Raw genomic sequence first — 230686 nt, 5'->3', positions numbered from 1 at the left:
TGTCCTGGATGTCGGAGGCGGCGACGGCACGATGGCCTGCGCGTTCGTGACAGCCTACCCCCATTTAAAAGCCACGGTCTATAACCTGCCCAAACCTGCGGAAATGGCAAGAAGAAATATTGAAGCCAGGGAATTACATCATAAAGTCCGCGTACTGGAAGCTGATTTTATTAAAGAGGATGCCTTTCCGACAGGTTTTGATCTCATTGTGTTTACACGGGTTCTGTTTGACTGGGACGAGTCTGTGGACAGAAAATTGTTGCGAATGGCCTATCAGGCTTTGCCCAGAAATGGCCTGGTTGCCATTTGTGAATTTTACAAGGAAGAAAACAATGACCGCTGTCTCTCGGCGGAGTATCGCTATATTTTTCATGATGACTTCACCCCGCACGTGATGAAAACCGCGGCAACCTATCGCGCCATGCTGGAAAAAATCGGTTTCACTATCGTGCGCCCCAACACGGAAGGCAAGCAGGCTTTTACCTATTGCTCCGTGATACTGGCCCGGAAATGACTGTCTTGCGGATCTACGTCGTTGATTGCACATACCGGCTATTTTCTATATTCTCATTTTTATCACGCTCCATCAAAGCCATAGGATATGAGTCAGAAACACTCCGGGAAACAACATACTCCATATTATGGAGAAGATCGCGATCATTCAGACACGTCCCGGCACATAAAATATAACGCCAGATTCTATGACAATTATTTTTCCCTCATTGCGGATGGTGCACGTCTGAAACTTGTGGAACCTATGTTCAAGCTCAATGTATTTGCTTTATTTGAAAACAAAAAATACGTCCTGGAAAGTGATATCATAGAACAACTGGATCTGATGCCCATACCAGCTAAAAAATGGCTGCACCTTCTCAGCGCCGAGCAATTTTTAATTAAAGTGACCACTGCAAATTATCAACCGGCCTATCAGTTACCGGACGAATTTATCCGTCTTATGCGCAACAAGGAAGGCTGGAAATGGATGCAGTTCTTTTTTGCGAACTGGATGACGGCGGCGGATGAAAACTTGAAATCCGCATTGCAATTCGGCCAGGTTAAAAAAAGATTTTCCTGGCCTCCCAAAACGGATGAGGAAATCGCGTGGCTGGAAGACTGGATGGCGAAAACAGCCGTTCAGCCAACGCACTGCCTGCTGGAATACATCCATTTTAACGACGTGGCAAACGTTCTGGATGTCGGAGGCGGCGATGGCACGATGGCCTGCGCGTTTGTGACAGCCTACCCCCATTTAAAAGCCACGGTCTATAATCTGCCCAAAGCTTCGGAACTAGCAAGAAAAAATATTGCAGCCAGGGAGTTAAGTCATAAAGTTAGCGTCGTTGGAGCCGATTTTATTAAAGAGGATACCTTTCCGGCAGGTTTTGATCTCATTATGTTTACAAGGGTTCTGTTTGACTGGGACGAGTCTGTGGACAGAAAATTGTTGCGAATGGCCTATCAGGCTTTACCCGAAAATGGTCAGGTTGCCATTTGTGAATTTTACAAGGAAGAAAATGACGACAGTTGCCTTGTCGCGGAATACCGTTATCTTTTTTATGATGATTTTCCGGTGAGAATGGTAAAACCTGCGGCGGAATATCGGGCGATGCTCGAAGAAACCGGTTTTGTTATTGAGATACCGAATACGGTAAAAAAACAACCGCTATACGACTGCACGTTAATACTGGCTCGAAAACCGATCCAGAAGTAAATTCAATCTTGGCGAGGCACTAGGCTCCGTGAACAAAAATTTTCACAGCTGCAAATACGGCTAATTGGCGCCATTTTTTTGCGAAAAGGCCGTAGCCCGTAAGGAGGCCTGCGGCCGTATTGCGGGTTTGATGTGCCACTTATGAACGTTATCCCGCATTACGGCTTCGCCTTCATGACGGGCTACAAGAAATTATTAGTTGTTGCGCAACTATAGTTGTCTTGTTTTCGAGCGGAAAAAATTGGTTCACGGAGCCTAGGCATGCGTCATGCAGGAATACAACAATCTTCGTCCTTCGTGGGGTTGCTTGCCATGTATAAAAGTAAAGTTATCCACGATCATAAAATCCCCTTTTTCCCAGAATAAAACGCTCGTATGCTGCCGGATAACCTGCTGAATTGTCGTAATTTCATCCGCAGTAAAAGGTTGTCCGTTGCCATAGTGGCATACCATAGGCAGCATGTCATTTGTTATTAAATACCGGGTGGCCAGGTATTTCCAGGAACGCAGCGCGTTTATATCACCATAAAGCGCATTGGCGTAAAAATTCAGATAGTCCGATGAATTAAACCATACCATTTGCTCGGTAACGGGATGCTTGCGGGCGCCGGGTAAATGATTTAATACCACCAGATCCTTACCATGGTTGACCCAATCCCAACGGACTTTTTCCCCGGTTAAGCGCTCTTCTATTGTTATTTTGTCATCGCTGCCAAAATACTCCGGCCAGCTTCGCACGCTTTTGTCATTCAACAATTTTTTAAGCACGTACCGCTTCATTGATTGCCCGTGAAAAAATTGCCGGTAGAGAACACCATGCGACATGATTTTCTCTTGCACCGGTTTGGGCATATCCTGCCAAACGGCTTGTGCGTTCGCAAAGATTGTGCCACCTCCTTTTTCAGCCGGGGTAACACAGCAAAAATAAATATGATTTGGCGGATTTTCCGATCGTGGTTTTTCATGATGCAGCGGCAAGGGAATGTCGGGAGGCAGATCGCTTGAGGTATAAATATTGTTGGGCAGCAACGTTCTTGCCAAATCGTAATCTTTCGTGCTGCCTCTTTTGCCCAGCCCGCATAATTCTATCGCTTGCGAGAAATAGTCCGCGTCGCGACAGGCAAAACCCCGAAATAAAACCGCGCCATATTGATGAAGGGATCCAATAATGTCATCGTGATGATCGGCTATCACATCCAGCAAGGGCGTTTCATCGTTTGTTGCATGCTGAAAAGAGGCCGTGATCACTGGTATGTTCATACCCGGGACAACAATCGTATCCACAATCATTTTTTCTCTGGTTTTTATCATTACTTCATAGCCTCTAAAACAATGGGCTGGGTTTCGTAATACAACTTGCCATCGTATTTACGATCGCAAATCGTTTGAAAAATATGTAGCAAATCGTCAACAAGATCAGGTACGGTTTCTTCCGGCATGGCTTTTATAAATGGCAAGGTGAGCACCAGAGATTTAAAGTAATTCAGATCCGGAAAATACACCGCGGTGGTTTTTAATTCCACTTTGGCTTTTTTAAAAGGAATTTGATTAAGATTATTCAGTACATAATAAAAATAGGCATTGTTTTCATTATTGATAGCCTTGTAACGCTTTGTGAGTGCCGGATAACGATTCTGTTTCGCCAACTCCGAACACGTTTGAAAAACGCTGTTATCCGAAAACGAGGAAAAAATAGCATAAAACCTTCCGCCATTTTTTAACGCATGGAAAATATTAGGGAACGTTCTGGAGAGATCCGTCCAATGAAGACACCAGAAAGAAAGAACAAAATCATAGTCCATGGCAGGCTGGAACGTTTCGATATTATCAACCTCAAAGGATAAATTGTCTCGCGCCCAACGTGTTCTGGCATGACTAATCATCTCTTCGGAATTGTCAATACCTAGAATACGACCATGCGTCACCTCTTCTGCCAGCAGGGCGCTGTATTGCCCATCTCCGCAGCCTGCGTCAAGAATATTGCCAAACGGCTTTATTTTAAAATCCTTGCGAAAGGCGTTACTGGTCTCAATTTGAAAATAATTTCCCTGAATATATTTTTCAGGTTCCCACCCCATAGTTAACCTCCAACACCCATCATTCACTTCGCGGGAATCCGTTCCTTCTTCTGTCACCCGTCATTACGGCAAACAAACCTGCTTGCCCACAACCGTAAAATAATTTACCCCGCGGATATCAGGCGTATATGCCCTCTCTATTTAATATAGGTCAATATTTGAACCTTATTGCACTAGGCTCCGTGCATGGAACCTGGAATAAAAAATAACAATAATATATTATCCGCCTTTCAATAACAGGATGACATGTCAATCAAGACACATGAATTAAGTCATTATGAGAAGTAAATTTTTTGTAGAAAATAAAACAACCCGCAAAGAAAAATCGCTTGAGGAACAATCACCTTACCGAAAATTTCGGACTAACTTGTTAAAAAATACTGTTTTGGCCATTACCACCGTTCCCGCAGAAGGAATGGCTTTGCGTCGGATTTTTTATGTTCTTGAACATCCCAAAGCCGTTCCTGTGCCTTACCTTGCTACTTTAAAAACTATTGGTCCAAAAGGCCTTTTTTCCGGCCCTCTAAGTAGAAGTGCCTATTGTCTGACCGGCAATTTTGCGACTCTTCAAGGGATACATTATTTTGGTTCGGACTATAAAGGAATGTTTTTAACAACCCTGTTTAAAAATAGCATTATACCTGTTTTTCTGATAAGCAATGCGCGTCAAACCGGCCTTAATTTTTCACAAACACTTTCCTATGTAAATACCAATATCAAATATCCTGTCGTACATGCCTCGTTTTTTTTCAGAAACCTGGTTGCCAATTCCTGTCTGCCTCCAGGTTTTTTTGTCAGAAACTATAGTTATCAAGCGTTAGGTGAATCCAATACAACCATCCCGACGCTGCTTGGTTTTGGTACTTCGGTCTTTGCCTCAACAATAATAAATGCCTTTTTGAAACCTTTTTTTACAGGGGCTTATCCTCTGTCAAATCGCTATATGGCAGCCTGGCAATTTCCCGGCATAATACCGCTCTTATTTCGCGAAAGCGCCTCCCTGGGACTGATATTTGGCAATACATCTCCTCAAAAAAAAGGGGCTGCACTAGACAGGGAAGTAGATGCTGATTGTGAAGAAAATTCCCCGCCAGCACCTGTAATCAAATAACCATCTTCCGCCAGAGGCTGGTTGGCATGTCACGTGGATAATTGGGTGTAAACACGCCTTTTTTGGCAGCCCTATTAATCGCCCAACTTTGCATTGATATTCTTGCCTTCGCGCCAAATACCATCCCAGTCAACCGGTGATTTTCGGGCTAGCACCTGGCAGCGTTCAATATATACCGCAGCTAGTTTATCGCCCGGATAGGCGGGAGTAAGCGTGGTGAACATCCGGATACTTTTTTCCCAAAGCCCCTTTTGATACAGCATAAAGGCTTTTTCAAACTCGTTCTTGTGTTGCTCAAGATTTACAAGATTTTTAGCGGTAATCAATTCATAAATAGCGATACTTTCCTGCTTGCCTCGCACGGCAACCTCATCCAGAAAACGAAAAGGAAATTGTCCGGATACCTGATTGAATGTGGCGTGACTGACGATGATTTGCGCGTGATAATTTTTATTAATCGCCTCCAGACGGCTCGCCAGATTGACCGAATCCCCCAAGGCCGTATAACTCAATCGATCCTCAGAGCCTACGTTACCGACAACCGCTTCTCCCGTGTGAATACCGATTCTGATAGTAAACTCCGGAAATCCCTGCCGCCTGTTTTTTTGATTTAATTTTTTTAGCTTATCCAGCATGATTATTGCTGTTTCACAAGCATGCAAAGCGTGATTTGTATCTTTTTCGGGCGCATTCCATATTGCCATCACCGCATCACCAATGTACTTATCAAGCGTACCTTCATACTGTATCACCGCTTCCGTCATGGCTTGAAAATAATCGGATAAATAGGTCATGAGTTTTTGAGGCGAGGTTGATTCTGAAATGGCGGTAAAATTTTTAATGTCGGAAAATAAAATGGTAATCGTCTGATTTTGCCCGCCTACCTGCGCGATTTTTCCGCTGCGCATTAATTTTCTTACCAGAGCGTTGGGCACATAACGCTGAAAAGACGTTAAACTGGAGCGTAATGTCGATAATGCTTTATCCATAAAACTGATTTCCTTGATCATGGTTTTGAGCAAGGGTCTTGGCTTCAGATCAAGCATTGTCAGTTCTTCTGCTTCCTTCGTGAGTTGCATAATCGGGTGCGAGATTCTTTGTGACACGATACGAACCAGCAATGTACCCAACAACAAAACCATAACGGTTAAAAAGATATAGCGCTTGCTTAAATTTCTTAACGGTTCTATCACATCATTCTCGGGAACGATGATAATAATGTGCCAGGGATATTTACCTTTCATATTTAATAAAGGCTGATAGGCCAGAAAATATTTTTGATCCTTGTGAGTATACGATTTGATTAGAGGATACAAACTCTTGATATCCAGCTTTTCAAGCGGAATATTCAGCTTTTTTATCCACTCGGGGGTTAATGTCTTGCCACGGATGTCTTCGTGTTGATGAGGACTACGAAAAGCAATGACATTTGCCTCGTTATTGACGACATATATCATTGTATTTTTAGTCAATTCCAATTCCCTGATAAAATGCTGTAACCCATCCACGGTCAGATCAAGCGCAATCACACCATTAAGATCGTTATGGTTATTGTAAATCGGCGCCGCGGCAGTAACACCCGGCACGAGAAAATCACTTTTATCAAAGACGTAAAAGGTGTACACGTTTGTCCATATGGGCTTTCCACTCTCGGCAGCCTCCCGGTACCAGGGGCGGACTCTGGGATCATAATGGCGGGTAAGTAATTTTTTTTGAATAATTTTTCCCTGTTTATCCATGGTGTAGCGAACATTGACCGGAGGCGATGATGAATTGACCACCTGCGTTAACCCGATGTTTCCTTTTTCCTCCCGATCTACCCCTATAAAATCACCCTTTGCTGTCCCATAGTAAACCATGAAGATCTCCGGGTTGTATCTTATTGAATCAAAAAGGAATTTTTTAAATTGCTCCGTATTGTCAGGGCTGACAATACCCGTGTTAATGGCGTTTTTTATTTTAATTAAATCCTTGTTTAAAGGGTTCAGGTAAACCTGAAACCGTTCCTTGACCAACATGGACGTTTGGGTAATTAACTCCCTGGCACTGCTGCTTAACACCTTATTGAACGCAAAGTAATTAATTCCAATGATAGTAAATCCCACCAGGCTTAACAAAAGCACAAACAAGGTGATAATGCTGAGACGTATGCTGATCTTAAAACTATTCATCATAATTTTTTCTTTTATTGAAAGATACAAACCTTGTACGTTTATCAAACAGAATGTTTGTTTCCTTGAATAAGCATAGTTCATAATAACAACAGAACCTGGGGAGTCATGGTGTTAAATAGTCTTTTATGGCAGAGTTATAGGAGTCAACGACAACCTTCAATAAAAATGCACAAGCGGCTGGCCCTATTACTATTAGCATTATTATGCCTGACAAGCTGCGGCCTCGGGAGTGAAAAAAGCGTGCCGCGGATTACCGCGCCCAAACGCTTTCCCTCGATGGACAAGCAATACCAGCTTCACCGTAACGAGCCTGAATATGCCTGGTGGCAACCATTCCGAAACAGCGAATTAAATCGACTGATCGCATGCGGACTTCGGCATAACCCTGATATCCATATCGCCCTGGCCAATCTGGAGCAGGCTCGCGGCGAACTCAAACAGGTGAAACTAAACTGGATCCCCTTGCTCAATGTCTACGGCGGCTATTCAACCAATCCGGCTCTTGGCGTTCCCGGTGGTTTTTATGGTGTCTGGCCGTACTATGCCCTTAACATAATGGAATTGTTCACCAGACAAAAAAAATTACAATATAATCTTGCTTATCAGGCTGCCCAGGTGGATGGTGTACGCCTGGTGCTGATTGGACAAATTGCCTCGGCGTATTTCACCTTGCTGGCTGAAAGGGAACAACTTCGTTTATTAAATCAGTTAACAGGGGATGTGCGGAAATTAATTACCCTTAGCCGTAAAAATATTACGATTGGTTTAAGCAACGACATTGATTTGGACAAGCTACTGGTCACGGAAAAACTCGTTGAGGCGCAACGCAAACCCGTAGAACATAATATTGTCGTCAGTCAAAACGCGTTGCGTTTCCTGGTAAACTTAAATCCCGGACAGATAAAAACAGCCCATTCATTCCCGGAAATCGAATTTAGCCGTTTTAAACCGGGCAGCCTGCCGGCAACGGTTTTAAATAATCGACCGGACGTCAAAATGGCGTATTTTGCGGTCAAGCGCGATCATGCCGGCATTGCCGTAGCCTACAGCAATTTTTTTCCTGCCTTGCAACTTGACGATTTCATTGGCGAGGCGCATTTGCCAAACAGCACGTTTGAACAGGCAACCGACGCCTATCTGCAGAGCACCCTGGTGCCCGGCACGCTTGGCCTGATACAAGCCAAAAAAGGCGTTTATCGCGCGAGTGCGGCGGAATATGTCAAAACCGTACGGCGCGTTTTACGCGACGTAGACAATGATTTTTCCGCCAATAAACGAGCCAATGAACAATACCAGGCAACCCTGGATGCCGAAAAATCCTACCGCCACGAATATCAATTACAAAAGGGGTTATACCATACCGGTTTGATTTCCTATAAGGAATTGTTAGATAGTAAGATTTATCTGGACGAATTGGCGCTGACCCGCAATCAGGCCAAGTTACAACTGGCGATGTCGCTAATCATGCTGTATCAGGATTTAGGCGGGGGATACGCCGCACAAGGATGAAAACAAGGGACAATCACTAATGGATCTGAAATGACTTTTATTGCAACATGGTATCAACGCACAAAAAAGCATGTTACCCCTCTGAGGAGATTGGTCACGCTCCCTAATTTCATTATTTTCATCGGAGTACTGACTGCCCTGATTTATCTTTTTTCCTATCTGTTTCCTTTTACCGACAATGCCTTTGTAGTCAACAATGTACGTCCCGTTGCCGCGCAGGTAAACGGCTATATCACCCATCTTTATGTGAAAAACGGAGACTATGTCCATGAGGGGCAAAAGCTGTTTACCGTGTTCAAGCCACCCTATGAATACAACGTGGCACGTTTGCAAGCGGAGCTGGCCTCGGCACGCGCCAATTTTCTGGTATTACAAACCACCTTCGAGCGCGATCAGAAAATCAGTGAAAACAAACATAAAATTTTCATCAAGCTGGATCAGGATGATAAAAAATATCACAAGGGATACGCCAATCGATCTATCTCCCTTATACAGTTACAAAACTCCGAGCAGGAAACCAAAGCGGCGAAAGATACCTGGCAGGCCGCGTTAAAACAACTGGAGATTGATCAATATCGAATGGAAGCGCAAAAAAAAGATATCGATTCACTTATCGCCCAATTACGCATCGCCGAAGTGGATTTACAGCTTACGGAAGTCATCGCCCATCAAAATGGCGTGGTACAAAATTTATTTTTTACCAAAGGTACGCCCATTAACAGGAATCAACCGTTATTTTCTCTGGTCAATACCGATGAATTGTATATTCAGGCCAATTTTAACGAAACGGATTTGCGGGATGTGCAAAATGGCTCCAGGGCTTTGATTTTTCCAAGAATGTATCTGGGGCGGAAAATGTTTCACGGTGTTGTGGATTCCAATTACTGGGCAGCTAATCGGCAACAGGTTGATCTTCGTTCGCAGTTGCAGAATGTGACTAATGAAAATCAGTGGATTTTACTGCCGCAGCGATTACCCGTGATCATCAGGATCACCGATCCCGATCCCAAATACCCTTTGTCCGTTGGGAGCAGTGCATATGTCTACATCAGAACCGGTTAACTGGCTGGATAGGATAGACCCTTACGCCATTCAGCGGATAGTGCTGGGTAAAGCCCTGTTTACAGCCACCGTTCTGACGTACGTCTATTGGTTCTTTAAACCGGATAATTTTATGACGTTTGCCGCCCCCATGCTGGTGGTGTCGTTTTATGAAGTACCTACCGTGGCAAGCCGGCGAAAAAAAGATCTTCTGACAGGGTTTATCTTTGCCGCGACGCTTACAGGCATTGCCACGTTTTATTTAATGTATCCCTTTCGCATCCTGTTCTTTTTTTATGCCGCATTATTCCTGAGTGGATTGTATTTTTTTGTTGCCGCTTTTTTTGGCGAATTAAAAAACATTACCATGATTATCCTGGCGACAGCGACGGTGGTGTTAAGTTACCAGCCGCCGGCCAATTTACAGGTTCTCTATAGCATGTGCACCTCCGCCATGCTGTCCATGATGACGATGTTTGTTTGTTTACATCTGTATCCCAATCAATCGCTCATCATATGGCGTCGGGCCATGCAAAAATACATTGCGTGCATGGAGGCGGATATCGAAGCGGCCATTCAACGACAGGACAGGCGCTATCTTTCAGAGGAAATCCATCATTTAAGTACTGTCCGCGCCGTACGGCAACTGGTTCCCAAACAAGACTTGATGAACACCTTTAGAATTGCCGTGTATATCCGCAATATCCAGTTTGCGTTTGATAATATTTATTATGAAACAAAAAACGATGATTTATGGCGTGCCGTGCAACAAAGTTTTGCCCAACTGCGCGACAGCATGCGTCACTTAACACCCTGCCCTGTTACAGAAATAGTTGTCGTATCAGAAACCCCTTTGCAAAAATACGTGATCCGCTGTTTACATAAGGCAATCCGTCGCTGGAATCAATTATGCAACACGCCCGGACATTAAAGAAAAAACTGGAATACGCCCGGTTTATCCATTTGCTGATTATCTATCTGACGGCCCTTGTCATTTTCTTATTTTCCACCGTTCCCCACCGGCAATGGATATTATTAACCGTCCTTGTGGTAAGCGCCGGCATTGAACCGGGATTAATTCTGAAACGCTCCATCCACCGCATCCTGGGAACCTTAAGCGCGTTGATTGTATTATTGCCGTTACTGTATATCATGCAGTTAAATTATCGCCTGATTCCCATTGTCTTTGCCATTGCCCTTATCGGTATGGTGGTCTCGTCACTGAATCCCGCGAGATACGATATCAGCGTATTTTTTATCACCGTCACCGTGTTTCTGTTACTTGCCCAAACCATGCAGGACAATACTCCGGAAGGCCCGTTTGAAATGGTTATCAATCGCGGCATTTGCACATTAATTGGCATAATCATAGTCATGACCAGTGATTATTTTTTATTTGGCACCTACCAATATTCACAAAAACTGTATTTATATCATCAAATTATGATTTATGATCTGCTTAAAAATACCGGCAGGGAAATTAAACAGGCACGGGATAATGAGGTAAACTCCGTGTTATTTATTGAGCGCCTGCGCAATAATTTCATTCATAAATTTTCACTCATCGAGACAAGCTCGGAAAATTTAATGCTCGACTTGAAAGCCAGTGAGCCGATCAAACAGCGCGTCCAGTCCTTTCATAAACTCATCTGGGAGATCCGGAGGCTGATATTCGCACTCAACTTTTCAGAACTCCTGGTTCCTTCACCCGAAGCAAGCCGTACCCATTGGCTACGCTACACCACCCTGATGGCGAAGGCGCGGCAGGAATTTATCAATATTGAAAAACGAAAATAACTTGTATCATGGGAGGTTCCTATCCGAATATTCATGGTAAATCTCGTTTAGTTCAATCAAATGTAATTATTAATATGAAAGGGATCCGATCAAAGACATGAATTACTCACAGCAAACCTTAACCCATTTGACAGGGATTTATGATGCAACTAACACGACCCGCCTGGAGGCTCTGGATTTGCAACGTGGATTCATTATGATTTTGATGGCTTTCTCACATTGTCGCGAATATACAGGGATCAACAATTATTCCAATATTCAATCCACCGGCTCTCCTGTCTGGAAAGGGCAATATTGGCTGGATTTGTGGCAACAAATGTTCGTGTCAACGGTGGCCGCCGGTGGTTTTTTTATGATGATGGGGCTGGGTGTTTTTATCCTTTTTCAAGCTCGCCTGAAAGAAGGCTGGTCATCAACAGCCATCGTGCATTACCTGACACTTCGTGGGATATTGTTGATATTGCTGCAATTAACGCTACTACACCTGTTCGAATGGTTTGCCATGGGCGAAATTTATTTCTATGCAGGGGTACTGTTGAGTCTTGGTTTGTGTATGATAGCTGCCGGGCTTTGCTTGCAATGGATCCACAGACACAACCAGCAAACCTGGGGGTATTTTCTACCACTAGCTCTCACCTTTGCCATTCCTCTCCTGCTGCAATGGTGGTGGACTCAAAATCCAACCTCTTCCTCTCTCTGGCGAATTCTGCTGATCACCGGTGGAGCATCTCATCAACCGTTTCCCATGGACATTAATTTTACACCAATACCCTGGTTTCCAGCGGTGGCTTTTGGTCTTTTTTTGGGAAAACTCTGGCAGGCATCCGGCGAGAAGGTTTTTAAGCGTTTTGGTCAGTTGGCATTACTTTTATTCATAACCTGGTTTGCATTGCGTACTCTGAATTTAATCGGCTGGTGCGCTTTTGGTGATTACAAGTCACCGACAGCCGGTGAAACCGTCCATTGGGCGAGTTATTTTAGCATGAGCAAATTTCCACCCAGCATCGACTATTTTTTATGGTCGTTTGCCATCAATCTCATAGGACTTTGTCTATGGCAACAAAGTCTAAGACGTTGGCCCCAGTTAGTTTTGTACGTTTCTCCATTAAAAACTTTTGGCCAAAGTGCTTTATTCTTCTTTATCCTGCACTGGTTTGTTTATTACGGTATATCTCTGTTGATAACCACTCGCGCAAACACTGCATTAACAATGGCCGGATTCTGGATGTTAGGCCTTGCTATCCTTTATCCACTATGCAAGCAATATCGTATTTTCAAACGAACCAAAAGCAGGCACTCTATTTGGCGTATGTTTTAGCCAACCTGATCTTGCTCCGGTGGTGATATACAAATGGTTCTGAAATTGTCTACGTGCCGCGACTTGTTCGCGGGACGTAGACGTTTTTTAAGAATTAAAACCATGCCAAACGACATGGAAACAGTAATAGTTGATTAATTATCCAGCTTTGTTCCATAAATCCGATCACCGGCGTCTCCCAGGCCGGGCAGAATATAAGACTTGTCATTGAGTTTTTCATCAACGTTCGCGGTATAAATGGTGACATCGGGATGCACGTCCTGGAATGCCCGGATCCCCTCCGGAGCCGCCAGCAGACAAAGAAACTTGATAGACTTCGGCTCAACCTCTTTAATACGGTTAACGGCGGCAATAGCCGTATGGCCGGTAGCCAGCATCGGATCGACCACAATAATATCGCGCTGTTGAATGTGCTCCGGCAATTTACAATAATACTCCACCACCATCAGCGTTTTTTCATCCCGGTATAACCCTATATGTCCTACACGTGCCGAAGGCATAAGCTCCAGCATACCATCCAGCAAACCATTGCCCGCTCGTAATATGGAGACAAAAACCGGTTTCTTGCCTTTGAGTACCGGCGAACGCATAGGCGCTACGGGCGTTTCAATATCTTCGTATTCAATTTCCAAATCCCTTGTCACTTCGTACGCCAGCAAAATACTGATTTCATGCATTAACGCCCTGAATTTACTTGAACTGGTTTCTTTCTTTCGCATAATGGTCAATTTATGCCGGATGAGAGGATGATGTACTTCAACAACATTATTATTCATGATTCTTTCCTTGATTAGGGGCGATAACTTTAAAAACACGCCCTAAAATATTGTCCCATCGCTTATGATCGTAATTGGCGGGGTTCCCTGACGTAATTTTGCAGCCGTTTTTCGGCCTGCATCCCAGGATCCCCCTTGAAGTATCCTTGCCAGTGGCAATACCTGTTCATCACACTGTAACTGATCTCTGATACGATAAGCCAGTTCATCCAGCAAGGAAACGGTTAAAGCCCGCCATTCCACAACCACTTCCGATCCCGGATCCTGCGCCTCGATCAGGATATCTTCATGCCTGGGCTGCAAGACCCCCATATCAATAAATAACCCGCCGTTACGATATTCCGGCAACCCCGTCAACGCATCAAGATGAGTGACAACCACACCGGACCACTCCAGCGGCTCTATCAGGGAATAAGTTAACCATTGCGACAATTTATGAAAGGGAATATATTCCGAACCCACCCTATCCGACTTTAATTGAGAATGAGTCCAGACATCTCCCAACGGTACGCCCTGATAGTGCAGACGTTTCGGCCATACGTCGGTAAATGCCAGCAAAACCGATGTAAAAAGAGCGTGGGCGGGAATCCGTTGTTCAACAAGTTGTGTTGTAATATGCTGATAAAAATGACCTAAACGCGCTTCTATACCGAAAAATTGCGGCGATTTGACTAAAACATCCCCCAGTTGGTTCAAAAGCTGTAATCGCCCTTCCAGCCCTTCCAAAGGGTTGTCTTTTGAAACCTGAAAAGCCTCTTTTAAATCCACCAGCCGCAAAGACTGTAGTCGCTCATAATCGACACGATAAGGTTGTTGAGGCGTACAACTGAATCCTCCACTCATGTACCATTCAAAACTGGCTATGGCCAGTCCTTCCGAACGACTGAAATTCCGGCCGGTTTTCTGATCAAAAAATTTCCATTGATGGCCTGCTCCCGCATCGAGCAACACGCTGATGATCGCCAGTTCAAAAAAAATGTTTCCCATGTCCTCATCAGCAGATCCGGAAAGCTGTGTACGTAACTGCTGAACACGGTGGTGGCCGCCCGCTTCAAAATGACGCCAGCGCGAATGATAGGGAATATCCAGATCAGGGTAATTTTCCAGCATTACTTCTGTCACAAACTGTGCCGTATCCGCCAATCGTGATTCATCCAGGGAAAAATGATTGAGTTGCTTGGCACGCCCCAGTTCCAGCAAACGTCCGGCCTGTTCCCGAATCGTGCGCAAATCCCGTAAACGCGTGATTACCTGATTGTCATAATTACTCATCAAGCGCCCGTCCCTTGGGAATGGCCAGTTCATTAATATCTATAATACGATCGGGAGAATAATAACCGGCGGCACGTTTCGCATCCATCTCAACATGCGCATCTTTGGGAATCAGTTCATCCGGTATTTTGACGCGTTCCACAATCTCTACGCCCGATTTTAAAATGGCGTCGTATTTCATATTGGACATTGAAACAAAGCGATGTATTTTATTGATACCCAACCAATGCAAAACATCAGACATCAATTCCTGGAAGCGCATATCCTGCACGCCCGCGACGCACTCCGTTCTTTCAAAATACTTCGCCGCGGTATCGCCTCCCCGCTGCCGTTTTCTGGCATTGTACACAAGAAATTTGGTCACCTCGCCGAGAGCACGGCCTTCCTTGCGATTGTAAATAATCAAGCCGGCTCCGCCACGCTGCGCCGATTCAATACAAAGCTCCACACCATGTGCCAGGTAAGGGCGACAGGTACAAATATCCGAGCCGAAAACATCAGAACCATTGCATTCGTCATGAATTCGACAGGACAATTCCTTTTCAGGATCATGAATGCAAGCCACGTCGCCAAATAGATAGGCGGTTAAACCACCTATCGGCGGCAGAAAAACGTCCAGATCGCTACGGGTCACCAATTCAGGAAACATGCCGCCGGTTTGTTCGAACAGCGTTCGACGCAACTCCGCTTCTTTCACATGAAAGCGATCCGCAATACCGGGTAAAAACCAGACCGGTTCAATGGCGGCTTTTGTGACAACCACATCACCGTTTTCAAGCAATATCCTGCCGTCGGCCTTAAGGCGTCCCTTTTGCATCGCCGTTCGCAATTCAGGCATGTTAATATGGGCTTGGGTAATCGCTATCGTCGGCCGGATGTCATAACCTGCTGCAATCTCCTCGGCAAAAACATCCGCGACAAGATGTCCCCAGGGATCCATCGAAACAATTTTGTCAGGCTCACTCCACTGCCAATGCGGCCCAATGGAAACAGGCGGTGTGGTATCCGTCAGATCCGGTTTATGTTCCGGATCCAGAATACCTGCCGCCACGGCCAGCGCACGATACACGGAATAGGCTCCTGAATGTGTGCCGACGGCGTTACGGTTTTTAATATTGGTTAATGACGCAATCACCGGACCACGCGCCACCGGATCTTTGGCTGCCCATTTAATATTTAATGGCGCCGTAGTATAACTTGCCGGATGAGACGTCAATACAATGTGTTTTTTTGAACCAGAACCTTTCTCAAATGTCGCCATAAAAATCCCTTTAAATGATTAGGATCCGTTGACCTTTCGTTTTGCGAAGTGACATGTCAACAGACCTCATTATAGACCTGAAAAGCCATCACTGTGCTATCTAAAATTCTCCACGATGACATTATTTTTAAAACAGTTCCAAATGCGTTTTTTTCTCAAGAGAGAAAAATTTCTTATTCTAAAAAGAATAACCAATTGATTTTTAGAATTATTTTTTTAATTCCCGGTTTGTTTGAAAAACAATGTTTTATTAATTAATAATTTCTTAATGCTGGATTGTTAAACTTTTCAACGTCTAACGAACAAGCTTTCAGGAAAAACCATGCTGGATTTTGAAAAACACACCACGATGCAAAATAAGTTGAAACAAGAGCTTTTAAAATTTCAAGATGATTCGAATACAAGTGACTTGTTGCTATTGATTGAGACGCAGCAGGAACGATTATCTTATTTAACAGCAAGCGTTCTTCACTTTCCATCACAACCACTTGATACGGATTCAACATTTACCACATATTATAATGATTATGTAACTGATTACGCCACTCAAAGATTCATGGTTAGGATTTTTCATAATGAATTACTTGCATTGATGCCGGAACTGTCTGGTTCTGATTTTCATCTTTCAGAACACTCTTATTTGAGCAACGTTGAAGAATCTCTATTCCCGGGCATTTACGATATTTGGCCAGAGGATATTCTACCTGCCCCTGATTGTTCTATTGTGTCGAGCCCTTATAAAAATCCAGCCCCGACTTTTTTCTCAACCCCATCAGCTCAACCATCAAAAAGAAAAAGAGGCTGCGAGAGTGACAATACTACGACAGATCACAAACTCTCCAGTCAATATGATGGAACTCATGAGCCGGAAAGAAAACGGCTTGAACAATTAAAATCGAAAGGGAATAATGCTACTCAGGAGGAAAAGGAAGAGAAGCGCCGCCTTTCTAATAAGCTTAATGCGCGTAAATCCCGCGAAAAGCAGAAAAATTACACAATAAGCCTTGAAAGAGAAGTGGCAACCCTGAAACAGGAAAATGAACAATTGCGCGCCGAAAATGCCCGCTTGAAACAAATGAATCAAAGCAATCACGATGGGGGCGCCGCTACAAGCCCGGCACACTTTACCATGTGATCAAAGGCAGCCTGCTGCAATACACCGAATTATTGCGTATAATTAAATGATCCTGGGTAAGGGAACGTTGAAATGTCAAAATGGATTATGGTTGCCCTGACGCTTAACCTGTTTTCAGCGGCTTATGCCGCTGATACAGACGCAACGTGCCGGAAATTAGGTATAGATGATATCCAGGAGTGTGTTTTATCCTCTTCCCAGGGCAATACCGACAAAGTTTATGGTATTACCAACATGCCTTACGCTTTATGTTCAAAAGCGGCATGCAAACCCATGAAACATGTAAAATTTGCCGAGTGCGAATGCGAGGTGGCAAATTATAAAAAGGGATGGAAATCTTTTTCAGTATCTCCCGGCCGCTATGTTTCAGCGAAACCAACCTATAGCGACGATGGCGGTTTACAAACCGTACAATCAAATTATTCAATGGCAAATATATCAGATTTTTCCGAAAGACCAGCCCAATTGTGCCAATATGGCGCCCCACATCACTGGGCCAACTGTTATGGGGTTCGTTGTCAGGTAAAAAATCAAATAGCAGACGGCAAGGTGCGGCAAATTGCCGTCTGTGTTTGCCCGGTAAACGCCAATAAGATGTTTCTTATCGGGGCTACAGAAAAATCAGCCTGTGCTCGACCCGATATCATCTGGTCAGCAACCATTGGCGACGGTTCACATGTGTACGGCAATAAGCCTGTGTTTATTTTCTACAATAAAATTTATCCCCAATCGCCGCCGGCAAAAAAAATAAAATGAAGGAATCACTTTTTAATAACGGTAATTTTGATTCGCGTTTCGCAAATTACGAACTTATGGATAAACTATAATTAAGATACTTATTTAGGCCGTATCGTCATGACAAGACATGGGTTTTTCACTTTATATATTTCCTAAAGAACAGGTCTCACATTATCTTCCTGATCGGTATTTACTTCCTCCTTGCCTTCACGACCAAAAAACACATTGCTGTGATTGTGACCGAGGCCTATCCTGTTTTCTGTTTTTTTATTTTTCAGAAGAGTTCTCGCTTTAGTTACAACGTCTTCTGCATGTAAAATATTTGGAGATTCGGGATTTTTGGAAAGGCCAGGATGTAAAAAAGATAAAATGGTAATAATTATCTCAACGGGCAGCCCTGATCCTGATCTATCTTGCTGAAATTGCAGGGCAAATGAGGTCATGGCGCATATCGCCCTTGCAAAATCAGATTCACCATTATTTTTTAATTTAAAGCGCTGCCGATTTTCCGGTGGGCCCAGGATTTGCAGTAATTTGTCACGTGCTTTAATTTTTTGACGTTTCTTAAAAAGGCCATTGTTTTCAAGGTTAATTTCTTCCACTGTGAAAGGGATGCTATTAATAATTAGTTCCATTTCAGTGGTGGAGAGTTCGGAAAGTGAATTATTACTCAGATTTAAGACCCGCAAACTGGAAGGAAGATGCTTCAGAATAGCAGCAAAAGTCTCCACCAGCATTGCTCCACGATGAATGTTGCTTAAATCCAGTGATACCACATTAGCGGGAAGTGCTTGTAAAATTTTAATCAATATACCGGGGTCTCTATTATAAAATTTATACATGCTTTCATTTTTATCATATACACGCACCGATCCCAGAAAGTTTGAAAGACGGTTTCCAGCCAAACTAAGGTGATGCAATGTCTTAGGCAAGGATTCTATTACTGGAAGTACAAAATCATCCACCATAGTAGAATAATAATCCAGATGATAGAGTTGAAGTGAGTCTATGTTTTCAGGCAGCAGGGGAATAATACTTTTTACCGCATGAAGAAGCGTACTGGCCGTTTCATAAGGTCTTGAGCGATAACCAACAGGGAGAAACAAACGAAAATAGTTAGAGTTTTCAGGAAGTCTTTTAATATCTTTTGAAATCCGTTCGCTGTACTCATCAACATCAAAACTCATTATTGCTCTCTTTTTCATAACGGCGTTTGGAAAGTAATAAAATGGCATGCCATTGTCAATTCATGCCACACTTTCTCGCAAGTAACTATTTTGACAATATTTTTCAAGTTGTGCGACGATGAAGGACATCGTTATTGTAGCCTGTGTGACTTCATCGATGATGACACATCACCGCCTGGTATTTCTTGACCATACACAACGTTTCATTTCAGTGCGGCTGAATGATATTTGAAAATAATTTTTTTCTGTAAGGAGTGCTTTTGTGGAAGATCGACTTTACGAGGGTCGATATATAGGCTCTATAGAGAAAATGTTATCCCTCACTTCCACAACTCCAACCGGTAAAAAAACACTGGATTTACACCAGTATCATTTGTTTGAAAATACCAGTTGGCTACAAAAACTCCTTGCCGCGTTACCAAAAGATTTATCTGAGCTTAATTTAAATGGTAATGCTGATAGTACTTCTCCAAATTGGTATGGCACTTTCGATTTAGCACAGTCACTCAGCGTTCTTCCTGAAAACCTTGTTGCGCTCGATTTATCCGGGAACCATCTATCTTCATTACGCGTATTTAAACTCGTTAAAATGCTTAAGGTACTTCCAGAAAATCTTGTTACACTTTCATTAAATGATAATAATCTGTATCGTATTTCTGCGGATGATTTGGTTATGATTTTCAAAGCATTGCCAAAAAACCTTGTATTTCTTGATATAGGAAATAATTATTTTAGTCAATTTTGCGTCGAAGATCTCATTAAAATTGTTCAATGTCTAATAGAAAAAAATATATCGCCTCTTAATTTAAGCAAGGATGATTTACGCCCATTAACGGCAGCATCCCTGGCTGAATTGTTAAAAAATCTTCCTGAAAAGATAACATCTGTTAACTTAAGCGGCTACCATCTTTATCGATATACGTCCCAAGAATTGGCAAAAATCCTATCTGCGCTTCCACCCCATGTGACTTTTATTGATTTAAGTAATAATTATCTTGGTTATCAATCCATTGATAAATTACAAGAGATTCTGGCAGCAATTCCCGCTACGGTTAAAATCGTTAACCTTGAAAAAAATCATCTTTTCACTAAAAAAACCATTAGCGAGCGTAACGAGTTATTGCAGTCTCTCCCGGGCGACATAAAAGACAGGCAACGCTTTATTATAAAAAACAATGGAGAATCTGATTTTGCCAGAACTTTACTGCCAATGGTCCTTCTGGCTCGCCAGTTTCACGAAACTGGCGCAGGATTACCTTTTGATATCATTAAAATTATTCTCTCTTTTTTGTACGAAGGGCCAACAGCCCGGAAAACAGAACAGATTGACCAGATGATAACGGATAGACCCGAAAAGGAAAGATTGCAAAATGCTGTTGTTGAAGCCGTTGACAGATATTTAAATCAAAACAGAATCAAGCGAGGCGTCAACAGTTTTTTTAACTGGTGCTGGAATGGTTATTTTGAGATAGAACAGGATGCACGCTCCTTTCGCGATAAAATTATAAAAACCCCTACCTATGAGCAAGTCCATAATGAAATCAATCGTTTTTTAAGCAATCAAATGACCTGTCGCTGTTACCCGACACTTCTATCCTTTCTACGCGAAGCGCTCAATAAAAAAGACGAAGATGAGCCATGTGATTATTTGACCCTAAAATAGGAACGCCTGCTATCGTACGATGTAATGACAGACAAGCCAATGCGACAGAACCGTTCAAATTCATTGAAATAGCAACTTAATGATTTCTTTTGTATTGTTTATCTGAAATTTTTTTCTAACATTGGCGAAAATATTATCAGCCGTTTTTTTTGATATGCCAAGAAAATCACCAATATTTTTAGCGGTAAATCCCTGTGAGGCAAGTAAAAGCAACTGCCATTCGCGATGAGTGACTTTTTTATGTAACTGATTGTATTTCTCATCAAGGTGAAATTTATTATGATTAAAATTCTCTCGTTTATTTTGTTTGGGTAAAATCGTGGAAGGGATAGGTTTTGCTATCCTCGGTGAGACGTGTTTAAACCTGTTGGCAAAATAATGGTTGAAATTTTCTATATGATAAAAATTATTTAAATAATATTGATTTACCGTTTCAGTTTCTTTATTTGCAGCAAACGTAAAAACTCGCACACTGTTGCCAGACTCGCTGGATTTGTCAATCACCCTGAAATAATGATCATATTTATTAGCACTGTGGTGCTGGAACAATTGATTATTTAAATCATAAAAATTAAATTTATTATTTTTATGGTCAGCATGTATCATCCTGTTAAGGTAGCTTTCGATTAAATTCTCCTGAATGGAGCAAGTAAAACTGCATGCGTCACTGCTTAAAAGTGTGAACGTATGGTCTTCAAAAATTTCCAAATAACTAAAATACTTGATGGGGCTTACAGCAAAAGCGTCACCAACAATTTCATTTACAAGATTGGATTGCTGAATCATCGTTTCAAAAAAATGGGTAGAAAACATTTCTGTAATATCAAATACAAATTGCACATATATTACACAATATTTTACTGAAAATCAATGGCAAGCCCGGGTTTCGTGAACAAAATATAAGCCTGTTAATAATTCCTTGTCGCTCGTCATGAAAGCCAACATGATGTTTGGACATGAAACCCGCAATACGCTCGAAAATCTCTTTAAGGGCGTTCCTAAAGCCTTTTAGATCCTGAAATACCTATGTTTATCCAAAGATTCATATTTTTTTTAAATGTCTCTTAATGCTTGTTTGCTATCCTTTTAACCCGTACATTTTTTTTATTAGTTATGAGCAATACATTACTTGATTATGAACTTCATTTTGTAGCCGTTACTGATCGGCAGAAACGAGCATACCAAAATATATTAGATTTCATTAAAAACAATCTTGATTTGTTACCTGGTAGTTTAGAACGAATTGCTGAGAAGGAGTTCACTTTTTTACAATTAACAGGTGTATTAAAACATATTAATCAAGAACAACAAGACCTGTTAACGATAAAAGCAGACACAAAAAATAGCATCGAAAAATCAAATAAAATTATTAAAAATCTAGACCTCGAATCTAAAAAAATAAATTTGGAATTAAACAACATTAAAAAAGAGAATGAAAAAAATATTAATTTTATTAGTTCAAACCAAAATAATATATCCAAACCAACCACTTACGATGAATTTATAACGGATAAAAATCCCGGCTTGCTTAAGTCGCTGTTTCTTTTATTTGTTTCCAGCAAATCTATTGAACAAGCACAACAAAAGATTTCTGATTACGAACAATTACAAACCGCACTGAAAAATAACGATGACTTTATAAAAAAGAAAAAAGAATACACAACGAGGCTAAATGATTTACTGGAAAAAGTAAGCGCGATAAAACGTGATATTACGACGGCGAAGAGCGCTATTGCAGAATCTGACATGCTTCAGATCAAGCTCTCGGGATTATCGGGTCATTTAATGCGCAATATTAATATTTTAGTAATGGAAGAAAGTGATTTAAAAAAAGAGGTTTATAGTTCATTAAACAATACGGGAAAAGAGATCGAAGAAAACCACGATGAAGACCTTATTTTTGGAATGGATCTTTTAAACACATTCCGATGAAACTGGTAGTGTTTAAATAACGGCGTTATCTCTCTTGCAATAACGTACTTGCAGGAGCTCTATGGGATATCTATTACGTCTGTTGGAAAATTCGGGTATTTTTTCAGTCTGCCAAGGGAACTGCAACTTAAAATTTTTATTGATGCCGCTTTTTTTTAAAAAACCCGTTCACCAGGTCTCACTTTTAGAAAAAAAATTCCCCGGCGGACTGAATGGTTCCTTCTTTTACAGTTTCTGGGTGCTGTAAAAGATATTGCACGAGAAATGGATGTTGATTTGGGACGTTATAAACGTGTTGCTAACGGACTTTGATGAGCATTTATCAGGCAATCATCGCCCAAGACGCAACGTGTTATTTTCGTTTTGGCAGCGCCACAAATAATGAGCCGGTGTGATTTAACCTGTTTGCTTCCACACCAGCCTGGTCTCCCTCACCCTTATAGACATCAACATGAGCCCCTATAATGGCGCCGCCAGCGTCCTGGGCCACACACCATGACGTCGTTTTTTTGCAATGATAGATGAAATTCATTCCAACAGGAATGACCTGGTGATCGGTTGCGCATGAAACATGTGGCGTTAGGGAAATTTTTTCTGAACCATACGGTCCGCCATCTTCCTTGGCAAAAAATACATAGCTTTGATCGCGATTTCGCAAGTCGGCGGCTTTATCGCGGTTACGTGGGTTATCCAGATATTGGCGGATCTGCTTTTCCGATGCAGCGCTTTGTTTAATTTCTTTCGATACGTTACAGCGTAACTTCGCTTCATCATGACATTTGGGATCTTTAGCACAACGTTCCATTGCATCAAGGTTGCCGCCACAGGTTGGATCTTGTGCGCATTGAACTATACGGCCAAGCATGGTGCGCGGTCTACCGTTGGCGCCATCGTAATTGATATGAAATAATTTTCCATCAATCATTAATGAACCAGACCCTTCAACCATTAAAAAAGGCGGGTCATTTGGATCTTTAACATAGCCAATTATATATTTTGGATGTAAAGCCCCATGATTAATTTCTTCACGATCGGGCACTACAGAGTAGGTCCCATTGGCATTTTTAAGACAATATTTACGCACCATTTTGGTCAGCGGATCAACCCCGCAAAGAGGGGTTTTCAAATGAAACTTTTTACTTTCCAACGTGACATTGACCACACCAGGGTTGCTATAGATTGGATATAAGAATTTCCCACCACGTTTGGTGCGAGCTTCAATAGCGGCAGGCGCGTAATAGGCCGTAAATTGAAAGGAACCCTTTTTAAATCCTGCGTGATTTTCAGGCCAGCCATCGCTTTTATACCAGTCAAACCCGGTTTTGATAGTTGATAAATATTTTTGAAAATCACCATGGGCAGCTTTTGCAAGAGCGAGCATTTTTTTGTTGGTATCAAGGCACCATTCCTGGCGCTTGAATGGATGGCCGGCAATAGTTACCGTCTGCAATTCACCCTGGTTTTTTTTGCAGTTTTCAATCTGATTGTTTAATGCTTTGATAATTTCATCCATATTGCCCACAGGGTTTTCTAACGGGAGTTCCGAGGGTGAAACTTTATGGAATTTAAAGCGCAACACACCGGGCTCTTTGGCAGCCATTTTCTGTCTTGAGGTAAAGTCCGCGAGCCTTCTAATATCTAAACAGCGCTGGATTGGATCCGCAGGCAGAGCGGCCTGAGTGACGATGCTAAATGTCATTAGTGCAACTATTAAAGCGGATTGAAACATTAGTATCCTTTCGCCTGGCTATGGATGAGGTTTCCCCAACCATTGATTTTGAATTTGTAAATAAGAATTATACAGGTTATTAATAAACCATCACAGGGATGCTTTTAAATAACCTGGCTGAATTACCGAATCAGCCTGCCTTTAACCAACTAAATACCAATTTAAAAACGCACCAATATAATAAGCAAGTGCCGCCGTTGCAACACCTGTAACGAGTGTCTCGAATCCGGAAAAATACCAGGCTCGGGCCGACCAACGACCTTTGATAGAACCGATAATAAAAAAAGCGGCTCCCGTGCAAAGGCAAGATATCCCGAAAGCATTGGAAAAACCAAGTATGTAAGGGATCAATGGAATCATTCCAAAGAGTAAAAATGATAAAAAAGTGCATAAGGACGATTTAAACGGTGAGCGAATAGCCCCGGGCAATCCATACTCTTCTTGTAACATCGTTTTGATCCACAACGATTTATTTTCGGTAATTACCTGGACAATCTTTTCTAAATCAGCTTGTTTTACCCCTTTGTTCCTGAAAATTTGTCTAATTTCATTTCTTTCGCCTTCCGGTATCGTTTCGATGTGCTTTTCTTCGATTGCTTCATAATGACGAAATTGATCTATCTCTGACTTTGTACCCAAATAATTACTGGCTGCCATTGAAAAACCATCGGCTAATAAATTAGCAAATCCCAGGATTAAAATGACCAGTGAAGATAACTTCCCTCCAACGACACCTGATACGATTGCAAACGTGGTAACAGCACCATCAATCCCTCCATAAATCCAATCGCGCAGATAACTTTGCGATGGCGGCCTGGAAAAGCGCTTTGCGATCGCATCTTCCGTGTGGCTGTGTTCTAAATCCACCATAAAATCAAGCGTCCCTTCTTAATTTGAGCATTTATCATTTTCAACTATATAGTATTTATGAAATTGACACTTGATAGAAGCCTTAAATTCACCTGGCCTGCAACCCCCCTCGCCTGGACTGGAGGGTTACAGGGGGAGAGAGACTTACTGCTTTTGACCTCTTGGTGTCAGAAGCCCTAAAACAATAGCTACAATAAAGAGCGCTGGAACATCACCATATAAGTGACCGGTGTGTTCAGGATAGTACAAAGCCTGAATAGCCATAATACCACCATGAACAATACTTGACCAAACAGTAAACCATATCAAACTTAGGTTATTAAGGGGATTGCGAGCAGCCATTATGAGAAACAGACCTAAAGTCGCATAAATACCTAATATCATTTGCAGATACATTGATATGCCTGTTACATGCCATGCCCACCCGGCAGGCCAAACAATAGTCAATGGGTAAATACCAAAAATAAATATCAGGCCAATAATAACTAAAGCAATTTTTAAATATTTTATTCTTTGCGGCGAATCCATGCCTTTCTCCTGTAGAAGACGTCAACCAAAATAAAAAACTACCACACCGGGTCGCTAATAAATCATCATTCATGATAGGAGATATCAGAGAAAAATAAAAGCGAGCTATTTCTGACATTTATCAAATCAAAAAAACTTGAGGGTCGAGTGTAAAATAATCTAATATCATCAAGTTATTCAACAATGCCCTGTTGCAGAATCTGTCAGTTAAAGAGCGTTATGATTGTTATCTTCCTACATGGCTGGAGTGTCACGCATACCAATACTTATGGGGCACTTCCCCTATGGCTTGAAAGCCTGGGCAAAGACGGAAAGCTTGATATTCAAGTCGGCAATATTTATCTCGGGCGATACATCAGCTTTGACGATACCGTAATGGTTGACGATATAGCACGTGCGTTTGATCATGCAGTACGGGATGACATTGCTGATAAGCTACAAGATGGGGAGCGTTTTGCCTGCATTACTCATTCGACCGGTGGACCCATAGTTCGAAAATGGATGGATTTATACTTCGGGAATAATCTTGCCAAATGTCCTTTGAGCCATCTTATCATGCTGGCCCCCGCCAACCACGGTTCTGCTCTTGCCCAACTTGGTAAATCCCGGCTAGGCCGTATAAAGAGTTTTTTTGAAGGTGTTGAACCGGGAGAGCATGTACTTGATTGGCTTGAGCTCGGCAGCGATATGAGCTGGCAACTTAATGAAAGTTGGCTGGATTACGATTGCCCTGCTAATGGCATCTATACTTTTGTACTTACGGGCCAGAAAATCGATCGCCAGCTTTATGATGCCGTAAACTCCTACACGGGAGAAGCCGGATCGGATGGCGTGGTACGTGTAGCTGCTGCAAATATGAATTATAGTTTGTTGAAATTACATCAGGAGGGGACTAACGGTGACAGTCTTGTTGTCGCGAAAATGAAACGGGCACAGCCAACGGCATTTGGGGTTCTGCCCGGGCTTTCGCATTCCGGTAAAAATATCGGAATTATCCGTAGCGTTACTATGGCCAACGCGGCCACCCACCCTACGGCAATATGGGTTCTGCGATGCCTGCAAGTAAAAAATCGTGACGCCTATAATACACTGGCAAAAGAACTGGATAAGATAACTAAAGAAACTCAGAAAAATGAGCATACAGAATCAGTAAAGACACTTATCTATAAGCGTGAGTATATCACCAACCGCTACTCCATGATTATTTTCCGGCTTATTGATGACCGGGGCAATCATCTTGTCGATTATGATCTTTATCTAACGGCCGGACCCGAATATAGCGAGCAGGCGCTTCCTGCAGGTTTCTTTGTAGATCGCCAGCGAAACCTGAATAATCGAGGAAAACTGACTTATTTTCTTGACTACGATATTATGGAAGCCGGGATTAATACGCCAAAAATGCAAGGTAATCTGGGGTTCCGTATTAAGGCATACCCTCAGTCAAGTGGCCAAGCCCTTGCCTATTACAGGTTGCTTGATTTTCATTCCTCGCTTGCTGACATTAACAAAATTCTTCATCCAAATGAAACAGTAATGATTGAAATCATGCTTCAGCGACGGGTAGATAGAACGGTCTCCCGTATTACTAACAACCTTACCCCAGCAAAAATCAGTGTGAAACCGACTGGAAAAACGGTAGATTGACATCACTTCTGTGTAATGTGTTTGCCCATTAAAATATGATAAACATCATCTTTAAGAACAGAACTTTTAAAGATTTGTAATTTTACTTTCTTTATAAATATCTGAAATTTTTTCACCATCCCAAATATACCTTAAATGACATCCCTGTATTGGTATAGTGAGTGCGGGAGGTCTTAATACAGCCACACACAAGCCATTTAAATTTCTTACACTTGGATAAAGCAAACCCCATTCTTTTTTTTCAAAAATTTTTTTGCCAAACTCCTGGCTTTTACTATAAAAAGATGGATCGGGATTAAATAATTCTTTATATTTTTTTCCTGTAATATCTATTAATGGTTTTTTTATACTAGCCGCATATTCTCTCATTGAGATCGAGCAAGGTTTTTCATTTGACGCCCTATAAAATCTTTCTCGATGAAAGCTGGTTTCCTTTATTGCTGTTTCAAGTGATGAAGCAGCATAATATACACCAAAACTACCATCACTAAATCTTGACTCAAATCCAATATGTGTAAAAGCAGCCATAATCGGAGTGGAGCCGGGGCCACCGTTCCAATCCTCTTTATCTATCAAATTTATTTTACCGAACTCTGCAAGAATTCTTTCATTGGTTAATCCTTCAAGCAGAGCTATTTGTTCGAGTTCTTCCGCAGAATCTGCCCAATCAAATAACGTTACGGGTGGAAATTTAGAGGGTATTAGTCGATGCACTTTTTTACTATAATCCATATAAGAATACATCCTAATAACCTCTCCAGAAATCCAGGAATTTTCTCACGTCTGCAAGACGAACCATTCCTCCTTCCAACATATATTCTTTTGGCGTTAACCCATGAAAGGGAGGCAAGTCATTTTTACGATTAATCCACGTCCTGGCTTGTTCTCCATCTTCAAACAAGATACGTAACGATTTATAAATCCCTAAAAGATAAGAGACCCGTTCTTTTTGATCTCTATTTAATTTTGCTTTGCGGGAAGTATAGGTGGAGCGAGGCATATCCCCCATTAAAATGCGGGCTTCATTTTCTTTTAAATCAAAACGCTCTACAAGATTGGTTAAAGATTTCCACACCACGTTATCTGGTATGCTTTGTAAAGAGTTTGTATTGGTTTGCATAGTAAACTCCCGGGTACTTTCTACTACATTATAGTACCCGCAGGGACAATTGTCTATGTAGGGACATTCTGGCAAGTAAATAAATGGCACGGGCTTTTGAAAAAAATACCCGACATCTCGCTATAACAGCGATAATATCGGTCACTTCCGGACAAACATGCCAATCCTGTTTTTATCGAATATAGTATGGTGTCATTGTTTTATGATTTATAACCGTAAAAAAGACAGTAAATCAATTTAGTTTGGCTTGGCACTAAAAAAGTGAGGGTTTACAGTATGAGAATAACGACCCTCAACATATAATTGCCAAATTACAACCTTACGAGAATTACCCCATCCGGGGTAAATGGCCAGATCAATTTGATCCAGAGATGATAGAAATGGCAGCCCGGATAACACAAAACTGGTGTTTATCAGTAGAGTTGCCTTTTGATAGGAGATGGATATGATTTATGATGTTTATCAAGAGCAATGTCCTTCAAGAATCGTTTTAGAGATTATTAGCGACAAGTGGGTCATTTTAATCATCCAATTGCTTGCAGAAAAAAGCCATCGCTTTGGGGAGTTAAGACGATCAATTGGTGGCATTACAGCCAAGGTACTGAGCTCACTGCTTAAAAAGTTAGAATCCTATGGATTAGTCATCCGTGAAGACAAGTCAGGTTTGATATTACATGTGGAATATTCCTTAACGCTATTGGGTATAAGTTTGAACAAGGTTTGTCAATCTATTACACAATGGGCGGAGAGTCATATCGATGAACTTTCACTAGTGCGAGCTGACGATAAATTTTAAAGCGTCGCCCTTTATAAACATTGTCCAAACCACTTTATCAGGGTGTATTCGCCTAGATTATCATAGATATAGGATAAATATAGGGTCAGCTCTTGTTCATAATTTCCATTGAGGAAGGAATCATTTGTATTGATTATTGGTTCATGATGAAAAAAATTGCCATCAAGATATTCATTACAGAAGTCATGATAATCTTTGGTGAACAAAAGAAATGTATGCCACATATTATCAATATCAACCATTTCTGGATGAATCACGCAATAAAAATTCAGTGATTCATTATGGAGATTATTGTTTTTTTCTGACTTATGCTTAAAACAGAGCCAAACAAATTTCATTAATTCAGTTAAAGCGTCTTCTGCCTGCATTTTGGCATTAGGGTAATCCTGAGAATATCTAGAAATGATCTTATTATTTTTATAATACAATAATGTATTTAAATTAGGTAAGTACATTATTTAGCCTCCAAAAATGCGGATGCATCATACTTCTCGTATGATGCATCATTGATTACCCAATACATGTTCCTGGGCCACACCATCCTTTACGTTTCTTTAGTACTTTTTCTTTAACAATTTTTTTGATAATTTTGTCCTTCATAATAACTCTCCTCTGTTGAGTAATAAAAATCATTATCGAGAATATGAAGAAATTATTTATCAGTCAATTAGTTACCAATTAGTAACTAGTACAACGTTTCACTGATTCTGTCCTGTTGCCAAGGAGACAGGAGAGGTAGGTCGGGCGCCTGGCCCGACCTACGACTTGACCCGCTGTCGCAGCAATAACAAACTAGCAAGACAACTTCAGTGAAACGTTGTACTAGGGCGTGTCCTCATTCTGTTTCGCGAGCTAAAAGTTGGGATAATTTAGCGCAAATTGCAGATTGAATGAGGAGAATAGCCAGCCCTATTTGACGAATTCAAACTGTAATTTGAGCAAATTAGTACAGGTTTTAGTCGTGAAACAGAATGAGGACACGCCCTAGTCAAGGAAAATTTATGAATGACAGAAATTGGGAACACTATTATAAAATTACGAAGCAGATCACCTCGCCACGAAAAACGCTACTAAAAGCAATCGAAATTTTTAGTAATGGGAATAAAGCAAGTCCTGCTAAACTAGCAATAGATCTTGGGTGTGGTTCGGGCACTGACGCCATTGAACTTTTAAAACATGGCTGGTCAGTACTCGCCATTGATTATCAGCCTGAAGCAATATCTACTTTATTATCTTTATGCCCTCCATCACTTGAAAATAGATTAGAGACAAAGGTAATGCCATTTGAATTGCTAACTTCTCTACCAAGATCACAATTAATCAATGCGAGTTATAGTCTTCCATTTTTAAAAGCAGATAAATTTTATCTAATTTGGAATATGATTTTAAACGCACTGCATCAAGGTGATATCTTTTCAGGGACTTTTTTTGGAATAAATGACGGTTGGAATGGCTCTAAAAACTCAGATATGACGTTCTTTAATCATAAAGATTTATCGAATTTTCTTATGCCATTTGAAGTAGCATTTCTTGAGGAAGAAGAAAATGATAAGGCTGATGCGATGGGCAATATTAAGCATTGGCATAAATATTTTGTTGTAGCCAAAAAACGTTAGAATTTTTATTTAATAAAGATTGGGGGAAATTAATATATAAATCAATGAGTCTGTAAAATTTTCTGTGTAACTAGCCATTCCATTATTCAGTAACTCTATCACCGAATTCGATCATAAACCGATTCATAGCTGGCTTCCAGTTGTGGATCGGCATTGTCCATTTCCGAGCAATTCGTTCAATCGCAAGATAGAGCAATTTAAAAACTGATTCGTCAGATGGGAACATTCTTTTATTTTTAATTACCTTTCGCAAAGTCATATTCAACGATTCGATGGCATTTGTCGTATATATGGCTCGACGGATGTCAGCTGGATAATCAAAAAATGGGGTAATACGTATCCAGTCTCTGCGCCATGAGGAGCTTATGGATGGGTATTGGTCGTCCCATTTCTCAGAAAATGCTTCCAGCGCCATTTCAGCCTCAATGAGTGTTTTGGCACTGTAGATTGTTTTTAAATCAGCAGCAAGGATTTTACGGTCTTTCCAGCTGACATAAGCCAATGAATTTCGAATTTTGTGTACAATGCAAAGCTGAACTTTAGCGTGTGGATATACTGTTTCAATGGCTTCTGGAAAGCCAGTAAGTCCATCAACACACGCAATAAATATTTCATCCAGGCCACGATTTTTTATATCTGTCAGTACGTTTAGCCAAAATTTTGCGCCTTCATTTTGGCTAATCCACATGCCCAGAAGTTCTTTGTAGCCATCTGTATTAACACCCAATGCCAAATAGACGGATTTGTTAATAATACCTTTGTCAGTCTTTACTTTAACGACAATACAATCCAAATAAACAATGGGGAAGCAACTATCCAGAGGCCTTGCCTGCCAGGCACGTACATCTGATAAAACCGCGTCTGTCACGCTTGAAATCAATGTGGGTGATATGGTTGTACCATAGATTTCTTCAAGCTCGCTTTGGATGTCGCGTGTACTTAAACCTCGGGCATAAAATGAAATGATTTTTTCATCAAGACCATCAAAGCGGGTAGCGTATTTAGGGATAATATGAGGTTCAAATGTGCCTGTTCGGTCACGTGGCACCGCAATTTCCATTTCGCCTTCATTAACCTGAATAGTCTTCTTGCTGTACCCATTACGACTGTTGCTCTTGCGTTCAACAGCCTTGGCATGCTTGTCATAGCCTAAATGATGCGTAAGTTCTCCGGATAGCGCAGCCTCTAAGCCTCGACGCTTTAGCTGTTTAAAAAACTCAGTGAAGTCTTCTTGCGTTTTACACGTCTTGGCTATTTCCTGAGCCAATTCATCTATATCATGAGTCATAGTTTGTCTCTTCTTTAATGCCTGTCTGAAAATAGGCAGATTATATACTATGACCAATTACACAAAATTATTTACAGACCCCTACTAAAGGCTTTTATTCTATCTTCTTATTTTTTGGGCACGTTTTGGGCTGTTTTTCACATCGCTTTTGATCCCCTGTTGCGTCTGTTAGGCTTCTAATCTCTGGATGAATACGAACATCAGACTCTTTAAATAACCTAAAGTCATGTCGCTTGCCATTGGAAAAATTGGTGCAAATAATCTCTTTTTTCTTCTTATCTACGACAATTTGAGTCTTTATCGTATGTCTTTTCTTTTTGCCTGAATAAAAGTGTTTTTGTTTTTTTTAGGTCTCTCAATGGGAATTTCAGTGGCATCAATTAACACAACATCATATTCAACATCACTTTTTAGTAGCGCTTTACGCCCAGGCAGTGAAAACGTCCATTCTTTAATGAGCGTGTCTTCCACCCATCGTATATTTCGATAACACGAACTTTCACTAAGTCCATAACTTCGTGAAATATGGAAATAAGTTCTGTATTCACGCAAGTACTCCAGTGTCATTAGCAACCGTTCTTCCACTGCTAATTTATTTGGCTTTCAACCTTTCGCTTTTAATTCTTCTTCTGCCTTACTCAATATGGTTATCATCACATCAAATGTTGTGCGTTTAAGCCCGGTTAATCTGCGAAATCCTTCCTCTGACTCTTCTTTAATTTGTTCGAACTTCATCAACATCCTTGCAAAATGCCAAAAAGATTAATCTAATCTAGCGGTTATGCAAGAGCTCTAGTGAAAGCAATGGTAAAAGGTCGATTAGTCAAATTGATTAACACAAGCAGACCACTAGGAATGCTAAGCTACAAAAAATAAATCCGCATCCACTAGTTGAGTTCAATCCGTATGCTTTAGCATGGATGTTACAATTTTTTTCACCGTCCTCCATTATAGTGCCACTAAATCACAAAATTTGTAACGTAATTTATGGCGTCCATCTACTCATTTATAACGATGAACATTTCAAAAGATTAAAGAGGTTTTGGCTGTGTTTTGATAGCATGAGGGAAAACAGATTCTGCATCCACTTTAGATAAATTTTCAAAAAGTTGGCCATGCTCAACCACAGCTTGTCGAACCCTTTCAAATTCTTCTCTATCTTCGGTTTTCTCAGCGGATTTGGCACTTGCCCAAAATTGCATTAATTGTCCATGTGAATCTTTATCAAAGATTTTATCTTTGAGTAACTCGATAGGTGTGGATAAAAACTTTGCTGAATAATTCATTGCTGGTTGGAAATCATGATACGCACCTATGTATGCTAATTGATGTCCCACTAACTCTGGATTATTTCGAGCCAAACTAAGGCTTAACTTTGGAATTATAGGACTGGTATTTTGGATAAAAATAATTTTTTTGCCAGAATCCAGCATAGTTTGTATTGTCCGTTCGATATGCTCGCTTTGATCTCCTTCGGCTAGTTGACTTTCATTACCATTAATTGGGAACACAGATGATACATATAGATGTTTGAGTACGTTATTTTGATTGGTATTCGGCTTTTCACGTTTGATTTCTTCGAAGAATTTATACCCGGGGTCAATATTGATTACCGTAACTGCGGCTTGAATAGATAACCCCTCGGCCAATGGGGGCGTTTGTTGGATTTTTGAACCGCCACTACCGATAGAAATCACCACGATATCGACAGACTCATCCTCTATTACTGAATGTAAACTTTTATTAATTTGATCAAAAGCCATTGGTTTGGACCTAGCTGCTATGTGAGCGCTTTGAATAACCGATATTTCATCTTCGGTAAAATCCATCTCTTGAGAAATGATTTTACCAACTAATATTTCAGCGGTGTCTGTTGGATAATTATAACTAGCGGCAACTTTATCAGTGTATTCTTCCAGACTTTCTCCTTGCATGCCTTGTAATATAAATGTCAATTGATCCATTAATTTTTCATGGTCAGGAACATCCACGGTCAGATCGTATTGTAACTCAACGGCTTCTTCCTCACGACGTTTTGCCAACGCTTCTTGCTGAATCCTGGCATTATCACTCAATTGCATGGCTCTTTCTAGGTCAGTATCAGTTGTTACCCTTCTTTCGGCCTTTGGTTTAGAAAAAAAACCATATTTTTCTAACTGATCTGACTTGGCTAATTTTGATGGTTCATCATCATGTTTATTGGGCACGGTAATACCTTAAAATTTATTCGCAACTCATGATTATAATTATAGCATTATGGTCTTAAAAACTCTTTTCTGACTTATATGACCTGCCCCGGGATTTTCAGACCAACTTAAATTAGAGATAATGCCCCGTCAACTCGGGGGAAAGCAGATGAAAAAGAAACGTTATTCAGCAGAGCAAATTGTTCGTATTTTACGAGAAACGGATCGTGATACCGTACCTGAGGTTGCCAAGCGTCATGGTGTATCAGAAGCATCGATTTATGTCTGGCGTAAACGTTTTGGTGCGATGGGTAATGAAGAGGTTAAAAAGCTAAAATCTCTTGAGTCTGAAAATGGTAGATTGAAGAAGCTACTGGCAGAGCGAGATCTTGAAATCGAAATCATGAAGGAGATTGCCGTAAAAAAATGGTAAGCGTACAGGTTCGCAAGGAACAAGCCATTTATGCAATTAACCGTGGTTTGAACCAATGCAGGGCTTGTAAAAAACCGGGCAGGTCAATCGCATGGGCTTCGAACCAAATACTTTGTTTACAAATTACGTTTTTTCTTCAGGACTTACTTTCAATAAATTTCTTAATATCCTCAACTCTCCAAACGGTGATTCTTGGTCCGAGCTTAACTGGGTGTGGAAAACGACCAGATTTAACCCACCATGTAGATTTGCCTACTGGAATTATTGCAGGAATGGGAGGGTTAGCTTTTTTGTCACCAATAATTTGCTTCAATCTTAAAAAACCTGTTTCTGAGAGTTTGATCATAAAGATTTAAAATTTGTGAAATTGGCGAATATTTTATCTAGTTAAAAATATAAATCTACCTTTCTATAAAGTATCTGCCCAAAATATTTTGGGCAGATATTGGGTACTTTTCCAAAAATTTTGGGCATATTTTGGGTGATTTTTGAGCCAACGAGAAACCACAAAAGACAACCTCAATCATGGAAAATTATGGTTTATCTCGTTGATTTACAAGGGTTTACGATGGTCTTTAGTGGTCTTTGATGGCTTGAATAATTGGTGGAGGCGGCGGGAATCGAACCCGCGACAATTTCTCATAACTTATTGATTTATATAGCCCTAATTTTCGACTTACCAATTTTGGGGCGTAAATGGGGCATTTTTGACGCTTTTTCTCTAATCCCTAAAATCGCAACCCATGATCTCATGTTTAAGCCTATTAACTTTAAACAGTTTCTCGATTTTATGCAATTTACTCTCTGAACTTAACAAAAAGTGTTGAGTTCATAAAGTGAATTGCATTGAGATCATTATAAGCGCAACCAATTATTCAAATCAGTTGGCCACCAGAGGCAACACGACTTTATGCAAGGAATTTTTAATGAACAACTTAACGTATCTTATTATTTACGTTAAGTTGTTTAATGATAAGTATAATATACATTAAACCATTAACAACTTGATAATTACATTAATGTATCCTATTATATACATAATAAGGCGTAAGGTATAATATAGAATACATTAAGAGTTAAAATATGAGTAAAAAAATACATTCACCCATTCCTGTGCAGAAAGCTTTAAGAAGGTTGGGTAAGAACATTAGTGATGCACGTCGTCGCCGTCGTATACCAATGGAGCTTATGTCAGAGCGCTCTGGGTTTTCTCGCATCACCTTATCTAAGATTGAAAAAGGCGATCCAAGCGTATCCATGGGTGCGTATGCTTCCGCTCTTTTTGTTTTAGGGATGCCTGAGCAATTGGCACGTGTTGCTGATGTCTCTCAAGATATTGTCGGACGTGAACTTGAAGAAGAAAGTCTCCCGAAAAGAATTAGAATGCCACAAAGCGATAAAGAGGAAGCAAATGAGTAGCCAAGAAATATATGTTTCAATTGACCTTGGCGAAAATACGCACAAGGTCGGCAAGCTCTGGTTTCATCAGCGTGGTGCAAGGCAAAGTGCGTCCTTTGAATATGATCCTGAATGGCTGAAACATTCAGAAAAGTTTGCTCTTGATCCAGCGCTTCAATTAACCGCTGGCGCATTTCATACCACACCAGACCAGATATTATTCGGTGCTATTGGTGATTCTGCGCCTGATCGCTGGGGTCGTGTGCTGATGCGCCGAGCAGAAAGTATGCGGGCTAAATCAAAGGCAGAGACAGCAAGAACACTGTCAGAAGTAGATTATCTGTTAGGCGTTAATGATGAAGCTCGTCAGGGCGCATTACGTTTCTCACTACAAGATGGCGGGCCATACTTAACCCCAAAAGATAAAGAGAGCATACCTCCTTTAATTGATCTTCCTCGATTACTTTCTGCAACGGAGCATTATCTTAATGACGAGGAATCAGCTGAAGATTTAAAAATATTATTGGCACCTGGGTCATCTCTTGGTGGCGCACGGCCAAAAGCATCTGTCAGAGATAAAGACGGCCATCTTGCAATTGCTAAATTTCCAAAAAAAGATGATGAATTTAACGTGGTTGTCTGGGAAGCTGTTGCCCTGAGCCTTGCAGAAAAAGCAGGTATTGAAACAACCGATTGGCGTTTGGAAACAATCATGGACAAACCAGTGTTGATTCTGCGCCGTTTTGACCGGCACGAAGGTCAGCGTGTTCCGTTCTTATCTGCAATGAGTATGTTAGGCGCAAAGGATAATGACCCCCACAGCTATCTTGAAATTGCTTACGCCATCACTCAATACGGTGCTAGTCCAAACAGTGATCTAGAAGAACTGTGGCGGCGTATCATCTTTACCGTGTTGATTTCAAACACAGATGATCATTTAAGAAATCATGGTTTTTTATATGAACGTCATAAAGGTTGGCGGTTGTCGCCTGCCTATGATGTCAACCCAACCCCCGTTGAAATGAAAGCACGCATGTTATCAACGTCAATTGATTATGATGATCCAACCGCTTCTATTGATTTGGCGCTTTCCGTTATTGATGAGTTTCGGATAAAGAAAGCAAGAGCACTTGAAATCATAAAAGAGGTTGCGTTAGCTGTAAGTGAATGGCGGTCGGTTGCAACTCAATTTGGTTTGACAAAAAGGGAGATTGACCGCATGACTTCAGCTTTTGAGCATGAAGACTCAATGAAATAAGAATCTGATTTGCATCGGTATCAAATCCCAATCAAGAAAATTTACTTGGGACTATTTTTTAACTTGACCAGTCAATGGCGAGGACCAGTCATTCACTGTCGTATATCCTGCTAAGGTAGATGTATCTGGAATCCATCTGCCATAATTTTTGATAATCATTTCTGTATCTTTATGTCCCATTTGCTTGGCAACCCATAAGGAATTTTCACCGGCAGAAAGCATCATCGAAGCATAAGTATGACGGGTTTGATAAGGGTTGCGGTAGCGAACCCCTGCTTTTTTTAATATATGTGCCCAACAGGTTTTTCGAATTTGACCGTCTGTTTCCCAAGGAGTATTGGTGCGAGGGTTATAAAACACACGTCCCCCTTCAAGAAAAGTAAATCTCTTTTGATTTTGCAGAGCCTCTAATGCCGGTGGTAGTAACAGCACATCGCGCTGACCAGATTTTGTTTTAGTGCCTTTTTCTTGTTTAAGAACAACAGCTCTTGATACCCTTATAATCCCGTTTAGCCAATCAATATCGCCCCATTCTAAAGCGATAAGCTCCGATGTACGTAAGCCACTATAAAAGGCAAATTGGAATAGATTTCGTGCCTGGTCCTTTGCTTCAGAAAGAATGGCTTTAATTTCATCTTGATTAAATGGATCAACCTCCCAGTTGCTGCTGCGAGTTTTCTTATCAACCAACTTAGATAAAACCAATCTATCCAATGGGTTGGAGGTAATCATGCCATCATTTAGCGCTTGATCTAGGGTGTTTCTTAAAGGGGTTAAAATATTTCGTATGGTTTTAAGCGTCAATTCAAGCTTTGTCACATAATTACGAATCATCATAGATGACAAATCTTTTACAGGAATATCGCCAAATGCCGGGTATAAATGGGCTTCACACGCTTTCCTATAGCCGTTAAAGGTACTGGGCTCAAGTGTTTTTTCAGCAATTTCCATATATTCTTTGAGCAATTCACCAACAGTAGATTTCACCACTGAATAGCCAAACATTTTTGACCTTTGGGAGTTTGGGAAATAATCCTGGTAATTAAACGTACCCACACTTATGGCGTTTAGAATTTCACCCCTTAACCTTTCGGCATATTTTATATTTGCCTTGGTTGGTTCAATCTTCAACGTCTCACGACATCTTACGCCACGATAAGTAAAATCGATTCTAATACATTTACTGGAATCAAGTTCCCGAACACTTATCCCGCGCGCAACCGGATATTCGTTGCTTTGTTGCCGTTTTCCACCCATCGCTCAACCTCAACTAAATTGATCCATATATTACCATCTGGTCCTACTTTACATTGTACACCATCTAACCACATGCCGCGCTTTCGTTTGGCGTGAACAGCATTAGACGTGTCACCAGATATCTCGCAATATTTTTTTAATTTTACCCAGTTCATAATCAATATTTCCTTCTATATTTTGTAAACTAACTACCCAGCAAGCGAGCAGTCTTCCTTGTTCAAATTGATTTCAAGAATAATCTGATATAGCTTCATCAATTCAACTTCAGATTTGAAACTACTTGGCACAGAATCATGGCAATATATCATCCGAATATTATCCAGTGATGAATGCGACAATTGGGCTATGTGTTTCAAAGTGTAATGGGTTGAATCTAAGATATACTGAATCATTCCTTTGTATATGATCAGCCTTGAATGATGTTCCATGGATTGTCCTCCTCCTTACAGCAAAGTAAGTCCTCGATGCTGCTTCTTGAGCTAACTGGGTAATATTTCCCATCAATTACACATAATCTACATGAAATTTGCGTAAATTATGTTACTATCAACTTTTACATCAGTGTAATTCGTTACATAGATGTAATTTATTACATGAATGTAACGGTGTCAAGGTATGACGACAACTTTTTTAAATGAGACTAGCCAACTGCAACTGGCAAAGACACTAAATGAATTGCTAGGGCGAGATGAAAAACTTACTCCCGCTGCGCTCGCGCGTAAATTAGGTATCCCTACCAATAAAATCACCAGAATTTTGAATGGTGATGTCACCGATCCTAAAGCAAGCACACTGGTCCAGATAGCAAATTATTTTGATATAACTATTGAGCAATTGCTTGGCTTGGAGCCTATTACAAGGCAAGGTGAGGCTCATCAGGCAGAGAGCACAAGTCGTCCACTGCCTGTATTTGAATTTAGTCAGGGAGTAGACTCGAAATCTCCACAAGAATGGTATCGATGGGCCGAAAATGATGTTGATGGGGAATATAGTGCTCTGGTAATAGATACGGATTTATATGAGCCGACATTCCCACAAAATTCGCTTCTGATTATAAATCAAGATATTACCCCAGATGATCGATCGTATGTAATCGTAAAGAAGAAAGGTGACTCAACACACTATTCAATTAAAAAATTTGTTGTTGAAGGGAATGAACAATATTTATATCCCATCAACCCGAAATTGCCTGTAGAAATTTATGATGATAATTTATACACTGTTGTAGGTGTAATCCTTGAGGTGCACCAAAAATTGCGTTCAAAATAGTTAGTAAGTTGTAAGGATGTAACCATGGGAAAATGGACCCCAAAAAGCAAATTTCTTCGCTTTGTATATCAGCAAACTGTTGTAAGATTCACCGGTCAGGTGAGAGAACCATATCTAATTCGCATTGATCGAATATTTACTCATCCCGATACCAATGAATTAACAATCGCGTTTCATATCGCCAATAAACGAGTCAATCAAGAGACGTCAGTAGCTGATTTTGTAAAGTCGGATATGATCTATCTTATCGATCCAAGGGTTGTTTTTGATATTGGTCAGCAGTTTGGTGCTCATTCCGAACAGCTTACTGTCCTTGAAAAGAAATCGCCCAGCTTGAAAGCAAAGTGTTTTACTGGTTTAAAGCGAGTGTTTGTTGATGAGTAGCCAGCTTTCGGGGAAATCTAAAACCCCACTTCACTTCAAGCTACTTCATACGTTGATTGGATTTACTGTTTTCTTTTCCTTAATTACAGTTCCTGCTGAAGCTCAAGTTATCAATATATTTGGCATATCCACTGCTTCAGAATTTCTATGGTGGCCTATCGTATTTTTTATACTTCAGTTAATACAAAATGCTTATGGATACTCATATCTGCGTCATACCGTATACTTGGTTATGCTTTTCCACGCTTTGTATATTTTGTTTTTAAAACTAGCCATCTGGTTGCCATCATCTTCATTTTGGCAACTTCAAGAAACTTACACTCAAGTACTTGGTAGGGATTTATTTTACCTCATAAAGAGTTCAGTACTGATATGGGGAACGACTTTATTACCAGTCAGATACGTTAAGATTTCAAATGAAAAGGAAACTCGCTATATATTATTTGCTTCTTTGATGGTCTTTTCTTTACTTAATATGTATTGGCTTATTCCAAAATATACAGTCACTATCTCGCAACTGATCATTCCTCCAATGATTTATTGTTTTCTCAGTATTTTTGCTCGCCAATTGTTAAGGATTGTTGTCAATATTGAACAGTCAGAGCCTAGGGAAGATAATAGTAAGCAGCTGTTTAAATTTCAGTTGCCAAATAGCACGGGCAACCAAAACAACAAGCTTTTTAAATATCATCACATGCTATTTTGCTCCAGCATTGTATTTTTCATTGCCTCCAAAACTATGGCCGCCAAGTTTATTTCAATTGGATTTTTAACGATTAATGTTGGCGGAATAGTATTTTCATTGGCTTATCTTGCTGCTGATATGATGACAGATGTGTATGGCATTGAACGCACTAAGCAAATGGTCTTGTTTGTCATTTTTTGTAATTTACTGTTTGTGTTTGACGTTTGGCTAACCAATCTGCTGGCAATTGGTGGAAATGGCTCATTTAAATTAATTCTTCATAATCAAGCACGGATGTTTATTGCTTCAGCAACGGCATTTTTTCTTGGAATGACGATTAATTCGACGGTGATTTCAATTATAAAATCCAGGCAGCGCAAGCGAGGCATTTCCCTTAAAAAGGAATTTATCACCACAGTTTGGACAAGAATTGCGACATCTTCAGCATTTGGGATTATAATAGATGTCAGTTTGTTTTCCCTTGTGGCATTTTATGGCATTGTGCCAAATGATAAGCTGGCAAGCGTTATCCTATTTGAGGATGCTTACAAAATATCTTATGAAATTGTATTGGCACCGATATCAATTCTGTTGATCTATTTCCTGAAGGTGAAAGAGAAGGTTGATATTTATGATGAGCTATCGAATCTGAATCCATTTAGAATCGATACAAACTATAAATTCAGTGCTAATAAGTTTAATGAAAATTATATAAATCCGAAGAGAAGTAACGATGGATAAGCATATATATGATTTTATGACAGCAACAATAGAGGTCGCATCAGAAAACCCTATAGCTCCTTTTGGCGCCATTATTGTTTATGATGATAAAGAAATACTATTAAAATCCGTCAACAGTGCACATCATCATCCATTAATGCATGGTGAGCTGTCGGTGATACATACGCTTTTTGATAACGGTTTTGATGGTGATGCCAGCAAATTAAGTCTTTATACAACGGCAGAGCCATGCCCCATGTGTGCTGCTGCTATTTATTGGGCTATGATTCCGAAAGTGGTTTATGGGTCTTCTATCGCATTTTTGCATGAGTTGTTTGGCCGACAGATTCAAGTTGGGGCTGAAGAAGTATTATCAAAAACACCGAATTTTTATAGCTGCCAATTGATTGGTGGGGTATTGGAAGACGAGTGTAACAAGTTATTCTCTGAAGCAAAGAAACTACGAGGTCGAAAGTAATAGCTAAGCAAGCGTAATTTTATTCGAGGGGTCTTTCAGGTTTATTGATAATTTTTGTTCATTAATTCTGCGTATCATATACTGTACACAGGACTTTATGGATTCATTGAGATCATCCCAATACTCTTCTTCATGACCGATACAGATTGATTTTGCTCTATCCATGACTGGCTGGTGTTTTGAAGTTAAACGTCTAATCACCCAGTCCGCTGCATCTGGCTTAGATCTAATCATATTCGTTTCTAAGGTGCTCCAAATACGCGCCAAGGTTAGCAATACATTCCGAGTATCATCTTCAAGATCATCTGTTAACCTATCCAGGTCGTTGAGCATTGCTTTCATAAAGTCATAGTATGGGACAGGCGCTAATAACTGTTCAGGGTTTTCTCCAGCCAAAGTATGACTTTTCAATAATATTTGAGTGATAATTAAAGCAAGGTCTGGCATTTCTTGACTTTGCCAAGATTCGAAATTTCCCATCTCATAAGATTGGCGTAACCACTCACCATATTGGAAATCGAAAAGAGGGGGATATTGCCAAGGGTTTACAGCCGCTTTTTCTACCACTGTCATTTCAATGGGTGGCTTGATACCTTTCATATAAATACCAGATATATGAAGAAGTTGGGTTGTAAGTTCTATTTTTTCTTCCGTTGTTGAGGACCGGTTTGTTACTACGAATAAGTCAATATCACTATATTTTTGCAAACCACCTACAAGATAAGAACCATAGAGGTAAGCACCAAGTAAATCTCTTCCAAAGACATTTTTTAACAGCCCGAGGCAATCACTCAATTGCTGTTGTATTTCATTAGTGCTTATCACGATTTAACTATTGCTACAGTCAAAATATTGAGACTCTGAGCAGGCTTCAATTTTTGACCTTCCATATCATATTGGTTAATAACTTCGAACCCATTTCTTTCCAAGATGGTATGCAATTCTTGAGCTGTGTATAGTTGAAGGCTAAATGTATTTGTCTTGTAATCCGGCTCGGCATCGTCCTTAATGATTGTATATTTATCATGAGAAATAAGTAGACCTTTTTCTCTATCAATCTCTGAATATTGCTGATTACGAAATTTCACACCATCGACTTCTGTTTGTATATCCATCTTGAAGTTTTTTACAACGTCTTCTGTCAGAGCCTGTAAGTTAAAGATATCAAAAATATATATGCCGCCGGGGTTTAAGTTGTGACGTATATTTTGCAGCGTTTTTTCAAAATCGGACCTGCTGACATGCCCGATAGCGCTGAATATGGTAATGACTGCGTCGAACTGTCCCAAATTAATGTTACGCATATCTCCTTCACGAAATTGTACATCAAGTTTCATTTCCATAGCTTTGTTTTGCGCAATTTTAATCAAATCAGGACATAAATCACTGCCTGTAATTTCATAGCCACGCTGGGCCAAATATAATACTTGTGAACCCGTACCACAGGTCATATCCAGGACAGTCTTGATTTCTTGTTCTTTTAATAGTTTTTCAATAAGTGCATTTTTATTCTCAGTTTCTTCATTTATATTATGAGCATCAAAAAACTGTGGTAGTTGTTGGTATTCGATAGGAAGACCAAGCTCATCTTCTTTCTTCATTTTCTTGTACCTCGGAGGGCTTAGGCCAATGATTTTATCATGATAAGGTGATTTGGTTCATGACTAAATGTTGTCTTCGTAAAGCCAGCCTTTTCATAACAGCTAATAGCTTGGAGGTTATTGACATTTGGATCGACGATTACGGCGTTAAACTGATTAAGAAACTTTGAAATAAATTGATTAATCACTAACTCGCCTAACCCCTTGCCTCTAAAATTATCGGATGCAATAAAAAGGTCGATTCCCGCCAAGTCTTTCGGCAGCGATTGTTCAAAAATCGGATGTTTATAATCATCAATGCCATCCGGCAAAGAGTTAGAAAGCACATAGAATTGAATAAACCCTAGAGCTGTATTATTTTGGTACACGATAAAACTCGGTACATGTTCCTCGCCTAGAATTCGGGGTTTGTATTTTTTCTCTATTTCATCAAATGACCAGTTTTTATCTCTGGCATACCAATGCTTGATGGTTGGCTCATAGAACCATTGATGGAGTAAGTTTAAATCGTCTTGTCTAAGTGGTTTAAATTTAAAATGGTTCATAGCTTATATGTCTCTGCCTCTATAGCACACTGATTTATAAATTTATTTACCTCGGCATCGGAACGAAATTCTATAAGTCTAACGTTAGGATATTTCAGCTGTAGCTGTTTCAAAATGGGATCGACTCTACCCTCAAAATTCCACATATATTTCAATAGCGACCATCGTACTGTTTCAGGGCAGTTTGGTGCTCTATCATCAATGCTTGGATGTTTATGAAATAATCTTTTAAAAACCCGCCAGTAACATAACCACCTGGGAAAATTAAAATATAGGCAGAGATCTGAACATGCATAGCGCATTTCATAGGACTTGGTCGAATTTCCATCAATGATCCAGCTTGCTCTGGAAATCATGTCCTCTTGTGATGATAAAAATTTTTGGTAATCACGCTCGATCCAGTTTTTTTCGAAAAAATACTTATCTAAGTGAAAAACTTTGATATTCAATATGTTAGCCAGACATATAGCAAATGTGGATTTGCCACTACCAGGTCTTCCGATAATCATGATCTTTGTATGTAATTTGCTGCTCTCAGTCATTACGCACCTGTTAGCTTATCCTCGTCAAGCCACTGTATTAATATATCAATTGGATGCATGAGTTAACTTACAATTTTACTCAGAAAGAACAATATAAATGTGCATGAAACGGTAAGTAACACAGCCGATGATAACAATTTAAATTGGCTTGTTTTCTGCGTCTGTTGGTTCAAAACCCGAGCTTCTTTCAGCGAATCAGATATCATTTTTTGCATTACTAATGCAGATTCATGAGTCGCCTGTCTTAGTATTTTATCCATAGTCTCTTTACTACTAGCCAAAGCAGCATTAAGCACTCGCTCAGCTTTATCCTTAGCATCATCCTTCCACTGAGAGGAAATGTTTTCCATTTCCTCTTTAAATTGAGCCAGCATTGCTTCTTGTTCTTTTCGATTTTCTGCAAGCAATTTTTCATTCATTGTTTGAAGTATGAGGACTGGATCATCTTTACCCAGAACAACACCATGCCTGAAAGCAATATCTTTAATTGCTTCATTCATTTTATCTGTCATTAGATCACCATGGCGTTATCAATTTGGCCAAATAATTGATCTCGAATCAGCTTCAATCGTTGCCTGGTCATAATATTTCGCTCAGGGGAGTTGATGGCTTCATTAAACGTCATTTTTTGTTGCAGCATATCTGTGAGATCCCGTCCAAAGGTTTCTTCCTTTAAGTCGGGGATATTAATGAGTGCGGCCACACGATCCTTATTCTCCTTATAGACTTTCAATTGCTCAAAAGGCTTCCCCTCATGTTCAATCCTTCCCCAATACGGATTTAGCCATACAACGAAGCGGATATCTTCAGGTAGTTGATTCACCAAGTGAATAAAGCCAGTAATGGTATCGAATAAAGCCTGGCCGCCGGTGATAACTGAATGGACAATCAGTTCATGCCCCATGCCTTGTAATAATGCCGGTACTTGGTTGCTGATGATGTAGTGTGACAGTGGTACAAAAGAGCTTGCTCCGTTATCAATGATGATATCTTGATCTGATGTAGCAATTTTTTCAATCAATGTGTCAAAATGACGAGGGTTAATCTCATCTCCCTCCATAATATCAAGACGTTCAACATTAAGTGCTTTAAAACCATGAAATGTGGCGTTAATGGGATCGGTGTCTATACAAAGTGGTGTTTGTTCTTTATGGTGTTTATATTGTGCGGTTGTTGCTGACACAAAGGATTTGCCGACACCGCCTTTGCCTTGCATCGTAATATGTATTTTGGCCATTACAAGAGTTCCTCCAAGTTAGGAATGGGATTATAAGTAAAGCCCTTGATTTCATTTGTGGCGTTACTTTTCTTCTTCGTATCTTCCTTGGTTTTCTCCTGCGGCTCATTCTTTTTATCATTACGAATGAACTGTGCTACATATAAGCGAAATGTTTTGTATGTGAATGAAATTTTTCCTTCCTCAGTTAATGTCTCCCAAATTGCTTTCATTGACCAGCCATCAGATAGCGCTCCAATGATGTCTTTCTTTTGAGCAAGAAAAGCCACTTTATTTTTGGAGTTGTTAGCGCCATTTTTTTTAGCTTGTCTTTTTGCAATTCTCTCACTGAGTGAACTATTCATCTCATCCCATATATTTTTTGATTTATCGCTCTTAATACATCTTATTAGAAATTTTCCTTATTAACAACAAAATGTTCTTTTTCGCGTTCTTTGTGGTCCTTTTAGTTCTCTTTTATTACCTTCAGATGTTCTTCAATTTCCTATTTATGTTTTTATACATTTATTTTGGTTCATTATCTACCTATATCATCAGAAAACCCTTGATGGGAAGAAAAAGAACCTGTTATGATATCTTTAAGAAACGTTAGAACTCTGGGCAAGATAGGTGAAGTTAGCTAACCAGCAAGCTGGCCACCAAACTTCACAAGCCTTATTCGCACCTTCGGTGCTCAACGCATATCTTGCTTTTTGAGGTCAAAAAGAAAACAACAAATTAGAACCTAAAGGATTGCATAACCACTTATTAAGAGGTCAGCATCCTTATGGACAATCAGAATAAAAAACCTACCAGAAAACACGGTCGCCACCTTCGTGTTCCCGTTCTTCCAGATGAAGAAATCTCAATTAAATCGAATGCAGCTCAGGCTGGGCTTTCTATTGCGGAATACCTGCGTCGAGTCGGCCAGGGCCACCCAATACAAAGTGCCATTGATAAGGAATATATTCTTCAGCTATCCAAAATAAATGCTGATATGGGAAGGCTAGGAGGACTGTTTAAACTTTGGCTTACCCAGGATAGGCGCGTCGCACATTTTGATCACCGTATGGTAAAAGCATTACTGGGTCGAATTCAAACAACGCAGGAAGCCATGTTTGAGGTGGTGAAAAAATTATGATTATTCGCCATATACCCATGAAATCAGCAAGACTTAGCAGCTTTTCAAGCTTGGTGAAATATATAGTTGATGAACAAAACAAGCAGGAACGAGTAGGCAAAATCAGGATATCAAACTGTAACAGTATCGACCCCACATGGGCCATTCAGGAGGTATTGGCAACACAAGCGATAAATCAAAGAGCAAAAGGAGATAAAACCTACCACTTACTCATATCGTTTGCACCAGGTGAGAACCCACCTGAAGACATATTGAAGGCTATCGAAGAACGAGTTGTATCAAGTATAGGATTCAGAGATCATCAAAGAATCAGTGCCATTCATCACGATACCGACAATTTACATATTCATGTTGCGGTTAATAAGATTCATCCAAAATCTTTTAACATGATTGAGCCATATAGAGCCTATAGAGCTTTTTCTGAAGTGGCATCGACATTGGAAGCTGAGTATGGTCTTGAGCTCATAAACCATCAAACACGTAAATCTCGTTCAGAGAATCTTGCCGATGATATGGAGCATCATTCAGGTATTGAGAGTTTGATTAACTGGATGAAACGCTATTGCTGGGAGAACTTGGAGTCAGCAGAAAACTGGGACGAGTTTCATAAAGTTCTCGCAGTGCATGATCTTGAAATTCGAGTCAAAGCTAATGGATTTGTTTTTTGTAATAAGGATGGTCTTACTATTAAAGCCAGTTCTGTTTCACGAGGATTTTCTAAAAAGAACCTTGAGTATCAGTTAGGGGCATTTATACCATCGCCATACTCTGCTCACATAGCTGGGCAAAATATCTATCGATATGAACCACTTAATAAGCAAGTGCTCAGCAAAGAAATTTATGCACGTTACCTCCACGAAAGAGAACACGGCAAAACAATTCTTTCCGAAAAACTTAAGAGGCTTCGTGAAGCTAAGACCATATTAATTGATAAGGCCAAGAAGCGCGGCAGAATGAAACGAACTGCGCTAAAACTACTAAAAGCCCCAAGGATTCAAAAGAAATATCTCTACAAGCAAATCAGTAAAACTCTGTTAAGTGATATTGAACAAATCCGCCAAAATTACTCCAAAGAGCGAAGCATTTTGATTGATTTACATAAAAAAAATACCTGGGCTGACTGGTTGCGGTACAAAGCACAACAAGGAGATAAAGACGCTTTAACCGCCATGCGATATCGCAATCGGAAAAATAAAACCAATTACACTTTATCAGGCCCATCACCGGATATCTCCTCCGCCAATATAGGTCAGGTTGATTCCATTACCAAAGAAGGAACAGAGATTTATAAGACAGGTAAGGCTGTCATTAGGAATACCGGCAAAGAAATTAAAATTTCCAAAGGTGCTTCAATCGCCGTATTGAAAAAAGCCCTTGAGATGGCCCTCCAAAGATACGGCAACTGCATTAAGGTAAGTGGTTCACCACTATTCAAAAAGATCATTATTCAATTAACCGTTCAGAGCAAAATCCCAATCACTTTCGCTGATTCTGAGATGGAATCTCAGCGCCAAAAAATAACTTCACAACAGAAGGAACAAAATGAGCAATCAAGACGATACGGATCTGATGATGGAAGAAGAACTGCAAGAAGCAATGAAGTTGCTGGAACAGCCCATGGAAAAGGAAACCCTTGCAGACCGAAGTCCAACGCTATCAGCTTTAGACAAGGCCCGCCAGCCGAAGGTCAAAACAGCCTGCGAAGTCTGTCCCAACTCGATATGGTTCAGTTCACCGGAAGAAGTAAAGTGCTATTGCCGACTGATGCACATGATCAGCTGGAGCGGCAAAGATTCCAACTTGATAACCATGTGCGACGGAAAATTTCTGGATTAAAGAAAGGGAGAAAAAATCGTAACAATAAAATTTATTTTTAATAAATGAATTGATTGGTTTAGTCAATTAAATATGAATCCCAACTCATCTTAGCTTAAATTGGGATTCATATGTCGAAACCGAATAAAATTTTCACCATTGATATTAACTTTATCTTCCTCAACAAACCCAGCCTTAAGAATGCCTTTAATTCTTGTACGAGAAGGTGGAAAGAGAATCGTAACCGAATCAAGGTTTAGTTTATGAAAAGCTTCTTCAATCATATCCTTATAGATTTTTTTTCCATAGCCCCAGTAAGCAGGGGAAAGGACGAGAGCTAATTCAAAGTTTTCTTCGTCGGGTTGAATACCTCCCCATCCAGCAAAATTGCCATCTATAAAATAAGCCCATGGACCAAATCCATGTTTTTCCCATATGTCCTCTTTTGATGCGATAAAAGTATTATATTGTTTTTCATCGAAGCCTTGAGATGATAAAGGCATATGGCGCTGTACAATAGGATTATTTAGAAGTTCTATAATCAAGTTTTTATCAACTAATTTTAGTCTTTTCTTTTCAAGATGCATAATAGTAATTATCTTTTAAGTTGTTGTATTTTTGTTGTTAATCCAATCCGCCATCAATTGCCCGCCCGCTATTATAATTTTATCCTACCAACATAACAAATGTTAACACTTTAACAGCTATTTGCCTTTGCTAACCTTATTTAGACAGTGGCTATTCTCTGTTATGATAAGAAGAATCCAGAAGTAAAGAGTATAAAAAATATTTTATTTAAATTGCGCATACTGCTTATTATCGGGTCATCTAGCGTATTGTAATTTAGTCTTAACTGGTTGAGAAATAAAGGAGAGTACATAATTGCATATTACATTTTTATTCTATGAAGGTATGACAGCACTCGATGCTATTGGACCTCATGAAATACTTAGTAGATTACCAAATGCTTCAGTTAAAAGAGTGGCCTTGAACTCTGGAAATATATGCACGTGTTCAGACCTTATTTTAACAGCTGACTATACCCTATCTGATGTCTCACAAACTGATATTTTAGTGATTCCTGGTGCTGGAAATGCAACTGCGCTAAGAGAATATCCAGATATTCTTGAGTGGGTAAAAGACATACATGCCTCGACTATTTGGACTACTTCAGTTTGTACAGGTAGTTTAATATTAGGTGCAGCAGGGCTACTATCTGGCGTTAAGGCGACGACACATTGGGCCGTGATGGAGCGATTAAAAAAATGGAATGCTATTCCAACGTTTCAACGAGTTGTTGAAAGTGGAAAAATCATGACAGCTGCTGGTGTCTCTGCCGGAATTGATATGGCATTAACTCTTGCAGCAAAAATTTCTGGGGAGGATATCGCTCAAACTTTACAACTTGGTTTAGAGTATGATCCGCAGCCGCCGTTTAATTCAGGTTCCCCCGATAAAGCATCCCCACAGATTTTAAAAAATCTACAAGCACGTTTAAGTGATAGGTTTGAAGCAGAATGAAATTGATTATATTTGATATTGATGGCACATTAACTTACACAAATGAAGTCGATTCAGTTTGTTTTGCTCAAGCCATCTCTGAGCACTTAGGAATTAATAATCTAAACACGAACTGGCATGAATATAAGTACTCAACCGACTCCGGTATATTGTCAGAGATATATCAGAAGCATATCAATGATGCGCCATCTCAATCAGATATAACAATCATTCAAAATCGTTTCATTTATTTGCTAAATAACGAGTTTAAAAAAAATCATCCATGCTCCCCAATCAAGGGAGCCAAGGAATTAATCGATATTATTCGCACTGAAAAAAGTTATGCATTGGCAATTGCGACTGGTGGCTGGTCTGTTTCTGCTCAATTAAAGTTAGATTCAGCAAAAATAAATCATTCCAATATCCCAAAATCTTATTCCGACAAGCACTTTGAACGTACTGATATTATTTTGCATGCCATTGAGCAGTCCAAAAGTAAGCATCAAGAGAACTTTAGTAGTATTACTTATGTAGGGGATCGTCAGTGGGACTATATTGCCGCTCAGCAATTAGGCCTCAATTTCATTGGTGTTGGAAAAGAGTTTTGTAACCAGCGTTATGATAAAAAAGTAATTGACTTATCAGATAAGAAAAAATTTTTCGGTTTCATAAACTGTTTCGGAAAGGAATCATGATAACAGGGATTAATCATATCACATTCGCCACAATAAATATTACAAGATCAATAGAGTTTTACTGTAACATTCTAAAGTTTAAGCTAATTGTGAAATGGAAAAATGGTGCCTACCTTTCTGCGAAAGATATATGGCTCTGCCTAAGTTGCAACACAAATACAAAAACACAAGCATTGGAAGAGTATACACATATTGCTTTTTCAGTTGATTCTCAGTCGATAAAAGATATTCGTGAAACAGTAGTAAAAGAAAATATTCCTCAGTGGAAAGAAAACACTAGTGAAGGCGCTTCATTATATATACTAGACCCTAATTACAATAAGCTTGAAATTCACTGCGGCAATTTAAAAACAAGACTTAAGTATATTATGCAGCAACCCTATGAAGAAATGGAAATTTATCTGCCAGATGATCAAATGGAGTTGTAAAGAAAAATACACTAAATTTTAAGGCATGGGATGAGATTTCAAAAAACAACAGCGCTGACATTTTTGTTGTAGAAGATGATAATCAAATTGTTGGAGTGGCCCAAATAGATTATTTACAATATCTCACTTATAAAGGCGGAGTTAGAGCCCAGATAGAAGGTGTCAGAATCCAAAAAAAATATCGAAACAAAGGGATAGGCAAAAGACTATTTAACTTTCTACTCGACAAAGCCAAACAACGTGGATGTCAGCTTGTTCAACTGACAACAGATAAATCCAGACCGGAGGCTTTAAAGTTTTATGAAAGCCTTGGATTTGTGCCGAGTCATATTGGCATGAAACTACATTTTAAAAAGAATGAGCGAGTGGAAAATAAATTTAATGAATAAGCATAATTATTTTATTCTAACTGGTGCTATGGGGGCAGGTAAGTCAACAATCCTCAAAGAATTGAGAAAGCTTGGATTTCTCTGCATTGATGAACCGGCCAGACAAATTTTAGCGGAACAAAGAGCAATCGAAGGTAGTGGTGTCCCTGAACATGATCCAAAATTATTTGCCGACCTTCTATTATCTCGCTCAATCTATCAATTCAAGCAAATGGAAAATCGTCAGGGCCCTGTTATCTACGATCGTGGCATTCCTGATAACATTGGCTACGCTAAACTATTTGATTTAGATTGTCATTCCCAAACCAAAGCTGCTCATCAATATCAATACAACAAACAAGTTTTATTCCTCCCTGCTTGGGAAGAAATTTATGAAAATGATGATGAGCGTAAAATGACATACAGTCAGGCAAAATTATTTGGGGACGATGTCAGAAAAATTTATGAAGACTTGAGTTACAACATCATTGAAGTTCCATTGCTACCTCCGTATGAACGAGCGGAGTTCATTGTTAATACCATTGTAAAAAAAATGGCTGCTCAATCAGCGATGCCTCTTGAAACAGCGCCTGATTGTCAAAATATATTACAAGAGCTTAAACAACGAGAGCCAATTTTTCACAGGCGAGAGTTTGGTACATCCCGTGAAGCATTGGAAAATATGACTACTGCATCCTTTTGGGAAATTGGTGCTTCAGGGAGAAGATATTGTCGAGAATATGTCATCAAAACATTGCTTGAAAGATATCAACAGCAACCTATTGATGATTGGGAAACTGAGCAGTGGGGAGCAACAGATTTTTGTTGCCAGAAAATAGCTGATCATAACTACTTGTTAACTTATACCCTTACACAGGGAACGAGAATTACAAGGCGGTCAACGATATGGCGGCTTGAAAATGATTCCTGGAAAATTGCATATCATCAAGGTACTGTGGTGGAAGATACATTATGACCGATGAAAAGGCTAATAATATACATAAAGAGGCTACTCAATGGGCGCACAAATGCTTGAAATCTCTTGGGTATACGTTAAAATCCGACTTACCAGAAAAGGTGCAACACACCCATTGGTCTTATGTCATCAGGTTTAAAACATCTGAGGGATATGTCTATCTAAAACAAACGCCACCAGCCATTGCCTTGGAAGCCAAAATATCTCAAGTTTTACATGAACAATTTGATGCCTCTACACCAATAATAATAGCTTCAAACGTCGAATTGAATTGTTTTTTGATGAAAGATGCAGGCCTTTCATTAAGAGTAATTTTAAAGAAGAAATTTGATAAAGAATTGGTTTGTAGGGCTATTGACCAATTTACATCACTTCAGCTTGCAGTTTCAGAGCGCGTTGATGCTCTTCTAGATGTTGGCGTGCCAGATTGGCGGCTGGAAAATTTTCCTGCCTTGTATAGAAAGATAATTCTAGATAAGAAGTTGTTAAAGGATGATGGATTGTCAGAAATAAAAATCGATGAAGTAGGGGCTTTGGTTCCAAAGATTTCCACTTTATGTGAAAAATTATCTTCATATTCAATAAAGCAAACCATTGTACAGCCTGACTTCAATGACAATAATGTGCTTATTGATGGTTCATCACAAACAATCACCATCATTGATTTAGGTGAACTGGTTATTTCCCATCCATTTTTTTCGTTGCTTAATTTTTTGCACATAATTAAAAAACATCATGCCTTAAAAGAAGAGGATAAGACTTATGTAGAGATAAAGAGCGCCGGTCTTAAGCCTTATATGATGTTCGAGTCCGAAGAAAATATATCAGATGCTTTTTTAATAGCACAAGAACTATGGTTTGTTTATGGAATCTTAGCCCATTATCGGTTGATGCTTGCATGTGGTAAGGAAAATATAATGTCCTGGCAGCAAGGAAAACTTAGCAGTTTATTTAGAGGCTTTATGGCTAATGGAAGATAATATGACTGGTGAAAAAGCAAATGATATAAATTTTCCAAATGGCTTCGCAGAGCGAATTATCAATACTCATGGTACAAAAGGTTCCACCTGGCTTGGAAATTTAAGTCATTTAATAAGGTATGCTGAAAAAGCCTACAAGCTATCAAACATCCAGCCTCTATCACATCTATCTTTCAACTATACAACTTCCGCAAGGCAACATGATGGAAAGACCATTATTGTTAAATTTTGTATACCTGGGCCTGAGACTGACAGTGAAATAGAAGCACTTAATTTTATGCGTGGCGAAGGCATTGTTAAACTTATTAATTATGATAGGAATCAAGGTATTTTATTACTTGAAGAATGTTGCCCAGGAAAAACATTAGCAAATGTTGTTAGTGAGCGTGAAGCGACGCGTATTGCAGCTAACGTCATTATTAACATCCAAAAGTCGATACCTGATGAATTAAAGTTTCCTTCGACATCTGATTGGTTTAGACGACTTGAGTCAGACATTAAATGCCCAGCAGGGTTCGATAGTAAGAACATTGATAAAGCAAAGCGAATTGCTGGTGAGTTACACAATCAAGCAAAAAAAACTGTCTTACTTCATGGTGATCTTCACCATTTCAATATTTTGTCTGCCCAAAGGAAGCCATGGTTAGCAATTGATCCAAAAGGTGTCGTAGGACCACCAGAATATGAATGTGGCGCTTTTCTCAGGAACCCTATTCCTCAAATTGCTACCAAACCTAATCTGAAAAAAATTATGGCTGATCGCATTGATATCTTTGCTGAAATACTTAGTTTTGATCGACAAATTATTATTGGCTGGGGATACTCGCAAGCTATTTTAGCCGGTGTTTGGTGTCTTGATATGAAATCAGATGATTGGGATATTTTTTTGAAATGCGCTGAGGTATTAAATGATTTTATATGAAATACGGATCATACCTGTTAGTTGAAGCTCCAAGAGGATCTCAGAACCTGTTCAACTCGATACAGTTCAGTTCATTTACACAAGAATCATAATCCTGTGAGGTTGTTAGATACTGGCTAATATCTCCTTGATTACATTAGTTTTCCACACAACACCCAAATCAGATTCTGAATTTATGCGTCCGCTATAAACGCCTAGTAAATTAGTTATTGAATTGGTGAAAATAGCTGTATCACCTCCTTCCATGGCTACAGCGCCTCCGCTTCTATGTGCTACTACGGGTGATCCTGATTGTCCTTGCCTAGAACGACAATCAATCAAAAATTTTGGCATACCTTCATATTGTAAATTTGGTTCGCTTGCCATAAAACCTGTTGCCCATATGGCAAGGAAACCACCAGCAGTTTTACCAAATGGGAAGCCAATGACGCTTACAATATCAGCAGGACTAATGGCTATTTTATTTTTTTCATCAAGGGAATATGGGTAGCAAATAATACTGTTATTTAGCTGAAGAGTTAAGGCAACCACATCTGCCTGCTCGCCTAATTTTGGATGTTCATGCCAAAGGGGTTCTTGCATTATTTCTGGGTCATTGTAAAGATTTTGCTTAATAGGCAACCAACTGCCCAACTTTCCTCTAACATTGTGAAAAATTTCCACAATATTTGGTACGCCTCCATGAGACGAAAGTACTTCGCCAGTATAAGGATTTCTGCCTGTGAAATTATGTCTATTAGTGATCAATACATGTCCATTTGGCGTTTCTATAGTAAAGCCAGTTCCTGTAGCCAACAATGTATCGTTAAAATACATTCTCAAGAATAGAGATTGGACTGATTGTATTTGTATACTGTTTGGCTTATTTGATTGCACTTACTTTCTCGTTAAAATCTCTGTACATAAATATCAGAATAACAAATTGACAAAAAAAAGTGGAATACCATCTCACTTAATGTTTGCGAGTGTATGATGAGTTGCCTCAAAATATTTCTTATTTTTGGTTACATTTATATTTGAGACAACACATTCGAAGTTAATCAAGGTGCCAACTATTTTATAGATTATGTGATATGAACAACATTTCCTTTTCGCGGCTGACGTAAGTATCTATATTTCTTAGCAATTTTATCGACCTTGGGTTTGATCTGCCGTTTAACTCCCTCAATTCCTAGCTTGCTATGGTTGGCCAAGTCATTAAAATCACTAAATTGCTTAGGATTTAATGACTGCTCACCTAGCGCAAAAGTGGGTATAACGATAAAACCATTGACAGCATCAGCAGCTTCACCAGCTTTTTCTTTGCCTGGGTTAATCCCTTTTGACTGCTCAAGGTGCTTATCATCATCAGCGGCCAGCATAATTGGGGTATGGGGATACTCTTCATGCATTGCCTTTGCCACCGATTTAAGATTGCCTGCATCAAAGGCAGAAACAACAGCCGGCAGAGCAGTGGCTTCTTTTATAGTTGCCGCAGTTGCATACCCCTCAGCAATGATAATGACAGGTGAGTCAGCAAGTTTTTCTAAGCCACCTAATACATGAAAACAGCCTTCCTTTCTGGAGTCTTTGGCAAAATTTTTAGAGCCATCATCACCGATATATTGAATGCTCCAGATTTTGCCATCAATATCCATTGCTGGAATGCAGGTTATTTTGTATGAAGGGCTAGTATAAACACCGGAGTGAACTTGAATACCTTTTGATTTCATATAGGGGGTTTGTTCGGTTGCCTCTTTCATTTTAGATAGCCTTTGCGTCAGTTTAAGCGCAGTATTTTTGTGCTTTTCATCAAGTTCAAGCTCACGGTTTTTCTGATTTTCAAGTGCCTGAGCTTTAAGGGCTGATTTTTGCTCGTCGGTTAATACATAGCCTTTGCATTTCCATTTTAGTTCAGCACCTGTGCGGTTGTTTTTAATATAACCAGCGGGAATACCATCTAAATGAACCACATAAAACCCTGCCTTTTCACCGTGTTTATCATCGTCCATTTGTATGCGATGGGGTTGGCCATCGATAATGGGATGCTCTCCTGTTACTCTGGCGCCTAAGCTGATTAAGGCTTCTTTGAATTCATCAGCAGGTGAAAGGGCTTTATCTTCTGGTGAAATCTGGTTTTCTGGAAGCCAGGGTTTGATTTTTTCAATATCAATACCTGGCTTTGCATACCAGCATTTTTGTTCTTTGTCCCAGGCAATCCCAGTTGTCCCATCAGCAAGTTTACCTACTATTGATTTTGCTTTGTCTTTTTCTTTGTAGGGGATGCTGAGCCAGGTTTTCTCGGAGATGTATTGTTTTGATTCCATGAGGATTTCCTCTTTTGGTTGTTCATCCCTGATTTCAATGGTTTGCTCTTGATTTAACTCTTGGACCTGTTCCAAAGAACAAATATGATTGACAATTTTTTCAGCATCTGCGGATGCTCTGAATATTTCTAATGGATCATCCTCTAAAACACGAATCCATGATTTGATGTAAGCAGTATGTTGAGAAGGATCATGGCCAATGCCAAGCTCCGCACCTAATATCATGCTGGCGATTTCAGCTCTCAACTCTTCTTTGGCATAGGCCTCACTGCCAAACGGGTGGCCTAAGTCGCGGTTGAGTCTGGAGGGGTGACCACTCCAGTGTCCTAGCTCGTGAAGCGCTGTGGCATAATAATGAGCCGCTGATTTAAATTGGTCTTTAGGTGGCAGGTGAATACTGTCTGTCGATAATCTGTAAAAAGCTCGGTCTGCTTCTGAGTGGAAAATAGATGCACCAGAATTTGTTAGCAGCGTTTCCGCTTTCTCAACTAAAGACCAGTCTTGCTCTTTTTGTATGAGCTCAGGCATATTATCAATTTGTGAAGCATGAAAAACTCTGGCATAAAATACTTTTGGTCTTTCAAGATTAACCTGCACTTTTACTGGATTGCCTTGTTCATCAAGAACCGAATTACCTGAATCATCTTTTTTGATTTTTTCTTCACTAAATTTCCAGTATTGTACTGTTGTTCCTTTCTCGCCTTTGCGGACCTGTGCATCAATGCTTTGGGCCTGTTTATAGGTTAGCCAGCGGTTATCGCCATCTTGATTCAGCATTAAGTACAGGGCATTGATACCACGGTATCGTTTTCCGGTAACGGGATTAAAGGGAATATGGCCATCGCCAATGCCAGGTTCCCAAGGCTTTAGCCAAGGTGCTGTTCCTTGTTTTAGGCTTTCGATGATCTGGTTAGCAACGATTTGGTGGTGAGACATCTTAGTCATAGGCGGCCTCCTGTGCTTCTTCTTCACTGATGGCATCTTCATAAAATGCACCCATGATTTCAGCTTCAAGTGGTGTGACTTCAGCAATAAAGCCAGGGACGGTTAAATCTTCCAGTTTTTCAGCAATGACTTCATTTAAATCGGGTTTATGATTCATGTATTTTCTCCTGTTTTGGGTAGACCCATATGGGTGTGAGCATTCCTTTTATTTGTCCTGATTTAATAGGGCCATAATAACGACCATCAAAAGACCACTGGCTTTGATCGGTCATGGCCATAACTTCATCGTCATTTAATTGATAATTTTTTGCTTGCCATTGAGGTAATGAGCGATTGAGAGCATCTTTAAGCTGAGGTTTTGAATAGGGAATAAGCCTGTCATTGACAAAGACGCCCTTACTGTTGACCGCTATGTTATCACCTGTTGTTGCTACGACTTTTTTCATTAAATATCCATAGCTATCAGGGCAAAAACCACTGTTAATATATCCTCGAACTAAGGCTTGCTGGAAAACAGGTCGATCATCAGGACAAAAAATAACATAAGCATTTTTGAGGTTTTTATATGCTGTCATTCGATAGACACCTATTGGTATAGAATCAGTCGTGTTAATCCGAAATCCTAGAAAAACCAGAAGAACGCTCAAGACAAAGATGCTTAACATAAAAACCGCTGCCCAGATGGTTAGTTGTTTCATAACCTGATTTCCTCATCTTTAGTTAAACGGGCACGTAAAATATCTGATTGTGTTGGCGCTTCAACTGATGCTCTGGCAATAAACACTGAATCTTTAAAATAGAGAGGCTGCTTGCCGTAAATAGCAGGAAAACCGGCAACATAAATAACCATGTCACCAGCCTCGGTAATTAATCCATTGGCATCTTTTTTAGGTCCGGGCATGCGCTGACATTCGTCAATGGTTAATAACGGTCTTGAGACTTCCTGTTTGGTTTTAGAAATCTGATTTAAAAAAGTGGATACACGCTTGCCGCTGGTGGTGATGTGCTCTTTAACGATCGTAGTTTGTCCTGTGAGTTTTGACAGATGTTCGGCGGTTTCAATTCGGTTGGGTGGGTAGGCGTTTTGAATGTGGCAATTGGAGGTAATGGTTTCATCAGGTCCATAGCCTCGCTCTCGGCTTTTAAGCTGATTGATATCTTGACAAATTAAGTAAAACTTCAGGCCGTAACCAGCAACAAAAGCTAATGACTCCTGTAAGATATCGAGTTTCCCAAGGCTAGGAAACTCATCAATCATGCATAATAAACGATGCTTGTATGTCTTTTTAGTTTTGACAGAATAATGTCCTTGTCCATCATCTACGCGTTCAAAATCCATTTTATCGGCTAATAGTCTGACGACCATATTTAGCATGACTCGAACCAATGGTTGCAGCCTTGCTTTGTCATTGGGTTGGGTGACGATATAGAGGCTGACAGGGTTGGTGTGATGCATTAAATCTTTGATACAGAAATCAGATGCTGAAACATTATGGGCAACGACAGGATCACGATATAACGCCAGATAAGACTTTAAGGTTGATAACACAGAGCCGGCTTCTTCTTCAGGCCGGTCAATCATATCTCGGGCTGAAGCACTAATAACGGAATGGGTTTTGCCATCCACATGGGGGAATTGAGTCATTTCAATGAGTAAATCTGCGATATTGGTATTGGGGTCAACCAGCATTCTATCGATATTGGGAAATGTAGCCGGCTCACCCTGATTTTGAAGTTTATAAATGGCATGCAGAATAAAACCAACTAACAAGGCTTGAGAGGTTTTTTGCCAGTGGGTTTCGAGTCCTTTGCCATCAGGATCAACAACGAGTGTTGCCAGGTTTTGTACATCGCCAACTTCATACTCAGTACCAACCCTGATTTCATCCAATGGATTCCAGCGAGCAGAGCCTTTAAGGGTTGCCGGCTCAAAGCGAATGACTTTGTTATGGCCGTGTTTTTGCCGCCAGCCTGCGGTCAAGGCCCATAGCTCACCTTTTAGATCGGTAATCACACAAGATTTTTTCCAGGATAATAGGGTAGGAATTACCAAACCGACCCCTTTACCCGAGCGGGTTGGGGCATAGGTTAATATATGTTCGGGTCCGTTATGGCGTAAATAGTGAACATTACCTTTTTCGTCTTCAATGGCACCGACATAAACGCCTTCTTCGTTATCAATAATGCCGGCGTCTTTTAAATCAGTCATATTGGCCCATCGGGCAGAACCATGGAGATATTCACTGACGTTTTCTTGTTTTAACTGCTTGTTGAGAAATATTATGCCCATTAAAAAAAGGCAACCGCTCATAACTGATAAACCAAAGGCGGCATTAAAAATATCAGGAAAATATTGATGATATTGCAGATTCCAGAGAATCGCCTGCCATGGCCAATAGAATTGAGTAAATGAAAAGTTTAAGGTATCAGCATGATACAGTTTAAAAGCCGCGTATTGAGTGCCAATTTGCATGCTGATTAAAAATGCAAGCATGACTAACATAATGAGATACTTACTGGCTTTATTAACATGCTTTTGCCTTACCTGTGGACCAATGGAGCGGTTTGGTTTCATTGGTTATCTCCCGATGCTTTTTGATTCACAAACTGGCTGACTTCGTCTGTGGTTTCCTCACTACCAGAGCTAAAACTGCCTTCTGGTGCGCCCATCGAGGTGACATTTTGAGAGTCAGATGATTGATTGGAAGTAGCAGAATCCGAGCTTGAAGAAACACGTTGATTGATGGCCTCGGCAATCTTACCGCCCGTTGTATCGGAAGTTTTGGCAGAAAATGAGGCTTTCATGCTGCCGGCTTTTTCACGCGCAACGTCAAACGCCCCAGAAGCAAGATGAGAACCAAATGAACCGGCAAACTTAGAAGCCTGCCCCATGGCTTGTGCTAGACCACCGGATTTAGGGCCTGAGCTATTGCCTGACATAGCGCCAATATCACCTACCCCCATACTTTGAGAAGCCGCTTTAAATGCAGCATTCAAGGCTGAAAGGCCCCCAGCACTATGAGCACTTGCAGCGCCGGCAGCTCCTGCCAGAGCAGTGCCAGCAATGCCAGCTGCACCCAAAGCACCACCTAACCCAAGGCCACCGCCACCACCGCCTGAGCCACCCGAGACAATACTTGCCAGAATGGGTGGAATTTTATTAATCAGGACCAGTAGGACGACAGCAACCACGAGCATGACAAACATTTCTTTTAACAGAATGTCTTTGGACATAGCGGCATAGTACTGATCGACAAAAGACTTACCGATACCGATAATCAGAATCATGGCAAAAGCCTGAAGCGCAATACCTAGCACTGTTTTGTAATATTGGATGGCAATATCCTGAGTCCAACGACCACCGCCAAAGCCTAATAAAATGATGCCGCCATAAGTTAATATCCAGCCGGTAATTAAAATAATCAGCATATTGATACTGACCATGGCCAAAACAATCAGAATGATTCCAGCAACAATCAGCCCAACCGTCGTTGCCGCTGGTGACCAGACCGATGAGTTATCAATGGCTTTTGAAACGATATCAAAACCCACATCAACAATATCGGAAGGGGATACTTTTGCATCAATGCCAGATGCATTGGCCGCAAGCCTGCGCATGGAGTCCATAATAGAGGTGGCTATCGCAGGTCCATTATCTAAAAGCCAATAGAAAAAGCCGACGACCACCAAAAAACGCACGGTTTCAGCGAGAAACTCCTGAATATCAGCCCGTCTTAAGGCCATCATGCCATAAGTCCATACCATACTGATCATGGCTAAAGACCAGAAAAGGTATCGAGCATAGCTCAGAATAGTATGACTCCACATCGAGGCATTATTGGAAAATCGATAGAGGATATTATCGAGCAAATCCCGGCTGTCGATGCCAGCCCCATCGGCATGAGCATTGACTGAAAAGCCAATTAACAAGAATACGAATAAAAAAGTGAATGTCTGTTTTTTCATAATATTACCATTTGATACCGGAGCTTTTGGAATAACCGCCTTGTTTGAAACAAGCGTCTGCTATGACCTGAAGTTCTTCTTTTGAGCGATCTTTTTTAGAGCTATCACAGGTAAGTGAGGCAAGATGTTGAGCTTTCTTGCGTGCTTTTGTTTCTGCGTTGTCACAACCTGACAGGAAACAGACTGAAAATGCGATTAATAAGCTTAAAATTCTCATGGTTATTCTCCTTGTATTACCATTTTGTACCGGAACTTTTATGGAATGACCCAGAGCGAAATCGTTCATCTCCGGCATCCTGTATGGCTTGTTTATTTGTTTCGGCGGCATCTTTAACGGCCTGGGCATTTTGCTGTGCGACCAATAAGCCACGAATCTGCAGCAATTGATGGGCCTGATTGCTGGCAAGTTGAGATGCAGCCTGAAGGGCCTGTTTCTGTCCACCAGCAGTTTGCGCATGGGCTTGCAGGTTTCGTAGTTTTTCAGAATCTTTTTTCAGGTTTTGCTGTTGCTTATCAATGCCTTTGAGCATGGCATCATTTGCCCGTTTCTGGGCAACGGATGCGGCCATTTTATTCTGGCTTATTTTCTTAAGTTCTTCGGCTGAGCATTTACCATGACCATTGAAGCAGGGGATTTTCTGGTAATATTCCTGGCTTTGGAAGCGGTCCAGATAAGCTTGCATGCTACCGGCTTCTTGTTTGTAATAATCAATGGTATTGGTGGTGTCGAGCAGGTTATTAATGATGCTGTCGGCATTATCCCATTGAAATGACGTCAGCGATTTGGTGTTTTGTAACATGGTGTTGTATTGGCTCAATTGATTCCGGTATTGATCCAATTGGGTCTTATACTGACTGACTTGGTTTATAATAACCTTGCCGTTTTCCAGCCAGTTGGCAAAGTCAAACACAGGCGCACCACTGGATAGAACATTGGTTGACCACAACAATAAAAAAATCAATCTTAATTTCATTGGCTTTCCTCCGTTTAATAAGCAAATTGCCGAAAAGGTTTTTTAAAGGTTAAGTCTTTGACGACAATGACATTGAAACGATAGCCGGGTCTGACATTAACCGTGGGTGATACATTGAGATTTTTAGACACCAGTTGAGAGGTCACTTCACCCAATTGTTGTCCCAATGCCTGACTCAATACATTGCCGGCCGTTGGCTGGTTATAGCCAACTTGACTGTTCTGATTGAGGCTCTGGCTATAAGTGATCCCACCAACGATGGCCGACATTAAAAGGGCTGAGCCATAAATCTTGGCATAGTGATGATCAACTTGATCTCTGAACCCAGCCATACCTGCACTATCAGCTCCGGGCATCGAACCGATATCAAGTGCTTTGCCATCAGGATAAACAAGACGTTGCCACGCCACTAAAACTGAGTTCTGGCCAAAACCAACTTCATTAGAATAAACACCAATAAGCTTGGTACCTTGAGGTATTAACAGATGTCGACCAGTAGCCGTATCATAAACATTCTGAGACACTTGCCCGATAATCTGGCCAGGTAGCTCTGATGAAATACCGCTGACCATGACGCCCGGAATCACACCACCAGCTCTCAGTTCATACCGGCTATTCGGGCTTTCTAATCTTGAGTTTAAATGCCAGCGGTTTTCATTTTCCTCACCACCTAATGTTTGTAGTGCGGGTCTGGCATTTTGTATGCTTTGAAGCCGTTGAAGATGTGCTTTGAAGGTATTGGCCACATCAATGTTAACAGAAGCATTATGATTTTTTTGATTCTCATTAGGGTGCAATTGCGTACCATCAACCATCACGGTGGTTTTGGCTTTCACAGCTTCTTCAAAAGCCTGAGTTTTGTCCTGACGGATACGTTCAATTTCACTATCGGGTACATCCTGAATTGGCATGTCCGGTTTTGAAGCCTGATTTTGTTCTTTGGGCAGTGGCATTGAAGGTGATTCTTCTTTCACCGTAGATTGTGTTGGAGGCCTTATCATTCCTGACTGATAATGACTCACAACGTCATTAGCCAGACTCATGGTATTTTTTTTCGATGATTTCAGCTTTACCGGCTCAGAAACTTGGTTCTGCGCATGTGCTCGTTTTTGGGCAACCAAAGCAATCAGCACGACAAAAATGGTTAAAATACCAATCGCAATAAATAAGGGCATATTATTGACCCGTTTGACACCCGATGTCTGAAGTTTTTGTGGTGAGGTATCCGGTGATAAGTAATCATAATTTTTATTCATATGCTTATTCCTTATGTGACCATGGACTGACAGGTGCAAGTTTGCCCTTGGTTTTGGCATAGGCTCGGCTTAAGACCTGAGCGCCAACAAAGATACTGACGCGATAAAGGCTATTGGGCCTTGTCTCATCAACCACATAGAAAAAGTTGGCCCTGTTTCTTGGACAGACGTTTTCAACAATGCCGTAACCTTTTTTGCGCATCTCATGAATCAAGTTAATGCCGAAGCGGTCACAGATTTTTTGAGAGATACAAAAGGTATTTCTGGCTGGTGGATAAACTCTTGTTAATTGAGATACGGCGTCTTTAGCCAGATAACTATCCTTCGATGGTGAGGCTTGTGTAAAATTGCCATAACGCATGGTGGTACAGCTCGACAAAAACATTGCCAGTATTAAAACGCTTATTCTTTTCATGCTTAGCACCTCGTAATGGTAATTTGTTCTTGGGTAGAGCCGCTGCCTATAACCAAAACTGCTTTGTCAAAGACGTTGTCGACAATGTAACGACAGCCTTGCAGACGATAATTGACCATGACTTTTTCTGATTTTTGAAATAAACCTCGTTTTCTAAAAACTAAAAGCGCAGGTGCTTCGTTATGTGACATTTCACGCGGCATTTCGATAATCGTTTTGATGCCGTTGTTATAGACTCGAACCGGTTTAAAACGAGCATTGCCCTGAATCCGGTAATTGAAGTTGAGATTGCCTAAGTATTCATTGGTTTCAGGGAATGTATTGGCTTTACGTCTTTCTGCCTGAATGTGCTGTATCCTGCGCCATTTTGCTTTAGCTTCATCAGGATAAATAAAAGAGACATAAGGCATAAAATCATATCGGTCTGACTTTAAGCGAAAATGATAGGTCCGTCTGTCGGTAGTCACGACTAAAGATGAATCAAGACCAACATCCCGAGGCTTGACAATCATATGTATTTGCTGGCTTGCTCCTGCACCTGTTATTGATGGTTCAACCATAAAACGTGGGTCACCGACATTCATCCCGTTAAACTGTTCACCTGGCTGTAATGCAATATCACATACCTGCAATGGGGCACAGACGATACTGATTTGACCAGAGCCATAAACAAACTGAACCGAACCATCTGATGAATGAAAGGGCTTGCTTGTTTGGTCGCCTTTCTGCCATTTTCTGGCAATATTTAATGCTTGTCGTTCTTGAGTTGATAGTCTGGGCAAGCTTTTGGAAAAGTAGCGCTGGTCTATGTCGCTTTTATCAAAAGCAAAAACAGATAATGGCAGCAGTAGACTAATGGTGAGGATTATTTTTTTCATGCGGTTTCTCCATGCTTTAAGTCATAAGACCAGTTAAAGTCGCGGACATATATCAAGTGAGGATTTTTCAGAATCGTATCGCTCGATGCATCATTCAGCGCATTATCCTGATAGAGCGTAACCATGGCTTTCATCACCGCTGGTTTGTCTTTAATAGTGCCATCGTGATTGCGGACTGTTTCAATCCAGTCAACCTGCCAGGTGTTTTCCGACTCTTGAAGCACAGAGCGGATTTCAATATTCACAATTTCATGGGTTGCTCTTTCAAAAGGGTTGGCGTGTTGCTTATCATTATAAAATTCTTGGACTTTTGATAATGCCGCATCGTTTTGATTTAGGTAGGAATACACCTGAAAGACGGCTTTCTTTTGTAACTCAACATCAGCACTGACCATGCGGATATTTTCAATAAAATGTGCGGCTGCGGCGCGATAATCATCAATACTTGCTTCGCCTACTTTATCAGCACGGGTCACTGATAAGGTGTTGCCGTTCGCATCCTGTTGAAACACCAAAGGAATAAATTTGCTTTGCGCGCCAATCGATATCAACCCACCAACACAAGCAAGGGTAATTAACAGACTGCTTAATCCCACGAACTGCCATATTTGTAAGGACTTCATTAGACCTGCAGTATGGACATTCCAGGCACGTTTGGCATTGAGATAAGGGTTATCGGTTAGAGGAATCTTTTGCCTATCTGGATTTGTTTTATTAAACCATTCTTTGAGCTTATTCATGCTGCTTCTCCATATTGTTTGAAATCAATTCCTTTTTCTTTAAGCCAATAAGACACCCATTGCACACCATATTTCTGCTCAAGCTGTTTCATGTGTTCAATGGAATCAGGATCAGTGGCACCGACAAAGGCCAGTGCCAGTGGGCCTAATGCCAATTGATATAGGCGTTGGCCTTTTTCACTGACATAGTAGTAATCCCGTTTAGGTTGAGCTGAGGCGATAATGTCAATTTGACGTGGGTTTAAACCCATGCGCTCGTAAATGCCCCGTGTTTCTGGATCTCTTGCGTAGAGATTTGGTAAAAAGATTTTGCTGGCAGTTGATTCAACGATGATATCTAAAATGCCTGAGCCCGCCGCATGGGATAAATGTTGCGTTGCCATAAATACCACACAGTTTTTCTTGGCCATTGAATCGAGCCATTCCGCGATTTTGTTTTTAAAGACAGGATGGGCGAGCATTAGCCAGGCTTCATCCAGCAGGATTAAAGTTGGTCTGTCATCAAGTGAAGTTTCAATACGTCGAAACAGATATAGCAAAACAGGCAGAGCAAACTTTTCACCCAACCCCATTAAGTGCTCAATTTCAAAGGTCATGAATGAAGACAGGCCAAGACCATCGCTTTCCGCATCCAGTAGGTGCCCCATTAACCCATCAATGGTGTATTGTTTTAGGGTTTCCCGGATTTCTTCATCCTGAATGGTCATGACAAAGTCAGATAAGGTTTTGGAACCGCTTTTATGCATGCTGATAATGGCATGGCCGATCTCATTGCGTTGGGCTGGCGTGGTATTTAAGCCATTCAAAGCAAGAATGGTATCAATCCATTCCATCGCCCAGGCACGGTCTGCTTTGGTTGATAAAAACTGTAAAGGGGCAAAAGACAGTCGGGAATCTTTATCCGCAATGGTATAGTGCTCCCCACCCGTTGCCTTGCAGGTTGGATACATTGACATACCTTTGTCAAAAGAATAAATCCGAGCATCTTTATAACGGCGCCAGGATAAAGCGATTAAACCAAGGTGAGTGGATTTACCAGAACGAGTAGGACCAAACATGATGCCATGACCTAAATCTCTGACATGAAGGTTTAAACGAAAAGGCGCATTACCACTGGTAACACAATGCATCAATGGAGGGGAGCTGGGTGGAAACAATGGACAGGGTGCTTTGTTTTCACCGGTCCAGATGCTAGAAGTCGGTAGTAAATCAGCAAGATTCATGGTGTTGATTAAAGGCCGTCTGATATTTTCAACACCATGACCAGGTAAGCTGCCCATAAAGGCATCCATGGTATTAATCGTTTCTGTTCTGGCGGTAAATCCAAGCGCGTTAATGTTTTTCTCAATATAGAGAGCTGCTTTTTCAACTAAAGCGCGATCCTCATCCATCAACACAACGACTGATGTATAATAACCTTGTCCGACCATGCCGGAATTCGTTTCGGCAATGGCTGACTGAGCATCATTGACCATGCTCAATGCATCTTCATCGACGACACCCGAACTGGTATTAAATATCTGGTCGAAAAATCCTCGGACTTTCTGTTTCCATTTTTTACGAAACTTGGTGAAATGCGCCACGGCTTCATGGTTATCCATGAATATAAAACGGGAGTTCCAGCGATATTCAACCGGTAGTTGGGTCAACGCTGTTAAAATGCCCGGATAAGACTCCAATGGAAAACCTTCAATCGCCACACATTGAATGAACTTGCGGCCTATTTTTGGCGTGATACCTGAAGCAAGCTCCTGAGCACCTATCAGGGCATCAAGGTAAATTGGGTTTTTAGGTAGATTGACTGGATGATTAAGGCCTGTCACACAATACTGAATATGTCTTAGAAAATTATCCTGAGTAACAACATGACCTTGATCATCAACAACCTTTTCAGATTCAAGTCTTTCTAGGTGAAGGGCCGAACCTAATCGTGATTCAAAATTGCGGCAAGACTGCTCAAACTCTTCAATTAATTGAGCTGTCTTTGCTTTCTGGCTTAATCGCTCGTTGCTATCATCAAACATTAATTCTACAAAGCGTTTTTGCGCCAGAACAGGTGGATACCAGGTTAAGGTAATGACGAAATAGCCTTCATATAAAGCGCCGATTTCTTCAAAAAGCTGCCTTCTTTCTTCATCAACGGCTTTTGAAATGTCATCAGGAAAATAAGAATGGTCACGCTCACTATATCCGGGGGCCGCCCGTCTGATAGCATCCACATGGACCATCCAGCCACTGCCCATTGCTGACAATGCCTGATTGATTCGAAAGGACACCATTTCACGCGCTTCATCCGTAGTATTGGCATTATCTTCACCCCGATAAAGCCAGGCTGCCATGAGTGAGCCATTTTTACCGACAATCACACCATCATCCACCACCGAGGCATAATTCAGTAAATCAACCAACCCTGCTTTTGAGCTTCGATGCAGTTTTAAATGGTTTTGCTGGCTTTTAAGTCTTGTCTGATAAAACAGGAAACTTAAAAAAATAAGCCCTGTTATCGACAGTAAGAAGGTAATAAATACAATCATTGATAACCTCTTTTGTTATCCCTGAAAGGGGTTGAGCGGGGCGCATAATAATTCTGATAGCGTCTTTGTTTCAGATAGATTGGCCTCATGTAAGGATCGGCTTTTGCCATTAAACGCAGTGCTTTCAGTGATAAAAACCACATTGCAATACCAACGATGGCTGCTAACCAATCCTGAGCCGCAAAAACCAAAATGGCTGACAACAATCCCGAAAACATAACAAGCTCACGATCCCCACCCATAAAAAGGCCAGGACGGTTTCCACATTGACGAATCGGAATCGTACGAAGGCTCATGACCTACCCTCCGCATTCGCCTTTTCAATCTCGGGCTTTGAGATTTCAGCACCCTTGCCGGTGATGGCGGTCATGGTGTTTTGAGCAGCTACTAAAAATGAAAGGACCAGCACGAAGAAAATGAGGGTTCTCATAAAACCATTCATATCCCCACCAAAAATCAAAGTTGCACCAGCAGCAACTAATCCGATGATGGCAGCACTAAAAGCAAAAGGACCTGTAATAGATTTCTGAATTTTCGTCAGCCAGGAATCAAATGGTAGGCCGCCACCGGTTGATGAAGCTAATGCCGGCTGAGTGATAAAAAGTAAAAATAAGACGACAAACCCCATCAGCAATATTTTTTTATAATCAATTGAATTTATCTGGTTCATTCATATTCTCCTTAAGAAAATTGTTTAATTTGATATTGGCCGTCTTTAAAGCCATTCACGGATATGATCTCTTCAACCTTTCGGCCATGTGGGGTTCTTGCAATATGCACAACACAATGAACGGCTTCTCCAATTAAAGGCTCAATATCAGCAGGGGCTGCCGGATTTCGGGTTATTAATGATTGAAGGCGCTGAAGTCCTGCAAGACAGTTGTTGGCGTGTAACGTTGCCACACCGCCCTCATGCCCTGTATTCCAGGCATCCAATAAATCAAGTGCCTCACTCCCACGCACCTCACCAACCAGGATACGGTCAGGCCGCATTCTGAGTGTGGTTTTTAAAAGTTGCGTCATCGAAATATCAAGGGTTGTGTGATATTGAACACAGTTTTGAGCAGCGCATTGAATCTCGCCGGTATCTTCAATAATGAAAATACGCTCTTGTGGTGATTGAAAAACCATTTCCTGAATGATGCCATTCACCAAAGTGGTCTTACCCGAACCCGTACCGCCAATGACTAAGATATTTTTATGCGTGGCAATCGCATATTTAATCGCATTGCATTGCTTTTCAGTCATAATGTGTGTTCGAACATAGTCATCCAAGGTAAAGACAGCTATGGCTTTTTTACGGATTGCAAAAGTTGGGCTTGAAACAACAGGGGGTAACTGGCCACTAAAACGGGAACCATCAAGAGGCAGCTCACCTTCTAATACCGGCATAGCTCGGGTAACTTCTTTGCCATGAAATCCGGCAACCGTTTTGATAATCGATTCAGCACGACTATCAGAAACATGACCGATGTATGCCATCTTTTCACCGAGTCGCTCCTGCCAGAGTCTGCCATCAGCATTTCTCATGACTTCAACGGTTTTAGGATCGTTTAAAGCATTTTCAATCAAGCTCCCCAGATCGCGCTTTAGTTTTAACTTAGCGCGATCTTTTACCGTTAAACTCTGTTCATCATACTCAAGCATAGGGCTGCTCCTGAGAATGAAGTTTAGGCTCAGTTGACCAATGACCTTGCTTAAATTTATTAATCAGCCGGTCGACAATGCTTTCTTTCTCAGCGCCTCTGTCATAAAACCAATTATCGTTCTGACGCTCGCGATAGATACGACGTTGAATTTCATCACGGTGAATAGGCAATGACTTAGGTGCATCAAAAGCAAGACGAATCTCGCCATCACGATAACCAACAATAGTGCAATACACATCTTCACCAATAACCACTGACTCGCCAATTCTTCTAGTTAATACCAACATGAGTTATCTCCTTCTGTTTAAAATTTCTTTCATTTTGTTAAGGTGGTACGCCGCTGTTTCCGGGCTTGATGGGCTACTAGGCTCAATTTTCTTAACGTATTGACGGTTGACTTCGTTCTTACAGAGCCCAATGAACTGCGCCATGGTCGGTGGAAATTCAAACTGCTGTTCGCAAATATCAGTCACTCTTGCTATAACAGAGTCTGAAAACTGCTTTAGATTTTTCCCCCATTCCTTTTTGGCAAAATCATTAAAGCGGTCATCCTGTAAATCTCTCAGCCAGAAATGACGAAATGCCACAGCAAACTTAGTGAACATCATTTCAATCACCTTGCGATTTTTAACGCTTTCTGAATTCGACGACTGTTCCTCGCTCTGGAAGTTCTTCGTCTTCATCGGGGATATAAAGTCCGCTGGTTGTTGTTTGTTTGCCAGTATTTGTCCTACGCTTTGCATTGGTTCTCTCCTTTGTGACTTCAGTATTGATTTCATCTTCCCAGCATTTTTGAGCCAACCAGTTTGCTGGATATTTCCAAGCTGGTACCCAATCACCATGTGCCTGCTTGGCCTGATAAGCTTTGATTTGATTATCAAGTGCCTGCAGCATGGTTCGAAGAAGGGTGTCATTGGGGTTAATCAGCTTAAAAGCCTCGAATGCTTTCTCACGGGATTTTTTTTCTGGATACATCCGCCAAAAATGCTCGAATCCCCTAAGAAGATATATATAATTATTTTCTTTAAGAGGTGTGGCGGCTTTTTGGGGTTCCACTGTGTCGGCTTTTGAGGCCCAATCCTCTGAACAGCCCGTATTTAAAGGGCTTGAAACGGGTGGGTTTGTGTCGGCTTTCTGTGGCGGGTTTATGGCGGCTTTATTTTGGACAGAAAAATCCCGGGAAGCTAAAAGACATTTTAAAATAAGCTGCTTGCCTTCAGATTGAATGTCAATTATTCCAGCACGAGCTAGACCAGAAACCGCACGACGAACTTGATCACGAGAGAAACTTTGGCTTTTAACCCCTTGATGGGGCTCAATATACAGCTGCTCAGATATCGACTGATAACTGATACGCCGCTTATTACCTGTTATTCCTGTTTTAACATCCATATATGGTCTAATTCCTCTTAGATAAGCCAATTGCTGGATATGAGGCAAACCACACATCACCGCCAGCTCCTCACCATTAATGACAAAATCCATCATCGTACCTATCCCTGTAAAAACTCGTTTTTATTTTCATACTGTGATATCTTTATATAAACGCTATATAAATATCACGGAACGTGAATAATAGATTTCAATATATATCACGTATTGTGATATTACAATAGGTAAACCTGACTTTTTGGAGCAAATTTGGCTGAACTAAACATTAAAAAAGAAATTGGCAAACGAATTCTCGAAGCCAGGAAAGCTAAGGGCTTAACGCTAAAAGCACTTGGGGAGCTTGCTGGTGATCTTAAACAAACACGTTTAACCAATTGGGAACAAGGCACACGTACACCTGGACCAGAAGAAATTAAGCAACTGGCACAGGCGTTGGACGTATCTCCTGCTTTTTTAATGTGCTTATCAGATGAACAGCAGGTAAAGAAAACAAGAAATTCCGGCTATTTAATTCCACTACTGGATAATCATCAGGCTTGTGATGCTGAGTTACATATTGAATTAATTCGTACTAAAGATTTAGCTAATGAAGTGGTCTATATTTCTGTGAGTGCTGCACTATTACCAGAATTAAGTGGAGGAGCATTCGCACTGAAAATGAGAGATGAAAGCATGATTCCTGAGATTCGGATGAATGATGTGTTGGTCATCGATCCTTCACTGTCACCTAAACCAGGAAGTTACGTTGCGGTTAAAGTGGAGGGTAGGCCAGAATTTGTCATATCACAGTATAAGAAATTATCATATGCCTCGCCTGAATTTGAGCTGCTGACATTAAATGATAATTGGCCAAATTTTAATACGAAAGAAAATATTAAACTAGATATTGTTGGGAGGGTTGTACAAGTTATCAGAGGATATCAATAAATTTAAACCCAGAGCTCCACACGCATCAGAATTTAATTCCTATGATTACATAGTCTTTACGATGAAAATAATACCAATAATTCATTTCATTCTCATTCATGTAAATTTTTCTTCAGCTGGGTCATCAATTAATATGACTCAGACTGGTGTCCTGATAACTATAGATGATATTTATGATCTCCTTGGTACCACTTCGCCAAAGCAAAAGCAATTAATTTTTATCCCTGGCAAACCAAAATTATGGCATTGACCATGACTTCAATCCACAAATCACCTGCCCATTGTCATGCGTATTATTTGACTGATAAAGCATAATGAAGCGGCGACTGCCGTGCTGATGATCACAATCAAGGTGCCTTCTGCTCATCTCTTACTTATTTCTTGACCATAGACTATAGTCCATGGTTTATACTGAGTTAGTATTCATTGGTATTTATTAAAGGTTATGATAATGACTTCGTTAACGATAGGACAAGTAGCCAAGCAAACAGGAATTTCTCATGACACCATTCGTCTTTATGAGAGGTATGGCCTTATAGAGGAGCCATCACGTGCCGCTAATGGTTATCGTCAATACCCGGCAAGTGTCGTTGATCGCCTAGCTTTTATCCTCCGAACAAAACAGATGGGCTTTACGCTCAAAGAAATACAAGAATTATTAGTTGTACACCAAACCTCTCAAAAATCTTGTGGCAAAATCAAGCGACGCACTCAGGAAAAATTACAGCAAGTGGCCGATAAAATTAATGAATTAAAAAAACTGGAGTTTGCTCTAAAAAAGCTAGTGCAAGACTGCGATAAAAATCACCCTGATGATTTATGCCCTATTTTCACATTAATCAATAAAGAGGTGCTCAAATGATGAAAGATTCAAAATTAGCAAATGGCTCTTTAATCGGCGCAATCATTGCTGGTATTGCCGCTTCATTATGTTGCGTTGGTCCATTAGTGTTGTTGGCGTTAGGGGTTAGCAGTGCCTGGATAAGCACGCTGACTCATTTGGAGTTCTTGCGACCCTTTGGCATTGCAATCACACTGTTTTTTTTAGTGCTTGTATTTTGGAAGCTTTATATAACGCCTAGGCGTTGTTCAGTCGACCAACTTTGCGGAAAACCAACAGGGTTACGCTCATATCGAATTATTTTTTGGGTAGTGACGGTGTTGCTTTTAGCATTGCTGGCGTTTCCTTGGTACGCTTTTTTATTTTATTAATGGAGAAACATCATGGAAAAATTTGGAATCACTATATTTGCTTTGTTTGGAGCTTTGTTCCTATTTTGTTGTTCTATTAACTCTTTTGCTAGCCCTGTTTTGAAGAATAATGAGACGATAACCCTTTCTGTCCCAAGTATGACTTGCGGTAGCTGTCCCATCATAATAAAGAAAGCGTTAAATAAGCTTAATGGGGTTAAACATGTAGCAGTGGATTTTCGATCCCAAACCGCAGTAGTGACATATGATAAGCAAAAAGTAACCATCAAGGATTTGACCAAAGCAACTAAAAATGCAGGTTATCCATCAACAGTTAAAAACGATCCATCTCCTGCGAACGTAGGAGCTAAGTAAATATGAAGATAGCAATTATTGGCAGCGGCTCTGCTGCATTTGCTTGTGCCATAAACGCAGCAGAAAAAGGTGGAGAAATCACGCTCATTGAATCAGCTAGTGTTGTTGGTGGTTGCTGTGTTAATGTGGGCTGCGTCCCTTCAAAGATTCTTATTCGCGCAGGACAGTTAGCCCACCAACAACGCAGCAATCCATTTGATGGTATAAAAGATCTAGAACCTAGTTTGGATTGGCAATTATTATTGAAGCAACGACAGCATCGTATTGAAGAGTTACGCCATGATAAATATGAGAATATTTTAGAGCAAAACGCTGCGTTAAATCTTATTAAGGGACAGGCAAAATTTATTGATACTCATACATTAATAGTAAGTGATACCGATGGGAATGAGCATAAAGTAACAGCAGATAAAATACTCATTGCAACAGGGTCGAAACCATCCATTCCACCCATTGAAGGCTTATCTGATACGCCTTATTGGACATCAACGGAAGCACTTTTCGCAGAAGAACTGCCTGAACACTTAGCGATTATTGGCTCTTCAATAGTGGCTGTTGAAATCGCACAAGCCTATCGCCGACTTGGTGCAAAGGTGACGATCTTAGCAAGAAGCTCACTTTTATTTAGAGAAGACCCTCTGTTGGGAGAACAATTAACCACTGTTTTTGAGCAAGAAGGGGTGCGTGTGCTAAATCAGACACAAGCAAAATCTATTTCTTTTCGAAGCAAAAAATTCATATTAGAAATCAATGATGACGAAACAATTACAGCAGATCGCTTGCTAATTGCAACGGGTCGCACTCCTAATACGAAAGGTCTTAATCTTGATAGTATCGGTGTAACAACAGAAAAAAATGGCGCTGCTCAAGTTAACGATCATATGCAAACCAATATCCCTCATATTTTTGCTGCGGGTGATTGTAGCAACATGCCACAATTAGTCTATGTGGCAGCAGCAGCAGGTGCACGAGCTGCCACTAATATGATGGGCGGCGATGAAGCACTGGATCTCATTATTGTGCCTAATGTCATTTTTACTGATCCCCAAGTTGCCACTGTTGGTTTGTCTGAGCAAGAAGCACATGTTAACGGCATTGAAACAGACAGTCGTGTGTTAACACTGGATAATGTGCCCAGAGCCCTTGTCAATTTTGATACGCATGGATTTATCAAGTTGGTTGTTGAAGCGGGGACGGAGCGTTTAATTGGTGCTCAAATCCTTGCACATGAAGGCGGCGAATTTATTCAAACAGCCACCTTTGCTATTCGTAACCGCATGACAGCCAAAGATATTGCAAATCAATTATTTCCTTATTTAACAATGGCTGAGGGAATCAAATTATGTGCGCAAACCTTTAGCAAAGATATTAAAAAACTATCCTGCTGTGCGGGATAAATTAGGAGAAAAAGCATGGAAGATTGATATATCATAATTTTTTGACTATCTTTTACGGGTAATAGTTTTCAAAATAACAAAGGAGTGTAACGATGCATCATAAAGAATGCGTGCAATCTTGTTTAGATTGCCTTAAGGCCTGTGAGGCCTGTGCTTATCAGTGCTGTCTAGAAAACGACAAACACCTTGAGTGCTTTAAGCTCTGTACAACCTGCGCTGATATTTGCAGCTTATGCGCCAGGATGTGCATGCGCGGCGATTTAGCATTTTGCAAAGAGATTTGCGAGCTTTGTGCCAAAATTTGCGATGCCTGCGCTGCTGAGTGTGAAAAACATGATGAAGAATTATGTAAAGCTTGCGCCAAAGCCTGTCGAGAGTGTGCAGCAGCCTGCCGAAAATGCTGTTAATGAAAACTTCTGTGGTAAAGAAAAAGCTTATGCCACAAAAACCAATCAGCCGTGGCCCAGCCTGTTGTTGTTTATTAAAAAACACTCATCAGCAATAACATCAAAGCCATTAAGGCCCTGCCAATATCTTCGGTTAAGGTCACGGTAGATAATGGCACATCAAGTATAGAGCCCATACAAGGACAATTAATATCTAATCCATGCCGTAAGGCTTTAATCACACCAATACTACCAAAAGTTAAAATCACTATAGTCAGCACATAAGTCAAAATAGGTAGGATAAAGGAAAGATACAAAAGCCCATGCACAGCAGGCTTGGGCAGCCTCCTTTTTAGAAGTTGGCGGAGATTTTCATAAACTGCAATTATTTATAAACGACGCTGAAATGAATAAGGGTTCAATTGAAAATGCCGATATTGATGTGTTTTATTGGCATTTGCTAAATCAATTTTGGGTTGTAAAAGGCGGGACAAACTATTTCTATAGACCATCACAAACACCTTACTGGCAACCGGGTATTGGTTTTGAAGGCTTGATGTATTATTTTATCTCCAATAATTCGCGCTTCTACTACCATAAAGGTAGTATTAAGGCTGACATTGAATTTGGTCGCAATACTCAGTTCACTAATAATTGATTTTTAGGATTAAGCGCACGGGCGACGGCTGCAACAAAAACCATAGCAGCCGATAGCATAGGTAGTGGTCTTAACCAGACCTGGTTAACAGTGCGTCCTAATTATCGTTTAATGCCAGGTGTCGCTGCTTTTATGGAATATGAGTATGTCACATATTATGGTTCTTTAAAAAATATCCGCAGAAGAATGGGAGAGTCGGGGACCGAAAAGTCGCTCTTTTTTGGATTAAGCATCATAGTTTAATGGTAAAGAAAAAATAATAACGCAAGGAATGCAAATGATAGAAATTATACCCAATTGGCACCCTGTCTTTGTACATTTTACCGTTGCGCTCATTAGTGTCGCTACCTTTTTTTATTGTGCAGGATTTTTTTTGCATAACAAAAGATTAGGTAATGAAATGCTCATTACTGGACGCTGGTGTTTATGGACAGGAACGTTAGCAGCTATTGCAACAATCGCAGCCGGATTTATTGCCTATTATACGGTTGCCCATGATACGCCTTCTCATAATGCAATGGTGGTCCACCGCAACTGGGCATTAACCACATTTGGCGTAATAGGCGCTGTATTCATTTGGTCACTCATAAGTTACCTGAAAAACACGGTCGTTAGGCTTTGGTTTTGTTTTGGGATGATATTAACGTCTATATTGGTTCTAATAACTGCCTGGCATGGAGCAGAACTTGTCTATCGCTATGGATTAGGTGTCTTATCATTACCTAAAACAGAACAAATAAATCATTCACATTCTCATAAAACCAAACAGGAAAAGGAGTACAGTAAGCCTGCCCTAAATCATTCCTCCCATGCGCATTAAAACGAAGAAGGGAGCTAATGTTGTCCATAAAAGCGAGGCAAAACCATTGTATTGGTAAAAGCTATTCCTTACTACAACACTCACAATTGATATGCAAAGGCAAGCCACTGGCTTCCCACATTTTTTGTACTGCAAAATAGGTAAATGTCGCAGACCATGCTATTAATGTCAGGCCATTAATCACTTCAAAGCTCGAAATTAATCGAAGACTCCCTCGTGCATAGACATCTCCTACGCCCAACGAAGAATAGCTTGTTGCTGAATAATATAAATATGAACTAAAAGTTTGAGAATCTATACCTTCTAAGGGCGGATAATTCAAAAATTTGACCAAAGCCCAACAGGCAAAACCATATAATAAAACGCTTATTGAATGAGCAAACAATATACCAAGAACTAATACTATCAATAGCTTTCTAGGGGTCATCTCTCTTCGAGTAATCACTTTCATTACCACACAAAGTACTTCGTAGAAAAATATTGTGGTAACAAAAGCTATAACCAGGCTAATTCCTAACGCTTCAAAATAATGACTCATTAATATCTCTACTATTATTTACATTGGTAAGCAATCCCTCTGATTTCATAAACATCTATTCTTTCTCCATCATAGGTAACATTTGTTTTTGTAATTTCAACTGTATTTCCACCTGCTTTTACTGCTTTATTTTTTAAACGGTTCAAAGCATCTTTGTGTAAGTGCTCTTTCGTATTGTAGCTTTGAGATACCCCATTTCTTTCAATAGACCAGACTGGCCCAACTATTTTGCAATTAGAAGGTTTTTTATTATATATTACAACAGCCTCTGCTCCTGGCATTAAAGATGCCACACTACATCCGACTAGCAAAGTAAATACTAACGAAAATGATAAACCCATAATGCGCTTTTTATTTAATACAAACATCTTAGTTTCCCTTGATTAAGGCGTGTTTTTTCCATAAGTAAAATACCGCAGGTATTACAAATAGCGTTAACAATGTTGCACTTATCATTCCACCAACCATAGGAGCTGCGATTCGTCTCATTACTTCTGAACCTGTACCAGTTCCCACCATAATTGGCAACAAACCAATAACCGTTGATGATACAGTCATAATAATCGGCCTAACACGGAGAAGTGCACCGTTAATTACTGCTTGCTTAACATGCGCTTCGTTGAGCTTTTTATGCTCTTTTACAATATCTCTTAGCGCATGATTTAGATACACTAGCATCACTACGCCAATTTCTACAGCAATGCCTGCAAGACCTATCATTCCCACAGCAACAGCAATCGATAAGTTATAATTTAATAAATATAAAAGCCACACGCTACCAACCAATGCAAGCGGCAAAGTACCCATCACTAAGAATACTTCGGGTAATCGTCTAAAGTGAATGTATAACAGCAACATAATAATAAATAGTGTTAGAGGGCCTACAAATTTTAACCGCTCCTTAGCTCTTTCCATATACTCATATTGACCAGACCAATATAAGCTGTAACCCGGCGGCATTTTTAACTTTTTATCTATTATTTTTTGCGCCCGAGAAACATAATCGCCAATATCCGTGGTGTTTAAATCTACTAACACCCAACCGTTAAGCTGGGCATTTTCACTTTTAATAATAGGTGGGCCATCATCAACTGTCACTTTAGCAATATCACCTAGTGTAATTTGCGGGCCATTGACTGTCACAATAGGTAAAGTTTTAAGCTTATTAGCAGAATCTCTCCAAAGTTGAGGGTAGCGCAAATTAATCGGGTAGCGCTCTCTCCCCTCAATTGATTCAGATATATCCATCCCACCAATAGCACTCGTTATAATCTGATGCACATCTTTTATATTCAGTCCATATCGAGCAGCAGCCCTTCTATCTATATCAACATTGATATAACGACCACCTACTACTCTATCTGCATAAACTGAAGCAGTTCCAGGAATTTGTTTAATAATCTCTTCTAACTGCTTGCCTATTTTTTGAATTTCGCCAAGCTTAGGTCCTAATATTTTTATCCCTACAGGGGTTTTAATTCCAGTTGCCAACATATCAATCCGCCCTTTAATAGGCATAACCCAGGCATTGGTTATCCCAGGCAATTTGACAACTTCATTCATCTCTTGTTTTAACTTTTCCCTTGTCATGCCTTTTCGCCACTCAGACTTAGGTTTAAATTGGATAATGGTTTCTATCATGTTAAGTGGCGCGGGGTCAGTTGCCGTTTGAGCGCGGCCAACTTTTCCAAAAACAGTTTCAACTTCTGGAACTTGCATAATGAGCTTATCTGTTTGCTGTAAAACTTGTCTTGCTTTACCAATCGATATTCCAGGTAAACTTGAAGGCATATACATCCAATCTCCTTCATCAAGCTCTGGCATAAATTCTGACCCTAATTTTTGTAATGGATAATAAGAAATAATGAGTACCGCTAACAATATCAACAAAATTGTTTTGGGGAATTTCAGAGTAAAGTTGATTAATGGTCTATAAAGAACAATTAATAATCGATTTAATGGGTTTTTTGACTCAGGTGTGATTTTGCCTCTGATAAAATAACCCATTAACACAGGTACTAACGTAATTGACACGAAAGCAGATGCTGCCATAGCGTAGGTTTTTGTAAATGCTAGAGGGGCAAATAATTTGCCTTCTTGAGCTTGCAGTGTAAATACAGGTACAAAACTTAAGGTGATAATAAGCAAAGAGAAGAATAAAGCAGGGCCTACTTCGATTGCGGCTTCTTTAATCACATTCCATCTTGTCTCTTCAGTAGGCTTTATCTTTTCTAAGTGCTTGTGCGCATTTTCTATCATCACAATAGCAGCATCAACCATAACACCAATAGCAATGGCAATACCCCCAAGCGACATTATGTTTGCATTTATCCCTTGCATGCTCATAGTGATAAATGCTATTAAGATGCTAAGCGGAAGACTAATTACCACAATAAGAGATGAGCGAAAATGATATAAGAACAAAAAACATACAATAATCACCGCAATGATTTCTTCTGTTAACTTCTGTTTTAGCGTGTCAATTGCTCGTTCAATTAACGATGCTCTGTCATATGTTGTGACAATTTCAACGCCTTTGGGTAGGCTTTTAGCAAGTTGTTTTAGTTTGGTTTTAACATTTTGGATAACTTCTCTGGCATTGTCTCCCATTCTCATGACAACAATGCCACCGACTACCTCGCCTTTACCATTTAGTTCAGCAACGCCTCTTCTAAGCTGTGGTCCTGTTCTAATTTTAGCAACATTATGAAGCAATATTGGTATACCTTTGCTTGTCACACCAAGCGGGATATTTTTGAATTTATTAACTGCATCTAAATACCCCATTGCACGTACCATATACTCGCCTTCACCCATCTCAATAACTGACCCTCCCACTTCTTGGTTAGCATCTTGTATGGCTTGTTTAACTTTGGATAACGTCAAGTTATAAGAACGAAGTTTATTGGGATCTGCTATTACTTGATATTGCTTGACCATTCCTCCTATTGTGGCCACTTCTGAAACACCCGGAACTGTTTGTAATTCATATTTTAAAAACCAGTTTTGCAGGGTGGTTAACGCACCTAAGTCATGCTTGCCCGTCTTATCGACTAAAGCATATTCATATACCCAACCAACGCCTGTCGCGTCTGGACCTAATTGCGGCTTTGCCTGCGGTGGAAGTTGTCCTGCAACTTGATTTAAATACTCTAAAACTCGTGAGCGAGCCCAATATAAATCCGTACCATCTTTAAACAACACATAAATATAAGAATCACCAAAAAAAGAGTATCCTCGTACCGTTGTAGCACCAGGTACTGCTAGCATGGCTGTTGCTAAAGGGTAGGTGACTTGTAGCTCGACAACTTGAGGCGCCTGTCCAGGATAAGGCGTTTTAATAATGACTTGAACATCTGATAAATCTGGAATCGCATCAACCGGGGTATTTTTGATTGTAATTATTCCTATTGCAAATAATAATGCGCTTAAAATAACGACCAAAAACCGATTATCAATGGACCAGCCTATAATTTTCCCTATCATGATTAATCCGTCCCTTTATCTTTTTTTATAGGATTAAGCTCAGTTACAATATAGTGGTTAGGTTTAACTTCTTTTAGTTTAAATGTAATTTTTTGCCCAACCATGAATGGGGATAAATCAATTTTACTGCTTACAGGAAGTTCCATAACCATCTCAGGCATACCATATTGCTTTATAGGTAAATGCCGGAGGGTAATTTTATGACTATCTTTTTTTATGGCGAGTATATAGCCTTGATTTTTGCTCTTTTTAGGCTTTTCCATTTTATGCTTACCATGATGGTGGCCTGACTTTGATTTGTCTTTATGTGGCGCTAAACGCTCAAAAGCTGCACTGAGATTCGACTCAGAATCAATCAAAAACTGTCCTGATGTAACCACTTCATCTCCTTTAGAAAGCCCTCTTAGCACTTCAATTTTGCCATTTGATTCGTCCCCTAAGATTACTTCTTGTGGTCTAAAACGGCCTTTACCAAGTGATAAAATCACATGCGAACCTTTACCGGTTGTAATAACTGAGAAAGTAGGAATAACAAGCGATTTTTTAGAAGTGGGTATCAGTATTTTTACTGACGCATACATATCAGGTTTTAATGTTAAATTCGGATTTGGAAAATGAAGCCTAACAGCCAATGTATGGGTAATCTTATCAAGCGTTGGATAGATGTATATGACTTCTCCCTGCCAAACCTTACCTGGAAGTCCTGGAAAGGTTGCCTGGGCTATTTGATTCAATTTCACCCAGTCAGCTTGCGCTTCATAAACTTCTACTCTTATCCAAACACTACTTAAATCTTCGATGGTCATTAATATTTTGTCTGGTTTAATATATATGCCATCTCGAATATTAAGCTTAGAAACGATGCCGCTTGATTTTGCATATACTTCAATTTGTTGTTTAACCTTGCGTGTCCTTTGAAGCTCGTTTATTTGATTTAGGGTTAATCCAAGTGTTATTAATTTTTTCCTACTTGCTTCGACCAATTGTTGGTTGTTATTTTGTAATGCTAAAATAAGCTCTTGCTGGGCATTGACAAGACTTGGAGAATACAGCTCAAAAAGAACCTGTCCTTTACGAACAGGGTCACCTACGGCAGTGATTCGCAAATTTCTCACCCAGCCATCTATAAAAGAGTTAACATTTTCAATATCATCTTCATTAGCTGCAACATAGCCTACTGTGTCGATTGCTTTTGATATGGGTTCATACTTCGCACTAGCAGTAATAACGCCTAAATTATTAATTACTCGAGGTGAGATTTTTATGGAGCTGTCATCTGAACCACTGCCTTCATCTTCATAGACAGGAACTAAGTCCATCCCCATAGGGGATTTGCCCGGTTTATCACGCCTATAAGTCGGATTCATTGGCGCAACCCAATACTTTACCTTTTTTTCTTTTTTAGTCGCTGACTTGCTCGTTTCAGTCATCTTTGCGACAGGCAAATAACGTCCTATTAGAAATCCCAAGATTACGCCAAAGAGAATAATTAGTATTAAAATCCATTTGTTTTTCATGTTATCTACCTTGAAGATACAATATGTTAATGCCCGCTTTTGAATGATTGACTTGCTCTTTTACCTCTGCAAGTTCAATATCGAGCCATCGGATATAACCAAGTGCAACCGTTAGAAAATCTGTTTTATCATTTTGATAAGCAATTAAAGTCGAATTTGCGTATTGTTTGGCTTCTGGAAGTAGTCTTCTTGAATATAAACTCAGCTTTTCTCTAGTTCTTTTATAGTCAACAATATTCGTACCAAGTACTCTATTCAAACCTTTTAAGTCCGCATATCGTTTTGCTTTTAAAGACGATAACTCCCTTTGATTGGCCAGCAACTTTTTATCTTGCCTATCCTTGGGAAATAATGGTAGAGAAATTTTCACTTGGCCGGTAAGAAAATCCGGCCTTTTATTGCCATTTATGTTTCGACCACTACGAACACCATAAGCTGCCCCTAGACTAAAACCTGGTAAGTAATCTTGTTTGCTAATAGCAATGCTGCTTATCGCTGAATTTATATCTGAATTATCTGCTTTAATAACCGGATGACCTAACAGCATTTTCTTTGATACTTTGGATAGAACCACCTTTTTGTTATCCATAACCAATGAAGCGCTTGCTCTGTAAGCAGCCTTCTGGCCAATCCATCTAGCAAGATTTACCCGGGTATCATCGATTGCTTGACGGACTTGAATTAATCGTTCTTCAATCTGTGTTAGCTCTAGTTGTGCATTCAATACATCCTTTTGAGGAACTTTATTATTGCTAAATAAAGATGAGGCAACGTCTTTTAAATGCTTAAATGTTTTTCTTTGCCCCAACAAAATTTGTTCACTTCTTTGCCAAAAATAGAGCAAATCCCATTGCTCCCGAACAGCTTTTAAAATAAGTAATCTTTGGTTATCCTTTTGATGAAGTGAAGACATCGATTTATTATGGGTCCGTCTATATCTATATAACAAAGTTTTTCCTTTTGGGATATCTTGGTTTATTCCAAATTGGAATTGTGTCATTGGTTCTTGTGAAAAATTAAATGTATCCACTGGGAAATTAAGCGGACTAATTTGAATATTAGGGTCGGGTAGTTGACCTTCAGAAATAGCCTGCGCCTGCAAAGATTGGCCTTTTGCTTCAAACTGTCTAATTTCATCTGCTCTATTAATAGCAATACATTCAGCCTCGCCTAAAGTCAGCCCATAGCCTTCTTGAATTAATAACCATAACAAACAAATTCTAAGAATACTTTTCATTAAGCTTCTATACATTCAACAATCAACTCTTTTTTTAAAAAATTGGTGACAATCAAGCGCTCTCACCACTAAAATATTCTTCGCTTCCTTTAGCATACACAGCTTCCTCTATGCGCTTTAATGCTAATATATAAGCACTAGCTCGAAGAGAATCATCCTGAGTGTTTGCAAGCATTTGCTCGAAGCTAAAAATAATGCGCTCTGACAATTTTTTATTGACTTTATCTAAACTCCAAACATCACCAGATAAGTTTTGCACCCACTCAAAATAGCTAACTATTACACCGCCAGAATTCGCTATAACATCAGGAATAATAATGGTACCTTTTTCAAGTAATGCACTCTCTGCTTCATGAGATACAGGTCCATTTGCAACCTCTAAAATAATAGGCGCTTTTACATCCTCAACATTGTCCATTGTAATCACATTTTCAAGAGCCGCTGGCACTAATATATCAACATCTAATGCTAAAAGCTCCTGATTAGATATTTTTTGATATCCTTTCAAGTCACAAACAGAACACCCACAATACACATCATTAGGTCCTGGTACCCCGGATGTATTGCTTGTTGCACCTCCAGGGTGATGCTTTTTATGCTCGTCATTACCTCCTTGAGCGTATGCAGCTTTCATTAAAAAACCAAGAAAAACAACAAGTATTAATGCCCCTATCCCTGTCTTATACCGACTCATTTCTTAACCTTAGTATATTGAAAATGTTGTATATTTACTCTAAAAATTATATCAGCTTTATTCTTTAACTGGGATACCAAATAAAACAACGGCCACCATCAAAATAGTGAGCAAGAGGTATAATATGATTTTTATATACCGAGCACCATTGCTCTTTTGTTTTAGCAAAACAAGAGTAGAAAGCACTAACTGCATGGCGTAATAAATGGCAAAAGCTTTGGATGCAAAGGTGATAATTGTGTAAATATTAGTAAGCCAGGTTAGAATTACCCCTATTAAAGTTATCAATAGATAACTCGTTTTTGTAGTAATTTTGTCACGCATGCCTTCTGCTAACAATCCTCCACTGCCAATTGTATCAGCAACAGCTGCACTGAATTGACTCATTACAGCAGCTATAATTATTAATGCTGGCAAGATAGGAGCTATCGTTCTACAAACATCAATAACAGTCGTTTCCCCTAAAGCGTGAACATGGTTAAAAGCAGTCAGTGTGGATGTAATAAAAACCACATAAATAACCCCTGAAATAATTTGGGCGTTTTTCATGGTTTGGATACGTACATCGCGACTGTAATCACGCCCCAGATAGCGAGATGTTTCAAATCCCTGAATTATAATAAGCATACCCAGTAATTTTTGTATTGTTGTCGCCATTTCTTCATGCGGAAAAACCAACAACTGCCACTGCCCATTAAACAATGAATAAAAGTTAAAATAAATGTGGCCAAAAATTAAAGCCACTATAATAGAGAGTTTTATATTGACTGAATACGTCTCAAGAAGCTCAAGCTTAGACAAGCCTTTTAACTTTCCTGTAATCCCAATAAACAGCAACAACGCTGTAGTAAGACTATTTTCTAACACTACAGACGAAACTCCAAAACCCCGTAAAGCGAATGCAGAAAGTAGTTTTAAGTAAAAGGCAATAGAAATAACATAGGCAAGCCCCAAAACAGGTCGGGATAAATCTTCAAGCACCCTAATGAAATAAGATGTATTTTTATTCCCTTCTAACAGGGGCTCAACAAAAAGGATATTTGTTCTAATGCTACTCCCAAGAGCATAAGCGATTATAACTATCCCCCCCCATAGCCAATGGGGCAAGCTTCCCTGTGGTTAAAATTAACAAAGGAGCTGATACCAAAAAACCACTTCCAATAATTGGTGCTAAAGGTGTCACCGTAGCATGCCAAATTTTTGAGGTTCGAAAAGATTTACTAAAAAGCAATAGACTAACTGCTACGGATGAAAAAATGACAAAGATATTATTCATATTAATTTTTTACTCAACTATCAAACTACCCTGATACATACCCATTTGGCAACTAAATGGGTAAGTGCCTGACTTAAGTGAATTTATTGTTATTTTAGTTAGTTTATTAACTTTTAGTTCTTGACTTATATCCAGTGTATTAAACACAACCACCTGGGCGCAAGGAGATTTATCTTTTCGAATAAACTCAAGTGTAATCATTTTTCCTTCGCGCGCTTTTAATATAGAAGGCTCATATACTCCTTCATCCACTACCACTTGAATGGCATTGTTAACTAGCCGTGTTGATTTTGGTTTTTTAAGTATAAACCACCAAATGATTAACCCAACCAAACAAAAACCAATCAAGTTAACAGTCAATGTAATCATAATGCACCTCCTTTAGGCTTGAAAAATCGCAGTCGATTTGCATTACTTACGACCGTTACCGAGGATAGTGCCATTGCAGCCCCTGCAATCATTGGATTTAAGAAAAAACCTAAGAAAGGATAGAGAATACCGGCTGCAATTGGAATGCCTAGCGTATTATAAACAAACGCTCCTACTAGGTTTTGCTTAATATTCCCCATAGTAGCACTTGAAATTAAAATCGCATCAACACCCCCATGTAAGGAGCTGCGCATTAAAGTAATACCCGCACTTTCAATGGCTACATCCGTACCTGAGCCAATGGCAAATCCCACATCAGCCTGAGCTAGAGCCGGTGCATCATTAATCCCATCACCTACCATGCCAACTAATAGCCCCTGTTCTTGAAGGCTTTTTACTTTAGCAGATTTATCTTGTGGTAAAACCTCCGCCATAACCTCATCAATACCTACCTGACTTGCTACATGATTTGCTGTAATTGCATTATCACCAGTTAGCATAATAACCTTAATTCCTTGCGCTTGAAGTCTTTCTATTGCCGATTTTGAATCTTCTTTAATTAAATCAGCAACGCTGATAATCCCTTCAATTTTATTTTCTACCGCAAAATACATCGGCGTATGACCAAGACCTGCTAGCTCACGCGCCTCTGATTCGGCAATTGATAAATCAAACTTTTCTCTTAACATGAGTTTATCATTACCAAACCAAACTTTTTGATTATCAATCTGAGCACTAATCCCATGTCCAGCAATCGCTTCGAATTCACTAACTGGCAATGTCCCAATATTCCGTGCTCGTGCAGCATTAACAATCGCAGCTCCCAATGGATGTTCAGAGCCTTTCTCAATACTTGCTGACAACTGCAAAAGACGCTCCTCACTAAGATTTCCTAAAGAGATGACTTTTACCAACTCAGGCTTTCCATGGGTAATTGTGCCTGTTTTATCAAGAATAATGGCCGATAAGTTAGACGATTGTTGCAATGCCTCCCCGTTTCGAATCAGCGCGCCATATTCTGCAGCCTTTCCCATACCGACTATAACTGAAATGGGTGCTGCCAACCCTAAAGCACAGGGACATGCAATGATTAAGACTGTCATAGCTGTCACCAACATAAATCCCGTCACAGGTAACGGTCCAAAATTAAACCAAACTAGTGCCGTGAGTACTGAAATAACCATGACTGCAGGCACAAAAAATGATGAAACAATGTCTGCTAAACGCGCGATTGGTGGTTTGGTGTTTTGAGCTTGTTGGACAAGGTTGATGATTTGAGCCAGGGCGGTATCTTTACCTACTCGCGTGGCTTTATACAAAAAAGAACCAGCAGCATTCATGGTTCCACCAATCACCTCATCACCAACCTGTTTAGATTTAGGTAATGGTTCACCGGTTAACATCGATTCATCAATACTCGTACTGCCCTCTATAATTAATCCATCCACAGGTATTTTTTCACCAGGTCTGACACGAACCACATCATCAACTACTACATCTTCTAATGCAATATCAACTTCTTCTGACTCTTTAACAACTCGCGCTGTTTTTGCTTGAAGTCCAATGAGTCTTTTTATAGCTAGTGATGTTTTGCCTCGTGCCCTAATTTCAAGTGCAGCACCTAAATCAACCAAGGCAATAATAATAAGTGCAGCCTCAAAGTAGACATGGCGTGCAAGCTCTGGAACAACATCAGGAAACAGAGTAACAAACATAGAAAAAAACCACGCAGCACCAGTGCCTAAACCAATTAATGTATCCATAGTGGCATGATTAGACCAAAAGGCGCGATAGGCATTATGGTATAGATGACCACCGGAATAAATCATAATAAGTAGTGACACTAAACCTATACCACTCCATACAACCTGGCCTAGAGCAGTTGCAAGCCCTGGAAAATAATCTAACAAGCTTCCCACAAGCAGAATCATACCCGCGATTCCAGCGGTGTAAAATTTTTTCAGTAATGTCTTATAATAAGCCCGCTCTTGTTCTTGCTCACTGCCATTAAACAAGCTCTCTTCATCAAAAATTTTAGCACCATAACCAAGCTTTTCTAACTCTGACTGAATAACCTCTATTGATGCATCACCTGTTACTTCCACTGTTTTTTGGGAAAAGTTAACTGAAACTGCTTCGACTTTAGGCAAGCTTCCCAAAGAATTTTCTATACTTGAAACGCAACTTGCACAACTTACATTCTGTAAGGAAAGCTTAATAATCTTTGGCATGGCAAATCCTTTTTCACCCTATTGATTTAAAGTATAACTAGACTAAACTAAAAGTACTAATATAGCCCAATTTTGACAATTAACTAACCAATGAGCCAAAAATGAAAACTAAGAATATAGCGTTGCTTAGCGCAAGCGTTGTGGCCTTTCTAGCTAATACGCCTGTTTCAGCTGAATCTAACCCCTTTAAAATTACAAAATTAGAAAATGGCTATGCTAACCAATCAAGTCAGCTAGTATCATCTTCTATGCACGGCAACAAAAACCCAGAATCTTCTTGTGGTGCATCTCATATGAAAATGAATGATGGTAGGTGTGGTGGCTCAATAGGTATGAGTGATGATAAAAAACAGCAAATGAAAAAACATATGAAAGAAGAAGATAAGGTCAAAGATGAACAAGTTGACAAGAGCAAAGACGAGTAACAAACAGTGTCTTTTAATTCTATTTGGAGTTTTCATATTAGCCTTTGGGGGAACTGTCGCTAATGCAGAGCCCCTGTCCTATCAGGTCAAATACGCTAAAGAATCCAAATTAAAAGCACCTCTTCTCAAAAATATAGAATTATTAATCCAATTACATAAGCATGGAAACTCTATAGGGCGAGTTAGTGTGAAAACCGACAAAAATGGCCGCTTTTTTATTGAGAACGCTATGGGTAAGCATTTAGTCGTCCATATACTCTCAATAAAAAAAGAAAATCAAACAATCCGGTGCAGAGGAATATCCTCAATTAATGATAATCTAATTTTAATCAATTGCTATCCCAAATAAATAATGAGTTTGCACTGATGTTACATTAATCATCAAGTATGAAATCATTATCAATGCCTGTGGTAAAATATACAAATTTACTTACTTTGATAGTATCCCAGTAGAATGTTTTAATTCTATGCAAGAAACACCGATTATTCAATAGCAAATCCTTTAAAGTAAGCACATTGTTGATATCATTATCCTTTTTGAGTGGCTAGCTTTAGCCTGTTTTAAATTGTTTAAAAATATCAAGGATATTTTCCGGAAATAGGGGGTAGCACATAGAGTGAGATTAAAATCTAAATTATGGCTTTCGTTTAAGATTTAAGTAAGATTTAGTCACCGCATACAATAGCGGTAAAATTCCTACAATTATAAATACTAAATCGCCAGGAGTACGCAACCATTCCAGCAGCCTCGCAGTTTCCTGTCCGCCGTACTCCAAACTGCGCGCATGCCAATAACCATTATTTAATACATCATAGAGTTGTAATACACCACCAGGGAATAAACTGAAAACAACCATCATCAATAAACCGATATTTAGTCCCCAAAACGAAATTTTGATGTATTTTTCCAAAGATTCCCATTGCGTATCAGTAGAAACATGCCGCATTGAAAATACTAATAGTGCAACTGCCAACATGCCAAAAACACCCATCATGGCTGCATGACCATGATTGGGAGTGAGCATGGTTCCTATTTCGAAATAACTGACAATCGGCAAATTTATGAGAAATCCAAATACCCCTGCCCCAACAAAATTCCAAGCACCTACAGCCATGATAAAGTAAAACGTCCATTGATGTGGAATGCGTATTGGTTCTCCCGAGGGTAAACGCTCTGCTTCAGTAACTTTCACAAAATCCCATGCATCAAGCGTTAATAAAGTGAGAGGAATTACTTCCATTGCAGAAAAAATGGCAGCAAATGCCATGTTCATTTCACTATGGCCATTGAAATACCAATGATGTCCTGTTCCAATAAGTCCACCACCGAAATACAGAATTGCATCCAAGTAGATGACCCGTACTGCCGTGGTACGAGTGACGACGTTCAAGCCTAACAAAATTGTAGCGACTAATACCGTTACAAAAAATTCGAAAAAACCTTCTACCCACAGATGAATAATCCAAAACCTCCAAGTGTCAACAATTGAAAAATGTGTATTATTATCAAAAAACATTGCCGGCAGATAAAAAAATGGAATGGCTAGTGCAGCTAAAAGAAATAAACGCGATATTTCTCCTAATTCAGGATCTTTGATAACTGGGGCAATATTCCGCAATAATAATACAAACCAAAATACTAGTGCTACAGCTAGCCCTATTTGCCAGGCTCTACCTAACTCAAGATATTCCCATCCTTGCTGACCAAACCAAAACCAATATTTTGACAACCATTGAAATGTACCGGCCCATTCCCCTAATAGACTACCGATTACAACGATAACCAAAGCGAAAAACAGTATGTGAATATAAGCTGCCTGATATTTTTTTTCTTGACCACCTATCTCGCGAGCTAAGAGCAATCCACCTGCAACATATGAGGTTGCTATCCAGAAAATTGCCAGTTGCAAATGCCAAGTACGTACCACATTGCTCGGAAAAATATTAGATAAATCCAATCCAAAAAAGCTCTCTGGCTCCGCTCGATAGTGTGCTGTTAGCCCACCCACCAATGCCTGCAACAAAAACAAAAATACCACCACTACAAAAAATTTGAGGGTTGCCTGTTGGCTGCGGCTTGGATTTCCAACTTTGAAGATAGGAGCAGCTTTATCAGGATTACGTTTCCAACCCAGATAATCAAATTTACCAAATGCCAATAATACAAGTGCTGTACCTCCGAGCAAGGCAATTAGACTCATTGCACTCCAAAATAAAGCTGCACTTGATGGATAGTTGCCAGCTTGGGGGTCATAAGGGAAGTTATTCGTGTATGTGGTTACCTCGCCAGGCCGCTTAGCAACAGATGCCCAAGCAGTCCATGAGAAAAAAGCGACTAAATCCCTTAACTCTTGGTTTGAGTTGATAAAATTATGAGGTAAACCACCATTGCCAGAAGGTGATGTAAAATAATTTGACCACCATTTAATTTGTTGGTTATATGACTTCGTTTCAGCCTCTGTAAAATGTAGAACTTTATTGCTCGGTTCAAATCGATTTTTTTTCAATAACTCTCGAGTTAAAGCATTAACAACCTCCTTTTGTTCTGTTTGAAGCTCCTTAAATGGGACGTTATATTGCTCTTTTGCAATATAATCAGCAACCCCTGAAGTTAAATTATGTAAATATTGTGCTGAAAAATCTGGACCAAGATAAGCACCATGTCCCCATATGCTTCCATTATTCATTAAACCATATTTAAGAAAGATAGACTGACCTGATAAGATATCTGTTTTACCAAAAATAAGTTCCCCTTGAGGATTAATAACTTTTTGCGGTATAGGCGGCGCATCCTGTTGAACTTTATAAGTTAATGATATTAGAACTGAAAACCCTAACAGCATAATTATCAATACCGAGCGACGCCACCAGGGAGAGAGTTGCTCGACTCTGTGATTAGATTGGTTTATTTCTTCCATCTGCCGCTCAAACTCCTTTTTCACATGTATTTGTTTCTAAATCTGAATTAGAGATTGGATTCAGTGTTTATTTCAGTGTGATATATTAGATATCCTTTTTGATCATTGGATCTCAAGCTCAACATATATTACATTTTTCCCTGTATTTTTCAATAGATTATAATTTGCGTACAAACCTGAGTTTTGGATAAATTGATCCTTAAATCAGCTAAAAGGTGTGGGGTAATGGAACGACCTATGCCCCGAAATACCCTGCTTAAGGGAAAGCACTTCCTTTGATTTCACATATTGCATGTATCAAATAAGTGTGCGGTGTCTATTAAAGTCATTATAACTAACTTTTGCAAACTATATTCTTTCCTCTGGTGTTGAAAAAGCTGATAATAATTTATTTAAGAATATATGTCGCGCAATTTATAACCTATGTTACTATTAATTTCATATGCAATTCAATTGCTTATGACTTTACTTAGAAAATGGAATTCAACAACAGTTAGGAGGACAGCACTATGATGTTTTTACTTGATTTAGCTTTTGCAGCTGAGCTCATTGCACTTGCTTTTGGGGTGGGATTTTTAGTGTGGGCTTGTCGTAATAACGGAAGTGGCGTGGGTCTTGCAAGATTCTTTGGGTATCTTATAACCTTACTTGCAATTTTCGCCTTGTTGTGCACAAGTTATTTCGGTATCAATTACTGGGTAAAAGGTTATTTCAAAACCCCCGCTGCTCATATGACTATGATGGACCATAAGATGGTGGACCACCAAAAACATTCAGATATGACAGCACCACAGACACATCAAGACCAATGAGCTAATATTCGTAAATGACTGATTGTGGATGCCAACAGACTGCTACGACAAAAGCCGAACGAAAGACACTAACTATTGCTCTTGTATTAAATGCACTGATGTTTGTGGTAGGACTCACTGCTGGGATTATTGCCCAATCTACGGCGCTTATTGCTGACTCACTTGACATGCTTGCCGACTCTTTTGCATACTCTCTTGGACTAATAGCGGTAGGCCGAACAGCTAAATTAAAGAAAACCATAGCAGTCACTAGCGGAGGATTGTTATGCTTCTTAGGGCTAGGCGTTTTATTTGAAGTAGGACGACGCGCATGGTATGGAAGCTCTCCTGAAAGTAGCCTTATGGTAGTGGTGGCCTGTATGTCACTGATTGTAAACACCATTGTATTGAAACTTCTTAAAAAATTTCGTAATGGAGAAGTGCATCTTCGTGCTACCTGGATATTTACGAGAGCGGATGTAGTTGCCAACATAGGCGTTATTTTTTCTGGAATTTTGGTTTTGTTAACAAAATCACGCTATCCGGATTTGATTGTGGGCTTTGCTATTGGCCTTTATGTTATAAAAGAAGCTTTGGAAATTTTCAAAGAATCTTTAAAGCCTTAAATCTACTTATAGACACATGAAGTTTCAAGAAATACATCTGAGTATCGGCAATAGCACCACATATGAAAGCAGCAACAATCCTTCATTCAAATTCCAAAGTAGAATGTCCGATATGATATCTTTGTATTAATAACTGCTTTATCTCCTTTTTTAACGAAGCGTTATCAAGGTGATTTTCAACAACCACATGCGCTTCAAGCGCGTTTAATTGTTCATTGATTTGCCAAACATGAACGTGGTGCAATTCTTTCACACCACCTAAGCGCTCAACGCCGTCTATTATTTCAGCGATGTCAACATCGTATGGCGCACCTTCCATGAGCAAATGAATGGCTTTAGGAATTTCACGAAGTCCTTGCCATAAAACATAAGCTGAGATGAGAAAAGTGACTACAGCATCCACCCATAACCAATTGTATAGCAGTATTAAAGTACCCGCCACAACCACCCCAACGGAAGCTAATGCATCGGTTAGATTATGCAAAAAAGCAGCCTTTATGTTCATGCTTTTTTTAGATTCCTTATAAGTGAGCATCGCGGTTATTATATCTACTATCAATGCAATGATTGCAATAATGACAACCATCCAACCTGAAATTGGCTTAGGATAAATCAATCTGATAACCGCTTCATACATTAAAAACAAGCCAATAATAATTAAAGTTGTAAAATTAATTAAAGCAGCAACTGTCTCTGCTCGTTGATACCCAAACGTTTTTGATAAATCAGGCTTTTTTTGACCGATTTTTACAGCAAGCAGAGCTAGAAGCAGTGAGGCAGCATCACTGAAATTATGAAGCGCATCAGAAATTAGTGATAAGCTACCGGATATAAGGCCACCAATAATTTGAGCGACAGTCAGCAAAATATTTACAAATGTTGCAATAAACAATCTTTTCTCTTTTGAGGCGGTTATAACCTTTGTGTTGGATTTGTTATTCATGACTTTCTCGATTATATTTTGTGCAAAAATAATGGCAACTGACTGACTCAATTGACGAAAAAATAATTTTTCCTCTTAATGTAAATTAAAATTCTGCAAGATTTCTATAGTTTTTGGATAACCATAGTTAGCCATTTCTTCCAAGGCCTTACGCTCTTCCATATTGTTTTGAGAGATAACTTCATCACACTCAGAACACATAGCTAATGCAAATTGGGCTTGTGGCAAGCCTTGCTTAGCGGCCAAATGAAACCATTTTACCCCTTCTTTGACATTTTTAGTTACTCCTTTGCCTTTATAAAATAACACCCCGATATTATATTGAGCCATAGCGTCTCCCTGTTTTGCAGCATGGGAAAACCACTTCATCGCTTCAATATAATTTTGTACAATAACATTGCCATAACCTGCAGCATACATTGTGCCAAGAGTAACCTGAGCTATTCGATCACCTTTTTCAGCCGCCTTGCGAATCCATATAACCGCCTCATTATGGTTTTGTGGTACGGCTTTACCCATTAAATACATGAGCCCAAGATCTCGCTCTGCATCTCGAAATCCTTGTTTCGCTGATTTATTAATCCATTTGAAAGCCTCGCTCGTATTGTATGAAACACCAAGGCCTAGTTCATACATGACTCCTAGGTTAAATTCAGCAACAGGGTCATTTTTTTCAGCAGCTTTTCGAAACCATTTAAAAGCTTCGTTGTAGTCCTGTGAGCCCCCTATTCCAGTTGCATACAAAATACCAAGGTTGCGCTGCGCAAAAGCTTCACCTTGTTTTGCAGATTTGCGAAACCATTTTGCAGCCTGCTGGTAATTTTGAGAAACACCATGGCCTGTGATATAATCTACACCTCGATCATTCCAATCAGATGGTTTTTTATAGACAAGGATATAATTGTATACCTGTTCTTTAAAACCATTAAATAGCCCTAAATAACTGCCAACACCTAAAAATATTCCAATGAAAATCAATGGTAGCATGCGCATATACATAAAACATACCTTATTATTTAATAGCATATCTGGGATACCAATTATTCTATCTAAAGTAAGAAAATAAACTCTTAGTCAATGATAATTGTTGTTAGAACGATTAAAGCTTCTATTTTTCACCCTGCCAACCACATTTTATTATTTATTTTTATGTTTATGCCTTCCATCGCCACCAAAGTCACCAACGCCATCTTCATAACCACTTTTTGAGTGATTTTCTGTAGAATTCGCTTTTGTACAGGATATAAGGCTACATCCCAATAAAACTAACCCCAAACAGATAATGCTTTTTTTTAACACATTATGATTCATATATATTTCCTTCCAGTTTAAAATTTTGTTGAGAACCCATGGAAAAAGGCAGCCGCAATGATAAGTATCAACAACACAATACCCGTAAATAGCACGGATTTTGTATTCATTGTTTTTTTAAAAATAATGAATACACTAATACTCATTGCCACTAACCCTAAGATAAGCAGCATAATTATCAGCCATGTCTGCATTTTCTAAAATCCCTCTTTTTAATTATTTGTCAAACTTACCTTGTTTCTTCTTTTCAATTGACTTATGCGCCCAATAATATAGTCCCGGCAACACCAGCAAAGTTAAAAATGTTGATGAAAGGATACCGCCAATAACGACAGTTGCCAGTGGCCTTTGCACCTCAGCGCCTGTGCTGGTTGATAAAGCCATGGGCACAAACCCAAGCGATGCGACAAGGGCTGTCATTAACACGGGTCTTAATCTAGCCAATGCTCCTCTAATGATTGAATACACCAGATGATGGCCATGTTTTCTTAAATTGGTAATAAAGGTAATCATCACAAGGCCATTTAATACCGCAATCCCAGATAGGGCAATAAAACCAACACCTGCGGAGATGGACAGAGGTATTCCCCTTATCCATAAGGCAAAAACACCACCAGTCAAAGCCAGTGGAATGCCGCTAAACACCACAATCGTGTCGTGTTTGCTCTGCAAAGCCATAAACAATAATACAAATATTAACAATAACGTCATTGGCACCACCACCATTAACCGGTTAACCGCTGAGGTCATTTGCTCAAATTCACCACCATATTCAATCCAGTATCCTGGGGGTAGAGTAACATTATTTTTTATCTTGGCCTGGATTTCATCAACAAAAGAGCGCAAGTCCCTGTCTCTAACGTTAGTGGAAACAAAAATACGTCGCTTACCGTTTTCTCGACTGATTTGGTTGGGTCCTAATTTTTCATCGAGAGAGGCAACCTCGCTTAGAGGAATAAAATGATTAATACCATCAGCTTTGGGAGGGAGTTTAATAAAAATATTAGACAAAACATTTTTGTCTTTACGTTCTTTATCCTTTAATCGAATCACCAGACCAAAACGCTGATCGCCAAGATAAACGAGTCCGGTTACCCGTCCACTTAAAGCCGTTTCTACCGCATCCTGAACATCCTGCATATTCAAGCCATAAAGTGCTAATTTTTTACGGTCAATACGAATAGTAATGGTAGGCAGACCACTTGCCTGTTCGATTCGGGCATCAGCAGCCCCTTCCACCGGATTAACAACCTTAAAGACATCTTTGGCAAGAGATTGCAGCTTTTCAAGATCGTCCCCATAAATTTTAATCGCTACATCGGCACGAATACCTGAAATGAGCTCATTAAAACGCATCTGTATGGGTTGGGTGAATTCATATTTATTACCTGGTTCTTTTTCAAGCCTTTCTTGAATCTCTTTAATCAGTGCGGTTTTGGACTTATTGGGATTAGGCCATTTTTCCCTTGGTTTTAAAATAACAAAAGTATCTGCAACGTTAGGAGGCATGGGGTCGGTTGCTACCTCAGCGGTTCCAATTTTAGAATAAACCAGTTTGACTTCAGGAAAACGCTCAACAATCTTTTCAACATGTTCTTGCATATCAATGGACTGCGACAAACTGGTTGAGGGAGTTCGTAAAGCTTGTAAAGCGATATCACCCTCATCAAGACTGGGAATAAACTCCCCGCCCATACGCATAGCTAAAAAAAGACTTGCTATGATAAGAGCAGTAGATGTGAAAATAACCCACGCGCGGTATTTAAAACAAAATAATAAAGATGGTTTATATAGGTTTCTGAAAAACAAAACAATGCGGTTGCTCTTTTCACTGATGTTTCCGGATAGAGCAATCGATATTGACGCTGGAACAAAGGTCATGGAAAGAACAATAGAGCCAAGCAAGGCAATGATAACCGTTTGCGCCATAGGCTTAAACATTTTTCCTTCAACGCCCGTTAACGTTAAGATTGGAAAATAAACAATGGTGATAATCAATACCCCAAAAAGACTTGGGCGAATCACTTCATTGGCACTATCTAGTACGGTGTCCAGTCGCTCTTTGACTGAAAGAGTCCTTTTTAGATGATGCTGTTGCCAGGCGAGCTTTTTAATGCAATTTTCTACAATAATAACCGCACCATCAACAATCAAACCAAAATCAAGTGCACCAAGACTCATCAAATTGGCACTAATTTCATATTGCACCATACCAGTAATGGTTATCAGCATGGTGATGGGAATGACTAAAGCAGTAATCAATGCAGCTCTAAAATTACCTAAAAACAAAAAGAGAACTACGATGACTAATAGCGCGCCTTCTGCAAGATTTTTACTGACCGTTTTAATTGTGGCATTCACCAAATTCGTTCGGTTATAAACAGGGACAATTTGAACGCCTTTAGGCAAGGTTTGATTGACTTTTTGTATGGCTTTGTGAATGTCTTGTGCAACAATGCGGCTGTTCTCACCGATAATCATGGAAACCGTACCTATAACTGTTTCTCTACCATCAGCAAGCCCCGCACCTTGGCGTAATTCATGACCAATCCTAACATCAGCAATATCTGAGATATGAACAGGCACACCATCAAAGGTTTTAACAACGACTCTCTCAATATCTTCATTCGTCTTTAATTGCCCTGGTGCACGCATTAAAAATTGCTGACCTTTTTTCTCGATGTACCCAGCACCGACATTGTCGTTGTTTTTTTTAAGTGCCGCCTCAATATCTTGCAATGTCAACCCATAACGAATTAGTTTTGTTAAATCCGGCGATACTTGATACTGCTTGGTATAGCCGCCAATGGCATTCACTTCAGCAACGCCTGGCACATTACGTAATTGCGGGCGGATAACCCAGTCCTGAATGGTGCGAAGCTTCGTTGGGGTATACTTATCAGGCTTATTTGTGGTGAGCTTATACATGTATATTTCACCAAGACCGGTCGAAATAGGCCCCATCATGGGATTCATGCCTTCAGGGAGCTGATTTTTTACCGCTTGTAAACGCTGGGAGATAAGTTGTCTGGCAAAATAAATATCGGTTCCTTCTTTAAAAATAACGGTGACTTGAGACAAACCATAGCGGGATATCGAGCGTGTATAATCAAGCTTTGGCAAACCACTCATAATAATTTCAATGGGATAAGTGATGCGCTGCTCCACTTCTAAGGGTGTATAACCTGGCGCTTCCGTATTAATCTGTACCTGGACGTTGGTGATATCAGGAACTGCATCAATCGGAAGTTTGGTATAATTATAAATACCTAAGCACATGACGATGAAAACGGCAACTAAAATTAACCACCGCTGTTTAATAGAAAACTGTAAAATTCCTTTTAACATACTCTTCCTCTAATGGCTGTGTGAAGCGCTGTCTTTTTCAAGTTCGGCTTTTAAGATAAAGCTGTTTTCCGAAACATACTCATCACCTGCTTTAAGGCCTTTTTTGACTTCAGTATAGTTGTGCCCTTCTAAACCAAATTGACAAACCCTGGGTTCAAATCCTTCTTTGGTCTTGATAAACACCACGTTTTTACCTTCAAAAGTCTGAATGGCAGCATTTTTAACGGCTACTGCCACTTGTTTTTTCTCAATCACTACCCTTGCATTAACGTATAACCCCGGTAACCAGGTTAACGTCTCTGCATTGTTGTCTAGCACGACTCTTGCCATCATGGTTTGACTATGCTCAACGCCTAAAGGCGATACATAATCAATTTGACTGGTTGCCGATTTAGTAGGTTTGCTTTTATCGTAAATCACAACGGCCTGACCCTTTTTAATCAATTCAGCATTCTCCCGATAGACAAATAACTGCACCCAAACGGTTGATAAATCGGCCAGTTGATAAATTGGGCTTCCAGTTTTTACAAACTCACCTGGGTTCGTATTTTTTCTGACAATATAACCTGAAAAAGGGGCTCTCACTTCGTAGGTTTGTAACGTTTGATTGCTTTCAATAGTTGCCAATAATTCGCCTTCGCGCGCTTTGTCGCCCAAAAACTTGGTCATCTTCTTGATAATACCACCGTAGCGAGGATAGATATAAATGGTTTTATTGGCATTGGGGACAATTTTCCCCAGTATATCCCGTGTTACCTCAAGCGTCTGTGGCCCTGCTTTGACTATCTCGATACGATACTGTTTTATGACTTCTTTTGATAAGCTCACTATTTCTTCATCTTGATGGCTTTTATGCTCTTCGTGTTCTTGTTCAGAACAATACCCCGTTGAAATGAAAGCAAGCAACAAAACACTAATCATGGTTCGCATTAACATTAAGACACTCCCTGGCTTAGAAGCCCTGTAATTTTAATCATGGCAATATCACGCTTGGCATGCGCCTGTTGATAATGACGTTCTTCATTAAACAAAAGACGCATGGCATTAAAAAGCTCAACATAAGAGTATAAGCCTTTTTGATATCCCTGTATGGCAAGCGATGATGCTTTTTGAGCATTCGGCAATAGCTCGTTTTTCACCTGGTTTGATTCTTCATTATTCTGCTGTAAATCAAGCCAGGCAGCGGTTAATTGTTGTTTCAGCCACAACTTTGTCGCCCTTAAATTTTGCATCGTCTCGGTATAGGCAGCTTCTGCTGATAATATCTTACCCTGATTGCGGTCATATACCGGCATGACCGAGTTAACAGAGGCTACCAATGCATTCTCATTATCATCAGAAAAATGTCGTCCGCCCAGCTGGAGCTGTATTGTTGGCCAAACGTCCTTTTTAACCGAAGTGATGGCAACGCGCTGGGCTGAAAGTTCGGCTGTTTTTTCTCTGAGAAAAACGCTTTTATTAAGCGTATTATTAATAGACTGTTGTGTGATACCATTGTGTGGCAATCCTTTATCCTGCAGAGCTTTAATGCTCAAAGTGTCCTGACCTGTCATTCTGGCCAATAAGGCATATTGTTTTTTGATATCACGATGAGCTCGGCTTCGTTGAATACGTGCCTCGCCCAACTGGACTAAAGCTAAACGTAAATCAAGCTCTGCACTCACACCTGCTTTTTTTCGGCGTTTAATATCATTGACGATATCTTCGTTTAAACGTACCAGCTTTTTGGTAACCTCATGCCATTGGCTTGCATAATAAGCATTGACATAAGCCTCGCCTACAGCCATATATAATTCGGCTTTTTTGCGTAAGATGGCAGTGCGCATGAACTCATAGCGAGCACCGCTTGCCTTTTGCAGCCAATCTCTTTTACCCCCCAAAGGTATTGGTTGATTTAAAGATAGTGTGGTCTCAGCTGATTCAAACCCTTTAAAAGAACCAGATCCCCCAATATTTTCAGTCTCCAACATTAAGGATGGATTTAGCCATAAGCCATCCTGGATAAATTGTCCTCGTGCTTTTTCTGCCTGTTGAATCTGAGCTTGTAATTCTGGATTGTTTTGATAAGTCAGCTTTAATGCCTCCTGAAAAGAAAACAGTCCTTGTGCCAATACCCGACTTGCAATTAAGGCAATCCAGATAAAAATAATCAAGCGTATATACTTTGCCACCATTTGTTTTTTTACTCTTAGTTTTTTGATTTTATTTGATATTACTTTAAATCTAACAGATTAAGGTTGTGATGTCATTGGCAATATAATAAGCTATGTAGATAGCTTTAGTCGTGATGAGGGTTCGCCGAGCCAGAAATCAAAATAGGAATAGCCTTTATATAAACAAGCTCTCCTAAAAGCTCTGTCATCGTTTGAGTAACAATGACAGCTGCGGCAATCGATGCTTTGGTTTCATCAGCAAGACTTAAAGCAAGCGGCAAGACAACCAAGGAATTTCTTGTCGCCGCACTAAAGCATACTGTTCGAGCTTGTTTAACGCGGAGTTTAAAGACTCGTCCAGCCATCCATCCCAGCATTCCCGCGACAATCATATAGAAAAAATACAGCGGGATTAATCCGATGATTGTCCAACCATGGCTATAGGCTCTATTAATCTCTGATTGAGCAACTAAAAATAAAACGGCACCCATCATTGGAACAGGCAGCCGTGCTGTAAAATTAAGATAGCTTTTGCCTATTTTCGATTTTTTTGCACACCATTCGGATAAAATTGCTAAAGCCAGAGGGATAAGAATTAACCATAAAAAAGAGGCGATAAATGGTTTAATATCGATTAAATCAACCATATCTTTTCCCATAAACCACCATAAATAAAAAGGAAGCAACAAGATTTGCGCCAGCAACAGCAATGGCGTGCTGGCCAGCATCAGTTTCTCATCACCTCTGCCTGCCTTTGTGAAAAAAATGACATAATCAACGCAAGGGGTTAACAAGACCAAATAAATACCAAAGCGAATAGATTCTGAGTCGGGTAAAAAACGGGATGCTCCTGCAATGAAGAGAGGTATTAAGATAAAATTGACGGTCATGAGCGCAAGTAAAAAGCGTTTTTGTTGAAACCCGTCAAGCAACTGTTTAAATGGAATTTGGCAAAACATGGTGTATAGCAATACTGCAATTGCAGGTTCCAGAAGCTTTTCCAATGGGGAGGTTTGATTGGTCGATATCAAGCCTAAAGCAAGGCCAACCCCAAAACATAGTAAATAAATTTTGATTTGATGTTTTTCTAGTTTTTCTAACATGGAATCATCTGTTATGTTTGTAATCCAAGAAAGTTTAATCTGCTAGTTTTTAACGTCATCATTGTATCATTATTTAATTAAGCGAATTAATTCATTTGATTTATGTATTTTTATAAAAACAAATTTCTGGGGCGCCACTGGGGCAAAACTTTAAAATTTTGGGGCTTTTTTGGGGCTTTTTGTAGCCAATAGCAGACCATGAAATACAACATAAAAGCATTGGAAGGACCGCGGAACCCATTGATTTTAATGGGTTTGTGATGGTCTTTGGTGGTCAGGAGTGGTTTAGGTAATTGGTGGAGGCGGCGGGAATTGAACCCGCGTCCGCAAATCCTCTGCCTTCAGCTCTACATGCTTAGCCATGTCTATTGATTTAACTGCTTCCCCTCCGACAGGCAGGATGGTCGGCAGCGATTCCCTGAATTTCGCATTCCGGTACGGGATGGACCGAAACACTAGCTTGTCTTCTATGACCGTTGAGTCGATACCGGCAAGCAAGCTCGGTCAACGGGGCGCTGGTTTTATGGCAGCGCACGGTGCGGTTACACTATCAAAGCTTACGCAGCGATAGCTTCACCTGCAAAGTTTTCATCGTTTGCATTTATGTTTATTGAGTCTGATTTACGAGAGATCTCATTCTCGGCATGCACTTCAGGTTTCGCAACCCGCGTCGAAGCCAGGTCGCCCCCATTTCGGTACACTATAATTATAACACAAACCCTCTTGGGTAACATCCATGCCGCCATTAAATAATCATGCGCTCATGGTTCTATACCATTATGTACTAACAATGCGTCGATTCTGGCATCGCGGCCCCGGAATGCGTGAAACGCCTCGCGCGCGTTTTTTGAACCGCCTGCCTCAAGAATATTGCTGAGAAAGCTTCGCCCCGTATTCTCATTGAATATCCCTTCTTCCTCAAAACGGGAAAAAGCATCGCTGGACAACACTTCCGCCCATTTGTAGCTGTAATAACCGGCGGCGTATCCACCCGCAAAGATGTGGGAAAAACTGTGTTGAAACCGGTTGTAGGGAACCATGGGAATCACGGAGGTTTTACGACGCACATCCGCCAGAACGGAAGCTACAAAATCCTGTTGCTGCGCGGAAAACTCCTTGTGAATACGAAAATCGAACAAGGCAAACTCAAGCTGGCGCATCATGGCCATGGCCGATTGAAAATTTTTCCCGGCCAGTAATTTGTTGTACAACTCGTCAGGCAAGGATTCATTGGTATCGACATGGCGGGTTAACAATTGCAAGGCGCTCTTTTCCCAGCACCAGTTCTCAAAAAACTGGCTGGGTAATTCCACGGCGTCCCATTCCACGCCATTAATGCCCGATGCTCCCAGATAGTCCACACGGGTCAGCAAATGATGAAGGCAGTGGCCAAATTCGTGAAATAGCGTCAACACTTCATCGTGTGACAACGTAGCAATTTTTTTCCCGCTCGGCTTGGCAAAATTACAGGTCAGCGTCGCAATCGGTAATTGCGTATGGCCATCGGCGAGACGGCGGCGTCCACGCAGCGAATCCATCCAGGCACCGCCTCGTTTTTGCTGCCGGGCATACAAATCGACGTAGACATAACCCCGGGGTTGTTCCATTTCATCAAGCACTGTGTAACACTTGACGTCCGTATGCCAGACATCCACCCCTTTTTCTTCGACAAGCCGTACTCCGTACAAACGATGCACGATGGTAAATAAACCCTGCATGACCGTATCTTCCGGAAAATACGGCCTTAACTCTTCCTGCGACAAATCAAATCGAGCCTTGCGCATTTTTTCAGACGCGTAGGCGATGTCCCAGGGTGCCAGCTCTTGCAGTCCAAGTTCATCAGAGGCGAAATCCTGCAGGGCCTGAAATTCGCGTATGGCCTGATCATGCGATCGACTGGCCAGATCCTCCAAAAATTCAATGACCTGGGGAGCCGATTCGGCCATTTTTGCAACCAGTGATAAATCCGCATAACTCGCATACCCCAGCAAATGCGCTTTTTCATGCCGCAACGCCAGAATGTCATCAATGATCGTGGAATTATCAAACTCTCCGGCGTTAGGGCCCTGATCCGACGCCCTGGTCACATAGGCCGAATAAAATTGTTCCCGCAACCGGCGATCCTCGGCATAGGTCACCACAGCGAGATAACAGGGAAATTCCAGGTTCAGAATCCATCCTTCCCTGTTTTTTTCTTTGGCCAGTTCCGCCGCCGCATGGCGCGCATGCTCAGGCAATCCCCTGATTTGATCCTCGTTTGTGATATGCAGGGTAAATGCCTGGCCGGCATCCAGTACGTTGTTATCAAACTGGTTGGATAAATCAGCCAGCTGCGTCTGAATCATCTCGTAACGATGCTTCTTTTCAGGAGGCAGAGCCACACCGGATAATTCAAAATCACGCAAGGCATCCTGGACAATTTTTTGTTGCGCGTTATCCAGTTTCGTCGTATCAAGCGAATGAATAGCGTCGTAGAGACGTTGATTATGTCCAATCGCTGCGTCATAAGCAGCTAGTTTGGGCAGACAGGCTTGATAGCAGGCACGAAGCTCCCGGGAATTGACCACGGCGTGCAAATGGGCAAGCGGCGACCAGAATTGCTCCAGCTCGTCATCCATATCTTCCAGGGGACGCATCAGATTGTCCCAGCCAAATGTCTGCGAGCCGGAAAGGCAATCGGCAATTTGCTGTAAATGCCGTTGCAACATGGCATCCAGGCGTTCAACATAAGTTTTTGCATCAACGGATGAAAAGTGAGGTAGGTAACTGACTGACATAATTCTCTCTGTGCGGCAAATGGGTCATCATAACACTGAAAAGCGCTTTGCTCTATGACACCTAGCATCAAATATCAGCCAGCAAATCAAAACCTCGCAGACACACTCTCAAACGAAGACGACGGACTTATGTTGACGGTTCCACTTTTCTTTACAGCCTTTTTACTATCCCTTTCCGGCAAGGATTTTCTGGTAAAAAAACCGACGTCCGATAGTGATTTCGATGGCTTGCAAAGACTCGCCAGCGTGTCGATTCTGTCATTCGGTTTTTGTTTCTCCAGATACTTGAAAGCGAGATAGGCGGCCAGCGTAACCGTAACCAGGATGGATGCCGCTATTAAAGGCACAATCGGATTAAACGCCAGCGAAGGTATGGTCAGGACCATACCGACAAACAAGGCAGAGGTTACCACCACACTAAGCGTCAGACGACGTTGTTCGTAGTAAATACGTGCTTGTAAATGATTAAGATACCCTTGTATATCGCAACCGTCTTCCGTAGCGCCCGACTCTTCTTCCAGATCAGCGTATTCCCGCCGCAGTTGATACAACCGCCGAAGCTCGATGTAAGCTCGCAGGCCTGCCAGGGCAATATCAAAGGCAAACAGGCCAATATTGAGATACATGCCTGCCGGCGCCAATGTTCCCGTCAGAACAAAACAGGTCAGTAAACCTCCGGCAACCCACGCCGAATCATTACCAACATCAAACCAGTGCCTTTGTATATAAAGATAAAGACGGGTCGGGCAACCCAGCTCCTGTTCTTTTTTATGCATCCAGCAGAGGGGCGCCAGGTGTTTGATCAGCAAACCGGTATTGTCCACAAGGCGAGGAAGATAAAAAAGCCAGGCTACGTAGGACAGGGCAGGGGTAATAATGTCACTCATCTGTCGAATGAAGACAGCATACCCTTCAACGCTTTTTAATATTGGCGTCAACGCTTCCATCAGCCGCTTGGATCGAACTATGAAAAGTCTTGGCCAGTTCGCTTTTGCCGTTGTGTTACGAATTCGCTGCGACAACGTATCCGGCTGCATGGAAATATTCGTTTTGCGGCCAAACCGGAAACCGTTTTGCCGCAACAAATTGCGCCAGATGATCTGATCCTGAGAATACCGTCTTTGCTCTCTGGGTACGGCCAGATAATACCGATACAAATACTCCAGCAATTCGGCCATCATCAAAGCACAGGCAATTTGCTCGGTTAATTCGCCCAAGCGAACTCCTTTAACCATCAATTCACTGTTCAATTGCGCACACAGAGTCTGGTATTCAATAGTCAGAGACAAATGATTTTTAGCAAGGGGACGAAAAAAATCCGTATTCTTCTGGTTTAAAAATTGACTATACTGCCACGTTGTTTTTGAGGAATCACCAATATCCGGTAATGGAGGCATTCCAGCCACAATGCCTTGTAACCTTTTCAGATAGACTGCCATAAAACCTTGTTATAATTATTTGCTCGACAATTTATATAAAAAATCATCATAAAGTCAAACATTGGTATTTTATGACCATAATATTGCTTTAAAGTTTAAAAATTTCTTCTCCTGGTCCAGGTTTCCATTTTTTGTGGTAATTCCGTTAGTGACGAAGGAAGTACGTCATTACTTGCTTTCCTTTTACCGTAACAACTAGTTTTATACGGTGAGATAACAAGGCAATTTAGCGCAATTACCTCCTGCCAACTTGCTGATTCATGTCTTCTGAGCGACAATACGGCCACTTCGTTCAATGTTTAAAGAGTTTGTATGAGTTTTTCTAACGAATTAGCCAATGCCGTCCGCTTTTTGAGTATCGACGCGGTCGAACAAGCCCAATCAGGTCATCCGGGCATGCCTTTGGGAATGGCCGATATTGCGACCGTTCTGTGGCAAAAATTCCTGAAACACAACCCGGCCAATCCTCACTGGTTTGACAGGGATCGTTTTGTATTATCGAACGGTCATGGCTCCATGTTGCAATATGCCCTGTTGCATTTGACCGGTTATAAACTCAGCATTGATGAACTGAAACGTTTCCGGCAATTATATTCCAAAACACCCGGCCATCCGGAATATGGGGATACCCCGGGTGTTGAAACCACCACCGGCCCTCTGGGCCAGGGTCTGGCCAACGCGGTTGGCATGGCCATTGCCGAAAAGAGTCTGGCGGCCCGATTTAACCGCCCTGGTCAGGAATTGGTCAATCACTATACCTACGCTTTTGCCGGCGACGGGTGTCTGATGGAAGGCGTATCTCATGAAGTCTGCTCCCTGGCGGGGACTTTGGGGTTAGGCAAGCTGATTGTTTTTTATGACGACAACGGCATCTCCATCGACGGCAAGGTGGAACAATGGTTCCGCGATAATACTGCCGAACGGTTCAACGCCTATCACTGGCAGGTCATAGGGCCAATAGACGGGCATGATGAAAAAGCCATAGAACAAGCCATAATGGAAGCCCAAGCGGAATCCGGCAAACCAACCCTTATCATCTGCAAAACAATCATCGGTTATGGCACGCCTGTCGCCGGAAGTGAAAAATCCCATGGCGCGCCTCTCGGTGCCGAGGGCGTGGCTCAGGCCAGAAACACATTTCATTGGCCGCACGCCCCTTTTGTTATTCCTGATCATATTTACGCCGCCTGGGATCGCAAGGAACAAGGGCTGCGTGAGGAAGATGACTGGATTGCGAGATGCCGAATTTATCAGCAAGAGTTCGAGCAGGATTATTATCAGTTTTTACGCCGTATAAACGGTGATCTGCCGGATAACTGGGAAGCCGAATCCACGTCTTTTATTGAACAATGCCGTCTTAACGACAAAGCTCTGGCAACCCGGAAATCCTCGCAGCAATGTCTGGAAGAATATGCGAAATTACTACCCGAACTGTTAGGCGGCTCAGCCGATTTAACCGGTTCAAACAACACCAACTGGTCCGGAAGCGAGGCAATTTCCGCACAACGGCCCAACGGAAATTATCTCTATTACGGGGTCAGGGAATTCGGCATGGCCGCCATTATGAACGGCCTGGCTCTGCATGGCGGTTTCATCCCGTACGGCGGCACGTTTCTGGTCTTTTCCGATTACGCCCGCAACGCCATCCGCCTGTCGGCCCTCATGAAGCAGCGGGTTATTTATGTGTTTAGCCACGACTCGATTGGCCTTGGCGAAGACGGCCCTACCCATCAGCCTGTTGAACATGCGGCCATACTTCGTATGACTCCGAATATGCAAGTCTGGCGACCTGCTGATTTAATGGAAACTGCGGTTGCCTGGCAACAGGCCATTAGCCGTCATCAAGGTCCTTCTTCCCTGTTGTTATCTCGCCAGAATTTGCCGGCTCTGACTCATACCCCCTCTTCCCGGGAACTCATTGCCAAAGGCGGCTATATCCTTATTGATTGCGGTGAAAAACCTGAGGCTATAATTATAGCAACAGGTTCGGAAGTACAACTCGCTGTTGCTGTCGCCAATCAGGCCAATGCTTCCGGTCAGCGTGTCCGGGTGGTGTCCATGCCATGTTGCGAACGATTTCTTGACCAGGACGCGTCTTACAGAGAACACGTATTACCGGACACCGTACGAAAACGTCTTGCCATTGAAGCGGCGAGCAGCGCCTACTGGTATCGGTTTGTTGGTCTTGACGGTCTGGTACTGGGGCTTGATCGCTTTGGCGTATCGGCTCCGGCAAAAGATGCTTTCGCTTATTTAGGCTTCACGGTTGATAAATTAATGGGCGCATTAAATACTTTATTAAAATCCGACTCAAAATAAAGAGTCCAGGTAATTTGGAGAAGTAGTATGACGATAAGAGTCGCAATAAACGGTTATGGCCGCATCGGCCGCTGTATATTACGTGCTATCTATGAATATCAGCGGCAACAGGAATTTAACGTGGTCGCTATCAATGACTTGTCAGGCATTGAAACCACTGCCCATCTGACACGCTATGACTCAACGCACGGCCGTTTCGGCAGTGAGGTTGCCATAGACGGTGATAAATTGCTGGTCGATGGCCATCCTGTCCAGATCATTGCCGAGCGAGATCCTAAATTATTACCCTGGCGGGATTTGGACATTGACATTGTGTTTGAATGCACCGGCCGCTTCACCAGCCGCGAAGGAGCCATGCAGCATATCGCCGCAGGCGCCAAAAAAGTACTGATTTCGGCTCCGGGTAAAAACGCGGACGCTACTATCGTTTACGGGGTGAATCACCATACCTTACAGGCCACCGACATCATTGTGTCTAACGCGTCATGCACCACAAACTGTCTGGCTCCAATTGCCAGGCCGTTGCACGAGGCGCTGGGAATCGAACACGGCCTGGTCAATACCGTTCATGCCTATACCAAGGATCAGATGTTACTGGACGGCAGCCATAGTGATTTACGACGAGCACGCTCGGCGACCCAGTCCATTATCCCGACCAAAACGGGCGCGGCAGCAGCAGTTGGTCTGGTTCTCCCGGAGCTGGCCGGCAAGCTGGATGGTTTCGCCATGCGGGTACCTACTCTGAATGTTTCGATTGTGGATTTGACGTTTACCTCAAAACGTGACACAACCGTTGCCGAGGTGAACGATATTATGCGGCAAGCCAAAAGCGATGTGTTACATATCAACGATGCCCTGTTGGTTTCCTGCGACTATAATCATTACCCCGCTTCCGCCGTGTTTGATACCACCCAAACCAAAGTGCTTGGCAATCTGGTCAAGGTGGCGGCATGGTATGATAATGAATGGGGTTTTTCCAACCGTATGCTGGATACGGCAAGCTGCATGATGAATCGCTAAGGACACACTCATGAATTTAATCAAAATGAGCGAATTGAATCTGTGTGATAAACGTATTCTTATTCGCGAAGATTTGAATGTACCGATCAAAGACGGAATAATAACCAGTGATCAGCGCTTGCAAGCAGCTCTTCCTACCTTACAGGCCGCTCTTGATACGGGTGCTGCCGTCATCGTATTGTCTCATTTAGGGCGACCGGAAGAGGGAAAATTTGAAAAACGTTTTTCCTTGCAACCGGTAGCGGACTATCTGAGAGAACATCTTGATTACCCGGTTCGGTTTGCCAGCGATTATCTCGATGGCGTTGATATAAAACCGGGTGAACTGGTGTTGTGCGAAAATGTCCGTTTTAATGTCGGTGAAACTAAAAATGACACCACTCTGGCCAAAAAACTGGCCGCACTCTGTGATATTTTTGTCATGGATGCCTTCGGAACCGCCCACCGGGCACAGGCTTCAACGTATGGCGTGGCTGAGTATGCCCCCATCGCCGCAGCCGGGCCGCTTCTTGTTCGAGAACTGGACGCTCTGCAACACGTCCTGAAAGAACCGGAAAAACCTATAATAGCCATCGTAGGAGGCGCCAAAGTTTCGACGAAACTAACTTTGCTTCGCCAATTAGTCGGCATGGTCGACTACCTAATCCCTGGTGGCGGCATTGCCAATACGTTTTTAAAAGCGCATGGTTTTGAAATTGGCGGTTCGCTTTGTGAAAATGAGCTGCTGGATGAGGCGCGAGCCATTATGAAACTGGCCGGGGAAAAAGGCTGTCAAATCCCTTTACCCACCGATGTGGTCGTTGGCAAAACCTTTACCGAAAGTTGTCCGGCTTTTAACAAGTCTCTGGGCAGTGTGGCCGGCGATGACATGATTATGGATATTGGCCCTGTCACCGTCGGTGATTACGAGGATATCATTGATCAGGCAAAAACCATCATATGGAACGGACCGTTAGGTGTTTTTGAATTTCCGCAATTTGCCTATGGAACCAGAGCCATAGCCATTGCCATTGCAAACAGTGACGCCTTCTCGATCGCAGGCGGAGGAGATACGCTCGCGGCCATTGATCAGTATGATCTCACCCAGCAAATCTCCTACATATCCACTGGAGGTGGCGCGTTTCTTGAATGTCTGGAAGGTAAAACGCTACCCGCCGTAGCTATTCTGGAAAAACGCGCCCATGACAAGACGCCGCACTAAAATTGTTGCCACACTGGGACCCGCCTGCAGTCAACCGGACGTACTGCGTCCAATGATTGCCGCGGGTGTCGATGTATTGCGAATTAATTTTTCGCACGCGGACCAAACAGTACTTGCGACCATCAAACAAGCCAAAGCGATAGCAGCGGAACTGCAGCGGCCCCTGGCCATTATGGCTGATTTACAAGGTCCCAAATTACGGATTGGCCGCTTTGAAAACAATCAAATCACTCTGAACAACGATCAATTATTTATTCTGGATTGCGCAACGAATAACCCGGGTAATAATCAACGTGTCGGTGTCGCCTACACCAATCTCTGTTATGAAGTGCATCCCGGCGACATCCTGCTTCTAGACGACGGGATGATTGAGTTGGAAGTTCAAAACGTCATGCCACCGCAGATCCACTGCCGGGTCATCGAAGGCGGTATTTTAAAAAACAACAAGGGACTTAATCGGCGAGGCGGTGGGCTTGCAGCCGGCGCTCTGACCGAAAAAGACAAACAGGATATACAAATCGCAGCCAGCATCCACGTGGATTACCTGACGCTCTCTTTCGTAAAGAACCAACAGGACATTCTGGAAGCAAAACAATTACTCAAAGAGTTCGGCGCACCGGATATTCCCATTATTGCCAAAATTGAACGCACGGAAGCCGTACATCACCTGATTGAAATCATTAACGCAACGGAGGCCATCATGGTTGCCCGCGGCGATCTGGGGGTGGAAGTAGGCGCGGCGGAAGTACCCGCACTTCAAAAACGCATTATCGAGCAGGGCAGACGGCTGGACAAAGTTATCATTACCGCGACTCAGATGATGGAATCCATGATTACAAATCCGCAGCCCACCCGCGCCGAAGTATCCGATGTGGCTAACGCGATCCTGGACGGTACGGATGCTGTGATGTTGTCCGCTGAAACCGCCTCCGGACATTTTCCGGTTAAAGTCGTTGAGATGATGGATAAAATATGTCTGAGTGCGGAAAAACACGCTTCGTTTCTTTATCACATTGAAAAAGATGCCTGTCATTATCATCACGCGGATCAAGCCATTGCCATGGCAACCATGCACGCCGCCAACCATTTTCCCATCAAAGCCATCATCGCCCTGACAGAATCAGGAGCGAGTGCCGTCTGGATGTCACGCCAGCATAGCAACGTCCCTATTTACGCCATCACGGCGAATGAACGTACCGTTGCCAGACTGAGCCTGGTCAATAATGTATTCCCTGTATTCCTGGATTACCGCGCCATTCCGATTGAGCAAATCAATGACTGGGTGATTGAACAATTACGGAACAACGGGATGCTGCATGGTAAAATGTATGTGTTACTTACCCGCGGTCGCATCATCGGAGAGCCCGGAGGCACAAACAGCATGGAAATTATTCAGTTACCAGCCTAGTACAGTGTTTCACTGAAGTTGTCTTGCTAGTTTGTTATTGCTGCGACAGCGGAGCAAGTCGTAGGTCGGGCGAGGCGCCCGACCTACCTCTTCTGTACCGTTGGCAACAGGACAGAATCAGTGAAACGTTGCACTAGGGCGTGTCCTCATTCTGTTTCGCGAGCTAAAAGTTGGGATAATTTAGCGTAAATTGCAGATTGAATGAGGACACACCCTAGGACATCATCCTGTAGCCCGTCATGAAGGCGAAGCCGAAATGCGGGATAACGTTCACTTAGGCGCTCACCTGTTCTCCTGCTGCAATATTGAACCACGAAACCCGCAATACGGCCGCAGGCCTCCTTACGGGCTACCTTCTTATGTAAAATCTAGGTCGTTTCCTTTTGCTTCTCGTCACGACGTGACAGACCCAATTTTTCCTTCAAACGGGCAATCGCTTCCGGATCATAGGATTTGGAAGTCCTGTGTTTGATAACGGTCGGAGTACGATTATTAATTTGGGTTGCAGCACTTTGCATAGAACTAAACGCAGGCGGACGGTCAGGAAAACCCGTATTATATTCCATCGTTGACGAACATTCCTGCTTCTGGCCAGCCATCCGATTAAACCGGTCTTCTCCTTGTGAAGGAGCCTGTTTCGCCGGTTGTTCCTGGCGAGCGTTACGCAAACTCTTTTCTATACGCCGTTTGATTTTAACGGCAGCACGTTCTGCTTCCTCGTCTGTCACGGCATTCACCGGATCACCTTGCAAGTCAACGCGGATTTCCCGAGCCTTCAGGCATGCCAGATAATCCAGACGACGCGTAAAAATGACTACCGCCTCTCGCAACTTGGCTTTGGATATACCGGCGTCCTCCGCCTGCGTGGCATACTCCAGAATGTCAGCCATAATGCCTTTTTTCAGCGGTCTGATTCTAATGGAATTATCAAAAGCCTGCGGGAAGGTGGCGGCAAGCCAGGAAAGTGCGTCATGGCGTGCTTTGCGGGCTTTGTTTTTTTGTGTTTTATTAATTACTGCTGTACGAGGATGAAGCTCTTGTCTTCTTCTCATGCTATAACCTTGTTATGACGATGGGCGACATTGATGGCAAATACGGCGGTGCCTTGGAGCAGACTAGTATGGATAGCGCGAAACAGGATTGCCATAAAGTAAATTCTGATGTTTTAAGTGTTCATCTACAAAAATGCGCATACAATGTACAATGTTTGCGGGATAATTGCAACAACACAACGGAAATATTTCCTTCTGCTCCATTCGTCAATTAAAATAGGTTCAGTGTATACTTTAAATATCTTGTCGCGAAGGTACAGGTGAAATGAAACAACTATTTATGTTCTTGTTTGCAGCGGCCTTTCCCTGGCTGGTCTTTCTAATGAAAGATAACCCGGGCGCCGCCCTTGTTGCACTCATCATGCAGGCTTCCATTATTGGCTGGATCCCGGCAAGTACCTGGGCGTGGCGCACTTTGCGCGATGCGCAGAAAAAACCGGGCAGCCAGCATTCCGGACCATAGGTAGTGTGAAAACAGCATCTTGATAAAACACCAACCGTTTTTTTGAAGAATCCTGGTTTTGGAGACGATATGACGATACGAGTAATCGTAAACGGGGCGCGCGGAAAAATGGGTTTGCTCGCCTGCGATACCATCGAACAACATCCTGATTTCCAATTGGTTGGCGCGCTATCCAGGCAGGATAACCTTCGCAAAACCATAAATGATACCCATGCCCGAATCGTGATTGATTTAACCCGCGCCGATTGCGTGTTTGAAAACACCCTGGCCATTATTGAGTGCGGCGCACATCCTGTTATCGGTACGTCCGGCCTGCTTGATGCACAAATCAACAGCTTAACCGAATTGGCCAAGGCAAGGAAACTGGGAGGGATCATAGTCCCCAACTTTTCCATCAGCGCCATTTTGATGATGCGCTTTGCCGCCCAGGCCGCCCGTTATCTCAGTGACGTTGAAATTATTGAAACCCATCATCAGCAAAAATTTGACGCCCCTTCCGGCACTGCTTTAAAAACCGCGGAATTAATAGCCCATACCCGAACGAAACAGACAGTCCGTTCCGAATTCCACGAACTCCTTCCCGGCGCCCGTGGCGGCGATCATCATGGCATTCGCATTCATTCCCTGAGACTTCCCGGCGTATTGGCCAGACAGGACGTTCTGTTCGGCAACAGCGGCGAAACGCTGACCATTACCCACAATACGCTCGACCGTGCTTCCTTTATGCCCGGCCTGCTGCTTTGCTGCCAAAAAGTCATGCGGCTGGATGGCTTATATTATGGTCTGGAACACTTGCTGGAAGAGTAACCCCCCGCCAGTTAAACTTACTGTGAATGGTTGTGTTGTCTGTTGGCAGCACAACTTGCAAACTACTCCAGATACCAAGGCTTATCCTTGCCAATCAGAGGTCGAATCCTGACCAAATAGTACTGTTTCCATTTCGTTTTGCATGGTTTTAATTCTTGAACAACGCCTACATCCCGCGACTTGTTCGCGGGAACCAGTGGTTCAAAGTTCCGAACTACGCATTCCTGGATGCCGCGAACAAGTCGCGGCACATAGACAATTTTAGAACCATTTGTAAATCACCACCGGTCAAAACGACATGAATGAAGTCATAGTATCAAATCAACATACTGACAGGAATCGGTTCCGGAGAGTCTGTTCTGGAAGATGTTACATAGGAATTCGTTTTGAATGTTTCCAGTTCGTCCAATACCTCCCCGGGATTGCTGCGGGGATCCGATAATTTTTTAATCAGGTTATAAAGCTCTTGCGTATCAGAATCACGAAACCAGGATTGAACCGGTCTGTTGAACACGGCATGAAAAATGTTGGTCAGAATTTCGGAATTGGGTTTCCCGGTTTCATCCGTTAAAATACCATCTATTTCAGCTATCCCCGTAGGCGCCGAATAAAAAAGCCCTGTTTTAACGCTGGTTTTTTTGTGCCAGTATTTTGGTTGTTTCACGATAGCGGTTAACAAATCAATGATTCGTTGCTGTTGTTCTTCGGTAAACCCCAACGCGGCAACCGCTGATGAGGCATAACCGACTTTGACAGCCGCCTTCATCTTACCGATACGAGACACTTCATTATAGGTCGCCAGCATGTCATCCCGCTGTAACGCCCTTTCGTTTTTCAGCTTGGCACATATTGCCTTGGCAATATCAGCAGGCCAATACAAATCCGGTGTTTTAGTCCCGTTTGAGCCGGGCGCGTTTTGACCGGCATGTTCCTGGAAATGTCCGGAGACATAAAGGGTCGCAACGATATCAACGAAATTGGCACGATAACTACCCGTATCCCCAAAACTGGGCCATCGTCCGTATGCTTTCTTGTAACGGAACATGGCAGCGGTGTGTATTAGCTCAATGGACTTGCGATCCTTGCCGCTCACGCATGAACCAAAACTGATTCCCTCCTCTGATCTGGCAAGCTCAGGATCTTTTGTATGAGTGATTATCAGGCTTTCCAGAGAGCTTAAAAACAATTCGCGGCCACAATAATCCCAAATAGTCCCGGTTCCCCAGCCGGAATTCAATACATTCTCATATTCCTTGCACAACATGACCAGATCAGTCATTTTTGTCTGGAAACGGATAAACGTTTCCTCCTGGCCTATTTTATTACTCCGTACATATAATTGCCGGGTAAGCAAGGGCTGCCAATCCTGCCATCCCTTGAAAAAGTCGTAATGGTCATGAAATAAATCAATAAGCTTGCGTTTATTTAACTCGACCCGGGAAACAAGGCCATGTCCTACTGGTGCTTTTCTCCCTTCTTTAAGCGCTTTGGCCTCCTCAAAAGCCTGCTTGATTAACTCCGCCACCTCATCCGGAGAACAAGGCATGTCCTGCCATTCCAGGTTAGCGATTAATTGCCGCAAGGATGCGTAACAATCCGAATTTTCGTTTTGGGCAATAAAAGACTTGCCTGCACAAACCAGTTTTTCCAGCTCAGATGCTGAAATTTCGTCCAACTCCAGCAAGGCAATTTCTTCCTTGATGAATTTATCATCGAGATTGTCATACGCCAGTTTTAACAATTTGGTGCACTGGGGATTATCATGACTGGTCGAATCCAGGTAACGCAGATAATTAAAGGGATGATTGGGAGAGCAAACCTTGTTGTCCCCCGTTTTTTCCAGTTCCCTTGCAAGATCCTGAGCCAAACGATGATCAGGCATGCCGGCGTATTTCTCCGTATACTCATTGGGACTAATCAAAGTCTGAATCAACAACCATCTGTCTTCACCCACCACCTCACGCAAACGGGCCAGATTACGCTTAACGTGCAACTCTCTGATATGGGGGGGCATATCCTGCACGTCGCGAGACGCCAAATGACTGGCGCGATAAGGGTCGAACGAATGTAAAATATTAAGCTTGTTATCAAGAATTTTAAAATGATTGTGGGCAAAATTGGCCACACCCGGTATGGTTCGCAAACGACTGGGTAAAAAAGACATGGCCTCGTCAACCGTTTCAGAGTGGGCAAGTACCGTTTTAAGCATCAGTTGTTCATGTTCGGATAAACATAAATACCAGTAAGGCAATTTTCTGATATCCGATAGTTGCCGGCTGATATCCTCCGTCTTACCCTGAGATATACTGGTTAATCTTGAGTTGATGGCAGCAAGGCCTTTGTTAATGTCTTCTTGTGTCTCTGCAAACAATAACCATGATTTAAAAAATTTCTGCGATTCCGGCGCCATACCCGTGAACCATTTGGGCAGATCGCGATTATCCCTGATCGCTTGCAAATCGGCTTCAATAATCAGACTTCTCTCTGCCTTGGCCTTCATCCAGGCAAAATTGACGGCTTCATAATGTTTTCGCAGCACGCCACTATTGTTGCAGTAAGCAGGCGTATGGTAAAAATAAAGTTGCTCAACCACGCCGGACTGACGAAACCACGACGGTGTTGCGGATAACACCGACGCCTTGATGGCTTCCAGTTCCCGGCGTGTTTCCTCGACCAGGGGAGGAAGTTGCTCATCCCAGAGCAGGATAAACCCGCCTTCTTCAGAGAGTTCGTCAGGTATCAATGTCGCAAGATCAGCGCGGCCCTCTTGCATGACGACATATTGCTCAGCCTTGTTTAAAAGCTCGATCGCTTCCTCTTTGATCTTCGTACCGTCTTTCGTATCCCATTCCCAGTAATCAACCAGGGCGTCTGTCAGCAACGCCCCATATCTGGTAAGACATTTCTTGTATTCCTCATCCTCCGCGTTTTCGGGGAACGTGCAAATTTCAGCGCACCATTGCAAATACTTTTCCGTATCAAATTCGCTTTTTTTCGGAATGGTTGCCTCTATGAATTGAAAGGCTTTTTTAAGACTGTCGGCGCGCAACTGATGGTTGCGTTGCAAATTCCGTGTGACGGAAGCATCCTCATTGACTGGACTATCGCCAAGAATGGACTGTAAATTTTTTAGTTGCTCGTCATTGAGTACGACGCCCTTTTCCAAACGTAGTATTGTTTTTTTTCCCATGGCTACGATTCCTTGCCTGCACCGGTCATCTATTATTGAATAAATTACAGAGGGAAACAATTTTTTGCGAGCAATAATTAGTAAGAAATTACTGATAATTCATGCTAGACTGGACGCTTTCCCAGCAATGACGGATAACAAACGGATGACAAGTATAAGAACAAGGGATTACACAGGGTATTCGGAAGCGGGGCTTGACGAAGCCATTGAGAACGCCCTGCAAAAGGCGGGTGAATTCAATCGTGTGGAAGTCATTGAAACCCGCAGCTCCCATTTCAATGAAGACAAAAAACATTACCAGGTGACACTGACCACGTTTAACAATTAAGGTCTGTGACCATCTGAACACGGCAATCATTGACAAAGGATTAAAAAGGAGTTTAGCGATGGCATATTCAGTTCATCATTATATCAACGGTGAGCCGCATGCAGGCGATAGCAGCAGCCAGATCCGTACCATTTACAATCCCGCGTTGGGCGAAGCCGTCGGCGAGGTACGTTTCGCGGATAAAAACACGTGTGATCTTGCCGTGGAGACGGCCAGAAAAGCATGGGAATCCTGGTCTGAAACCACACCTGTCAAAAGAGCGCGTGTTTTATTCAAGTTTCGTGACTTGCTGGAAAAGCATCAGACGGAACTGGCAAGTATTGTAACAAGAGAGCATGGTAAAACACTGGATGACGCCCGAGGCTCCGTAGCCAGAGGGATTGAGGTAGTGGAGTTTCACTGCGGTATTATCCAGCAGTTGCAAGGCAGCTTCTCAAGTGATGTGGCCACTCATATCGATTGCCAGACCATCCGGCAGTCCCTGGGGGTATGTGCCGGGGTTTCGCCATTTAATTTTCCGGTTATGGTTCCGGTCTGGATGATGATCCCGGCCATTGCGTGCGGCAATACCTTCATCCTTAAACCGTCGGAACAGGATCCTTCCGCCCCCGTTCGCCTGCTCGAGTTGTTAAGCGATGCCGGATTGCCTCCCGGCGTTGTCAATTGCGTTCATGGCGATAAAACAACCGTGGATCAACTGTTGACCCATCCGGATATCAAAGCCTTCACCGCAGTGGCATCCACTCCTGTTGCCGAATACATATACAAAACGGCAACTGCCCACGGGAAACGGGCCCACACGTTCGGAGGTGCGAAAAATCATGGCGTCGTCATGCCGGACGCGGATATGGAACAGGCGGCTCAAACGATTGCCGGAGCGGGCTATGGTTCGGCCGGAGAACGATGTATGGCTCTGTCAGTGGTCGTAACCGTTGGCGATGACACGGCGGAAAGGCTGCTGGAGCGGTTAATTCCACAGATAAACAACATTCGTATCGATGCGGGTGATGTGGACAACTGCGATATGGGTCCATTGGTCAGTCAAGCTCATCGACAGCGGGTACTTGAAGCCATTGAGCAGGGCGTCACGGAAGGAGCGTCCCTATTGATCGACGGGCGGAATTTCCAGCATCCGCGACACACCCAGGGCTATTACCTGGGCCCCTGTCTGTTTGATCAGGTTACCGAAGCCATGTCCATTTACCAGAACGAAATTTTTGGGCCCGTTCTTTGTATTATTCGCACCAGGAACTTTGAACAGGCGCTATCGCTGGTCAATCGTCATCAATATGGTAATGGCACCGCTATTTTTACCCGTGACGGTTACACCGCTCGGGAATACAGTCGAAGAGTTCAGGCCGGGATGGTCGGCATTAACATTCCCATTCCCGTTCCTGTGGCCAGCCACCCCTTCGGCGGTTGGAAACGTTCTTCTTTCGGTGACACGAACATGCACGGCCCTGAGAGCATTCATTTCTATACCCGCCGTAAATCCATTACCAGCAAATGGCCAGTCAGCAAGGTCAGCGCTTCGGCTTTCACCATGCCGACACACGATTAGCAACACCTTATCAAGATCATGGAAGGAGGAGCCGCGAAGCTCCTTCTCATAGACCGGGTTTGTAAAGGAGAAAAACATGGCAAAAATAGGTTTTGTAGGCTTGGGCCACATGGGGTTACCCATGGCATTGAATTTAATCAAAGCCGGCCACGACGTAACAGGTTATGATTTACAGAAAAACGCCCTCGAGACTCTGGTGGAAGCCGGCGGTTTTGCCGCACAAAAACTGCAGGATTCCGCCCGGGATCAGGAAATTATCTTTACCATGCTGCAGACGGGCCAGCAGGTACAGGAGGTCTGCCTGGGTGATCATGGATTATATGCCGCCGCCCATCACGCGCTGCATATAGATTGTTCCTCTATAGACGTCCCCAGTGCCAAACAACTGCACCAGCAGGCTGCCAAACGCCAGTTATTATCACTTGACGCCCCCGTCTCGGGTGGTGTTTCCGGAGCTACTGCGGCAACGCTGACCTTTATGGTTGGCGGCAAAAGCTATGCCTTTGACAAATCCAGGCCATATCTGGAAGCCATGGGTAAACAAATCATCCATACCGGCATAGAAGGCAGCGGCCAGACTGCGAAAATCTGTAACAACATGATTTTGGGGATCACCATGATCGGTGTCTCGGAAGCCTTTGTTCTTGCCAAACAGCTGGGGCTTTCTCCGCAAAAGCTTTTTGAGATTGTCAACTCCTCTTCCGGACAATGCTGGGTCATGAGTAAATACCCTCCCGTCCCTGATCTGGTTCCCAACGTCCCGGCCAATAATGACTACAAGCCGGGATTTACTGCCACCATGATGCTCAAGGATCTCATCTTAAGCCAGAAATGCAGCCTGGCTGCGGGCGTCACGACTCCCCTCGCGGAACACGCCACTATGGTTTATCAACATTTCATAGATGTCGGTAACGGTGATCTCGATTTCTCCGCCATTATTAAATTTCTGGAAGCGGAAAAGGGGGACTCATGAACAATCCCCAATACCGTATTCCAGGGTCTCTGGAACAATTCTGGAGTGAGCAGGCTCAAAAAATCGTAGATTGGCATCAACCCTGGCAACAGGTGTTTACAGGTGATTTGCATGAAGGACGTATACAATGGTTCTCTGGCGGCAAACTCAACATCAGCGTCAATTGTATCGACAGGCATCTTCCGGATAAAGCGGAACAAGCCGCTATCATTTGGGAAGGCGACGAGGAAAATCAACACCGCATTGTAACGTTTGCCGAACTCTATGACGAAGTTAATCGCATGGCCAATGTTTTCAAAGCGCTGGGAGTCAAAAAAGGCGATACGGTTGGAATCTATTTGCCCATGATTCCGGAAGCGGCAATAGCCATGCTCGCTTGCGCACGAATAGGCGCTGTACACACCGTAGTATTTGCCGGATTTTCAGCAACGGCCTTGCATCAGCGTCTGCAAGCGGCTCAGTGCAAACTTTTGATTACCGCCGACAGTTATCAGCGAGGCGGTAAGCAGTTTCATCTGAAAACCCAGGCTGATGAGGCAACCCAATCTACGGGCATCAAAACACTGCTCATTAAAAACAGTGAGACTCCCGCCCCTTTTAACCCGGAAAAAGATTATTGGTGGCATCAATTAAAACAGGAAGCCGGAACAGATTGCGAACCGGAAATCATGGACGCGGAAGACCCCCTGTTTATTCTTTACACGTCAGGGAGTACCGGGCAACCCAAAGGATTGCTTCACACCACGGGTGGCTATATTGTTCAGGTGGCTTTCAGCCACCGCCATATTTTTAACTGCACATCGAAGGAAGTATTCTGGTGTACGGCCGATGTGGGCTGGATAACCGGACACAGTTACGTCGTTTATGGCCCGTTATGCAACGGCATTACAACCCTGATGCATGCGGGCGTACCCAACTGGCCTGATCCGTCACGCTGCTGGAAAATTATCGACAAGCATCAGGTGAGTGTTTTTTATACCGCACCAACCGCTATCCGCGCACTCAAACGTGCCGGCGACGAATGGCTCACCACTACTGACCGCCAATCCCTGCGCCTGCTAGGTACCGTCGGAGAACCTATCAATCCGGAAGTATGGAACTGGTATAAAAAGGAAGCAGGCAAGGATAGATGCCCCATTGTCGATACCTGGTGGCAAACCGAAACCGGCGCCATCATGATTTGTCCGCAAACATTTGATCGGGAAAAACCGGGCGCCGCCTGCCAGCCTTTGCCGGGTATATATCCTGTGCTCCTTGATGAGTCCGGCCAGGAAATCATGGGGCCTGATCACGGCATTCTGGCTATCAAATATCCCTGGCCTGCCATGGCCAGAACCATCGCCGGTGATCACGCCCGTTATCGGCAAAATTATCTGGCGCATGGCTATTACATCACCGGTGATGGGGCTCGTCGCGACGAGGAAGGCGATTACTGGATCACCGGCCGCATTGATGATGTCCTGAATGTGTCCGGCCATAGATTAGGCACCGCTGAGATAGAAAGCGCCATTGTTGCCCATCCCCATGTTGCGGAAGCCGCAGTCATAGGCGTTCCTCATCCCGTAAAGGGTCAGGGCATTCATGTATTTGTCAGCCTGAAACACGGTTTTCAACCCGACAGACAACTGCATGATGAACTTCTAACACAGGTTAAAAACACCATCGGCGCCATTGCCAAGCCAGATGTCATTCAATGGGTGACCGATTTACCAAAAACCCGTTCCGGAAAAATCATGCGCCGGATTTTGCGCAAGATTGCCGGTGAGAATGTATCCGACATGGCCGAATTAGGTGATCTTTCAACGTTAGCCAACCCCCAGGCCGTGGATGAACTGATCAAACCATAAAACGGGAGTCGGAGGCAGGTGACCATTCAAACCATTGATCCAGCCGTGCAATCAGCTGATCAACCCCTTCTTTTTTCAGGGCTGAAAATGATTGCACTGTAATCAAATCCTCCATCAGTTGATACGCTTTACTGACCTTAATTACGGTGTTTTTTGCGTCACTGCGGCTGATTTTATCGGATTTGGTTAACAGAATATGTACTGGAATTTCCCGATCAAGCGACCAGTTAATCATCATCTGATCCAGCTCTTTGAGAGGATGGCGGCAATCCATCAGCAATACCAGGCCTTTCAGACATTGCCGCACTTCCAGATAGTGCGCCAGATGTTTCTGCCACTCCTGTTTCGTTTGCTGTGCCACTTTGGCATACCCATATCCCGGTAAATCAACAAGCCGTCTCGTATCATCAAGACCAAACAGGTTAATCAATTGCGTACGCCCTGGTGTTTTACTGGTGCGAGCCAATTGACGTATGGACGTCAGGCAATTAAGCGCGCTTGATTTTCCAGCGTTGGAACGGCCGGCGAAAGCCACTTCATAACCACTATCCGGAGGTAACTGCTCCACTTTGGCGGCACTTTTTAAAAAGACCGCCTGGGTATAACGATTTATTCGCATAAATTTCATTTTCATTTTGGGATTTTACGCAGGCAGTGTAACATTAAAAAAGGAAGAACCCCTGGGGGAAGCATGAAAAAAATTGTGTTTGCTGTTTTGCTCCTGAATATGCTCATTGCGCAGGCTGCGGATAATACTGGGCAAACAATAGCGGAAAAAGCCGCCGTGTGCGTCGCCTGCCATGGTCAGCAAGGCAACAGCAGCAATCCCGAATGGCCTAATATCGCCGGCCAACACGCGGGCTATCTGCGTAAACAACTGCTGGATTTCAAACAAGGCAAAACCAGAAACGCGCCAGCGATGACCAGCATACTGGCGAACTTAAGCGACGATGACCTTACCTTGCTGGCCGGATATTACGCCGCAATGCCGCTGGCCGAAGGGAAAACGCCGGCAAAATACCTCGAACGCGGAGAACAACTCTACCGTGGCGGGGATTTGGATAAAAAGATTACGGCCTGTATCGCCTGTCATGGCCCCAAAGGAACCGGTAATGGCCAGGCTGGATTTCCGGTACTGTCAGGCCAGCATGCACCGTATACTATTTTGCAACTGCAATTGTTTAAGGATCATAAACGCACCAACGATCTGAATTCCATTATGCAGGATATCAGTGCCCGAATGAGTCAGGAAGACATGAAAGCCGTTGCGTATTATATGCAAGGACTGTATTAATTTTTAAAAGCGAGTATCAATATGTTGAGAAATTTCCTGTTAGTTATCGCCTTATTACTCCCCTTTCACCTGTTTGCCGAAGATTTTGTAGCCGGCAAGGATTATGAAGTCCTCAAAGGAGAACATTCGGCAACGATTCAACCTCCGGTTAAAGTGACTGAATTTTTCAGTTACGGCTGCCCATGGTGTTATCGTATTGAATCCGGTTTGCAAGGTTGGGTAAAACAGCAAAACGGTCAAATCAGCTTTACAAGAGTTCCTGTCGTTTTTAACAACGACTGGTCTTATTACGCCAAGGCCTATTATACGGCCGCGTTGCTGGGATTGGACAACAAATTAAACCCTCTGTTGTTCAAAGCCGTACAGGACAAACAGGCTCATTTGAATAACACCGACGCCATGATTACGTTCTTTACCGAACATGGCGTTGATAACGCCACAGCCCAAAGCGCATTCAAAAATTCAACGACCATTGACATGCAACTCAACCAGGGCGGGGTTTTGATGGCTCGTTTTCATGTGAACGCCGTACCGGCTATCGTTGTAAACGACCAGTATAAAACCGATCTGCAAATGGCGCAGGATGAACAACGTCTGTTTAAGATACTGGATTATCTAGTCCGTCTGAGCCGCCAAAAACACGGGTAAAAACCACAGCCCGCAATAAGGCCGCAGGCCGGATTATGGGCTGCCCGGGCAGGTATGAAATACCACCATCGCGTTTCACGCGACTCAAAACCCTTAAGTTAAATCCTTTCATCGGCTGTACGAGTCGGTGTATTGGAATTTACTTTCTGAGGATCCGCCGATTTTTGAGCGCTGAAAAAAGCGCGTAACTCTTCCGCCAGCCTCAGAAATTCCATATGACTGTTGCTGTTTTTATCAAAATCACCAATCCATTTGCCCTCAAAAGCACACTCCAATATGGCGGTTCTCGAAGAAATCATGGTTTTGAAAGCCAGGCCTGACTTATTTAACTCTTCGACCAGCTGCTCGGAGAGTCGTTGTCGTTTTTTGACCTTAACGCCAAGAATCCGGAATGGTTTTTGTGACATTCTTGGCACAGCTATCGCGTCCGTCAGGTTGTTTTGATCAAGAAAGCTGGGAGAGCAGGGCAAAATGACAAAATCCGAAAGCATGATGGCTTTAAAAGCCGCCGGCATGTAATTGGGTGGTGTATCCAGAATGATAAAGTCGTATTGCTTGCGCAAATGCTCGATCCTGTCCATAGGCTTGTCATCAAACAATTCTTCAATAAAATCGATATGATTATCGCCCTGTTGGGACCATCGAATCGCATCCGGCTTGTCTTTATCCATATCAGCGACAACGACTTTATAACCCTGTTCCTTTAGCGCGCCAGCAAGGTTAACACAAGTTGTCGTTTTGCTGCTGCCCCCCTTTGCCTGACTGACCGCGATTACAAATCCCATGGTGACTCCTTTATGAACGCGATTTGTTCAAACAACATTCTTTATGACATAGTTTTCGCCCATTTATTAATTAACTTTAGCAGAATCTGAAGTGCCCGGGTTTTCCAGACTTAAAATTCCCGTATTAAAATCATAGGCGAATATTTCCGCGTAACGCCCCCAGTCAATCATGGTACGTAAAACCCGATCCGCTTCCTTCTCACTTAAATAATCTTCCAGTTTGGATAAAAAACGTTCCTCAGACACGCGATGCCCGACTTTTTCATCCAAAACCCTGCGGATATAACGAGCCAGCGGTACTTTTTCCAGAAGCCTTCTGGCAAACAACTGTTTCCTTTCCTGTAAATCGGCCTCTGAAAACTGTTTACCCAGCTCACTTAGCTGGATATCCCCGTCCGATACTTTGGCAAAGCCTAATATTTCCAGTGTCTCAAGAATTGGGAACAAATCATCGATGTTCATCATCAACTCATCCGCCAGTTCAGGCAAATCAATACGTTCTTCAAACGATTTCATGGTTTCAATCAAACCCGACAACTCCGAAGGCTCCACATCCGGCAAACGATAACCCAATCCAATTTGCCGCTCCCGTTGGGCCCGCTTCGCTCTTTCTTTAGGGCCTGTGGTCATCAGGGTATAAATATTGTCAACCAGATCCCTAAACTCAGGCGTTTCAGGATTGCGGGGCTGGTGAAGCGTGACCTGTAGTTCGGCGCGAATATAGCCGGGATCGCTGCCAAAAATAATAATGCGATCCGCCAGCATTGCCGCCTCTTCGATATTGTGTGTCACCAGTAAAATGCCGTTCGTGTTGGTTTTTTTATCCTGCCAGATCTCAAGCAAGTCGGACTTCAAATTTTCTGCGGTCAGGACATCAAGGGCCGAAAAAGGCTCGTCCATCAGTAACACGTCGGGGTTGATAACCAGCGCTCGGGCAAATCCAACACGCTGACGCATACCGCCCGACAATTCTTTGGGATAAGCCGATTCAAAGCCGTCAAGCCCGATGATATCAATGGCTTCAATAGCACGTTTTCGACGCTCTTCCCGGCCTACACCCTGCGCTTCCAGTCCCAGCTCCACATTCTCAAGCACCGTCAGCCACGGCATCAGGGCAAAAGACTGGAAAACCATGGCAATCCCGGCTACGGGTTTGGTCACAGCCTGTCCACGATAAGTCACGCGTCCTGACGATGGCGGTACCAGCCCCGCTATAATACGCAGCAGCGTGGATTTACCGGAACCGGATTTGCCAAGTAAAGCAACGATTTCTCCTTTCCGTAATTGAAAATTCACATCTTCAAGAACAAGCAGATCCTGAGCCGAGGCTTTCTTAAAGGATTTACGACAGTTTTCAAGAGCAATAATAGTTTCAGACATAACCGTCTCAATTGAAATTAAAGCGCTCTTCTGCCAGACGGTAGAGAGGGCGCCAGATTAAATGGTTAAACACCAGCACATAAACGCACATCATCGCGGTGCCCAGCGCTATCTTCGGAAAATTACCTGCTATGGTACTGGCGTGGATATATTCACCAAGTCCGGTGGCCCGCAAGGTGGTGTTTCCCCAACTGAGCCACTCGGCAACGATACTGGCATTCCAGGCGCCCCCTGCCGCAGTGATGGCTCCGGTGATATAAAAAGGAAACACACCGGGCAACGCCAGCCGTTTCCACCAGTGCCAGCCTTTCAAACCGAAATTATCGGCAGCCAGATAAAGATCCCGGGGAATGGAAGAGGCGCCCGCAATGACATTAAATAAAATATACCACTGTGTTCCCAGAATCATCAAAGGCGTCACCCATATTTCAACATTCAAATGGAAGCGGACAATGGCAATCACAAAAAGAGGATAAAATAAATTCGCCGGAAAAGCGGCTGCGAACTGGATAACCGGTTGAATTTTCTGGGCCAGACGCGGACGCAACCCAATCCACACCCCAATGGGGATCCAAATCAAGGAGCTGAAAATAATCAACACAATCACTCGGGTTCCGGTTGCAGCACCCAGAATGAAGACATGAACAATATCACTGAATTGCAAATCCGCAAGGATAAATTCCAGCAATAACCACCCGCCCAGTATAATGGCCACGATCACAACGCCGCCCCATAACCAATCCAGTTGTTTCTGGCGGCGATAATCAATTTCCTTACCGGGTTTTGGCCCTTTGCTGCTGAGCCAGGCGGCATTGACAAAATGATCTTTTACTATAGCGACGCCCACTCCGGCTCTTTTCATTAAACGACTGCTGCGAATCAAATCAATCAGCCAGGATTGATATTCCTCCTCATCGGGGGATTGTTCCATTTTAAATTTTTCCGACCAGGCGATAAGAGGCCGGAAAAAAATCTGATCATAAAGAAAAATAACCACAATCATGGTAAGAATGGCATACACCACCGCATGCAAATCGCGCTGCTCGATGGCCAACGCGATGTAGGAACCGACACCCGGCAAACGAATATCCTGATGAGCGACCGCAATGGCTTCCGAAAGCACCACAAAAAACCAGCTTGCCGACATGGACATCATCATATTCCATAGCAGTCCCGACATGGAAAAAGGCACTTCAACCTTCCAGAACCGTTGCCAGGCGGACAGCTGGAACATGGCTGCCGCCTCTTTCAAATCATGGGGCAGCGTTTTTAAAGACTGATAAAAACCAAAGGTAATATTCCAGACCTGGGCTGTGAAAATAACAAAAATGGACGCACATTCCGGCCCCAGCAGACTATTGGGAAACAAGCGAATAAATCCGGTGATGGTGATTGAGAGAAAACTCAACACCGGCACGGATTGTAAAATATCAATCGCGGGAATAATAACCTGTTCGGCGCGTCGATTTTTGGCCGCGAGCGCGCCAACCGCAAAAGTAAACAGCAAGGACAATCCCAACGCAATGAACATGCGCAGCACCGTACGCAACGCGTAAAACGGAAGGTTCGACGGATCCAGGGAAATGGGCAGGGGCTGGCCGAGCTTGTAAGGCGTTGCCATTTGCTGTCCGGCCCAGCCTAGGAAAAACAGGACGGAGAAAACAAGAATCAAAAGCAACAGATCCCAGCGGTTAATAAACCGGCTGACATTTTCGCGGTTGGCAAAATAAAAACGACCATTGCTCACGAAGACTTCTCCCCCAGGATCTGTTGCTTTTTCATTCTTGACGAGAAAAGATGGATAATTGAGTGCCATTTTACGTTTGAATGAGGTAAATAGCGAGTCCCTGTTCATGAATTCAAACGTCGCAAAACGCCGGACAACTGCTTTTGCGGCCGTGGCATGAAAATGCAACGGAACCCGGACCCTGTGAATCGAAAAACAGACTCAGTTTATGGACATTGAATCGTTATGCGCATCCTTTTTACCAAACAGCAGGTCACGAAGATAGGAATCGTTTATTTGGCGTGTATGGTCAAAAAAGGTAAAGTTGGATCGGGCATGTTGAGGTTGTTTTTGCGCAATAAATCGGGTAATGAGCTGTTCGTCAGATAACTCCTCGCCAGAGTCAATATGAGCTTTACAGCGCATATCCTGCCGCAAGCTTGTTTGATCCTCGGAGGAAAGATGGCGAAGAGCCAGTGAAAAATCCGCGTCATTGGTCAGGATATCAGGCAACCCGGGTCGAAAGACGTCAAATACTGTTTTGCGTTGTTGCGGATCAAGCGGAAATATCGCCTGACAAAACTCAAAACCGCTAAAAATCGGGCCAGGCCTTTTATCCACCAGTTTCCGGCATAACGTTTCCATTTGTTTTGCATCCAACAACGCCAGGACATAGCCAAGCTGGCGGCCATTTTTAATGCTTTCCGGCAGTATATCGGCAACGTTCTTGTAAAACACGGTCTGTTTTTCAGGCTCCAGAGATCCGTAGATATCCGCGAATTGACTGCCATTTATGAAAAATTTGCTTTGATTATCATGGTATTGTTCGCAAAGAATGTGACAGAATTCCAGAGGCAAATATCTAAGTCCGATTTTTAGCGATATGAGATCTGCGGTAAAAATCTCGACGGCGTGATCTCCCAGGATACGCATCAAGGCTAGCCGGTGCTCCTCGCTGAGATAACTGAAGAGCCTGACAAAACGCAGGTTATTATCCGAAAAACCGGCGCTCATAGCTTTAAACTGAAGTAAAAAGGCGTCCCTTTGCCTGGAATTGAGTTGCTCCAGCAAAAAAGCCACTTCTTCCAGGTTACCAAGAGCCGTGTCATGATGATTGATGAAGCAGGTAAAAAGGAATTCAAATTTCTCGGGTTGCAATGCCATTAACAATTGATGTAAATCATCACTCCCCTTAATATGGGTTTTCAGTAAGAACAGCAGTTCCTCTTTCACATCCGGTAACTGACTTACGGGCAATAAATGAAACAGTGCCTGCAAGTCAGGCAAAGATTGTACGTTCTGAAAGCCATCCAGTTCCCGTAACAAATCTACAAAAACGATTTGATGGCTGTCCTGGCCGGAAGTCTTCACTTTCATCTGTTTTATCAGAACATCCAGTTTTTCTGCCAGAATTGAAATATATTGCCAGTCTTCTCTGGTGTCTTTAAAGAGAATTTCACCATGTTCGCCCAGGATTTTTTCCAGCAAACCGCTGATGGATTCCACGCAATCAAAAGAGTCCCTGTCTGACTTGTCCAGTATGTCAATTAAGTTGCCAAATGTGCGCTTGTCCGTTCGGGATGTTAATGCCCGCAACTCGATTTGTCGTTCCTTTGGCAAAAGACGCCAGTACTCCATGAATTTGATAATGCCATTTAAGGCATTGACGCCCGCCTCCAGTTCTTTCCCGTCTTCGCCGCCATGTTCGCCGCCTTCTCTCAAAGCCATTATCAACTTTTGCACATGACCGCCAATACTGCCATTTCCCTGTTTACATTCTTGAATCTGTGCAAACGTTTCCATTAATTCACGGCTTTGGGAACTATGTAATCTCAGGCGCGCTTGCTCAGTAACAGACAGGGGCGCGCCATCATAGGGATTGACCAGCTTGTTTATATCAACGTTGCCGTGATGACTCAGGCAGGTTAAGAGCGCGACCGGAATCAACGATTTTTGGTCGTCGCTGAGAATCACTTCATCCAGGGCATACTGATCAATATGATCGCGATAATAAAGGATCTGATCATCAATATGAGTCAGGGTAGGCATCATATACTGATAGGTCGCGAGGGAATTATCCTGTTGATGCAGAATTTTGGCCAGGTCAAAACAGAGTCGGGTCAGGTAATGCCGGTTTTGATCCGTATAGCTTAAAGCGGTTCCGGCAATGTTTTGCCAGCGTTGGGCGAGTAGTTTTTTGACAGCATCCAGACATTCCTGTTCTGATAAATCGGATTTGGCGAGCAGGGTATTTAACTGACCAATAAATCGGGTCGCATCTATATGGAGGATTTTATTCAGGTAATCGGTATTTGAAGCCGATTTTTCATGCTGATTCCCGGCTTCAGCCAGGGCGCCTTTAATTTGCGTGATAAGCATCCCGAATCCTCGTAGATTACAACAGTTATCCTTTATGATTATATTTTAACCGATTGTAACCTGGTTGCCAAAGGATACAAGTACTATTTCTTATTTTATAACCATCATTCATAACCACCTGTTTGCCATAAAAATACCATTAATGAACAATTAATCACTCAAGTGCGTTATAATAAGCCCCAAAAAGCCAGGGTAAAACAATGCACGATATTATCGTAGGTTTTGATGAAAAAAAAATGGGGTACGGCGACATTCTCTTCGCCGCGAAGCTGGCCGGAGAATTGAAACGCGCCTTACTGTCCGAAGGCAGACTGGCCGGTGATATTTATCTGGTCTGTAATGATGACAAACGCGGACTGTCCAAACTTGAAATGTCACGGGCAGATTGTGAATTCGGCATTAATTTCGTGCTGTTTCATGACATGCAGAAGCTGCTTGACAAGGGGATCATCAAACCAGCCGTCATCATCGACGGGCCGGCTCCCATGCTCAACAAATTAATCTACCCCGATGCCATCGCTGTTGTATCACTGGAATATACCTACGGCCCCTTTCAAGCGGCGCAACTGGGGAATTCCTATGCACTTGCCGATAAAGCCGCGCAGAACCATTATCGTGAAGAGCTCATCAACTTTGAACGCCGCATGCTTCAACCTTACCCCAATGACAACAAGATAATACTCAGAACCGGTATCCTCGAAGCGATGGATGAGCGAGGCGTTATTCCAACAAAAGAACTGACGACAATTGGAACCTTGCTGCATCAAACGCAAATAAACGGTGAACCATCCGCAAAACTAACCCGTTTAAAACAGGAGTCGGCCAATCGGCTGAGCCGAAAAATCAAAACGATTATCTTTGGCAAACACAACGAATTGCCACTCGAGAATTATGAAAAATACCATAATCTGACATTCGGATACGGTTACGCCGGCAGTATCGATTTCATCGATATTCATCTTGCCTGTAGCCAAAAAACAATGAAAAACGAAGATATTTTTCTTGTCCATGCCGGTCAGAATCTGCTGCCGCAATTACAAAAACGTATTGAGGCCATTAAAGGGTGGGGGTTCGATAAAATCGTTTATCATGACGTGGATAACAATGAGGAACATATCCTGTATGACAATGGCGCCAAGGGATCTGTTTATCGTTTGCTGCACGCCACACATCTGGATCATGCCCAAATGATCGGACTCTTTGCCGTCTCCGGGCCATTATCCCTGGCCACAGGGGACCAATCGTTTATGGAAGCGATCCAGGCCAACAAAATCATTTGTTACGATTGTTTTCCCCATAAGGAATTATTGTATTCCGCCTACCAGGACAGAGGTGAGCATTATAGCGAAAAAACACGGGAAGCCCTGAAGTTGCTGCGCTTGCGATCCGAGTTGCAGAAAACGCTGCCAACCCGCATCCTGAAAAGACTGGCCAATTTGTTACAGGACGACACGGTAAGGCGTGAGCTATCCGAACTGAATGAAGGAATACGAAAAAATACGTCTCTGGTCAGTCATTATCTGGACATGGTAAAACCTTTTATTCCCCCCATCAGTGATCCTGTCACCAAAGCCGTTATTGATGATGCGTTTAACGACGGCATGCTGACTGAAACAGTGATTCCGGAGCATCTGTTTCTTGCCATTCGCTATGGACGGGAAAACATCGTTCGCTGTCTGCTGGAACATCATCCCAAATGCCTGTTTGAGAACGATGCCTTGGGTAATAACTCGTTTATTGTGGCTGCCCGGAACGGTCAATACAACCTCCTGGCTCTGTTCATACAATACGCCGCTGATCAAAAAATCCCCTTTGCAACAATTAACCAGGCAAACCATCATTTTGCAAGGTATCGTTTTCTCGATTATTTGCCCGACTGCCTTCTTGAGGATGAAGAAAAAATGGCTGGTTTACTGGGCTCTTACGCCGGCGAAGCAAGGAAATATCTGGTTAGAGGCCGTGAAGATTTGTCTGTCAATCCTGTTGGTTTTTTACCTCAATTCGGCTTCTACAAACCGGAAAAGGAAAAAAACAAATGGCTTTTGTTGCAAAAATATATCAATGAGGCGTATGGCGCACCGGATCTGGAAGAATATCAAAAAGCGCGAATCCCGTTTCTTATCGTGGCTCGGGAATATTTACGGCACCAGCCTGAATTAATACCCGTATTTGAAGAAATCAATCAGACTTGCCATCGGGCAGGCTATCGTGACAACTGGATTTACACGCATAGAGACGAGTATCTGGGTATGCTGCAACAAGTTCACGATTTCATTGAATCCTCAGAAAAGAGAAAAGAAACGCTGGGAACCGGTTGGTTACCGCCGCCGCCCCCTTCTTTCTGGCAGGAAATCGAACCAAAATTGCTGGAACAATGCGATTCGGATTTAAACGAGGAACAAATCAAAAATCGATTTTATCCTTTTTTCGTTGTCTTAAGCCTTTTTTTCCAGCACCGCGACAGCCAGGATTTTGAATTACTGCAAAAGCTGGGAGAGGAACTTGAAATACCACCCGGTATTAACGATATATCTCCCGAACGCTACAGCGAATACCTTGCAACGGTGCGGCTATTTATTGAGCGGGAACCGGAACTCATGAAATATTATGATGACGAATGGTTCTCCCAGACACTTGTTTCTTGCAATATGCGCCTATAAAACCTGAATAAAAAAGGACTTTTTTCTATCGGCCAACCGTCCCTCCCCGGCTCGTTTGTTCTTCATGATCACGCGCAATCTTTGCACAATCTTTACACGGCCCTTAATACTCCCTAAAGGTTTGAATTGCATAAATTGCATATAATTATGATTAACAATCAATCATAGAGAGAAAAAAATGAGTGACATCATTGTTAACATTGATGAAAACCAGGGGGGCTTCGGGGATATTTTATTTGCCTCCAAACTCATTGATGAAATTAAAAAAAACCTGCTCAAGGAAGGGAAACTGGTGGGTAATGTTTACCTGACCTCATTTGGCCAGAACAATACTTTTCTCCGGGCCATGCGAAACAGCGGTATCGATTTGGAATTCGGTTTTAATTTCATCCCCACCGGGCAACTAAACAAGTTAATCGAAAGCGGTGACATCAACCCGGCTGTTATCATTGAAGCGCCCACCCCCTCTTTCGGTACCGTGAAATGCCCAAGTGATCAGGTACAAATCCTCAGCGCCAGAGAATATAGTTACGGCCCGTACGAAACGGTAAAACTGGGGAACTCCTATAACCATGCTGAATCAGGCAAAAAAGAAGAATACGAAGTGGCCCTCACCCAGGATGAGAAAAAACGATTGTCCAGTTACAAAACCACGGAAAAAAAGGCTGTTGTCCGAACCGGCCTGATTGAGGAACTGAACGAACAAGGTATACTGCTGACCAGCGAACTGGTCGATTTAGCCCGACTGGAACAAACAGGAAATCAAAAAAAACTGACAGAGCAAAAGGAGTTTTTCCTGCAGGCACTGCCGAAAAAAATACGGCACACGATTTTGCAGGATCAGCAAAACTTAAGCGAATACGAAGAAAATACCGAATTGACTTTTGGCTATAGTCACAAGAGCAACCGTGATTTTCTGCATATCCATAGCGGTTACATCCAGTCGTCCGAGAAAAATCAGGATGTGTTTATAGCCAGCGGCCAAAATAGTGAAACACTGAAAGAACATCTTGAGGAAGTCATTGAGACATTGAAAGAGCAAGGCTTCAGCAAAATCGTTTATGTGGATTATGATAATGACCAGGAAGAAACGCTCTATGACAATGAACAACCCGGCAAAGTCTATCGCCTGATTCACTCCAAAGGCATCCCGCATCCACAGGTCGTCGCCTTAAACGCCATATCAGGTCCCTTGACCCTGGCTTCAGGCGACCAATCATTCGGTGAGGCCATTTCAAGCAATAAAATGCTATGCTATGAAACCTATCCCCATAAACTATTACTTTATTCGTCCTATAAGGAACGAGCCGAAGGTCTGACTGAAGAAACCGGTCATGCCCTGCAGCAAATGAGCTTGCTGCCGGACACGGGGGTTAAAAGCCAACGCAGAGAGGCGCAATCCTTGCACGCCCTCGGTGTGACATTACGTACCAACCCAGCCATCAGGCAGGACATTACCGGCATTAACAGCAGTATTGCCCACAATAATTCACTGGCCGCCCATTTTATCAATCACATCAAACCGGAATTACCTCCGATAAGCAATCCGGTTGATCTGGCAATCATCGAAAACCGTTTCGAATCCGACATGCTGCCGTCAGTACAATACCCGCAACAACTGTTTCTGGCCATTCGTTACGGCAATGAATCCGCGGTGAAAGCCATGCTTAAAGCCAACCCGGATGCCTTAACAGCCAAAGACTCGCTGAATAATAGTGCGTTTATTATTGCGGCACAGCATAATCAATACTCTATGTTGAAAATGTTAATAACCGCTGCAGATAAGCAAGATATGGAATTTTCAAAAATCAACAGTCCCAATCAACAATTTACCATGTGCCATTATCTGTCACCGATTATTCAAAATAACCCGGGGATCATTGCCGATATTTTTGGTTCCTATCAAAAAGATGTGGCAGCACGGCTCGCTATCATCCATCCCAAGCCGATACAAAAAGCACCCGTTCAGCCTGTTTCCGTCAGCAACGTTGGCATGTTTGCCCAAAAGAAACCGGAACCGGTCAGTGCCTGGGAAGAGCTGGAGAAATCGCTGCAAACATTTGAAGACGAAACGCTGGTTATGAGCGCTTTAGTGGTCGCCCGTGAATACCTGAAAGCGCAACAACCTCGATTCGAAAGCCAATACGAACTGGTTTGCCGGGACTGCGAGAATGATCTTGAACTCCCCGCCAACTGGGTCTACAGTCATGTGGAGGAATTTCAACAAATGATTGGGACAGTCCGGGAACACATAGAAAAAACACCGGAGCTTCGTCAGGCAATAGGAACCGACTGGTTACCGGAACCGCCTCCCTTCTTGTCAGAAAGGATTTCAGAAACCATTTTTAATGACATACTGCAAATGGAAGAAGAAGAGGAGATGAAGCAAGCGTTGAAACCCTATGCCATTGTCTTGCGCGAAGCCTTTAAAGATCATCCGGAGGAATATGGTAGTTATGACGAAATCGTGGACATGTGTGAACAGGAATTGAACGTCGAAAAAGATTGGGTCACGCAACATAAGTCGGAATTTCAGGAGATGGTCAAGATAGTCCAGGAGGGTCTGGCATCAAAACAGAAACTCACACCCTACAACCTGGACAGAGTTGACCAACTGCAATCCGGTCCGCAAGTGACTTATGATTAAGAATTCATCTTTTAATCATACTTCGATCAAGACTGTTTCACCCCGTATTTCGATCGCGGCATGGAACTTTTTTCACTCCCGGGTGTCTAATCAAGTGAGCATTTCCCCGAATGCTTATTCCCGTATTCGCCCTCTTTTACGGGAATGCGCTTTTAACATTAAAAGCGCGAAAACTTTCCCCGGCTACCTGGCCGGGGTTTTTTTGCCCGCAAAACCCGTCTACAATATCAACTAACAGGTCTTGCAAAAAAAGGAAAACATCGTGCGTAGATTATCCTGCCTGGGGGTTGCGGTCATTCTGCTGTATCCGGTAACCGGTAGCGCCGCCATTGATGATACGCAATTATCCGTTTGGGCCAACGAAGCCATTGTCGCCACCTACACGTACAATTACAAAAATTATCTCACCAGGCAGCGTGACATCGCCAAATATTTCACTGCGGACGGCTGGATTCAGTACACAAAAGCGCTGAATGCCTCAAAATTACCGGAAACCGTGCAAAAAAATCTCTATTATGTGAGTGCCGTCGCCACCTTGCCTCCGGAAATCAAATCCACCGGCAGCGCACAGTGGCAAGCCACCATGCCGCTTCTGGTCATCTACAAAAATCCCCAGTACAAGCAAAAACAAACACTGAACATTACCATCAATTTCATGCAGGCTCCTTCCGGACAAGGCGTCAGGGGGTTGGTCATTAAAAATCTGCAGGCCAAAGTTGCCAAACCTGCCTGTCAATGTCAGCCGGAGGAAGCAATCAGCCAGCGATAACCCACAATCACCAGATGCAGCACAATAAGAAAAACAAGCAGCCCGATAATAAACGTCAGTTTTTTCGGCATGGCGATATCCAGCGCGGCCTGCCCTGGATCGTTGGGATTATAAAACACATCAATGTCCTCGTTTTTCTCATAAGCCATAGCAACGCGATAAGCCACCTTACGGGCATAGCGGCTGTGCGGCGAGTTATGGGACGTATCGAGAAATAAATATTCCCCGGTGTATTCCCGGCCGTTCACTTCGTAACGATATTCAATTTTCGGCCAGAGACGATGGCCTGCACGCGTCCAGTTAAATAACGTAATACGTCCTTTGGTCAGCAACCATTCCTGACTTGCCTTGATAGCCTTTCTCTCCTGTCTGAAATGCCTGAGCATCAGCAAAAGAACACAAAGCCAGAGAACATCCAGAATACTATGCCAGGGATCCATGTTAGCCCTATCGCTTCTTAAACAATGAATGAAAGATGGCTAAATCCTAGTGCAAATCACAGCCATTAGCAAAAAAACACCAGGTTCTGTGTACCAATTTTTTTCCGATCGAAAACAAGGCAACTATTGTTGCACACCAAATAATAATGTCTTGTAGCCCGTCATGAAGGCGCAGCCGAAATGCGGGAAAACGTTCCTGATTAGCACATCAAACCCGCAATACGGCCGCAGGCCTCCTTACGGGCTACTGCCTTTTCGCAAAAAAATGGTGCGAAGAAAATTTGGTTCACAGAGCCTGGACAATACGAACAAAAATCCATCGCCTTTATCCGTCCGGATTCCACGCCCCACTTGTTACCACAACTGAACTGAGTATAATCATGCCCATGTTGGCAGGAAAAATAAGGACAGCAATGATTGCGAAAACAACACTGCATGCAAATCACGTGGCATTAAAAGCCAAAATGGTTGATTTTCACGGATGGGACATGCCCTTGCATTACGGCTCTCAAATCGAAGAGCATCATGCCGTTCGTAACGACGCTGGAATGTTCGACGTGTCACATATGACCGTTGTTGACATCCTGGGAGCAGGCGGCAGACAATTTCTACGCAGGCTTTTGACCAACGACGTCGATCAACTGGCCCATACCGGCCGCGCGCTCTACAGTTGTATGTGTAACGAGCATGGCGGCATCATTGACGATCTGATTGTCTATCAACGCACCACGGACAATTACCGACTGGTGCTCAATTCGGCAACGCGCGCCCATGATTTGGCCTGGCTGCACGCCAAATGCGAAGGCTTTGCCGTCGGATTACAGGAACGTACGGAACTGGCCATGATAGCCGCACAGGGTCCCAACGCCTTGAACAAGGTCATGAGTGTGCTTACCCCGGCTCAAATTGACGCCGTTTCCACACTCACTCAATTTGAATGCGTGGATGTCGGCGACTGGTTTTTCGCCCGTACCGGCTATACCGGTGAAGACGGACTGGAAATCATTATTCCCGCTACCGCCATCACCGGACTATGGGATTCCCTGTTGCAAACCGGTGTTCAGCCTTGCGGTCTTGCCGCGCGGGATACGCTGAGACTGGAAGCGGGATTACTGCTTTATGGCCAGGACATGGATGAAACAACCACCCCTCTGGAGTCCGGTTTGGCCTGGACCATTAAATGGCAACCGGAAGACAGGGACTTTATTGGTATGGGTGCCTTGCTTTCTCAGAAACAACAGGGTGTACAACGAAAAATGGTCGGTCTTGTCCTGCAGGATAAAGGCATTATGAGAACAGGACAGCGCGTGGTCATCGAAGGGCATGCCGATGGCGTAATTACCAGCGGCACGTACTCTCCGACGCTTGGAAAATCCATTGCTTTAGCCCGGGTTCCGGCCAACACCGGAGAGCAGGTTTTTGTGGAGATCCGAAATAAACTCATACCGGCTGCGGTTGGCAAGCCTCGATTTGTCAAGCTGGGGAAAGCTATCGATCAACAAAAGCCTCAAGGCTTATAATTAAAGACAGAGAGGACAGAAAATGAAGGACTTGAAATATACGCATACTCACGAATGGTTAAAACCCGGCGATGATGAAATGACGATAGGCATTACCGATCACGCCCAGCAGTTACTCGGTGACATGGTATTTGTGGAATTGCCCGAAGAAGGTGATGAAGTACAGGCCGGAGATGAATTGGGTGTTGTGGAGTCCGTCAAAGCCGCGTCTGATTTTTACGCCCCGGTGAGTGGTGTTGTCATTGCCGTTAACGAACAAGTCAGCGCCGAACCGGCCCTGGTAAACAGCGACCCTTACGGAGCCGGCTGGCTGGTAAAAATCAAGGCAAGCAACCCTGATGAACTGAAAGAATTACTCGACAATGAGCAATACCAGAAAGAAATAGCGGAGGAGGTACACTAGCAATGCCTTATATTCCCCACACAGGTGAAGATGTCCAGGCCATGCTGGATAAAATTGGCGCATCCGGCATCGAGGAACTGTTTGATGAAATTCCCGCGTCACTCCGTCACGGTGAATTTAAGCATATACCTGCCGGATTGAGTGAAATGGGTATGTTACAACATGCCCGGCAACTCGCTGATCGCAATCAGAATGGCGTGTGCTTTATAGGTGCCGGATGTTACGAACACCACATTCCGGCCGCCGTGTGGGATATTGCCTCCCGGGGCGAATTTCTGACGGCTTATACGCCTTACCAGGCCGAAGCCAGTCAGGGAACCCTGCAATTATTGTACGAATACCAGACCATGATTGCCGAGTTAACCGGGATGGACGTGGCCAACGCGTCCATGTATGACGGCGCAACCGCCCTGGCCGAAGCGGTACTTATGGCCGTGCGTATCAACAAACGCAGCAAATCGAATCGTATTCTGGTTGCCGGTACCGTTCATCCGCTTTATCGGGAAACGCTGGAAACCATCGTTCGCAATCAGCATATTGAAATCATCACCCTTCCTTTTGACGAGAAACAAGGGATCACCTCATTATCCGCCCTGACACAATATGAGCAGGAAGACGTCACTGCCATAGTAATTGCCCAACCTAACTTTTTCGGTTGTCTGGAACAAGTCGATGAACTCTGCAACTGGGCAGCTTCACATCAGATCATTAGCATTGCCTGTGTCAATCCCGTTTCCCTGGGGTTATTAAAACCGCCTGGTCAATGGGGTAAGGAAGGCGTGGACATTGTATGCGGGGAAGGGCAGCCCCTGGGCGCACCGATGGCGTCCGGCGGCCCTTTTTTTGGTTTTTTCAGTACCCGCATGCAGTATGTGCGCCAGATACCAGGCCGTCTCATAGGACGAGCGGTTGATAAAGACGGGAAAACCGGCTTTACCCTGACCCTGCAGGCCCGCGAACAACATATTCGCCGCGGCAAGGCGACTTCCAATATCTGTACCAATCAAGGCCTGCTGGTGACTGCAGCTACGATTCACATGAGCCTGCTTGGGCCGGAAGGCCTTCATCAGGTCGCGCTGAATTGTCATCATAATACCCGTATTCTGGCGGACGCGTTAACCGCCATCCCGGGTGTTGAGCAAGTATTTACCGCACCTTGTTTTCATGAAGTTTTATTAAAACTCAACCAACCGGTTGATAGCATTCTGACCGAACTCAAGGACCACGGCATTACGGGCGGATACGCCATCGAATCTCATTACCCAAAGTTTGCCAACACCATGCTGGTATGCGCGACCGAAATGCGTACACAGGATGAAATATCCTGTTATGCCAATACCCTCAACCAAATCATGAGCAAGAGAGGCCGCTGATGTTTATCGTGCAACTGACTTACAAAACACCGATGAATGAGGTGGACAAATACCTGCAGGCACACCGTGAATTTCTCGAATACCATTACAAACAGGGTTTACTGATCGCGTCCGGACCGATGAAACCACGGACAGGAGGCATTATCATTGCCGCAACAGGCGATCGCACCCATCTGGAGAGCGTCTTGAAACAAGACCCCTATTATCTGGCAGAAATTGCCGATTATCAGATTATTGAATTTACACCGGTCAAACACTGCGAGGAATTAAAGGGAATCATCCAGAATTCGGAGGGCAAACTATGTTGATATTTGAACGATCACAGGGGACAAGACAGGCTGTTGCCCAATCCCCCAAAGCCTGTACACAAAAAACTGACATTCCCGCTCATTTTTTACGGGAACAGTTACCTCGCCTTCCCTCCTGTTCCGAGTTACAGGTGGTTCGGCATTATACGGGGCTTTCCCAGAAAAATTTTTCCATCGACAGTAATTTTTACCCGTTGGGTTCCTGCACGATGAAATATAACCCCCGAGGTGTTCATAAGGCGGCTATGATTCCGGGCTTTAATCAACGCCATCCTCTGGCGCCGGAAAAATCAAGCCAGGGTTATCTGGAAGCCATGTATACCCTTCAGAATTATCTGGCCGAAATTACCGGTATGGCAGGCGTGTCGCTAACACCTATGGCCGGCTCGCAGGGAGAGTTCGCCGGGGTTGCGATGATTAAGGCTTATCATCAATCCCGCGGCGATACCGCCCGGGATGAAATACTCATCCCGGACGCGGCACATGGTACCAATCCCGCATCGGCGGTTATGTGCGGCTTCAAGGTCGTTGAAATTGCAACGGGGAAAAACGGCGATATTGATCTGGAGGCGCTACGGCAAAAAATCGGTCCTCGTACAGCGGGCATTATGTTAACCAACCCCTCTACATTGGGATTGTTCATGCGCCAGATTCAGGACGTTGCCGCGATGGTTCATCAGGCCGGAGGACTGCTTTATTACGACGGAGCCAATTTGAACGCCATTCTCGGCAAGGTAAGACCGGGCGACATGGGTTTTGACGTCATGCATTTAAATTTGCATAAAACCTTTGCCACGCCCCACGGCGGGGGAGGGCCGGGAGCCGGCCCCGTTGCGGTCGGAAAAAGGCTTCTGCCGTTTCTACCCTTGCCAGTGGTGATGAAGGATGATGAACAACAATACCGCTGGGCGACACGTCAGGATTATCCCAACAGCATTGGCCGACTGTCCTGCTTTATGGGTAATGCCGGCATCCTTTTACGTGCCTATTTTTACATTAGGGTATTAGGCAGGGAAGGGTTGTTGCGAGTTTCGGAATACGCCACCTTAAACGCCAATTATCTGTTAACGACCCTGACCCAGGCGGGGTATAAGCCAGCTTATCCGGGCCGGCGCGCCAGCCATGAATTCATACTGACCCTGAATCAGGAAAAAAAGTCGTATGGCATTACCGCGATGGATCTGGCCAAGCGCTTACTGGATTATGGTTTTCATGCGCCAACAACCTATTTTCCTCTTCTGGTTCCCGAATGCCTGTTGATAGAACCGACTGAAACCGAATGCAAGGAAGAACTGGACGGCTTCATATCGGCCATGCAGGCGATACAAAACGAAGCAAGAAAAAATCCGGCCCTGTTAAAAGACGCACCGTTTACCATGCCCATCAAACGACTTGATGATGTTCGTGCCGCGCGTGAACTGGATCTGAATTTTTACAGCAAGCATCATTAATATCAGAGTTTGTAGTCCGTCATGGAGGCGAAACCGAAATGCGGGCTACCGATTTTTTACGAAAAACTGCCCTTGCAAGATTATATCAAATCGACAGATTCCGATTCTAAAAATATTTAAAAATAAAACACATAACTCCAAATTATTGTTTATACTTAATAAAAATTATGTGAATTTTGCATATGGAGCTCAATTCAGGGACTTTATTCGCAAGACAGGAGATTTTTAATTGCTCCGGATCAGTATGCGCCTATGAATTGCTCTATCGTGAAGGGAACTATCCGACCTCCAATCTCCCTCCCGGTGAGAGTGAGCAAGGTGACCGCGCCACCTCCTTCGTTATCTCGCATTTGTTTACCCACCTCAATTTTGAAACCATACTGGGTGCGCATCCCGCCTTCATCAATTTCACTCGCAAGCATCTCCTGGAGGAAATACCGCTTTTATTGCCCAAAAATCGCATAGTCATCGAAATACTGGAGAATACCCTCGTTGATAACGAGTTGCTGACAGTCGTTGCAAAGCTTGCTAAAAAAGGCTACAAATTCGCCCTTGATGATTTTGTCTATCATAAGGAGCTGGAACCGCTCATCGACATGGCCAATATTATTAAAATTGACGTATTGAACTTAAGCAAAGAAGACGTATTAAAGCAATTGAGCCACCTGCAACACTTCAAAGGCCGGCTGCTGGCGGAAAAAGTGGAAACCCGTCGGCAATTCGCTCATTGCAAGGAACTTGGTTTCGATTTGTTTCAAGGGTATTTTTTTAATCACCCCGATGTGATTCTTGGCCAGAAAATCTCGGAAAACAAAACCCACCTGCTGAAGTTGCTGACAGAAATCCATAATCCCAATATTCAGATGCAGCGTATCGAGGAAATGATCCTGCAAATTCCCAAACTTAGTTACCGCATCCTCAGGCTTTCAAATTCCGCAGCCTTGTATGCCGGTAAAAAAATCGAGACTCTTCTGGATGCCATTCAGCAACTCGGATTAATTCAAATTCGAGACTGGATCAGCCTTATACTGATATCAAGTCTTGATGATGTGGCGTTGTGCTTGCTGGAAAAAACCCTGATTCGCGCCAAGATGTGTCAATCGCTCGCTCGTCATGGTGGTTTCACCAACCCCCACCTGGCTTACACCATAGGAATGCTGTCTTATCTTGATGCCATATTCAACGAACCAATGGACACCCTGCTCAGTAAAATTTCATTGAGTGAGGAATTGAACAACGCCTTGCTGCACCATGAAGGCAAACTGGGGCGCGTGCTATCGGAAGTGAAATATTATGAACAAGGTCAGTTTGACAAATTAAACGACTCGCAATTTACCATGCCGCATTTCTCTTCGGCATATATGGCAGGTATCGAGCACTGCAACGAAATTCTGTTATTGATTAAATAGCAGGGTCTGGGCAAGACACCCTGACATCCTGAAAATGAACCAATGATATCTACCTGTCAAAACTGGAAAAACTGTCTGTCCGTCTTCTTTTCTTCATAAAAATGTCCTGTGCCGGACAAAACAACTAATTGTTTTTAAATTAAATAAAAAAACTTTGCGTTAAAAAAAATAATACGTTATAAAAGAATGATTCGGCTCAAGGATTGACCGATAAAGAAGGACAGCGTTGCATTGGCATGCGCTGATTACATGATTTTTTCATGGAGTGAAAAATGAACAGTAAAGTATTCTCACAACGATTTAACCGAGAATTATCACTGTTGGGTTTTCCCGAGGAGCTTGGGGAAAAAACCAAAGCCGTAGCGAAAGTTTTCGGCGTCACACGTCATCTGGCGAACGCCATGATTTTTGGGCATTTATTACCCTCATCCGAGCAATTGGATAAAATTGCCGAGATTCTGGAGGTATGCCCTCAATGGTTGAGCGGTATTTCCGACAGAAAAAAAGCGTACACCGGGAAAGAGACCAGCGAGAGCGTGTAGTCTGTCCTGAAGTCGGTTATACTAGTACCGTTTTCATTTGGCACTATTTTTTTACAAACGTGATCCCGCATTCCGCTTCCGCCTTCATGACGGGCTACATGTTTTTTGTAAAAGAACCGTAGCCCGTAAGGAGGCCTGCGGCCGTATTGCGGGTTTCATGGTCCAATATTGTACCAGAAGAACAGGTGAGTACCCGGAGATGAACGATATCCCGCATTTCGGCTTCGCCTTCATGACGGGCTACATGTTTTTTGTAAAAGAGCCGTAGCCCGCAAGAAGGCCTGCGGCCGTATTGCGGGATTGATGTCCCAATATTGTCCCGGGAGAACAGGTGTGTAGACATCTCACAACGTGAAGCGAAAATGTGAATAATTGAGAACCATTGAGACCGTGAATGAGGCGATTTAAACCATGGAATGCTTGAGTTATTGTATTGCCAATGCCATCGATCTGACCCGCCTGGACAATCATTTCAAGTCAAAGATAGCCGGTTATTCTTCAATACGATCACGAGATGTTTTAAAACTCAGTCCAACCGATCCTAAAAAATACACCCTGTTTATTTTTAAAAACGGCACGATTGTAACCTGGGGCATTAAACGCCATCAAATCAACACCTATCTTGACACCATCAAAATGTTTATTGAAAAACCGACGGCTTTTCTTGTCCAGGATGAATTCATCTACCGTATCGGCGATAAAATCGCTATTGAGCCGCATGATTATTTTGATGTTGACTGCCTGACTATTGAAGAAAACAGCGACGAATTAAAGCTCAGTTTATCCTATGGTTTTTCGCAATCGGTAAAACTGCAATATTTTGAAACCATTATTGAAGCATTGATTGAAAAATACACGCCATTAATCCGCAGCCTGTCGAGCAAGGGACATATGCCTATTTCCCGCAATCAGATCCGTCAGGTGATTGGTGAGATTCTGGGGGCCAAAAGCGAAATGAACCTCATCAGTAATTTTCTATATCATCCCAAGTATTTTTGGCAGCATCCTACCCTGGAAGAATATTACACCATGCTGGAACGTTATCTGCATATCCAGCGACGAGTCAACGCCATTAACCACCGCCTGGATACGTTGAATGAAATTTTTGATATGTTCAACAGCTATCTGGAAAACCGTCATTCCCATAGTCTGGAAGTGATTATCATTGTATTAATCGCCATTGAAATCATTTTCGGTGTTTTGAATATTCATTTTTAGAATCCGCATTTCATGAATCGTATTAAAAAGCACTTTCCACCTGACACGTCCTTTAAAACAGAATTACTGGCCGGCCTGACCACTTTCCTGACCATGGCCTACATCGCTTTTATCAATCCGGCCATTCTCCATAAAGCAGGTATGGATCAAGGTGCTGTTTTTACCGCGACGTGCCTGGTCACCGCCTTTGCCTGCACCTTAACGGGATGGTGGGCCAATGCGCCAATAGCTATCGCACCGGGTATGGCGCTTAACATCTATTTTTCCTATAGCCTGGTACAGGGCATGGGCATTGACTGGCAACACGCGCTGGCCATGGTTTTTATTTCAGGCGTGATTTTTTTTCTACTGACCCTGACCAGGCTGAGGCGCTTGCTGCTTGAGGCCATCCCGCCCAACCTGCAAGTGGCAATCCTCGTGGGTATCAGTCTGCTGATTGCCTTGATTGCCTTGAAAAACAATCAGATCATCGTCATGGACGCGCACGGTTTTATGAGGCTGGGCGATATGACGACGTTGCAAAACGGCTTGTTTTTCCTTGGCTTCCTACTGATTCTGGTCTTTGATTATTTTGCCGTACCGGCAGCTATCATTCTGGGGATTTTAAGTATCAGCCTCCTCAGTCTTGTGTTTGGCCTCACAACCTGGCAAGGCGTCATGGCCTGGCCGCCATCCATGGCGGCAACTTTTCTCAAGCTTGATTTTTCCGGATTATTCTCCGTTACCGGCATAAAAGCCATTTTCACCTTTTTTCTCATTGCCTTGTTTGACGCGACCGGCACATTGATGGGTTTATTGAATCAATCGGTTTTAAAACAGGGCGAGGATTACCAGCAACAATTCAGCAAAAGTTTGTCTTCCGACGCCGCAGCCTCCACTTTGGCAGGACTTTTAGGCTCTGCGAGTACCTCTCCGTTCATCGAATCGGCCGTCGGTATTGTGGCCGGAGGACGTACTGGCGTAACCGCATTGGTCGTTGCAGCCGGCTTTCTGTGCATGCTGTTTTTCTTTCCTCTTGCGCAGATGATACCGGGCTACGCCGTTGGTCCGGCGCTTCTGTATGTCGCCTGTTGTATGATGAAACATCTGGCTAATCTGGAATTAACCGACATCAGCGAAACGGCGCCCTGCCTTATCACCATCATGATGATCCCTTTTACGTCGTCCATTGCCGATGGCATAGGAGGAGGCATCATTCTCTTCACGTTCCTGAAACTGGTTGCACGCCAGCGCCCTCATCCGTTGCTTCTTGTTTTAAGTCTGATTTTTTTGTTGTTCTTCTGGCTCGGTTAATGTCCGATAAACCTGAACGCAAATCCTGTCGCAACCACATGGATGCTCCGGTCATATATTCCTTATTGAGTCTTATCCGTATAAGCTAGTACCACTTCCATTTGGTTTTGACAGGCGCCTGTCATTCCCGCGCAGGCGGGAATGACAAGAAACGGCGCACTTTGTGCAATGCTACCTGTCAAAACCAAATGGAAACAGTACTAGCTGGTAGTCGTGATACTCATTATTGCAAAGTCATTAACTGTAGCAAGGAACAGCAAATGCTTGAACAGTCTCTGCGCCACCATTATCAAAAATTTCTGGTTGATCCTCTGGTAAACAAAATAGATCGATTGTTTTCACCTGTACACATTACCCTGTTATCCGGTGTTCTGGGACTATTGTTCATACCGGCCTTGCTGATGGGATATACGATCCTGGCCATTGCGCTTCTGCTGGCTTCCGGCTATTGCGATACTCTGGACGGTTCGCTTGCCCGTCATCAAAACAACCCGTCCTCCATCGGCTCCGTGCTGGATATCATGATGGACAGATTCGTCGAGTTTACCGTCCTTTTTACGTTTTATCTTCTGAACCCCCAGGAAAGGGCGTTGACTGTGATTCTCATGCTTGGCAGTATCCTGCTCTGTATTACCAGTTTTCTGGTTGTCGGTATTTTTACCCAAAACGATTCTCATAAAAGCTTTCATTACAGCCCGGGACTGATGGAGAGGGCGGAAGCGTTCTGTTTCTTTATCGCCATGGTACTGTTACCGGATTACTTCAACATGCTGGCGATCGTATTTACCGTTCTGGTCTGTATAACGGCCCTGATCCGGATTCGACAATTCGTTCGGGCTGAATTATGGTTACGTAATAACTGAATCAAACGGATTATGCTATGATGTTTTATATATCAACGAGAACTATTATGTACAGGCTTTTACTCTGCTTTCTGCTCGTTACCAACACCGCTTTTGCCAAAACGGCACAAGCTATTTTTGCCGGAGGATGTTTCTGGTGCGTGGAAGCCGACTTTGACAAGGTCAAGGGTGTTTTGGCAACCATATCAGGCTTTGATGGCGGCTCTACTGAAAATCCGACCTATTCCCAGGTTTCCGCAGGCGGCACGGCATACGCCGAGTCGGTCAAAGTCATTTATAATCCGGATCAGGTCAGTTATCGTCAATTAGTCGATTATTTCGTTCATCACATTGACCCGACCGTAAAGGACGCCCAGTTTTGCGATCATGGCCATCAGTACCGAAGCGCTATTTTTTACCTCAATGATCAACAAAAGAAAATCGCCCTCGCGGCTAGAAAATCGCTGGAAAAACAATTTAAACAGGTTTACACGGAGGTGGTTCCCTCTACCCGGTTTTATGCCGCAGAAGGGTATCATCAGAATTATTATCAGAAAAATCCCTTGCGCTACAAATATTATCGTTACCGTTGCGGCCGGGATCAACGTGTGAAAGAGGTGTGGAGCCATGCGAAAAACTAAACGGATATTAACAGGACTGGCTGTATTTCTGCTTGCCGGCCAACTGATGGCAGAGTATGTGCCTGACTTTGACAAGGCAAAGAGATTGAAGGAATTAACCCCCCTGCAATATCAGGTTACTCAGAAATCAGCCACTGAAAAGCCTTTTGAAAATACCTACTGGAATAACAAGAAAGAAGGCATTTACGTCGATATCGTATCGGGCGAACCCTTGTTCAGTTCAACGGATAAATTCGTTTCCGGTACCGGTTGGCCCAGTTTTACCAAGCCTGTCGATCCGCAATTCATTGTCCAGAAAAAAGACCGGACATGGTTGTTTTTTGTTCGCACCGAGGTTCGCTCCAAATACGGCGACTCCCATCTTGGCCATGTTTTTCATGACGGACCGAAACCAACCGGTTTGCGTTATTGCATGAATTCGGCCGCGATGCGTTTCATTCCTAAAAAAGACATGGAAAAAGAAGGTTATGGACAATATCTCTACCTCTTCGAAAATTAACGCATTCATACGACGCTTTATCCCGTTAATTCTGCTGCTTTTGCTGCTTGTTCTTTTTTTTAGTTTCGGCCTGCAGAATTATTTAAGCTTCAAGTCCCTGCAACAACACCACCAGGCGTTGGAGCAGTGGACCAATGACCATTACGTTCAGGTCGCACTCCTGTTTTGCCTTGTTTATATCGTGGCGGTGGCCGTATCGATTCCCGGAGCGGTTTTTCTGACGCTGGCAGGCGGATTTCTGTTCGGGCCGTTGGGGGGCACCGTTTATGTCGTATTGAGTGCGACACTGGGGGCAACACTGTTGTATCTGGCTGTGCGTCTGGCCCTGGCTGACTGGATGACTAAAAAAACGGCCGGACGGCTGGCTGCGATGCGGGACGGGTTTCAGCAAGACGCTTTCCATTATCTGCTGGTACTGCGCCTTATTCCAGTTTTTCCTTTCTGGCTGGTGAATATCGTTCCGGCCTTGCTCAACGTCCCTGCCCGTCTGTTCATTACAGCCACGCTGATCGGCATTATTCCGGGCACATTTGTTTATGTCTCTATTGGCAATGGCTTAAACGCCATTTTTGCCAGTGGCCAGACGCCTAATCTCGCCATTATTTTCAAACCGGTTATTTTACTGCCTCTCCTTGGCCTGGCTTTACTGTCCTTGTTACCGATAGCCTACAAACGATGGGTCAAAAAAAATAAACCGCAAAACAACCATTGCGCGAATGATGATTCCTTTGACTAGGGCGCGTTTTTAAAGCAAATTTTTTCCGGCAGGGTGATGCTATGAAACTTTTCTGGCTGCTTGTTTTACTGATTAACGCAACTATCCCGGCGTACGCGGATCAGAGTTTCGCCCTTTCCGAGCACCTGGCTGCGGGACAGCAAGTGCTGCTGAAATTTGATCCCCAGACACCCGGGGAGAAAAACACCTTGCTGCATTTAAATAACGGGCTGGCCGTGACTTATGGACATATCATCAGCTTGGGTGATCTCTTTGGCGTAGTGGGCAAACCGGTCGCGCTTGGAAAAAATCAAACGGCACGGCGTCAGCGTTTTCTCGCCGCCTTCGCCACTCTGGCCGAAGAAAAAAGTGCCGTTACTGAGGCAATCCAGTTGAATCAGGTGATAGCGAATGAATTAAAAACTATCGAAGACGCAAGGAAAGCCGGGGAATCACCGGAAGAGGTTTACCGGCGCATTGGCAATGAAGTGGGGCGTCAGATTAATTGTATTACCGGTGGCGGTTGTACCAGTTCCGGCTGGTGGCTGGTACCGGGACGTTATTTAAAACTCGCCATGAAAAACTACGATCATTTTTCACCCTTTGCTGAAATAGCTTATATCACCGGCCATCAGTTAGCCATTGAGCAGGCAATAAGAGCGCATCACAGCGGTAAGCGGGGCGATCTGGAACAGGCTTACGCGCTTGATGCGCTGGCCTGTCATTATTTATCCGATTTATTTGCCGCAGGGCACTTGCGCACTCCGCGAAGAGAACTACAGGAACAAATTACTCCTGAAGTCGTTGGTTCTCTTCTCGCTAACTACATGCATAACGAAGAAAACGAGCAAGGCATCCGCGTTCATAACGGCCATGGTCATCACTGGTCGGTATTCGGGGATTTCTCCTATTTCAATTCGGCCAATAAAGAAAATCGGCAACAACTGGCCAATGCCCTGCAACATTCCGTCGATGACATTTTTACCGCTTACTACCAGGGTTACTCCGCACCGGCAACCGATAATTCAGGCGATATCCCCCAGGCTGATGAATACGGCCCGGAAGCAAAAGAGGCGATCTCGGCCTTGTTTTACTGGGATCAGAAAAGAAAAAAACTGATGCGGAGAAAGGATATCACCAATCCTCATGACCAAAGCTGGACGGACAACTGGTGGGGCTGGAGTACCTTGCTTGCTTTAAAAAAGCATTATGGCGTTGAACCTGACATGCAACCGTATTGGAAAAAACTGATCCATGAACGTGCCGAAACGAAATTGCCTGCTTCGGAAAGAAATACGATATCATATAACAGTAAAAAACCTGTTAATGACAAAGTATATGGCAAAAAATAAAAATTTTGTGCAATAATTAAATTATTTTCATAAGAGCTATCATGTTAATCTGTAATCGCCAAGTCACCGAATCACAGTTGCAAGCCCTTGACGAACTGGCCGAACTCTGTAAAAAAAACGACGGCGGCTTACCGGCTTTGTACCGTCATATATTAATCCATAAACGAGACGCTGAAAGTAACGTCTTTTTTTACCAGAATGACAAACTGATTGCCTTTCTTGGCGCTTATTTTTTTTATACCAACGCGTGTGAAATAAGCGTTATGGTCGCACCAACCCATCGCCGGCAAGGGATAGCGACGCAATTGGTGGAAACCATACTGCCTCTGGTGATTGCCAAAAATCTGGATATTATGGTTTTTTCCACCCCAACCGCCCTGCATGATCACTGGCTGCCCAATCTGGGATTCAGTTACCAGCAAACGGAATACCACATGCAACGGGAGGGTTACGACCCCATTCTCAGAAACAACCCCAAACTTGTCATACGCAAAGCGACGGAAGAAGACGTCGACACTCTGGCCACCATTGACAAAGCCTGTTTTCAGGACAGCTTTTCCAGCATGCCCCCTCATTTTTACAACTTGCTGAATGACAACAACTATTCCCTGTTCATCGCACTGCACCAGAACAAACCAGTCGGGAAGGCACATATTCACTGGCAAGAGAACCTTGCTTTTTTCTCCGACATTGCCATTTTACCGGAATTTCAGGGTCAAGGATTAGGCAGCGAACTTCTTTCTTTCTGTATCAATCAGGCGTTAACCCAGGGTAAAGCCAAAATTGCCCTGGACGTTGAAACCAGCAATCGTCATGCACTGGATCTCTATTTACGACACGGTTTCAAAATAGTGCTTGAACGCGATTACTGGTATATTCCTGTCGCCCAGCTGCAAAAGATGCTTGCGGCAAGAAAAATGAATAGCAACCTCACCTGAGGTGAAAAATAAGCCGTAGCTGACAAGACCGTCGCTTTTTCCCGGTAAAGTCATAATTCGGCTTGACAGATTTTCTTGCATCCCATTAGTATTGCTTTTTATCGCTTATGGAAAGCGCGAAGGGTAAGGAATGAAAAAAAGAGTAGTCATCACCGGCATGGAGATTGTATCCTCCATCGGTTGCAGTCTTGAAGCCTTCTGGCAGGCAGCCGTAGCAGGACAATGCGGAATTAAACATATAGAAAATTATGACGCAACCCCTTACCCCACCCGAATTGCGGGGGAAATCAGGGATTTTTCCCTTGATCATTTGCCGGAATTTAACAAAAGCAGACGTTATCCCCGCGCGACCCAATATGCCCTGTATTGCTGTCACCATGCTATAGAACGGTCGGGTCTGGAACCTGCGGATCTGTTGCACGGCGGAACCTTTATAGGCACAAGTCTGGGAGGGACGCCGGAACTGGAGTCTGCCTACAAATCGTTCTTCCTTGAAAGCTGGAAAAAAATACCCGCGTTAAGCGTCATTCGCGGTATGCCCAATTCGGTTGCCAATCACATCGCCATTGCCTTTGGCTTGAGAGGCCCCAACTCCACGGTTTCCAACGCCTGCGTTTCCTCTGCGGAAGCCATAGGCAACGCCTATCAACAGATTGCCCAGGGACGCCTGTCCGTTGCGGTATGCGGCGGCACCGAATCCCTCCTCTGGGAATCTCTGATGGCCGCCTGGTGCAAGCTGCGGGTTATGTCGACCAATAATGAACAGCCGGAACAATCCTGCCGTCCTTTTGATAAAAATCGTGACGGCATGGTTATGGCCGATGGCGCCGCGATATTAATTCTGGAAGAATTACAACATGCCAGGGCAAGGGGAGCCAACATTTTGGCTGAAATCGTCGGATTTGGAGCAAGTTGCGACGCGTATCATGTCACGGCACCCAGCAGCCAGGGACAAATTCAAGCGGTCAACACCGCTCTGGACGACGCCAGACTTGGTACGGGCGACATCCAATACATTAACGCCCACGGCACAGGAACTGTGCTCAACGATATCATCGAGACGGAAACCATCAAAACGGTTTTTGGTAAACGCGCCTACGAAATCCCGGTTACGGCCCAGAAAGCCATGACCGGACACGCCATCGGTGCCGCCGGAGCCATGGAAATTGTTGCGACCATATTAAGTCTTAAAAACGATATTCTGTTGCCCACCATTAATTTACACAATCCGGATCCCGCCTGCGATCTGGATTACATAGCCAATCATGCCCGCAAACAGCGCGTAGATATTGCCTTGTCGCAACATTTCGCCTTTGGTGGCGCCAATGCGGTGATGCTGCTGCAACGCGCACCCTGACCATAGAAAAACAATTCCTGATCTTATAAACGAGAAAACGTCGCAACTGAACTCGCATCGCGCTATAATCCCTCTATTTTGCAGGATCGATAGGTTAGTTAATGAATGCATCGTTGTTTGAAATAGCAAATTTAGTGCAGGGTATCGTGATTGGTAACGAGCAAATAACTATTACCTCGCTTTCACCCATAGATAATATTATGACCGGCTCCCTGGTGTTTGCAGATGGCAACGACAACCTGAAAGCAGCGGAACAATCGGCGGCTGGTGCCATACTGGTTAACCGGCAAATGACCAGCAAGGAGAAACCGGTTATTCAGGTTGCCCACCCTTTCAAGGCATTCATTCAGTTGCTCAATCATTTCTATCCACGCAGCCAACCGATTCCAGGCATACATCCGACGGCGGTTGTCGCGGACGATGCCGTCCTGGGCAAAAACATCACCGTCGGTCCTTACTGCGTCATCGAATCAGGTGCGGTCATCGGTGATAACTGCATCATTAAAGGGCATGTCAATATCGGCAGAAACGTCATCATCGGCGAACATTCCGTCATACACCCGCATGTGACCATTTATGACGACTGCCAGCTTGGCGCTCGTGTCTGTCTGCACGCTTCCAGTGTGATAGGCTCTGACGGGTTCGGATATACGTTTGTCGATGGGCAGCACCTTAAAATGCCGCATCTCGGCAATGTTGTCATTGAAGACGATGTCGAAATTGGTGCCAATACCGTCGTAGACCGCGCCACGATGGGAGCCACCGTGATTGGTGCCGGCACCAAGATTGATAACCTTGTCCAGGTTGCCCATTCCGTCAAATTAGGCAAGCGTAATATCCTCTGCGCCTTTACCGGCATAGCAGGCAGCACAACCAGCGGCGATAACGTGATTTTTGCGGCCAATGTCGGGGTTAGCGATCATGTTCGCATTGATGACGGCGTCATTCTGGCCGCTCGCGCCGGCGTTCCGCCGAAAAAACACTTGCTGGAAGGAAATGTTTATCTGGGCAATCCCGCCAGACCCCGAGACAAGGCTATTGAGCAGGAATTGTCACTGACTCGCATTCCCATGATGCGTAAAAATCTGAAATCATTAAGTGAAAAGGTCAATGAGCTAGGAGCTCGCCTGGCCCAATACGAAGAGAAAGAGCAATGACCGCCCCCCTGATTCTGGTTGATGGTTCCTCCTATTTTTTTCGCGCCTTCCACGCCCTGCCTCCCCTGACCAACTCCAAGGGACAACCTACCGGCGCGATTTACGGGGTGGCTAATATGGTAAAACGGCTAATCAAGGATTACCGGCCGGAACAAATCGCCGTGGTCTTCGACAGCAAGGGCAAAACATTCCGGGATGAATGGTATCCGGAATACAAAGCCAACCGCCCGCCCATGCCCCCTGAATTGAGCAGCCAGTTTCAACCGTTAATGGAGCTGCTAACCGCCATGGGGTTGCCTTTGCTGATTATAGACGGCGTGGAGGCGGATGATGTCATTGGAACGCTGGCGCGACAAGCCACTTCCGGGAAACAGGATGTGGTTATCTCCACCGGTGATAAGGATATGGCTCAATTGGTCAACCACCATGTGACGCTGATCAACACCATGACCAGCCAGCAATTGAATGAACAAGGCGTCAAGGAAAAATTCGGCGTCACTCCAAAGCAAATCATCGACTATCTGACACTGGTGGGCGACACGGTGGATAACATCCCCGGCGTTCACAAATGCGGGCCAAAAACGGCCGTCAAATGGCTGGAGCAATACCAGACTCTGGACAATTTGATCGAACACGCCGATGACATCACCGGCAAGATTGGGGAATCGCTGCGAGCAAGTCTTGATCATTTACCCCTTTCCAAAAAACTGGTGACCATCAAAACGGATCTGGAACTGCCCCTCTCCTTTAACGAGTTGACAATTACCCCCCCAAAGCGCGATCAATTAATCAGCCTGACCCGGGAACTGGAGTTCAAATCCTGGTTAAAAGAGTTATTGGAAGAGGAAGGGCAACAATCGGCCGACGGCGATGACAACACCAACACGGCCAACCATTACACCATTATCACAACACAGGCGCAATTTCAGGACTGGCTTCAGCAATTAAACCATTGCCAGCAATTTTGCGTAGATACCGAAACAACCAGCCTTAATCCTCTGGAAGCTGAAATTGTAGGCATCGCTCTGGCCATTGAAGCCGATAACGCCGCTTACATTCCCCTGGCGCATGAAGATGATTGCCAGCAACTGCGCCGTAATGATGTGCTCAATGCCCTGAAACCCCTGCTTGAAAACAAGGACATTGGCAAAATCGGCCAGAATTTAAAATACGATTACAATGTTTTTAAAAACTACGACATTACGTTGCATGGTATCGTTTACGATACCATGCTGGAATCCTATATTTTAAACAGCAGTGCCGGACGCCATGATATGGATTCACTGGCATTAAAATATTTAGGCTATAAAACCATAAGCTTTGAAGAAGTCGCCGGAAAAGGCGCCAGACAATTGCGCTTTGATCAGATCCCGATTGCCAGTGCCGCACCCTATGCGGCCGAAGACGCCGACATTACCCTGAAACTGCATCAAACGCTCTTTCCCATGCTGGATGATCGCCTGCGCCATGTATTGACTAATATTGAAATACCTCTGCTCACCGTACTGGCTGATATTGAACGGCATGGTGTCATGATTGATGAAATATCATTGGCCCTGCACGGTAAACGACTCAAGGAGCGTATGGCCGCGCTTGAAAAAGACGCTCTGGATCTGGCCGGCAAACCCTTTAACCTGAACTCACCCAAGCAATTGCAGGAAATTTTGTTTGATCAATTGCAATTACCGGTGCTGTCCAAAACTCCGACGGGCCAACCTTCCACGGCGGAATCGGTCTTGCAGGAGCTGGCTTTCGATTATCGTTTGCCGGCCGTCATTCTGGAATACCGCAGCTTGAGCAAACTGGTTTCCACCTACATCGACGCGTTACCCAAGCGCATCAACACCCACACACACCGGGTGCACACATCCTATAACCAGGCTGTTGCCGCAACCGGTCGATTATCATCCAGTGAACCCAATTTGCAGAACATTCCTGTAAGAACCGAGGAAGGTCGGTTGATTCGTAAAGCCTTTATCGCCCCTCCCGGCCACATCATTGTTGCCGCAGACTATTCCCAGATTGAGTTGCGGATCATGGCCCACTTGTCCCAGGACAGCAATCTCCTGAAAGCGTTTGCTAACGACTGGGATATTCATGCCGCCACGGCGAGTGAAATTTTTCAGGTGGCTCTGGAGGATGTGAGCTCCGAACAACGACGCAGAGCCAAGGCGGTTAATTTCGGTCTTATCTATGGTATGTCGGCTTTCGGACTTTCGAAACAACTCGGCATAGAACGCCAGGATGCCCAATATTACATCGATCTTTATTTCCAACGCTATCCCGGAGTTCTTGATTACATGACACGCACCCGTAAACAGGCTCACGAGCAGGGGTTTGTGGAAACGTTATTCGGGCGGCGTCTGCATTTACCGGAAATCAATTCCCGCAACATGATGCGTCAGAAAGCCGCCGAACGTACGGCTATTAACGCCCCCATGCAGGGTACGGCCGCCGACATCATCAAAAAGGCCATGATAGCTATCGCCGACTGGCAGCGTCATCAACAACAACCATCAGCCACGATGATCATGCAGGTTCATGACGAGCTGGTTTTTGAAGTTCCGGATCCGGCGATTGAAACAAGCAAGCAACGTATTCGTGATCTGATGGAAAATGTTGTGTCGCTGGATGTTCCCTTACGGGTTTCAATCGGCGAAGGCTCCAACTGGGATGAGGCGCACTAGTACCTCATCCATTTCATTTTAATCGGTTGGGTTGCCTTTACCACACCATCAGTCCGTAAATAATTGCGGAAATCGCAACAATACCGACAAGGCTGATAAACACATCGCTGATAACATGCTGATACTTCGACATGGCGGGTACTTTTAAAATCGCATACATAGGCATCAGAAACAGAATCATCGCTATAATCGGTCCACCCAGGGTTTCAATCATACCTAAAATGCTGGGATTGACGGTTGCCACAATCCAGCAGGTCAGAATCATGAACGCATCGATAATCAGATAAAGTCGATAACGGCTGCTTGATTTGTTCCGACTGGCCAAAGCTTTGGTCATCATGCCATAAAGCCCTTCACTGGCACCAAGATAATGGCCAAGAAACGATTTTGAAATGGCGACAAAAGCAATGACCGGAGCCGCATAGGCAATCAGAGGGGTATTAAAGTGATTGGCAAGATAAGACAAAATGGAAATATTTTGCTGTTTGGCCTGAGCCAAATCCTGGGGAGACAGACTGAACACGCAACTAAATACAAAAAACATCACGGTACCTACCATCATAAGATGGCTGTATTTCAGTATTTTCCTGCTTTTTATTTCGGCATCCAGGCCATACTGTTGCCTCTGACTGACAGCAAAGGATGAGATAATAGGCGAATGATTAAAGGAAAAAATAATAACCGGTATGCCCAGCCACAAGCTCATGAGCAACCCATGCGACTGCCCCGTTGCCCCCAGACTGAATCCGGTTGAGAAAACCGTACTATTCCAGTGAGGAATCAGATAAAGAGCCATAATCATCAGGATGAAAATAAAGGGGTAAACCAGTACACTCATGGATTTCACAATGGTTTGCTGTCCAAAACGAACAACCCCCATTAACAATAAAATCAATACAATCGACAACAAGGCTCTGGGAGGTGGCGTAACGCCCATTTGATGGATCAGAAAACTCTGGGTGGTATTGGTAATAGCCACGCTGTACATCAATAAAATAGGATAAATCGCAAAAAAGTAGAGAAACGTCAGCAATTTACCGGCCGTTGGGCCAAAATGCTCATCCACCACCGTTGTAATATCGGCTTTCGAGGAGGATCCGGACAGCACAAAACGACACAAGGCCCGATGCGAATAATACGTCATGGGAAAAGCCAGCAACACCATGATCAACAAAGGCCAAATGCCATTCATCCCGGCGTCAATTGGAAGAAAAAGTGTTCCGGCTCCAATGGCCGTTCCATAAAGGCCGAGCATCCAGATGGTATCTTGTTTACGCCATTCTGAAACCTGAATTTGCGTATCCTGAGCTAAAACCCCCACGTCATTCGTAGACATCAAACATCCTCGTTGCTATAAGTTGAACCTGGCCTGCTATCCTGAACAAACTTAAAACACTAAGTTCATTTTTGCAGCGCATGAGTCATCATATAGAAACACTCTAAATAAATCAAGTGGGGGCGACTTCCCTGAGTATCCGCAAGACTGAATGAGCGGGGGAAAATACCGAAGCCGACAGGTACATCCATGTAACAATAACGCTTATCGCTCCTCACAAACCGTGTAATAGCCGTGTCGATAAGGATTGCTTCGCGAACGGAACACATAGTCACGACAACGCTCACCACGCTCATCCGTATAACGTTTTTCCAGACGAAAAGAAAAATCGCTGAAATTCATATCCTGTTGTACCTCGCGTTGCTGCTCCGCACGGTTTTTTTCTTCCTGCTTATTGAAATATCTGCTGAGCTTACTGGCTTTTGCCGTTGAGAGCAGGACAAGAGACGACAATATAATGATCAGAATTTTTTGCATTCGAGCGATTTCCTGGACAACAATAAGAAGCATATTAAATCACAAAAACACCATATCGACAAATTATTGCCCAACAATCCGCAGGGATTTTCCTCCAAATAACGCTTGAATTCGTCAAACAGGGCTGGCTATTCTCCTCATTCAAGCGAAATTTTGAGCTAAATTAGCTCAATTTTTGCTTCGACAAAAGATAAGTGCACAGAGCCTGATATGTTTTTTTCAAAATAACGGTATATCCTGAATCCGTTAATCGCTAAACTCTTTAAACTGGCAAAACAATAAGGACATGGAAATGGCCGATAACTTACCAAGAGCAAGCGTTACCTTGTTTTTCATCAGCATGCTCGCTTATCTTATCCTCTTACCCTTTATTTCCTATCCTGTTACTACCCTGCTAAAACCCCTGCCCATTGTTTGCCTGCTAGGGCTCACCTGGACGGCCATGCAACCGTCGGTAAGCTTGAAAAGACGGCTTACAGCAGCCATTGTCAGCTCCCTGGTCGGTGATCTCGCCCTAACCCTGCCTGTTTCTCCCGCTCTGCCTGTCGGCATGGCTTGTTTTATTCTGGCGCACTGTGCCTATATCAGTCTGTTTCTACAGGATTTCAGCTTTAAAGCCCGGCGCCTGGTTTATTTTATAATCATGCTGGCTATTCTCGGCAGCGGGTATACCTATTTATGGTCAGCTATGGGTGATTTGGCGGTACCGGCTCTTATTTACGGCATAGTCTTATCCGCCATGGTTTTTACCGCGCTGCAAGTCGAGCAACAAGCCGGCTTGATTATAACCGGCGCTTGCCTGTTTTTTATTTCGGACGGGGTATTGGGCATCAACCTGTTTTTAATGCCTCATAGTAATGCTCTGGCTCTCGCCGTCATGACGACCTATTACAGCGCCCAGTTTTTACTGGTCACGGGGCTGTTGCTCCGAAACAATCACCCTAAACCGCAATGGGAGCCTTGATGGCAGCGTGAGACTGGTAGCCTTCAAACACAAAGTCCTCAAACCGGTAATCAAACAAACTGTCCGGATGACGTTGCATAACCAGTTTCGGCAAAGGAAACGGGTCACGGGTCAATTGTGTTCGCGCCTGCTCGAGATGATTGAGATATAAATGGCAATCACCGCCGGTCCAGACAAATTCACCTGCTTTGAGGCCGCATTGCTCTGCCACCATATGCGTCAGCAGAGCATAGGATGCTATGTTAAAAGGCACCCCTAAAAACACATCGGCGGAACGCTGATACAACTGGCAGGATAAACGCCCTTGGGCCACATAAAACTGGAAAAGTGCGTGGCAGGGCATAAGAGCCATTTTATCCAGCTCCCCCACATTCCAGGCGCTAACCAGCAAACGTCTGGAATCAGGATTGGCTTTAATCTGACTCACCACCTCCGACAACTGATCGATAGTCCGTCCGTCCGCGGTAGGCCAACTACGCCATTGGCAACCATACACCGGGCCTAAATCACCATTGGCATCGGCCCATTCGTCCCAGATTGTCACACCGTTTTCATTAAGGTAACGGATATTGGTATCGCCTTGCAAAAACCAGAGCAGTTCATGAATAATGCTTCGGGTATGCAGTTTTTTAGTCGTCACCAGAGGAAATCCGTTCGCCAGATCAAAACGCATCTGATAACCAAAAACAGAAAGGGTGCCCGTACCGGTCCGATCCGTTTTTTCCACACCGTTTTGAAGAATATGTTCCAGTAATCGCAAATAAGTTTTCATCGTTTAGCCCACCACAACCAAATTCCGGCTAACAACATGGGAATGGAAAGAAGTTGTCCCATGGTTAACCAACCAAAAGCCAGATAACCCAATTGTACATCAGGTTCACGAAAAAACTCGACCAGAAAACGGCTTGTCGCATACCCCATTAAAAAAACAGCCGATACCCGCCCGGCCGGTCGAGGTTTGGCGGCATACCACCAGACCAGAATAAACAGCGCGACGCCTTCCAGCCCTAACTCATATAATTGCGAAGGATGACGGGGCTGGCCATCCGAATCGGGGAAAATCATCGCCCAGGGCACGTTCGCAGGTCTTCCCCATAATTCCCCGTTTATAAAATTCCCGACTCGTCCTGCCGCAAGACCTATTGGAACCAGCGGTGCGACAAAATCAGCGACCACCCAAAACGGCTTTTTAATTTTGCGCACAAACAGCCAAAGCGCAAAAGCCACACCCAGTAAACCGCCGTGAAACGACATCCCCCCTTCCCATAATTTAAAAAGGGACAGCGGGTTGTCTATTAATTGTTTCGTGCCATAAAACAGCATGTAGCCTAAACGCCCACCGAGAATCACACCAAGCGCGCAATAAAAAATCAAATCACTGACTTGCTCATGTGTCCAGTCCAGCCGATAAAGCCTAATCCGCCAGAGAGCCAGCCCCCAAGCGGCTATGAACGCGAACAGATAAGTCAGTCCATACCAATGGACTTTGAGCGGACCAATGGAAAAGGCCACAGGATCAATCTCTGGAAACACCAACATGCCTACCTCAAATTCATCGATTAGATCAGTAAATCAATTGCCGTACACACCAAAACAATAATAAATCCGTACCGTAATTGTTTAACAGGCAAATGATAGTTAAGCTTCGCCCCCATCGGGGCAAACAGCACGCTGGGTATCGCCACCCAGAGCACTGCCGGCCAATAGACATAGCCGGTCGCATAAGACGGCAGCCCGCTTTCCTGACTGCCGGTCCAATAGAAGACCAGCGTACCAAGTACTGCAACGGTCATGGTACAAAGCGCTGAAACGGCGGGAATTTTACGAGTTGGTACGCCGCAAAAGGTCAGGTAGGGAATAATCAACGTCCCGCCGCCCACACCAAGAAGACCCGATTTGAATCCGATGACAAGACTTACCAGGGTATTCACCCAGGTGCGCGGGAATTTACCCGTCCTGGTGACCTTCAGCTCGAGAAGCATTTTAAACGCGACAAATAACAAAAAAAGACCAAACAATAATTGCAGCCAGAAAATGGGAATCAGCGATGCCACAAACGCGCCCACAATAACACCCACCACAATACCGGGCCATAATCGCTGATAAACCTTCCACAAAATCTCACCCAGCTTGTAATGCGACCGCACCGATGCCTGAGAGGTAAAAATCATGACCCCAAGCGAGGTTCCCGCCGCAAAATGCATGGCTAGCAGCGGCGGAATTTCCGAGTTATGCTGAAAAATATAAAGCAACGCCGGAACCACAACGATACCGCCGCCTATGCCAAGAATGCCCGACATCAGGCCCGCAAACGCGCCGGCCATGGCATAAATGGTTCCATTGGTAATAATTTCATGAATAATCATGTTCGTCCCGCCCTGATTAAGCCGCCCAATCCTTCGTCTTCCAACGCTTTTTGTAAATGCATCCTGATTTCCCCGGGATGCTCCAGCTCCATCACTTCGCTTAATATTTTACGGGCGTTGGCCAGGGATATTTTACGGATAACCCATTTCACGCGCGGCAAACTTGCCGAGTTCATACTCAAGGTATCAAACCCCATCGCCACCAGCAAAATGACCGCCATCGGATCGCTGGCCATTTCCCCGCAGATACTGACTTCGATCCCTGCCGCATGCCCGCCTTCAACCACTTTAAGCAAAGTATGCAGCATGGCGGGATGAAACGCGTCATACAGACCGGCAACCCGCGCATTGTTTCTATCCACCGCCAGCAAATACTGCGTCAAATCGTTACTGCCCACCGACAGGAAATCGACCCGCCGGGCCAGTTCACGAGCCAGATATACGGCAGCCGGCACTTCCACCATAACACCCAGCTTGGGTTTTTCAATGACACAGCCTTCCTCAAGCAACTCAAGGTAAGCCTGATTAATCAATATAGCGGCCTCTTCCACCTCGCCAAGGGTCGTGACCATAGGCAACATGATGCGCAGATTATTCAATTCCTCGTTGGCCCGCATCATGGCCCTGACCTGAATCAGAAACACGTCCGGATGATCCAGAGTCACCCGAATCCCCCGCCAGCCCAGATAGGGATTATCTTCCTTGACCGGGAAGTAGGGCAGCACCTTGTCGCCGCCTATATCCAGAGTGCGCATGGTCACATGGCGCGGCGCAAATGCCTTTAGAATCTGGCGGTAGATAATGTATTGCTCGTCCTCGGAGGGAAAACGATCACGGCTCATAAACGGTACTTCGGAACGATAAAGACCAACCCCTTCCGCCCCGACGCTCATGGATAAACCCGCGTCCATAGCCAGACCGGTGTTAACCTGCAGGGATATACGGTAATTATCCGTTGTTTCCGCAGGTTTATCCCGCAACCCCACCAGACTCTGGTTGAGCTCCTGCTCTTCCTGGGCCAGCTTTTTGAATTCGGCAAGCACGCTGCGGGAAGGCGAGAAGTAGACCTGGCCATAATAACCATCCACCACTACGGCCTTACCGCTCAATTGCTCCACTTTCAGTCCGCGCGCACCCATGACCGTTGGCACACCCAACGCTCTGGCCAAAATAGCGACGTGCGAATTATTCGCGCCGCGAGCAGACACGACCCCGACCAATTGCCCTTCCGGCACCTCGGCAAGTGCTGACGCCGGAATATCCTCACCAATGAGGATGGTGCGACGGGGATAGGTAATTTCCTCGCGTTGCGAGAGCTGCAATTCCGCCAGAACCCGACGTCCCAAATCACGAAAATCACTGGCACGCTCACGCAGATAATCATCTTCCATGCTTTCAAATTGCTGAACATGCTTTTTAATGACCGCGGCCAGAGCCGCCTGGGCACCGAGCTTGTCGGCTCGAATGACCTGCTCCACTTCCACACCAAGGCTTTCTTTATCCAGAATACGGATATATACGTCAAACAGGGCGTGTTCATCCTCCGGCACAGTATCCTTCATGCGCTTACTCAATCGCTGGATATCGTCACGGACTGATTGCAGCGCCTCCAGAAAAATGGCGATTTCCCTGTCAATATCACCTTCTTCAATGACGTGACGCGGTACCGCGTCAATATCCGCTTGCGGGTAAACCACCACCGCACTCCCTATCCCGACACCCGGCACACAGCCAACCCCCGCAAGAGCGGTTTGCGGCGTTTCGACTTTGCCTTTACGGGTTCCCGTGGCTTTTGGGCGGGTCAGTTCGGTCAGTTCACCGGTGTCTTCGGCGTGCGCGATAATACCACCCAACTGAGCGGCGAGGGTAATCAGAAACGCTTCTTCGGCGTCGTCAAAGCAGCGTTTTTCAACTTGCTGGACAGCCATTACGCCATAGAGTTTCCGGTGTTGAATGATGGGAACGCCTAAAAATGCCTTGAAATGCTCTTCGCCAAGCAGGGGGTTATGGTGAAAATCAGGATGAATGGGTGCGTCTTCAATATTTATCGGTTCCTCACGGCGGCCCACAAGGCCTATAATACCGCTGTCCAGCCCGACTCTTACCTTGAAACAGGCCTCCGGATTCAATCCGTCGGTGGCGATTAAAACGTATTCAGCATGCTTGTTGTCAATCAGATAGACGGATACGGCGTCCGTATCCACGGCCTTGCGTACCCGTTGCACGAGAATACCCAAAGCATCCGTTAAGTGGCTCGCCGTTGTAACATCCTGAACAATTCGTTTTAAAATTTTTAACATTTAGCGACTATGATTACCTCGTTTCCTACGGTGGCCGAAAGGAGTACGGCGTTTTTTCAATAAATATTCAAATTCCTTCAATGCCTGGGTATAAACCTGGCGCTTGAAGAAAATCACCTGATCCTCGGGGCCCTGGTAATCAATCCACCGCCAACTGTCAAATTCCGGTGAATCGCTTAAGTCCAGACGAATTTTCTGCTCACTGGCAACAAGCCGCAACAAAAACCATTTTTGTTTTTGACCAATCACCAATGGATCACTGCCATGGCGCAAGTATTGTTTTGGCAAGCGGTATTTTAACCATCGCCGGGTCGAACCGAGCACCTCAACGTCCTCCTTGTCCAGACCCACTTCCTCCCGCAACTCTCGAAACATCGCCTCCAGAGCCGTTTCACCCGGAGCAAGGCCGCCTTGCGGAAATTGCCAGGCGTCGTGACCATTACGTCTGCCCCAAAACACGCGCCCGGACTGGTTAACCAGGATGATCCCAACATTCAGCCGGTAACCGGCGCGATCAATCACCATCTCATCACTGCTTACACTAAACCATTAATTCCATGATTTTTCCACAAACAACAAGAGGTTGGCAAATAAATCTGCGTTTATCACTCAGAAGGAGGGCCGTTCGGATAAATACGTATCCTCCTCCGCACTTTGGTATGCAGAAACGTCTGGTCGGGATCCCATGGGTTTGTTGAAGTAACTCGGCCATAAATCATAAACACTGGACATTGCAGAACTCCGTGTCGACGGAGTTCTTGGCGCTTGCAGCGACACATCCAGTTGTGCGGCCTTTACATAAATCGCAGTATTGGCACGGTTCACGGTTTCCAGCGCCTCTTGCAGCAAGGCAACGCGATATTCAAGGCAATGTTTCATGGCAGCAAGATAAAATGTTGTGATTTCCTGGGTAATATTCGCCATCACGCGCTTGTCAATTTCCAATGTTCCATAATACCAGGAAGCGGAATAGCGATTATCAAACAGGCTTTGCGCCACCCCTTTCAGCAGGGCCTGCCAGGGTGAATCGAAAAAAAGACTGCTGTAACCTGAATTGACTTGATGGCTATAACAAGCAGACAAACTTTTAGCGGCTCCTTCATATAATATAGCCAGTTCGGACACCTGAAACAGCATATCCTTTTCAAAATCATCCAGGCCTTGCCTGATATAACTATGATCAAACAAAGCCGTAATATTATTTCTTAGCCAGATAGAGTTCTGTAACAATGTATACCAATCGGTTTCAGATGTGGCGGATTCTGCTTGCATCGCCAATTCCCTGGCTTGTTCCAGATATTCCTGATGAGCATTGGTGTCTAGCCAGGTATAGGAAAAAAAAGTAAAATATTTTTCATAAATGCTTAAATAGGCACGGTACACGTTGATAGCCAGCGCAAATTGCTGCATAAACGCCTGGGCATTCGCGGTATAGGGTTTTTCAGGTGTAAACTGATACCCTGTTGCCGTCTGTATCACAGGCAGACCACTGTTTTGAATGTGATAATCCAGGGCGTCAATCACGCTGGGTTTTGCCAGTTGCTTCTCTTCCTGTAAGTCCACGGCTGTTTTTATCAGCTGATCTTCCTCAACCAGGCAATTTTTCATGGCTTTTTTGACCAGGTTGAAATCAAAAACGACCTCGTCCGGTTTCGCCGTTTCAGTTAACGTCTTGGGGTTGGCTTCGTTGATAAAAAATTTTTCCAATGCCAGCCTCAATTCTTTTACTTTTTCCCTGTAGGTATCGGTACGGATTTCCAACGGTTTTTTAGCCTCATCGATTTGTCCCTGTAACACTTCCCATTTGCTTTTGGCCATGTACTACTCCCAGTGCGTCCTTTTTGCCTTTAATTTCACCACTGCGCATGGAAGAATGTCAAGCAGGATTTTCCCGATGTGCTTCTATCAAGAAACAGCAATGACCGTTATAATGACCTGTAACGTTTCGGGAGTATTGCGGATTTATAATTCCTGCGTTTCGCTGACGCTCCACACAGGCTACATTTTACAGCCCTGGCGCAATAATGTAGCCCGCGTGCAACGCGGGGACTCCACGTCATACCATCCGACACCGGAGCGATAACTCATTATTTTTTGACGAGCCTATGAACAAGCGAATTTTAATCATCAACACCGGCGGCACCATCAGTTCGGTCAAATCGGAACACGGTTACGAGCCAGCGCCGGGTTATGCGTCCGCGGCCCTGGCTTTAATTCCCGCACTTCGTCATCAGGACATGCCCGCCTACACCATCAGGGAATACAAACCTCTGCTGGATTCTTCCAACATGACCGTGCAGGACTGGAACCGCATTGCCGAGGACATTGCCCGGGAATATGATCATTACGACGGATTTGTTGTTTTTCATGGCACGGACACCATGGCCTATACAGCCTCGGCGCTGTCGTTCATGCTGGAAAATCTCGCCAAACCGGTGATTGTCACCGGCTCGCAAATCCCCTTGTCCGAAGTACGCAACGACGCCATTGACAATGTGATCACCTCGCTGTGGCTATGCGCCCATCAACCGATCAACGAGGTTTGCATTTATTTCAGCCAGCGTTTGTTGCGCGGCAACCGCAGCCAGAAAATCAGCGCCCAACGCCTGAACGCCTTTGATTCCCCCAATTACCCTCCTCTGGCCGCCGTCGGTATTCATATTGAGTTACATCGTGAGCGATTACGTCCGCCACCGGACAAACCGTTCCGCTATCAAGCCATCACACCGCATTTCATTGCCAACTTCCGTCTTTTTCCGGGCTTCGCCACCGACGTACTGGATTATTTGCTCAGGCAACCATTGCGTGGCCTGGTGCTGGAAACCTACGGCGCCGGTAACGCCCAGAATAACGATCCCCGTTTTCTGGCCTTGTTAAAGGACGCCTGCGATCGCGGCGTCATCATTGTCAATTGCACCCAATGCCGGCACGGACGGGTTGCAATGAACCAATATGCCACCGGCCACACACTCAAGGAAGCCGGATTAATCAGCGGCCATGACATGACCCCCGAGGCGGCTCACTGCAAATTATTGTATTTACTGAGTAAGGATTTAAGTCCCCATGAAGTGAAGCGGCTCATGGAGACGGATTTGTGTGGAGAGTTGAGTGATTAACATGGTTTATCATGCCTTGGTAAGGCTAGTGTTTCCAGTTGGTTTTGAACGGTTCACTGCACAATAAATCCAGGGCGTGTCCCCATTCTGTTTCGCGAGCTAAAAGTTGGGATAATTTAGCGCAAATTGCAGATTGAATGAGGAGAATAGCCAGCCCTGTTTGACGAATTCAAACTGCAATTTGAGCAAACCAGCACAGGTTTTAGCCGTGAAACAGAATGGGGACACGCCCTAATAACTTAGGGCACTCTTTTCCTCTGCCTTGACCATCGGTTTAATAGCCTGTGTCGCCTTTGACAGACACATCTCAAGAAATCCGGTATCAGGACCAATTTCAGGCATACTAAAGGTGATTTGTCCAAGAAATACAAAATCAAACGGTAATTTCGGAGTCCAGGCATATTTCGCGCATAATATCTCGTTTTCATCCTTAAGCTCTTTCAGACACTCAGCCACACAATCCCTTCTGGCATCCTGATACTCATCATGATGTTTATCGAGCCTGCCCAATTTTACCTGGCATTTTGCAATTTTAGCTAAAACAAGCTGTTCTTTTTCATTCACCAGGGCAGGAATATTAAACAGAGACAACAAAAACGACTCCGGATAATGCAGAATCATTTCTCTTTTAGCCAGATACATACCTAACCAATAACAAAGAACATTAAACGGATCGTTATCGGAGGATTGGTTGAGCAATTTGATATTCTCTTCATTGAATCTTTTATAAAGTCCGTTTAATAATCCGTTAATTTTAATCATGGCACGGCCATGATGCCCTTCATCTTTTATCTTATCTTTCTCTATTTCTTTACCACTGCATTTTTTTTTGGCTTCCGTTTTACATTCGTCAATCAGTTTCTCAATGTTTTCCGAATTAATTTCGTCATCCCCGGCATCTTCCAATAAACTAATTTTGAGAATAGTATCATTGATAATGCGCTGCTTTTCGCTGGATAAGGCCTTATCGACAAAAAAACCGGTAATATATCCACTGGCCGTACTTTCCGAACGGCGTCTTTCCGCCTCAAGCTTTTCTTTGACTAATTGCTTTGCTATATCAAGAAAAATGGTCATTGCACTACTCCTTTTGCCGCAATTTTTTTATCATATCAGTAATTTTAAGTTTCGCAACATAAATGCAGACTGTATAAATTCAGAAACTTGCTCATGATAATACGTCAATAACACAAAGGATCCAGTTACCTATGTCTCTAGAAATCGTCATTTTAGCCGCCGGCCTTGGCAAACGTATGCGCTCGGCCATTCCCAAGGTTCTTCATCCCCTGGCAGGCAAATCTTTGCTGGAGCGGGTCGTGGAAACCGGCAAGTCGCTTAATCCCGATGCCATTCATGTCATTTACGGACATGGCGGCGAACAAATCATGCAAACACTTCATCATCTGCAAGTCAACTGGGTCTTGCAGGACAAACAGCTGGGAACCGGTCACGCCTTGCAGCAGGCCTTGCCTCATATAAACCCGCAAAGCCAGGTGCTTATCCTGTCCGGCGATGTGCCGCTGATTCAGGCCAACACCCTGCAGGCGCTGGTCAATTGTGCCGCGGAATCCCAATCCCTGGCTCTGTTGCTGGCCATTCTCGACGATCCTCATGGCCTGGGTCGGATAGTGCGTGACGAGCACAACGCCATCCGCGCCATTGTAGAGGAAAAGGACGCAACCCCCGAGCAACGGCTTATCCGGGAAATTTATAGCGGGATCTGTTGCGCCAACGCTTCCGACCTGGCTCGCTGGCTGCCGCAACTCTGCAACGACAACGCCCAGGGCGAATACTACCTCACCGATATCATCACCCTGGCCGTACAGGAGCGACACGCCATCCGTTCCATGCCCACCCCTCATCTCTTTGAAATTCAGGGCATCAACACCCGGGTGCAGTTGCAACAACTGGAACGTCTCTGGCAAAACCACCAGGCTGAACAATTAATGCTCTCGGGCGTGTCCATAGCTGACGCCGGCCGCATTGACGTCCGCGGCGAGCTGCAATGCGGCCAAGATGTTTTTATTGATGTCAATTGTGTGTTTTCCGGCACGGTGGTATTGGGTAATAACTGCCGCATAGGCCCGAACTGCACTCTGTCTGACGTGGTTCTGGAAGACGGCTGTGACGTATTGGCCAACAGCGTGCTGGACGGCTGCCGGCTGGGCGAATCGTGTCAGGTTGGGCCTTTCGCCCGCTTGCGGCCGGGCACAAAACTGGCAGATCATTGCAAAATCGGCAATTTCGTGGAAACCAAAAAGGCCGAATTCGGCGCTGGAAGCAAAGCCAGTCATTTGAGTTATCTGGGTGACGTCACCATCGGCAGAGACGTCAACATCGGAGCCGGAACCATCACCTGCAATTACGATGGCGTCAACAAACATCAGACCATTATTGAAGACGGGGTGTTTGTCGGCTCCGACACCCAGTTGGTCGCTCCGGTCACCATTGGCGCCAACGCAACCATAGGGGCCGGCAGCACGATCCGCAGACATGCGCCGCCCGGCGAACTAACCCTGACCGAAAGCAGGCAAAAAACCATTTTTGGCTGGAAGCGTCCCGTCAAAAAGAGAGAATAACACACCAACGGGCTGCGCAATTTCCAGAGCGCGTAGCCCGCGTGAAACGCGGGATCAGTTAGGCTCTGTGAACATTATCATAATCAGGGGTAACGACCTCGTTATTACTCACATAACTACCCAACAGGCTATATAGCCTCAACACGAGAGGAAGACTTACCAGAATAAACGCAACCTGATAAACCCAACTGGTCACGGCCAGCTCCAAAGCCTGTTCATGAGGGTAAATACCGGAAAACAATAACTGGTAGTTCACCAGAAACAACAGCGAAAGCGCACTTAGATTCGCCATAAAAATGCGAAGGCCGCGGTAAACAGAACCATAACGGCTGTTTTTTAAATACTCCAGTACCAGCGCGTTACAAGCATACAGCACGAACAAAGCCAATATTAAAACGGGAATACGTCTTGGCATGATAAACAGGTAGAATGGATTAATATCAAAAAAATTGGGCGACGGGGGCATCATCGTCACCATTAGCAATAAATTAAACATCAACTGACTAAGCATCAGCACTACCATCAAATACAAATTCGCTTTATACCCATATAGCTCGCCAATCAAACTGGCGGCGATAAGGCCAGGCGGAACAAGAATGCTGCAGGCAGCCAAGGTCCATCCGTGACTGAATGAAATCAACCGGTATTCACAGGCCAGGCAAATTAAAATAATAATGACTGAAAATCCCACCAGATAATGGTAAAGGGGCGCGGATAAAAAATCCGGGATGCTTGAACGGCGGGCTCTGATTTTCGCCCATTTATTTAACAGGCAGGCAAGATACAAAATACTGACCGAAAACATGATCCCGGCGGCTATCATCAGCGAGTCAATGTATATGGGATTAAAATTCTGCACGTGCGGCTCGGAAAACAACAACAGAAAATCGATAGTGAAAAATCCCAATCCGCCAAACAGAACCAGCAACACCCGTTTACGCGGCGAGGTAATTACCTCGCTTTGCCTCGAGCAACAAAGCAAGTGCGGTAAATAAAAACTCAAGCCAAACGCGAGCGTTGCCGCAAAAAACTTTTTGGGGATATCCTCAAAGACAATCTGATACGCCAGATTGTCACGTACATAATCCGCAGAGGGTAAATTGACCAGAAGATAAATACCTATGGAAAACAAATACAAGGCTAATAACGACTGGTTAAGTACCTGCCGCTGCTGCTTGAACGTACACTCCCTCAGAACGACCAGATACAAACAGGCGACCAAAGGACAAATCACACTGCTGGCCGTGAACATCATTCCCTGAAATACGATAATTTTAAAAGACGTGTTGATGAGCAAAATAAGACTGGTCATCATAGCCGCGGTCAGAATGAGGTAGCTGCGAGGCTGCACGGCCGGATTGGAAAGTATCATAACAAAATTCGCCCGCTTACGGCAGCGGCAGAAAAAAACACGCCATTTGCAGACTGTTGACATTTCATACTGTAAAATCCCCTAAAATGTCTGTTTATCACGCGAAATAGAGCTAATGCCGTCGCTAATTGTTCATTAATATATCATCAGCATCGTTATGCTGGCAAATTTTATCACCATACATGACAAAAAAATGGCAGGAACACGCCGGGGCTGCATGGGAATGACATAATCCGGGTCATATTTTATCAAAGTATGATTTTTCCCTGCCACATGTATAATGACAATCATAGCGAAACGCACTGTCAACAGAGCTTAATGGACTATGACAAAACATAAGCAAAAAGTCTCCGCCAAGACCGGGATGCTGCCCGGATCAGCAATTTACGTAGGCGACAGGGAGCCGTTGCCAACCACTATCCGTGTTCATATCTATGATGATCAATCCTATCATCAATACAATCATCACGATACCGCAAAGATCCATCAGGCTCTGGACAACCACAAATACGTCTGGATTGACGTCGCCGGTTTGTCCAAAGTGGAAACCATTTGTGATTGCTGCAACACGTTCAACATCCACCCGCTCATTCTGGAGGATATCCTTAACACCAAACAGCGCTCCAAGCTGGATGTTTTAAACGACGGGCTGTTTATCGTGTTGAAATTGCTGCAGGCGCCGGGGAATCAGCTGACCTACGGCAGTGAACAGTTCAGCATGATTGTGAGAAACAATTTGCTGCTCACTTTTCGCGAATCCGACCATTATGATTTATCGACACTGTACAAACGCCTGAGCGCGGATAACTCTCTGATCCGCAATCATGGTACCAAATATCTGGCTTACCTCATTATGGATAATATTGTCGATGACTATTTTAATTTCGTCGAGGCAGCGGAAGACACCTTGTCAGCCGTTGAGGATAGATTAATCGTTGACCCGGCTGATATTTCCCTCAATGAATTATATGCCATAAAACGCCGCACCATTACCATGCGCAAAGTCATTGCACCGTTGCGTGACATCATTCATTTGCTTGTTTCCCCGGAACAGAATCATTTCATTGAATCCAGATACCTGATTTATTACCGGGATCTGCACGATCACGCCATCCGCCTGGTCGAACTTATCGATCTGCACAGGGAAATGTCGGCCGGCATGCTGGAAATTTATTTATCGGCACTCAACAACCGCATGAATGAAACCATGAAGGTCCTTACTCTTTTCGCCAGTATTTTTATTCCCCTGACTTTTATTGCAGGCGTATACGGGATGAATTTTGAATTCATGCCGGAATTAAAATGGCGTTACGCCTATCCTGTTATCATGGTTATCATGACCGCCATCGCCGCGGCCATGTTTTATTTTTTCAAAAAAAAGAAGCTCATTTGAACCAGCCACTCTCTGGCACCCGCTATTGATTAAAACCCGAGCTTTGAAATCCCTTGGGGTCTTTACTCCGCGTGATAACTTCATTCGAACTGATTTGCTTCGGGCTGCTATCAGCAAAAAAACCATGGGAATTGCCTGAGCGGGAACGAATAACCTTACAAACAGCCTGCGTGGTATCGCTGTCATCAAACAACGTCAACCCCCTGCCCGTTCGTTTAGCCGGCACAACAACCTCCGACACGGTTATCGAGGAAATTCCTTTTTCCGAAGGGTGTGTTCGTTTAATTTTCGGTGATTCGTGAGGTGCCTTGCCCACTCGCAAATCGGGTGTGGTGTCTTTTTCATCCACCTCAACCTCTGTTTTCACTCCGAGTGTCTGTTCCTGTAATCTACGGCGTAACTGACTCAGGCTATCCATGAACCCCGTGTTGCCCAACAGTTTCAAAAACACTCTGGTAGCTTCAGGCGGCGCGCCAAAAAGGGCTTGCAGGGCTTTGGCAGAGGCCGCCGGGGTTTGCTGAGCGGCTCTGACCACATACTTATGCCGTACCTTGTCTACCGTATTGATTGTATCGGCAACCACATCACGCACCTCTACAACATGACTTCCAATCACCGGATCGCTCGCGAGTTTGTCGGGATCCTGCAGCAACTCGGGCAATAAAATACTTCGCAACAACCGGGAAGCGGAATTATCCCAGGCCTTGTTTCCAACTGTAGCCAATAATCCCCAGGGAACAATCGATTTTCCCTTGAGCATTTCCGGCAACCTTGCTTTCAAACCCACACCGAAAGTATCCACAGTCCAATATAGACTGTTGAGATAAATCATTAAGGGATCCACTGGCAGCCTGGAGGAGGCGGCGACTGGTTTTGGCAAATCGTTTTTCATGTGGGCCGCGAGACTCATCTGAATCATCAACATGATCTGATCAATGCCGGCTCCATAATATTTTGAGGGAATCCCCGTGTTCGATTCAATCAAATAGTTGGCCAACGCACTCAACCCGGCGTGAGTCAAACCAAACGCGGCGGGAATTTCCGGATGCTCGCGCAAGTAGGCGTGTTGATGAGCGGGACAAAGTTCCGGTAGAATCATGTTAGTCACATAACGGCCACGGTGCAGCAGATAAAACACAAAAACCACTCTTTCGGTGTATGGCAGTTTGCCAAGCATCCAGAGGATACCTTCTATTGACCAGAAACCAAGCTGCGAGCGCGCTGAACTTTTAACAAACTTGCCGGTGGTGCAACCTTCTATTTGACATAATGCGGTCTTCTTCTTGTCCTTTTTAGGATGTTTCCCGCTTTTTTCAGCACGAGGGATTATCTCCTTATCCTTGCTTTCCTCCTTGTCGGATGATGTTATCGCGTTATTGAACGCTTTCGCCCCTTCCATGGCAATCACTGCGGCGCGCCCCCCCATTTTTAATGTTTGGCGGGTCTTGAATGCCATCGTCGCAAGCGACAAAGCACCTATTCCCACGGTCAGGGCGGTATCGACACTTAACAGGGCAGGATTATCGTCGGAGAAAGAGCTTCTGGCGGCCTCTTCCACCATGTCACTGACATAGGGAATCAAGGCATACAAGGCATAGTCTCCGGCCAGATAAACAATATGCTTGACCACTTCGCGCGTAGGGGGATCAAAGGCCATGGATTTTAATGTGGCCGGCAGGACGCCAACCTGTTTAAAGATGTATTCAACCGTGTTAAAACAATAAGTTCCGGCTCCCTGCATCACCTTTTGTACCGATGCGTTATTCCATGTCGTACTCACCCAGTCGGTAACAGCTCCCCAGCTTTCTCCCCATCCCATCTTGCTCTCCTGCAATACACCGGAATTTTATTCTATGGGCAATGTTTACAAATTACCAGACACGCTGCTTTTTTTTACTGGTTTTCCCATGGCTATTTTTTAGATCCGTCGTCCCGCATGTCGGTTTCGCCCTGAGGAATCTCGACATTTTTTGCACAAAAAATGGAAGCGCCAATGTTTTTGTGATCAAATTCAGATTACCTCGATCTGCCCCCTCTCCCGCGCCAGGAATTTGAGTAACAGGATGATGTTTTTTCGCGGGATGAGGGTTGGGGAGAGGGCTTGTCACGGATGGTCATTGACGATGAGATATGGTGTCGTTTAGAAACGTTGCTTCCAAAACCTAAGGGACGTCATGGTAAGGATGAGCGGTTGTTTATGGAGGCAACAGGCGGGATGCTTCAAACGGCTTTACTTTAAAGCAGTCATGATGACGTCGAGGACTGTTGGCGTGTGCTGAAAGATATCATGATTCCAAAAGCGGAGCACTTTAAAACCATGTGTCTTTAGCCAATCAGTACGCTTCGTATCGTAAATTTGATTGTGCAGGTGTTGACCACCATCAAGCTCGATAATCAGCCGTTTTTCAAGGCAGGCAAAATCAACGATGTAGTCGCCTATTGGGACTTGTCTCTTGAATTTAAATCCAGGTCTATTCGCTCGAAGATAGTACCATAGATGCCTCTCAGCATCCGTACTGTTTTTCCTTAAATCGCGGGCTCGTTGCCTTAACACCGATTTTTCCACACCCTCTCCCTAACCCTCTCCCGCAAAAAACATCATCATACTACTCAAATTCCTGGCGCGGGAGAGGGGGCAGATCGAGGTAATCTCAAAAATCTGTGTTCAAATTCAGTCTGGGATAGCTATAAAAAACGTTAGGGATATCAAAAGCGATCTGTTGGGGATCGGGCTCATGCTGGAATCTGATAGTAAGCAGAGGTCATATCAGGCGAACACTGTTAAAAATACAGGGATATTTATTTTAAACAAAAATATGTCAGGATCGCTCAGGGCTTCGCCTTCATGACTACAGGACATTATAATTTGTTATTTTTGTCCTGGTCGTTACAGATTTTTATCCCTGTATTCGCATAAATCATGAATCAGACATTCCCTGCAGTGCGGTTTGCGTGCCACACAGACATAACGTCCATGCAGTACCAGCCAATGGTGGGCGTCCTGAAGAAATTCCTTATCGACATGCTTAAGCAACCCTTGCTCCACGGCAAGCGGTGTTTTTCCCCTGGCAAGACCAGTACGGTTCGCCACCCGAAAAATGTGGGTATCTACCGCGATGGTCGGCTGGCCAAAGGCCGTATTCAGAATCACATTGGCGGTTTTTCGTCCCACGCCCGGCAGCTTTTCCAAATCGTGCCGTTTATCCGGGACGTGACCGTCATGATCATCAAGCAACATCTGGCAGGTTTTGATGATGTTGCTCGCCTTGCTGTTATAAAGACCTATGGTTTTAATGTAGTCCTTGAGACCTTCTTCGCCCAATTGCAGCATGGCTTCGGGCGTATTGGCCACAGGAAACAGCTTTTCAGTCGCCTTGTTGACGCTGACATCCGTGGCCTGGGCCGATAAGATCACCGCAATCAGCAATTCAAAGGTCGAATGAAATGTTAATTCGGTCGTGGGATGGGGATTGTCGCTTCGAAAACGCTCGAAAATCTGACGTCGCCTGGCGTTATTCATGAGACTGTTTCGCCTTGACCCGATCCATGGCGGCAAGAATATAATCCTGCTTGGCTTGTAAATCCTTTTGTTTATCTTCCTGCTTCCCGGCCAGCTTTTTTTTCGCACGGTACAACTGTTGTTTGTGATGCTCGTCTCGCAATTGCCGTATTTTTCGCGCCTGAAAACGTTCTCGTGCCAGGGCTTTATCATAAGCCGCTTCCGGCAGCGGGGTTAATTCAATGCAATCGACCGGGCAGGGTTCGACACAGAGACCACAACCCGTACATTCATGACGGATAACCGCGTGCATGAGTTTGGCACTGCCGATAATAGCGTCCACCGGACAAGCCTGGATACATTTCGTACATCCGATGCACTCCTCCTCACGAATGACAGCCAGAGCGGGGGGGCGGGTATTGGCTTCGGCGCTGTTGAGATACGGCATCGCGTCGATGGCCAGTAATCCCGCCAGTGCTTTCACCGTAGCCACCCCGCCGGGAGGGCAGCGATCGATCGTACTGGCGCCGCGAGCCAGCGCCTCGGCATAAGGCAAACAGCCGTCAAAACCACATTCGCCGCATTGCGTCTGCGGCAGCAGCGCATCAATGTCCTTGACTGACGCCATTACTTGACTTTCATCCCGGGTTTCGCACCCTCATCCGGCTGCAAAAGGAAAAGTCCCTTGCCGTCGCCAGCGGCCAGCACCATACCCTCCGAAACGCCAAAACGCATGGTGCGCGGCGCCAGATTGGCCACCATCACCGTCAGTCGGCCTACCAGTTCGTCAGGGTTATAAGCGCTTTTAATGCCGGCAAAAACCTGTTTTTCACTGCCGTTTAAATCCAGCTTGAGACGCAGCAGTTTATCAGCACCCTCCACGGGTTCTGCCGCCACAATACGGGCTATGCGCAAATCAATCTTGCTGAATTCGTCTATGGAGATGGTTTCTTCTTTCTTGCTGTTTTCCGTCATATTATTTTCCTTCACCGTTGGCGGGGATTGTTCCCTTAAAGCCGCCAGCATGGCATCAATTTTTTCCCGTTCAACCCGCACCATCAATGGTTTAAACGGGTTAATCGTATGGGCGAGCAACGGCTTGTCGAGGTTGTCCCAGTTTAAGGGTGGGCAATTTAAAAACGCTTCCGCCTCCCGGGCCATGATCGGCAGAACCGGTTTTAAAAACCCGATTAACAAACGAAACAGATTCAAACCCATGGTACAAATAGCCTGGACATCGGCCTGGCGTGTTTCGTCCTTGGCCAGCACCCAGGGTTTCCTGGCGTCAATATATTGATTGACCTTATCGGCACAATCCATGATTTGGCGCACGGCGCGGGCGTAATCACGTTGCACGAAGGCTTCGATAATACCCTCTTTCGCGTCCAGAATTTCCTGATACAACGCCGGCTCGCACAAGCTCTCGCCCAGACGGTTATCAAATCGCTTATTAATAAACCCGGCCGAACGGCTGGCGATATTAACCACTTTACCCACCAGATCGGCGTTGACCCGGTTGATAAAGTCGTCGAAATTCAAATCGAGATCATCCACACGGCCGTTGAGTTTGGCGGCATAATAATAACGCAGGTACTCCGGATGCAAATGCTTCAGATAGGTACGCGCCTCGATAAACGTCCCCCGCGATTTCGACATTTTCTGTCCATTGACCGTCAGAAAACCGTGGGTATACACCGCCGTGGGCAGACGATGACCGCTGCCTGCCAGCATGGCCGGCCAGAACAGGGCATGAAAATAGACAATGTCCTTGCCGACAAAATGATACAGTTCCGTTTTGGAATCGGCGTCCCAGAATTCGGCAAACGACAAATCGTTTTCATCACAATATTTCTTAAAGCTGGCCATATATCCGATAGGCGCGTCCAGCCACACGTAAAAATACTTACCCGGCTTACCGGGTATGGGAAACCCGAAATAAGGCGCGTCGCGGGAAATATCCCACTGTTTTAATCCCGCGGCAAACCACTCATCGAGCTTGTTGGCGACTTCCGCCTGCAAGTGGCCTTTCCGGGTCCATGCCTTAAGCAGCGACTCGTAACGCGGCAAATCAAAAAAATAATGTTCCGATTCCTTTTCCACCGGCCTGGCGCCGGAAATGACCGACACCGCGTCTTGTAAATCCGTAGGCGCGTAGGTCGCGCCGCACGACTCGCAGTTATCACCGTATTGATCGGGCGTGGCGCATTTCGGACAGGTGCCTTTCACATAACGATCAGGTAAAAACATGGCTTTAACCGGATCATAAGCCTGGCGAATGGTTTTTTTAACGATATCGCCGCGCGCCTCCAGACGCCGGTAGATCTCATTGGCCAACGCCTGATTTTCAGGAGAGTGGGTGGTGTGGTAACTGTCGTAATGGATGGCGAACGCGTTAAAGTCGCTCTCATGGCTCAACTGCATTTCCGCGGTCAATACCTCCGGTGTCACACCCAATTGCTCGGCTTTCAGCATCACGGGCGTGCCGTGCGCGTCATCACCGCACACGCTGATACAATAATGCCCCAGCATTTTATGGGTACGCACCCAGATATCGGTCTGAATATGTTCAACCAGATGACCCAGATGCAAATGGCCATTGGCGTAGGGAAGCGCGCTGGTGACCAGCATCTTACGTGTCGTAGTCATGGACGGTAGGCTCATAGCGATATTAAAAGGACAAATTATACTCGTGATCCGTCAAAATACCAGTCGTCATCCCGAGAGAAGAGGCGGCATAAAAAAACGCGGCATAAGCCGCGTTTGCAATCAGGAAGCAGAGAATGATTACACTCTTTTTCCTAGGTTTAAGCTATCTTCTGAAGATTCATCTTCTACCAGCAAAACTGTGCTGCTGCTTGCTCCGTTGATCGCTTTAGGCTGAGACAGGAGAGGAGAACTATGGGTAGGTACTTCATCAATATCTACCAACAAAGGCTCCTTATCCTTGGAAGACGACGGGAGCAAACCGCTTTCGTGTACCTTTCTATAAGAACTTCTGGGGAGGACATCGCTACTGAAGATGTCTTCATTATCGCTGTCTTCGTCAAGTAAATCGAACCTGGCTCCACTATCTCCACCAGGCCCGGGTTTTTTAGGTCTAATCAAACCATCCAGCCAGTTGGTAATACGAACACCGATGTTCCAAACGGTAGAAGCAGTCCACGTAGCCGCGGTGACCAGGGCTCCGATGGTAAAAGCCGCAGCAACAGGCGCCATAGTTGCAATAGCAGGGCCGACAAAAGGCAGGGCAACAGCTAAAGGTACCAGGGCAGCAGCCACAGGAGGGAACAGCGCAATAAGACCCGCAACAACAAGTCCCGCAATCAGACCCAACCCAATGGCTGTTAATAATTTCCAATGTTCACGCATCCACTTTAACATAACGACATACTCCAGTTGTTATTAATCGTGCGCATATTATCAGCAATTTGCCATTGATGAAAGAAAAATGCGCAACATATTGTAACATTTGTGTAAATAAGTTGATTGTGTATAAAATTCAATCACATATAAGGCGTCGGATCAGGAACGCCGGCCGCCAGAAACCCTTTTTTCCGGTAAACACAACTGTCACAACGACCACAGGCGGCACCGGACAAGGACGCCTGATAACAACTGACGGTCAAGCCGTAATCAACCCCCAGGCGGGTGCCTAAGCGGATGGTATCGGCCTTGCTCAAATGCTGGAGAGGTGCGTGAATGATTGTTTTTTGTCCTTCTATCCCTGCTTTGGTGGCCAGATTAGCCATGTTCTGAAAAGCGGCGATGAATTCCGGCCGGCAATCGGGATAACCGGAATAATCCACCTCGCTTACCCCGATGAATATATCCCGGGCGCCCGTCACTTCGGCATAACCCAGGGCAATCGCCAGAAACACCGTATTACGGGCCGGGACGTAGGTCGACGGGATCTGGCCATCGCCGTTGTAATCCGGGACGGCCGTGTCAGGATCCGTTAGCGCGGAGCCTTTAAACTGGCTTATATCAAGATTGACCACACGATGCTCCGCCACGCAAGCCGCCCGGGCAACGCGCTCTGCCGCCTGTAATTCGGCCTGGTGACGTTGTCCGTAAGCAAAACTCAGGGCATAACAGGCAAACCCCTGTTCCCGTGCGACTGCGAGACACGTGGTTGAATCCAGTCCACCCGATAATAAAACCACCGCGTTTTTACTCATCATAACTCTCTGAAAACAAAATAAATATTGTAGCCCGTCATGCAGGCAAAGCCGTAATGCGGGGATAACGATCCTAATTGGCACATCAAACCCGCAATACGGCCGCAGGCCTCCTTACGGGCTACTGCCTTTTTGCGAAAAAATTTGTTCACAGAACCAAGGATGGGAATCATAGCATCTCAAGCCAGGAAACGCTCATTGGTAGGCTTTTAGGTGATAATCAACCCAACAATTGCCTTATCACCGGATATACTGCTAAAATTCCACGCTATTTGCATGTCAACCTGGATGAAGATGTCAGCAACGTTCTTTCCTGTTGTTCTGGCCGGCGGTTCCGGCACCAGACTCTGGCCATTGTCGCGCAAGAACTATCCGAAACAGTTTTTACGCCTGCAAGGGCAGTTCTCCCTGTTGCAGCAAACCATGCAGCGGGTGGAACAATTATCCCCGAAACACGCGCTGATCGTCAGCAACGACGCCCATTATTTTCTTTGTCAGGAACAACTGCAATCCTTGCAAACAACACCCGCGATCACTTATCTCCTGGAGCCCTGTGCACGCAACACCGCTCCGGCCATTGCTCTGGCGGCCGGGTATCTGGCTGCGCAATTCGGACGCGACGCCTTGATGCTGGTCTTGCCTTCCGATCACTGGATAGGCGATACCAAAGCCTGGCAAAATGCCATGGAAAAAGGAGCTCATTGCGCATCCCGACAGGATGCTATCGTAACCTTCGGTATCCAACCGCACAGCGCCAAAGCCGGTTACGGCTATATTGAGGCAGCCGGTGCGTGCGGCGAAGGCATTTACCATGTCGAACGTTTTCGTGAAAAACCCGATACAGATACAGCCGCCGCATTCATAGCCCAGGGCAATTATTTCTGGAACAGCGGCATGTTCGTTTGCCGCGCCGGCGTTTATCTGGACGAATTACAACGTTACGCGCCTGATATCGCGAGTCTAAGCGCCCAGTCTCTGGCCAAAGCCTGTCATCATCATGATTTTATTCGTGTGGATGAGGCGTTGTTCGGCAAATGCCGCAGCGAATCCATCGATTACGCCATTATGGAGCACACCAGCAAGGCCGTAGTCATTCCGGTCACCGTACCCTGGAGTGATTTGGGTTGCTGGGCCGCGGTTGCGGAAGCCAACACCATGGATGAACACGGCAACACCTTAAGCGGCAACGTCATGGCCAAAAACAGCCGCAATTGCCTGATCACCTCCACCAATGCCCTGGTCACTACCCTGGGGATCGAGGATCAGATCATCGTGGCAACCGGTGATGCCGTTCTAGTGGCCGATAAGCGTTATTCCCAGCAGGTTAAGGAACTCGTTGACACCCTGGGGGTTGAGCATCAGGCACTCATCGACGACCACCGGCAAGTGGCGCGTCCGTGGGGTTATTATGAAATTCTGGCTGAAGGCCCTTCCTTTAAGGTCAAACGATTGATGGTTAAACCGGGAGCGAAGCTCTCCTTGCAAAGACATCAACACCGGGCCGAGCATTGGGTGGTTGTCGGCGGCGAGGCCGAAATTATCAATGACGACCAAACGATGCGCCTGACCGTCAATCAATCCACCTACATTCCCCAGCAAACACGTCACCGCTTGTCCAATCCCGGCACGGAACCGCTGTTTGTCATCGAAGTGCAAAGCGGTTCCTACCTCGGTGAAGACGATATCGAACGTTTTGACGATATTTATCAGCGAAAGACCCCTGCCACCATAACCTGAAAAAACCCTTGTGATCAGGGTTTTGCAACAAAACAAGCATTTTTCAGGCCAAATTCAGTAAATTACTTATCAAAACTGTAAATTTTTTACTATTTTACTTGTCTCGTAAATATCTACTATGTTATAAAATAGAACAGATTGCTCTGGTTAATGTGCAATCCACGTCACCCCTTCGGTTTACTTTTAAGGTGATATTATGAGTGAAACAGTAGCAGAGAATCCCCTGGATCTTTTCGGATTGAAAGGTGCGGACTATGCTCGCAAAATCCTCACTCCCGAAGAGAAATCACCACGCTCTATCACCAAGCTTTCCAAATACGAAGGTACCCGGGAAAATACATTAAAAAAATTTCAAGCCGATTTGGCGTCATTAAACCCGCAAATATTAACATTACAACGTCAGGATCCGAAAAGGAAAAAAGAAACAAGGGATAAATTAGTCAAAACCTGGGCTCTGTTGTATGACGAATACCTGCATAAAACAGGCAGTAACCGCCCGTACGGTTTGGACGACCTGCGCAAGCAGATGATGCTTTGCCAAGCCTACCTGGACATACTGGATGGGCGTGAAGTCGCCTCGCCGGAAAGTGCGCATGAAGCCGAATTTCACGGTCGGGAAAATTATTTCAAGATCCTCGCCATGAGAACAGGCCAATGGCTGGCTGACAAAATGCAGGAACTTTCCGGCGGCAAAACGAAAGTTATCAAGGGATGGATGGGTGAACTCAACGGACGCCGATTGTACTGGGTATGGGGCGGCGGCATGCTGTCCTCCATACTGGCTCTGCTGCCCACTGATTTTTTCAATAATCAGCAAGCTCAAAAAGCGTTGGCGGTCCCCGGGCCGGCCATGGGATACATAAGCTGGTTGCTGTATTACGCCCGCTTCGGTCTGGAATTGGGGTTGCTGTTAAAGCACACTATCAAAGGCCCATGGATGGATGCAACGGAGCACAAATTCAGCATCCTGTCGCCGGAAGACATCGCCAGTGACAAGCTTCCGGAAGAAAATCACCTGTATTTTCAGGTCATCGATGGAAAAATCGCTTACTCGGTTCTCACACCGCAGGGAAAAGAACTGAAAGGGGTAAAACTCGAAGAGTTTGATGCCCCGGAAGAGTTAAACGAGCAATGGCTGAAACAGCACAAACGCGCGCTCCTGGGTGCGATATCCCAAAATGGGCATATTCATCTCCATGAGCGGGATATTCCGACCTGGGAACGTTTTAAAACCCAGTGGAATCAGAGAAAATTCCAGTTACTCAATGATTCCATCTGGGCGACGGCCAATCTGGTTACCTTCTTCTGGCTAACAGGTGCCGGTACGCTGGGTTATGCCGGCAATATTGTCACCGTGGGCTTGTTATTAATGGATGTGTCGTTAACCGTATGGAGGTTTTATGAGGAGAGCACCAAACATAACAAACGCATGCTGGAGTTGAAAACCAAGAGAGAGGAACTGGAAGCACAGATCAGGGAAAGAAATTTCACCATTAATGAATTGCAATCAAGTATCGAGAGTTTACAAGAAGATTCGATAGGCAATACCCTGGCAATCCTGGATCTTCAATTAAGAATCAGCAAAAACCAACGGGAAATCGATAACTTGCAGGAACAAGTAACAGAGATTGCACGCATTGAACGAAAAACGGCATTCGACTGGAAATACAAGAAAGCCGGCTTGATACTCGATTTAAGCTATGCTGTGGGGCTGGTTCTCGCCTTCAGCCTGATGTGTACCTTCTTTTTTCCTCCGGCTATGGTGGCGCCCGGCATCCTGCTGATTCTGGGTGTGGCCGGCGCGGCCTTAAGTTTTGCGCTCACAGTCGCATACGCCGCCGCCACAGGCGGCCTGGAGATAGCTAAAACCAGGGCAACCACGGCTGAGATAAAACGGGAATACAAAGAGTTATTGCAAGCGTTTAAAGATACCCAGGATGAACTTGGTAAATTGGAAAAAGACGATGCAAAACGACCGGAGCTCAAGAATTTATTAAAACAACAATTCATCATGCTCAAGGATCTGGAAGCGGAGGCCGGCTATCATAAGCAAATGGCGCGATTCCAAGCGGCCAAACTGGTACGATCCGTGTTCATAGACGCCATGATTCCCGCGGTGGTTTTCGCATCGCTGGTGTTCATGCCGCTTGGTATCGGTCTTGCGGTCATAGGCGCCGGTTTTGCCCTGGCGGTGTTATCCAGCATCATTCTTAATCGTTTCACACCGAAGGAAGCGGAAAAATACAAGATGAAAGAGGATGAGGAGGATTTCAAGCAGTTCAAGGCCAATCCGGATGGGGCTACTGCGGGATTTCTCGGAAGAAAAAGGTCTGGTTTCTTCAAAGACCACAGTGAGCAAACGGAGCCGACCGACGTGGACAGCCTTATACCGCGCCTCGAAGAGCAAGATGAAATTGTGCCTTTACTAAAACAAAGCGAAATATGAGCAATTTATAAGCAATTTTTCCGGGCAACCCAGACACAAGGTTTGGTTGCCTATGGAGAACCCAACGCCATCACTGCCATTAAGTTAAGCACCATTGTTTATCAATTGTCGTCCCCACGGAGGCGGGGATCCATTTACAAATGGAGCACAGTGCCACAATAAAGATGGTTTCCCGCCTTCGCGGGAATGACACAATTCCTTAACTTAATGGCAATGCCCAACACCATCAGGAAATAAGTTGGAGTGTTATGCTGATTGGTGGTCTAATGGCTGCTATCCAAATGACTTGCAAAGAAAATTGGGCGCGCTGCTAAAAAAGTGTATAATTCCACAATTTGTTGCACAATTTTCTGGCCATTATGAATCTTGACAAACACTACGACGTCATCGTGATCGGGGGCGGCCATGCCGGAACGGAAGCGGCTCTGGCGGCAGCCCGACTGGGCGCACAAACCCTGCTGTTAACCCACAATATGGATTTGCTGGGCCAAATGTCCTGTAACCCGGCCATTGGCGGCATCGGTAAAGGCCATCTGGTCAGAGAAATAGATGCCTTAGACGGTGCCATGGCGCTGGCCGCCGATGAGGCAGGCATTCAATTTCGTACGCTTAATGCCTCCAAAGGGCCGGCCGTGCGCGCTACCCGTGCGCAGGCCGATCGCGTCCTCTATCGCCAGGCCATTCGGCAAACACTGCAAAAACAACCCAATCTGAGCCTGTTTCAGCAAGCGGTTGACGATCTGGTGATTGAAAACGGTCGGGTTTGCGGGGTCGTCACCCAGATTGGTTTGACGCTGCGCGCCAAAGCCGTAGTATTGACCGTCGGGACGTTTCTTGGCGGCAAAATCCACATCGGCATGAATCAATACGCCGGAGGACGCGCCGGTGATCCGCCGGCCATCGCTCTAGCCAGAAGACTTCGCGAACTTGATCTTCCCGTAGGCCGCCTCAAAACGGGAACACCGCCCCGTATCGACAGCCGCTCGCTGGATTACTCGCAGATGACAATACAACCCGGTGACACGCCGGTACCGGTGTTTTCCTTTATGGGCAAGGCTGCCATGCACCCGCGCCAATTGCCTTGCCATATTACCCATACGACTCAGGAAACCCATGACATCATTCATGCCAACCTGCACCTCTCGCCCATGTTTGCCGGAGCCATTGAAGGCGTGGGGCCTCGTTATTGCCCGTCCATTGAAGATAAAATCGTACGCTTCGCCGACAAATCCTCACACCAGATTTTTGTTGAACCGGAAGGGTTGACCAGCGATGAAATTTATCCCAACGGTATTTCAACCAGCCTGCCTTTTGAGGTGCAGGTACAATTTGTCCGTACCATCAAAGGGTTTGAAAACGCCCACATCACTCGGCCCGGTTATGCCATTGAATACGATTATTTCGACCCCAGAGGTTTGACTTCGTTTTTACAGACCAAGCCGATAGACAATCTGTTTTTCGCAGGCCAAATCAATGGAACGACAGGCTATGAGGAAGCCGCGGCGCAAGGACTCATCGCCGGAATGAACGCGGCTCTTTTCGTTCAGGAAAAAGACTTGTGGTGTCCACGCCGTGATGAAGCCTATATCGGAGTATTGATTGACGATTTGATAACTTGCGGAACCCAGGAACCTTACCGCATGTTTACTTCCCGGGCGGAATACCGCCTGTTGCTGCGTGAAGACAATGCCGATCTGCGTTTGACCGCCAGGGGGTATGAATTGGGTTTGGTGTCGGAGGAGCGCTGGCAGGTGTTTTGTGCGAAAAAAGATGCCATTGAACAAGCTCAGAGAGCTTTACACAGTACGATGGTGCGTGCAAGCGCTCATGACGGGTTGCAAACTTTTCTGGAAAATCCGCTGCAACAGGATTGTCGTGCATCCGAGTTGTTAAAACGGCCGGAAGTCACTTACAGGCACTTACAGGCGATAAACGCGCTGCAATTACCCGATATCGCACCCGATGCGGCCGAACAGGTTGAAATTCAAAGCAAATACGCCGGTTACATCGAACGCCAGGAACTTGAAATTACTCGTTTGCGCAAACATGAAAACACCCGTTTGCCGGACGATTTTGACTACGGCAAGGTCTCCGGCCTGTCTACGGAAATCGTACAAAAACTCAGCCGGATCCGGCCAGCGACCCTGGCTCAGGCCGGACGGATCTCCGGCGTGACGCCTGCGGCGCTGTCTCTATTGCTCGTTCATTTGAAAAAACGACGGATCCCGGCATGACCTCCACGCAACAATCAACGCGTTTATTGCAACAGGGACTTTCCCAACTTGGGCTTCCTGACCACAGCGATGCCCTGTTGACGTATTTGTCATTATTGAATAAATGGAATCATGTTTATAATTTGACCGCCGTGCGCGAGATCCCGGCCATGGTCAGCCGCCATGTGTTAGACAGTCTGGCCGTTTTACCTTTTATACGAGGCGCCAGGATTGTGGATGTGGGTTCGGGTGCCGGTCTGCCGGGTATTCCTCTGGCTATTGCCCGACCGCAAACGCGTGTTACCCTGCTTGACAGCAATGGCAAAAAGACGCGATTCCTCGAAGAAGTTCAGCGACATCTGATGCTGGATAATGTTGAAGTGATACAAAGCCGTATTGAAAACTACCACCCGGCACAGGCTTTTGATACAGTAATAAGCCGGGCATTTAGTGATCTGGCACAAATGATACACTGGACAAAGCATGTCATTGACGCTCATGGAATATGGCTGGCAATGAAGGGACGCTACCCGCAAACGGAATTATCCATGATTGATTTTCCTTACCAGGTACATCGCTACGACGTTCCTGGTCTTGACGAGGAACGATGTTCCGTGATTATCGAAAATAAAACCGAGGAATAACCATGGCGAAAATCATAGCCATTGCAAATCAAAAGGGTGGCGTGGGCAAGACCACAACGGCTATTAACCTGGCCGCGTCCATAGCCGCCCACAAACAACAGGTGTTGCTCGTGGATCTGGATCCCCAGGGAAACGCAACCATGGGATCCGGTGTCAATAAAAATGAGTTGGTGCATACCAGCAATGACGTCATTTTAAGGGATTGTCTGGCGGCTCAGGCCTGCCTGAAAACAACGTGTGGCTACGATTTGATTCCCGCCAATGGTGATTTGACCGTTGCCGAAGTCAGCCTGATGGAACGAAATCACAGGGAAACGTTCCTGTTTAAAGCCCTGCAATCCGTGCAGAGCGAGTACGACATCATCCTGATTGACTGTCCCCCGGCTCTTAATACCCTGACCATCAATGCGCTGGTTGCCGCCGACTCCGTCCTGATCCCCATGCAATGTGAATATTACGCGCTGGAAGGTCTGGCCGCGTTAATTTCAACAATTGAACAGATCAAGACAAGCGTCAACCCGAGATTGCACATTGAAGGCGTGCTAAGGACTATGTATGATGTGCGCAATCGCTTGTGTTCGGAAGTATCCAAACAATTAATCGAGCATTTTAGCAATAAGATTTATCGTACGGTCGTTCCACGCAACGTACGGTTGGCCGAAGCGCCAAGCCATGGGATGCCTGCCTTGCAGTATGATAAATCTTCGGCGGGGGCGGCCGCTTACATGGTGCTGGCCGCAGAAATGATTAGTAAACAAACCGTATCAGGTTAAACAGAGGAACATTATGACAGTAAAGCGAGGAGGGTTAGGTCGCAATTTATCAGTCTTGCTTGGCCATAAGGATCTCGCCTTACCATCCGAGCAGTCCAAGGGTGATCAACCGTTACAATTGCCGCTGAATGTCATGCAGCCCGGAAAGTATCAGCCACGCAGCGACATAGAAGAAGATTCTCTGGCTGAACTGGCAGACTCCATCAAACAACAAGGTTTGTTGCAACCGCTAATTGTCCGGGAAATCCGTCCCGATCATTATGAAATCATTGCCGGTGAACGGCGCTGGCGCGCCTCACGGCTTGCGGGTTTAAGCGAAGTACCGGTCGTTATCCGGCAAGTGGATGATGAAACCGCCATGGCCATTGCGCTGGTTGAAAATCTGCAGCGAGAGGATTTGAACGCCATGGATCAGGCACGTGCCATGTATCGACTGACCCGTGAATTTGATTTGACGCACCAGCAAGTCGCTGATTTATTATGCAAATCGCGAACGGCGGTCAGTAATTTTTTAAGATTACTGTCCCTGGCAGAAGACGTGCGTCGTCTTTTGGAATATGGCGATTTGGATATGGGACATGCCCGTGCTCTGCTAGTGCTGGAGGAGGAACAGCAATCGTACGTTGCCAAACTCGTGGTGGCCAAAGGTTTGTCCGTACGTGAAACGGAAAAGCTGGTAAAACGTGTTAAAGATGGCCATGCAAAACCGGCAGTTCCTGTTAAGGACGTCAGCGAACAAGTCAAAACGCAACTAGACCAGCTTGCCCATCACCTGCGTACAAAAATTCATGTGAAACAGGGGAAATCCGGTAAAGGTTCCTTGATTATTCATTACAAATCATTGAGTGATCTGGAATCGGTCATTCAACAAATCATCACACCATAATTGTCGACACACTCTGGCTCAGTACACTAACATATCCTGGTACTATTTTTTTACAAAGGAGCGGTAGCCCGTAAGGAGGCCTGCGGCCGTATTGCGGGTTTTATGCCACAATATTGGACTTGTGGATCCAGAAACGTTATCCCGCATTTCGGCTTCGCCTTCATGGCGGGCTACAAAAAGGGACAAATCATACGCCTTTTTGCAGCCGTAATTAATTTTGTTCACGGAACCATTTCGTTTTGCATGGTTTTAATTCTTAAAAAACGCCTATGTCCCGCGACTTGTTCGCGGGAACCAGGGGTTCAAAGTTCAGAGCTACACACTCATGGATGCCGCGAACAAGTCGCGGCACGTAGACAATTGACAATTTTAGAACCATTTGACCGGGCAAAACGACGTAGATGTAGTACCAGGCTCTGTGCACTTATCTTTTATTGGCTGAAATGATTTAAAATCAAACATTTTTACCGGAAAACAAGTATAGAAGTTAGTCATATTGCTTCCCTCATGTACCAAAACCTATCCTGATTCACTAATCGTAAGCAAAACAAAAAATAATATTTTAATTAAATGTTTATTTTACATACTTTATGGTCAATAATTATTATATAGGGAGAAGTGTATGCAAATTCAACCTGTACACCCAGTTGAGGTGTTTCTCAAGTGCAACGATCTGGAAACGGCAGGAAATCTTGTTGAACTCTCCGAGCAGGAAATGATATTAACCTGCACGGAGTTTCTGGATAGAAACAGCCCCGTCACATTTCATGCGAAATATTTTTGGGGGGAAGCGATTGTCCATCAAATTAATTACAGTCGCTATCTATTCACCTACATTCTTTCTATAGAACAAATCAAATATCGACCCGGCCTGGTCGTCAACACCAAACTTTAATCGTGTTTATTATAACCAGTAAACAAATATAAACAGGAAAAGCCAGACAACGTCCACAAAATGCCAATACCAGGCCACTCCTTCAAAGGCAAAATGGCGCTCCGGTGTGAAGTGTCCGCGGAGGCAGCGACCCAGAATCACCATAAGCATGATAGTACCAATGGTTACATGCAAACCATGAAATCCGGTTAGCATAAAAAAGGTCGTTCCATAAATCCCGGCATCGAGTGTAAGATTCAACTCGGTATAAGCTTCATGGTATTCGTAGGTTTGCAGGGCAAGGAACAGTACACCAAGCAGAATGGTGCAAATCATGCCAGCGATCAATTGCTTGCGCTTGTTTAATTTCAGCGCCCAATGTGCCCAGGTGATGGTAACGCCTGAGGTTAACAGAATTAAGGTGTTTATCGCGGCAAGTCCCCAGGCGCCCATAGCTTCCCGTGCCCCGACAAAGATTTGATTATCGGGATTACTCAAAAGCGGCCAGGATGCCTTGAAATCAGCCCATAACGTATAATGGGTTATGGGATGAACCTCACCACCCAGAACAGGCACCGACCAATAGCGGCAAAAAAACAAAGCCCCGAAAAAAGCGCCGAAAAAACAGACCTCTGAAAAGATGAACCAGCACATTCCCCAGCGAAACGAGCGATCAACCTGCAAATCGTAGAGTCCTTTTTCATTTTCATAGATAACCTGACCAAACCAGCCAACCATCATGATAACCAGAATGACAAGACCTGCGGTAAAAATATAAGGTCCATACCAATCACTGTGCAACCAGCTCGCCGCACCCACCAGGGTAGTTGTTAAACCAATGGAACCAACAATCGGCCAATGACTCGGTTTGGGGACGTAATAGGTACCGTGCGCTCCCATAATGTTTTTTTCTCCTGTTTACAATGCGGCCAGCTACCACAGGACGGGTATTGGCAGTATTAATTAATGATACGACTTGTTACATCAAATAACGTATATGACAAGGTAATTGTTCTGATATTTGCAGGCAGATCCGTGTCAAGATGAAACAACAACGGCATATCCATCGCCTCATGGCCGTTGAGCGTCTGCTGCGTAAAACAAAAACATTCCGTCTTTTTTAAATATTTGGCTGCGATCCCTGGCGTAACGCTGGGTATCGCCTGAACCGTCATGCGATATCGGCTTTGGTTTTCTGCGTAAAACGCCAGCTTTGCAATCTCTCCCGGATGGACTGTCAGTTTTTTAACCTTGGGATAAAATGCCCAGGGGACGTTACCGTTATTAGTTGCAACAAATTCTACAGTCACTTCCCGGTCTTTAGCGACAATCGCATCTTTCGCATCATAGGCTATCGCCTGTTGATTCGTTTTGCCGTTAATTCCAAAAGTCTTGCACAGGCTGTTATAAATAGGTACTAACGCAAAGCCAAAGGCAAACATGCCAATAACGACCACAAACAAAATTAATACCAGTTTTGCATGACCCTTGACAGCCATCTTACCTCGCTTGAATAACCCTTAAAACAATTTTCTTATCATAGACACCAAGGTGCCGGATGTTTACCGACACCTCCATTTTGTCCTGCTAGTTAACAACAGGAGGCGTTGTAAAGCTATGGTAAGGCGGAGGTGACGATAACGTCCACTCCAGTCCATGCGCACCTTCCCAGACCTGGGCATCCACTTTCCTGCCATGGCCGCGAACCGTTGCGATTACGTTATATAGAAAGAGCAACTGTGAAAAACCAAAGATAAACGCACCAATGGTTGAGATCATATTAAAATTGGCAAATTGCAACGCATAATCCGGTATTCTGCGAGGCATTCCCGCCAATCCGAGAAAATGCATTGGAAAAAACGCAATGTTAACGGAAATAGCCGATAACCAGAAATGCCATTTTCCCAAACGCTCGTTATACATATGGCCGGTCCATTTCGGCAGCCAGTAATACGTCGCGGCCAGCAAGGAGAAAATGGCACCAGGGACTAACACATAATGGAAGTGTCCCACTACAAAATACGTATCCTGATATTGATAATCTGCCGGAACCAGAGCCAGCATCAATCCGGTAAATCCACCGATAGTAAAGAGAAAGACGAACGCTATCGCAAAAAGCATCGGTGTTTCAAAGGTCATCGCACCCTTGAACATCGTGCCGACCCAGTTAAAGACCTTAATTCCTGTCGGTACCGCAATCAGCATGGTGGTGTACATGAAAAACAACTCGGCCCCAAGAGGGACACCGGTCGTAAACATATGGTGTGCCCATACGATAAAAGACAATAAAGCGATACTGACCGTAGCAAAAACCATGAAATGATAACCAAACAGCGGTTTTCTGCTGAAGGTCGGGATGATCTGCGAAATAACGCCGAACGCAGGCAGAATCAGAACATACACTTCAGGATGGCCAAAAAACCAGAACACGTGCTGGAACAGTATGGGATCCCCTCCTCCGGCCGCGTCAAAAAAGCTGGTGCCAAAATGGCGATCCGCAAGCATCATCGTCACGGCTCCTGCAAGAACAGGCATAATGGCTATGAGCAGAAACGCCGTAATGAGCCAGGTCCAGACAAACATCGGCATTTTCATCAAGGTCATACCGGGGGCACGCATGTTGAGAATGGTTGCGATAATGTTGATGGAGCCCATGATAGAGGACAATCCCATCATATGAATGGAGAAGATCATGAAATCGGTACTTGGCGGTGCGTAAGTTGTCGATAAAGGCGCATACATGGTCCACCCGAAATTAGGGCCGCCACCGGCATGAAACAACGTAGATGCCAACAATGCGAAAGCAAATGGCAGTAACCAGAAGCTCCAGTTATTCAAACGCGGCAATGCCATATCCGGAGCGCCAATCATCATTGGAATCTGCCAGTTGGCCATCCCGGTAAACGCCGGCATCACAACTCCAAACAGCATGATCAAACCGTGCATTGTCGTCATCTGGTTAAAAAAATTAGGATCGAGGAAACGATGGCCAGGCTGGAACAATTCGGCCCGGATTAACAAAGCCATGCCTCCGGCAACAAAAAAGCTCATCATTGCCAGCCAAAGATACAGGGTGCCGATATCCTTGTGGTTCGTGGTAAACAACCAACGCTTCACAAATCCCAGTATGCCCTTGCCTTGCTCCGGTCCATGTTCTTCATGTGCTTCGCCGTGTACCAACGTTTGACTCATCGCAAACCTCCAACTTTCGCTTTATTCACTTTTTTAGGCGCTTGAGCGTCGCCTTCTCGTATTCTGGCAACGTCTGCCGGCTGTATCTCGTCATCGGTATTATTACCCCAGGCATTACGCTCGTAGGTCACAATAGCGGCAATCTCCTGATCACTCAACTGATTCCTGTAGGACTGCATTGCGGAACCCGGTACACCGTCAAGAATAAGTTTCACATGTCGGGATATCGGTTTTCCAACGGAAATGGAACTGCCTCTCAACGCCGGATAAACGGGCGGCATACCGGTACCGTTTGCCTGATGGCAGGCAGAGCAGATTTGTTCGTATTTGGCCTTACCCATGGTCATTAATTCCGCCCGGGTCATTTTAGGCTGCTCTTTCGGTTTTTCCTGTTCAACGGCGTAAACATCCTGAACTTTCGTTTGCTGAGCCACCCATTTATTAAACTCGTCATCACTTACCGCTTGCACAACGATGGGCATAAAACCGTGATTTATACCGCACAATTCGGCACACTGCCCACGGTAAACACCGGGCTCCTCAATACGGGCCCAGGATTCGTGCATAAATCCGGGAATAGCGTCACGCTTGACCCCCAATTCGGGAACCCACCAGGAGTGAACCACGTCACTGGACGTCACCAGAAAACGGATTTTTCTATGAACCGGCAGCACCAGAGGCTTGTCTACCTCCAGAAGATACCATTGTCCCTTTTTCTGCTTGTTTTGGATCTGATCATAAGGTGTTGACAAATTACTGTAATAACTAATGCCTTGATCGAGGTACTGATATTGCCATTTCCATTGCGAGCCCACGACCTTGACGGTCACATCGGATTTATCGGTATCGTCCATGCTCATCAGCACTTTGGTCGCCGGGATAGCCAAACCGACCAGTATTAAAAAAGGAATAATGGTCCAGACAATTTCCAACCGGGTATTGTCATGAAAACCGGCGGGAACATAACCTTTGGATTTACGATGATGGATCAGCGAATAAATCATAACGCCAAAAACAACAATACCGATAATGGCGCAAATAGCCATGGCAATCATGTGCAGGTCATACATATCCTTACTAAGAGGCGTAACCCCCCTGTACATATTTAACTGCCAGTAATCTGCCGCTGCCATTGCAGTCCGGGCGGCTAACACGCCACCCAAGGCGGCAAGCACTTTGCTTACCTTAAACCCGTTTAGCATCCTCATTCCTCGACTTATTATGAATAACAGACCGACTGCAGGCAGTCGGCACAGATAATAACTTGAATGGCCGGTTCCGATTATGGCCATCCACCATCACCATAAGGAGTAATTACCTTCCTCTGTCGAACGACTCACCATGTATTTGATGGCTTCAATCACTTCACGAGTCGTGCAATGTTTACAACCACCATTTTGGGGATGATTTTCACCGCGTATGGTATTTTCGATTAAAACATCCATGTTTTGTGCAATCAGGGGTTTCCAGATTTCCTTGTCACCAATTTTCGGCGCCCCCATCTTGCCTTCGTTATGACACACGCTACAGTCTTCATCATACACGTCCTTGCCGCTGGCATGATACTTCTTGGTACCATGACTCTCCAGATCAGCCCATTGCGATCGTGATAACGATTTATTCAGGATATAATCCGTTGCCGCCATAATATCATTATCGCTGCAGGTCACACAGGCGCCTTTGACGGGCATACTGTTATATCCGTTAATGGCATGGCGGTAAAGACCGCTTAAACCGCTGCTTTTCAGGCGACGATACCAGTTGGCTCCATCCCCGATATACGGAGCGCCCATTTTATTGTCCTGATGGCAAATAATACAGGCATTGACGTAAACCTGCTTGCCTCGCTTGAGGGTCGGTTGCTGATCAGAGCCGGGAACACCAAGCGATTCCTCGCTTACGACTGTTTTTAAATACGTGGCGATGGCTAAATGATCCTCTTCAGTCAGGTAACTTAAGCTGTTATGGTTCACTTCCGCCATAGGCCCCGCCACCGGACCGGCGCGATTAATCAACTCACCTTCCTTGAACACATTGGCCACTTCATAATGGGACGCGGAACTCAAACCGTATTTGGTAATATTCGGAGCCCAATACCCATCAACAAAGCCGCCCGTTAAGTAATAACGATTCTTGGGCGCCCCGAATACATTGAGCGGGGTGTGGCACATGCTGCAATGCCCCAGACTGTCGACAATGTATTTACCCCGGTTCCAGGCCGGTGATTTATCCGGTTCGTAGCGAATCTCATTTTCTTCCGGGAAGAAAAACAACAGATTCCAGCCCCATAGTGAAAAGCGGGCCCCCGGTAAATTAAACGGGAAAGGCAACGATTTGTTTTTCTGCTTGACGGCCGGAATACTCATGAAGTAGGCATATAATGCACGCGCGTCGTCATCGGTTATTTTGGAAAAATAAACGTAGGGAAATACGGGGAAATAATTACGCCCCTTGGGATCGCGCCCGTCTTTCATAGCGCGAATAAAATCCTTTTCCGTCCATTTGCCAATACCCGTTTCCTTGTCGGGAGTGATATTGGGGCTGTAAAACGTTCCGAATGGCGTGTCAATCGGCAACCCGCCCGCAAACGCCGGCGTTCCACCTTTTACATCCGTATGACAGGCAATACAGTCCCCGATTTTAGCCAGGTATTCGCCGCGTTTGATTAACTTTTCCTGAGCGCCGTCGGCTGGTTTGGTTTCGGGATATTCCGGATAAAACCCGTCGATGAGCGGCTCTACGATTTTCGGGCGCGGTGCTTGTTCCGACGTATCATCGCCTTCTTCCGCACTGCACAGATGAGGGAAAGTCATCAATGTTATCATTAAAATCGCAAAAAACGCGTTATTCTTCAACAAAGAGCGCACGCTCCCTCCTTAATATACTTGCCTTGGACAAGGCTTGTTGCCATTTTCAGCCATGGAATGAAATGTCAACAAGCCCCATTTATCGAAAGGGAAAATAATCTCGCATTTTATACTTCTAGCCTATGAACTTGCAACGATGATCAAGGGGGTATTCGTGAATTAAAGCGATAATGGTTTTTCTTTATACAAATCAGGACTATTCCAGGCTCATCGCGGCCAGAATGATGCGAATTATTCTCAAATAAAACGGCCCTGTTACCAGTTGCTGACTTCGTGGTGAATGGCTGTTATGATAAGTGCCTGTTTGATAAGCGAGGGATCTCATCATGGCCTGGAAAGAAGCGTTGCCGCTGGCAAAATTACAGGAGGAAGAACGACACACCATGGCTATTGAAGGCCACAAGATACTGTTCATCTGGCATGATCAAAACGTTTACGCCATGGCCGCACAGTGTCCGCACTTCAAGCTCCCTCTGGCCAAAGGTAAAATTACCGCCAATAACAGCATTATCTGTCCTTTCCACAAAAGTGAATTCGATCTGGCAACCGGCCATATCCACTGCTGGTCACCCTGGCCACCGGCAATCGGAACCATGCTCGGAAAAATCAGCAAACCAAAGCCTTTGAAAATTTATCCGACCCGTGTTGATGAAGGCACGATTGTTGTTGAAATCTAGGGCGTATCGGGTTGCCAGTTTGGCAGCCCGGCCTGCAAAAAAATAAGTGCGCGGAACCTGACAATAATTAAATGAAATAATTGACCGCTATGGTTCCTGTTGTGAATTTTGCAGCCTGGGGTCCCTTGACTGAAAACCAGACCCCGACAATGACCCCCAGATTGGCTGAAAAATTATATTCCAGCGCCGGCGCCAACGACGTTTGTTCTCCACCCGAACCGCCAATGCTCGCCACGGTACCGCCTGGAGTAAAACCGGGATTGCCGTCAAAATTCGAGGCGGTGCTTTTGGTATACAAGACTTCAAAAACAGGCACCCAATGCTGCGTTAACGCGTATTCAAACGCCAAATCAATAGCATAATTATTGCCCGGGTCGACCACCCCGGTCGTATCTCTGGTACCACCAAACGTGTTCCGTCCGACCACGTGCACCTTACTGGATGTCGCCGCCGCCAGACTCAGGCGAGTACGTAAGTAATGATCGCGGGGCAAACTTGTCAACCGTTGAAAATTCAAACTGACCAGGGTGGTATTTGCACCGGAGCCGGTTTGATCGGTGCCCATTTTAGCATCACTCAACCGCTCAAACCGACCGGTCGGGAATATCTCCTGAAACATCAGGCGCACATCCGGCCACGAATTATTGTCACCTTGCCTCAGCAGCTGAACACCCAGCGCCAGACTGTAATCCCCAATGCCGCTGCCGTGTGCACCATTAACCCAACTGTAATCGTAGGGCAGTGACATTTGAATATCCAGGAAATTACTAATTCCGAAAGAAACAATCGGCACCACTTCAAAATTTTTAAATCCCTGGGGGTATTCCGTATAAAACGCATACGGCTCAATATTAATATCGCCGGGCGGAATTGTTTTTCCGGAAGGGGCAAGCAAGGGCCCGGTCATCCACGGACCGGCAAAAACGACGTTTATAAACCCCCAAAAAACCAGTATTCTGACTAACATAATGAATTATTAATATGAAATGTAACCGTCATATTAATCGTTTTTTAATAAAATAAAAACAAACCACCAATGGAAATAGTAAATACGGGTGCCATTTTAAGCGCCGCCCTGCTTTTCACCAGGATTCAAAACAGTTCTGTTGCAAAATGACCTGATACGGTTTGGCTAACAAGGTGTCCAGCTTCTCACCCAGCTCTACAATATAAGTTTGGTAAACTGCTCCTGATACTTCTCCCTGCTCTCCCATTGTTCATACAAAACAAACTGGGTCGGATTGTCGCTGTTTTGATGCAGTCTGTATTCCAGACAGGTATCTTCCGAACGGCTGGGTTTTACAACGGCTTTTAATCCCGACGCCAACGCCTGTTCTTTACCTGCCCGAGCTTCCAGAACAACAATGACCGTGTGTGGTTTTGGCATACTCAAATTTTTCTGCTCAACTGATTCATCGAGCAATTCATCATAACCATGTTCATTGGCTTGTAAAATAATGATTTTTACTACGCGTTACTGTTCTGAAGACCCTTTTTAAAACCTTGCCAAATCCTTAGGCTCTGTGAACCAATTTTCCTTCGCACCATTTTTTTGCGAAAAGGCAGTAGCCCGTAAGGAGACCTGTGGCCGTATTGCGGGTTTGATGTGCCAATTAGGAACGTTTTCCCGCATTTCGGCTTCGCCTTCATGACGGGCTACATGACATTATTATTTGGTGTGCAACAATAGTTGCCTTGTTTTCGATCGGAAAAAAATTGGTGCGCAGAACCTGGGCTCTGTGCACATTTTTCTTTATTTAGTTGCATAATACCCTGGAATGCCATTATAATGAGCACTTTTAAAACAGAATGTATTAAAAATACATTCCATGGGCTCAAAGGAGCTAATTATGTCCGATTCACAAAATAAACTATCTTTAGCCGACTTGCCTGTCGAGGTAATATATTATTTAAATAGAAACTTTTTAGATCCACGAGATACCGCACGTTTGTCGCAGGTAAGCCAGCAATTTTTCCAACAAGACTTGAGTGGTTTAGCGAAAAGGACTGCGCTTACAATAGGCCTGGAAAATATAGTTGTGAAAGTATTGGACAATCTCAATCACCATGATCTTTATTTCCTGGCAAAACATGATAAAAATATAGCAATGGAGGTAGTACAAACACCGGAGTTAGCTACCAAACTTAACCAAAGGTTATGGGGAGACTATCTCAAAACCACCCAGGACGGATATAAGAAAGAACAGTACGACCCAAAAAACTGCCTGGACAAAACACTGCAACGTTATAACCTTGACGTTCCAACCCCCCTGGTTGCCATTGCAAATGCGCATCCTGAAGTTGCCGAGCTCCTGGCAAGTGATAATTATGATGTCATCGAGCTGGACGCTAAAACCAATGCTGTATTAAAGTCAATGGCGCCTCCCAAAGGACCTGGCGGCCCTTAATATATAAATTGCGAGCGTCAGGAAGCTATCGTTCGATAGCTTCTTCAAATGTATGGGAGTGCAACCATCTTCCACAGAATTAGCAGTCCCAAGACTTGGCTTATGCGTAACTATCAACCCTCAAGGCAACTCGCTACGAATTTACAGAAAGAAATAATACTCTGATGAACACTGGCGTGTTCCAGAGCTTCCATAGTTTCATTTCGTCTATCAATGGGAATAATGGTCCAAGGATAATGGCCAGTTGGCATGATGTGCCGGCTACTCAAGCTCATAGTGCGGGAGAGGGGCTGTTCGAGGGAAAATCAAAAATCTGTGCTGAGACTAATCTTCTCCCGGAAATAAGACCATGACATTGATGAGAAAACAAACCTTGAGACAATCTGTTAATCTCCATAAACCAATTCTTTTGTATATAATTTATGTATATTTTATGTGCATTTAATAAGTTGTCATATGGCAGATACAACATTAGAAGAAGTTATCAAACTGACTAATGATAATCCGTCATCAGGATTAATTGAACCAGCCGTTGCCTTCTCTAAAATAATCCTGTTTTACAGAAAGGGAGACATTGATAAAAATGCCTGCCTGGAATTATGCACCAAAGCCATTAATACATGGCCAGAATTAAGAGATAGCCCTTTGGTAACAGCATTGCTTGCTGATATGGGGTTATCGTTTTCTCAATTGCAGTCTTTACAGTTTTCAAAAATGCAACTGCTATATTATCTCCTTACATTTTCAGACTTCCAGGCGTTTCAAGACCATTTTCAAGATTTTAAAGATATGGATTTTTTTAATGATATATTAAAAGATAATGTGATAATCCATGGAGTCCACGTTTTTCAGGAGGATTCGACTTTATTTAACCACTTATTATTAAATGCCTACAGTATATTTGAAAAAGGGCATGATGCGAGTAAGAAATTAGCTTATTTGTTTCAAAATAAACTGATCAAATTAACTAGTGTCGAAGAAGCAATTGAGATTACAAAACGAGCAATACACAACGCCGATCCTAAGGTTGTGGCGGTATTATTAGATCCAAAATATAATCCTTATTGGCAACAATGTACCCAATATCACGTACAAAAAAGCACCCGCCAACAATATGATTGTGAGATTTTCAAGAGTCCAAACAATAACAACTCTCATAACTTTTCTGCAGGGTATTCGTTATTACATATAGCTGCGTTGAGCGATAATGTTGATTTATTCCAAAGAGCTTTTGATGAATGGGCTAAAACGAGACCCGGCAAAGAGCCAATTATGAAAGAATTTCTCGATTGGGCTCGCGAGCCAGGAAATATATCAGATCATCCTTACGAGACCATTTTAAATACTGCCGCAAGGGGCGGTGCCAGCAAAATTTTCAAATTCCTGATAGAGAAAGGCTTGTCTGAATACAGGGATATTTTAGGTAAAATGACTGATAGAGATCAGAAAACTGTAACTGATTATCTAATAACCCATGCCTTGAATAGTACATCTAAAATTACACAATATAACTCAAAAGAAAATTATCTTGATTGTCTTCGGTTACTAAACCCGGAGCTCAATGATGAAGCATTGTCGAAATTGGTTGATGAATATCCTCACGATAAGAAAGTGGGTTTCTTGATACAGAGTGAAGCCAGGCAATATCCTTATGTTTCAGATCATGGATTAAGATCTATAGTATCAACAATGGAAGAAGATAGTGAGGATTATGAAGATGAATATAAGGAGTCTTCAGACAACCTGAACACGACACCCACAAATTATGATCCTTTAGCAGACCAGTCTGTAAAAAACGATTTGTTGAATCGTTTAATTTGGTTAAGTGATATTCAGTACAATCGTTCTATTAATGTGGAAAGCGTTTTGGAACCCATCATGCATTTGGCCAGCTCAGTTAAGTTAACTCAACCTGAAATAAAAATGGTTTCAGACGATATTCAAGCGATTCTTTGCAACTTTATAACTTCAGATTTAAGCCGGTCTAATTCAAGAGGCATAGAACAATTAATCAATTTATCAAAACAGCTCAAACTTGATCTCAACTCGATTCTATTAACACCGCATGCTTTTTTTGAAGGAAGTGTTATCGCATTGAATAAAGACAGGAAGGAACCATTTTCAATTTTAAATAATATTTTTTCAGTTTCGACAGATAGACAAATGTCTGCTCATCAAAAATTAAGCAGTTTTTCTCATAACAATTCTGATGTCTTCAAAGCGGCTTTGTTTGATAGATTAAATTGGCTTAAAGACAATAATCTTAACCGCTCAGCTTATATAGTTGATGTACTGCAACCGATTATGTCCAGAGTCAACTCAATTAATTTAACTCAATCAGAACAAAATAATGTAGAAGAAAGCATTCGTCTTCTTCTTTGTAACTATATGGACTCTTTTTTAGAATCTTCAGACACAGAGGGGTTGGAGCTACTGCTTGATTTATCTCAAAAACTTAAACTCGATATTAAAACAATATTAGAAACTACCGAGCCTAAATTTGAAGATACTGTTATGTCCATGAATGTAAAAAGAGAAGAAGATCATTTTGATTTTTTAACGCACTATTTAACTGATTTAAATAATTCCAATCCAAATTGATAGCAAGATAAAAAGCATCCATGCTCGACAAAAGGAAAAAGCCTTATACCTTGACCGTTGATAGAATCCCTGTCATTTGTCCCCTTTGTCCCGCGCATTTTTTGTACGTCTACAATAAATATCTGTTTTAATTGAAAAATAATTGGCAAATTTCTCCGGCCGCTAACAGCCGGTCAAAGCCGAATGTTATTACATTAAGACGCACTCAGGTCTACTATCGCTCTCTTCCGTAGGCTCAAGGTTATAATTAAAAAGGATACTTCTTCCCTTGGTAGGTGGCTTGAAAAACATTTGTTGTATAAAAATTTGTGCCATCTCTTCCATTAGGAATTTTTCTTCATTATGCTCTGATACCGCCGTTTCATAAGCAATTATTTCCTCAGGAGTAAGCTTGGTTTCGTCATTAAAGAGCTTTTCCACATCACTTTTTTCATACTCTTTATAGTAAATAGTAAATTTCTCGATAATTTCCTCTACTTCACCTTCATTTTCAAAAAAAGAATAATCTTTGACAGATTCTTCGTAGTGCTCTTGTTGTTGGGTATAAATATTATTTAAATATAAGGCAAGCAATTCAGGAGTCACTTCAGATTCGAATTCTCTATGAAAATGCGCTATGGGTACTTCAGCTTCGTTAGTATGGTTGCGCTTGATATGTGGTGCATCTGGACCTCGTACCCAATCTTGATGGTAACCAGGCAAGTCGGTTATAAAATGCTCCTCTAAATGAGCCCAAGCTGCAAGAGGTTTGTGAGTTTGACTCTCTGGACCATTACAATAGATAGTGATCGTATTTTTGCTAGCCTGTATTTTGATAGAAGCATTACTATCTGGATAAAATCTTCTTAATTCTATATTGAAGGGTATTTTATAGTCTCCATGTTATTTTATTTGCCAACAAAATTTAGACTATAAAACTTAAGGAAATATTAAGAGGCTCTACCCCAAACTTCGACACATATTCGACACGTAAAATTTGAATTTCTGATGAATCGAGCCAGAAGCCATATGGGATATGGGATTGACTCCCCGGGACGGGCTCGAACCGACGACCTAATGATTAACAGTCATTTAATATGCGATTTCAAATAATATCAAATAATTTCATTTTATGCTTTAAGATCATGATTTATAGTTAATTTTTAAAATGTCTCTTTTCAGATATTTACATCGAATATCATTCCAGCACATAATTAAGTGTACCCCAAAGTGTACCCCGAGCGACCTAATGATATGAGATTTTGATGAAAAACTTTACAGATACTTACATCAGAAATTTAAAAGCCAAAGACAAACGCTATGAAGAGTTTGAAGGTGCTGGATTTGGTATTCGTGTCACGCCCAACGGTGTCAAAAGCTGGATTTATCGTTATAAAATCAATGGCACCACCACCAAGTTTACGATGGGGCATTATCCTGCCATGAGTTTGTCTAATGCTAAGCGGCGATTTCTTGAGTTGTCACAAATGCGTAGAGAAGGCATTGATCCCAAATCGGTGATACAAGCCCAGGCAGAACAGGATAATAATACCGTCGACAAACTCGCTTTGAACTGGTATTCGCACTATGTTGAAAAGCATGTCAAGCGCCCTTTCGTCATCAAACGTCAGATTGATAACGATATCATCCCTCTTTTGGGTAAGAAAAAACTTGATGAGGTACAAACCAGAGATATCAGTGATGCCTTGGATACCATCGTTAAACGGGGCGCTCGCATACTTGCCAACCGCACCCTAAGTTCCATTAAGCAAATGTTTAATTATGCTGTCAGCCGTGGTTACATGCCGTTTAATCCTGCCAATAATATTCGTTCGCGAGATATAGGCGGTATTGAAAAGCCCAAGGAGCGGGTATTAAGTCTTGAAGAAATTAAAGCCTTATGGCTGTTTTTAGATAGTGATGGTTCACAAATGTCTACCCAAACCCGCATAGCCATCAAGATCATGCTGCTGACGGGCGTTAGAACCGCTGAATTGCGGCTTGCCAGCTGGCATGAAATAGATTTAGATGCCTCCCTATGGACGATCCCGGCAATGCACTCCAAAGCCAGCATTATTCATAAAGTCCACTTGAGCCAGTTAACCAAATCTCTTTTTTTGCAACTTAAGCCTTTAAGCCACTCAGATTACGTCCTTACCGGCGCCGATGGATTTCATCCAATGACTGAAAATGCTATTCCCAGAGCAATTAAACGCATCCAAGAGCGATTAGGTATCCCAGACTGGACTGCTCACGACTTACGGCGCACCTTTGCCACACAGCTTGGTGAAACCCTGCAAGTAGACCCAGTGGTCATTGAAAAATGTTTGGGGCATAAGATGCCAAGGATTATGGCAACTTATAATCGTAATGAAATGTTGCCACCGAGACAGGATGCGCTAGAGAGTTGGTCGAACTGTATTCACAATTTATTGCAAGATAAGGTTGTTTATATGCACTTAAAACCTTAATAATCCTATTAGGATAGGATTATTAAACCATCAGGCTTCCCATTTTGCATTAATCCTACTATAATAGGATTATATTAGGTATAAAACAAAAAACGTAATAAAACCTACTACAATAGGATTTTTATGGCAAAACAAGTAAAGAGGCTGGCAACGCCTGATCTAAAACAAAAACTGACGTCCAAATTATTAGGGCAAATAATTAGAGCAAGGCGTACACAAAGTAATTTACGTCAGGAAGACGCAGCTGCACTTTGTGGTGTGGCAAAACAAACCTACATGCAAGTAGAACATGGACATCCTAATAGTCAATTGGAAACGGTTTTAAAAATATGTACTGCTTTAGGTATAAATTTATATATCCAGCCATGGCAGGAAAGTGGGGAAGTTGATAATGATTGGCAGTGAACATGTATTGGATGTTTATTTGGGTGATAACATTATTGCAGAACTATCGTTAGTTAACGATCAATTACATTGGCATTATCGCCCTGACTGGCAACAAAATGGTTATCCCGTTTCACCACACTTACCATTAGATAGAGAAATACCACCTTTAAATGTAACGCGGTTTCTTCGTAATTTACTTCCAGAAGGAAATGCCTTAGAAGAGCTGATTAACACGTTTCACTTGAGCAAAGGCAATACATTTGGCTTGGTTCGCGCTCTTGGTTTAGACACGCCCGGCTCATTAGTCTTCCGATCTCCAACACAATCGTCCCCAATAAAAACATCTTTTCGTCCAGTCCTTGACAAAGAATTGGAGCAACGCTTGGATAGCCGAGATGAATTTAGTTTGATTATCTGGGATGGAAAACCTCGACTTTCAGTAGCCGGTGTTCAAGATAAAATTAATGTTGTGTTAAACGAGGAAAATCAACTTGGTTTTGGTGAAGGTAATTTGTGCTCAACACATATTCTTAAGTTTGAGAAGCAAAAATTAGCTCACTTAGTCCTGAATGAGTATGTCACCATGCGATTAGCTCGTCTTTGTGGACTTAATGTCGCTAATGCTAAATTGCTGTGTTATGGCAAAAATCCGGCATTACTGGTAGAGCGTTTTGATAGACATTTTATTTCCCTAACTGAAGTTAAGAGGCGTCATATGATCGATGGATGTCAGGCATTAAATGTCCCTCCTGATTATAAATATGAACGTAATTTTGGAAGCGGGCGGGATGTAGCGCATATTAGAGATGGGGTGAGTTTAGAGAAACTATTTGAGTTTGCAAATCAATGCGAAAACCCAGCGCTTGCAAAGCAACGGATGTTGGACTGGGTGCTATTTAATACATTAATATTTAATTGCGATGCCCATGGCAAAAATATTAGCTTTTTCGTCGGATCAAAAGGCCTGTCCTTAACACCCTTTTATGATTTAGTGAATATCAAAATGTATCCTGAATTTGAACATGACCTGGCAATGGCATTGGGTGATGAATTTGATGAAAATAATGTTAATGCTTATCAATTAGCTGATTTTGCTGACACATGCCAATTGCCTCGCTCCTTTGTAACGAATAGGTTGAAATACTTGGGTAAAAAATTAAGTGCCTCAGTCGGGGAATGTCATTCAGCTGGGATTAATGATGATGAAAGAGCATACTTACATCACTATAAGAAAATGATTCAAGAGCGTTGTAACCATCTGCTTAAAGAGGCTGATGGTATCGTTTCAATGGAGTTGTAATTTCTTTTAGCTTAAGTCGGTGGTGCATGCCTTTGTAAAGCAAGCCTATGACGCACTAGAGTCAGAGTTTGCATTGATTGACTCATTACTTACGATGCGGCAAAAAGCCGGATTAACGCAAGAAGAGTTGGCTCAGCGAATGGGAACGCAAAAAGGCAATATTTCTCGACTGGAGAAAGGCAGCAGTAACCCAAGCTGGAAAACATTGGAAAAATACGCACATGCCTGTGGTTTTGATATCTCCATGGCATTTAAGCGAACGGCGTCATAATGATAAAGCAACGGATAAATAACGGGAAAATATTATAGTCATTAAAAATTCATAAATTCACTAGCCAGTATTTGCCCTGTCTTTGGTTTAGTGTTGGTCGAGCGGCTCACTCAAAGGCGATACCTGGCAGATGCCATAAAGCTCGATACAGGGGGCAAATCAATCGTTCAATGGCTAACGATTCATTTAGTTACAACGGTTTTTCTGATTTATCCTCCTTGGGTTTCTTGATTAATGAATACAACAAAGCAACAGCCTTGTCACAAGTCCGTGGTCAAATGAAAGTCGTTGACTGCAAATGCTTAAGAGCACTTGTTCTACCAGACGGTAAAAGATCCATGAAGGGTTTCCCGACTATACGTCCAGCCACAAGGTTAGGGAATAAAGTGGCTTTGCATAAGACGCCCGATGGCGTTTCGCCGGAGTTCCACCAGCTCATCAGTTATGCTTCATTAAAAACTATCAAAGCAGTGCTTGCGGTGCAAGGATTTCAGGGCAATATTTTGTCCTATCGCATGAGGCGCGCTAGGACAAATGCGTTTAATATGTTGATTTTAATGATTAAAATCATTGGTATTGTTCTGCGTCACTGCACGGAATGCAGTGACGCAGGAAAACTATATTTATAATTATGAAGGGCTTTGTTTGTTAGCCTATTAATTGTACATTTAAAGGCGCTCCAGCGTCCTCAATATTATTATCGCATTTTTTTATTTATTAAATTTTAGTGTCTTTTGCCAATTCATTTTACGAAGACTTGGAATAGTCTATGACTCTATCTTTACCCGCTTTTTTAGCGGCATAGAGCGCATTATCTGCGGCTTTTAATATATCGTTAATCGTTACGCCATGTTGAGGAGCTTCTGATACGCCTATTGAAATAGTAATTTTGGGTAATTGGGTATTCTTATAATTAATGGGAGTGTTTTTTAACTTTTCACGAAATTGATCCAGTCTAGTCACCGCATTGTTTAATGTTGTGTTCAACAATACCACAACAAATTCTTCACCACCGAAACGGAAAGCAATATCACTACCACGGAAACCTTCCGTTAATAATTGCCCTATCAATTTTAGTGCTTCATCACCTGCCAGGTGACTGTAGGTGTCGTTAAATTTCTTGAAATTATCGATATCCAACATTGCAACGCATAATTTATTTTTTTCTCGCGCGATGCGAATTAATTCTCGCGATAAGATGTCATTCAAATAACGTCGATTATATAAGCTGGTTAATGGGTCACGTAAAGACAGTTCATTTAATGATGCGCGCAAATTAATATTGGCTAAAGCAAGTTTAACAACATTGCTGAATGAAGCTGCCATATCTTGTTGATGTTGTGTTAGTTTTTTACCCTTTGGCGCTATCAGATGGAAAACACCAATTAACTCATTTTGTACTACCAGCGTTAACGCAGCATATCCTCCTTGTGGCAAGGTAATATAATGATCGCAAGGCACCGCTTTTTCTGGGTCATCAACGATATGAGTGGCAGATTCTCGGATGGCGAAACAATCCATGGGGAAAAATACTTTTGGCAATAACTGATCTTTACCCCACTGGATTACGGTTTCTAATTGGTTAGCGGGTTTATTAAAGACAGACAACCCCCCGCTTAATTCGGGAAATAAATCTTGCGCGATTAAATTTATTCGCGGGTAAGCTTCTTCTACTAGAACACAAACCTGCAATGAGCGATTTAATTTATTTAATAAACTTTCATCATGTTCTAACAACTGCAATTCATTTAAAGTAGCCATCGTTTTTTCATTAAGCAGGCGCATTTTTTCTTCGTTTTGAATACGATCGCTCACATCTTTCATTTGCGTTATAAAATGAAGGGGCTTACCCTCTTCGTCTCGAATCAGTGAGATACTGACCATTGCCCATATAAGGCTGCCGTCTTTGCGAAAATAGCGTTTTTCCAGATGAGAAACACGCAATTTCCCATGGATTAACTTATCCAAGGCATCTTTAGTCATGGGAATATCATCAGGATGAGTAATTTCCAACATATCTTTGTAACGCAACTCTTCAAGAGTATAACCCAATAGCTCTTGCAGCGTACGATTGGCATGGATACATTTTCCTTCCGGTGAAACAGTAGCCATGCCAATCGGTGCGTTTTCAATTGTGTTGCGGAAGTTTTCTTCACTGCGTTTTAAATCAGACAAAACATTTGAGCTATATAATTCCAGATAAATGGATTTCACTAAAAGCTGATGAATCTTTGCGGTGGCGAAGAGCACTATGGCAACATAAAGCATGATTCCACAAAACAGGATAAACGATAGCGAAGGTGTAATGGACAATGATAAAAAAATCATCACTACCCAAATGGGCATTATAAAACCGAGGTAAGCTAAATGGAAGGTTAGCACTACGGGGGCTGCGCCTCCAATCAAGCCTGTAAGATAGAAAAGAATGACCATACGATGAAGGGGATCGTCAACATAGATAAATAATAATCCCCCTAAAGCCCAGAAAATTCCTGATTGCAGACTATTTATTATAAAATAATACTTCCAAAAGGCCGGATGACGCAGATCACCTTGTTTTTTTTGCCGATGATAATTAAATAAAAATAGACCCCTTAATAAAGCATTGAAGATAAGCGCCGCCGCCAGCCATATTGCTAAAGGGAAGTGATTGCTGGTAAAAGTCCAAAGCAGAAAAGAATATAAAAGTATGCCTAAAAACTCACCAAAGGATAGAATAGAATAATGTTTATATGAGGCGGTGATGAGTTTATCATCTATTTCAGCGCGTTCTATGCTTGGGAAGTTCATTAGAAATTTATCGCTGCTGAGTTTTTTTAATTTATCAATAACTGCCATTCCGCACCCTGTTATGAAGAGTTTTTAATTTCCTTATTATAATTAGGTATCTTATGATCATTTATTGGTAATTTCTATTTTTTAGTGTTTCGTTAATGTCTTATGGAGCTAGGTTAATGTGTGGCTCTACCCCAATTAAAGGGGCATTTTTGGGCTCTGGCACTTATGTTGGAAACGGTAGAATTAAGCATTCTTAGAGAAGTACAAAAGTTTTCAAATTTTTCTGATATACCCAAATAAATTTCCTTATCATAAAATCTGTCTACATTGCGTCTACATGACTTTTTTAGCGATTTTCCAAAACTACCGTAATTACATGATTTTATTGGTGGGCCCACTAGGACTCGAACCTAGGACCAACGGATTATGAGGAAGTAGGAGAAAGTGTTTTAATTTTCCATACTTCTCCCCCATCCATCCTGTGGAGAGTGCCCTAAAGCCTGTCCATACATTTCTACCTGAGGCTAGCTTATCTTCCTCGCCCAAGTCATACCAACAAAAACTGGTTCTCACCGACAGATCATGTGCCAAGGGATTTCGCTTCTCAAATACAAGCAAAGCGTCCGTCAGTAATCTCCTGTGGATAACTTCCCAAAATTTTTCGAATTTGTTGCCTACATACACACACAAATTATATGAGTTATGAGGTGTGTCGGGTTTTAGGGTTTTGCCTGTGTCGGCATTTTTGGAAAACCCTCTGTATCTTGCTGATTTATATGATTTTTCACTGACCGGCTTTGTGTCGGGTTGCTGTGTCGGGTTTGTGTCGGGTTTATTTTGAGCAGAATAATCCGCATTGATTAAACGGCTTTTAAAAACGACGTGCTTCCCTGTGCGATTTGTTACTTTGTGAAGCGGCTCAATGCAAGCTAATTCCATCAATGTTGATAACTCCCACGAAATGACAAATGATACAAATTAATTTTTATACCATCATTTTTAAGTGCTAAGGGTTAGTAGTCAATAAAGATTGGAGTGGTGATAGCAAATGAACGTCAATGAATATAAAACGTCTGGTGTAGAAAATCGAAATAGAAATGATAGGATGTATTGCTTACTTAGGTGTACCCCAAAGTGTACCCCGAGAATTTTTGAAGAGCAGTTGTTTTTACTAGAAGCCATACTGGGTATGGCTCCCCGGGACGGGCTCGAACCGCCGACCTAATGATTAACAGTCATCCGCTCTACCGACTGAGCTACCGGGGAATGAGGCGGAATCTTAAATCGATTCCGCGGCAGGGTCAAGGGCATTGGCAATAATTTTTTCCTATTTGCAAAATTTTTCCAGTCTGTCCATGGCGCTGCGTAATTGCTCCATGCTGGTGGCAAAGGATAGTCGGATACAGCCTTCGTTGCCGAAAGCGGAACCGGGAACCAGGGCAACGCCGGTTTCCTGCAGCAAGACCTCGGCAAACTCCACGTCGTTGGCGAATCCTCGTCTCTCGATGACGGCCTGCACGTTCGGAAAAATATAAAAAGTGCCGTCGGCGGGTATGGTTTCGATGCCGGGGATAGCCTGCAATCGTTCCACAATATAATTGTGGCGCTCATGAAACGCTTTCACCATCATTTCAACCGCCTCATTCCCGCCATTTAGCGCCGCGACGGAAGCTTTCTGGGCAATGGAACAGGGGTTTGACGTGGATTGTGACTGGATGGTTTTCATCGCGTTAATCAGTAACGCGGGCCCTGCCGCATAGCCAATGCGCCAACCGGTCATGGAATAGGCCTTGGACACACCGTTCAGCACGACAGTACGGTCGTACAGGGCGGGGCAGGCGTTAAGTATATTGGCAAAGGGCTGGCTCCAGATGATGTGTTCGTACATATCATCGGTCGCAACAAGTACTTGAGGGTGCTTTTCCAGAACCTCACCCAGGGCCTTCAGTTCCGCCATACTATAGGCGACTCCGGACGGGTTGGAAGGACTGTTGATAAAAATCAGCCTGGTTTTCGGTGTAATGGCATTAGCCAGTTGCTCCGCGTTGATTTTATATTTGTCCGCCGGAAACGTGGGCATAATAACCGGCGTACCGCCCGCGAGAAGCACAATATCGGGATAGGAAACCCAGTATGGCGCGGGAATAAGTACTTCGTCCCCTTCTTCAATAAACGCCTGGCACAGGTTAAAAATGCTTTGCTTGCCGCCTACGGACACAAGAATCTGATTTAATTCATAATCGAGGTTATTGTCGCGCTTGAACTTGTCTTTAATCGCGTGCTTAAGCTCCGGAATTCCATCAACGGCCGTATACTTGGTAAAACCTGCGTTAATCGCGGCCACTGCGGCGTCTTTAATATGCTGTGGTGTATCAAAATCGGGTTCACCCGCCCCCAATCCAATCACATCAAGCCCCTCTGCTTTCATTTTGGCCGCTTTCGCAGCGACCGCAAGCGTCGGGGATGGTTTCACCTGTTGAATCCGCGTCGCCAGTTTGATGTTCATCTTAAAACTCCTATGCAGGGATATTGATCATATCATTTATAGGTTGACCAATATCCGCTATTGTTGTACAAAATAATTGGTTTTATCGGTTCCGCTACTCACTATACTAATAGTAAGGTATACCTGTAACTGCGGTATTTTTTAACAGCATCGTAACCCCAGTGGTGCAATATCCGGCTTCCTGACTATGAAAAACGTTTTTGCAATTAATGCCAATTATCAGCCTGCCGGGGATCAACCCACTGCTATCGCGTCCCTGATTAATGGCCTGGAATCCGGCCTGGCCAGCCAGATTCTCCTTGGCGTGACCGGTTCGGGTAAAACATTTACCATGGCCCACGTTATCCAGGCCATGAAAAGACCTACGCTTATCATGGCACCGAATAAAACCCTGGCAGCACAGCTTTATGGCGAATTTAAAGCCTACTTTCCGGATAACGCCGTCGAATATTTTGTGTCTTACTACGACTATTATCAACCGGAAGCATACGTACCGGCTTCCGATACCTTTATCGAAAAAGACGCGTCCATTAATGAACACATCGAACAAATGCGCTTGTCGGCTACCAAGGCGCTGATTGAACGCAAGGACGCCATCATTGTCGCCACGGTGTCAGCCATTTACGGGCTGGGTGATCCGGATTCCTACCTGAGTATGGTATTACATCTGTCGCGTGGAGAACAATGCGATCAACGTAAAATTTTAAGACGACTTGCCGAAATGCAGTACACACGCAACCCCCAATCGCTGGACAGGGGACAATTTCGCGTGCATGGCGACGTCATTGATGTCTTTCCGGCGGATTCCGAGAAAGACGCCGTCCGGATTGAACTGTTTGACGACGAAGTGGAAAACCTGTCATTTTTTGATCCGCTTACCGGGGAAGTACTGCGACGATTGCCACGCATCACTATTTTTCCAAAAACCCATTATGTCACGCCCAGAGAGCGCATTTTGCAAACTATCGAACAGGTCAAAGAGGAATTAAGAGACCGGGTAGAGCAGTTCACCTCCGAAAACAAACTGCTGGAAGCGCAACGCCTGCAGCAACGAACCTGCTTTGATATTGAAATGATGCTGGAGCTGGGGTATTGCTCCGGCATTGAAAATTACTCCCGCTATTTATCCGGTCGCAACACCGGCGAGCCACCCCCGACCCTTTTTGATTATTTACCTCCGGACGCGCTGTTAATCATTGATGAATCCCACGTTACCGTGCCCCAGATTGGCGGCATGTACCGAGGCGATCGGGCCCGCAAGGAGACCTTGGTCAATTACGGATTTCGTCTGCCGTCCGCGCTGGATAACCGCCCCTTGCGTTTCGAGGAATTTCATGAGCGCTCCCCTCAGACTATCTACGTGTCCGCGACACCCGGCCCCTTTGAGAAGGAACACGCCGATAGCGTGGCGGAACAGGTTGTCCGGCCTACCGGCCTCGTTGATCCGCAGGTATTGATCCGGCCGGTTAAAAATCAGGTGGATGATTTGCTGTCGGAAATCCATCAGGTCGTTCGCGAAGGCGAACGGATTCTGGTCACGACTCTCACCAAACGCATGGCCGAGGATTTGACCGAATATTTAAGCGAACACGGCGTCAAGGTACGTTATCTGCACGCCGATATCGATACAGTCGAGCGCGTTGAAATCATACGGGATTTGCGTCTTGGTGAATTTGATGTGCTGGTGGGTATTAACCTGCTTCGGGAAGGGCTGGATATGCCGGAAGTGGCTCTGGTGGCCATACTGGACGCGGACAGGGAAGGGTTCCTCCGCTCCGATCGCTCCCTCATTCAGACTATTGGCCGGGCGGCCCGTAATGTGCATGGTCGAGCCATTCTCTATGCCGATCGTGTCACAGGCTCCATGCAACGGGCTATTGAGGAGACCGACCGCCGTCGCAGCAAGCAAACCGCTTTTAATGCCCAACACGGAATTACTCCCCAGAGTATTCAAAAATCGGTAGCGGATATTATGGAAGGGGCCTACGTTGGTACTCGTAAAGGCAGCCGTGCCGCCGAGCGTAAACCGGTATACGAACTTCTGCCGCCGGATCAGTTAGCCAGGCGGATAAAAACCCTGGAAAAACAGATGCACACGCATGCGCAGAATATGGAATTTGAACAGGCCGCCGTGGTCAGGGATGAATTATTAGTTTTGAAGGAACAGCTTAAAGCGGGGTAGCACCATTTTTTATCTGAATCACCCATCATCCTCAGGCCGAAACAAGATAAGGAGTCGTTATGAACGTTGGTGAATTAAAAGAAGCCTTGAAACCATTGACCGAATCGTTAATCCAAAGCGATTGTCCCAATGGTGTGATGGATTTGACTGAATTACAAATAGCACTTCGCAATGAGGAAAATAACAGCGAACTGCCGGAAAACCTGGTGCGGAATTTACAACAACTGATAAAAGACTTCTGGCAGGCCGCAACCCAAACCTTACCGCCGCAGACATGGGAAACAAGCGAGTTGGCCCAACCCTGGCTCGCACTCGCAAAAGCACTGTCCCTTCCACCCGATTATCATCACCAGATTTGCTATGCCGAACTGGCTTCGCGTTTTGACCCGGAAAATAAACTGCCTTTCTCGCTACAGGACTTCATGAGTCTGCTCATCAGTACCGGCCGGGCTACAGGCTATAAAAATGCGCTCGATGACGAGAATTATCCCCTCGAAAAAATACGTGATTTAAAAGACAAACTGAGATTACAGACATCGATAACAGGCCTCAGCGTGCTGTTTTATCTCTCGCACCATTTCATCACAGAAACACAATCCGATCTGCTGCCTTGCCTTAGCCATTACCGCTCAAAAACTACGGATGAAGAACGCCGCTCGGAAAAAGCCATACTTCATTTTTTATCGACAGAGACTTTACAACGCCTGAGTTGGTTTGAAGACGTAAAGGATTTCATTGAAGGCAGGGAAATGCTGAATAATCCGCATATCAGGGCGCTTGCTCCCGTCCTTCCGTCCGGAAAAATAGCTCTGCTTCGTGCCCTTGATGCCCGGATTTGGCATTATTCCGTCAAAGGACAATATCTGCTTGACCCAAGTAAGGACGCGTTATTGAGCGTCACCGTGGAAGCGTTGAACCAGCATTTTTCCTGGCAGACAACGAAAGTCTCAAAGGCATTGGATTCTGATTCTTCCATAACGCGAAAAACCTTTGACACGCTTGCCCTGTTCATCGAACAAACGGGCGCACAAGTAACATTATTTCCCTTGAAGGACAAAACGTTATTTTTTCGTGCCCTTAAGGTATTCTGCCTGCAGCAATACGACGAACTTCGGGCAAGTGAAGGGAATCGGCACTCTTTATTCGGCTTTTCAAGCGAAACGAAACGCGCCGCGACCAGAAAGAAAATCTGGCAATTGCTAACACAACAACCGGATCCGATGAGCTTTTTACAGATTTTGGCCGGCAAGCAGGGGCGGCTTGGCGAGATAGAAAATAAAATCAGGCAACTGGAAACGTCATCGACAATGACGATATAGAGAGGTAAGCCCGACAGGCCAAGATTTTGAACCCTGAGGTTCAAGTGGGAAGCGGATGAGCCGGATCAGGCTTCCTGTTACGAGACAGGCTTGCTCAACACTGGCTTCAGGATGCTCCCCTGTCAGTGAGTGTTGGTTCATAAATCACTCGCTGCCGGGTTATTTGCAGTATAGCATTGCAAGGCAGGCTGTCACCAGGATCAACGCGCTTTTACGTATTTTTTGCTTTGCGTCGGGTATTTTTATATCGCCCCACGTGATGTTTCTGGAGAAAGAGCGCGCCGAATTCAAGCCGATGAATCAACCGCCTGCGGCTCAGCTTCGGAATTGCCGCTCACCACCTGATTAATTTTATTTTCCAGCGAACTGATAAACTGGGTCACCTGATGGCGCTGCTGCTCCTGGAGTTTTTGATAACTGATCAACTCATGACTGACGTGCAACGAAGCAAGCAACAGATTTTGAAAATCATCCAGCTGCTTGAATTTCCGTTTGTTCGCGAGCAATTGTTCCTGAAGCTTTTGCGCCGCCTGCTGCAAATTATGAATCTCATGCTCAGGACATTTGATTTCATAGGTTTTATCTAACAATCTCACCGAACAAGTTTTGGGTGCCGTCATATACAAGCCTCTGAAGGAGTCACAGCGTTTAGCAAATAGTAACAATTTTGGCTTGTTCCGGCAAATCAGTTATCATTAGCCATTTGCTTTTGCGAGCCTGTTATGTCCGTTGAAACAAACTTGAATCATATGCCTGCCTACCAGGATTTTTCAGCGCGTATCGCCGTTCTCAATCTGCCTATTTCAAGCAGCGAGCTACACGGCGTCATGTGCGGATATCTTTGTGCCGGCGCTTCCCGTGAAGGGGAGGAGTATTTACGCGCGCTGGTGATGCACCACAAAGACGACGCAACCAGAACGGCGGCTTTGGCCCTTTTTAATGTCTACGCCCTGAGCCAACAGCAAATAGACGCCCTTGATTTTGAATTTCAATTACTATTGCCGGATGAGCACGAACCATTGGTTAGCCGGGCCCAGGCGTTTAGTGAATGGTGTGAAGGCTTTACGCAAGGCATAACCATGGCCGGTGTCAGTTATGATCAATTCGATGACGACGAGACCCAGGAAGTCCTGCAACATATCCTGGAATTTGCGCAACTGGATTACGAATCCCTGCAAGTCGACGAAGAAGATGAAAAGGCGTTGATGGAAGTAAGCGAATACGCCCGCATGGCGGTTTTACGCCTGCACGGGGATCTGTTGCACAATGAGGGAGGCCGGGAATCAGGCCATTCGGACATAACCCATTAACATTCCGGGCGCGCCACGGAATTAGCAGCAATTAAAAGGACACTATCATGATTACCCAGCAGGAATATCAGGCAAGACGGATAAAACTTGCGCGGATGATGGCCGCGGACGCCGTGGCGGTCATCCCCTCCGCCCGGGAAGTATCACGTAGCGGCGATACGCATTATCGCTTTCGGCAATCAAGTGACTTTAGTTATTTAACAGGGTTTAATGAACCGGAAGCCTTGCTGATCATTATGGGAGGGAAGGAAGGTGACACTTATCTGTTCAACAGGCCTCATGATCCGGCACAGGAACAGTGGACAGGGAAACGATTGGGTCAGGAACAGGCCCGTGACGTTTTAGGTTTGCAAGAGGCGTATCCGATTGACAGCCTGCCTTCTCGCCTGCCGGAATTGCTTTCCGGTAAAAGTGCGGTGTATTTCCCGATGGGCCGTTACCCGGACTATGAATCCCGAATTATTCAAACCATTCAAACACTTAAAAATCAGGTGAGACGGGGTATAAAAGCGCCCACCATGATCTGTGATCCCGATCCTTTCATCAGTGAAATGCGCCTCTTTAAAAGCGAAGCGGAAATCAATCTGATGCGCCGCGCTGCGGAAATTTCCGTAACAGCTCACAAGAGAGCCATGCAAATATGCCGCCATGTGAATTGCGAATACGAACTGGAAGCGGAATTACTCCATGAATTTACCCGGCAAGGTTGCCGCAGCGTCGCCTATGATCCCATTGTCGGCAGCGGTGCGAACACCTGCATTCTTCATTACACCGAGAACAATCAGCCATTGCATGAGGGGGATCTGGTATTAATTGACGCCGGGGGTGAATATCATAATTACGCAGCGGATATTACCCGCACTTTTCCGGTTAACGGCCGCTTTAGCGAGGAACAACGAGCCGTGTACGAACTGGTATTACAGGCGCAGCAAGCCGGAATTGCCTGCATCAAACCAGGTGTTTTATGGAACAGGATTCAACAGACCATAGTCCGGATTTTAACCTCGGGGTTGTGTGAGCTTGGCCTGCTGCAAGGCGATGTGGACACGCTGATCGCCGAGATGGCTTACAAGCCGTTTTACATGCATAATTCCGGACACTGGCTGGGTCTGGATGTTCATGACTGCGGCAGTTACAAAATCAATGACCAATGGCGCCCCCTCGAACCCGGCATGGTACTGACCGTTGAGCCCGGTTTGTACATCAGCGCCAACCTGCCGGGCGTCGATCCGCGCTGGTGGAACATTGGTGTGCGTATTGAAGACGACATTCTGGTGACCAAAAAAGGCCATGAAAATCTTACGGCGGCCTTACCGGTATCAATTGAGGACATTGAGGCATTAATGCGTGACTGAACAAGAAACTGACGTCCTCATCATCGGAGGCGGTTTAATTGGTGCATCCCTGCTGCTCGCCTTGCGAGGCGCAGGCTATCGCACTCTCATGATAGAGGCACAGCCTTACAGCGACACGCTACGCCCTGATTTCGACGCCCGCACCCTGGCCCTGTCACCGGCCAGTGCGACCATTCTTGACATGCTGGGTCTCTGGCCGCTGCTGGCTGAAGATACGACGGCAATTGACACCATCCATGTATCGGAACAATTCCGCTTCGGCACCGCACAATTAAACGCCAAACCGCATGAGCCGCTAGGTTATGTGGTGGAATTACAAGTCATCCATCGTGCCCTGCATCGATTGTTGCAGCCTAATCAGCTTCTGGCACCGGCTCAACTGATTAGGCTCGATGCCGAACAAGGACTGGCTACGGTACTTTACGGACAGGAAGAACGCGTCATCAAAACACGTCTTCTGGTCGCAGCGGACGGAGGGCAATCAACCGTCCGGCGTCTGACCGGATTATCCGTTCGGACCAAAAACTACAATCAACACGCTCTGGTTGCCAATATCGGGCTTGGCCGTGATCACAACCAATGCGCCTATGAACGATTCACCGCCACAGGCCCGCTTGCCATGCTGCCCATGACCCATCGTCGTGCCGCCATGATCTGGTGCATGCCTCCAGACGAGGCACAACGATTACAGGCTCTGGATGAGCGCTCGTTCCTGCGCCATCTGCAACGCACTTTTGGCTACAAACTTGGCCGGCTCGTCAAAGCCGGCCATCGCACCACATTCCCCTTGCGCCAGGTAACCATGCCTCAAAAAGCGGATTGGCCCCTGGTGTTTGTAGGCAACGCCGCCCAAACACTGCATCCTGTTGCCGGACAAGGCTTTAACCTGGGGTTGCGCGATGTCGCGGCACTGGCACAGTGTCTCATTCAAAACGGCATACAACCGGCGGCCTTATCGGCCTACGTAACCATGCGCCATCATGATCAAACAGCCGTGACGCGGCTTACGGACGGTTTGATCCGGGTGTTTGGCAGCCGCCTTCCCGGCTTGGGAACGGGGCGGAGCTTCGGGTTAATGGTTATGAATCAGTCACCTTTTTTAAAATCGCTATTAAGCCATTACGCACGTGGTTACGCAGGTATTGTACCTGATCTGGTTTGTGGAATTGGCCTTGATAAGGAGCGCGCGGATGCAACCGACCTATGATGTTCTTGTAGTTGGTGGAGGAGTCGTCGGTCTCACGGCCGCTTTAGCCATGGCAAAACGCGATTTAACCGTAGCCGTGATTGACGCCGGCACCCTGACCGTCCATAGCGACAGGCCGGATCTGCGGGTGTATGCTATCAACCAGGCGTCGGAGAATTTATTACGGCAACTGGGCGTCTGGGGGTTGCTGAATGAAGCACGCCTTTCTCCCTATTCCCACATGCACGTCTGGGACGCAGCGACCGGTGCCAGCATTGATTTTGATGCCCGCCTGATCGCCGACAGCCGCCTCGGAACAATTATTGAGGAATCCGTTATCAAACAGGCACTGCTGCGGTGCATGGCGTCTATGGAAAATGTGACCCTGTTTCCTGAGCAAACGGTAGTCAACATCAAGGAAGAGCCGGAACACATCGAGGTTATCGGTGAACACTGGCGCCGGCACACCCGACTGCTCATGATTGCCGATGGCGCCAATTCACCTACCCGACAAAAGCTGTCCCTGCCCATGACCACCTGGTCTTATCACCAACAGGCTTTGATTGCGACGGTACAGACTGAAAAAAACCATCAGCGAACCGCCTGGCAAGTGTTTCACCGTGACGGGCCCCTGGCTTTCCTGCCGCTGGCCAATGACCGGCAATGTTCCATAGTCTGGTCTACCACACCCAGCCGCGCAAAAGCATTAAAAATGCTGGACGAAGCCTCGTTTCAACAGCAACTGGCCGATGCCTTTGCCTGCAAACTGGGGCAGATAGAATCCGTCAGCGAACGTCACACATTTCCCTTAAGCATGCGCCATACCAGACAATACGTTGGCAAAAACTGGTTGTTACTGGGTGATGCGGCCCACACGATTCACCCTCTGGCCGGCCTGGGATTAAATATCGGACTAGCCGATGTGGCAAGCTGGCTTACCTGCCTCGATCAAGGTTACGGCCTCACGGCGGCCAGAACACTGCTGGCCTACCAACGTCGCCGCAAGCATGCGGTGTGGCAAAGTATCGCGCTGATGCAGGGATTAAAAGCCCTGTTCGCCAATCCGTTACCGCCGGTAGCTATGCTGCGTCGTGCCGGTTTACAATGGTGTGACCGTCTGCCGCCGTTGAAACGACTGTTCATAGCACACGCAGCCGGTCAGATGAGTTAGAGCCCGTGAACCGATATCCGTCATTGGTTCACCCATCGAGGCAACTATTTTACATGAAAACAGCGTTTCCCCTTCTGTAAAAATCAAAAATGTGGTTTAATTTTAGACATGATTAATCTCAGGATTCAGGTTTGGTAGCACTATTGATGAACGGGCGGAAACTGCTGCCGGCCTGTATTTTATTATTGTTTCATATTGCCGCAGGTCAGGCGGCGGCTCCCGGTTCGTCCGGGCAAACGCCGGAAAGTCTCTCATTGAAACGCTGGATTACACCACTGGAAACAACCCGTCTTGGTGAGGCGGAGCAACGCCTTAAGGAAGCCATCGAGAACCCCGAATACATGCTCGAGCACTGGGTCGAACTACCCACATCCCCCAAAGCCCTTCATAAAAAAGTGCAACGCCTGGGTTTACGGGAAGCCATTTTGCTGGCATTACGCTATAACCCCAACATTCAAAATGCTGAACTGGATCGCATCGTCCAACGCTATCAACTGCGTCTGGCCGAAAACGAATTTGAACTGCAATACGCGTTGGCCGGCTCCGCCGCCGTTGATCGAAGCCATTTCAGCGGCATAGGCAATAATACCAGTAAAAGCTACCTGGCCACCCCGGAAGTGCATATGAAAACCAAATTGGGAACGACACTGTCCCTTAATATGGATAATAACGTCAACACCTACAATAATTACAGCCCGGTTCTGAACCTTGGCATCAAACAACCCTTGTTAAACGGCTTTGGCAAAGCCGTAAACGAAGCATCCCTGCTCAATGCCAGGGACGCGGAATGGCTCAATAAAATCAATTTACGGCAAGGCGTCAGCGATCAGATCACCCAGGTTATCGGCGCTTACCGGACCTTGATTCTCAGCGGCAATAATCTGGAAAATCAACGGCGGCAACTTAAGGAAGCCAAAAAAACCTTTGCCATCAATGAAAAAAAAATTAAGGCCGGACAGTTGGAGCCCACCGGCAATATTCAGCAGTCGTACCAGATCGAATCCCTGAGCCTGATGGTGGAACAGGCGGAAAACGAGTTTAAAACATCCGCCCAGGATTTGTTGCAAACGATAGGACTTGATCCCGAAACGCGTCTTTCCGTACCCAGCGATGTCGAGGTCGGTAAGGTAACCGTTCCTGATTTGCAGCAATCCATTACCATGGCCCTCAAGCACAACACGCAATACCTGGCGCAGAAAATGCTGCTTAGAGCCGATGAGCGCGCCTATACCGTAGCCAAAAACAGGCAATTATGGGAAATCGAGGTCGGTGCCAATGTGCAAAGCGGGCGAGTGACGGACGTAGACGGTAACAACGGCTTGAGCGGCATTTATAACGGGCGCAACATCACCGAATCCGCGCGAATTACAGTCACCATTCCAATCAATGATCTCAACCGCCGCAGCCAACTCATCAATGCCAAAGTCAAACTGGAAAAAGACCGCTTGAATACGATTGCCATGCGAAGGGCGTTGATTACCAAAATCACCAACACCATCAATAACATCGAGAGCCTGGCCAAACGCTATCAACTGGCTGAAAAGCAGGTTAAACTGGCTCTGCAATCCTACCAGCTGGAAAAGAAAAAACAGCAGGCCGGAATCGCCAGCGCTCTCGACGTAAATAACACTCAGAATCAATTGCTACAGGCACAGGCGGGTTTAATCAGTGCCAAAATAGCGTATCTTAACCAACTGTCCGATCTCCAGCGTGTGTTGGGAACAACCCTGGATCACTGGCACATCAAACTCAGGTACGGCGAATGAAAAACAAATTGCTCGTTTTCTTTTTTATAAGTCTTGCAGCGGTACTGGCAGCCTGCGGAAAAGGTCATGAGGAGAAAAAAGATTCGACCATGACCTACGTGGTCAAAAAGGAATCCATCCATAAATCCTTGTATTTTACCGGCAATGTACAGCCCCTGCGGGAAAACACCCTGACCAGTCCTACAGACGCCGTCGTGGAAACCATGAATTATCACTATGGCCAAATGGTGCGGGCAGGTGATGTGGTGATGATTCTGAATTCCAGCGAGTTACAAAAACAATACAACGACACGCTGACGGACTATTTAAAAGCCAAAGACAGCTTCAACGTCGCCAAGGCAAAATTTACCGGAACACAGGAGCTCTGGGAGGCGGGACTGCTTTCCAAAAACAATTACCTGAGTGAAAAATCCAGTCTCGATACCGCACGGATCTCCTTAATGCAGGCAACGCGCAAGCTGACGGAAATGATTGAAAAAATGGATGATAAAACCGCGCAGCATTTATCCGACTTAAGTCTCGCCGAATTTGATAAAGTCCGCGAGGCGTTAACCACTCAGCATAACCGAATCTACCTGAAAGCCCCGGCCGATGGCGTCTTGCTGTATCCCCCCAAATCAGGAGATGAAAAGACCGGCAGGCCATCCGTAGGCACCAGCGTCAAATCGGGACAGGTCATTGCTCTAGTTGGTGATTTGAGCGGGATCAGCGTTGAAATAGACGTACCGGAAATCGATATTGATAAAATTCATACCGGTATGGATGCCACCATTACCGGCGTCGCCATGGGCAAACAGGTTTTGCATGGCAAACTGATTGCGGTCAATAACCAGGCATCCATGAGCACCGGCGGCACACTGCCTTCCTTTAACGCCATAGTTGAAGTAAAACAATTAACCGGGGAACAACGAAAATGGATTAAAGTGGGTATGAGTGCGTCCATCGAACTCGGGATAGACAGCGATGACAAGCTATTGGTACCCATTGCCGCAGTACAACAGGAAAAAGGCGCCAGTATGGTTATGGTACGCACATCCCGGGGTGCTTTGGAAAAACGTCTGGTCAAAACCGGGGCGGCGCAAGCGGACAAGGTGGTGATCGAAGACGGTTTAAACATCGGTGACGTGGTCGAATATGGTTGATAACACACTTATCGTTTTAAAAAATCTGGTAAAAACCTATCGCATCGGAGATGTCGCAAGCCAGGTTTTGAAACAGGTATCCCTGACGGTATCCGAAGGGGAACTGCTGGCGATCGTAGGCGCATCCGGTTCCGGAAAATCCACGTTAATGAACATCATTGGCCTGCTTGATAAAGCCGATGAGGGCCAATATGTGTTAAACCAGCGCAATATTGCCGGACTTGACGAGGATGAAGCGGCGCTGTTACGCAACCGTCACATCGGATTTGTCTTTCAGCAATTTAATTTACTACCACGATTTACCGCCCGCCAAAATGTGGCCCTACCCCTGATCTACCGCAATGTGGCGTCCGATGATATTGAAAAACGGGTCATGACTGCTCTGCAACGGGTCGGCATGCAGGATTTTGCAACGCATCGTCCCAATCAATTATCCGGCGGGCAACAGCAACGTGTGGCTATCGCCCGTGCTTTGGTGGGGGAACCCCAAATAATTCTGGCGGATGAACCGACAGGCGCTCTGGACTCGAAAACAGGAAGCGACGTCATGAATCTGTTTCTTGCCTTGCATCGCGAAGGACGAACCATCATCATGGTGACGCACGACGAACAGGTAGCCGCCCGTTGCGCGAGGCGCATTACCCTCGCCGACGGCCAGGTTGTTGCCGAGAGCCACCAATGACGTTATTTGGCCACACCCAGCAGGCCCTGATTAATTTGGGAGCCGCCAAATTACGCTCCTTTCTGGCGATACTGGGTATACTAGTGGGCACAGCAGCGGTAGTCGCCTTAATCAGCTGCGGCCAGTTAGCCACTGAAAAAGCGCTGGCTCAGTTTAAGGCGCTCGGTACCGATTTGCTGGCCGTCTCCGTTTTCCAGAAAGAACATGGCAAATCTCATAGCGGCGACAATGTGATATCACTGGAAACATGGCGGCAAATTCCTGAACAAATTCCCGCCGTCTTGCGGATTGCTCCTTACGCAACCGCTTATCAATCCATGAGCTTTCAAGGCCATAAGCTGCAAGGCGCTATTATTGGCGCGGATGAATCCCTGGCAAAAATCATCAATATTCAACTGGCACGCGGCCATTTCGTGTCTTTCGTGGAATCTTTTGAGCATTTCTGTGTCATTGGAGATAAACTGGCGCAACAGTTACGCCAGGTCACCATGGAGGATCCCATTGGTCAGCAATTACGTATTGGCCAGTCGCTTTATACCATCATCGGAGTTGCGAAACCCTGGCAGGAAAACGCGTTTTTTAACGAAGACGTGAACCAGTCGGTGATTATCCCGATTGCCGGAATGCCGCTGGTCAATAAGGACAGCACCATCAATAACGCCGTGTTGCTACTGAAACCCGACAGCAATATCGATAACGTCATTGCCGGAATCAAGCAATTTATCCAGACCCGGGCGCCCAGGTTGCAAGTATTTCCGCGCAGCGCCAAGCAAATCATTGCCAGCATGGAGAATCAGGGGCGGATATTTACCTTGCTGCTGGCGGTGATTGGCAGCATTTCATTGCTGGTAGGCGGTATCGGGGTGATGAATGTCATGCTGGTTTCGGTCAGTGAACGCAAAAAGGAAATCGGTGTGCGCAAAGCCGTCGGGGCAAGAAATCGTGAAATTCAGGCGCTGTTTCTGGTGGAGTCGGTGATGCTCTCTCTTCTCGGTGGTGTGCTTGGGGTTCTTTCAGGATTGATTTTCACCCGTATCGTCGCTTATTTCAGTGACTGGCCGTTTACATTTTATTTTTTGCCTCCCCTGGCCGGTTTTGTCGTATCCGTGGCGACCGGAATCTTCTTTGGCTTTTATCCGGCGAGACGTGCGTCAAGGCTGGAACCCATGGTGTCTTTACGTAGCGAGTAAACATTCTCGCCGGACCAATTTGTACAAAATACATATTGTTTCTTCAATCTCCATCTATACTCTTAAATAGGATCAAACCCGCTTAATCTCTGTCGTTCCGGTGAGCATGGCGTGGAGGGAATAATGAAAATTTCACGATCTGTTTTAAATAAAGCAGTCGATGCCCGAATTATTAACGCACGACAGGCGGACCAATTACTTGATTTTCTACACGAACAGGACGAACTTGCGCCAGAGTTTAATCTAACTAACGTACTTTATTACTTCGGAGGACTCATCGCCATCGGTGCCATGACCTTATTCATGAATCTGGGGTGGGAAACCTTCGGCGGATGGGGACTTTTTTATCTGTCCATTCTTTATGGCATCCTGGGATTATCACTGACCTCGGTATTTCATAAAAAACAACTAAAAACCCCGGCGGGGATCTGCGCGACCTTTGTCGTGTGCCTGACTCCCCTGGCTATTTATGGTTTGCAACTGGCTATGGGCTGGTGGCCGGATAGCAGCGTGTATCGCGATTATCATGCGTACATCAAATGGCACTGGATTTTTATGGAACTGGGGACGCTTGCCGTCGGCATTATTCTGGCCTGGATTTACCGCTATCCCTTCATGCTCATGCCTGTTGCCGTAACCTTATGGTACATGTCCATGGATATAGCGGCCATGCTCGGTCAACACAGTCAATATAGTTTTGAGTTAAGAGCCATGGTGTCCATGTATTTCGGACTTGCCATGATATTTCTGGCGTTCTGGGTGGATATCCGCTCCCGTAACGCGCTTGATTACGCCTTCTGGTTATATATTTTCGGTGTGCTGGCCTTCTGGGGGGGATTGTCTTCGCAAAGTTCCGACAGTGAATTGAGCCGCTTCTTTTACCTGTGTATCAATCTGGTGATGATTGGTATTGGAGTCTTGCTGGTTCGCAAGGTATTCGTCATTTTCGGCGCTCTGGGATGCGCCTGCTACCTTGGTCATCTGGCCTGGCAAGTCTTCGCACACAGTACTTTTTTCCCGGTCGCCCTAACCATCATCGGCGCGTTTCTTATTTATCTGGGTACGTTATGGCAAAAACATGAGAAAGCACTCACCTTGAGGGCACAGTCGTATTTACCGAAACCCGTCCAGGAGCTTTTGCAGGCGCGCAACGAAGAGTAGGAGCGCCCTTGAGAATTTCAAGGCGTCTTGAGCCGGGAGCCAGGTGCTCGGCGACATTCATCGCCGAAATGATAGCGCTTTCGTGAGAATCGTTATCATAGGTCCACATGCCGGCAAACCACAAATTACCATGGCCTTGTATTTGTCTTACCATTTCCTGCGCTTCAAAATAGAAACGATCATTATGAGGATGCTTGTATTTCAGCAAGGCATACAGTTTTTCAGGCATGGCCGGACCTTTATCCTTGGGATCCCGCACATCATAGGTTACCCAGCTTTTGAAAACCGGTGATTTCGATTTCCATTTTTTATACATGGTTGTCGCAGACTGAACACCATCGTAACGAATATTAACCAAACGCCAATCGCTTTTACTGGCCGGCATGAAACGCTTGTCACCGTGAATGGCTATTTTCGTATCGAAATACCGGATCTTATTCAGTGTCCTGACCAGGTCTTTCATGTCCGGTAAATGGCTAATCAGGCTGGCAGCCACATTGGCATTGGTCGCCAAAACCACGTGATCGTATTCATGACTGCGGCCCTCTTTATCCGTAATGACGAACACCCCATGATCCCTGACAATACCGGAAACCGGATTGTTTAACTTGATTCGGGTGCGGGCCAGGGAGTTTTTGACGGTAATAATGTATTGTGACAAACCACCTTTTACCTCAAACCATTTATAATTCCCGCTATCATTGCCTTCCACCATGTATTTCAACGAATTATAGGCGGAAGCTTTGCGAATATCTCCGGTTGTCACACCCCAGGCGGAGGCAAGAAACGGATAAAGGAAGGTATCCTTGAATTTATCACCGACGCTCGTTTCATCAACCACCTCTTGCAGTGTTGGCTTCACGTCTTGCTGTTTTACTATATGGTGTCCTTTATCAATCACGGTTTTCAAATTCAAGGCTCGGCGGAGATTATAGGGTTTGAGCGATTTCCATTCCACGGTGCCGTCGTGATAGGGCGGCAACATAATTTCATCACCACCGTGGGTATCGTAAAAGGTAGTGACCAGCGTGAAAGACTTTAAAGGCATATTATAAAAACGCAGCAACCTCAAAAAATGAGGGTAGGACGTTTCGTTAAAAAATTCAGCGCCTCCTTCGATGATCACCGGCTCGCCATCCACCTTGATTTCAATAGAGTTGATGTGGCCGCCAAGACGATTTTCGGATTCATAAAGCGTCACGTCGTGATTTTGTTCAATTAACCAGGCCGTCACCAGACCCGCACCTCCCCCGCCAATAATGGCGACACGATCAGCGGCGGCCGGATGGACTAGAATGGAAAACAGGATCATTGAACGGATTAATAACTTGTACATAGGCACTCCTTGCATGTCAGGCTTCATACTATTGGGTTCCAGCCAAAGCTGTCAACAAACTCCGAATTCCGGACACTTATCTTATCCAAAATTTTGGTTCAAAGAACCTGCACTATAATTATTTAAAGCCCCATCCCGGGTCTTGAAATTATCAGAGGATACATCATGGTGAAACAATACGACGCTATCATTTTTGGAGGCGGCAAGGGCGGAAAAACTCTGGCCATGGATTTGGCCAAAAGCAGCCAGCACGTCGCAATGATCGAAGACCATCAAATTGGCGGAACCTGTATTAATGTGGCTTGTATTCCCACAAAAACGCTGGTTCAATCCGCAAAAATAGCCCACTATTGCCGAACGGCCCAGGCCTACGGTTTACAAGCTCATCTCGACCCCGTGGATTTCAGTGCGGTTCGCGCCCGTAAACAGGCGGTGGTCGCTGCAATGAGAGAAGCCAATCTCAAGCAGTTTATCGACTCCGGTATGGATTTGATGCTTGGACGAGGACAATTTGTCGACAAGAAAATCATTGAAGTGCATCCGGATAAACCCGGAAAAGATGGCAAACCACGGCACATCACCGCACCACGTATTTTTATCAACACCGGCGCCCTGCCTTTTATTCCCCCAATTTCCGGGCTCGACAAGGTAAACTATCATACCAATGAATCCTTAATGGACGTGGATCGCGTGCCTCAGCATCTCCTGATTATCGGCGGCGGGTACATCGGTCTGGAATTCGCCCAATTATTTCGCCGCTTCGGCTCGCAAGTCACGATTATCGAAGCCATGCCCGTATTCCTTGGCCGGGAAGACAAGGATATTGCCGAAAACGTCCTGGATATGTTGCAGCAGGAAGGGGTAAGGGTTCTGTTAGACACGACCATCAATCATGTTCGCCGCGATCAAGGCCATGTTGTCATGGAAGTGAGTCATCAAAATACCATCGAGGAACTTACAGGCAGCGATGTGCTGGTGTCGGTAGGCCGCACCCCCAATACGAAACATCTCGGTCTTGAAAAAACGGATATCGCCGTTGATGAACGAGGGTTTATCAAGGTTAATGAGTATCTGGAAACATCCGTAGACGGCATCTGGGCATTGGGTGACGTCAAGGGCGGTGCCCAGTTTACCCATCTGTCGCTTGATGATTATCGTCTGGTCAAACATAACCTGAATAACCCTGACCACAAGCAAAGCGCGAAGGGACGCCTGATCCCCTATACGGTTTTTCTCGATCCGGAGCTGGCGCGAATCGGCTTGACCGAAGCCCAGGCACTGGCTGACGGTTACAACATAAAAATCGCTAAAATTCCAGCGGCCATGATTCCGCGGGCCAGGACCCAGGGAGAAACCACCGGTGTTTTAAAAGCGGTTATCGACGCCGGAACCGATCGCATTCTCGGGGTTACCATTTTTTGCGCCGAAGCCGGAGAGATACTGGGAACCGTCCAACTGGCCATGCAAATGGATATGACTTACCAGCAGTTACGCGACGTGATGTTTGCTCATCCGACCTTAGTTGAGGGAATTAATCTCTGGCTGGCCAACGTTCAGGACTAATGTCATTTTGACCGCTGGACAGGTTGGTTGGGCTGCCTATAGACAACCCAACCTGCGAATCTTAGGGTGAAAAACTCGATGGCGCCCTTTCTTCCATCGCTTCCTCGTCGTGAGAACTAACAGCCACCTCGGATTCCTCAGCCGTTTCATCATCATCCGTTTTTTCTTCGTCCTCATCAATCTCGGAAATTTTCGGGGTTGATGAGGGTTGTTCGGATTGTTTTGAAAGTTCGCCGGCTCCCCAGCCAAAGGCCAGTGTACTATCATATAACAACGAAAAATAAATCAGTAACTTGCAAAGTATCTCTTCATCATTTTTACAGTCTTCATCCTGAAAAAACAACATGGAGGCCATAATCAGTTGGCACAAAGCAATCATCGCCTGCAAAAAATGAATGCCTCTTTCAGGCCGGCACGGTTTTTCCGCAAACAGCGTATAACCGGAACTTATTACCTGACCAAATTTAAAGGGAATGACGGCTGTCGGCGAAGTCAACAACTGCGTGCTTGCTCCTGCAAACTCCGCAAAACCGTTCAATCGCTCGGTATTAAGATGAGTCGAGGAAGGGTTGTAAGGAGGAATAGTCATTTTCCCGGTTAACTTGCTAAACCATTTTGGCATAATCTTCAATCCTTAAAAAAATAGTCATACATGATTATTGCGCCACACAATAGCACAAAAATTTTCTATATCGTTAATACGATGGTTGCCATTCGCCCTGAAACGCTTATAATTGTATATTTTTTACTCGATATCATCGGCGATTATGGGACGTTTCGTAAACATTGCTCTGCTTGCAAGCCATATCTTTATCATCTGCCTCAGTAATATTCTGGTGCAATTCCCGCTGACATTGTTTGGCTATCACACCACCTGGGGCGCGTTCAGCTACCCGCTCATTTTTATTCTGACTGATCTGACCACTCGCCTGCACGGTCCGGAAACAGCCAGAAAAATTGTATTTATGGCCATGATACCCGGCTTAACCGGTTCATTTCTGATTGCAAACTGGTTTACCTGCGGCATGATAATGACCAATAATCCGTTG

At 44.2% G+C, this 230686-nt stretch carries 209 protein-coding genes, 1 tRNA gene, 2 other RNA genes and 3 pseudogenes (2 of these 215 only partly in view); 108 read left to right on the top strand and 107 right to left on the bottom strand.

The annotated features are described in order from the left end of the window. On the top strand, nucleotides 1–514 hold the end of the coding sequence (locus tag CKW05_RS01415) for a methyltransferase (protein WP_058483260.1). Its footprint begins 587 nt before the window's first position; the window shows 514 of its 1101 coding nt (coding positions 588–1101); the start codon falls outside the window, past its left edge; the stop codon is at nucleotides 512–514. A gap of 87 nt (nucleotides 515–601) precedes the next feature. After that, nucleotides 602–1711 (top strand): methyltransferase, encoded by a 1110-nt coding sequence (locus tag CKW05_RS01410; RefSeq protein ID WP_058483261.1) that lies wholly within the window; start codon nucleotides 602–604, stop codon nucleotides 1709–1711. 255 nt (nucleotides 1712–1966) lie between these two features. On the opposite strand, the gene CKW05_RS01405 is transcribed toward CKW05_RS01410, so the two are convergent. Both CKW05_RS01405 and CKW05_RS01400 read right to left on the bottom strand, forming a co-directional pair. Then, nucleotides 1967–3022: a TauD/TfdA family dioxygenase gene (locus tag CKW05_RS01405; protein ID WP_231950654.1), complete on the bottom strand. Its 1056-nt coding sequence runs from the start codon at nucleotides 3020–3022 to the stop codon at nucleotides 1967–1969. After that, a complete protein-coding gene (locus CKW05_RS01400) occupies nucleotides 3022–3789 on the bottom strand; it encodes a methyltransferase domain-containing protein (RefSeq protein ID WP_058483262.1) in 768 nt (255 codons plus the stop codon). Before CKW05_RS01400 ends, CKW05_RS01405 begins: the two co-directional genes overlap by 1 nt. Before the next feature lie 277 nt (nucleotides 3790–4066). Between CKW05_RS01400 and CKW05_RS01395 the strand changes: the two genes are divergently transcribed. Beyond that, nucleotides 4067–4900: a hypothetical protein gene (locus tag CKW05_RS01395; RefSeq protein WP_058483263.1), complete on the top strand. Its 834-nt coding sequence runs from the start codon at nucleotides 4067–4069 to the stop codon at nucleotides 4898–4900. Nucleotides 4901–4974: 74 nt separating this feature from the next. Here the strand turns inward: CKW05_RS01395 and CKW05_RS01390 are convergent, their stop codons facing one another. Beyond that, nucleotides 4975–7074, bottom strand: coding sequence for an adenylate/guanylate cyclase domain-containing protein (locus tag CKW05_RS01390; RefSeq protein WP_058483312.1), 2100 nt, complete (start codon nucleotides 7072–7074; stop codon nucleotides 4975–4977). 165 nt (nucleotides 7075–7239) lie between these two features. On the opposite strand from CKW05_RS01390, the gene CKW05_RS01385 reads away from it, so the two are divergent. The 5 genes from CKW05_RS01385 (at nucleotide 7240) to CKW05_RS01365 (ending at nucleotide 12739) form a co-directional block, all read left to right on the top strand. Then, nucleotides 7240–8583: a TolC family protein gene (locus CKW05_RS01385; RefSeq protein WP_058483264.1), complete on the top strand. Its 1344-nt coding sequence runs from the start codon at nucleotides 7240–7242 to the stop codon at nucleotides 8581–8583. Nucleotides 8584–8613: 30 nt separating this feature from the next. Then, a complete protein-coding gene (locus tag CKW05_RS01380) occupies nucleotides 8614–9645 on the top strand; it encodes an HlyD family secretion protein (RefSeq protein WP_058483265.1) in 1032 nt (343 codons plus the stop codon). After that, nucleotides 9623–10555, top strand: a complete 933-nt coding sequence (locus tag CKW05_RS01375; protein ID WP_065238391.1) for a hypothetical protein — start codon at nucleotides 9623–9625, stop codon at nucleotides 10553–10555. The genes CKW05_RS01380 and CKW05_RS01375 overlap by 23 nt, the downstream gene beginning before the upstream one ends. Next, a complete protein-coding gene (locus tag CKW05_RS01370; protein WP_058483267.1) occupies nucleotides 10534–11421 on the top strand; it encodes an FUSC family protein in 888 nt (295 codons plus the stop codon). Before CKW05_RS01375 ends, CKW05_RS01370 begins: the two co-directional genes overlap by 22 nt. 97 nt (nucleotides 11422–11518) lie before the next feature. After that, complete coding sequence (locus CKW05_RS01365; protein WP_058483268.1) at nucleotides 11519–12739, top strand: heparan-alpha-glucosaminide N-acetyltransferase domain-containing protein; 1221 nt, start codon at nucleotides 11519–11521, stop codon at nucleotides 12737–12739. A gap of 134 nt (nucleotides 12740–12873) precedes the next feature. On the opposite strand, the gene upp is transcribed toward CKW05_RS01365, so the two are convergent. From upp to CKW05_RS01350, 3 genes are read right to left on the bottom strand one after another with little or no spacing between them, the layout of a single operon-like run. Then, the gene (gene upp, locus CKW05_RS01360; RefSeq protein ID WP_058483269.1) at nucleotides 12874–13515 is read right to left on the bottom strand and encodes a uracil phosphoribosyltransferase; all 642 of its coding nucleotides are present in this window, start codon (nucleotides 13513–13515) and stop codon (nucleotides 12874–12876) included. A 42-nt stretch (nucleotides 13516–13557) separates the two neighbouring features. After that, nucleotides 13558–14787, bottom strand: a complete 1230-nt coding sequence (locus CKW05_RS01355) for a URC4/urg3 family protein (protein ID WP_058483270.1) — start codon at nucleotides 14785–14787, stop codon at nucleotides 13558–13560. Continuing rightward, nucleotides 14780–16048, bottom strand: coding sequence for a GTP cyclohydrolase II (locus CKW05_RS01350; protein WP_058483271.1), 1269 nt, complete (start codon nucleotides 16046–16048; stop codon nucleotides 14780–14782). The genes CKW05_RS01355 and CKW05_RS01350 overlap by 8 nt, the downstream gene beginning before the upstream one ends. 322 nt (nucleotides 16049–16370) lie before the next feature. Here CKW05_RS01350 and CKW05_RS01345 point away from each other — a divergent pair, with 322 nt between their 5' ends. Further along, nucleotides 16371–17183: a bZIP transcription factor gene (locus CKW05_RS01345; protein WP_058483272.1), complete on the top strand. Its 813-nt coding sequence runs from the start codon at nucleotides 16371–16373 to the stop codon at nucleotides 17181–17183. Between the two features lie 72 nt (nucleotides 17184–17255). Next, a complete protein-coding gene (locus CKW05_RS01340) occupies nucleotides 17256–17939 on the top strand; it encodes a hypothetical protein (protein ID WP_058483273.1) in 684 nt (227 codons plus the stop codon). Nucleotides 17940–18073: 134 nt separating this feature from the next. Here the strand turns inward: CKW05_RS01340 and CKW05_RS01335 are convergent, their stop codons facing one another. Beyond that, nucleotides 18074–19108, bottom strand: a complete 1035-nt coding sequence (locus tag CKW05_RS01335; protein ID WP_058483274.1) for a leucine-rich repeat domain-containing protein — start codon at nucleotides 19106–19108, stop codon at nucleotides 18074–18076. Nucleotides 19109–19481: 373 nt separating this feature from the next. Between CKW05_RS01335 and CKW05_RS01330 the strand changes: the two genes are divergently transcribed. Then, a complete protein-coding gene (locus CKW05_RS01330) occupies nucleotides 19482–20771 on the top strand; it encodes a leucine-rich repeat domain-containing protein (RefSeq protein ID WP_133141199.1) in 1290 nt (429 codons plus the stop codon). Nucleotides 20772–20831: 60 nt separating this feature from the next. Here CKW05_RS01330 and CKW05_RS01325 read toward each other — a convergent pair whose 3' ends face one another. Continuing rightward, nucleotides 20832–21611, bottom strand: a complete 780-nt coding sequence (locus CKW05_RS01325; RefSeq protein WP_058483276.1) for a helix-turn-helix transcriptional regulator — start codon at nucleotides 21609–21611, stop codon at nucleotides 20832–20834. A 273-nt stretch (nucleotides 21612–21884) separates the two neighbouring features. On the opposite strand from CKW05_RS01325, the gene CKW05_RS01320 reads away from it, so the two are divergent. Beyond that, a complete protein-coding gene (locus CKW05_RS01320) occupies nucleotides 21885–22703 on the top strand; it encodes a coiled-coil domain-containing protein (protein WP_133141200.1) in 819 nt (272 codons plus the stop codon). Between the two features lie 352 nt (nucleotides 22704–23055). Here the strand turns inward: CKW05_RS01320 and CKW05_RS01310 are convergent, their stop codons facing one another. From CKW05_RS01310 to CKW05_RS01300, 3 genes are all read right to left on the bottom strand, one after another. After that, entirely contained in the window at nucleotides 23056–24432 is a 1377-nt protein-coding gene (locus tag CKW05_RS01310; protein ID WP_058483279.1) for an MltA domain-containing protein, read from the bottom strand. A 141-nt stretch (nucleotides 24433–24573) separates the two neighbouring features. Next, nucleotides 24574–25302, bottom strand: coding sequence for a VIT1/CCC1 transporter family protein (locus CKW05_RS01305; protein ID WP_058483280.1), 729 nt, complete (start codon nucleotides 25300–25302; stop codon nucleotides 24574–24576). A 144-nt stretch (nucleotides 25303–25446) separates the two neighbouring features. Beyond that, entirely contained in the window at nucleotides 25447–25830 is a 384-nt protein-coding gene (locus CKW05_RS01300) for a DUF6632 domain-containing protein (protein ID WP_058483281.1), read from the bottom strand. Between the two features lie 219 nt (nucleotides 25831–26049). On the opposite strand from CKW05_RS01300, the gene plaB reads away from it, so the two are divergent. Further along, nucleotides 26050–27474 (top strand): phospholipase PlaB, encoded by a 1425-nt coding sequence (gene plaB / locus CKW05_RS01295; protein WP_058483282.1) that lies wholly within the window; start codon nucleotides 26050–26052, stop codon nucleotides 27472–27474. A 66-nt stretch (nucleotides 27475–27540) separates the two neighbouring features. On the opposite strand, the gene CKW05_RS01290 is transcribed toward plaB, so the two are convergent. Then, nucleotides 27541–28206 carry an RES family NAD+ phosphorylase gene (locus CKW05_RS01290; RefSeq protein ID WP_231950651.1) on the bottom strand — a complete coding sequence of 222 codons (666 nt, stop codon included), beginning with the start codon at nucleotides 28204–28206 and terminating at the stop codon, nucleotides 27541–27543. 13 nt (nucleotides 28207–28219) lie between these two features. Next, the gene (locus tag CKW05_RS01285; RefSeq protein WP_058483284.1) at nucleotides 28220–28594 is read right to left on the bottom strand and encodes an antitoxin Xre-like helix-turn-helix domain-containing protein; all 375 of its coding nucleotides are present in this window, start codon (nucleotides 28592–28594) and stop codon (nucleotides 28220–28222) included. 445 nt (nucleotides 28595–29039) lie between these two features. Between CKW05_RS01285 and CKW05_RS01280 the strand changes: the two genes are divergently transcribed. Beyond that, the gene (locus tag CKW05_RS01280) at nucleotides 29040–29390 is read left to right on the top strand and encodes a winged helix-turn-helix transcriptional regulator (RefSeq protein WP_231950650.1); all 351 of its coding nucleotides are present in this window, start codon (nucleotides 29040–29042) and stop codon (nucleotides 29388–29390) included. Nucleotides 29391–29401: 11 nt separating this feature from the next. Here the strand turns inward: CKW05_RS01280 and CKW05_RS01275 are convergent, their stop codons facing one another. Continuing rightward, complete coding sequence (locus tag CKW05_RS01275; RefSeq protein WP_058483286.1) at nucleotides 29402–29845, bottom strand: glycine-rich domain-containing protein; 444 nt, start codon at nucleotides 29843–29845, stop codon at nucleotides 29402–29404. Between the two features lie 546 nt (nucleotides 29846–30391). Here CKW05_RS01275 and CKW05_RS01270 point away from each other — a divergent pair. Beyond that, nucleotides 30392–31006 carry a class I SAM-dependent methyltransferase gene (locus CKW05_RS01270; RefSeq protein WP_058483287.1) on the top strand — a complete coding sequence of 205 codons (615 nt, stop codon included), beginning with the start codon at nucleotides 30392–30394 and terminating at the stop codon, nucleotides 31004–31006. Nucleotides 31007–31088: 82 nt separating this feature from the next. On the opposite strand, the gene CKW05_RS01265 is transcribed toward CKW05_RS01270, so the two are convergent. From CKW05_RS01265 to CKW05_RS01250, 3 genes and pseudogenes are all read right to left on the bottom strand, one after another. Next, a complete protein-coding gene (locus tag CKW05_RS01265; RefSeq protein ID WP_058483852.1) occupies nucleotides 31089–32294 on the bottom strand; it encodes an IS256 family transposase in 1206 nt (401 codons plus the stop codon). Between the two features lie 148 nt (nucleotides 32295–32442). After that, a pseudogene (locus CKW05_RS15520) lies at nucleotides 32443–33029 on the bottom strand (transposase family protein); the annotation flags it as partial. A 296-nt stretch (nucleotides 33030–33325) separates the two neighbouring features. Next, nucleotides 33326–34501, bottom strand: a complete 1176-nt coding sequence (locus CKW05_RS01250; protein ID WP_058483909.1) for a hypothetical protein — start codon at nucleotides 34499–34501, stop codon at nucleotides 33326–33328. Nucleotides 34502–34649: 148 nt separating this feature from the next. On the opposite strand from CKW05_RS01250, the pseudogene CKW05_RS01245 reads away from it, so the two are divergent. The 3 genes and pseudogenes from CKW05_RS01245 to CKW05_RS01225 form a co-directional block, all read left to right on the top strand. Further along, a pseudogene (locus CKW05_RS01245) lies at nucleotides 34650–34981 on the top strand (transposase); the annotation flags it as partial. Nucleotides 34982–35996: 1015 nt separating this feature from the next. Then, nucleotides 35997–36332: a helix-turn-helix domain-containing protein gene (locus CKW05_RS01230; protein WP_058483912.1), complete on the top strand. Its 336-nt coding sequence runs from the start codon at nucleotides 35997–35999 to the stop codon at nucleotides 36330–36332. Next, nucleotides 36325–37569 carry a type II toxin-antitoxin system HipA family toxin gene (locus CKW05_RS01225; RefSeq protein WP_058483913.1) on the top strand — a complete coding sequence of 415 codons (1245 nt, stop codon included), beginning with the start codon at nucleotides 36325–36327 and terminating at the stop codon, nucleotides 37567–37569. Before CKW05_RS01230 ends, CKW05_RS01225 begins: the two co-directional genes overlap by 8 nt. A 51-nt stretch (nucleotides 37570–37620) precedes the next feature. Here the strand turns inward: CKW05_RS01225 and CKW05_RS01220 are convergent, their stop codons facing one another. Then, nucleotides 37621–38826 carry a site-specific integrase gene (locus tag CKW05_RS01220; protein WP_058483914.1) on the bottom strand — a complete coding sequence of 402 codons (1206 nt, stop codon included), beginning with the start codon at nucleotides 38824–38826 and terminating at the stop codon, nucleotides 37621–37623. Beyond that, nucleotides 38775–38981 carry an excisionase gene (locus CKW05_RS01215; RefSeq protein ID WP_011945372.1) on the bottom strand — a complete coding sequence of 69 codons (207 nt, stop codon included), beginning with the start codon at nucleotides 38979–38981 and terminating at the stop codon, nucleotides 38775–38777. The genes CKW05_RS01220 and CKW05_RS01215 overlap by 52 nt, the downstream gene beginning before the upstream one ends. A 460-nt stretch (nucleotides 38982–39441) precedes the next feature. Here CKW05_RS01215 and CKW05_RS01205 point away from each other — a divergent pair, with 460 nt between their 5' ends. From CKW05_RS01205 to CKW05_RS01190, 4 genes are read left to right on the top strand one after another with little or no spacing between them, the layout of a single operon-like run. After that, nucleotides 39442–40095, top strand: a complete 654-nt coding sequence (locus tag CKW05_RS01205) for a helix-turn-helix domain-containing protein (protein ID WP_058483916.1) — start codon at nucleotides 39442–39444, stop codon at nucleotides 40093–40095. A 24-nt stretch (nucleotides 40096–40119) separates the two neighbouring features. Next, a complete protein-coding gene (locus tag CKW05_RS01200; protein ID WP_058483917.1) occupies nucleotides 40120–40479 on the top strand; it encodes a hypothetical protein in 360 nt (119 codons plus the stop codon). Continuing rightward, a complete protein-coding gene (locus CKW05_RS01195; RefSeq protein ID WP_058483918.1) occupies nucleotides 40472–41905 on the top strand; it encodes a VUT family protein in 1434 nt (477 codons plus the stop codon). The genes CKW05_RS01200 and CKW05_RS01195 overlap by 8 nt, the downstream gene beginning before the upstream one ends. Continuing rightward, entirely contained in the window at nucleotides 41898–42362 is a 465-nt protein-coding gene (locus tag CKW05_RS01190) for a nucleoside deaminase (protein WP_058483919.1), read from the top strand. The genes CKW05_RS01195 and CKW05_RS01190 overlap by 8 nt, the downstream gene beginning before the upstream one ends. Nucleotides 42363–42365: 3 nt before the next feature. Here CKW05_RS01190 and CKW05_RS01185 read toward each other — a convergent pair whose 3' ends face one another. From CKW05_RS01185 to CKW05_RS01155, 7 genes are all read right to left on the bottom strand, one after another. Continuing rightward, entirely contained in the window at nucleotides 42366–43187 is an 822-nt protein-coding gene (locus CKW05_RS01185) for an aminoglycoside adenylyltransferase family protein (protein WP_058483920.1), read from the bottom strand. Beyond that, nucleotides 43184–43963 (bottom strand): class I SAM-dependent methyltransferase, encoded by a 780-nt coding sequence (locus CKW05_RS01180; RefSeq protein ID WP_058483921.1) that lies wholly within the window; start codon nucleotides 43961–43963, stop codon nucleotides 43184–43186. Before CKW05_RS01180 ends, CKW05_RS01185 begins: the two co-directional genes overlap by 4 nt. Before the next feature lie 20 nt (nucleotides 43964–43983). Next, a complete protein-coding gene (locus tag CKW05_RS01175; RefSeq protein ID WP_058483922.1) occupies nucleotides 43984–44508 on the bottom strand; it encodes a GNAT family N-acetyltransferase in 525 nt (174 codons plus the stop codon). Nucleotides 44509–44659: 151 nt separating this feature from the next. Then, entirely contained in the window at nucleotides 44660–44836 is a 177-nt protein-coding gene (locus tag CKW05_RS15270) for a hypothetical protein (RefSeq protein ID WP_156413339.1), read from the bottom strand. A 276-nt stretch (nucleotides 44837–45112) separates the two neighbouring features. Further along, nucleotides 45113–45562: a conjugal transfer protein TraM gene (locus CKW05_RS01165; protein ID WP_058483923.1), complete on the bottom strand. Its 450-nt coding sequence runs from the start codon at nucleotides 45560–45562 to the stop codon at nucleotides 45113–45115. Then, nucleotides 45562–46287: an ArsA-related P-loop ATPase gene (locus tag CKW05_RS01160; RefSeq protein WP_058483924.1), complete on the bottom strand. Its 726-nt coding sequence runs from the start codon at nucleotides 46285–46287 to the stop codon at nucleotides 45562–45564. Before CKW05_RS01160 ends, CKW05_RS01165 begins: the two co-directional genes overlap by 1 nt. Continuing rightward, the gene (locus tag CKW05_RS01155) at nucleotides 46287–46631 is read right to left on the bottom strand and encodes a TraK family protein (protein WP_058483925.1); all 345 of its coding nucleotides are present in this window, start codon (nucleotides 46629–46631) and stop codon (nucleotides 46287–46289) included. Before CKW05_RS01155 ends, CKW05_RS01160 begins: the two co-directional genes overlap by 1 nt. Before the next feature lie 422 nt (nucleotides 46632–47053). Between CKW05_RS01155 and traJ the strand changes: the two genes are divergently transcribed. Further along, nucleotides 47054–47407, top strand: coding sequence for a conjugal transfer transcriptional regulator TraJ (gene traJ / locus CKW05_RS01150; protein ID WP_058483926.1), 354 nt, complete (start codon nucleotides 47054–47056; stop codon nucleotides 47405–47407). After that, nucleotides 47404–49284 carry a TraI/MobA(P) family conjugative relaxase gene (gene traI, locus CKW05_RS01145; RefSeq protein WP_058483927.1) on the top strand — a complete coding sequence of 627 codons (1881 nt, stop codon included), beginning with the start codon at nucleotides 47404–47406 and terminating at the stop codon, nucleotides 49282–49284. Before traJ ends, traI begins: the two co-directional genes overlap by 4 nt. Before the next feature lie 48 nt (nucleotides 49285–49332). On the opposite strand, the gene CKW05_RS01140 is transcribed toward traI, so the two are convergent. Then, nucleotides 49333–49809, bottom strand: coding sequence for a GNAT family N-acetyltransferase (locus CKW05_RS01140; RefSeq protein WP_058483928.1), 477 nt, complete (start codon nucleotides 49807–49809; stop codon nucleotides 49333–49335). Nucleotides 49810–50104: 295 nt separating this feature from the next. Between CKW05_RS01140 and CKW05_RS01135 the strand changes: the two genes are divergently transcribed. From CKW05_RS01135 to CKW05_RS01105, 7 genes are read left to right on the top strand one after another with little or no spacing between them, the layout of a single operon-like run. Next, nucleotides 50105–50743, top strand: coding sequence for a DJ-1/PfpI family protein (locus tag CKW05_RS01135; protein WP_058483929.1), 639 nt, complete (start codon nucleotides 50105–50107; stop codon nucleotides 50741–50743). Beyond that, nucleotides 50740–51417, top strand: coding sequence for an HAD family hydrolase (locus tag CKW05_RS01130; RefSeq protein WP_058483930.1), 678 nt, complete (start codon nucleotides 50740–50742; stop codon nucleotides 51415–51417). The genes CKW05_RS01135 and CKW05_RS01130 overlap by 4 nt, the downstream gene beginning before the upstream one ends. Then, nucleotides 51414–51845 (top strand): VOC family protein, encoded by a 432-nt coding sequence (locus CKW05_RS01125; RefSeq protein ID WP_058483931.1) that lies wholly within the window; start codon nucleotides 51414–51416, stop codon nucleotides 51843–51845. The genes CKW05_RS01130 and CKW05_RS01125 overlap by 4 nt, the downstream gene beginning before the upstream one ends. A 35-nt stretch (nucleotides 51846–51880) precedes the next feature. Beyond that, complete coding sequence (locus CKW05_RS01120; RefSeq protein ID WP_082642803.1) at nucleotides 51881–52234, top strand: GNAT family N-acetyltransferase; 354 nt, start codon at nucleotides 51881–51883, stop codon at nucleotides 52232–52234. Continuing rightward, the gene (locus CKW05_RS01115) at nucleotides 52227–53189 is read left to right on the top strand and encodes an AAA family ATPase (protein WP_162264430.1); all 963 of its coding nucleotides are present in this window, start codon (nucleotides 52227–52229) and stop codon (nucleotides 53187–53189) included. Before CKW05_RS01120 ends, CKW05_RS01115 begins: the two co-directional genes overlap by 8 nt. Continuing rightward, nucleotides 53186–54169, top strand: coding sequence for an aminoglycoside phosphotransferase family protein (locus CKW05_RS01110; RefSeq protein ID WP_058483933.1), 984 nt, complete (start codon nucleotides 53186–53188; stop codon nucleotides 54167–54169). Before CKW05_RS01115 ends, CKW05_RS01110 begins: the two co-directional genes overlap by 4 nt. Nucleotide 54170: 1 nt before the next feature. Next, on the top strand, nucleotides 54171–55091 hold the full coding sequence (locus CKW05_RS01105) for an aminoglycoside phosphotransferase family protein (RefSeq protein ID WP_065238416.1): 921 nt from the start codon (nucleotides 54171–54173) through the stop codon (nucleotides 55089–55091). 105 nt (nucleotides 55092–55196) lie between these two features. On the opposite strand, the gene CKW05_RS01100 is transcribed toward CKW05_RS01105, so the two are convergent. The 19 genes from CKW05_RS01100 to CKW05_RS01015 form a co-directional block, all read right to left on the bottom strand. Next, entirely contained in the window at nucleotides 55197–55886 is a 690-nt protein-coding gene (locus CKW05_RS01100; protein ID WP_133141162.1) for a trypsin-like peptidase domain-containing protein, read from the bottom strand. Nucleotides 55887–56155: 269 nt separating this feature from the next. Further along, nucleotides 56156–58342: a zincin-like metallopeptidase domain-containing protein gene (locus CKW05_RS01095; RefSeq protein WP_058483936.1), complete on the bottom strand. Its 2187-nt coding sequence runs from the start codon at nucleotides 58340–58342 to the stop codon at nucleotides 56156–56158. Further along, on the bottom strand, nucleotides 58335–58499 hold the full coding sequence (locus tag CKW05_RS15420) for a hypothetical protein (RefSeq protein WP_058483937.1): 165 nt from the start codon (nucleotides 58497–58499) through the stop codon (nucleotides 58335–58337). The genes CKW05_RS01095 and CKW05_RS15420 overlap by 8 nt, the downstream gene beginning before the upstream one ends. After that, nucleotides 58489–59040 carry a conjugative transfer signal peptidase TraF gene (traF, locus tag CKW05_RS01090; RefSeq protein WP_058483938.1) on the bottom strand — a complete coding sequence of 184 codons (552 nt, stop codon included), beginning with the start codon at nucleotides 59038–59040 and terminating at the stop codon, nucleotides 58489–58491. Before traF ends, CKW05_RS15420 begins: the two co-directional genes overlap by 11 nt. Then, a complete protein-coding gene (locus tag CKW05_RS01085) occupies nucleotides 59037–60917 on the bottom strand; it encodes a type IV secretory system conjugative DNA transfer family protein (protein WP_058483939.1) in 1881 nt (626 codons plus the stop codon). Before CKW05_RS01085 ends, traF begins: the two co-directional genes overlap by 4 nt. Continuing rightward, the gene (gene trbL, locus CKW05_RS01080) at nucleotides 60914–62308 is read right to left on the bottom strand and encodes a P-type conjugative transfer protein TrbL (RefSeq protein WP_058483940.1); all 1395 of its coding nucleotides are present in this window, start codon (nucleotides 62306–62308) and stop codon (nucleotides 60914–60916) included. Before trbL ends, CKW05_RS01085 begins: the two co-directional genes overlap by 4 nt. 4 nt (nucleotides 62309–62312) lie before the next feature. After that, nucleotides 62313–62525 (bottom strand): hypothetical protein, encoded by a 213-nt coding sequence (locus tag CKW05_RS01075; RefSeq protein WP_058483941.1) that lies wholly within the window; start codon nucleotides 62523–62525, stop codon nucleotides 62313–62315. 16 nt (nucleotides 62526–62541) lie between these two features. Beyond that, nucleotides 62542–63282, bottom strand: a complete 741-nt coding sequence (trbJ, locus tag CKW05_RS01070; RefSeq protein ID WP_058483942.1) for a P-type conjugative transfer protein TrbJ — start codon at nucleotides 63280–63282, stop codon at nucleotides 62542–62544. Between the two features lie 14 nt (nucleotides 63283–63296). Next, entirely contained in the window at nucleotides 63297–64538 is a 1242-nt protein-coding gene (locus CKW05_RS01065; protein ID WP_058483943.1) for a TrbI/VirB10 family protein, read from the bottom strand. A 4-nt stretch (nucleotides 64539–64542) separates the two neighbouring features. Continuing rightward, nucleotides 64543–64953, bottom strand: a complete 411-nt coding sequence (locus CKW05_RS01060; RefSeq protein WP_058483944.1) for a conjugal transfer protein TrbH — start codon at nucleotides 64951–64953, stop codon at nucleotides 64543–64545. Nucleotides 64954–64955: 2 nt separating this feature from the next. Continuing rightward, nucleotides 64956–65831, bottom strand: coding sequence for a P-type conjugative transfer protein TrbG (trbG, locus tag CKW05_RS01055; RefSeq protein ID WP_058483945.1), 876 nt, complete (start codon nucleotides 65829–65831; stop codon nucleotides 64956–64958). Then, on the bottom strand, nucleotides 65828–66571 hold the full coding sequence (locus tag CKW05_RS01050) for a conjugal transfer protein TrbF (protein ID WP_058483946.1): 744 nt from the start codon (nucleotides 66569–66571) through the stop codon (nucleotides 65828–65830). The genes trbG and CKW05_RS01050 overlap by 4 nt, the downstream gene beginning before the upstream one ends. Next, complete coding sequence (locus tag CKW05_RS01045) at nucleotides 66568–69105, bottom strand: VirB4 family type IV secretion/conjugal transfer ATPase (protein ID WP_058483947.1); 2538 nt, start codon at nucleotides 69103–69105, stop codon at nucleotides 66568–66570. Before CKW05_RS01045 ends, CKW05_RS01050 begins: the two co-directional genes overlap by 4 nt. Then, nucleotides 69102–69401 (bottom strand): conjugal transfer protein TrbD, encoded by a 300-nt coding sequence (locus tag CKW05_RS01040; protein WP_058483948.1) that lies wholly within the window; start codon nucleotides 69399–69401, stop codon nucleotides 69102–69104. The genes CKW05_RS01045 and CKW05_RS01040 overlap by 4 nt, the downstream gene beginning before the upstream one ends. Beyond that, the gene (locus CKW05_RS01035; RefSeq protein ID WP_058483949.1) at nucleotides 69398–69775 is read right to left on the bottom strand and encodes a TrbC/VirB2 family protein; all 378 of its coding nucleotides are present in this window, start codon (nucleotides 69773–69775) and stop codon (nucleotides 69398–69400) included. Before CKW05_RS01035 ends, CKW05_RS01040 begins: the two co-directional genes overlap by 4 nt. Nucleotides 69776–69786: 11 nt before the next feature. Further along, on the bottom strand, nucleotides 69787–70752 hold the full coding sequence (gene trbB, locus CKW05_RS01030) for a P-type conjugative transfer ATPase TrbB (protein WP_058483950.1): 966 nt from the start codon (nucleotides 70750–70752) through the stop codon (nucleotides 69787–69789). Next, nucleotides 70745–71041: a carbon storage regulator gene (locus tag CKW05_RS01025; protein WP_058483951.1), complete on the bottom strand. Its 297-nt coding sequence runs from the start codon at nucleotides 71039–71041 to the stop codon at nucleotides 70745–70747. The genes trbB and CKW05_RS01025 overlap by 8 nt, the downstream gene beginning before the upstream one ends. Nucleotides 71042–71044: 3 nt before the next feature. Then, the gene (locus CKW05_RS01020; RefSeq protein ID WP_058483952.1) at nucleotides 71045–71362 is read right to left on the bottom strand and encodes a hypothetical protein; all 318 of its coding nucleotides are present in this window, start codon (nucleotides 71360–71362) and stop codon (nucleotides 71045–71047) included. Nucleotides 71363–71381: 19 nt separating this feature from the next. Next, nucleotides 71382–72242 (bottom strand): hypothetical protein, encoded by an 861-nt coding sequence (locus CKW05_RS01015; protein ID WP_058483953.1) that lies wholly within the window; start codon nucleotides 72240–72242, stop codon nucleotides 71382–71384. Between the two features lie 153 nt (nucleotides 72243–72395). Between CKW05_RS01015 and CKW05_RS01010 the strand changes: the two genes are divergently transcribed. From CKW05_RS01010 to CKW05_RS00965, 8 genes and pseudogenes are all read left to right on the top strand, one after another. Then, the gene (locus tag CKW05_RS01010) at nucleotides 72396–73073 is read left to right on the top strand and encodes a LexA family protein (protein WP_058483954.1); all 678 of its coding nucleotides are present in this window, start codon (nucleotides 72396–72398) and stop codon (nucleotides 73071–73073) included. 451 nt (nucleotides 73074–73524) lie between these two features. Next, nucleotides 73525–73935 carry a heavy metal-responsive transcriptional regulator gene (locus tag CKW05_RS01005; protein WP_058483955.1) on the top strand — a complete coding sequence of 137 codons (411 nt, stop codon included), beginning with the start codon at nucleotides 73525–73527 and terminating at the stop codon, nucleotides 73933–73935. Then, nucleotides 73932–74285 carry a mercuric transporter MerT family protein gene (locus CKW05_RS01000; RefSeq protein ID WP_058483956.1) on the top strand — a complete coding sequence of 118 codons (354 nt, stop codon included), beginning with the start codon at nucleotides 73932–73934 and terminating at the stop codon, nucleotides 74283–74285. The genes CKW05_RS01005 and CKW05_RS01000 overlap by 4 nt, the downstream gene beginning before the upstream one ends. Nucleotides 74286–74297: 12 nt before the next feature. After that, complete coding sequence (merP, locus tag CKW05_RS00995) at nucleotides 74298–74639, top strand: mercury resistance system periplasmic binding protein MerP (protein ID WP_065238412.1); 342 nt, start codon at nucleotides 74298–74300, stop codon at nucleotides 74637–74639. Between the two features lie 2 nt (nucleotides 74640–74641). Then, nucleotides 74642–76036: a mercury(II) reductase gene (merA, locus tag CKW05_RS00990; protein ID WP_058483957.1), complete on the top strand. Its 1395-nt coding sequence runs from the start codon at nucleotides 74642–74644 to the stop codon at nucleotides 76034–76036. Between the two features lie 333 nt (nucleotides 76037–76369). Continuing rightward, nucleotides 76370–76591: a hypothetical protein gene (locus tag CKW05_RS15415; RefSeq protein ID WP_162264427.1), complete on the top strand. Its 222-nt coding sequence runs from the start codon at nucleotides 76370–76372 to the stop codon at nucleotides 76589–76591. A gap of 204 nt (nucleotides 76592–76795) precedes the next feature. Beyond that, a pseudogene (locus CKW05_RS15510) lies at nucleotides 76796–77323 on the top strand (copper resistance protein B); the annotation flags it as partial. 34 nt (nucleotides 77324–77357) lie between these two features. Then, on the top strand, nucleotides 77358–77900 hold the full coding sequence (locus tag CKW05_RS00965) for a DUF2231 domain-containing protein (RefSeq protein ID WP_065238413.1): 543 nt from the start codon (nucleotides 77358–77360) through the stop codon (nucleotides 77898–77900). A 61-nt stretch (nucleotides 77901–77961) separates the two neighbouring features. Here the strand turns inward: CKW05_RS00965 and CKW05_RS00960 are convergent, their stop codons facing one another. The 9 genes from CKW05_RS00960 to CKW05_RS00920 form a co-directional block, all read right to left on the bottom strand. Further along, nucleotides 77962–78438 carry an ion channel gene (locus tag CKW05_RS00960; protein WP_082642808.1) on the bottom strand — a complete coding sequence of 159 codons (477 nt, stop codon included), beginning with the start codon at nucleotides 78436–78438 and terminating at the stop codon, nucleotides 77962–77964. A gap of 14 nt (nucleotides 78439–78452) precedes the next feature. Continuing rightward, nucleotides 78453–78806, bottom strand: coding sequence for a DUF4156 domain-containing protein (locus CKW05_RS00955; protein WP_058483960.1), 354 nt, complete (start codon nucleotides 78804–78806; stop codon nucleotides 78453–78455). 1 nt (nucleotide 78807) lies between these two features. Beyond that, the gene (locus CKW05_RS00950) at nucleotides 78808–81924 is read right to left on the bottom strand and encodes an efflux RND transporter permease subunit (protein WP_058483961.1); all 3117 of its coding nucleotides are present in this window, start codon (nucleotides 81922–81924) and stop codon (nucleotides 78808–78810) included. Between the two features lie 2 nt (nucleotides 81925–81926). Further along, the gene (locus CKW05_RS00945) at nucleotides 81927–83441 is read right to left on the bottom strand and encodes an efflux RND transporter periplasmic adaptor subunit (protein WP_058483962.1); all 1515 of its coding nucleotides are present in this window, start codon (nucleotides 83439–83441) and stop codon (nucleotides 81927–81929) included. 1 nt (nucleotide 83442) lies between these two features. Further along, on the bottom strand, nucleotides 83443–84678 hold the full coding sequence (locus tag CKW05_RS00940) for a TolC family protein (protein ID WP_058483963.1): 1236 nt from the start codon (nucleotides 84676–84678) through the stop codon (nucleotides 83443–83445). A gap of 52 nt (nucleotides 84679–84730) precedes the next feature. Then, nucleotides 84731–85372, bottom strand: a complete 642-nt coding sequence (locus CKW05_RS00935) for a Glu/Leu/Phe/Val dehydrogenase (RefSeq protein WP_058483964.1) — start codon at nucleotides 85370–85372, stop codon at nucleotides 84731–84733. Nucleotides 85373–85429: 57 nt separating this feature from the next. Continuing rightward, nucleotides 85430–86479: a hypothetical protein gene (locus tag CKW05_RS00930; RefSeq protein WP_058483965.1), complete on the bottom strand. Its 1050-nt coding sequence runs from the start codon at nucleotides 86477–86479 to the stop codon at nucleotides 85430–85432. Between the two features lie 178 nt (nucleotides 86480–86657). Continuing rightward, nucleotides 86658–87017, bottom strand: coding sequence for a cupredoxin domain-containing protein (locus CKW05_RS00925; protein WP_058483966.1), 360 nt, complete (start codon nucleotides 87015–87017; stop codon nucleotides 86658–86660). After that, on the bottom strand, nucleotides 87014–89248 hold the full coding sequence (locus tag CKW05_RS00920; protein WP_058483967.1) for a heavy metal translocating P-type ATPase: 2235 nt from the start codon (nucleotides 89246–89248) through the stop codon (nucleotides 87014–87016). The genes CKW05_RS00925 and CKW05_RS00920 overlap by 4 nt, the downstream gene beginning before the upstream one ends. Nucleotides 89249–89349: 101 nt before the next feature. On the opposite strand from CKW05_RS00920, the gene CKW05_RS00915 reads away from it, so the two are divergent. Beyond that, nucleotides 89350–89673, top strand: coding sequence for a hypothetical protein (locus tag CKW05_RS00915; RefSeq protein ID WP_058483968.1), 324 nt, complete (start codon nucleotides 89350–89352; stop codon nucleotides 89671–89673). Nucleotides 89674–90308: 635 nt separating this feature from the next. On the opposite strand, the gene CKW05_RS00905 is transcribed toward CKW05_RS00915, so the two are convergent. Next, entirely contained in the window at nucleotides 90309–92591 is a 2283-nt protein-coding gene (locus CKW05_RS00905) for a nitric-oxide reductase large subunit (protein WP_058483970.1), read from the bottom strand. 509 nt (nucleotides 92592–93100) lie between these two features. Between CKW05_RS00905 and CKW05_RS00900 the strand changes: the two genes are divergently transcribed. Both CKW05_RS00900 and CKW05_RS00895 read left to right on the top strand, forming a co-directional pair. Further along, nucleotides 93101–93403 carry a hypothetical protein gene (locus CKW05_RS00900; protein WP_058483971.1) on the top strand — a complete coding sequence of 101 codons (303 nt, stop codon included), beginning with the start codon at nucleotides 93101–93103 and terminating at the stop codon, nucleotides 93401–93403. Between the two features lie 14 nt (nucleotides 93404–93417). After that, the gene (locus CKW05_RS00895) at nucleotides 93418–94008 is read left to right on the top strand and encodes a cation transporter (RefSeq protein WP_058483972.1); all 591 of its coding nucleotides are present in this window, start codon (nucleotides 93418–93420) and stop codon (nucleotides 94006–94008) included. A gap of 82 nt (nucleotides 94009–94090) precedes the next feature. On the opposite strand, the gene CKW05_RS00890 is transcribed toward CKW05_RS00895, so the two are convergent. The 10 genes from CKW05_RS00890 to CKW05_RS00850 form a co-directional block, all read right to left on the bottom strand. After that, complete coding sequence (locus CKW05_RS00890; protein WP_058484041.1) at nucleotides 94091–94951, bottom strand: cation diffusion facilitator family transporter; 861 nt, start codon at nucleotides 94949–94951, stop codon at nucleotides 94091–94093. 75 nt (nucleotides 94952–95026) lie between these two features. After that, the gene (locus tag CKW05_RS00885) at nucleotides 95027–95950 is read right to left on the bottom strand and encodes a tetratricopeptide repeat protein (RefSeq protein ID WP_058483973.1); all 924 of its coding nucleotides are present in this window, start codon (nucleotides 95948–95950) and stop codon (nucleotides 95027–95029) included. Between the two features lie 138 nt (nucleotides 95951–96088). Further along, nucleotides 96089–96262 (bottom strand): hypothetical protein, encoded by a 174-nt coding sequence (locus tag CKW05_RS15410; protein WP_165481198.1) that lies wholly within the window; start codon nucleotides 96260–96262, stop codon nucleotides 96089–96091. Nucleotides 96263–96478: 216 nt separating this feature from the next. Next, complete coding sequence (locus tag CKW05_RS00880) at nucleotides 96479–99610, bottom strand: efflux RND transporter permease subunit (protein WP_058483974.1); 3132 nt, start codon at nucleotides 99608–99610, stop codon at nucleotides 96479–96481. Between the two features lie 9 nt (nucleotides 99611–99619). Continuing rightward, nucleotides 99620–100546 (bottom strand): efflux RND transporter periplasmic adaptor subunit, encoded by a 927-nt coding sequence (locus tag CKW05_RS00875; protein ID WP_058483975.1) that lies wholly within the window; start codon nucleotides 100544–100546, stop codon nucleotides 99620–99622. After that, nucleotides 100546–101763: a TolC family protein gene (locus CKW05_RS00870; RefSeq protein ID WP_331712931.1), complete on the bottom strand. Its 1218-nt coding sequence runs from the start codon at nucleotides 101761–101763 to the stop codon at nucleotides 100546–100548. The genes CKW05_RS00875 and CKW05_RS00870 overlap by 1 nt, the downstream gene beginning before the upstream one ends. Before the next feature lie 125 nt (nucleotides 101764–101888). Beyond that, complete coding sequence (locus CKW05_RS00865) at nucleotides 101889–102866, bottom strand: arsenic resistance protein (RefSeq protein WP_058483977.1); 978 nt, start codon at nucleotides 102864–102866, stop codon at nucleotides 101889–101891. Nucleotides 102867–103160: 294 nt separating this feature from the next. Next, nucleotides 103161–103555, bottom strand: a transfer-messenger RNA (tmRNA) gene (gene ssrA / locus CKW05_RS00860). A gap of 72 nt (nucleotides 103556–103627) precedes the next feature. After that, nucleotides 103628–105643 carry a M3 family metallopeptidase gene (locus CKW05_RS00855; protein WP_058483979.1) on the bottom strand — a complete coding sequence of 672 codons (2016 nt, stop codon included), beginning with the start codon at nucleotides 105641–105643 and terminating at the stop codon, nucleotides 103628–103630. 86 nt (nucleotides 105644–105729) lie between these two features. Further along, the gene (locus CKW05_RS00850) at nucleotides 105730–107082 is read right to left on the bottom strand and encodes a hypothetical protein (protein ID WP_058483980.1); all 1353 of its coding nucleotides are present in this window, start codon (nucleotides 107080–107082) and stop codon (nucleotides 105730–105732) included. A 312-nt stretch (nucleotides 107083–107394) separates the two neighbouring features. Here CKW05_RS00850 and tkt point away from each other — a divergent pair, with 312 nt between their 5' ends. Genes tkt through pyk form a run of 4 tightly spaced genes read left to right on the top strand, consistent with a single transcriptional unit; the run spans nucleotide 107395 to nucleotide 113030 of the window. Then, nucleotides 107395–109401 carry a transketolase gene (gene tkt, locus CKW05_RS00845; protein ID WP_058483981.1) on the top strand — a complete coding sequence of 669 codons (2007 nt, stop codon included), beginning with the start codon at nucleotides 107395–107397 and terminating at the stop codon, nucleotides 109399–109401. A 27-nt stretch (nucleotides 109402–109428) separates the two neighbouring features. Next, the gene (gap, locus tag CKW05_RS00840) at nucleotides 109429–110421 is read left to right on the top strand and encodes a type I glyceraldehyde-3-phosphate dehydrogenase (RefSeq protein WP_058483982.1); all 993 of its coding nucleotides are present in this window, start codon (nucleotides 109429–109431) and stop codon (nucleotides 110419–110421) included. 10 nt (nucleotides 110422–110431) lie between these two features. Next, nucleotides 110432–111622, top strand: coding sequence for a phosphoglycerate kinase (locus tag CKW05_RS00835; protein ID WP_058483983.1), 1191 nt, complete (start codon nucleotides 110432–110434; stop codon nucleotides 111620–111622). Further along, nucleotides 111603–113030: a pyruvate kinase gene (pyk, locus tag CKW05_RS00830; protein ID WP_058483984.1), complete on the top strand. Its 1428-nt coding sequence runs from the start codon at nucleotides 111603–111605 to the stop codon at nucleotides 113028–113030. The genes CKW05_RS00835 and pyk overlap by 20 nt, the downstream gene beginning before the upstream one ends. A gap of 368 nt (nucleotides 113031–113398) precedes the next feature. Here the strand turns inward: pyk and CKW05_RS00825 are convergent, their stop codons facing one another. Then, a complete protein-coding gene (locus tag CKW05_RS00825) occupies nucleotides 113399–114082 on the bottom strand; it encodes a ProQ/FinO family protein (protein ID WP_058483985.1) in 684 nt (227 codons plus the stop codon). Between the two features lie 265 nt (nucleotides 114083–114347). Between CKW05_RS00825 and CKW05_RS00820 the strand changes: the two genes are divergently transcribed. Both CKW05_RS00820 and dapB read left to right on the top strand, forming a co-directional pair. Continuing rightward, entirely contained in the window at nucleotides 114348–114545 is a 198-nt protein-coding gene (locus tag CKW05_RS00820; protein ID WP_058483986.1) for a hypothetical protein, read from the top strand. Between the two features lie 69 nt (nucleotides 114546–114614). Next, a complete protein-coding gene (gene dapB, locus CKW05_RS00815) occupies nucleotides 114615–115352 on the top strand; it encodes a 4-hydroxy-tetrahydrodipicolinate reductase (RefSeq protein ID WP_058483987.1) in 738 nt (245 codons plus the stop codon). 316 nt (nucleotides 115353–115668) lie between these two features. On the opposite strand, the gene sidP is transcribed toward dapB, so the two are convergent. Next, nucleotides 115669–118542 (bottom strand): Dot/Icm T4SS effector PI-3-phosphatase SidP, encoded by a 2874-nt coding sequence (gene sidP, locus CKW05_RS00810; protein WP_058483988.1) that lies wholly within the window; start codon nucleotides 118540–118542, stop codon nucleotides 115669–115671. Nucleotides 118543–118687: 145 nt separating this feature from the next. On the opposite strand from sidP, the gene CKW05_RS00805 reads away from it, so the two are divergent. The 4 genes from CKW05_RS00805 (at nucleotide 118688) to acs (ending at nucleotide 123251) form a co-directional block, all read left to right on the top strand. Next, nucleotides 118688–118870, top strand: a complete 183-nt coding sequence (locus CKW05_RS00805; protein ID WP_058483989.1) for a dodecin domain-containing protein — start codon at nucleotides 118688–118690, stop codon at nucleotides 118868–118870. Between the two features lie 58 nt (nucleotides 118871–118928). Next, entirely contained in the window at nucleotides 118929–120431 is a 1503-nt protein-coding gene (locus CKW05_RS00800; protein ID WP_058483990.1) for a CoA-acylating methylmalonate-semialdehyde dehydrogenase, read from the top strand. 76 nt (nucleotides 120432–120507) lie between these two features. Continuing rightward, nucleotides 120508–121404: a 3-hydroxyisobutyrate dehydrogenase gene (gene mmsB / locus CKW05_RS00795; protein ID WP_058483991.1), complete on the top strand. Its 897-nt coding sequence runs from the start codon at nucleotides 120508–120510 to the stop codon at nucleotides 121402–121404. Continuing rightward, a complete protein-coding gene (acs, locus tag CKW05_RS00790; RefSeq protein ID WP_058483992.1) occupies nucleotides 121401–123251 on the top strand; it encodes an acetate--CoA ligase in 1851 nt (616 codons plus the stop codon). The genes mmsB and acs overlap by 4 nt, the downstream gene beginning before the upstream one ends. Here acs and yihA read toward each other — a convergent pair. After that, the gene (yihA, locus tag CKW05_RS00785; RefSeq protein WP_058484042.1) at nucleotides 123241–123870 is read right to left on the bottom strand and encodes a ribosome biogenesis GTP-binding protein YihA/YsxC; all 630 of its coding nucleotides are present in this window, start codon (nucleotides 123868–123870) and stop codon (nucleotides 123241–123243) included. The genes acs and yihA overlap by 11 nt on opposite strands. 108 nt (nucleotides 123871–123978) lie before the next feature. On the opposite strand from yihA, the gene CKW05_RS00780 reads away from it, so the two are divergent. Continuing rightward, nucleotides 123979–124545, top strand: a complete 567-nt coding sequence (locus CKW05_RS00780) for a c-type cytochrome (protein ID WP_408607003.1) — start codon at nucleotides 123979–123981, stop codon at nucleotides 124543–124545. Nucleotides 124546–124566: 21 nt separating this feature from the next. Further along, nucleotides 124567–125193, top strand: a complete 627-nt coding sequence (locus CKW05_RS00775) for a thiol:disulfide interchange protein DsbA/DsbL (RefSeq protein WP_058483994.1) — start codon at nucleotides 124567–124569, stop codon at nucleotides 125191–125193. Nucleotides 125194–125291: 98 nt separating this feature from the next. Here CKW05_RS00775 and CKW05_RS00770 read toward each other — a convergent pair whose 3' ends face one another. The 4 genes from CKW05_RS00770 to CKW05_RS00755 form a co-directional block, all read right to left on the bottom strand. Then, nucleotides 125292–125978, bottom strand: coding sequence for a ParA family protein (locus CKW05_RS00770; RefSeq protein ID WP_058483995.1), 687 nt, complete (start codon nucleotides 125976–125978; stop codon nucleotides 125292–125294). A gap of 66 nt (nucleotides 125979–126044) precedes the next feature. Beyond that, nucleotides 126045–127358: an ABC transporter ATP-binding protein gene (locus CKW05_RS00765; RefSeq protein WP_058483996.1), complete on the bottom strand. Its 1314-nt coding sequence runs from the start codon at nucleotides 127356–127358 to the stop codon at nucleotides 126045–126047. A 7-nt stretch (nucleotides 127359–127365) separates the two neighbouring features. Further along, the gene (locus tag CKW05_RS00760; protein WP_058484043.1) at nucleotides 127366–129105 is read right to left on the bottom strand and encodes an ABC transporter permease; all 1740 of its coding nucleotides are present in this window, start codon (nucleotides 129103–129105) and stop codon (nucleotides 127366–127368) included. 201 nt (nucleotides 129106–129306) lie between these two features. Beyond that, complete coding sequence (locus tag CKW05_RS00755; protein WP_058483997.1) at nucleotides 129307–131463, bottom strand: hypothetical protein; 2157 nt, start codon at nucleotides 131461–131463, stop codon at nucleotides 129307–129309. 200 nt (nucleotides 131464–131663) lie between these two features. On the opposite strand from CKW05_RS00755, the gene CKW05_RS00750 reads away from it, so the two are divergent. The 3 genes from CKW05_RS00750 (at nucleotide 131664) to CKW05_RS00735 (ending at nucleotide 137539) form a co-directional block, all read left to right on the top strand. Further along, on the top strand, nucleotides 131664–134123 hold the full coding sequence (locus CKW05_RS00750; protein ID WP_058483998.1) for an ankyrin repeat domain-containing protein: 2460 nt from the start codon (nucleotides 131664–131666) through the stop codon (nucleotides 134121–134123). Nucleotides 134124–134301: 178 nt separating this feature from the next. Then, nucleotides 134302–136770, top strand: coding sequence for an ankyrin repeat domain-containing protein (locus CKW05_RS00745; protein WP_058483999.1), 2469 nt, complete (start codon nucleotides 134302–134304; stop codon nucleotides 136768–136770). A gap of 262 nt (nucleotides 136771–137032) precedes the next feature. After that, complete coding sequence (locus CKW05_RS00735) at nucleotides 137033–137539, top strand: DotI/IcmL family type IV secretion protein (protein WP_193392661.1); 507 nt, start codon at nucleotides 137033–137035, stop codon at nucleotides 137537–137539. On the opposite strand, the gene CKW05_RS00730 is transcribed toward CKW05_RS00735, so the two are convergent. After that, nucleotides 137509–137979, bottom strand: a complete 471-nt coding sequence (locus tag CKW05_RS00730) for a DUF3592 domain-containing protein (RefSeq protein WP_058484000.1) — start codon at nucleotides 137977–137979, stop codon at nucleotides 137509–137511. The genes CKW05_RS00735 and CKW05_RS00730 overlap by 31 nt on opposite strands. Before the next feature lie 413 nt (nucleotides 137980–138392). Here CKW05_RS00730 and gcvT point away from each other — a divergent pair, with 413 nt between their 5' ends. The 18 genes from gcvT to polA all read left to right on the top strand — a co-directional run bounded on the left by gcvT (nucleotide 138393) and on the right by polA (nucleotide 157684). Next, nucleotides 138393–139499 (top strand): glycine cleavage system aminomethyltransferase GcvT, encoded by a 1107-nt coding sequence (gene gcvT, locus CKW05_RS00725; RefSeq protein WP_058484001.1) that lies wholly within the window; start codon nucleotides 138393–138395, stop codon nucleotides 139497–139499. A 22-nt stretch (nucleotides 139500–139521) separates the two neighbouring features. After that, entirely contained in the window at nucleotides 139522–139902 is a 381-nt protein-coding gene (gcvH, locus tag CKW05_RS00720; RefSeq protein WP_058484002.1) for a glycine cleavage system protein GcvH, read from the top strand. A 2-nt stretch (nucleotides 139903–139904) separates the two neighbouring features. After that, a complete protein-coding gene (gene gcvPA / locus CKW05_RS00715; protein ID WP_058484003.1) occupies nucleotides 139905–141275 on the top strand; it encodes an aminomethyl-transferring glycine dehydrogenase subunit GcvPA in 1371 nt (456 codons plus the stop codon). Then, the gene (locus CKW05_RS00710) at nucleotides 141275–141583 is read left to right on the top strand and encodes a YciI family protein (protein WP_058484004.1); all 309 of its coding nucleotides are present in this window, start codon (nucleotides 141275–141277) and stop codon (nucleotides 141581–141583) included. The genes gcvPA and CKW05_RS00710 overlap by 1 nt, the downstream gene beginning before the upstream one ends. Then, entirely contained in the window at nucleotides 141577–143034 is a 1458-nt protein-coding gene (gcvPB, locus tag CKW05_RS00705; RefSeq protein WP_058484005.1) for an aminomethyl-transferring glycine dehydrogenase subunit GcvPB, read from the top strand. The genes CKW05_RS00710 and gcvPB overlap by 7 nt, the downstream gene beginning before the upstream one ends. Nucleotides 143035–143216: 182 nt before the next feature. Continuing rightward, the gene (locus CKW05_RS00700) at nucleotides 143217–144443 is read left to right on the top strand and encodes an EAL and HDOD domain-containing protein (RefSeq protein WP_095140525.1); all 1227 of its coding nucleotides are present in this window, start codon (nucleotides 143217–143219) and stop codon (nucleotides 144441–144443) included. A gap of 272 nt (nucleotides 144444–144715) precedes the next feature. Further along, nucleotides 144716–144985: a hypothetical protein gene (locus CKW05_RS00695; protein WP_058484007.1), complete on the top strand. Its 270-nt coding sequence runs from the start codon at nucleotides 144716–144718 to the stop codon at nucleotides 144983–144985. A gap of 411 nt (nucleotides 144986–145396) precedes the next feature. After that, nucleotides 145397–146203 (top strand): RMD1 family protein, encoded by an 807-nt coding sequence (locus CKW05_RS00690; protein WP_058484008.1) that lies wholly within the window; start codon nucleotides 145397–145399, stop codon nucleotides 146201–146203. A gap of 12 nt (nucleotides 146204–146215) precedes the next feature. Beyond that, on the top strand, nucleotides 146216–147496 hold the full coding sequence (locus CKW05_RS00685; protein WP_058484009.1) for an NCS2 family permease: 1281 nt from the start codon (nucleotides 146216–146218) through the stop codon (nucleotides 147494–147496). Nucleotides 147497–147756: 260 nt separating this feature from the next. Beyond that, nucleotides 147757–148359 (top strand): CDP-alcohol phosphatidyltransferase family protein, encoded by a 603-nt coding sequence (locus CKW05_RS00680; RefSeq protein WP_058484010.1) that lies wholly within the window; start codon nucleotides 147757–147759, stop codon nucleotides 148357–148359. 17 nt (nucleotides 148360–148376) lie between these two features. After that, nucleotides 148377–148979, top strand: a complete 603-nt coding sequence (msrA, locus tag CKW05_RS00675) for a peptide-methionine (S)-S-oxide reductase MsrA (RefSeq protein WP_231950647.1) — start codon at nucleotides 148377–148379, stop codon at nucleotides 148977–148979. A gap of 46 nt (nucleotides 148980–149025) precedes the next feature. Beyond that, nucleotides 149026–149478: a peptide-methionine (R)-S-oxide reductase MsrB gene (gene msrB / locus CKW05_RS00670; protein ID WP_165481199.1), complete on the top strand. Its 453-nt coding sequence runs from the start codon at nucleotides 149026–149028 to the stop codon at nucleotides 149476–149478. Beyond that, complete coding sequence (locus CKW05_RS00665; RefSeq protein ID WP_197697349.1) at nucleotides 149447–150214, top strand: TVP38/TMEM64 family protein; 768 nt, start codon at nucleotides 149447–149449, stop codon at nucleotides 150212–150214. Before msrB ends, CKW05_RS00665 begins: the two co-directional genes overlap by 32 nt. 41 nt (nucleotides 150215–150255) lie before the next feature. Continuing rightward, nucleotides 150256–151545 (top strand): hypothetical protein, encoded by a 1290-nt coding sequence (locus tag CKW05_RS00660; RefSeq protein ID WP_058484012.1) that lies wholly within the window; start codon nucleotides 150256–150258, stop codon nucleotides 151543–151545. 41 nt (nucleotides 151546–151586) lie between these two features. Beyond that, nucleotides 151587–152483 (top strand): GNAT family N-acetyltransferase, encoded by an 897-nt coding sequence (locus CKW05_RS00655; protein ID WP_058484013.1) that lies wholly within the window; start codon nucleotides 151587–151589, stop codon nucleotides 152481–152483. 130 nt (nucleotides 152484–152613) lie between these two features. Beyond that, nucleotides 152614–153840: a beta-ketoacyl-[acyl-carrier-protein] synthase family protein gene (locus CKW05_RS00650; RefSeq protein ID WP_058484014.1), complete on the top strand. Its 1227-nt coding sequence runs from the start codon at nucleotides 152614–152616 to the stop codon at nucleotides 153838–153840. Nucleotides 153841–153941: 101 nt separating this feature from the next. Beyond that, nucleotides 153942–154997 (top strand): UDP-3-O-(3-hydroxymyristoyl)glucosamine N-acyltransferase, encoded by a 1056-nt coding sequence (lpxD, locus tag CKW05_RS00645; protein WP_058484015.1) that lies wholly within the window; start codon nucleotides 153942–153944, stop codon nucleotides 154995–154997. After that, on the top strand, nucleotides 154994–157684 hold the full coding sequence (polA, locus tag CKW05_RS00640) for a DNA polymerase I (protein WP_058484016.1): 2691 nt from the start codon (nucleotides 154994–154996) through the stop codon (nucleotides 157682–157684). The genes lpxD and polA overlap by 4 nt, the downstream gene beginning before the upstream one ends. A gap of 37 nt (nucleotides 157685–157721) precedes the next feature. Here the strand turns inward: polA and CKW05_RS00635 are convergent, their stop codons facing one another. Both CKW05_RS00635 and CKW05_RS00630 read right to left on the bottom strand, forming a co-directional pair. Next, entirely contained in the window at nucleotides 157722–159020 is a 1299-nt protein-coding gene (locus tag CKW05_RS00635) for a serine/threonine transporter (protein ID WP_058484017.1), read from the bottom strand. 204 nt (nucleotides 159021–159224) lie between these two features. Further along, entirely contained in the window at nucleotides 159225–159497 is a 273-nt protein-coding gene (locus tag CKW05_RS00630; protein WP_058484018.1) for a hypothetical protein, read from the bottom strand. Between the two features lie 292 nt (nucleotides 159498–159789). On the opposite strand from CKW05_RS00630, the gene CKW05_RS00625 reads away from it, so the two are divergent. Next, on the top strand, nucleotides 159790–160461 hold the full coding sequence (locus CKW05_RS00625) for a lysoplasmalogenase (protein ID WP_058484019.1): 672 nt from the start codon (nucleotides 159790–159792) through the stop codon (nucleotides 160459–160461). On the opposite strand, the gene thyA is transcribed toward CKW05_RS00625, so the two are convergent. From thyA to CKW05_RS00595, 6 genes are all read right to left on the bottom strand, one after another. Next, nucleotides 160439–161233 (bottom strand): thymidylate synthase, encoded by a 795-nt coding sequence (thyA, locus tag CKW05_RS00620; protein WP_058484020.1) that lies wholly within the window; start codon nucleotides 161231–161233, stop codon nucleotides 160439–160441. The two genes, CKW05_RS00625 and thyA, sit on opposite strands and share 23 nt — an antisense overlap. Then, complete coding sequence (lgt, locus tag CKW05_RS00615; RefSeq protein WP_058484021.1) at nucleotides 161230–162000, bottom strand: prolipoprotein diacylglyceryl transferase; 771 nt, start codon at nucleotides 161998–162000, stop codon at nucleotides 161230–161232. The genes thyA and lgt overlap by 4 nt, the downstream gene beginning before the upstream one ends. 20 nt (nucleotides 162001–162020) lie before the next feature. Beyond that, nucleotides 162021–162827 (bottom strand): sulfite exporter TauE/SafE family protein, encoded by an 807-nt coding sequence (locus tag CKW05_RS00610; RefSeq protein ID WP_058484022.1) that lies wholly within the window; start codon nucleotides 162825–162827, stop codon nucleotides 162021–162023. Further along, a complete protein-coding gene (gene ptsP, locus CKW05_RS00605) occupies nucleotides 162824–165127 on the bottom strand; it encodes a phosphoenolpyruvate--protein phosphotransferase (protein ID WP_058484023.1) in 2304 nt (767 codons plus the stop codon). The genes CKW05_RS00610 and ptsP overlap by 4 nt, the downstream gene beginning before the upstream one ends. Further along, nucleotides 165128–165652 (bottom strand): RNA pyrophosphohydrolase, encoded by a 525-nt coding sequence (locus tag CKW05_RS00600; RefSeq protein WP_058484024.1) that lies wholly within the window; start codon nucleotides 165650–165652, stop codon nucleotides 165128–165130. An 84-nt stretch (nucleotides 165653–165736) separates the two neighbouring features. Continuing rightward, nucleotides 165737–166945, bottom strand: coding sequence for a hypothetical protein (locus CKW05_RS00595; protein ID WP_058484025.1), 1209 nt, complete (start codon nucleotides 166943–166945; stop codon nucleotides 165737–165739). Between the two features lie 287 nt (nucleotides 166946–167232). On the opposite strand from CKW05_RS00595, the gene ansA reads away from it, so the two are divergent. Next, nucleotides 167233–168243 carry an asparaginase gene (gene ansA, locus CKW05_RS00590; RefSeq protein WP_058484026.1) on the top strand — a complete coding sequence of 337 codons (1011 nt, stop codon included), beginning with the start codon at nucleotides 167233–167235 and terminating at the stop codon, nucleotides 168241–168243. A 231-nt stretch (nucleotides 168244–168474) separates the two neighbouring features. Here ansA and CKW05_RS00585 read toward each other — a convergent pair whose 3' ends face one another. Next, nucleotides 168475–169320: a hypothetical protein gene (locus CKW05_RS00585; RefSeq protein WP_058484027.1), complete on the bottom strand. Its 846-nt coding sequence runs from the start codon at nucleotides 169318–169320 to the stop codon at nucleotides 168475–168477. Between the two features lie 131 nt (nucleotides 169321–169451). Here CKW05_RS00585 and glmU point away from each other — a divergent pair, with 131 nt between their 5' ends. Then, entirely contained in the window at nucleotides 169452–170822 is a 1371-nt protein-coding gene (glmU, locus tag CKW05_RS00580; RefSeq protein WP_058484028.1) for a bifunctional UDP-N-acetylglucosamine diphosphorylase/glucosamine-1-phosphate N-acetyltransferase GlmU, read from the top strand. Nucleotides 170823–170880: 58 nt separating this feature from the next. Here the strand turns inward: glmU and CKW05_RS00575 are convergent, their stop codons facing one another. After that, complete coding sequence (locus tag CKW05_RS00575) at nucleotides 170881–172194, bottom strand: VUT family protein (protein ID WP_065238417.1); 1314 nt, start codon at nucleotides 172192–172194, stop codon at nucleotides 170881–170883. Nucleotides 172195–172519: 325 nt separating this feature from the next. Here CKW05_RS00575 and corA point away from each other — a divergent pair, with 325 nt between their 5' ends. After that, nucleotides 172520–173587: a magnesium/cobalt transporter CorA gene (corA, locus tag CKW05_RS00570; RefSeq protein WP_058484030.1), complete on the top strand. Its 1068-nt coding sequence runs from the start codon at nucleotides 172520–172522 to the stop codon at nucleotides 173585–173587. 22 nt (nucleotides 173588–173609) lie between these two features. Here the strand turns inward: corA and CKW05_RS00565 are convergent, their stop codons facing one another. After that, nucleotides 173610–175406 carry a hypothetical protein gene (locus CKW05_RS00565; protein WP_058484031.1) on the bottom strand — a complete coding sequence of 599 codons (1797 nt, stop codon included), beginning with the start codon at nucleotides 175404–175406 and terminating at the stop codon, nucleotides 173610–173612. Nucleotides 175407–175688: 282 nt separating this feature from the next. On the opposite strand from CKW05_RS00565, the gene CKW05_RS15265 reads away from it, so the two are divergent. Beyond that, on the top strand, nucleotides 175689–175826 hold the full coding sequence (locus CKW05_RS15265) for a transposase (protein WP_145962385.1): 138 nt from the start codon (nucleotides 175689–175691) through the stop codon (nucleotides 175824–175826). On the opposite strand, the gene CKW05_RS00555 is transcribed toward CKW05_RS15265, so the two are convergent. The 6 genes from CKW05_RS00555 to queC form a co-directional block, all read right to left on the bottom strand. Continuing rightward, entirely contained in the window at nucleotides 175818–176153 is a 336-nt protein-coding gene (locus CKW05_RS00555) for an endonuclease domain-containing protein (protein WP_095140520.1), read from the bottom strand. The genes CKW05_RS15265 and CKW05_RS00555 overlap by 9 nt on opposite strands. Nucleotides 176154–176474: 321 nt before the next feature. Further along, the gene (nth, locus tag CKW05_RS00550) at nucleotides 176475–177107 is read right to left on the bottom strand and encodes an endonuclease III (protein WP_058484699.1); all 633 of its coding nucleotides are present in this window, start codon (nucleotides 177105–177107) and stop codon (nucleotides 176475–176477) included. After that, a complete protein-coding gene (locus CKW05_RS00545) occupies nucleotides 177100–177714 on the bottom strand; it encodes an RnfABCDGE type electron transport complex subunit B (RefSeq protein ID WP_058484700.1) in 615 nt (204 codons plus the stop codon). The genes nth and CKW05_RS00545 overlap by 8 nt, the downstream gene beginning before the upstream one ends. Further along, on the bottom strand, nucleotides 177714–179732 hold the full coding sequence (gene metG, locus CKW05_RS00540) for a methionine--tRNA ligase (RefSeq protein ID WP_058484804.1): 2019 nt from the start codon (nucleotides 179730–179732) through the stop codon (nucleotides 177714–177716). The genes CKW05_RS00545 and metG overlap by 1 nt, the downstream gene beginning before the upstream one ends. Nucleotides 179733–179870: 138 nt before the next feature. Next, nucleotides 179871–180455 (bottom strand): hypothetical protein, encoded by a 585-nt coding sequence (locus CKW05_RS00535; protein WP_157737707.1) that lies wholly within the window; start codon nucleotides 180453–180455, stop codon nucleotides 179871–179873. Between the two features lie 134 nt (nucleotides 180456–180589). Further along, nucleotides 180590–181264 (bottom strand): 7-cyano-7-deazaguanine synthase QueC, encoded by a 675-nt coding sequence (queC, locus tag CKW05_RS00530; RefSeq protein WP_197697356.1) that lies wholly within the window; start codon nucleotides 181262–181264, stop codon nucleotides 180590–180592. A gap of 294 nt (nucleotides 181265–181558) precedes the next feature. On the opposite strand from queC, the gene CKW05_RS00525 reads away from it, so the two are divergent. The 7 genes from CKW05_RS00525 (at nucleotide 181559) to CKW05_RS00490 (ending at nucleotide 190858) form a co-directional block, all read left to right on the top strand. Next, complete coding sequence (locus CKW05_RS00525; protein WP_058484703.1) at nucleotides 181559–183001, top strand: mannose-1-phosphate guanylyltransferase/mannose-6-phosphate isomerase; 1443 nt, start codon at nucleotides 181559–181561, stop codon at nucleotides 182999–183001. 196 nt (nucleotides 183002–183197) lie between these two features. After that, complete coding sequence (locus tag CKW05_RS00520) at nucleotides 183198–185447, top strand: coiled-coil domain-containing protein (RefSeq protein WP_058484704.1); 2250 nt, start codon at nucleotides 183198–183200, stop codon at nucleotides 185445–185447. 359 nt (nucleotides 185448–185806) lie between these two features. Further along, nucleotides 185807–187681 carry a tRNA uridine-5-carboxymethylaminomethyl(34) synthesis enzyme MnmG gene (gene mnmG / locus CKW05_RS00515; protein ID WP_058484805.1) on the top strand — a complete coding sequence of 625 codons (1875 nt, stop codon included), beginning with the start codon at nucleotides 185807–185809 and terminating at the stop codon, nucleotides 187679–187681. Next, nucleotides 187678–188304, top strand: a complete 627-nt coding sequence (gene rsmG / locus CKW05_RS00510; protein ID WP_058484705.1) for a 16S rRNA (guanine(527)-N(7))-methyltransferase RsmG — start codon at nucleotides 187678–187680, stop codon at nucleotides 188302–188304. The genes mnmG and rsmG overlap by 4 nt, the downstream gene beginning before the upstream one ends. Before the next feature lie 2 nt (nucleotides 188305–188306). After that, nucleotides 188307–189077: a ParA family protein gene (locus tag CKW05_RS00505; protein ID WP_058484706.1), complete on the top strand. Its 771-nt coding sequence runs from the start codon at nucleotides 188307–188309 to the stop codon at nucleotides 189075–189077. A gap of 13 nt (nucleotides 189078–189090) precedes the next feature. After that, a complete protein-coding gene (locus tag CKW05_RS00500) occupies nucleotides 189091–189963 on the top strand; it encodes a ParB/RepB/Spo0J family partition protein (RefSeq protein WP_058484707.1) in 873 nt (290 codons plus the stop codon). A 622-nt stretch (nucleotides 189964–190585) separates the two neighbouring features. Further along, nucleotides 190586–190858: a hypothetical protein gene (locus CKW05_RS00490; RefSeq protein ID WP_058484709.1), complete on the top strand. Its 273-nt coding sequence runs from the start codon at nucleotides 190586–190588 to the stop codon at nucleotides 190856–190858. Between the two features lie 9 nt (nucleotides 190859–190867). Here CKW05_RS00490 and CKW05_RS00485 read toward each other — a convergent pair whose 3' ends face one another. From CKW05_RS00485 to CKW05_RS00465, 5 genes are all read right to left on the bottom strand, one after another. Continuing rightward, nucleotides 190868–191737 (bottom strand): cytochrome c oxidase subunit 3, encoded by an 870-nt coding sequence (locus tag CKW05_RS00485; RefSeq protein ID WP_058484710.1) that lies wholly within the window; start codon nucleotides 191735–191737, stop codon nucleotides 190868–190870. A 59-nt stretch (nucleotides 191738–191796) separates the two neighbouring features. Beyond that, the gene (locus CKW05_RS00480; protein ID WP_058484711.1) at nucleotides 191797–192336 is read right to left on the bottom strand and encodes a cytochrome c oxidase assembly protein; all 540 of its coding nucleotides are present in this window, start codon (nucleotides 192334–192336) and stop codon (nucleotides 191797–191799) included. An 88-nt stretch (nucleotides 192337–192424) separates the two neighbouring features. Further along, nucleotides 192425–194029 carry a cytochrome c oxidase subunit I gene (ctaD, locus tag CKW05_RS00475; protein WP_058484712.1) on the bottom strand — a complete coding sequence of 535 codons (1605 nt, stop codon included), beginning with the start codon at nucleotides 194027–194029 and terminating at the stop codon, nucleotides 192425–192427. Further along, the gene (coxB, locus tag CKW05_RS00470; protein WP_058484713.1) at nucleotides 194026–195231 is read right to left on the bottom strand and encodes a cytochrome c oxidase subunit II; all 1206 of its coding nucleotides are present in this window, start codon (nucleotides 195229–195231) and stop codon (nucleotides 194026–194028) included. The genes ctaD and coxB overlap by 4 nt, the downstream gene beginning before the upstream one ends. 96 nt (nucleotides 195232–195327) lie before the next feature. Next, a complete protein-coding gene (locus CKW05_RS00465; protein ID WP_058484806.1) occupies nucleotides 195328–196842 on the bottom strand; it encodes a c-type cytochrome in 1515 nt (504 codons plus the stop codon). Between the two features lie 380 nt (nucleotides 196843–197222). On the opposite strand from CKW05_RS00465, the gene CKW05_RS00460 reads away from it, so the two are divergent. Further along, entirely contained in the window at nucleotides 197223–197573 is a 351-nt protein-coding gene (locus CKW05_RS00460) for a Rieske (2Fe-2S) protein (RefSeq protein WP_058484714.1), read from the top strand. A gap of 67 nt (nucleotides 197574–197640) precedes the next feature. Here the strand turns inward: CKW05_RS00460 and CKW05_RS00455 are convergent, their stop codons facing one another. Both CKW05_RS00455 and CKW05_RS00450 read right to left on the bottom strand, forming a co-directional pair. Beyond that, nucleotides 197641–198540, bottom strand: coding sequence for a hypothetical protein (locus tag CKW05_RS00455; RefSeq protein WP_058484715.1), 900 nt, complete (start codon nucleotides 198538–198540; stop codon nucleotides 197641–197643). Between the two features lie 195 nt (nucleotides 198541–198735). After that, a complete protein-coding gene (locus CKW05_RS00450) occupies nucleotides 198736–198960 on the bottom strand; it encodes a putative quinol monooxygenase (RefSeq protein WP_133141163.1) in 225 nt (74 codons plus the stop codon). Between the two features lie 463 nt (nucleotides 198961–199423). Here CKW05_RS00450 and CKW05_RS00440 point away from each other — a divergent pair, with 463 nt between their 5' ends. After that, nucleotides 199424–199981 (top strand): hypothetical protein, encoded by a 558-nt coding sequence (locus tag CKW05_RS00440; RefSeq protein WP_058484718.1) that lies wholly within the window; start codon nucleotides 199424–199426, stop codon nucleotides 199979–199981. 456 nt (nucleotides 199982–200437) lie between these two features. After that, the gene (locus tag CKW05_RS00435; protein WP_058484720.1) at nucleotides 200438–202582 is read left to right on the top strand and encodes a hypothetical protein; all 2145 of its coding nucleotides are present in this window, start codon (nucleotides 200438–200440) and stop codon (nucleotides 202580–202582) included. 189 nt (nucleotides 202583–202771) lie between these two features. Here the strand turns inward: CKW05_RS00435 and CKW05_RS00430 are convergent, their stop codons facing one another. Then, nucleotides 202772–203284, bottom strand: coding sequence for a hypothetical protein (locus tag CKW05_RS00430; protein ID WP_058484721.1), 513 nt, complete (start codon nucleotides 203282–203284; stop codon nucleotides 202772–202774). Nucleotides 203285–203826: 542 nt separating this feature from the next. Here CKW05_RS00430 and CKW05_RS00425 point away from each other — a divergent pair. The 5 genes from CKW05_RS00425 to CKW05_RS15505 all read left to right on the top strand — a co-directional run bounded on the left by CKW05_RS00425 (nucleotide 203827) and on the right by CKW05_RS15505 (nucleotide 207619). Continuing rightward, nucleotides 203827–205032 carry a tyrosine-type recombinase/integrase gene (locus CKW05_RS00425; protein WP_058484722.1) on the top strand — a complete coding sequence of 402 codons (1206 nt, stop codon included), beginning with the start codon at nucleotides 203827–203829 and terminating at the stop codon, nucleotides 205030–205032. Between the two features lie 123 nt (nucleotides 205033–205155). Next, entirely contained in the window at nucleotides 205156–205437 is a 282-nt protein-coding gene (locus tag CKW05_RS00420) for a helix-turn-helix domain-containing protein (RefSeq protein WP_058484723.1), read from the top strand. Then, nucleotides 205424–206719, top strand: a complete 1296-nt coding sequence (locus CKW05_RS00415) for a HipA domain-containing protein (RefSeq protein WP_095140518.1) — start codon at nucleotides 205424–205426, stop codon at nucleotides 206717–206719. Before CKW05_RS00420 ends, CKW05_RS00415 begins: the two co-directional genes overlap by 14 nt. Nucleotides 206720–206792: 73 nt before the next feature. Continuing rightward, nucleotides 206793–206990 (top strand): helix-turn-helix domain-containing protein, encoded by a 198-nt coding sequence (locus CKW05_RS00410; RefSeq protein ID WP_231950645.1) that lies wholly within the window; start codon nucleotides 206793–206795, stop codon nucleotides 206988–206990. A 170-nt stretch (nucleotides 206991–207160) separates the two neighbouring features. Continuing rightward, a complete protein-coding gene (locus CKW05_RS15505) occupies nucleotides 207161–207619 on the top strand; it encodes a hypothetical protein (RefSeq protein ID WP_231950643.1) in 459 nt (152 codons plus the stop codon). Nucleotides 207620–207737: 118 nt separating this feature from the next. On the opposite strand, the gene CKW05_RS00395 is transcribed toward CKW05_RS15505, so the two are convergent. The 4 genes from CKW05_RS00395 to CKW05_RS00380 all read right to left on the bottom strand — a co-directional run bounded on the left by CKW05_RS00395 (nucleotide 207738) and on the right by CKW05_RS00380 (nucleotide 212274). Continuing rightward, nucleotides 207738–209828, bottom strand: a complete 2091-nt coding sequence (locus CKW05_RS00395; protein WP_231950641.1) for a diguanylate cyclase — start codon at nucleotides 209826–209828, stop codon at nucleotides 207738–207740. A 312-nt stretch (nucleotides 209829–210140) separates the two neighbouring features. Beyond that, a complete protein-coding gene (locus CKW05_RS00390) occupies nucleotides 210141–210710 on the bottom strand; it encodes a hypothetical protein (RefSeq protein WP_133141164.1) in 570 nt (189 codons plus the stop codon). A gap of 248 nt (nucleotides 210711–210958) precedes the next feature. Further along, nucleotides 210959–211034 (bottom strand) — tRNA-Asn (locus tag CKW05_RS00385). 61 nt (nucleotides 211035–211095) lie between these two features. Continuing rightward, nucleotides 211096–212274 (bottom strand): pyridoxal phosphate-dependent aminotransferase, encoded by a 1179-nt coding sequence (locus tag CKW05_RS00380; RefSeq protein ID WP_058484727.1) that lies wholly within the window; start codon nucleotides 212272–212274, stop codon nucleotides 211096–211098. A 187-nt stretch (nucleotides 212275–212461) separates the two neighbouring features. Between CKW05_RS00380 and uvrB the strand changes: the two genes are divergently transcribed. Continuing rightward, nucleotides 212462–214456, top strand: coding sequence for an excinuclease ABC subunit UvrB (uvrB, locus tag CKW05_RS00375; RefSeq protein ID WP_058484728.1), 1995 nt, complete (start codon nucleotides 212462–212464; stop codon nucleotides 214454–214456). A 59-nt stretch (nucleotides 214457–214515) separates the two neighbouring features. Beyond that, a complete protein-coding gene (locus CKW05_RS00370) occupies nucleotides 214516–215775 on the top strand; it encodes a hypothetical protein (RefSeq protein WP_058484729.1) in 1260 nt (419 codons plus the stop codon). 3 nt (nucleotides 215776–215778) lie between these two features. Here the strand turns inward: CKW05_RS00370 and ssrS are convergent. Both ssrS and CKW05_RS00360 read right to left on the bottom strand, forming a co-directional pair. After that, nucleotides 215779–215939: non-coding RNA, 6S RNA (gene ssrS / locus CKW05_RS00365), on the bottom strand. 123 nt (nucleotides 215940–216062) lie between these two features. Continuing rightward, nucleotides 216063–216395 (bottom strand): cell division protein ZapA, encoded by a 333-nt coding sequence (locus CKW05_RS00360; RefSeq protein WP_058484730.1) that lies wholly within the window; start codon nucleotides 216393–216395, stop codon nucleotides 216063–216065. 102 nt (nucleotides 216396–216497) lie between these two features. On the opposite strand from CKW05_RS00360, the gene CKW05_RS00355 reads away from it, so the two are divergent. The 9 genes from CKW05_RS00355 to CKW05_RS00315 all read left to right on the top strand — a co-directional run bounded on the left by CKW05_RS00355 (nucleotide 216498) and on the right by CKW05_RS00315 (nucleotide 226738). Next, on the top strand, nucleotides 216498–217085 hold the full coding sequence (locus tag CKW05_RS00355; protein ID WP_058484731.1) for a UPF0149 family protein: 588 nt from the start codon (nucleotides 216498–216500) through the stop codon (nucleotides 217083–217085). Between the two features lie 47 nt (nucleotides 217086–217132). Continuing rightward, entirely contained in the window at nucleotides 217133–218440 is a 1308-nt protein-coding gene (pepP, locus tag CKW05_RS00350; protein ID WP_058484732.1) for a Xaa-Pro aminopeptidase, read from the top strand. Further along, on the top strand, nucleotides 218433–219647 hold the full coding sequence (locus tag CKW05_RS00345) for an FAD-dependent monooxygenase (RefSeq protein ID WP_058484733.1): 1215 nt from the start codon (nucleotides 218433–218435) through the stop codon (nucleotides 219645–219647). Before pepP ends, CKW05_RS00345 begins: the two co-directional genes overlap by 8 nt. Next, complete coding sequence (locus CKW05_RS00340) at nucleotides 219631–220797, top strand: FAD-dependent oxidoreductase (RefSeq protein WP_058484734.1); 1167 nt, start codon at nucleotides 219631–219633, stop codon at nucleotides 220795–220797. Before CKW05_RS00345 ends, CKW05_RS00340 begins: the two co-directional genes overlap by 17 nt. Nucleotides 220798–220928: 131 nt before the next feature. Beyond that, nucleotides 220929–222563, top strand: a complete 1635-nt coding sequence (locus CKW05_RS00335) for a TolC family protein (RefSeq protein ID WP_408606977.1) — start codon at nucleotides 220929–220931, stop codon at nucleotides 222561–222563. Beyond that, a complete protein-coding gene (locus tag CKW05_RS00330) occupies nucleotides 222560–223705 on the top strand; it encodes an efflux RND transporter periplasmic adaptor subunit (RefSeq protein WP_058484735.1) in 1146 nt (381 codons plus the stop codon). The genes CKW05_RS00335 and CKW05_RS00330 overlap by 4 nt, the downstream gene beginning before the upstream one ends. Beyond that, nucleotides 223698–224387 carry an ABC transporter ATP-binding protein gene (locus CKW05_RS00325; RefSeq protein ID WP_058484736.1) on the top strand — a complete coding sequence of 230 codons (690 nt, stop codon included), beginning with the start codon at nucleotides 223698–223700 and terminating at the stop codon, nucleotides 224385–224387. Before CKW05_RS00330 ends, CKW05_RS00325 begins: the two co-directional genes overlap by 8 nt. Then, nucleotides 224384–225577, top strand: coding sequence for an ABC transporter permease (locus CKW05_RS00320; protein WP_058484737.1), 1194 nt, complete (start codon nucleotides 224384–224386; stop codon nucleotides 225575–225577). The genes CKW05_RS00325 and CKW05_RS00320 overlap by 4 nt, the downstream gene beginning before the upstream one ends. Before the next feature lie 123 nt (nucleotides 225578–225700). Continuing rightward, nucleotides 225701–226738, top strand: coding sequence for a hypothetical protein (locus CKW05_RS00315; RefSeq protein WP_058484738.1), 1038 nt, complete (start codon nucleotides 225701–225703; stop codon nucleotides 226736–226738). Here CKW05_RS00315 and CKW05_RS00310 read toward each other — a convergent pair. Next, nucleotides 226668–228074, bottom strand: coding sequence for an FAD-dependent oxidoreductase (locus CKW05_RS00310; RefSeq protein WP_058484739.1), 1407 nt, complete (start codon nucleotides 228072–228074; stop codon nucleotides 226668–226670). The genes CKW05_RS00315 and CKW05_RS00310 overlap by 71 nt on opposite strands. 165 nt (nucleotides 228075–228239) lie before the next feature. Between CKW05_RS00310 and CKW05_RS00305 the strand changes: the two genes are divergently transcribed. Beyond that, on the top strand, nucleotides 228240–229637 hold the full coding sequence (locus tag CKW05_RS00305) for a mercuric reductase (RefSeq protein ID WP_058484740.1): 1398 nt from the start codon (nucleotides 228240–228242) through the stop codon (nucleotides 229635–229637). A gap of 61 nt (nucleotides 229638–229698) precedes the next feature. Here CKW05_RS00305 and CKW05_RS00300 read toward each other — a convergent pair whose 3' ends face one another. Further along, on the bottom strand, nucleotides 229699–230259 hold the full coding sequence (locus tag CKW05_RS00300; protein ID WP_058484741.1) for a hypothetical protein: 561 nt from the start codon (nucleotides 230257–230259) through the stop codon (nucleotides 229699–229701). A 145-nt stretch (nucleotides 230260–230404) separates the two neighbouring features. Between CKW05_RS00300 and CKW05_RS00295 the strand changes: the two genes are divergently transcribed. Next, nucleotides 230405–230686, top strand: partial view of a 7-cyano-7-deazaguanine/7-aminomethyl-7-deazaguanine transporter gene (locus CKW05_RS00295; protein ID WP_058484742.1) — the start only. Its footprint extends 336 nt past the window's final position; the window shows 282 of its 618 coding nt (coding positions 1–282); the start codon lies at nucleotides 230405–230407; the stop codon falls past the right edge of the window.

It is taken from the genome of Legionella spiritensis (assembly GCF_900186965.1).
Lineage (GTDB): Bacteria > Pseudomonadota > Gammaproteobacteria > Legionellales > Legionellaceae > Legionella_C > Legionella_C spiritensis.
Note: the sequence above shows the minus strand (reverse complement) of the source record. Positions and strands in the feature narration are given on the sequence as shown.

Excerpts from the sequence above, each read along its gene's own strand:
- CKW05_RS15415 (WP_162264427.1), top strand. The coding sequence starts at position 76,370 with ATGATGAAGAATTATGTAAAGCTTGCGCCAAAGCCTGTCGAGAGTGTG.
- CKW05_RS01410 (WP_058483261.1), top strand. The coding sequence starts at position 602 with ATGAGTCAGAAACACTCCGGGAAACAACATACTCCATATTATGGAGAA.
- CKW05_RS00780 (WP_408607003.1), top strand. The coding sequence starts at position 123,979 with ATGCTCATTGCGCAGGCTGCGGATAATACTGGGCAAACAATAGCGGAA.
- CKW05_RS00545 (WP_058484700.1), bottom strand. The coding sequence starts at position 177,714 with ATGGCGTCAGTCAAGGACATTGATGCGCTGCTGCCGCAGACGCAATGC.
- CKW05_RS01280 (WP_231950650.1), top strand. The coding sequence starts at position 29,040 with ATGATTTATGATGTTTATCAAGAGCAATGTCCTTCAAGAATCGTTTTA.
- upp (WP_058483269.1), bottom strand. The coding sequence starts at position 13,515 with ATGAATAATAATGTTGTTGAAGTACATCATCCTCTCATCCGGCATAAA.
- CKW05_RS00700 (WP_095140525.1), top strand. The coding sequence starts at position 143,217 with ATGGAGCTCAATTCAGGGACTTTATTCGCAAGACAGGAGATTTTTAAT.
- CKW05_RS00300 (WP_058484741.1), bottom strand. The coding sequence starts at position 230,259 with ATGCCAAAATGGTTTAGCAAGTTAACCGGGAAAATGACTATTCCTCCT.
- CKW05_RS00865 (WP_058483977.1), bottom strand. The coding sequence starts at position 102,866 with ATGTTAGAAAAACTAGAAAAACATCAAATCAAAATTTATTTACTATGT.
- CKW05_RS01230 (WP_058483912.1), top strand. The coding sequence starts at position 35,997 with ATGAGTAAAAAAATACATTCACCCATTCCTGTGCAGAAAGCTTTAAGA.
- CKW05_RS00520 (WP_058484704.1), top strand. The coding sequence starts at position 183,198 with ATGAGTGAAACAGTAGCAGAGAATCCCCTGGATCTTTTCGGATTGAAA.
- CKW05_RS01385 (WP_058483264.1), top strand. The coding sequence starts at position 7,240 with ATGCACAAGCGGCTGGCCCTATTACTATTAGCATTATTATGCCTGACA.
- CKW05_RS01380 (WP_058483265.1), top strand. The coding sequence starts at position 8,614 with ATGACTTTTATTGCAACATGGTATCAACGCACAAAAAAGCATGTTACC.
- mmsB (WP_058483991.1), top strand. The coding sequence starts at position 120,508 with ATGGCAAAAATAGGTTTTGTAGGCTTGGGCCACATGGGGTTACCCATG.
- CKW05_RS00395 (WP_231950641.1), bottom strand. The coding sequence starts at position 209,828 with ATGGCAGTTATTGATAAATTAAAAAAACTCAGCAGCGATAAATTTCTA.
- CKW05_RS01375 (WP_065238391.1), top strand. The coding sequence starts at position 9,623 with ATGTCTACATCAGAACCGGTTAACTGGCTGGATAGGATAGACCCTTAC.
- CKW05_RS01290 (WP_231950651.1), bottom strand. The coding sequence starts at position 28,206 with ATGGATTATAGTAAAAAAGTGCATCGACTAATACCCTCTAAATTTCCA.
- CKW05_RS00680 (WP_058484010.1), top strand. The coding sequence starts at position 147,757 with ATGCTTGAACAGTCTCTGCGCCACCATTATCAAAAATTTCTGGTTGAT.
- CKW05_RS01310 (WP_058483279.1), bottom strand. The coding sequence starts at position 24,432 with ATGTTTCAATCCGCTTTAATAGTTGCACTAATGACATTTAGCATCGTC.
- nth (WP_058484699.1), bottom strand. The coding sequence starts at position 177,107 with ATGAATAACGCCAGGCGACGTCAGATTTTCGAGCGTTTTCGAAGCGAC.
- sidP (WP_058483988.1), bottom strand. The coding sequence starts at position 118,542 with ATGGGAAAAAAAACAATACTACGTTTGGAAAAGGGCGTCGTACTCAAT.
- CKW05_RS01160 (WP_058483924.1), bottom strand. The coding sequence starts at position 46,287 with ATGGCCAAAATACATATTACGATGCAAGGCAAAGGCGGTGTCGGCAAA.
- CKW05_RS00600 (WP_058484024.1), bottom strand. The coding sequence starts at position 165,652 with ATGGTGATTGATCGCGCCGGTTACCGGCTGAATGTTGGGATCATCCTG.
- CKW05_RS01305 (WP_058483280.1), bottom strand. The coding sequence starts at position 25,302 with ATGGTGGATTTAGAACACAGCCACACGGAAGATGCGATCGCAAAGCGC.
- pyk (WP_058483984.1), top strand. The coding sequence starts at position 111,603 with ATGACAAGACGCCGCACTAAAATTGTTGCCACACTGGGACCCGCCTGC.
- CKW05_RS01005 (WP_058483955.1), top strand. The coding sequence starts at position 73,525 with ATGACTTCGTTAACGATAGGACAAGTAGCCAAGCAAACAGGAATTTCT.
- CKW05_RS00805 (WP_058483989.1), top strand. The coding sequence starts at position 118,688 with ATGACAAGTATAAGAACAAGGGATTACACAGGGTATTCGGAAGCGGGG.
- CKW05_RS01195 (WP_058483918.1), top strand. The coding sequence starts at position 40,472 with ATGAGTAGCCAGCTTTCGGGGAAATCTAAAACCCCACTTCACTTCAAG.
- CKW05_RS01035 (WP_058483949.1), bottom strand. The coding sequence starts at position 69,775 with ATGAACCAGATAAATTCAATTGATTATAAAAAAATATTGCTGATGGGG.
- CKW05_RS00505 (WP_058484706.1), top strand. The coding sequence starts at position 188,307 with ATGGCGAAAATCATAGCCATTGCAAATCAAAAGGGTGGCGTGGGCAAG.
- CKW05_RS00565 (WP_058484031.1), bottom strand. The coding sequence starts at position 175,406 with ATGGGATGGGGAGAAAGCTGGGGAGCTGTTACCGACTGGGTGAGTACG.
- CKW05_RS01400 (WP_058483262.1), bottom strand. The coding sequence starts at position 3,789 with ATGGGGTGGGAACCTGAAAAATATATTCAGGGAAATTATTTTCAAATT.
- CKW05_RS00920 (WP_058483967.1), bottom strand. The coding sequence starts at position 89,248 with ATGCCAAAGATTATTAAGCTTTCCTTACAGAATGTAAGTTGTGCAAGT.
- CKW05_RS00685 (WP_058484009.1), top strand. The coding sequence starts at position 146,216 with ATGAATCGTATTAAAAAGCACTTTCCACCTGACACGTCCTTTAAAACA.
- CKW05_RS01060 (WP_058483944.1), bottom strand. The coding sequence starts at position 64,953 with ATGAAAAGAATAAGCGTTTTAATACTGGCAATGTTTTTGTCGAGCTGT.
- CKW05_RS00310 (WP_058484739.1), bottom strand. The coding sequence starts at position 228,074 with ATGTACAAGTTATTAATCCGTTCAATGATCCTGTTTTCCATTCTAGTC.
- CKW05_RS01155 (WP_058483925.1), bottom strand. The coding sequence starts at position 46,631 with ATGAATAGTTCACTCAGTGAGAGAATTGCAAAAAGACAAGCTAAAAAA.
- CKW05_RS00935 (WP_058483964.1), bottom strand. The coding sequence starts at position 85,372 with ATGAGTCGGTATAAGACAGGGATAGGGGCATTAATACTTGTTGTTTTT.
- CKW05_RS00950 (WP_058483961.1), bottom strand. The coding sequence starts at position 81,924 with ATGATAGGGAAAATTATAGGCTGGTCCATTGATAATCGGTTTTTGGTC.
- CKW05_RS00690 (WP_058484008.1), top strand. The coding sequence starts at position 145,397 with ATGGAATGCTTGAGTTATTGTATTGCCAATGCCATCGATCTGACCCGC.
- pepP (WP_058484732.1), top strand. The coding sequence starts at position 217,133 with ATGATTACCCAGCAGGAATATCAGGCAAGACGGATAAAACTTGCGCGG.
- CKW05_RS00380 (WP_058484727.1), bottom strand. The coding sequence starts at position 212,274 with ATGAACATCAAACTGGCGACGCGGATTCAACAGGTGAAACCATCCCCG.
- CKW05_RS00775 (WP_058483994.1), top strand. The coding sequence starts at position 124,567 with ATGTTGAGAAATTTCCTGTTAGTTATCGCCTTATTACTCCCCTTTCAC.
- traF (WP_058483938.1), bottom strand. The coding sequence starts at position 59,040 with ATGAAACAACTAACCATCTGGGCAGCGGTTTTTATGTTAAGCATCTTT.
- CKW05_RS00825 (WP_058483985.1), bottom strand. The coding sequence starts at position 114,082 with ATGAGAAGAAGACAAGAGCTTCATCCTCGTACAGCAGTAATTAATAAA.
- CKW05_RS00890 (WP_058484041.1), bottom strand. The coding sequence starts at position 94,951 with ATGAATAACAAATCCAACACAAAGGTTATAACCGCCTCAAAAGAGAAA.
- gap (WP_058483982.1), top strand. The coding sequence starts at position 109,429 with ATGACGATAAGAGTCGCAATAAACGGTTATGGCCGCATCGGCCGCTGT.
- CKW05_RS00745 (WP_058483999.1), top strand. The coding sequence starts at position 134,302 with ATGAGTGACATCATTGTTAACATTGATGAAAACCAGGGGGGCTTCGGG.
- CKW05_RS00850 (WP_058483980.1), bottom strand. The coding sequence starts at position 107,082 with ATGGCAGTCTATCTGAAAAGGTTACAAGGCATTGTGGCTGGAATGCCT.
- CKW05_RS01165 (WP_058483923.1), bottom strand. The coding sequence starts at position 45,562 with ATGACAGATAAAATGAATGAAGCAATTAAAGATATTGCTTTCAGGCAT.
- acs (WP_058483992.1), top strand. The coding sequence starts at position 121,401 with ATGAACAATCCCCAATACCGTATTCCAGGGTCTCTGGAACAATTCTGG.
- CKW05_RS01390 (WP_058483312.1), bottom strand. The coding sequence starts at position 7,074 with ATGATGAATAGTTTTAAGATCAGCATACGTCTCAGCATTATCACCTTG.
- ptsP (WP_058484023.1), bottom strand. The coding sequence starts at position 165,127 with ATGTTAAAAATTTTAAAACGAATTGTTCAGGATGTTACAACGGCGAGC.
- CKW05_RS01320 (WP_133141200.1), top strand. The coding sequence starts at position 21,885 with ATGAGCAATACATTACTTGATTATGAACTTCATTTTGTAGCCGTTACT.
- CKW05_RS01200 (WP_058483917.1), top strand. The coding sequence starts at position 40,120 with ATGGGAAAATGGACCCCAAAAAGCAAATTTCTTCGCTTTGTATATCAG.
- msrB (WP_165481199.1), top strand. The coding sequence starts at position 149,026 with ATGGCAGAGTATGTGCCTGACTTTGACAAGGCAAAGAGATTGAAGGAA.
- CKW05_RS01040 (WP_058483948.1), bottom strand. The coding sequence starts at position 69,401 with ATGAGCCTTCGTACGATTCCGATTCGTCAATGTGGAAACCGTCCTGGC.
- CKW05_RS01020 (WP_058483952.1), bottom strand. The coding sequence starts at position 71,362 with ATGATGTTCACTAAGTTTGCTGTGGCATTTCGTCATTTCTGGCTGAGA.
- CKW05_RS00415 (WP_095140518.1), top strand. The coding sequence starts at position 205,424 with ATGATTGGCAGTGAACATGTATTGGATGTTTATTTGGGTGATAACATT.
- CKW05_RS00660 (WP_058484012.1), top strand. The coding sequence starts at position 150,256 with ATGAAACTTTTCTGGCTGCTTGTTTTACTGATTAACGCAACTATCCCG.
- traI (WP_058483927.1), top strand. The coding sequence starts at position 47,404 with ATGATTATTCGCCATATACCCATGAAATCAGCAAGACTTAGCAGCTTT.
- CKW05_RS00885 (WP_058483973.1), bottom strand. The coding sequence starts at position 95,950 with ATGTATATGCGCATGCTACCATTGATTTTCATTGGAATATTTTTAGGT.
- CKW05_RS01050 (WP_058483946.1), bottom strand. The coding sequence starts at position 66,571 with ATGAATAAGCTCAAAGAATGGTTTAATAAAACAAATCCAGATAGGCAA.
- CKW05_RS00875 (WP_058483975.1), bottom strand. The coding sequence starts at position 100,546 with ATGTTAATGCGAACCATGATTAGTGTTTTGTTGCTTGCTTTCATTTCA.
- CKW05_RS00955 (WP_058483960.1), bottom strand. The coding sequence starts at position 78,806 with ATGTTTGTATTAAATAAAAAGCGCATTATGGGTTTATCATTTTCGTTA.
- CKW05_RS01075 (WP_058483941.1), bottom strand. The coding sequence starts at position 62,525 with ATGAGAATTTTAAGCTTATTAATCGCATTTTCAGTCTGTTTCCTGTCA.
- metG (WP_058484804.1), bottom strand. The coding sequence starts at position 179,732 with ATGACTACGACACGTAAGATGCTGGTCACCAGCGCGCTTCCCTACGCC.
- trbL (WP_058483940.1), bottom strand. The coding sequence starts at position 62,308 with ATGAAAAAACAGACATTCACTTTTTTATTCGTATTCTTGTTAATTGGC.
- CKW05_RS00315 (WP_058484738.1), top strand. The coding sequence starts at position 225,701 with ATGAAAATTTCACGATCTGTTTTAAATAAAGCAGTCGATGCCCGAATT.
- CKW05_RS00535 (WP_157737707.1), bottom strand. The coding sequence starts at position 180,455 with ATGCGTGAACATTGGAAATTATTAACAGCCATTGGGTTGGGTCTGATT.
- CKW05_RS00420 (WP_058484723.1), top strand. The coding sequence starts at position 205,156 with ATGGCAAAACAAGTAAAGAGGCTGGCAACGCCTGATCTAAAACAAAAA.
- ansA (WP_058484026.1), top strand. The coding sequence starts at position 167,233 with ATGAACAAGCGAATTTTAATCATCAACACCGGCGGCACCATCAGTTCG.
- CKW05_RS15410 (WP_165481198.1), bottom strand. The coding sequence starts at position 96,262 with ATGAATCATAATGTGTTAAAAAAAAGCATTATCTGTTTGGGGTTAGTT.
- CKW05_RS00490 (WP_058484709.1), top strand. The coding sequence starts at position 190,586 with ATGCAAATTCAACCTGTACACCCAGTTGAGGTGTTTCTCAAGTGCAAC.
- coxB (WP_058484713.1), bottom strand. The coding sequence starts at position 195,231 with ATGCTAAACGGGTTTAAGGTAAGCAAAGTGCTTGCCGCCTTGGGTGGC.
- CKW05_RS01265 (WP_058483852.1), bottom strand. The coding sequence starts at position 32,294 with ATGACTCATGATATAGATGAATTGGCTCAGGAAATAGCCAAGACGTGT.
- CKW05_RS00710 (WP_058484004.1), top strand. The coding sequence starts at position 141,275 with ATGTTTATCGTGCAACTGACTTACAAAACACCGATGAATGAGGTGGAC.
- gcvPA (WP_058484003.1), top strand. The coding sequence starts at position 139,905 with ATGCCTTATATTCCCCACACAGGTGAAGATGTCCAGGCCATGCTGGAT.
- mnmG (WP_058484805.1), top strand. The coding sequence starts at position 185,807 with ATGAATCTTGACAAACACTACGACGTCATCGTGATCGGGGGCGGCCAT.
- rsmG (WP_058484705.1), top strand. The coding sequence starts at position 187,678 with ATGACCTCCACGCAACAATCAACGCGTTTATTGCAACAGGGACTTTCC.
- CKW05_RS00575 (WP_065238417.1), bottom strand. The coding sequence starts at position 172,194 with ATGATACTTTCCAATCCGGCCGTGCAGCCTCGCAGCTACCTCATTCTG.
- CKW05_RS01065 (WP_058483943.1), bottom strand. The coding sequence starts at position 64,538 with ATGAATAAAAATTATGATTACTTATCACCGGATACCTCACCACAAAAA.
- CKW05_RS01025 (WP_058483951.1), bottom strand. The coding sequence starts at position 71,041 with ATGTTGGTATTAACTAGAAGAATTGGCGAGTCAGTGGTTATTGGTGAA.
- CKW05_RS01140 (WP_058483928.1), bottom strand. The coding sequence starts at position 49,809 with ATGCATCTTGAAAAGAAAAGACTAAAATTAGTTGATAAAAACTTGATT.
- CKW05_RS00800 (WP_058483990.1), top strand. The coding sequence starts at position 118,929 with ATGGCATATTCAGTTCATCATTATATCAACGGTGAGCCGCATGCAGGC.
- CKW05_RS00525 (WP_058484703.1), top strand. The coding sequence starts at position 181,559 with ATGTCAGCAACGTTCTTTCCTGTTGTTCTGGCCGGCGGTTCCGGCACC.
- CKW05_RS01365 (WP_058483268.1), top strand. The coding sequence starts at position 11,519 with ATGAATTACTCACAGCAAACCTTAACCCATTTGACAGGGATTTATGAT.
- msrA (WP_231950647.1), top strand. The coding sequence starts at position 148,377 with ATGATGTTTTATATATCAACGAGAACTATTATGTACAGGCTTTTACTC.
- CKW05_RS00355 (WP_058484731.1), top strand. The coding sequence starts at position 216,498 with ATGTCCGTTGAAACAAACTTGAATCATATGCCTGCCTACCAGGATTTT.
- CKW05_RS01350 (WP_058483271.1), bottom strand. The coding sequence starts at position 16,048 with ATGGCGACATTTGAGAAAGGTTCTGGTTCAAAAAAACACATTGTATTG.
- CKW05_RS01205 (WP_058483916.1), top strand. The coding sequence starts at position 39,442 with ATGACGACAACTTTTTTAAATGAGACTAGCCAACTGCAACTGGCAAAG.
- CKW05_RS00485 (WP_058484710.1), bottom strand. The coding sequence starts at position 191,737 with ATGGGAGCGCACGGTACCTATTACGTCCCCAAACCGAGTCATTGGCCG.
- CKW05_RS00625 (WP_058484019.1), top strand. The coding sequence starts at position 159,790 with ATGGCCGATAACTTACCAAGAGCAAGCGTTACCTTGTTTTTCATCAGC.
- CKW05_RS00480 (WP_058484711.1), bottom strand. The coding sequence starts at position 192,336 with ATGGCTGTCAAGGGTCATGCAAAACTGGTATTAATTTTGTTTGTGGTC.
- CKW05_RS01355 (WP_058483270.1), bottom strand. The coding sequence starts at position 14,787 with ATGAGTAATTATGACAATCAGGTAATCACGCGTTTACGGGATTTGCGC.
- CKW05_RS00835 (WP_058483983.1), top strand. The coding sequence starts at position 110,432 with ATGAATTTAATCAAAATGAGCGAATTGAATCTGTGTGATAAACGTATT.
- CKW05_RS00440 (WP_058484718.1), top strand. The coding sequence starts at position 199,424 with ATGTCCGATTCACAAAATAAACTATCTTTAGCCGACTTGCCTGTCGAG.
- CKW05_RS00630 (WP_058484018.1), bottom strand. The coding sequence starts at position 159,497 with ATGCAAAAAATTCTGATCATTATATTGTCGTCTCTTGTCCTGCTCTCA.
- CKW05_RS01275 (WP_058483286.1), bottom strand. The coding sequence starts at position 29,845 with ATGTACTTACCTAATTTAAATACATTATTGTATTATAAAAATAATAAG.
- CKW05_RS00880 (WP_058483974.1), bottom strand. The coding sequence starts at position 99,610 with ATGTTAAAAGGAATTTTACAGTTTTCTATTAAACAGCGGTGGTTAATT.
- gcvT (WP_058484001.1), top strand. The coding sequence starts at position 138,393 with ATGATTGCGAAAACAACACTGCATGCAAATCACGTGGCATTAAAAGCC.
- CKW05_RS00460 (WP_058484714.1), top strand. The coding sequence starts at position 197,223 with ATGGCCTGGAAAGAAGCGTTGCCGCTGGCAAAATTACAGGAGGAAGAA.
- CKW05_RS15420 (WP_058483937.1), bottom strand. The coding sequence starts at position 58,499 with ATGAATCATAAACCCGATTTAAATGAAGTCATTGCTGAAAAACTGGAA.
- polA (WP_058484016.1), top strand. The coding sequence starts at position 154,994 with ATGACCGCCCCCCTGATTCTGGTTGATGGTTCCTCCTATTTTTTTCGC.
- CKW05_RS00905 (WP_058483970.1), bottom strand. The coding sequence starts at position 92,591 with ATGGAAGAAATAAACCAATCTAATCACAGAGTCGAGCAACTCTCTCCC.
- CKW05_RS00610 (WP_058484022.1), bottom strand. The coding sequence starts at position 162,827 with ATGATTATTCATGAAATTATTACCAATGGAACCATTTATGCCATGGCC.
- lpxD (WP_058484015.1), top strand. The coding sequence starts at position 153,942 with ATGAATGCATCGTTGTTTGAAATAGCAAATTTAGTGCAGGGTATCGTG.
- CKW05_RS01045 (WP_058483947.1), bottom strand. The coding sequence starts at position 69,105 with ATGATTGTATTTATTACCTTCTTACTGTCGATAACAGGGCTTATTTTT.
- CKW05_RS01335 (WP_058483274.1), bottom strand. The coding sequence starts at position 19,108 with ATGAGTTTTGATGTTGATGAGTACAGCGAACGGATTTCAAAAGATATT.
- CKW05_RS00765 (WP_058483996.1), bottom strand. The coding sequence starts at position 127,358 with ATGTCTGAAACTATTATTGCTCTTGAAAACTGTCGTAAATCCTTTAAG.
- CKW05_RS00305 (WP_058484740.1), top strand. The coding sequence starts at position 228,240 with ATGGTGAAACAATACGACGCTATCATTTTTGGAGGCGGCAAGGGCGGA.
- CKW05_RS00750 (WP_058483998.1), top strand. The coding sequence starts at position 131,664 with ATGCACGATATTATCGTAGGTTTTGATGAAAAAAAAATGGGGTACGGC.
- CKW05_RS00895 (WP_058483972.1), top strand. The coding sequence starts at position 93,418 with ATGACTGATTGTGGATGCCAACAGACTGCTACGACAAAAGCCGAACGA.
- CKW05_RS00325 (WP_058484736.1), top strand. The coding sequence starts at position 223,698 with ATGGTTGATAACACACTTATCGTTTTAAAAAATCTGGTAAAAACCTAT.
- gcvPB (WP_058484005.1), top strand. The coding sequence starts at position 141,577 with ATGTTGATATTTGAACGATCACAGGGGACAAGACAGGCTGTTGCCCAA.
- gcvH (WP_058484002.1), top strand. The coding sequence starts at position 139,522 with ATGAAGGACTTGAAATATACGCATACTCACGAATGGTTAAAACCCGGC.
- CKW05_RS01345 (WP_058483272.1), top strand. The coding sequence starts at position 16,371 with ATGCTGGATTTTGAAAAACACACCACGATGCAAAATAAGTTGAAACAA.
- tkt (WP_058483981.1), top strand. The coding sequence starts at position 107,395 with ATGAGTTTTTCTAACGAATTAGCCAATGCCGTCCGCTTTTTGAGTATC.
- CKW05_RS01175 (WP_058483922.1), bottom strand. The coding sequence starts at position 44,508 with ATGAACCATTTTAAATTTAAACCACTTAGACAAGACGATTTAAACTTA.
- queC (WP_197697356.1), bottom strand. The coding sequence starts at position 181,264 with ATGAGTAAAAACGCGGTGGTTTTATTATCGGGTGGACTGGATTCAACC.
- CKW05_RS00320 (WP_058484737.1), top strand. The coding sequence starts at position 224,384 with ATGACGTTATTTGGCCACACCCAGCAGGCCCTGATTAATTTGGGAGCC.
- CKW05_RS01130 (WP_058483930.1), top strand. The coding sequence starts at position 50,740 with ATGAAATTGATTATATTTGATATTGATGGCACATTAACTTACACAAAT.
- CKW05_RS01220 (WP_058483914.1), bottom strand. The coding sequence starts at position 38,826 with ATGGGTGGAAAACGGCAACAAAGCAACGAATATCCGGTTGCGCGCGGG.
- trbJ (WP_058483942.1), bottom strand. The coding sequence starts at position 63,282 with ATGAAATTAAGATTGATTTTTTTATTGTTGTGGTCAACCAATGTTCTA.
- yihA (WP_058484042.1), bottom strand. The coding sequence starts at position 123,870 with ATGCGAATAAATCGTTATACCCAGGCGGTCTTTTTAAAAAGTGCCGCC.
- ctaD (WP_058484712.1), bottom strand. The coding sequence starts at position 194,029 with ATGAGTCAAACGTTGGTACACGGCGAAGCACATGAAGAACATGGACCG.
- CKW05_RS01180 (WP_058483921.1), bottom strand. The coding sequence starts at position 43,963 with ATGAAGAAAGAAGATGAGCTTGGTCTTCCTATCGAATACCAACAACTA.
- CKW05_RS00925 (WP_058483966.1), bottom strand. The coding sequence starts at position 87,017 with ATGATTACATTGACTGTTAACTTGATTGGTTTTTGTTTGGTTGGGTTA.
- CKW05_RS00650 (WP_058484014.1), top strand. The coding sequence starts at position 152,614 with ATGAAAAAAAGAGTAGTCATCACCGGCATGGAGATTGTATCCTCCATC.
- CKW05_RS01225 (WP_058483913.1), top strand. The coding sequence starts at position 36,325 with ATGAGTAGCCAAGAAATATATGTTTCAATTGACCTTGGCGAAAATACG.
- CKW05_RS01115 (WP_162264430.1), top strand. The coding sequence starts at position 52,227 with ATGAATAAGCATAATTATTTTATTCTAACTGGTGCTATGGGGGCAGGT.
- uvrB (WP_058484728.1), top strand. The coding sequence starts at position 212,462 with ATGAAAAACGTTTTTGCAATTAATGCCAATTATCAGCCTGCCGGGGAT.
- CKW05_RS01095 (WP_058483936.1), bottom strand. The coding sequence starts at position 58,342 with ATGACTAAGATGTCTCACCACCAAATCGTTGCTAACCAGATCATCGAA.
- CKW05_RS01215 (WP_011945372.1), bottom strand. The coding sequence starts at position 38,981 with ATGAACTGGGTAAAATTAAAAAAATATTGCGAGATATCTGGTGACACG.
- CKW05_RS00755 (WP_058483997.1), bottom strand. The coding sequence starts at position 131,463 with ATGCTTATCACGCAAATTAAAGGCGCCCTGGCTGAAGCCGGGAATCAG.
- CKW05_RS00665 (WP_197697349.1), top strand. The coding sequence starts at position 149,447 with ATGGACAATATCTCTACCTCTTCGAAAATTAACGCATTCATACGACGC.
- merP (WP_065238412.1), top strand. The coding sequence starts at position 74,298 with ATGGAAAAATTTGGAATCACTATATTTGCTTTGTTTGGAGCTTTGTTC.
- CKW05_RS00435 (WP_058484720.1), top strand. The coding sequence starts at position 200,438 with ATGGCAGATACAACATTAGAAGAAGTTATCAAACTGACTAATGATAAT.
- CKW05_RS01270 (WP_058483287.1), top strand. The coding sequence starts at position 30,392 with ATGAATGACAGAAATTGGGAACACTATTATAAAATTACGAAGCAGATC.
- CKW05_RS00960 (WP_082642808.1), bottom strand. The coding sequence starts at position 78,438 with ATGAGTCATTATTTTGAAGCGTTAGGAATTAGCCTGGTTATAGCTTTT.
- CKW05_RS00695 (WP_058484007.1), top strand. The coding sequence starts at position 144,716 with ATGAACAGTAAAGTATTCTCACAACGATTTAACCGAGAATTATCACTG.
- trbB (WP_058483950.1), bottom strand. The coding sequence starts at position 70,752 with ATGCTTGAGTATGATGAACAGAGTTTAACGGTAAAAGATCGCGCTAAG.
- CKW05_RS01370 (WP_058483267.1), top strand. The coding sequence starts at position 10,534 with ATGCAACACGCCCGGACATTAAAGAAAAAACTGGAATACGCCCGGTTT.
- CKW05_RS00820 (WP_058483986.1), top strand. The coding sequence starts at position 114,348 with ATGAAACAACTATTTATGTTCTTGTTTGCAGCGGCCTTTCCCTGGCTG.
- CKW05_RS01300 (WP_058483281.1), bottom strand. The coding sequence starts at position 25,830 with ATGGATTCGCCGCAAAGAATAAAATATTTAAAAATTGCTTTAGTTATT.
- CKW05_RS00455 (WP_058484715.1), bottom strand. The coding sequence starts at position 198,540 with ATGTTAGTCAGAATACTGGTTTTTTGGGGGTTTATAAACGTCGTTTTT.
- CKW05_RS01285 (WP_058483284.1), bottom strand. The coding sequence starts at position 28,594 with ATGCAAACCAATACAAACTCTTTACAAAGCATACCAGATAACGTGGTG.
- traJ (WP_058483926.1), top strand. The coding sequence starts at position 47,054 with ATGGACAATCAGAATAAAAAACCTACCAGAAAACACGGTCGCCACCTT.
- CKW05_RS00450 (WP_133141163.1), bottom strand. The coding sequence starts at position 198,960 with ATGCCAAAACCACACACGGTCATTGTTGTTCTGGAAGCTCGGGCAGGT.
- merA (WP_058483957.1), top strand. The coding sequence starts at position 74,642 with ATGAAGATAGCAATTATTGGCAGCGGCTCTGCTGCATTTGCTTGTGCC.
- CKW05_RS00465 (WP_058484806.1), bottom strand. The coding sequence starts at position 196,842 with ATGACTTTCCCTCATCTGTGCAGTGCGGAAGAAGGCGATGATACGTCG.
- CKW05_RS01110 (WP_058483933.1), top strand. The coding sequence starts at position 53,186 with ATGACCGATGAAAAGGCTAATAATATACATAAAGAGGCTACTCAATGG.
- thyA (WP_058484020.1), bottom strand. The coding sequence starts at position 161,233 with ATGAAAACTTATTTGCGATTACTGGAACATATTCTTCAAAACGGTGTG.
- CKW05_RS01105 (WP_065238416.1), top strand. The coding sequence starts at position 54,171 with ATGACTGGTGAAAAAGCAAATGATATAAATTTTCCAAATGGCTTCGCA.
- CKW05_RS00965 (WP_065238413.1), top strand. The coding sequence starts at position 77,358 with ATGATAGAAATTATACCCAATTGGCACCCTGTCTTTGTACATTTTACC.
- CKW05_RS15505 (WP_231950643.1), top strand. The coding sequence starts at position 207,161 with ATGGCTAACGATTCATTTAGTTACAACGGTTTTTCTGATTTATCCTCC.
- trbG (WP_058483945.1), bottom strand. The coding sequence starts at position 65,831 with ATGAAAAAAATAATCCTCACCATTAGTCTACTGCTGCCATTATCTGTT.
- CKW05_RS15270 (WP_156413339.1), bottom strand. The coding sequence starts at position 44,836 with ATGGAAATTCGACCAAGTCCTATGAAATGCGCTATGCATGTTCAGATC.
- dapB (WP_058483987.1), top strand. The coding sequence starts at position 114,615 with ATGACGATACGAGTAATCGTAAACGGGGCGCGCGGAAAAATGGGTTTG.
- CKW05_RS00900 (WP_058483971.1), top strand. The coding sequence starts at position 93,101 with ATGATGTTTTTACTTGATTTAGCTTTTGCAGCTGAGCTCATTGCACTT.
- CKW05_RS01395 (WP_058483263.1), top strand. The coding sequence starts at position 4,067 with ATGAGAAGTAAATTTTTTGTAGAAAATAAAACAACCCGCAAAGAAAAA.
- CKW05_RS00855 (WP_058483979.1), bottom strand. The coding sequence starts at position 105,643 with ATGTCAGTCAGTTACCTACCTCACTTTTCATCCGTTGATGCAAAAACT.
- CKW05_RS01405 (WP_231950654.1), bottom strand. The coding sequence starts at position 3,022 with ATGATAAAAACCAGAGAAAAAATGATTGTGGATACGATTGTTGTCCCG.
- CKW05_RS00330 (WP_058484735.1), top strand. The coding sequence starts at position 222,560 with ATGAAAAACAAATTGCTCGTTTTCTTTTTTATAAGTCTTGCAGCGGTA.
- plaB (WP_058483282.1), top strand. The coding sequence starts at position 26,050 with ATGATTGTTATCTTCCTACATGGCTGGAGTGTCACGCATACCAATACT.
- CKW05_RS00340 (WP_058484734.1), top strand. The coding sequence starts at position 219,631 with ATGCAACCGACCTATGATGTTCTTGTAGTTGGTGGAGGAGTCGTCGGT.
- glmU (WP_058484028.1), top strand. The coding sequence starts at position 169,452 with ATGTCTCTAGAAATCGTCATTTTAGCCGCCGGCCTTGGCAAACGTATG.
- CKW05_RS00360 (WP_058484730.1), bottom strand. The coding sequence starts at position 216,395 with ATGACGGCACCCAAAACTTGTTCGGTGAGATTGTTAGATAAAACCTAT.
- CKW05_RS00425 (WP_058484722.1), top strand. The coding sequence starts at position 203,827 with ATGAAAAACTTTACAGATACTTACATCAGAAATTTAAAAGCCAAAGAC.
- CKW05_RS00500 (WP_058484707.1), top strand. The coding sequence starts at position 189,091 with ATGACAGTAAAGCGAGGAGGGTTAGGTCGCAATTTATCAGTCTTGCTT.
- CKW05_RS00370 (WP_058484729.1), top strand. The coding sequence starts at position 214,516 with ATGAACGTTGGTGAATTAAAAGAAGCCTTGAAACCATTGACCGAATCG.
- CKW05_RS00585 (WP_058484027.1), bottom strand. The coding sequence starts at position 169,320 with ATGACCATTTTTCTTGATATAGCAAAGCAATTAGTCAAAGAAAAGCTT.
- CKW05_RS01015 (WP_058483953.1), bottom strand. The coding sequence starts at position 72,242 with ATGATGGATTTTGTCATTAATGGTGAGGAGCTGGCGGTGATGTGTGGT.
- CKW05_RS01000 (WP_058483956.1), top strand. The coding sequence starts at position 73,932 with ATGATGAAAGATTCAAAATTAGCAAATGGCTCTTTAATCGGCGCAATC.
- corA (WP_058484030.1), top strand. The coding sequence starts at position 172,520 with ATGACAAAACATAAGCAAAAAGTCTCCGCCAAGACCGGGATGCTGCCC.
- CKW05_RS01340 (WP_058483273.1), top strand. The coding sequence starts at position 17,256 with ATGTCAAAATGGATTATGGTTGCCCTGACGCTTAACCTGTTTTCAGCG.
- CKW05_RS00730 (WP_058484000.1), bottom strand. The coding sequence starts at position 137,979 with ATGGATCCCTGGCATAGTATTCTGGATGTTCTCTGGCTTTGTGTTCTT.
- CKW05_RS00635 (WP_058484017.1), bottom strand. The coding sequence starts at position 159,020 with ATGTCTACGAATGACGTGGGGGTTTTAGCTCAGGATACGCAAATTCAG.
- CKW05_RS00915 (WP_058483968.1), top strand. The coding sequence starts at position 89,350 with ATGAAAACTAAGAATATAGCGTTGCTTAGCGCAAGCGTTGTGGCCTTT.
- CKW05_RS01085 (WP_058483939.1), bottom strand. The coding sequence starts at position 60,917 with ATGAAACCAAACCGCTCCATTGGTCCACAGGTAAGGCAAAAGCATGTT.
- CKW05_RS00595 (WP_058484025.1), bottom strand. The coding sequence starts at position 166,945 with ATGGCCAAAAGCAAATGGGAAGTGTTACAGGGACAAATCGATGAGGCT.
- CKW05_RS01190 (WP_058483919.1), top strand. The coding sequence starts at position 41,898 with ATGGATAAGCATATATATGATTTTATGACAGCAACAATAGAGGTCGCA.
- CKW05_RS01125 (WP_058483931.1), top strand. The coding sequence starts at position 51,414 with ATGATAACAGGGATTAATCATATCACATTCGCCACAATAAATATTACA.
- CKW05_RS00770 (WP_058483995.1), bottom strand. The coding sequence starts at position 125,978 with ATGGGATTTGTAATCGCGGTCAGTCAGGCAAAGGGGGGCAGCAGCAAA.
- CKW05_RS00945 (WP_058483962.1), bottom strand. The coding sequence starts at position 83,441 with ATGAAAAACAAATGGATTTTAATACTAATTATTCTCTTTGGCGTAATC.
- CKW05_RS00940 (WP_058483963.1), bottom strand. The coding sequence starts at position 84,678 with ATGAAAAGTATTCTTAGAATTTGTTTGTTATGGTTATTAATTCAAGAA.
- lgt (WP_058484021.1), bottom strand. The coding sequence starts at position 162,000 with ATGTTGGTGTTTCCAGAGATTGATCCTGTGGCCTTTTCCATTGGTCCG.
- CKW05_RS00655 (WP_058484013.1), top strand. The coding sequence starts at position 151,587 with ATGTTAATCTGTAATCGCCAAGTCACCGAATCACAGTTGCAAGCCCTT.